We start from the raw sequence: 230686 nt of genomic DNA on the forward strand, positions 1-230686 counted from the left end.
CGTAAACCGAATTTTTTCATAATGTCGCCTTGATAAGGTTCCTCGCGAATGCTCGTCGTCGGCCCCGCTGCCTTCACATGCCAGCCCGCCTCGTCTTTCAGCATGACCGGTCCGCAGTGATAGATGACGCCGCCGTTCAGGTCGAGCGGCGCATCGTGATCCATCAAGTGCTTATGCAGCGCATCGCGTCCCGTATGCATTTCGCCGTTCAGAATAACGACGTCGCCGACTTTTAAGCTGCGTACGTCCTCTTCGGTCAACGGCATTTGCAACACGACTTCACGCGCTTTCTCCGTTGCTTCCCCGCCTTCGTTTGCACTTGGCGTCTCCGCTTCGTTCGTCATCGCGATACCAGTGCCGCTCTCGTAGATCCATTCCTTGATCTCGTGCGACGTGCCGTCGAGAAGCACACCCTGGCGGCGATAAGCCCAGCAATTATAGGCGACGGAGACGAAAAAGCTCGCCGGCAGCCGGTTCATAACCCCGACTTTGCAGCCTAGCAGAGTCACGTTGCCGCCGAAGCCCATTGTGCCGATGCCGAGTTGGTTCGCTTTATCGAGAATATAGTCTTCGAGTTGCGCAAGCTCGGCAATCGGATTAACGTCCTCGATGTGGCGGAACAATTGTTGCTTCGCCAGCTCGTACCCCGTTGTCCGATCTCCGCCGATGCCCACGCCAATGAACCCCGCGCTGCAGCCTTGACCTTGCGCTTGGTATACCGCGTGCAACACGCATTTACGAATGCCGTCCAGATCGCGTCCGGCTTTGCCAAGTCCTTCGATTTCCGTCGGCAAGCTATACTGAATGTTCTTATTCTCGCAACCGCCGCCCTTTAGTATGAGCCGAACGTCAATTTCGTCGCGTTCCCATTGTTCGAAATGGATAACCGGCGTCCCGGGACCGAGATTGTCGCCCGTGTTCGCCCCCGTCAGCGAGTCAACGGAGTTCGTGCGCAGTTTGCCGTCTTTCGTCGCCCGGGCAATGGCCTCGCGAATTTCTTTCTTCATGACGATCTGGTTCGCGCCTACCGGCGTATGGACGATAAATGTCGGCATGCCGGTGTCTTGGCAGATCGGAGATACGTTACATTCCGCCATCTCGATATTCTGCGCGATCGTGGACAACGACAAGCCCGCCCTCGTCGCGCGGTCCTCGGCCTCGCGGGCTTTCGTTATCGTACGGCGGACGTCCGCCGGAAGGTTAGTGGAAGTTTCCACGATCAGTTGATAGACGCTTTGTTCGAATACAGAAGCCATAATTGCTGTTTCCCCTCTCTGTTCGATGTACCTCATTCCATTATATAATACTATAATGACGAGCGGCGAGCGAAAAGGAGTCCGTATGATGGCAAATCATTTTTTGGCGTATTTGTATCGGCTGCAACATATCGAAAGATGGAGTTTGATGAGAAACACGAGTTCCGAGAACGTTGCCGAGCATTCGTACCATGTGGCCATTCTCGCGCATGCGCTTGGTAATATTGCACGGGAAATATTCCATAAGGACATCAATCCAGACGAAGCGGCAGCGTACGCCTTGTTTCACGATGCGACCGAAGTGTTCACCGGAGATATTCCGACACCTGTCAAGCATCATAATCCGCGCATTCTGGCGAATTTCCGCGAAATAGAGGAACTGGCTGCCGAGCGTTTGATCGCGACCGTTCCGCTCGAATTGAAGTCCAGGTACGAGCCTCTTTTCGGCCGAAAACCGGCAAACCCGGACTTGCAGCGCCTTCTGAAAGCTGCCGACCTGCTCGATGCCTACTTGAAATGTATCAGCGAACTATCCGCTGGCAATCATGAGTTCGAGACGGCGCGCAAACAGAGCGCGGAGAAACTTAACGCGCTCGGAATGCCCGAAGTCGAGTGGTTTCTTACGAATCTCGCACCCGCTTTCGAGAAGACGCTTGACGAACTGACCGAGATCGAAGCTAACGAAGATCAGGTTTAAATCCCTTATCCCGTTACCTCGATGGCAAACGCATAGCTCGAGGAATTCTCGGATATTCTCTTCTCAACATCTTTCATCCACCAGACGGACAAACCGAAGTAATAAATACCAGGTTCAGTCGGAGCGACAAAAGAATCGCCGTCCAGCTTCACGTCTACTACGGAACCATCCGTCTCGAACAACGAAACATGCGTCTCCGATGCTGTCGGCGGTTTCGTTGCGAACGCGAATTCGATTGTCGCACCTGGAGCGACTTTCGTTGTAGGTTTATCCTTCAACATACCCGCCGGCGAAGCATAATCCGCGCATTCCGATTTTACTTGACCGTTCACGGCTTGGCCGCTCCAACAATACGAGCTCTGCATGACGGTAATCGCTGTTTGCCCCGCGACGACCGACGGCAGCGGCGGTTTGTCTCCGAACGGCTCGTAGCCGTCCTCAGTTGCCGCAGTCCGATCCACACCCGAATCGGCCACAGCTACATTGATCGACTGCTCGTTTCCGCTTTGCGTCAACTCCACGATCCACTGTTTCTTCTCGCCGTCGTAACCGACTTGCTTTACGGCAGGCACTTCATACTTCTCCGCCCGCTCATCCACAAGCGCACGGTGAATCGCTTCTGCTTCCGTCAGCTTCGCTCCTTCCGGCGTTGTCGTTGCCTTGAGCACGCTGACGCTGGCTGCGACTCCTTGCGCTGGATAACTTTCAGCGATTGCGCCTGCGGGCATCACGTCGACCCGCTGTCCGATCTGTATGTCATCCGGCGCTTTCGCGAACCAGATCGCTTCGTGATAATGCTGAGCGCCGCCGGAGCCAAAATTGCGCTCCGCAGGGCTGACGACCAATATTCGTCCATCTTCCTTTTTCACGACATAGCCGGCAAAACTCACACCTGTTCCCGACGTCTTCGCAATTGGTTTATATGCCTTCTCCTGCTTGTTCCCACAGGCGGCTAGCGCAACGGCCACCGTCAAAGCAAGCAGCGCGACGAGCGTTAATTGGGTAAACTTCATCCGAACGCCTCCTTATCCTCTTGCCTTACTGACGAGGATAAGCGTCCGAATGTTTCGGCATTAACTCAGTCGGACATCGCCACGGCTACGCGCTTTAATACTTTGTATTGCCCGAAACCCGCCAACAGAAGCAGCACGGCGAGCATCGTAAATAGCGTTTCTCCGTTCGCCCATACCAGAATTGCGCCACCAGCGATCGGTCCTAAACCACGCGATAGCATTTGGCTAGAACCGTACACCGAGAAATAAAATCCTCTCTGCTCCTCCGGTGCCAATAGCGAAACCGCCTTCTGCATGTGAGGCCCATTAACCATTTCACCGATCGTGAAGGCAAACTCTACAAGGAATAGCAGCACGACGACATTGGTATATCCATATCCAATCGCGACAAGCGCAAACACCCCGTAAGAACAGCCGATCAGAACACTGGACGCCATTGCTTCCGTTTTTTTGGCAATCCAAATTTGCAGAGCGATAACCATCAGGCCGTTAAAAGCTAGAATAGCTGCAAGAACGGTTTTGAAATGCTCGAAATTCGTCTGCAAATGCAAAGGGAAAGTCGATTCCACCTGCGCGTACAACAGACCGACCGGCAAGCTAAATAACGTCAAAGTAACAAGCGTCCGGTGTTGCTTCCATGAAAACTTCGTTCTGCTTGAACTGAGTGCGGCATGACTAACCGCTTTCCCGCCGACTTTAAGCGGCGCCGTCTCCGGCAGCTTAAGCCACACGAGCAGCATATAAGCGACGTAGGACAGTGCCGACAACAAGAACACGGCCGATGGATTCCACGAAAACATAAGTAATCCGAGAACCGGCCCAACTGCCGCTCCGACATTAAATGCGGTATGAAGCAACGCGAATATTTCCGCCCTTTTATTCGCCGTTACCATATCGGTCATCTGAGCGTTTGCCGCCGGCATATACAACGCGAATCCGATGCCGTTCACAATCGAGATAAGCGCATAATGCCATGCTTCTTCTGCGAATACGTAACCGACCATACATAACATCTGCAGCGCCAGCGCGATCATCATGAGCGGTTTCCTGCCGAAGCGGTCGCTCCATCCGCCGCCGAACCAATTCACGAAAAGTCCGCACAGCGGTTGCAAGCCAACGATAAGCATCGGCAATATAACGGAGCTTGCCAACTTGTCGTACAAATAGAGAACGAGGAACGGACGTATCATGAAACCTGTAATTGTTGTAAGCGCCACGCCTAATACACGTATCCATATGCCGCTATCGTAACGACCGAACACACTTGTTAACCATCTTTTTTCCATTGAAGCATCGCCCATTCCCGAAAAGATTTCCCCATTATAACACAGCGGATTCGGGCGGAAATAAGCAAATAACCCCAATCACGTTATCGTGAGAGGGGCTTATCGCATTGTTGCCTGGATTAGACTTTGAAAGTCGGATTCGACATCAACCAAATGATGACGAGGAAAATCACGAAAATAAGTGCGCTGATCACCTGTACGCGAGAAATATCGGAGCTTGCGCTCTCGCCCTTCACAGAGGCAGCTGCGATACGCTTCAACGGTGCCTGCACGATACCGGACAAAGCGCCGACCGCAACAAACAGAACAATCACCGCGATCATCCAGCCTACCGCGTATTTCGCTCCGCCTTCTGCATTAGAGATGAGGTAACCGCCCGTAAGCAATTGGAGAACAAGCGCGTATTGCCCGATTCGGCCCCCGGAAATAAGACCGCTTGCGAGACCCTCTTGGGCCGCTCCCGAAAGTTGTTTGAATTTGCCGACGACGAACGGAAGAATCGCATAGATTCCCATCCCGACCGCGCCGATGATGTGCAAGAAAATCATAAACGTGTACATGTCATTCCCTCCAGTCGATTCGCTAGGACAACTTTAGTATACACAAATTATGCCACTGAGCAAATTCCGAATCTTGAAAAATCATGCAGGAGCAAAAGAGGGAGCCCGCTGGCTTCCCTCTGGCTCCCTTTCGACTGCACAGGCGCTCAGCGCTTATGCATTCTCCACGATTTTGATTACGCTTCGTACCGATTCGGCGGACTTATCAAGAGCCGCTTTCTCTTCGCCCGTCAATTCGATTTCGATTATTTTCTCGATACCATCGCCGCCAAGGACAGCCAGAACGCCCATGAACAGGTTATCGTAACCGTACTCTCCTTGCAGCAACGCGATAATCGGCAAAATGCGTTTCTTGTCTTTCAAAATCGCTTCCGTCATCTGCACGAGGGAAGCGGCCGGGGCATAATACGCGCTGCCATTCCCGAGCAGGTTGACGATTTCTCCGCCGCCTACGCGAGTACGCGCCACGATGGTGTCGATCTTCTCTTTAGGTAGCAGCTTCTCGACCGGAATGCCGCCGATTGTCGTGTAACGAACAAGTGGGACCATGTCGTCGCCATGGCCGCCCAGAACGACGCCTCGTACATCTTCAACGGACACGTTGAGCGCTTCTGCCAGGAACGTGTTATAACGTGCGGTATCGAGAACGCCGGACTGGCCGATCACACGATTTTTCGGAAAACCGAGCGCCTTGTTCGCCACGTAAGTCATCGCGTCGACAGGGTTGGAAAGAATAATAACGTAAGTGTTAGGGCTCGTTGCCTTGACATTCTCGCATACCGATCTCACGATTCCTGCATTCGTATTCACGAGATCGTCCCGGCTCATGCCCGGTTTACGAGCGATGCCGGCCGTTATGATGACGACGTCGGAATTGGCGGAGTCCTCGTAGTTGGCCGTGCCGACGATGCGGGAGTCGATACCTTGAACCGGCGTCGATTCCATCATATCGAGCGCTTTGCCTTTCGTCGGGTTCTCGAGCTGTGGAATGTCGAGCAGTACGACGTCTCCCAATTCCTTCTGAGCCAGCATAAGCGCGGTCGTCGCACCTGTGAAGCCGGCACCTACAACCGTAATTTTCGCGCGTTTGATTGCCATCGTTATGTCCTCCTTTAATCGTCCCCGATGGACTTTTGCAAGTCCCCCGTCTCATTGTTCACATGAAGGCGCAATCGCAAAACAAAATTGCAAAAATACAGCAAATACTTGTACATATGCGAACAGTCTCTTCAAAAGTACCGTTTTTGCTTAAAATAATTGATCCACTATGACGTCTTCGTTAGCGCCGCTCGTATCAGCTCTGCCGTATGGTTCGCATTGACGTTCTCGAACACGAACTCACACTTGCTTCTATAGGTAACCTCATCGGAATAGTGCTCCAGATAACGATCTATGACTTCGAATGACACGCCTTTGCTTTCCAAACGCTCGCGCATCGTTGTTTTGTCTACGTATATAAAAATTCTAACCGCAAGGCCGACGAATTGTTTGACGATGGCATCTGCACCGACGCGGTTTAGTACGAGATAGACGCTCTTGCCAGCCGCGTTGGCGGCTTCCAATTCGTGGTGCAGCACCCCGTAACGGTTGCCGTCGATGTCCGCAGTTTGCGCGAACTTCCCTTCCTTATCCCACGCATCGAATTGCTCGCGACTCACATAACGATAATCCTCATCCGGAAGAGAAGGATTTCTTGGCGCTCGGGTCGTGCAGGATCGAACAAAGGTCCATCCGAGCTCGCCTCCGACTTTGCGGGCAATCGTCTTGCGCCCCGCGCCGCTCGTTCCCGTGAAAATATAGATGGATGGCCTAGACATGCAAGCGCCTCCTCTCGTTATAACCTATATATCGGTAAAATTTTGCAGGTTTGAGATAGGAAACGGGCCTGATACGCACGAAACCGCCTCACTAGGATGGCGGTTTCGTCGAGTGCTCTTATTTGAATCTCCCGTGAAAGGAAACTTAGAAGTTCTTGATGATCTCGTCAGCGAATGCCGAGCATTTCACTTCTGTCGCGCCTTCCATCAGACGAGCGAAGTCATAAGTAACAACTTTGTTGTTGATCGATTTTTCGAGACCTTTATAGATCAGGTCAGCCGCTTCTTGCCAGCCGAGGTGCTCGAACATCATAACGCCGGACAAGATAACGGAGCCCGGGTTTACGACGTCTTTGTCCGCGTATTTCGGAGCAGTACCGTGAGTTGCTTCGAAGATCGCGTGACCGGTAGCATAGTTGATGTTGGCGCCTGGAGCGATGCCAATGCCGCCGACTTGAGCAGCCAAAGCGTCGGACAAGTAGTCGCCGTTCAAGTTCAACGTCGCAATAACATCAAAATCCGTAGGACGAGTTAATACTTGTTGCAGAGCGATGTCTGCGATCGCGTCCTTGATCAAGATGCGGCCAGCGTCAAGCGCAGCCTTCTGGGAAGCGTTAGCCGCTTCTTCGCCTTGCTCTGCTTTCACGCGGTCATACTCGGACCAAGTGTATACTTTGTCGCCGAACTCTTGCTCAGCCACTTCGTAACCCCAGTTTTTGAACGCGCCTTCCGTGAACTTCATGATGTTGCCTTTGTGCACGAGCGTAACGGACTTGCGGCCGTGTTTAATGGCATATTCGATCGCCGCGCGAACGAGGCGTTTCGAACCTTCTTCGGAAACAGGCTTAATACCGATACCGGAAGTTTCAGGGAAACGGATTTTGTTAACGCCCATTTCCTTTTGCAGGAACTCAAGCACTTTTTTCACTTGCTCGGTGCCGGATTGATACTCGATGCCTGCATAGATGTCTTCCGTATTTTCGCGGAAAATGACCATGTCTACAAGCTCAGGGCGTTTTACCGGGGAAGGTACGCCGTCGAAGTAACGAACCGGGCGCAAGCACACATACAGATCGAGCTCTTGACGAAGCGCTACGTTCAAAGAACGGATGCCGCCGCCGATTGGCGTCGTCAAAGGACCTTTGATCGCGATGATCATTTCGCGGATCGCAGTCAGCGTGTCGGCAGGAAGCCACTCGCCGTAAGAATTGAATGCTTTTTCGCCTGCGAACACTTCGTACCAAGCGATTTTTTTCTCGCCGTTGTAAGCTTTCTCTACCGCTGCGTCAAGCACGCGTTTGGAAGCTTTCCAGATGTCGCGGCCCGTGCCGTCGCCTTCGATAAATGGAATGATCGGATTGTTAGGAACGTTAAGAACGCCGTTTGTTACCGTAATTTTCTCACCGGAAGTCGGTGCTGCGAATTTTTCGAGTTGCATGCGTATTCTCCTCCAGATTTAGGTCGATTTGTTGTCGTAAGAAACCGGCGTCTTGACGCCTTCAAAGGCGAAGGGAACAAGCCGCCGGATAGCTTCGTGTCGAAGAGGTAGTTCAAAAAGTCCGATGTTGATCACGAAGTGAGTCAGGGAGCTAATTCGGCATCGAATCTTGAATGCTGCACGGAACTTCCGGTGCTCACGTAGGTTTGCCTACGCTCCGCTCCTCATTCCCGTGCTTCATCCAACCTTCTCGGTGCTGAACATCGAACTTTTTGAACACGACTTAACCGCGTTCCGAGATCGGAACGTAATGCTGGTCTACCGGCCCGACGTATTCGGCGCGCGGACGGATCAGACGATTGTCTACGTATTGCTCGAGAATGTGCGCGCTCCAGCCGGATACGCGGCTGATGGCGAAGATCGGCGTGAACAAGTCGCGCGGAATGCCGAGCATCGTATAGCAAGATGCGGAGTAGAAGTCGACGTTCGGCTTCAAACCTTTCTGGCCGGTTACGAGTTCTTCGATCTTGATCGACATTTCGTACAATTCCATGTTGCCTTTCAGCTCGCCGAGCTGGCGGGACATTTGCATCAAATGTTTGGCGCGCGGATCGCCGTTTTTGTAAACGCGGTGTCCGAAGCCCATAATTTTCTCTTTGTTGTCGAGCTTGCGCTGGATGTACGATTCTACGTTAGCCAACGAACCGATCTCGTCCAACATGACCATGACCGCTTCATTGGCACCGCCATGCAGCGGACCTTTGAGCGCGCCGATCGCCGACGTAACGCCGGAATAAATGTCGGACAACGTTGCCACGGTTACGCGAGCGGCGAACGTGGAAGCGTTCAGCTCGTGATCGGCGTGCAGCACGAGCGCTCTATCCATCGCTTGTATCGCAACGGCCGCAGGCTCTTCGCCTGTCAGCATGTAAAGGAAGTTGTGCGCGACGCCTACGCCTTTCTTCGGTGCGATCGGCTCTTTGCCTTCACGAATGCGAGCATATGCCGCAACGATCGTAGGCAATTGCGCTTGCAGCTTCACCGCTTTGCGGGCGTTCGCTTCCGGGCTCATATCGTTCGCTTCGCTGTCATAGAGCGCGAGGCTCGACACTGCCGTACGGAGCGCCGCCATGGAATTACTTCCCTTCGGATACAGGCGCAAACCGGCGATCACATCATCGGGAAGCGCTGCATACTCGCTTAATTCCGCGATCAGCCCGTCCAGTTCCGATTGCGTCGGAAGCTTGCCATGCCAAAGCAAATAAGCGACTTCTTCAAACGTAGCTTTCTCGGCCAGTTCGTCGATGTTGATCCCTTGGTAAGTGAGAACGCCATCGATGATGGAACTGATGGACGATTTCGCCGCTACGATTCCTTCAAGCCCTTTCGTTGCCGTCATATCTATCTCTCCTTTATCGTCGTAATTCGGTTCCGCCTGCTTGTCTCGAGTGGACGCATATGCGGCTCCGAAAACAGTCTGCGCGAGAGCAAGAAGCTACGATATCACAATAATGAACGTAAACCGCGATTTCTTTCGCTTTTTCTGACCTTTTTTAATGATAATCGATTTTTACAGGGAATGGAACCGACCGGGACATAAAAATGCTTTATCGGCATCATAACGAATCGTTCTTGATCGGACCTCTATAGATGATGCGCCGAAACCGTATATTTATTCCATTCTGCTGGATGTGATACAATGGAGCGAAGAAAAACCGGATTTCGCTCGGCTGGAGGTCGAACTCGTGCAACATCCCGTCAATCAAGTCACCGGCATTATCGACATCGGTTCGAATACCGTCCGGCTGTCCGTCTACCATATTAATGAGAACGGCGCATACCGCGTCGTTGATCAAGGACGTTGGCCCGCACGCCTGAGCGAGCGGATGAGTTCCGATGGCACCCTTCCGGATTCCGCCGTAGACGAACTTTGCGAAGTGATGCGCCATTTCAAACGCATCTGCCAGAAACACGGGGCTAGTCGGATACGCGCTGTCGCGACGGCGGCCATCCGCCAAGCCGGCAACCGGGATGCGGTCATCGAGAAACTTCGCAAAAACGCCGGACTTTCCATCGAAATTTTGTCCGGAGAAGACGAAGCGCGCATCGGAACCCAAGCGATGTTAAATAGCTTAAGCGTTCGCGATGCATTTGTCGTTGATATCGGCGGCGGCAGCACGGAAATTACCCTAGTGCGGGATCGGAAAGTCGTGTCCGCCGTATCGTTTCCTATCGGTTGCGTCAACGTAGCCGGTCGATTCGGTCTTGGTGCTTCCCCTGTCTCGCCGACCGTCCTGACGGAAATCCAAACGGAGGCACGGCGTCTTTTCTCCCGCGAGAAATGGATTTCCCAGCACCACGGTTTGCCGCTTATCGGTCTTGGCGGTACAGTTCGCGCACTGGCCAAACTTCATCAACGCCAGACGAATTACCCGTTCCCCTATTTGCACGGTTACGAGCTGGACAAGCCAGCACTCGCTTCGACGCTCGGCAAACTTGCCAACGTGTCCGTAAGCCAAAGGCGTAAAATGCCTGGCTTGTCTAAAGATCGAGGGGAAGTTATCGTTCCCGGCATGGCGATCTTGCTCGCCGTCGTCCAACAGACGCAAGCCGACAAAGTCGTCGCTTGCGGCGCCGGTCTCCGGGACGGTCTGTTCTTCGAGACGTGCCTTCCGCATAACGAGTCGCAAGCCGATAATTACGCGCTCGAAGAGAGCATTCGGAACTTGACCGCTTTGTACCCCGCCGCACCCGCAGGGCACTTGCAACAAGTTCGCAAGCTCGCGCTCGCCTTGTACGATCCGTTGTCCGCGAGAACTTCAATGCCCGAGTCGTCCCGTACGTTGCTTGATGCCGCTTCGAGACTATTTAAGATCGGTGCGGTAATCGACTTCAACGATTGCGCGAATCATACGTTCTACATGCTTCTTCACACGCACTGGAACGGCCTTTCCCACCGGGAAATGCTTATGACTGCCGCCATCGCGGCCTACCGCGGTGCGAACACGCTTCGGCGCAAGCTGGCACCTTACCGTTCCATCATCCGCAACGGAGATGTTCAGATCATTACCAAGCTTGGCTCCTTGCTGCAACTGGCAGCCGCGCTCGACCGCAGCGAATCGCAGGCGATCACCTCGCTTGACCTCGCGATCAAAGGCAACAAACTTCGGCTGCTCGCTACCGCGGCCCATTCGCTTCCCGTCGAGAAGACGGAAGTCGACGGCATGGCCAAAGAAATCAAAAAAAATTGGGGGATTACTCCCGAACTTCAAGTTCGAGTCAAATAATCCCCCGTTCGCCTTCTCCTCACTTATTTCCTCGATGCCAGCACTGCGCCTGCCGATTTCCAGAGAGGGATATCTCCCGCAAGGAATTGGCTGCGCAGCGGCTCTTCGGCGCTCGTTACCTTCGCATAAGATCCCGTGGAAGACAGTTCTCTCGCCTTCTGATTATCCCGCAAGTTCATTTGAAGCAAATTCATCAGCATAAGCCGAATTCCCGGATCGTATACAGGGCACATCAATTCAACCCGGCGGCTCAAATTCCTCGTCATCCAATCCGCACTGGATATGTACACCTGCTCGTCTCCGCCGCCGGCGACCGCGAGAATTCTCGCGTGCTCCAAGTACCGGTCCACTATGCTAATGACCCGAATGTTCTCGCTTAATCCCGGCACGCCTGGACGCAAGCAGCACACGCCGCGGACAATGAGTTCAATCTTGACCCCTGCCTGGGAAGCTTCATACAGCTTGTCGATCATCGACTGGTTCGACAATGAGTTCATCTTGGCGATGACACGCGCCGGACGCCCAGCTTTTGCATGTTCGATTTCCGCATCGATCAGTTCGAACAGCCGCGGCCTAAGGCTGACCGGAGCCACCGCAAAGGCGGACCATAACCGCGGCGCGGAATACCCGGTCATCTCGTTAAACAATGCAGTCGCATCCGCCCCGATGTCCGGATGGCTCGTGAACAAGCCTGCGTCCGTATACAGACGTGCCGTATTCTCGTTATAATTGCCTGTCCCGACGTGCACATATCTTCTTAGCGTGTCCGCTTCCCGGCGAACGACAAGCGTTATTTTCGCATGCGTCTTCAAGCCGACAAGGCCATACACGACGTGGCATCCCGCTTTCTCAAGCTGTCTGGCCCACGCGATATTGCGCGCTTCGTCGAACCTCGCCTTGATCTCGACGACAACGGTTACTTGTTTGCCCGATTCCGCAGCCCGTGCGAGCGCCTGAATGAGCACTGAGTTCACGCTGACTCTATACAGCGTCATCTTGATCGCGAGTACATTTGGATCGTCAGCGGCCTCTAAAATGAAATCGTTGACGACTTCAAACGATTCGTAAGGGTGATAGACAAACACATCTTTCTCCCGCAGAACCGGTAAAATGTCGTCGGTTTCCTCGAATTCGACCGGGTAGACGGGTTCCTGCTTCGGATATCGCAAATGTTCGTAGTTCGGCAAAGATCCGGCGAACTTGGACAAGAAGCCAAGGTCGAGCGGTCCATCAATCTCATCCGATGTATCGTATTCCAATTCAAGTTCATCGCGGAGCAATTCCAGCGCGTCCCCATGCATGCCTTTCTCGATTTCGAGTCGAACCGGCAACCCTCTTCTGCGCCGGCGAAGTTCCTTCTCGATTTCCTGCAGCAAATCCTCCGAGCCTTCTTCATTCGGCGTCAAATCCGAATTGCGCGTCACTCGAAAGGCGTGAACGGCCTCCGTGCGAAACCCACTGAACAACAAGCCGATATGCTCCTTGATCAGGTCCTCAAGCAACAAATAGCTAAGCTTGCGGCTGTTTCTGCGCCCGGGCACAGGAACGGCGCGAGACAGAATCGACGGCACCTGCACGATTGCGCATACCGACTCTTCATCTTCCTCAGATCCCCGCCGCTCCTCTTGCTTCAGGACAACGGCCAAGTACAGCTCTTTGCTGTGCAATAACGGAAAAGGCCGGCTCTGGTCGACAGCCATCGGCGTCAATACCGGATAAACGATTTCATTAAAATAAGCGGTCATTGCATCTTTCTGATCTCCGTGCAAATCCCGGAACGTCGTGAGCGAAACGCCTTCTTTGGCAAGAAGTTTGAGCAATTCCCGATAAGTGCGGTATTGCTCCTTCACCATCATTGCCGTTCGTTTCATGAGTCGCTTGATCAAGCCTTGCGGCGTGTAGCCCGTAAAATCCGTCTTCGTGTACCCTGCTTTGCTTTGCGCCTGCAGACCGGCAACGCGAACGCTCATGAACTCGTCCAGATTGCTCTGTACGATCGACAAAAACTGAAACCGTTCGAGCAAAGGAGTTCCTGGGTCGACAGCCTCTTCCAACACCCGACGGTTGAACTCCAACCAGCTTAAATCGCGATTGATGTACTTTTTGGCACTAGACACGTTCATTCCCTCCCATCTCTATCATTATGTCGGTCGATTGTAAACGAGACGTTAACGAGAATTTAACGGAAAGTTAAAACAAACAAGTTCTTCGTTATTTATCGCTCAAAATCGTCAAAAGCCGAAGGGCCCTCCACGAAAAGTTAATCTCCCGCTCCGGAATAGCCGTTCCAGCCAGCGGTAAAGAAACAGTCTATACAACGGCCGAGTCGCCGGTATGATCATCGTTAATCCGACGATATCCGACAAGAAGCCCGGAATAATCAGTAGAATGCCTCCGGCAAGCACGCACACCCCATCGAGAAGCGTATGGCCTGGCGGCTCTCCCGCTTGCATTTGCTGTTGTGCCTGCGCCAGTACGCGCTTGCCTTCCGTACGAATAAGGCGCGTCCCGAGAAAGGCAGACAGCAATACGATCGCAAAAGTCGCCCAGCCTCCGATCCAACGACCAACCATATACATTCCCCATAATTCAAGCACGATCGCGATTAAGATCGGCGCCATCCATTTTCTTCTGATCTGCATTCGACGATTCCCCCTTATACAAAGGTCTACGCGAAGCTGCCCTTTTTCGTTTCCGCATTCCGATCTATTCGGGCAACTCGGACGATTCAGCGGACTCCGACGTCAGACCGGCTAACCGAACAAGCTTATCATACCAATCCGGAGCTTCCCGAGACAGACGGACGGGCTTCCAGCTCCCGTTCACCCAGACATGGCGCGTCCCGCCTGTCACAAGCAAAGTACCGAGCGGCTCATCGCCTTCATAACATGGTCCATATGTCTCGGTCTGATCCCCTTCGACAATGCGGGACTCAAACCGGACTCGCGCTCCCTTCATCTCGGACACCCGTGTGAACACCGTAATCCAATCGTCGTAAGCGGCTGGTTGCTTAAAAGAAGCTTCCACGTCGGTCACAGGAAGCAGCAGCCCTCGCTCTTCCATCTCCCGATAACTGATGCCCGCATGTCTGACCCATTCCGTTCTGCCGATCTCGAACCATGTCAAATAATTGGCATGGTAGACGACGCCCATCCGATCCGTTTCTTCATATCGAACACGCAACGGATGCAGAAACCATTTCCCCATATTCTGATCCCTCCTTTGGCATTTCTTTACGGAAAAGGGGTTGATATAAAAATCCCCCGCAGCGAATGCTGCGGGGAATTCGATTGATGTTGTCCAAACCTTACATCACTTTCGCTTGGCCGGAATAGATGACACCGTGCTCTGCGTAAATCGTCACTTCCATGCCGTCCTCCATTAAGGAAACGGCTTTGTCGACACCTACGACGACCGGAATGCCCAGATTCAAGCCGACGACAGCCGCATGGCATGTAATTCCGCCGCACTCGGTAATAACAGCCGCTGCTTTCTCGAAAGCAGGCATGTATTCCTTGTCCGTGGAAGGAGCAACGAGGATGGCTCCCTGAACCATTTTACGGTTCGCTTCTTCCGGCGAGTTGGCAATGACAACTTTACCGGTCGCGCTTTGCGAGCCAATGCCTTGGCCTTTGGCGATCAATTCGCCGACGTTGTGGATCTTGATCAAGTTCGTCGTACCGGAACGGCCAACCGGAACGCCAGCCGTAATGACGATCGTGTCGCCAAGATGGACGAAACCGGACTCCAAAGCGCCCTTGACGGCGATCTCGAACATTTCGTCCGTCGTTGATGCAGACACGCCCTTCACCGGAATGACGCCCCATACGAGCTGCAGACGACGAAGCACTTGCTCTTCCGGGGTAACGGCGATAATCGGTGCTTTTGGCTTATACTTGGACACCATACGAGCCGTATATCCACTCTCCGTAGACGTTACGATCGCTTTCGCGTCGAGGTCCAGCGCAGAATTCGCAACCGCTTGGCTGATTGCTTCTGTAACGGACGTTTGCTGCGCATTCGCCTGCTTCGTGAAAATCTCGCGATAGTGCAGCGCGGATTCCGCTTGCACTGCGATACGAGCCATCGTCTCTACCGATTCAGTCGGATATTTGCCCGCAGCCGTCTCTCCGGACAACATAATGGCGTCGGTGCCGTCGAAAATCGCGTTAAAGACGTCGGATGCTTCCGCACGCGTCGGGCGAGGATTGCGCTGCATGGAGTCGAGCATTTGCGTCGCAGTTATGACCGGCTTACCGGCACGGTTACACTTCTCGATCATCAGCTTCTGAACGAACGGTACTTGCTCTGCCGGAATTTCAACGCCGAGGTCTCCGCGCGCAACCATCAATCCGTCGGAAACTTCGAGAATTTCGTCGAGGTTGTCTACGCCTTGTTGGTTTTCGATTTTCGAAATGATTTGGATATGGCGGGCATCATGACGTTCGAGCAGCTCGCGAATTTCGAGCACGTCGCTTGCGCGGCGAACGAATGAAGCAGCAATGAAGTCGACGCCGATCTCGATGCCGAATTTGATGTCGCCGATATCTTTTTCCGTCAAGCCCGGCATCGAGATCGCGACGCCCGGAACGTTAACGCCTTTTTTGCTTTTGATCTGGCCGCTGTTGACGATTTGGCATTTGATTTCCGTACCTTGAATGTCAACAACCGTAAGCCCGATCAAACCATCGTCAATAAGGATCGTCGAACCGACATGAATGTCGCTCGGCAATTCTTTGTAAGTAACCGGAACACGATTGATGTCGCCGAGAATTTCTTCCGTCGTCAGAGTAATGTACTCGCCCTGGACGAGCTCAAGCGGCTCTTCCTTCAGCTTGCCTAGACGAATTTCGGGACCTTTCGTGTCAAGCAGAATGGCCACCGTTTTGTTCAATTCTTGCGAAGCTTGGCGAATCGCTTTAATCCGATTGCCATGCTCCTCGAAATCTCCGTGAGAGAAGTTGAGACGGGCAACATTCATGCCTGCCGAGATCAGCTTTTTCGTGTTCTCGAGCGATTCGCTGGAAGGGCCGATCGTACAGACAATTTTTGTTTTACGCATAATTTCTTTTTCCTCCGTTTACCTATCCATGGTCGCGTTGTATATTGGGCTATTCTAGGCGTGTCTGAATACTCGCTCAGGGGCGTCTTTCACCGCCTTTTCGCCCCCTGCTTCGTCACTTTTGCTTAACGTACCTCCGGTACGCCTTCACAAAAGTTCCTTGCATGGAACGAAAATTCGGCGAAATCTGCTGCCCTCGGAGTATTCAGACACGCTCTGGCCCTGCGGTACCGAAACGTCCAACCTTGCGGAACTTTTCGTACCGGTCTTCCCTCAGTTGGTCTGGCGTCAGCTTCACTAATTCCTGCAAGTGGCGCCATAACGTTTCCTTGATCGCTTCCGCTTGCTTCGCCTTATCGCGATGGGCGCCGCCTTGCGGTTCGGGAACAATCTCTTCGATAACACCGAACTGCAGCAAATGTTTCGCCGTAATTTTCATCGCTTCTGCCGCCTGATCCGCCTTGGAAGCATCCTTCCACAAAATCGAAGCAGCGCCGTTCGGAGAAATAACGGAATAAATCGCATTTTCAAGCATCAGGACGCGGTTTCCGACACCCAGCGCAAGAGCGCCGCCACTGCCGCCTTCCCCAATTACAAGACAAATGATCGGCACGCCGAACTGCGCCATCTCGAGCAGATTGCGCGCGATCGCTTCCGATTGGTTGCGTTCTTCAGCCGTATCTCCGGGATACGCCCCCTTCGTGTCGATGAACGTAATAATCGGACGGCCGAACTTGTTCGCTTGCCTCATGAAACGCAGCGCTTTGCGGAAGCCTTCCGGGTGGGGGCTGCCGAAAAAACGCTGAATGTTGTCCTTCGTATCTTTGCCGCGCTGGTGGCCGACAACTGTAACCGGAACGCCGTTCAGCTTCGCCAATCCGCCGACGATCGCTAAATCGTCCGCGAAGACGCGATCCCCGTGCAATTCGATAAAATCCGAAAATACGAGATTTATATAGTCCAAAGTTGTCGGGCGTTGATGATGGCGGGCCATGTGCATAATCTGGGCCGCGTTCATGTTCCCGTACACTTCGGCTTCCAACTGCTTGTAGCGTTCCTCAAGACGACCGATTTCATCGGAAAAATCGATTTGCTTCTCGGTTCCAAAATGTTTCAGTTCGTCGATCTTCTTGCGGAGTTCGGCGAGCGGCTTCTCAAAGGGAAGTTCACTGGACATCTGCCGGCTCTCCTTTCCCTGCATGCATGTCGAGTAGCTTCGTCAGCATTGTTTTCATATCTTTGCGGTGAACGACTTTATCCAATTGGCCATGCTTTAAGTTAAATTCGGCCGTCTGGAAATTGTCGGGCAACTTCTGGCGAATCGTCTGTTCGATAACGATACGTCCGGCGAAGCCGACGATCGCGCCGGGCTCGGCCAAAATATAATCTCCAAGGCTTGCAAAGCTGGCGGATACGCCGCCAAGCGTCGGATCCGTGAACACTGAAATAAACAAGCCGCCCTCCTGGTCGAACTTCGCCAGCGCCGCGCTCGTCTTGGCCATCTGCATCAAACTAAGAATACTCTCCTGCATCCGGGCTCCGCCGGAAGTGGAGAAACAGACGAAGGGCACCTTCTTCTCGGTGGCCCGTTCGATTGCGCGCGCGACTTTCTCTCCGACTACGGACCCCATACTGCCGCTGAAAAAGTCGAAGCTCATAACGCCGATGACGACCGGAAACCCGCCGATCTCGCCTTCGCCGGTGACAATGGCGTCATTCAGACCGGAGTTGGCCTTCTGCTGTTCCAGCTTGGAAGCATAACCCGGAAATTCGAGCGGATCCTCGGAAATCAAGTTTTCATCGATCTCAAAAAGACGCCCATCGTCGAGCGTCATCGCAATGCGCTCCCAGGCGTTCAAGCGGAAATGATGTCCGCAGGAAGAACAAATTTTCAAATTCTTCTCCAGTTCCTTGCTGAACTGGATCGTACCGCATTTCGGGCAACGGTTCATGAGCCCTTCGGGGATATCCCTTTTCGTCCGTTCCGAAGGAACGACGGCGTACTTTTTCTTCTGGAATAAATCCTTAAACACAACGACACCTCTCACTAGCGTTAAATGGCGACCGTCAAGCTATAGGTATCGAACTGGATTACAGGTGCAGAACACTTCCTAATACCTCTTGCACTTCCCGCACTTCGCCAGATGGGACCAATATTTCGTACTGCGGTTTCGTTAAGTTGATGGGGCGAACTTGTACGAGAAAACCTTCGTCGGTAAGACGCTTTTGTATCCGTTCGGCGATCTTAGCGGTCGGCGCGATGTAGATGACCGTCCACATGATGCGGTACCCCCAATATCAAGATCGTTCATTCGTTGCGACGGTTTAATAGTAAAAATAATACCATGAAAAGAATAAAGAAATCATAGCACACATCGCGTGAGACTAGCAACCAAACAGCGATGCAAACAGGGACGAGCGGTTGCGAGGATGGCGGAAAACATGGTGATTGGCGCTAATGATTTCTACGTGTTGATGCACGTTTATTGATGGCCTGCAAGAGGCGCATACTGCAGTGTGCTGTAGTTCGGGTTAGTCAGACTGACTTCCCGCTCGGAGCAGCCCGCACGCCCCCCGTCCCTACTCCAACGGCAACCAATCAATTACTTCAGCGATACGGGCATCCCAATATGCCCAGTTATGGTCCCCGGGACCTTCCCCGTAATTCAGAGGCAGTCCAAGTTCCAGAGCATAATCACGGAAACGAACGTTGTCCTCGTACAAGAAATCTTCGGTGCCGCATCGCTGATAAAGCAGCGGAATCGGCTTCTTGGCGACGACCCGCTCGGCAAGCGCGAACAAGTCGTTGCCGGATCCCGCGACGTCATCCGGTTGTCCTAAAGCAAGACGGATATCTCCACCGAACTCCTCTACGACGAGACGATGGACATCCAGCGCACCCGACAAACTCGCAGCAGCTGCGTAACGTTCCGGATGAGAGAGACCCAGCTTAAACGCGCCGTACCCCCCCATCGACAACCCGGCAACGAAGTTATGTTTGCGCTCCACGGACAAAGGGAAATAGGATCGAACGATGCGCGGCAATTCTTCGCTCACATATGTCCAATAAGCGCTTCCCGCCTTCATATCGGCATAGAAGCTGCGATTGACCGCCGGCATGACGACGGCTAGGCCCCTATTGGCCGCATAACGCTCAATAGACGTATTCCGGCACCATGTTGTGTGGTCGTCCGACAAACCGTGAAGCAACGTCAGCGTCGGTACAGGTCCCTTGATCGGCTGTGGAAGAATGACGTTCACGCTTACCTGGACTTGCAGCGCATCGGAAAAAAATTGACATTGAAATAAAGCCATCATTGCACGCTCCGATCAATGAAAAAGTGGAGAAAAGACTTATTAAATGTAACAGATCGTCCGCCTCTTTCAAAGCTTGTTTCTCACGATCGAAGTGATGCTCGCCCGTGTATTATTGCGCTACGATGCTGCCAGGGCCGAGCAGCTTCTCCATCTCGGCGATCAACGCAGGCGTCGGATCGACTTTGAATTCATTGCTTAGCGCGACCGTGCGGCGTTCGCGTTCGTATCGCAGCACCGTCGGCAGCTCGCCCGGATGCGACTTAAGCAATAGCTTGAGTCGGATCAACGTCGAAGGTAGCTCGTGCGGCTCGTCGATGCGAATGTAGACGCGCTGAGGACGTGCAGATGCACTTGCCTGAGCCTGAGTCTCAGTCGGAGTCGAAGAATGCGCTGCTGCAGCCATGGGCGGGGTTGAACGCCCTTGGAACGACGGTGTAAAGGACGTCCCGCCGCGCACCTGCGGTTTCAGTTGCGGCGCGGAAACTCCGCTTTGACGATTAGAATAGCCGCCGTTTCCGCTTCCATACCTGGAGCCGCTTTGTCCGATTCTTCGCAATCGCTCTACCTGTTGGGCTAAATCCGGCGCCGACAGCATCATAATATCGTCCGCCAGCAGCTTGTAATCTTCGTCGCCTTGCTGGACTTTAGCTCTGATGCATACGAGTTCGCCCTTCTTGGCGATGCTCGATGCTTTCCCCCACGTTGTCGGGAAAGCGACCAGTTCAGCCGCCATAATCCGATCCTCGATCTCTAGAAACGCCATCGATTGGCCTTTCTTCGTGACAAATGGCTTAAGCGAGACGATCATCCCCGCCGTGAACACAGTCGCCCCGTCAGCCGCTTCCGCTATATCGACGAGCCGATCCAACCGGAGCTCTTCATACCGTTCGTCGTAAACGTCGAGCGGGTGGCCGGATAAGTACAAGCCGAGCAACTCCCGTTCAAGCTCCAGCATTCGCGTCTGATTGTACGGTGGAATGTTCGGAAGCTCGACATCCCAATTCGGTGCCTCTTCCAAACCAAACAGTTCAATCTGCAAATCTTCCCGTTCCTTACGCCATCCGGCAGCCGCGACAATGGTCGGCTCAAGCGCTGCAAGCTGCTGCGCACGGTGCCCTGGCAACGATTCGAGCGCTCCCGCCTGCACGAGCGATTCGATGACACGTTTGTTGCATGTTCGCGGATCGATCCGTCTGCAAAAATCGCTCAAGCTGACGAACGGCCCATCCTTACGTTCGCGCAAAATGCTTTCGATCGCTTGCGTACCAACGTTCTTCACCCCGGCCAATCCGAAACGGATCGCTCCTTTGATGCTATCACCATCGGCCGAACGCGCAACTGGCGTAAATAACACGCCGCTTTCGTTCACATCCGGCTTCAGCACCTCGATGCCGAGACGACGGCACTCGTCCACATATTCCGCCGTCTTGCGCTGATTGCCAACGACCGACGTCAGCATCGAAGCCATGAATGCGGTCGGATAATGCGCCTTCAAATACGCCGTCTGGAATGCAAGAACTGCATAAGCGGCGGCGTGCGCGCGCGGGAAGCCGTAATCCGCGAAGCGGACGATGAGGTCATACACGCTGTGAGCGACCGACTCATCGTAGCCGAGTTTCAGACTGCCCCGAACGAAGGCAGCTCGTTGCTCATCAAGTACTTCGCGCTTTTTTTTGCTGACCGCACGCCGCAGCAGATCGGCTTCGCCTAGAGAGAAACCCGCCATCGTCGAGGCAATTTGCATAATCTGCTCCTGGTAGACGATAATGCCGTATGTGTCTCCGAGAATCCGCTCCAAGTTGCGATGCGGATATTCGACAGCGACCTGTCCATGTTTCGCGCGAATGAATTGTGGAATAAATTCCATCGGTCCCGGACGGTAGAGGGCAAGAACCGATATGATGTCCTCGAACGAGCCAGGCTTCATCTCCTTAAGCACGCGGCGGACGCCCGTCGACTCTAGCTGGAAAATCCCCGTTGTATCGCCGCGGCCAAGTAGTTCGAATGTCGGGGCGTCTTCATAGCTGACGTCTTCCCAGTGGAAATCGCTCCCGGTTTGCTCTTTGATCGAAGCAAGCGTCCGCTCGATAATGGATAACGTGCGCAAACCGAGGAAATCCATCTTGAGCAAACCGACTGACTCAAGGTTTTCCATCGAATATTGCGTCAGCGGAATGCCGTCCGTGCCTTCCTGGAGCGGCACATAATCGGTCAGTGGGTCAGATGAAATGACAACGCCTGCCGCATGCGTGGACGCATGTCTTGGCATCCCCTCGACGCGACGAGCCATCGCGATCAACTCGGCGCTAGGCGAATTTCCGTCCGCGATCGCCTTGAACTCCGAGCTTTCCTTCATAGCACGTTCGATCGACATTCCCGGCATCGGTGGTATCAACTTGGCGACCTTATCGACGTCGCCGTATGGCAAGTTCAGCACACGCCCGACGTCCCGGACCGACGCTCGCGCAGCCAGCGTTCCGAACGTAATAATCTGCGCGACATGCTCTGCCCCGTATTTCGTAACAACGTAACGAATCACTTCCTCGCGTCTTTCGTCGCTGAAGTCGATGTCGATATCGGGCATTGTCACGCGCTCCGGATTCAAAAACCGTTCGAACAGCAGCTTATGCTTGATCGGATCGACGTCTGTAATACGCAATGTATACGCGACCAGGCTTCCCGCGGACGAGCCGCGACCCGGTCCGGTCATAATGCCGTTCTCGTGCGCGAACCGGATAAAATCCCAGACGATCAGGAAGTAGTCGTCGAAGCCCATCTCCCCGATGACGCGCAACTCGTAAGCGAGCCGCTCCTCCGCCTTCGCGCGATAATCGCCATCTCGCCATTCCGGCAGCGCCTCGTATCGAGACTGCAGCCCTAGGCTGCACAGTTCCCGCAAATACCGGCCGGCCGTTCGTCCTTCCGGAAGCGGAGAAAATTCGGGCAAAATATGCCGCCCGAACTCCAATTCGAGCTCGCAGCTATCGGCAATCTTCAGCGTATTGGCGATCGCGTCCGGCACATGGCGGAACAGGCCGGCCATCTCTTCGCCGCTTTTCAGGAACAGCGCGCTTGTCGTTATTTTGAACCGTTCCGGGTCGTCGACCGTTTTGCCCGTTCCGATGCACAGCAGGACGTCTTGTAACGATGCGTCCTCTTCGTTAATGTAATGAGAGTCGTTCGTAGCAACAAGCGGAATGCCTAGCTCCTCCGACAGCTTCATAACGCCTGCGGCTATTGCTTTCTGCTCGAGAATGCCATGATCTTGAATTTCAAGGTAATAGTGCTCGCCGAACAAATCGCGATAACGGACCGCCGTCGCTTTCGCCGCTTCATAATCGCCTTCTGCCAGCTTCCTGCTCAGTTCGCTGCTCATGCAGCCGCTTAAACAGACAAGTCCTTCCGCATGCTCCGCCAACGCCTCGAAGTCGATACGAGGACGATAATAGAAACCTTCCAGATGGCCGATCGAAGTCAGCTTCATCAAATTCCGATAACCAGTCGCATTGCGCGCCAGAAGCGTCAAATGATAGATCGGCTGCTCCTTGCGAGATTGCCTTTCATGCCTCGACCCGGCTGTCACGTACGCTTCCATGCCGATAATCGGCTTGATGCCGTGCTCGAGACACGCTTTATAGAACGGGATCGCCCCATACATCACGCCGTGATCGGTTAGGGCCAGCGATTTCATGCCGAGCTCCGCCGCCTTGGCCGCCATTTCCTTAATGCGTGCCGCACCGTCCAGCAAACTGTATTCGCTATGTACGTGCAAATGAACGAAATCGCACATCGTTATCCCTCCCCCTATCCCGAAGGCTTTTATGAAACATATGTTCCTCTTCTTGCAATTGTATCATAAGGAGGCGGGAGAGTCCCATACATATGATAGAGAGGACAACCTCGGAGGAGGATTCGCATGGACGGGTTCATGACGAAAGCGGCTTTCGGCTTCTTCATCGCGTTCGGCGTCGTCGTGGGAGCGGCATTGCTGGCGGGGCTAGGCTCGGTTTTCTTATTGACGCCGCCCAAGGACAAAATGATGCAAGTGGTAGAAAACTTGAAAATATGGGCAATTGTCGCCGCAGTAGGCGGTACGATCGACCCTATCCGCGTCATCGAGTCCAACGTGACCGAAGGATATTTGGCTCCCGCGATGCATCAAGTCGGCTATATTATGTTCGCCTTCCTTGGCGCGCACCTGGGGACGGAGCTTGTCCAGTGGATGTGCCGCAGCGGGGGGTGACGATTAGTGAGGGTGCCTTCTTTTGCGAAGTTCCGAAAATTCATGCAAGTGACCGCCTTCTTCATCTGCGGTGCGATCGTCGGGGCCGCCGTCTACAATGCGATGAAGCTGGATCTAATCGACCGCGTGTACAGAGACAATTACGAACTCCGCGATCAGCTCGAGACATTGAAGAACGATATGAAACTGGCTAAGGAAACGCGGAAAGAAAACGTCGTGAGGCAAATCGTGACGATTTTGGAGCAAAACGACCGCGTAGGGACGGACATCGACATTTTGACGCAGACGGAGCTGAAAAAGAAGCTGAAGCGCGATCTCGAAATTTTCGTCGGCCTCAGCATTTACAAAATCAACACTCACGCCGAATTCGCCCGCAAACTGCTCGGTAACAAAGTGTACGAAAGCGGGGACAGAAATTATAAAGTCGTCATCCGCACGATGCTGCTCGTCGACGGAGTACTGCAAGTATGGGCATCCGCCGAGGAAGTGCCGCCGACTTGATGGGCTTTCCCACAACCGCTCCCTGCGGGCGAACCACCTCGAATTGTGGTATAATGGTCGCGATTACGGACAATCCGTCCGTCCGAGAAGGAGTTGCTCGCTGCCATGACTGCCGTTTTGCAATGGGTTTTCGGCATTTTGATCGTCGCGACCTGCTGTTCGTCCGCCTATTTCAGCTTCCGTTCCCGCCGTTCCGGCAATCGCCGCGACAGCGGCTTGTACGCTTCGCGCATGAATATCAGCATGGGCCTCATGCTCATCTTCATTGCGTTGATTCAAATGTTTATTTTCACCGGCTCGTCGGTGCGAGTCGTCGTCGGCTCGGTGTTCATGCTGCTCGGTTTGTTTAACCTGTTCGCGGGCATGCGCAACCACGCACAGTTCTCCCGGCTACCCCAATAAGCAAACAATCGACCCGGCCTCAAGCCGGGTCGATCGTTTGTGCAGTCAGCATCGCTTTCGCGACCGCTTCCCCTTCGTGCAATACTTCCACTTCCACTTTCACGTATCTTCTGCTCGCTTCGATAATGTACGGTACGATCGTTAAACTTGCGTCCACCGGCACAGTGCGAAGGAAGTAAGTCGTCATATTGTCCAGTACATGCTCGCTCTTGCGCAAGTCTTCAACAGCTCTGCTGGCCGCTTGCTGCATTAGCGTCGTCAGCACGCCTTCCGAGATTGTGCCGAGTGGACCCGACATCTGCGGCGTTGCTAGCCCGGCATAGGACGGCCGATTGTCCGCATCCCTTTGCTCTTCGAATCCGCCCCACATAAGCGCGTCGAATGTCTCTCCCAGATGCGCCGGCCGGTTGGCATACTGCATGGCGCGCAGAACTTCTCCTCGGCTGATCGTGCCGACCAGCTTCCTTTGCCTATCGACGACGGGCAGCAGTTCAATGCCTTCCGACACCATCCGGTGGGCGGCGGAAGCGACCGGCGTGCTTAACGTAACGGTCATCGGCCTGCGTGTCATCAGCTTGTCCAGCGGCTGGCCTGGAGGCGAACCGACAACGTCTTTGGACGTAATCATGCCGACGACCCGATTCCATTCGTCCAGGACTGGAAAACGCCCGTTGCCCGTCTCTTTGCTCAGCCTCTGGAAATCCGCCACCTGAGCGGATTGTTTTAAGGCATGAGAACGCGCGCCGGAACTTGGGTCAAGCAAATCCGCGATCATCATAATTTTACGTTTGATCAACTGGTCGTACATCGCACGGTTGATCATCGAAGCGACAGTGAACGTGTCGTGCTTGCATGTCAGTATCGGCAGCTTGCGCTCGTTCGCCAATTCCCTGACCTCGTCGCTCGTGCCGAACCCGCCCGTGATGAGCACGCCTGCGCCTTGCTCCAGGGCAACCCGATGCGCGTTCTCCCGATTGCCCACGATTAAGAGGCTGCCAGCGTCGATGTAAGCCATCATCTCCCCAAGCTCCATCGCCCCGATGACAAACTTGTGAAGCGTCTTCTCGAGTCCCTCCTGCCCGCCGAGCAGCCGCCCCTGAACGATTTCCAACACTTCCGCGAACGTTAACTGCTCCGGATGGCTGCGGCGTTTCCGGTCGACCCGTACCGTTCCGATCCTTTCCTTCGTGCTGACGAGCCCGAGCTGTTCCGCTTCCTTAAGCGCCCTGTAAGCCGTTCCTTCGGACACGCCGCGTTCCTTCGCCATCTGGCGAACCGGCACTTTCGTGCCGATCGGAAGCTCCCGGATATACTGGAGCAGCAGCTCGTGTTTCGTCGGCTCGTTCGTCGGAATATCGTTGCCCGGCATGGTCGATCCTCCTCTAATTTTGCAGCATTTTTAACTGATAGAACTCGCCTTGACGAGCCATCAGCTCTTCGTAAGTGCCAATCTCGACGCAGCGCCCTTGCTTCATCACTACGATTCGGTCCGCGTCTCTAATCGTCGATAACCTGTGCGCTACAATGAAGGTTGTCCGTCCTTTGACGAGTTTCTGCATTGCTTGCTGCACGAAAAATTCGGACTCATTGTCGAGAGCGGAAGTCGCTTCGTCGAGCAGAATGATCCTCGGGTCGCGAATAAGTGCGCGTGCAATGGCGATACGTTGCCGCTGGCCTCCGGAAAGCTTGCCGCCATGCTCGCCGACTTGAGTATCGATCCCGTTCGGCAATTGCGCAATGACATCCTCCAGATGGGTCATCCGGATCACTTCCGCCAGCTTCTCGTCGCTTACCGAAGGTAGTCCATATGTTATATTTTCTCGGATCGAACCGGAGAACAGAACCGTACTTTGATGAACGACCGCCAGGTGCTTCCGGTAGGCTGTCATGTCCAACTCATCCATCGGCATGCCGTCGACAAGAACTCGGCCGGAGATCGGTCGGTTAAAGCCGATAACGAGGTTCAGCACCGTCGACTTGCCGGCTCCGGAGGCACCGACCAGGGCAATGCTCTCGCCTGCTTTGACTTCCAGGTTGAAGTTGGACAAGACGTGCCGTTCCGAGTTCGGATAGCCGAAATCGACGCCTTCGAACTTGAATTGACCGTCTGCCGCCTTCAACCGCCTTTTCCCCTGATAGGCTTCCAAATCTTTGGACAGCAAAATTTCCGTCACCGAGTAAATCGATTCGAACCCTTTAGCGATGTTAGGATACACGTTGATAAGCTGAGACACTGAGTTCAAAATCATGGAAAAGAACGATTGATATAGCACAACGTCGCCTACCGGAATCTTACCCTTGTAAGCAAGAACGATCGTAAATCCGAGGCACAGCACTTGAAACAGTTGGAACGTGACCCACGCAGCGGAGCCAAAATAAGCTTCCACGATGTCAAGCCGATATCCCTTTGCACTCAACTTCTTCAGCGTCCCATCGATCTTCTCGATCTCGGTCTGTTCGAGTCCGTGCGCTCTCGTAACCGGCATCATGCCGACCATCTCCGACACTTGACCGGACATCGTTTCGATCTGCTTGCGGAATTCGTTGTTCGTTCGATGGATTTTTTTGCGGAAAAACGAAACGAAAAACAGCGCGAGCGGAATCGTCAACGCGAAAAAGCCCATAACAAGCACGTTCCGGGACGACGTAATGCAGATAGCGACGATGACGCTAATAATCGCGGGAAGAACGGACAACATGATCTGTTTCGATAGAAATTCGATCGCTTCAACGTCCCGCAACACTTTCGTTTGCAGCTTGCCGGCGGCAAGCTCCCCGTGCGCGGACATGGACAGCCTTTGCAGCTTTCGTACGAGCGTGCTGCGTAGCCCTGCTTCGACATAACGAATCGCCTTGCTCATATAGCGGATGTGCAACACGTGCGTCGGTATATTTTGCGCGATAATGACGCCGAGGACGGCGACGTTCCACCAAATTTCCCTCATGCCGAGTTCGCCCGATTTCGTCACAATGTTGATCAGGTTCGCCGTCACGATCGGCAGCACGTATATCGGCGAATGTTTGATCAGGAAATACATCATGGATAACGCCAGTTTCGTCCAATTGTCGCGATACAACAAGAAAAGCAATCGGATCGGTTTGCGCTCGGTCAACGAATCGTCGTTCAACAGGTGCTCGAAGTTGTAGGGCGGGTCTAACCGGCTTTTGCCGTGATCCGGAGAAGCGGTTGTCGCCGTTTGCATAGTTTGTTCCTCCTGAACTTGCGAATATGTAAACCTCGTTCATTGTCGTACATATTCACCCGCATGTAAACAGTCGAAACTGTCGAATTCATTCCATTATTTACTTCATTCCAAAGTTGATTTAGTATCCGAGTAGACACTTGTCTGGGGCCGGGGAGTGAGTCGCATGGAAACTGAATTTCTGAATCGAAGTTTCATCAGCACGCGGGATTGCGATTGGCAGGACGTCGGTTTTCACAACCATATGACGCTGGAGATCAGTATTCTCCTTGAGGGGCGCGGATTGGTCGAATGGCCGGATGGCAAACAATATCTGGAAGCCGGCCAACTTGCCATCGTTCCCGAGTGGGTCGATCATCGTTATGAAGGCTTCGGCTACAATCGTTATGCGGTTATTCATCTGGCAAGCATCCCTTCCGACATGAAGAAACTACTGTCCCATTTTGCCTGCGACAATAAGCCCGCTATTTTTTTCTTATCCCGTCTTGATAAGGAACGATTCGAACGCCTTTACCGCGAGTGGCTGAGAATTCAGATTTCTCACGTGAAAGAACAACGTCTGACTTCTATCGCCTGGACGGAAGTCATTCTGTTGTTCTTGCTGGAGCATTCTCGGAAAAACCAGCAGACGCTAACGATTACGAGCGCCGCCGATTATATCCGCGAGAATTTGCAGCAGCGGGTACAAATATCGAGCATTGCCGCCCTCGCCGGTTTGTCCGAGGCGGGTTTTCGCCGATTATTCGAGCAAATCTACCATATGAGTCCGAAACATTATCAACAGCAATGCCGGATGACGGAAGCCAAATGGCTGCTGAGCTCTGCGGACAAAGACCTGAAGGACATCGCGGAACGGATCGGGTTTACTCGGCTGCACTCCTTCTCCCAATGGTTCAAACAGACGGAAGGCATATCTCCCTCCGAATGGCGCAAGCAGCAGCGGCTTGGATGGTTTCCCGCCGACACGGCGGATTCGTAGCGTTTTGCGTAAATAATGACCGGATTCCAATAACGACAGGCTCTCCCGAATATCCTATTCTTCTAGGTGTAACGAAGCGGATCATCGTCCGATTCGGAATTCGGAGAGGAGCATGGCAATGACGGTCAGATTTGGTTTTATCGGGGTTGGCGGCATGGCGGAGCATCATATTCAGACATTACGCAGAATTGAGCATGCCCAGGTCACGGCAGTGTACGATATCGATCAAATTCGGTCCCAAGAAGTGGCTGAAAAGTACGGCGCCCAATCTTTCGCGAGTTACGAGCAGTTGATTCATTCAGGCGAAATCGACGCTTTATTCGTATGTACTCCTCCTTTTGCACGGTCGGGCATCGAAGAAGCGGCGGCAAGTCAAGGCATTCACCTGCTGTCGGAGAAGCCGGTCGGTTTAAGCATGGACGAAGTCCGGCAGAAAGAACGTGTCATTCGCGAATCCGGTATTATTCACACTTCCGGCTACTGTTTGCGTTATTTGGATATTGTGGCAAAAGCGAAAGCCTATTTGGCCGATAAGCAGGTAGACTTGGTGCTTGCTTATCGTGTTGAAGGGATGCCGGGCGTGAGATGGTGGAGGATGCTGGAACAATCCGGCGGACAGCTCGTCGAACAGTCCACGCATCAGCTTGATTTGATCCGTTATTTGGCGGGAGATTTTGCAGAAGTGAACGCCATTCATGAGCAAAGATACATCCGTAACATCTATCCCGACGCTACGGCCTACGATGTCGGAACCGTCTCTTTCAGATTGGAGTCGGGAGCGATCGGCAATATTACGAGCAGTTCTCTCGGAAAATACGCCGGACGCAGCGGGGTCGAATTTTTCGGCCATGACTTTTACCTTGCGATCTCAGGTGCGACATTGCGCATTAAGGACGAGCATCAAGATTTGACCGAAACGTCGGAAGTCGATTTCTATTACGAGCAAAACAAAACATTCGTCGAAGCGATTCGCTTCAACAAGCCCGATCTGCTCTTGGGCGATTATTCCGATGCTGCCGACACTTTAGCCGTCACATTGGCCGCGAATGAATCAGCCGCCATCGGCAAACCGGTCGTTCCCGGAAGGAGAGAGCCTTTTGCTAAAATCAATTAATCAATGGTGCTTCAAGCCGGATACGTCGCTGGAAAAAATTTTCGCCATCAGCAGCGAAGCCGGATACGACGCGGTCGAACTCAACTTATACGAGCCCGGCGGTATCGGGTTCACGATGGATACAACCGCTGCAGAAGCGGAGAAAGTCGGACGGTTGGCGCGGGATTATGGCCTTCAATTGCGCAGCTTGTCGACGGGGCTGTTGTGGCAAAATCCTCTATCCTCGGCAGACGCGTCAGTTCGCGCACAAGGCCGCAAGGTTGTGATCAAACAGTTGGAGCTGGCCGAGCTTCTCGGCATCGATACCGTACTTGTCGTCCCGGGATCGGTCAACCCGGAAACTTCGTACGACCAATGTTATGAACGCAGCCAGCATGAGCTCCAACTGCTTGCGCCCGAAGCGGAAAAGCGTCATACGCGCATCGGTATCGAGAACGTATGGAACAAATTTTTGCTGTCTCCGCTCGAAATGGCCGCATACGTGGACAAAATCGGTTCCGCTCACGTTGGCGTCTATTTCGATGTCGGCAACGTGCTGCTTTACGGTTATCCCGAACAGTGGATTCGAATACTAGGTTCGCGCATATTCAAAATCCATGTCAAAGACTTCCTAACCTCAGTAGGCAACGGTCACGGCTTCGTCTCCCTGCTCGCCGGGGACGTCAATTGGCACGCCGTTCGACAGGCGCTGCAGGACATCGGTTACACGGACACGCTTACCGCCGAACTGGGCATCTATGCGACCGATCCGCTTCAACTCGTCTATGACACTTCCCGTCATCTTGATGTGATCATTGGCGGCGGGGCTCGGTAAGACTCATAATCTTCCTCCCATGTCATTTTCATATGCTATAATTTATTAAAATGGAATGACAGGCGAGGTGATGCCGATGAAATGGGTAGAAATTGCCGAATCCCATCCGAGTCGTTTTGTATTAGTTGAAGCGTTGAAAGCAAGCTCCAATGATCGTGTGCGTCTATTAGAGGAAATGGCGGTTATACAGGATTACGAAAACCCACAAGAAGCATGGAATGGGTACAAGCAATTTCACAAGCTGCATCCGTCACGTGAGCTTTATGTATTCCATACGAGCCGAAACGATGTAGAAGTGGTTGAAGAGTTCTTCTCAGGCGTGCGGCAACAGACATGAAGATCGTTCTTCAGCACGGCTTGCCGATTGTTACTTTGACCTTAACCCATAAGGGTCAATCCGTCCTGTTGTCCAACGTCCTGCTTGATACCGGATGTGCCGCAACGGTTTTTGACACCGATGTGTGAAATTTGCTACGAGCAATTGATCTCAGAACTTCATATTGAAAACATCGCATTAAATGATTTTCCTATTCAACTCGGATCGATTCAAGAATCCTACGGCTTTGACGGCATATTGGGCATTGATTTTATGTTAAAAGCCAAATGCAAAACTGATTTTGAAATCATGGAAATCTCATTTGCCCTTTAGAACCAGCGATGACTTAAATGCATCGCTGGTTTTTTAATTTCGCTGAACTTACACATCAAAAAGCCTTCTCTACGCCCATGGTCCGGCAGCGAAAAGATGGCTTAGTTTATTTCCTTTACGCTCGGATTCACCAGATGAGCCGGACGATGTCCAGACATTGCATCGATCAATTGATTAGCGGCCAAGCTCGCCATCTTGATACGCGTTGCAACACTGGCGCTGCCGATGTGTGGCAAACTGACCAAGTTTGGCAAAGTCAACAACGGATGGTCGGGGACAACCGGCTCACGCTCGAATACGTCCAGGCCGGCGGCCCAGATCGTGCCGTCTCGCAGCGCTTCGTACAAGGCATCCTCATTGACAATCCCGCCACGGGCGGTATTGATAAGCACAGCTGTCGGTTTCATCTGGCGCAACTCTGCCGCACCAATCAAATCATGTGTCTGCGGCGTATAAGGGGCCAGCACACAGACGAAGTCTGATTGACGAAGCAACTCGTTCATATCGGTGTATCGAATCCCGTAAGCTTCTTCCGCCACTGGCTTTCGTGTGCGGTTGCAATACAGCACATTCATGTTAAATCCCTTTGCACGCCTGACCACCGCTTCCCCGATTCGCCCCATCCCAATAATGCCGAGGGTGGAGCCAAATACATCTTGACCCGTCAGCAACATGGGAGACCAAGTCCGCCAAGCTCCTCTGCGCAAGTATTCCGAAGCCTCCAGCAGCCGCCGTGCTGTGGCCATCAACAGCGCGAAAGTAAGGTCTGCTGTTGTTTCCGTCAGTACATCAGGTGTATTGGTCACCATGATACCGCGTCGTGTCGCAGCCTCCACATCAATGTTGTTGTATCCGACTGCCATATTACTCACTACCTTTAATCGGGGAGCCCGCTCTAATAGAGCCTCGTCGACCTGATCAGTCAATAAACAATACAAACCTTCAACATCGGCAATCTCTCGTTCCAACACATCGCGCGGCACCGGCACATCGCTCTCTGACCATACGCGCACCTCGCAGGTCTGCCGAATCATGGCTAACACTTCATCCGGGATTTGTCTTGTAACGTACACTTTTGGTTTCATATCAACCATACCTTCCAAATGACTTTTGCCAGAGCAGAGGTTTTAGATAGTTTACTATATACTTATGCGAATATACAAAACACGAACGGGATCGTTCGAATAACTGATCTAGCCTTAAGCTACTCAATTCAACCTGAATTGGAATGTTCATCATTCGTTCTGAGGATTCACATTCCCTCATGTACATGATGATGCATGATGCATTTTGAATTCAAACCAAAGGCGATAAAGTGCATCAGCCCATTTTCTTGGACCTCCGCACCACCGGAAAACCCCTTTCATATGATAAAGTTGACTGTATCCCTATACCTTGTAATCACACATTCCCGGGCAAGGAGGGGTGACAAACGTTGAAAGGCAGCGACCACAAGAGCAAATTCCTACTCACCAATCGGGAACGCGAAGTCTTCGAACTGCTCGTGCAGGATAAGACGACCCGCGACATTGCGCAGCAGTTGTTTATCAGCGAGAAAACGGTCCGCAACCACATCTCGAATGTGATGCAAAAGCTGAATGTCAAAGGTCGTTCGCAAGCGGTTGTCGAGCTTATTAAGCTCGGGGAGCTAAAGATCTAAAGCAGTCGCACGCTCATTGCCGCTTCATCGTTGGCGCAAGCCTTCTTTTTCGCTGCCGGACCGGGGGCGGAGAGAAGGCTTTTTGAGTTGTGTGGAGCCACCCAGCACGCAAAAAAGCCGCAAGCAACGGGGCTACCCGTTGCTTGCGGCTTTTTTTGCGTGAGAGCGAATGCACGAGACTATTTGTTGCGGCTGCTGCCAGAAGGCCCCGGAAACACCCGCTCGACAAGCGCGTTGAACTCGCTTAGGAACCCCTGAAGCGGATGCCCCATGCGCACATCGGCTGCGTAACCTGCCATCCGGCTTTCGAATTCCGGATTCGCGGATACGAATACGTTCTCGGTGGACGGCGATGATGCCCTGACTAAATCCGCGATTTTGTCTTTCTTCGCTTGCATCGATTCAACGCGATGCGCTCTCGCTGCTCCCGGGGCTTTCTCCTTAACGGCTACGTATGCATTATGTTCCGTAATCATGACGTAAGCCTTGTCGATTCCGGGCATCTTCGCGATTTTCGCGGCGACTTGCTCTCCAAGCTGGAGATGCGAGTTGTCATGCATGCCGACAATGTTGTTGTTGACGCGCTGTTTCCCGTATATTCGGTTTCGCTCGTTGTCACTATCGTTCGCGAACTTCGACTGCATGCCGTTGCCGATTGCGTTCGGGCGAATATTTTTGTTGCCGAGATCTCCCGTCTTTCCCATGCATCCCGAAAGCGCGAAAGCCAATGCTATTAACATGCACGTGGTAAACGTTCCGGCGCGTTTGATCTTCATTTGTTGTATGCCCCCTTGTTCGTTGCCGTATGGAAATTGGCGAACGCTTCGCCAATGCATAGCTTGCGCTCCGACATTTCGGAATATGCACAACGAATCAAGTATCACCCGTAGCCACGCCGACGAGCATTGCCCGATCATTTCAAATCTAGACGTGATCAAGTGGCATTGGGGATTCGACGTTCCGGCCATGGCTACAGGGACCGAAGACGAAATCATGAATCATTTCCGACTCTTCCGGGATGCCATTAAAGCAAGAATCGAGCATTTTGTTCAGGAAGTTCAGTAATTGCAAAAAGCTGCAGACCAAATGGATCTGCAGCTTTTTGCGATAGCCCTGCTATACCTTTTCTGCTTCGGAAAGCCAAAACTCGCCTAATAACCGCTAGGAAGCGCGAATAGTTTGCCTTCGCCTGGAGTGAAGGAGGCCGACATTTGTCCGGTCGAGCTGTTGTAATTCGTTGCCGTCTCTGTGCTGTTGGACTTAGAAATCTCTTTAACTGTGGACGGTTTCGGCGAAAGCGTGAAAGAAACCGTTCGGGGATTAACTGTATCCCTGTTCACCACGAGGACAAATTTGCGATCGTTGGCATCCGTGAAATAGCCGATTAGGAGCGGATCTGCCGCATTATCGGGCTTCAGGAAAAAACTCGCAGGCAGCGCCGTCGTGTCCGCAGGCAACGTTCCCGTATGATATACTGCTTGGGAAGTCAGTGTTTTCAACGTCGGCCCGAGCTTCAATACCTCTTGGTTGATTTGTTTATCGTATTCGTACATCGTGTTCAAACCGTCCGGGGCCATAATTTTGTTCCCGTTGTGGTCCAGAATACCGCTCGTAAAGCTCGTCTCCGCCGGGTCCACGTTCCAATACATGAAATATTGCAGTCCTTTGGCTCCGTACGCCAGATTCGTATAAATCTGAAAACGCATTTCATGCTGGTTGGGCACTCTGAGATAGCCCGGTTCTCCTTGTGACTGCAGATACGCCCAGAATTCTACCTGTCCGAGGAGCGACTGCCTGCGAACAACTTCCAGATTCGTGAAATAATCCGTGGTTACGCCGCCCCCGACCCTGAACGGATAATGGTCGAAGCTGAGAACATCTGGCTCAGTCGCTACCCATTTGTATACATAATCCTCGTACAGGGTACTGATGTTCTGGTTAATCGTCATCCAGAAATCTGAATTGATGGGGTTCCCGTTCACATAGGCTTGTCCGTCTTTGTAATATTTCGTTCCGAGCACAGATCTCACTACCCATCCGACTATCCCATTGCCACCACCAGCATGAACAAGCTCGGCAAAGTACGACGTATTGGGACTGACCGTAGCGTTCAGGACAAACTGTGGTCGGTTGTTTGCTGGTTTCGCATAATTCGGGCTTTGAGCGATCAAAGTGTTCTTGGCTGGCGAATCCCATAGCTTGAGAGAAAGATATTCATTGGACTCCCACTGGCTGCTATCGATATTGAGTTGCATGGCAGAAATATAGGAGGTTTTTGAATTCGTCTTGAATTTTTGGCCCAGAGATTGGGTCGGCGTCACGTATTCCCCTTGTGCCTGATCCATTCCGATTTGGAAGTTCGAAGCGTATGTGGGAAAAAGATTGACATAGGTACCGTGACCCGGGTCCTTCAGTCTGAAGCGCTCGATCATCGCCTGCAGCCGCGCGAACTTCTGGCCGGAAGGTTCGTCATTGACGAAATGGGCGAACAGGCCGGGATGCGTCTTGAAATGATCCGCTATATTGTCGATAACGCTGTCAGAAGGTCTGCCGTTATCCTCGTATGCATATTGCGAGAAATTCATTTTGAAGTATAGGTCTCCGCCTCCGGCGACCCGATTCTCATAGGCCGTACCACCTCCGTAAGAAGCGGAATTTGCCGTATAGCTCACCCACCCGACGCCCCAAGAAGCCGTACTCGTTAGCTCCAAATAGTAGGAATGTCCAGATTGAAGGTATTTGTTGAGAATAAAAGCTGGCTGGGCGACAGCATGGGCGGCCGTAATCGTGTAACTGCCGAGCTGCAGGCCGCGGGGGCTGGATGGCGTGCCGAATTCATACAGCGTCATTGTCAGGTCGGCGCCCGTCACCCAATATCGCGGATCCAAGTTCAACGTCACCGTCGAAAGCAGCCAGTTGCTTCCAGAAGGCGACGTGAACGTCTGACCGATAGGATTTGTGCTCGATACATAAAGACCTGAGCCCCCGTTTAATTGATTGATATTCGCACGATTGAAGTCAAGGCTGTCGTCGTAACTGAATGCTTTTAATCCGTTCCTGTAAGTGGCGTCCATCAGATTCGATACTTTGTCCAAAGTATTCGCTCCGTTGCCTCCCATGACGAACGTCGCGCCGAAATCCTTCATCTCCGTATAAATAGCATCCTCTTGATAACGGTCCGGATACGGCGGAGCCCCTACTCCGATAGGGAACGGATCAGCCTGAAGGGCCACGGCTCCGGCGGCTTGCGGCATCACCATAACTGCTATAGCGATCATAGTTCCTATGATTCCAATGAATGGCTTTCTCATCCTTGCCTGACGCTTTGTCATTATTCTCATCCTCGTTTCCTCCGAAAATAATTGCCAGATGTCATTTCCATTGAATCTCTATCGCGAGCTTTGTATTGCCGATTTCCGCCGTTCCCGTCAGCACGATGTAATAGGTGCACCATTCTTTTCTCGTCGCATAGGCGTACCGCCGAACCTCCACCTCCTTCCCGTTCAGTGTGGCGGTAATTTGGCCGACCCTCTCCGGATCGGCAAACGCAAGCTCGATTAATGTATCGGCTCCATATCCGGGAGCGAAGGCGTCCCATTCGATGAACGGCAGATGAATATCCGTTTCCAGCTTCAGCGTTCCGCTGTCCCGGTTCCAATGTGCCGGAGCCTCCGTTTTCAGTTCATGCGGTTTCACCGCTACCGCCAAAGCCGGGATGGATGAACCCAGCTCGATATCGAGCCATACGTCCGACTCTTCCGAATAAGCCCCCGACACCAACCCGCCGAGAAAGGGGCAGCCCGGCTGTGGAAGAACAATCTCTACGCCTCCGGGCAAGACCTTCCAGTGTGTAAGTTCCCGTGAAGCCGTCGTTCTTGGAAACACGACTTCCACAGTAGCAACGTGCCCTTGCTGTCCCAGAAAATGCGCTTGGGTGGGAAACGTGAACATCGGTACCATTGGAATGGGACGCGCCGAAGCTTGAGCAACGTTCTCCCCCTCCGGAAGCAACAGCTTCAGAGGTACATGCTTTCCGATCGGAGCCGTCAGCTTCATCCGGTATCCTGACATCGTCCTCTCCGCATCTGCCGGGAGACCGAACACTTTCAATCCCAACGGTTTCACGTGAGGTTTGATCTCGATATAGCGGACGCTGTGCGGAGGCATCTGGCATTCGATCATCTCTCCGTATTCCGCAAAAGGAAGTGGATGTTCCGCAATCGGACATTCCTGCGGGTATATCTCGTATAGGTCGAAGCAAGCAGTCGCGTCCGCCTTTAATCCGATGGAGCCGTCCAAGCGAATGGTCAACATGCCGGGAAACGGATTAGCATTGATCAGACAGAGGAAGCCGCGATGACCGTCCGTATGCGCGTATGCCTCCATCGCTCCAATGCCAGGACTGTCTCCGATCTGCTTCGTATGCTTCCACAACTCGAAGTTCGTGCGAATGAAGAGCAGCCATTGCCGCAGGAAAGAGACACACGAATCCCGCATAGCATAAGGAACTCTATCGAGGAACGTCCTCCATTCCCCGAGATACAAATTTGGCGTTACTGCCAATCCCTGAAGCAGACTATATTCGAAATATTGGATGTCTTCAACTCTGCTGCTTCGGGTGTAATAGTACTCGCAATTCGAATAGAATCGGTAAGGCACCATATAGGAGTTGTGAAAGCTGACCATCTGTTCCCTTCTGGTGTCGCCCATGAACTTCAACATATTCAGGTTAGGCGTATATTCCCGAACGTGAGGATCAGTTAAATAAATATTCGGATTAAACCAGACAAGCTTCGGCATCAACTCCAGCCAGTTGCCACTATTCGTCCAGATCAAATACTCGGGATGCAAATCCGCCAGCGACGTCATCAGCTCAACAAGTCCGCGCACTTGATGATAGACGTCGCCGACGGGATGGCCATGGTCTGGATCATAACAAGGATACAGAAACAACATGTCCAAGCAAATCATTTGTTCTCCATATTTGCGGTTATGCTCGACCAGCCTGCTGCGGAGAAACTCAGCATAGGCTTTATTGCCGAGACACATCTGGCCTCTCTTGCCTTCGGCATCCAGTTGGCGCCATTCCGGTCGGTCCAGACAACGTTGCTCATAATTGTAGTGTGGGCAATAAAGTTCGCCAGGATGGACGTAATCGCCGATCCGAACTCCGCGTTCCGCACCATACGCAACCAGCCGTCGAAGAGTCTCACCGACGATGGAATCGTCTTCCGGCCAGTCGAACACCCCCTCGAATACTTGATAATACTCGATGCCTGCTTCCGCACATAGATCGATCTCTCGTTCCAGTATCTCCGGCGACAACGCTAGAGTTGGGTTGTCGAACATGGAGAAGAACACCCTTCCGTCCCTCACGTCCGTCATCCGATTCGTAATGCAGGTAGTGCCGAACACTGGTCTCTCGAACCGCAGCGGAAACCGCTGCTCAATGTAAGTACTGACAGCCTCAATCTCTGCACGATCGTAATCCCCGCTAACCTCGCCGGATAACGAGCAAGCCCCGATGCTTAACGTATGGCAGGCATAACTAACTCCGGACTTTAATTCATCCAAAGGTTCGTAATAAATGCCTTCCTCCGATATTCGGCTCCCAGGATAATCCAAGGAAAGGAAAAACGATATGTTTCCCTTCCGCAGGAACAGGAAGTTGTCCTGCAGCTCCGTTGAATGAACGAGTCGGACATCAACTTTCTCCCAAATGCCGGGCATCCAACAAACCCGATCCAATCTTACGTTTCGCCCGACTGTAAGCTCTAGGGATAATACTGTGAATCCGTCGCCGCATGTCTCCTGCTTCCAACTGGTGGTCAGTTCTCCACTGGCTTCAGCGCGGAACAATGAGCCGCTTAAGTGCACGGTTTCTCCCCCCGCGCTTAATGTCACACAACCTGAAAACGTTTCCATTTTCAAAGGAAGAAATCGGGGAAGGCTCCAATCGAATTCCCCCGTTACACGCATATCTTTCGTCAAGCTAGGCACCTCTTTCGTAATCACTTAAAGGAGTTTCTGCTCAGCGGAACAGCAGAAACTCCTTGCGCTCAGAAGCCGAATTATTCCAATGGTGGTACAGTGTTCAAGTTTTTCGTTCTCTCTTCAGAAATTTCCTCATAACCAAGCTTTCTTTCTGTTTCTTGCCACTTCGCGATAATTTGCTTGATTTCATCTTCAGATTTTGCCAGGACACCGGAAACGACCATATCCTTCCATCTGGTTGCGTAACCTGCTCCTTTCTTCGTTTCAATCGGTCCAGGCAATACATAAGCAGCTCGGTCTGTGATGTAAGAGTAATTCACGGCGTCCTCGAAACCTTTGTAGCCGATGTTTTTTAACGTCTCGACGACATCCGCCCTCTTGTCATACGCAGTCGGAGCATAATATTGAACCGTGAGATCGAAGTTCGGCGACGGACTGTAGTACCAGATTCCCTCAGGAATTTTCGCACCCAAATTACCTTTGAACTTGTCGATGCTTTCTTGCGTCTCTACGATCTTTTTATCAGCGTCGTACTCCCAATCCTTGCCTTCCAGCCCGTAGTTCGTAAGTTTCCAGCCCTCGTCGCCCATCGTATATTCGAAATATTTGATCAGTGCATTTAACTTCTCCTCGGAGATAGTCTTTTTCACGATCCAATAGGAACTGACGCCGAGCATCCCTTTGCGAATATAAGCGCTGTCTAACTGCGGATTCGTTTTTTGATCGAATACGTACGTGCCAACGAACAGCGCGTTCGGATCGCTGCTTGAGATCGCATCGTTCGCGGTCATCACGTGCGAACCCCAAGTACTGAATAGGCCGACTCGACCGCTCGCGACCTTTTCCTCGAACTGGCCGTACTTCATCGTTAAGCTTTCCTTGTCGATCAATCCTTCTTTATAAAGTCTGTTATAATAATTGACGAATTCAAACAGGTTATCGGTAAATTCCATATCATGACGTTTCGCTTTGCCATCCTTATCCGTGAACCAATCGTTCAAACCAAACGTAATATTTCCTGATGAGGCCAAGGAATAAGCCGGATTGTCGAACATATATTTGTTGGTCCAGAACATCTCGCCGAAGTCAACGGACGGGATGACCTTCTGACCATTCGGCAGCTTGATCTTGTCTTTGAAAGCGATCAGCGTATTGTACAGTTCTTCCGTTGTCTTCGGAATCGGCAGACCTAACTTATCCAACCAATCTTTTCTAATCAGTGGGCCGGCTCCCGGTTTTGATGCTTTGTTCGATCCGTAATTTTGCGGAACGCGGAACAGCTTGCCGGTTTCCACATCAGAACTGATCGGTAGAAACTGCGCGACTTGGCTTTTGTAAGTCGGCATTCTATCCAATATTTCATTCCAATCGAGCAAGATGCCGTTTCTGCCCAGCGAATCGATCGTTTGCGCTGCAAGTGTTGAACTAGTCGTCATGAGAATGTCCGGCATGTCGGCTGCTTTAGTCGCTGCCCAAAGCTGCAGCTTCTTGTCCGCTTCATCAGAGCTTCCGGCTTTGATCACATCTAACTTAACTTTGAAGCCTAGCGCCTTCTCAAGCTCTGGTCCAATTCTGTCCTGTGCTTCGTCGACTGTCGGCCATCCCCAGTTGAAGGAAGATACGACAAGCTCGGCCGGTAATTTTACTGCCTCCTCCGATGGCGAGTTGCTTGAAGACGGAGTGGAAGGCGATTGCGTCTGCGCTGACTTGGATTCGCCGGCGTTATTGCCGGACTTGGAGCAACCGGCCAACGCAGATGTAGCAAGCAGTGCTACAGCCAAAACCGGCAGCATGATCTTGTTTCGTTTTCTCATGTAAACCTCTCCCTTTTTCAATATTATATAAATACCAATGTGGTACTCATATCAGTCAGAAAGCCTACCCCTTCACCGAACCGAGCATCATGCCTTTGACGAAGTATTTCTGAAGGAACGGATAAGCGACGATGACCGGGAGTGTCGTAATGACAAGCATAGCCATTTTCACGGATTCCGCCGTTACTGTCACTCTGAGGCCCGAATTCATTTTGGAGATGTAAGCGATGTTGGACGCTTCGTTCGTCTGAATGATTTTTAACAGAACGTTTTGCGCGCTCCATAACTTCTCGCTCGTCATGTAAGTAAAACCGGTGAACCAATCGTTCCAATGGAATACTCCGATGAATAACGCGATCGTCGCCAATACCGGCGCGCTTAACGGAACGATGATTTTCCAGAATACCGCGAGATCGCCCGCACCGTCGATGACGGCCGACTCTTCTAGCGCCGGCGGCAATTCATTCAAATAGGTTCGCACAATTAAAATATGGAAGGTTGCCAGCAGATGGGGCAACACGTAAACCATAACGTTATTGACCAGGCCTAACATATCCATGATCACGTAAGTCGGAATGATTCCTCCGGAGAAATACATCGGGATCAAAATCCACCAATTCAGAAACTTTCGGAATACGAAATGTTTCTTCGTCATCGCAAAGGCAAACATCGCGGTAAGCAGCAAGTGAAGAATGGAACCGACGAACACCCTGAACAACGTAATCCGGTAAGCGTCAAGAAGCTCCGCCGTTTTAAAGATTGCTTTGTAGTTTTCAATAGAGAAGTCTCTTATCCACAAATAAATGCCGCCGCGCTGTGCGTCCAATGGATCATTGAGCGATACGATCATCACGTAATAAAACGGATACAAGCATAGGAAAGCGAAAGCCAGCATCAGAAAACCATTAAAGATAGGGAACGCTTCAAACTTGCGAACTTTCATGCACGGCACCTCCGAACTTAAATAATGGAATCGCTTTTCAGCGCTTTAGCCAGATAGTTACAGGACAAGAACAGTCCAAGGCCGATAAAGGCTTGAAAAATCCCCATCGCCGTACCAATCGAATATCCCATCATCCCCATATCTTTCAAATATCTTAGGACGAGCGTATCAAGAATTTCTGCCTGACTTTGGACGGTTACGTTGGACATCGTCCACATCTGATCTTGCCCGGCTCTCATCAGACCCGATACATTCAGAATGAACAGAAGCACAATCGTATTTTTAATACCTGGCAACGAAATATGCCAAATTTGCTTAAAGCGGTTCGCCCCGTCTACTTTCGCAGCCTCGTAAAGCTGAGGGTCGATTGCGGACAACGCTGCAATGAAAATGATGGCGCTAAATCCCATGTTTTTCCATGCCTCGGTAAAAATAATGAGCGGATAAAAAGCGTCCGGATCGGCGACGAAATAAAACGGTTCGTCGATAATGCCAAGCGCAATCAAGAAGTTGTTCACCACGCCGCCATCGATAGACAGCAGCTTGTACCAAATCCCGGCGGCGATTACCCAAGAGACGAAGTACGGCAAGTAGGACGTAGTCTGAATCAGCTTCTTGAACCACCCGGATCTAATCTCGTTAATGAGTAGCGCAAACAAAACAGTTGCCGGAAAAAGGATAACAAGTTTCAGCAAGCTGATGACGACCGTATTTTTCAGAGCATTCATAAAATCTGGCATATCGAACAACGTCCGATAATTTTCAAAGCCAACGAAACCGCTTCCCCATACCCCTTTGAAGACGTCGTAATCTTGGAACGAGATAATGACTCCGTACATCGGAAAATAGGAGAAGATCAGAAAGAAAATGAAACCCGGCAGCGTAAATGCGATCAGCCATCGCTGACGATAAAGCTTACTCAAACGAAATCACCTGCTTCTATGAATTAGTTCAAATACAACATAAAATGTAAGCGCTTTCTTTTAGGTGGGTGCAGAATGTATGCCGATCATCAATTAGATCGCCAATCGCACTCTCCCCTACCGTCTGCCTTGATTTCATCATTAATGCCGCCAAGTTCGTCTCTATCCTGCCTTATACTTCTACTTTACTGCAACTTCGGTAGCTGGTTCTTGTACAATTCTTACGTGTTTCTTGGACTTTTTTTACTCTTCGTTCGCGATTCATTTGGCGTCAAACCTGTCGTTTTCTTATAAACCCTGTTGAAATACTGCTGATCGGAAAACCCAAGTCCATGCGCGATATCCGCAATATCCATGACGCCGTCTTCCAGCAGCGCCTTAGCTTTGTCGATCTTCCTGCCAGTTACATATTTCACGAATCCTTGGCCGGTGGCCGCCTTGAATACTCTCGACAAATAAGAGGGGTTAACGGTGAACTTCGCTGCAACCATCTGCAGCGTAACCTCTTCATGAACGTTTCGATCGATATAACGAATAATGCTATCAATGACCGAAAGTTGAACGGACGCGTTTCGAACGTTTCCGGCTCCCCATTCGTCCAGTTCGTCAAAGATTCGATCAATCATAGCCGTGATTAACCTGAGGACGGCATGATTGTCATCCAGACCGTCCAACACCTTACCTGAATATACTTCCTGTTCGATTTTTTCCAGAAAATCGATGTTGTTTTTGAGACAATAACGAATGACCATATTAACGTATTCGTTAAAAAGATAATCAATGGATGTTTCTTCCAAATACGCAACAACATGCTCGACGAACGCCTCATTCGCGAATTCGAGTAAGAGCGCTTTCGCCTTGACTCCACTTCTGTTTTCCAGACGTTGCTCTACAAGCTTTACTTTGAATACGAAAGATTGCGAAGCCCCGCCATTGTTCGCATATGCCTTATCGCAGCTATAACTTCCGCCGATGCCAAATGCAAACCGCTTCTTCAATGCGGCGTTAGAGCTGCGGTAAGCTGCTCTCAAATCTCCTACATCGCCCATTCCGACTGTTGCGACCATTCCAAATGCATCTTGAAGACGTTTGTGAATTCTCTCTGTTTGCCATGTGGCTGTTTGCGCGAGTTCTCTTCCCGATCTTCCAGCGAAAATAAGATAAATAGTGGGGGTGCCGAACGGATGTTCCATGATCCACCATCCGTCCGTTGAACATGTCATACTCGCACGCATTTCATCAATGATTTCGTGTTTGGATACTTCCTGATTCGACTGCAGCATAATCGCCGACACGAAATAGACGTCATAGTTAAAAATGCCGCATACCCGCTCCAAGCTTGCTCTTAACTCTATGTCGCTTTGCCGATTGGTCAGCCAGTCGTATAGCATGTTCTCGAACACAATACGTTTGTTTTCTGTTATGGCCGCTTCCGAAAGCTTCATGGTTTCAAGCTCTTTCCTGGTCGCAACGATGTCGTTCTTCAACTGCTCGACGACTTTAATCAGTTCGTGCGCCTTGACAGGCTTCAATACATAACTGGTAACGCCAAACTGCATCGCCTTAACCGCATATTCGAACTCGGCATACCCGCTGATGACAACGAACCGGATGTTCGGATAGCCAGCTCTAACCTTCTCAATCAGTTCAAGCCCGTTGATGATCGGCATTCTGATATCCGTCAGAATGAGATCCGGAATGTTGCCGTCTGCGATTAATCGAAGCGCTTCTTGACCGTTCCCCGCTTCTATAATCGATTCGAATGTAACGGAGCTGTTTCTCAATAAATAGACGATCTTCTCCAGAATAAGCGCTTCATCGTCTACAACCATTGCCTTGATCATGGGAGCACCTCATAGGATTTTCGGACTGATGATAATGACTTTGGTGCCGCTGCCCTTTTCGCTTTCGATCGAAATGCCGTAATCGCTGCCGAACAACAGCTTAAAACGCTGATTCACATTATTCAGCCCGACACCGACGCGAACTTTTTGATAATGCGCCTGTTTTTCCCCATTCATGGCATTCGTTATCGCATACAACTGCGATGAATCGATGCCGACTCCGTTATCCGCCACTTCCAGATGAACATTTTTTTCCGTAGCGAACACTTTGATCTTGATAACGTAGTTATGAGACTTTTCATTGAACGCATGCTTGATTGAATTTTCGACAACAGGTTGCAGTGTGAATCTGATCGTTTTAAAGGCAAGAACAGCATCGTCTATTTCGTAGTCCACACACAGTCTGCTCCCATAACGAAGCATAATAATTTCAAGATAGTTTTGGACGTGTTGAATTTCCGTTCTGATTTCAACGAGGTCGTTGCTTTCAATCCGCATATTGTAGCGGTAGAAGTCTGCCAGCTTTTCTACTGTTTCATAGATTTGTGCGTGATCCCGTTTGAGAGCGAGCGAACTGATCGTATCGAGCGTGTTATACAAAAAGTGGGGATTGATTTGATCTTGCAAGCTCTTGATTTCCGCTTCCTTGCGTAACACCTGATTTTCCAGCACGCTTTTCACCATCGAATTAAAGCTGCGGCTCAGTTCGCCGATCTCGTCATTGCGATTGATTTCGCTCCGGATCTGATAATTGTCCTTCTCGATCGTCTTCATCATTTTGGAGAGGCGCTTCAAATCTCTTGTGCTTCTCGTCACGAACCAATTGACGGCTACGATCAGAATGATGATGACCACGATTCCGATCACGACAATCGTCATTTGTGATTTCAGGATCTGTTGGTCAATTTTGTTTTTACTAATCAAGGAGATGACGTACCAATCCGTCGTTGCAGAATGATTAATCGTGGCGTAGAAGCTTCCGCCGTTCAGATTAAGCGTGTCGAAGGAAGACAACCTTCCGATATCTTCATTGCGAATTTCAGCATAAGAAGAAATGTTCGAGTACAAGCTGAAAATGACTTGACCGTCCCCCGTCGTAATGAGAATATCATCGAACGCTTTATTGTTAACCCCGTTAAGGAAATTCGAAAATAGATTTTTATCAGCGCTGAGCATCATAAAGTCTTTTTCTCCGGGAAAATTGCCCCACAACTTGATCGCTTGCGAGAATAGCGTATTATGGTCTTTGTCTGGCAGCAGTGAGAACCCCGGGAGCAACATCATCGATTGCTCGAAGTTGGTAATTTTCTTGTAATCGTTACTATTCATCGCTTGACGAACATGTTTGAAATCCTGACCATCTGTCAGATCCGTCGTCAATATTTCCTGTTTGTCGAATAGTACCACGGACAACGATTTGTAGCCCTTGAAAAATATCAACGATCGAATATTGTCGTAAAATCGATTGTAAGCTTCATAACCCTCGTATGTGCCCACAAACTTAGGGTCCGCGATGACGGGAAGATTAACATCTTCCGAAAGAATCATGAGCACCTTCTGCATATCGTCAACGTACATATCGATGCTGTTGCTGATTTGCACATTAAGACTCATGACGTACTGGTTGATGTTTTCCATCGTATGTTTTTTCATAAACTGCGACAGCAGCGCGCTCAGCACCGCGATAAAAACAATGCCGACCGTAACGTTAAACAAAATGAACTTCTTTCTCAGTCCGAAGAACAAATTCCGCGTGCTCGTTCTGAAGTTTTGAACGCTTTTCATCCAGTCCGAAATCCTCCTGTCGAGAAAATGGCATTAAGCACACGGAATCTGTTACTCCCTGTCGTCTTGGAGGATTATATCATAACCATTCCAGCAATTGTCCTTCGCCCGGGCTGAGCGTTATGGAGATCCATGCTCCATCCTCTTTTAGAGGTAGCGGCTGCCTGATCCCTTGTCGCCAGATGAACAAATGAAATGGGCGGCGCTCATCCGCTTTTAGGCGTAATATCGTCTCGTCCCGGAAGCTTGCATTCACGATAAACCATTTCACATGGCCAGCAGGATCCTCCAAGCCGCCGATGACGACTGCACCGCCCTCCATTTCTTCGAATGGGCTTCGATCGTACCATGTGCCTGCAGGGGCCTCACCCTCAAAATGCAACACATCGATTGACTTGCATGCCATAAATACGTTGCCCAGCTCCTTCAACTGCAAGTTGATTTGTCTGACTTCCTCATATCGCCTGGTTCGTCGGCCTTCCCGATCGATCATAGCCTCCCCGAACGACTCGGAGTGCGCATCGGGCGGCGTCCAGTACGTAAAGTACTGCAGCCCTTTGGCCCCATAAGCCAAGCTCATGTTGACTTGCCAAAGCATCTCTTCGGCGTTTGGATCTCTTAAGCTGCTGGCGATCGCCAACGTTTGAATGAACACCCAGAACGGAAGCCCGATCTCCAGCGCTTTGCTTCGCACAAGACGCAAGTTGTTGAAATAATCCGCAGTAATGACAGCTTCGTCTGCTTGTGTTGAGATTTTCAACGGATAATGGTCATAAGAGAGAATGCTTTGCGGCACTTTGTCGCAAAACTGCTTCAAATACTCGGGATACGTAGCTCCCAATTGTTGAAATGATGCGTACGTTGGATACAGATTGATGTACGCCATGCCACCGGGAAGAAGCGCGTAATAAGCTGCCGCGATATGCCCCAAACGATCGAACTGGCTAACGCCGGGTTCGTCGCAAAGATAGTGACCCAAATAGGCCGGATGGTCGCTGAACTCGCGAATGTAGTCGGCAAGCAAGGAAAAGTCTTGCAGATTGGTAACGCGGGTATCGTTCACCATATATTTCAGTCCGCATTGAAAGGAGTAATCCATCGATAAGCGAACGCTTCCCACATCGCCTTGCCAGTCGTTGAAATCGTTAATATGTGTAAATCCAGCATTACGGATTTCCTCGAATCTGGCGATGGACACCTGATCCTTCGGCGGTGAAACCCAGAAACTGATCGGCAATGTCATTTGGTCATCTCCTCAAAACGTTAAAGTGATTTCTGCGCTGCCTTCAAAAGCATCGACTCGTACGCATTCATCCGTAGCCAAGTAACGACCGCCCGAAACGGCTACCGGTTGTATGCTGTTCGGGTGAGGAAGTCGGACAGAGAGCGATTCCGGTCTGCGTGCCGAATCGCAGACGACTTTGGCCACGATTACCCGCCCACCCGCTCTGGCTTCGACATGCAAGGTGAGAGGCCCGAAATAAGTCGCTGCCCCCTTGATCTCGATGACACCGCCGTCCTTCAGCCAATTGCGCGGAATGCCCGTCAGAAGCTTGAGCTCTCTGCCTTCCTCCATATACAGCATCCAGCGGGTTTGCATCAGAAACCAAGCCTCTTCGTGCGTCTTGTGCGAGCTCGCGTGCCAGAAATGTTCCCAGAACGTATACGTTTCCCGATCCGCTAATGCAGCAAAAGTATTGTAATACGCTTTCAGGAACGGCTTGACTTCGCCGCGTTTGAGATGAATCCATGGATGAATGCTGTAATAAGGCTGGCTTAGTGCGACATTGCGCGAACACATGAATTCATGGTGTACGTTCAACATGAATTCGGCGATCATTTCGTCCGGTTGCACAACCTCCTGCAGGACGAGATACAACGGGCCGAGCAGCGAATCACGCGCAACCACCGAACCGTGGGTCAGCCACTTACCGCCTTCTGCATATAGAGACAACGGACCTTTATGTTCGACCCATGGCGGAACGGTTGGCACCCAGCTTCCATCTGACAGCGGTACGACCGGCGAACGGGCCATCGTCGCGAACAATGCCTCGCGAATATCCGTCTTTAACGCCTCCGCCTCGGTACGTATTTCGTCAGAGATCGCCGGATCGATTGAAGTCATCATTTCCGCCAATCTGCTCATACCAAGATAAGCGTACCCGCTTAACATGAAAGAGTGGAATGGATCTTCAGGATCGGCCGTTTTGCCTTCAAGCATTCCGTAGCCTTTGCCTGCCAAATCATCTCTTTTATTACGGTTTCTCCATTCCACTAAATAGTGATACGCTTTCAACAATCCCGGTTTGACTCGAACAAGCCAATCTTCATCCCTCGTATAGCGGTAATGTTCGCCAAAGCTCCACAATGCGGCCCCCGTCTCCAGCATATATCCGCCAAAGTTTTGAATGAATCCGTTTTCATGCTGCTTTTCCAGAAAAAACTGCAAAGCTCTCTCCGCCGTTCTGCTCCACCCCATTGCGTCCATGAATTGCACAATTGGCGAACTCTCGGAACCGATGGCGGTGTACACTCCGATCGTAGGCACAATCGTACCTGCCGGCTCCGTCCCGTAAGCGACGAGATCCAAGTGAAGCAGTCCCGCATTCAGCATCTCTTCCAGCCGTTTCTCGGGAAGTTTGACCGACGCGGCTCCATTTAGCTTGTCGCGCCAGAAATCACGGCACTCTTCCAGTCTCGCTTCGAAACATTGCGCCATCAGCCCCTCGGCGCGCAATCTGGAAATCGGACGATGCGGCAAATAAAATTCGAATATTGCCGTTTGGCCAGGCATGAGCAGAATAGCCGTCTCCTCATTCGTGAGCGCGTTTCCGTTTAATTTGGATACGCAGCAAACGCGCTCCTCGGAATATTGCACGAACCCGGTTTGACCATCAAATGTATAGCTTTGATCATTATTGAGGACATAAGCGTTAGGAATAACATTTTTGAACCAGGCATACCGAGGAACTTTCGCTTTGTTAGCCGCGATCACTCGGGAATACAGTACCGTTTCCTCTTCATCGTCTCCCTCATCCGAGAGCAGAAGTTCTCTCTCTGCCGCTTGCCCTTCCGTAAACATATGTCCATGCCCGAACCCGTCGGCGATCAAGTAATGAGTCCCCTTAAGCGTTGTACGGTTTAACGGACTTTTCTCGTAAGAGACAAAGCTGGTCACATGGTAGCGAATATCGTTGTCCGCAATTTCTGTATAGAGAATCGGCAAACATCCGTCTTCAAGTCTGCGAGTCACCCCCGTTGTACAGCCAATCCCTCTACCGATCATGTAGCGGTAACTGACTGGCTTCCCTTCATTTTCAGGGAGTGTTGCCTCGTGGCCGTGAAATCTTGGCTGAATCCAATCCCATAACCTCTCTTCTACCGTCTCCGCGCCTATCCCTCGAAAACCAACTTCGAAAATGCGCATATCCCGTGACACCCCGAGCCACGTTTCGCTTTTCAACTCGCGCGTATGAATGGCAGCGTTCTCAAAACTTTCTTCAGGTTCGGACTCCATCATCCGATAATCGCTTACGAGCTTCCGCTCCGCGATGTCGGTCCCGATCTGTTCGTAGGATCGTTGGTCCTCCGGCACAAGCACCGCAACTTCATAGGCCGGAATAAATATCGGCTGTACATCGTTAACGTCACGCAGGAAAAAGCTAAAAGGCCGATCCGTGTCAACCGTCACGACAGGTACATCTTTCGCGTCGGATGGAATCAGCCTAACAGCAACTTCTAATCTGAATGCCTCTTCGGCGGCGAAGAAACGTTCTCCTTCGCAACTTCCTGAACCTTGTACAATCGCCAAATGGGCAATTTCGCCGTTTGTTACCGCTATATGCCCTTGCCCTGGCCCTATACGCCATGAAATATGAAACTGAACAATCATCCCTATTCGACCTCCGGCAGTTGATGATTCATAATTTACCGCAACTGCCCATTCGAATATAGAATAATTGTTACTCTCTTTTTTGGACTTTTTTTACTTCGGTCTCTCCACTACTGCTGAAATCTCATCTTGACAGATCCGTCGATCGGTACTAAATTATAAGTAACAGATACTAATACCAGGTGCTAAAAATAAACGCATCAAGGAGCGTGGTCCAGATGAGCACCACTACCGCCGTTAACGATCGCCTAAACCATTTCGTCTCGAACGCTCGCATTGCGGCTATTGGAAGTTATGTTCCCGAAGAGACGATTACGAATGCAGATTTGGAGCGATTGGTCGACACGAACGATGAGTGGATCGTTCGCCGAACCGGTATTGAAGTTCGCCATCGCGCGGCGGATAATGAAACGACGAGCGACTTGGCTATTGCCGCCGTACGCGATCTGCTCTCCCGGTTCCCGGACGTTGTAGCGGAAGAGATCGATGCGATTCTTGTCGCCACCACGACGCCCGAGCGTCCGTTTCCGTCCGTTGCTTCTCAAGTACAGTCTGCAATCGGCGCCCGCAGCGCATTCGCGATAGACGTCAGTGCGGCATGCGCGGGTTTCGTCTCCGCGCTGCAACTCGCGAACGGGCTGCTGCTGTCCGGCACTTACCGCAAAGTGCTCGTTCTCGGCGCAGAGTCGCTGACGAGAATTACCGATTATACCGACCGTTCGACTTGTATTCTGTTCGGCGACGGTGCGGGAGCCGTACTTCTGGAAACGGCGAACGAAGGCTCGTTTCTTGCCGCCAATGCCGATACCGACGGCTCTGGTGGTATGCATGTTTACTGCGATCCGGGCGCGAAAATCGTCCAGAATGGCCGCGAAGTATACAAATGGGCGCTGACCGTCGTACCTAGCGGTGTTCAAGATTTGCTGGACCGCGCCGGTATCCCGCTTGAGAAACTCGACTGGCTTGTGCCCCACAGTGCCAATTTGCGTATGATCGAAGCAATCTGTGAACGCCTCGACCTGCCGCTTGACAAAGCCTTGCAAAGCGTTGTCTTGAACGGCAACACGTCGGCGGCTTCGATCCCACTTGCCCTCGACGCGGCCTATCGCGAAGGAAAGCTGGCGACAGGGCAACTGATGGCGCTGTACGGATTCGGCTCCGGCCTGACGCGCTCCGGCTTGCTGCTTCGCTGGACGCTCTAGTACGGAGCTTTCTTTTTCAGCGACCGATTAATTCACTCAAGCCTTCCTTCAAATCGATCGTCGCCTTCCAACTTAGTTCCGTCCAAGCTCGCTTCGGGGACAGTCTGCTCATTCGGACGTCTCCGCTACGGGCTTCTTCGTACGTTCTTCCCGCGTTTCTGCCCGTCAGCTGCTCGATCAGACCGGCGAGCCGATTGACGGATGTCGCCTTTCCGGTCGATACGTTATACGTTCCGCCGTCTCCCGCTTCAAGCGCCGCCATGTTCGCCCGAACGATATCGTCGACGTGCACAAAATCTCTGCTCTGCTCGCCGTCCCCGTGGACGACAAGCGGCAGCCTTTCCGCCGAACGTTCGAGAAAACAAGCGACGACCCCTCCCTCTCCCCGAGCCGACTGGCCCGGACCATAGACGTTAGCGTATCGCAAAATCGTATAACGAACGCCTCTATGCTCGCCTGCCATACGAATATATTGTTCTGCCGTCCATTTCGACAATCCATACGGGACGATCGGTCGACAGGCTCGAGACTCCCGGATGGCTCGGGTCGCTCCGGACGTGTTGCCATATACGGCCGACGTCGAGGAGAATACGATTTTGCTGTTCGCTTGCCGGCAGCCGTCCAGCACCCGCAACGTTCCGAGCACGTTCGTCTCCCCGTCTTCCGAAGGAGCCTGCAGGGAACTGCCTACGCCGACTTGCGCAGCCAAATGATAGACGACATCCGGAGCGAGGCACGCGATACATGTCGTCGTCTCGCGGTCTTGCACAAGCAGCCGATACAGCCTGACTCCTGGCGGAATGCGCCCCGCGTCCCCCGCTTCCAGACTGTCGATGACGATCGTCTCATGACCCGCGTCGACCAATTTCCGAACGAGCCGGTTTCCGATAAATCCCGCTCCCCCCGTCACGACGATCCGCATCCGGCACCCGTCCTTTGCCTTTTTAACGCTATTCTATGAAAAAAATCGACAGACCGATTGGACATGAACGCGAAAATAGGCCGATTACAGCGGTTCAAGCGTCGTTGCGGCAACCGCCCTGTCCACATAAACTGGTACATTCCCATCTGTCCCACTACACCAGACTGGAGGTTCTCCCGCATGTCGAACGTTCAAGAGTTGCCGCTCGTCAGCGTCATTATTCCGTACTACAATTGCCCCTATATCGACCAGGCGATCGCCAGCGCGCTGAACCAGACTTATCCTCGCGTCGAAGTCATTGTCGTCGACGACGGCTCCACCAGCCACCAGGAGAAGCTGGCTCCCTACCGCTCCCGCATCCATTACTTCGGCAAGGCTAACGGAGGCACGGCCAGCGCGCTGAACTACGCCTTGCGGGCTGCGACCGGCAAATATTTCGCGTGGAACAGTTCCGACGATCTGATGCTGCCGAACAAAATCGAACGTCAAGTCGCCTTTATGGAACAACGGACAGCGCTGATCAGCTTCACCGATTTCCATCTGATCAACGAATTCGGCCAGGTAACGATGCAGGCGCTCACCGTCAAATTCCCCAGCCTCCGCAAATTCATCGAAGCTCTGCTCACGTTCTGCCCGATCAATGGCTCCACCATCATGATGCACCGTTCCCTAAAAGACGCAGTGGGCTATTTCAATGAGGCGCTCCTCTACACACAAGATTACGAATATTGGTTAAGGGTCCATCTGAAGCGGATCGATTTCTATTTCATCAACGAAGTGCTGACGCTGTACAGGTGGCATGAAGGTATGGGGTCCGTACAAAAAAAAGACAGCGCAGACTGGGAATTTAATCTCGTCCGCAATCAATACGCGCCGCAATTAAAAGCGTTGGCAAGTCTGCTGTAAGTGACTGTTACGAAATAACCGTTCGTCCGTCCCTTGTCTTTTGCCGGATTACTGCGTCAGCTTCAACCTTGCGTAGCTCCGCTACGCAAGGTTTCTCTTCCTTGTACTCCGACAAAATCCTACGGGATATCCTTCTCGTTATTTCGCAACAGTCCCTTAGCTTCCGCCCGCGAAACGGAGGTGCGCTTTCGTGAAAGTGTTGTTTGTGTTTATCGTACCGAGCGGGGGCGTCGACACGCTGAACCGATATCGGTATGTGGCGTTGCTGCCATCGGGCATCTATGCTCATTTTCTTTATTTCAACCGCGGCAGCGGCGCTTCCAACCATCCGCCGGACATGCCGGTATTCTTCGCGTCGGACCCGCCGACGATCGGCGTTATACTGGATTACTACCAATTCGATTGCATCGTCGTCACATCGTTTTACATCCAGCTTGCCTTGTTCCGCGAGCTCGGCTACTCGAAACCGATCGTGTTCGAGATTCAAGGGTTCGGCCCTCCCGAACAAGCGCGCGCAAGTCTGATCGACGCATTCCCATTCGTGGATAAATTCGCGAACGGCATCGTTTATCCGGAAACGCCTCTAATCGGAAAATTGCTAAGCGAGTTGTACCCTTCCAAACGCCGATTTTCTTTCCCGAATCCGTTCGACGCCGAGAAATTCGCGGCCATGGCCGGTTCGCCTCAGACGCCTTTGCCTTACATCCCTCTTCTATGGGTTGGGCGGCTGGAAGACAACAAAAACTGGCAGGACTTTCTGCTGATCGGCGCCGAGACAATCAAGCGAAAACCTGGAACGAGATTATGGATGTTCGGCGACCCCGCTCTTGCCGAGCCAGGGCAGTACGACCAGTTCAGATTATTAGCCAGCCTGCTTGGCGTCCTGCATGCCATCCATCACTTGCATGATATACCGAATGCTCACATGCCCGCCTATTATTCTCTTGCCGCGCAATCAGGCGGAGTGCTCTGCATGACTTCCAAATCCGAGGGCGCGCCTTATGCCGCACTGGAAGCGCTCAGTTGCGGCTGTCCGATCGTTACGACGGATTCCGGCGGTGTCCGCTCAACCGTCTTGGCGGGCAAAACCGGGTTGTATTACGAACACGGAAATATCGAAGAAGCGGCTGACCAAATTTGTCGTGTGCTCGGCGACACGCCTCTTAGAGCCCGGATCGCCAAAGCCGGGGCCGCCCATGTCAGAAAGGAGTTCGCGATGAACCGATACGCCGCCAATTTCGCCAATATGATGTTCCTCGTCGGAGTCCCGCCATGCTGACGAGTATTCTCGTGCTGACGTTAAACAATTTAGACCAGACGATGAGATGTTTGCATAGCATCCGCACGTTCACCGACAGTCCATACGAGCTGATTTTCGTCGACAACGGCTCGACGGACGGCACCGTCACCTGGCTAGCCCAGCAACCGGACGTAAAACTGGTTGCCAACGGCTCGAACCGGGGGTTCGCAGCAGCATGCAACCAAGCCGCCGCGATGGCGTCGGGTGATCACGTCTTGCTGCTGAACAACGACACGATCGTGTCTCACCGCTGGTTATCCGTCATGCTGCAATGTTTGCATGGAGACAACCGGGTCGGTATCGTTGGACCGAAATCCAACTTCGTTCTGCCCATGCAGAAGATCCCCGCTCCTGTCGGTTCCGAGGGAGAGTATCATCTGTTCGCCCAAGGTTTTAACCGCCACAATCCCGCCTTGTGGCAAGACATCGGCGCGCTAAGCGGCTTCTGCATGCTGCTCCGCCGAAGCACCTGGCTTGCGCTCGGAGGTTTCGACGAAGCGTTCGGCGTCGGCGGCTACGAAGATATCGACCTCGGCTATCGGGCGCTTAAAGCCGGACTATTCCTTCGTCTGGCCGGAGACGTTATCGTCTATCACGAAGGCAACCGCAGCTTTGACGTCAATGCGATCGATATATACGCCGTCGCCGCGGCCAACCGCCGTCTCTTCATTCGCAAGTGGCGATTTAATCCCGAACGGTTGATTTTGAACCACGATCCCGCGTTCTTGCCCGACCGTTATGCCAGCCCACACCCTCATCACGCTCCTCAAGCGCCTCAACTGCCGAGCGGCTGGTACGGGTTGGCTGACAACGGGTGCGTGTACCGGATCGAGCGAGGGCGCAAACGCCCGATCCACTCTTACGAGACGTTCCAACGATTTAGCTTAAGCCTTGAACGAGTCGGCCGATGCGGCAACGCGATCTTGGATGGTTTGCCGGACGGGGCGCCGATTGACGCCGCGAATTTCCCCGCCGGTTATCCCGACGTGTACATCGCCCGCGATCCAGGCGGCGGCTTGTACAGCGTAGGCTACGGCATTCGCAATCCATTTCGAGACGAGAATGCGTTCCGGACTCTAGGTCTGCGTTTTGAGGAGACGATACCGGTCGCCTACGAGCAAATCTGGAGTTTGGGGGAGGGCTGGCCGATCCAAGGGAATGTGTGGGAAGAGCACGAACTGTACGACTATTTATTGTACCGGGGACCAGATGGAGGGTTGTATTATTCCGAAGGCCAGCGGCTTCGGCCGATCGTGTGGGAAGCGACGCTTGCCCGCTTCGGGTGGAGCATGGACAGGGCAATCCATTTGCCGAAGCCGCTGTTTGACCGCACGCCGATTGGTTTTCCTATAGCGTAAACAAAATCAGCCCTTGCCGTATCGCCGGCAAGGGCTGATTTTGTTTTATTCATAGCGCTCGGCAGCGTTTGACGCAAAATGTTCCGCCAGTCCGACTCCCCCGTCGATTTGCTGAGTAAGCCATGCACGGCATCAGAACCGTTGTCAAATACACTTCGTGGCCCATCCTCGCCCTCAACGTCCCCATACAAATATCAAAATATGTTCCCAAATCACTTGTTTGACTCATAGGAAGCTCACAACCGCTAGGCTATAATGATCTCGGAAAGCGCTTCCCGGGAGCGCCTATCACTTTGATCATCTGGGGGATCGCCATGTCGAAGAAACAAAACGGGCTCAAGATGGCTACGGTCTTGTCGCTGGCACTGATGTTAACAGTATTATCTGGTTGCGGCGGCGCAAATAAAAACGCTGCACCCGATTCGAGCGCAAGCAATACGGATTCCGCTTCTCACGAATCCACGCAGCCGTCGCAGGAAAAAGAAGTTACGCTTCAATTAATGGGATGGCGCAACAGCGACGACCAAGGCTTGCAGGCTTTGTTAGAAGCATTCCAAGCGAAGCATCCGACAATCAAAATCCAGTACACCAATGCCAGCACGGATAATTACACGACCGCGTTAAAAACAAAATTGCTCACCAACGACGGACCCGACGTGTTCATGGTGCATCCGGGCGGTGCGGAGTTCGTGCCACTCGCGCAAAGCGGGTTCATGGAAGATTTGAGCGGGTCTGAATGGATCGGCAACATTCAGGAGGGCGCGATGAAAGCTGCGACCTTGGACAATAAAGTATACGGAATACCGGTAGATCAGAACTTGATCGGAATGTTTTATAACAAAAAGATTTTTAGCGATAACGGGCTGACAGTGCCGACAACCTGGTCTGATTTGATCGCCATTGCCGACAAGCTCAAAGCGAATGGCATCGCGCCGTTTTCCTTCGCGCTAGGCGATTGGCCTAAAGGTCTGCCTCCTTATTCACTGGTCGCTTCTACGGTTTTGGCCAATCATCCGAATTGGTACCAAGATCGCACCGCCGGCAAAACTTCTTTCATGGACTGGGCGCCTGCCTATGAGAAGTACCAGCAGTTGCTCGAAAACTACACTTTGGACGGCGTTAAGGGAGCAATGGGAGTCAAGTTCGACAGCAACTTGCAATTGATGATTGACGGCAAAGCCGCGATGCTGATTGAGGGAACATGGGCTTACGCGAACATTATGCAAATGGCTCCGAGCGCGGACGTTGGCCTGTTCGCCGTCAATGCGACAGACGAGCCGGCGGGTCTCGTTACGCCGCAAGGAGTAGGCACGGTCTATGCGGTCTACGCCAAGTCGGATAAGAAGGAAGCCGCCGAACAGTTCATCGCATTTCTCAGCACGCCGGAATCCTATGTGGATCCAACCGCGATTCCCGTCATCAAGGGCATAACGGATGCGCCGGCGTTCGTAAAGGAAAACATGCTGACGCTTGCCGATCAGGGCAAGTCAGCTCCATTCATTGACGTACCTTATCCTCCAGGATTTGCAGACAAAATTAACGACTCGCTTGAGCGGATTTTTGCATTAAATAAAAAACCGGAAGAAGTAATGAAGGATTGGGATAAATACTGGGACGATGCGATCCAAAAGCAGGCGAACAGCAAGTAATCCATTCCAGTCAGACTAGCAGGAGAGATTAGAGATGTCTCAAAGAAACTTCAAAGTTGCCGGCTACGTTCTCTTTCTGACGCCGGCACTTCTTTTCTTTACCGTATTGTACATGTATCCGGCGCTAAGCAGTTTTGTATATGCGTTCACGGATTGGAACGGATTTTCGCCGTCGTTTCATTTTATCGGGATAGAGAATTTCAAACAGCTGCTGGCCGATCGGCAATTCGTGAATGCGGTGCTGCATACGGTAGGCATGACAGTTGCCGGAGGCATAACCATCAACGTAGCGGGGCTTCTGATCGCCATCGTGCTCGACCGACCGGTCAGATCGATGAACCTCCTTCGAGCTCTGTACTTTGCCCCGGCGTTGTTCAGCGCGTTGGTCGTTTCTTATGTGTGGTCGTTTATTCTTGGACCGATCACAGGCCCGTTAAATCGATTGCTGCATGCCCTATTCGGATTTCCGCTCGATTTCCCTTGGCTGATGTCTCCCTCCTCCGCTTTCTGGTCAGTGGTCGGCGTTGCGAACTGGTTATCGCTCGGCACGACAATGGCCATCTATTTAGCGGGTTTGCAGAGCATTCCGCAGGAATTGCACGAAGCCGGAAAAGTGGACGGCGTCACGTTCCGCCAGCAACTGCGCTACATCACGATTCCGATGTTGGCCCCGGCTATGACAGTTACATTGATGCTGTCTCTAATCGGAGGATTACAGACGTTCGATATCGTTTTTGCGTTAACGAAAGGCGGCCCCTTCGGTTCCACCGAGACGATTATGACGCTGCTCATTCGTACGCTTACCAAAGGGCAAAGCGCGGCTTATGCAACAACGATGGGGCTTGTCCTGTTTGTACTCATTCTTGTCTTGTCGGCTATCCAATTGCGCCTGCTTCGCAGTCGGGAGGTGGAGATGTGATGGCTTGGCGTATTCGCCGGACGTGGCTTAGCCGCTTCGTTACCGTATTGTTCTGGCTGTTGGCTTTGCTTTATCTTTATCCGTTGCTGCTTATTGCCTTGTCGTCGGTCAAATCCTCTTACGAGTTGGCCTCCTCCCCTTCAGCCTGGCCCGTGAACTGGATATTCGACAATTATCGGGAAGCGATCATCAAGTCGCACTACATTCGCAGCTTGCGAAACAGCTTTCTGCTGACGGGGTTAAATCTTTTCTTTCTCGTCCTTATAGGCGTAATGGCTGCTTACGCTTTATCACGCTGGCAGTCCAAACTGGCGAATGGACTTTATTTCTACTTCGTATGCGGCATGGCAGCTCCGTTGCAGTTGGGAGTCGTGCCGCTGTACAAAATAATGCGTGACTTTCACTTGTTCGGCTCTATACCAGGTCTCGCGCTTATATACGCGGTAGCCGCATTGCCGTTCAGTATTTTTTTGTGGACCGGGTTCATCCGAGGGCTCCCGATCGAACTGGAAGAGTCCGCGCAAATAGACGGCTGTTCGATGTTGCGGCTGTTCTGGCAAATCGTATTCCCCTTGCTCAAACCGGTTACGGCAACGGTACTTATTCTGAATGCCATTGGCTCGTGGAATAATTTTCTGTATCCGCTACTGTTCCTGCCAAATCCGAATTTGTATCCGCTGCCGATGGCCATTTTCGAGTTTGTCGGACAGTATAGCAGCGATTGGCCGGGGATTTTTGCCGTCATCGCCATGATTGAAGCTCCGGTTCTGCTCTTTTATCTCATGGCTCAGAAACATATCATCAAGGGGATGACTGGCGGGGCAGTCAAAGGTTAAAATAATAGTTTATTCTACACAGGCGTTGGGCTAGGGGGAGACGGCATGTTCAGAAGATCACTGACAACCAAAATGATTGCAATCTATTTTCTGATCCTTCTCCTGCCAATCGTTCTCATATCGCTTGTGTCCTACTCGATCTATCGGAACGCCATGGAGAAGCAGTTGTTTTCATTGTCCAACCAAATTGTCGGACAGGCCAAGTCCAATCTTGATATTTATTTGCAGGAACTGACCCGTCTGACGATTACGCCATACTCCAGTCCGGAAATGATGAATTTCCTCGAAGGGCGCAGCGACGGTTCGACGGAGTGGGCGTTCAAGCAAAAAGATTTAATTCAAGGGATTTTGTTCTCGTATTTAAATGCCAACAAGGACATTGCCGGATTTTTCTTGTATGCCGATAATGGCAATCTGTTTCAGCAGAGCAATTCAACCGGATTGTTGAACCCGTATCCCCATTACTCGCAAGCGCCTTGGTACAAAGCTGCGGTTAAGGCGGACTATTCCAATATCATTCTAGGCACCCATCGTGAAGAGCAGTTGAAAACCCGACCGTATGTCTTGTCCGCAGTGCGGATTATTTACAGCATGACGACATTCAAGCCGACTGGGGCGATTGTCGTCGATATGGATGCGTCTGTTCTGAAGCGGATTACCGCGCCGCTAACATTCGGGAAACGAAGCCGCATTCTGATCGCGGACCAGAACGATCAAATCATTTACGATACCGGGAATGGGGATACGTTAGAGACGCGGCTGGATACGGATTCTTTGCATCGCGACGGTTGGTTGACTTTCCAAAGCAAACTGTCCGCCGCGCAGTGGACAATCGTAGGCGCCGTACCCGCTACGGAAATGTTGAAGCCTGTTCGAACGATCGGGCTGTGGATCGTGGTGCTGTTCGGCATCTGTTTGCTGTTCGGCGGCGTGATGGCGGCAGGGGCGACTTTTCGGGTAACGAAGCCGATCCGCACGTTGAGAGGGCTTATGCACGAAATGGAGAAGGAAAATTTTAACGCGAAGTACACGGGCCAGCAAATCGATGAGATCGGCGAGCTTGGCAGAGGCTTTAACCGCATGTCCAGTCGAATCCACGAGTTGATCCAAGATGTTTACAGGGCGGAAATTATGTCCAAGGAAGCTCAGATTGTCGCGCTCAAAACCGAGATCAATCCGCATTTTTTGTTTAATGTTCTGGAATCCGTTAGAATGCGGGCCGAATCCGGGGACAACCGATCCATATCCGTCATGATCCAATCGCTGGGCAAGCTTTTGCGCGCATCCCTTGGCGGCAGCCATGCAAAAGTATTGCTCAGTGAGGAGTTAGACAGACTGATGGACTATTACACGATCATTCGGTTGAACTATCGGGAGCGCATTCAACTCGTGAATGAAGTTCCGCCTGAGGACCTGAACTTAAAGGTGCCTTCGTTCATTTTGCAGCCCATCCTTGAGAATGCCGTCAAACACGGACTGGAGAAACAGGCGGGGACGGTCTCCGTCTGGCTCCGAACAAAGCGGGAAGAGCCGGATACGCTGGTGATCGAAATGATAAACGACGGTCCTTCCATCCCTTCCGACAAAAAGGCACGGCTGCAATTTTATTTGGAACGGACGGACGGATCTCCCGGAGACGGGATCGGCCTGTTGAATGTGCACCGCCGCATTCGGCTGTTGTACGGATCCGCGTATGGCATCGTATTGCCGGATGTGGATACAAGAGGCGTTCATATTCAAATTCGTCTTCCGGGGGGACAAGCATGATAAGGATTCTAATCGCGGATGACGATGCGTCGATACGTCGAGGCATGGAGCATCTCATCTCCCGTCTTGGGATCGAATGCGAGTGTCATGAAGCCGAAGATGGATTGCAAGCGCTGCATCGGCTGCATGAACGCTTGTTCGATCTCGCTCTCGTTGACGTTCGCATGCCCGTTATGGATGGTCTTCGGTTGCTTGAGGCGGTGAAACCCGCGTTTCCATTGACCACGTTCGTACTGATTAGCGCCTACGATGAATTTCAATATGTCCAAAAAGCTCTTCGAACGGGCGCAGCAGACTACTTGTTGAAGCCTGTCTCCGAAGAGGAACTGTCGGATGTTCTGCAGCGATTGACGCCGATCGGCGACGCCGGGCATAACAAGGAAACGAAATCCTCAGATAAAGCTTTCGATTTAAAGGGCATTCGGCCTGATATCAAGGAATCCCTAAGACTGCTTCTCACACAAGACATGGAAGACCCTTACTTGTCCGGCTGTCTTCCTGAGCACTGGCGGCGAATGGGATGGACTGTGATGGTGTATGACGCCCGCTGTGGTGGCGAATCATCGATGCTCGCATTGGAAGAAGCGAAAAGAGCGGCTAACAGTGCTGACGTCGGTCATAACGTTTGGTGGGGCGGGGCGACAGGTATGGCGTTAATGAGTGAAGCCGCTGCTACAGCCGCGGAGGGTGCGCTTCGGGCATGCATAGCGGACAAGGATCTGTCCTGGTCGGTCGGTTTTAGCTTCCTGTATTCAGGATTGACTGGCCTGCCCGCAGCGCATGATTCGGCCATCAGGGCGATGAGAAAGCGAATTTTGGATGGGCCGGGCATCTACAAAGCGGAGGCGCAAAGCCGGGCGCTGTCTTGCCTTGCTGAAGAAGGAGAAGAGTTGGCTAAGGTTTTGCTTGCCGTGCTAAAGCAAGGGAAAGCTCCGGAGGAACACGAACTGGGAACGGTGCTACACAAGCTCAAAGATTTTAGCAAAGGCGATTCGGAACGTTATCTTGCCCTCGTGGACAGAATGCTGCTGAGCGTTGCCGCGGAAATCGTACGCAACCAGGAGCGTCTGGAAGAGCTCTTCCTGGACCGTAGTTTGGAGCAACTACGGGAGTGCAGCTCCATGCGAGAAGTGATAACCCGAATCTGCCAGTTGCTGCATGAGATGGTGAAGTCCAATGACGCCAATGGGACGGACTATTACGATCGATTAGTCAAAAACGCCCAAACGTACATGATGCAACATTTGGCTGAAGATCTGTCCCTTGAAGAAATTGCGGGCGTCGTACATCTTAGCGCGGGCCATTTCAGTCGGCTGTTTCGCAAGCAGACAGGCGTCAACTTCGTTGCTTACCTGAACGATATCCGACTGAGCGAGGGCAGGCGGTTGCTCCTGACTGGCCATTACAAAGTATACGAAGCGGCAGAGCGGGTTGGATACGGCAACTGGAAGCACTTCAGCCGTTTGTTTCGGCAAAAATACGGGCAATCGCCAAATGAATTTCTAGGAAAAGGATGACGGACGACAGCAATCCGAACGGCTGCTGAAAGGCTCGATTTTAATTGAAAGCGTTCACCCACATTTAGAAGGAGAGGAATAAGCTTATGAAACAGATTTCAGGACTAAAAGTGGTTTTGACGTTGGCATTGATCGCAGTCGGGTTGTTTGGGATGGGGAGGCTGGATTCGACGGCTCATGCGGCTGGAATAACCTATTACATCAGCTCTTCCGTCGGCAACGACAGCAATTCGGGCACAAGCACCTCAGCGCCGTGGAAAACGATCTCGAAGTTGAATCAGACGACGTTTCAACCTGGCGATACGATTCTGTTCAAGAAAGGCGACGTCTGGACAGGAGAAACGCTATATCCGAAAGGCAACGGCAATTATGCGGCAGGCAACTGGATTACCGTCTCTACCTATAGCAGCGGCAATCGTCCTGTGATCAGTCCGGGTTCGAGTCAGCCTGCGGCCATTCGGTTTGACGACACTTCCTTTACGGGCGGGTGGAAAATAACCGGCCTGGACATCCAGAACGCCAAAATGGGCATATACGCTTACAAGAACCGCACGAGTTCCGCAAACGGGCTGTGGCTGGAAGATTTGAATTTTACCAATATTACCGGCAACAACATCGGCGCATCAACGAACCCTGGCTTCTACGATGCGGTCTTCTGCTCCCAGAGCATAACCGTTCATTCCGTCAACCATGTCACGATAAAAAATGTGACCTCTTCTTACTCGGATATGGGGATGCTGCTGGACTGGGGCGACGATATTACGGTGGACAACGTGCGTCTGGACCACCACTACCGGTACGGCGTATGGATGGCGAACTTGACCAATTCCGTCATGAAAAATTCGAAAGTATTGTACTCGGGTTTTCGAGACGGAATGACGTGGGGGACGGCGGGCATCCAATTCAACAACAACGCTAATACGAATATTGAAGATACGGAAGTTGCCTATACGCAAGCGCCCAACAAAAGTCCCGACGGGGTTGCGATCGACTTCGAATCCGACAATGTGAATTGTCAGGCGCTGCGCGTTAATGTGCACGACAATCAAGGGTCCGCCTTTCTGATTATGGAAAATCCGGACTGGGGGACTTTGGGGAAACAGACAGGGACGCATATTAAGGACGGCACCTTTGCCAACAACGGACTTCGAGGCGTAGCCGGGTTTATCCGTTATTATAACAACTCGGGCAATACGAGTACCGTCAGCGGCAACACCATTCTGAAAGCGTCGTCATCCCAGATGCTGAATGATATCGGAGGAGTCGACTCCTGGCCTTCTGGATGGACTGCGTCCAACAATACAATCGGGACAGTAATCCCGGCATCGGGATTTTCCAGCTTGATCGATGACAGTTCGGGCAGCATCACTTATTCTGGAAGCTGGTGGAGCGGAACTGTAGCCGGTTTTTTCAAAGATAGTGCACATTCGACCTCAACGCCCGGAAGTTATGCGGAGTATACGTTTAACGGCACCGGGATTTCCTGGGTGAGTTCGGTCAATAGCAATCTCGGTCGCGCGGACGTCACCATTGACGGCGTATTCGCCGGTAGTGTGGAACAATATTCCACTAGCGGACAGGCTATTGTGACACTGTTCCAGAAAACCGGCTTGGCCAACGGCACGCATACGATTCGCGTTACGCTGCGCGGAGACAAGTCGCCGCAGTCCGGCATGGCGTCCATGGACGTCGACGCATTTGTCGTCCTGCAACCCAACGTGACGGGGGCTATAGATGACAGCGCCTCCGGCATTACGTTTGCGGGCAGTTGGTGGGGGGGCAGCGCTTCAGGTTACTACAACCAAACCGCACATGCCAGCTCGACGGCCGGCAATTATGCTGAAGTTTCTTTTACGGGAACAGGAATTTCCTGGATCGGGGCTATGAACAGCGCTCATGGGCGAGCCGATGTTTACCTCGATGGAAATCTCGTCAACACCGTAGACACGTATGCCCGGGATGGCATTTTACAAGTTCGCCTGTATTCAGCAACAGGTCTCTCCTACGGGAGCCACACGTTAAAAATCGTCGTGCGAGGCGATAAGCTGCCCGCCTCTTCCAACGTTACGATTGATGTTGACGCATTTGTCGTCTCTTAAAAGGCAGCCCTCAAAGGAGCACGTCTCATGACTCAATACTCGCCTGATAATATTCCTTTTGGATTTCAATACTATCGATCGCCCACGCCAACGCGCGAACATTGGGAACAAGATTTGAAACGTTTGTCCGACCTCGGATTCAATACGGTCAAGTATTGGGTGCAATGGAGAGCAAGCCATCCGGCACCGGAAATGTACGAATTCGATGACATTCAGGAACTGATGGATCTTGCAGCAAAGTACAAACTCAAGGTCATCCTGAACGTCATTTTCGACACGGCGCCGGCATGGATCTACAAAAGATATCCTGAATCGAAGATGATTGCGGCGGACGGCTCGGTGCTTGAACCGACGGCCATCCCGTGCCGGCAAATCGGCGGAGCCCCGGGTCCCTGTTTTCACCATGATGAAGCGAATTTTTGGAAAGATGCGTTTCTTAGGGAAAGCGTTCTAAGATTCAAGGATCATCCGGCGTTATACTTGTGGGATTTATGGAACGAGCCGGAACTGACAACTTCGATCAAGAGAGAGTTGTCTTTCGAAAATCAAGTGTGTTATTGCGATCATTCCCTTAATCGATTTCAGTTATGGCTTAAAGCTAAGTATGGAAGGTTGGAAAACCTCAATAGGAAGTGGCAACGGAATTACAGACAATGGGATGAAGTCGAAGCGCCGAGAAGGCAGGCTGTTTTTAACGATATGGTAGATTGGCGGCTTTTCTTCGTGGATACCGTAACGAAGGAGTTAAAACGGCGGGTGGAAATCGTTAAAGATTACGATCAGGTTCATCCCGTCATGTGCCATACTGTCCCTGCCCCGATATTCAATTTGATTACTGCCGGCTCCGACGACTTCATGCTCGCCGAACCGTGCGATTTATTCGGCAACAGCCTCGGTTCGTCCGCTTGGGCTGCTGATCTACTTACGTCAGCAGCTAAAGGGAAGCGCCTGATTAATTCGGAAATCCACGCCATGCCTGGAATGACATCGCTAAAGCCGCAAAAGCTGGAATGGAAAAAACTGAAGGAGCATATTTTAATCCCCTTGGCCCGGGGAATCGGAGGTTTTGTGTTCTGGCAATATCGTCCGGAAGTGCTGGGACTGGAAGCGCCGGCATGGGGCCATTCCTATTTGGACGGAAGCCCCACTCCATGGCTGGAGGATACGGCAAAGCTGAATCGGATTATTCAAAATGATAAAGAAATCATCTTGAACGGCCGCCGTCCGTCGGATGGAATTGCCATCTTGTACAGCGCCGAAGGGCAAATCGCGAATTTTTCCGTATTCGGTCACTTAAAAACATACGAGGACACGATTCAAGGCGCACATCGCTTGCTGCACGATTTGAATTACAAGGTTGAATTTGTCCACGAGAAGGACTTGGCAACCGAACTCGACCGTTTCAAATGTTTGTGGATGCCTTTCCCCATCTATTTGAATCAGCAGGTTTGCGATATTTTACGCCAATGGACTTCCAACGGAGGTGTCCTGATTTCGGAATGCTCGTTCGGGATGCTTCAAGCGGTGAACGGATTCCATACTTATTCTGTGCCGGGGTATAACTTTGACGATGTGTTTGGTGTACGGGAAACCTGGATTCACTCTGAAGAGTATTTGGATCATAGCTATCATACTCGATCCATTACGGCGCAAGGTGACAGCATTAAGATGGTTTGGAGCGAGAACGAGCAATCCGGGCATGCCGGGAGAACCATTCAGGGCGCGTATTATCAGACGGAAATCGAAACGTACGCCGAAACTGAAGTGCTCGCCCGGTTCGAATCCGATCAAAGCCCAGCCGTAACATGCCATTCCTATGGCAAAGGTAAAGCCGTATGGATCGGAACGTTAGCGGGAGCATCTTATTTTCATAACCCGACACGCGATGCCCAAGTATGCTTTGCAGAATTGCTGCTCGACATAGGGATCATTCCATACGTTCGTGTCACCGGGGACGGGATTCGCGCGGATCTGTTAGAATGTCGGGGGGATCGGCGCGAGGCATTATTGTTTGTACAAAATCTGTATGAACTGGAGAACTCGGCAACGATAGCGTTAAACCAATATAAGCTGTCAAGCTGCGAAACGTGGTTTTCAGATGGAAATGGCTGGGTAGAACGTAATGGCATTCGCGTAAACCTCCAGAGTGGAGACTTCCAAGTATTCAGATGCATTGTTGAATAAAAGTAGAAACGGAAAACATACGACGGCGAATTGTGGATTTGACGTCGGTGCCGCAAAGAAGCCCTCCCCGGCACGGAAGGTATACCCTTCCATGGTTGCCGAGGCGGGCTTCTATTTTATTATAATTCGAGATTAGAACTTCTGGGGTCATATCAAGGGAAGAAAAGTTGCTGGAAAGCGGATGTTTGAGCGGACTCCTTGGCTTTCAGGCACATATAAGCGCTCAGCATGCCCGTTTCCAGCGTGCTCTCCGATGTCGCGCTTCCCTTCATGACCGAGACGAAATTGCGGGCCAACACGCGGTCCCCTCCGCCGTGCCCGTCGACACCCATACTAAGCTGGTAAGTCTCCACACGGTCCGTATGGTGCATGAACACTTTGGCTTGCGCGGTGTACCAGTCAAATTCCAGCGTACCTTTGTAGCCAAGCAAGCGGGCGCCGCGCTTCGCCGCGCCCCGGCGGGCGAAGAAATTGTGCGAATACGTCAGGTGCATGCCGGAAGCGTAACGAATCAAAGCGCTTCCGGCATCTTCGTTGCCCGTGTCTTCGGCGAAACAGCAATAATCTCCCAGCGGGCTTTCTCCGAATACGTCCGTGCGCACCGCGCTCTCGGCGCAAGTCTGGTTTTCCTCACAGTCCGCGCAGCGTAAGCCCGCCGGTTTATCGCCGCGGAACACCTGTTTCGAAGTCATGGCGGCTACCGACACCGGATTCTGTCCGATCAAGGCATTCAAATAATCAAAATCATGCGTCGCCTTCTGCAAAAACATGCCGCCGGTTTCGTTCTCATCCCGGTACCAGTCATGGAAGTACACCCCGCCATACGGCACGTTGTTAAACGCCTGAACATGTTCCACCGTTCCGAGCTTGCCGGAAGCGACGATCTCTTTCGCCAGTTGGAACAGCGGCGTGAATCGAAGCGGGAACGAGACGACGACGGGAGAAGTCGATTGGGCGTACCCTTTTTGCAGCCGCAGCAAATCCTCCATTGTTGTGGAGACAGGTTTCTCCAGAAATAGCGGCAATCCGGTCGCGAACACTTTCAGCGCCATTTCCGTATGCAGCGAGCATCTTGTGCCGATCGCAACGCCGTCGAGCTGTATCCCTGCAAGCATCTCATCCGCCGAACGGAAAAACCGAATGCCGTCCGCATCGGTTCCGATCTCCGCGCGAATCCGCTCCGCGTCGGGATCGGCAATCGCCGCCACCCGGCACTCCGGGTCCACGGCCTCCATCTGCGACAGCATCAATCGCACCCGCTTGCCGTAACCGATAACCCCTATTCTCATGCTATTGCTCCTCTCTGTCCGCATCTGCGAGGCATATGCTGTATCCTTGCCGTCTCCATCCTTTATGACGCCGACTCGGCAATGGCGATTTCGCGAAGCGTCAGTTTCAAAGAATCGCAGCCGTCCTGCAGCGTGGAATTTGCGATCGGTTCGTTATGGAGCAGCCGATCTACAAAATAACGCAATTCGCTGTAGTAACCGCCCAGGCTGGAAATGTTGCCGCCTCCGCCCGCTTTGCCGACATCCAGTTCCAGACTTTTCTCGATCACCGCGCCATTCTCTTCATAGATCGAGAAGGTCGGCTGCTTGGCGGAACTGAACACGACCGTAGCTCGCTCGAATTTGACGCGATAAGCCATCTCGAACGGAAACGATGCAGGATAGTCCCAACCACCTTCCAGCGACACGATAGCGTCCGGATATTCGTACAAGCTAAAAATATGATTTTTCGCTCCGCCTTCGCTGACAGCCATGCTGCGGATGTTCTGGGGATCACCCAGTAAATACCGAATGAAGTCAACGTCGTGAATGTGCAGATCGAGCGCCGCCGAGCCGCTTTTGGCGGGGTCATCCAACCATCCTTGCCACGCCCAATCCGGCTTCGGACTGACTCGGCTGAATACCGCGGAGACGATTTTGCCGTATGCCCCGCTGTCAGCCAGCGCTTTCAACTCCACGTATTCCGGCCAAAAACGGATGACTTGTCCAACCATCACCTTCACACCGGTCCGGTATTGCGTCTGCAGAAGGCGTTCCGCCTCTTCCTCGTTTAGGCATACCGGCTTCTCGATAAAGACGTCCAGCCCCCGATTCATCGCGGTGATCGCCGTCTCCGCATGCAGAAAGGTCGGTAAACAAATGTCCACAGCCGTGACGTCGCCGTTTTCAAGCAACTCCGCAGCCGAACCGAACGCCTGGGCGCCGAACTTGGCCGCGACCTCCTCTGCTTTACGCAGATTGTCGTCGGCTACCGCCGTTAATTTGAAGTCGTGCGACTGCAGCAAAGCCTCGTAACAAGCGGCGTGCATGCCGCCCATGAAACCCGCTCCGATAAGTCCGATTTTTACCAACATATTCGCCCCCTATTAGCGTCTTCCCAGAATGGCGTCCATGGACGCCGATGTGTTGTAAATGATCTGCTGTGAATGATGGCGGTAAGGCGGAATCATCTCAGCAATAGCGTAACCCTCGTATCCGATGTTTCTAAGCGCTTCCATGACTGCCGGATAATCGACATCTCCGGCAAGCAAGTCCACGAACCCCGACAACCCAGCGGCCTGCCGGCGGAAGTCCTTGAAGTGAACCTTCTTGATGCGTGATCCGAGCGTTCGAACCCAATGCTCCGGATAACCGTTCAGCACCGTATTGCCGACATCCAAATAGGCGCCCACATAAGTTGAACCAACTTCGTCTATAAATCTTTTCATTTCGAGCGGAGAAAGCAGAAACTTGTTCCATACGTTCTCGACGCCGATAGACACTTGGTGGGCTTCCGCCGATTTCGCCAGCTCGCGAAGCTCGTTAACCGCATTCTCATAGGCTTCCTCGTATTCCGTCACTTCGATGCCTTCCATAAAATCGACGCCCACGGCGCCCGGTACGACGAGTATCGTATCCGCACCCAATAGAGCAGCGGTTTCCAACTGGCGCTTCACGATATCCGACGCCTTCTCTCGAACGGTTCTGCTGCTGCTCGTCAGCCCGTTCGTCCAACCGAGGCCGGACGCCAGACTTGTTATTTCGAGCCCCAAGTCAGACGCCTCCTGGCGGATGGCAAGGATTTCTTCTTTCTTGCTCTCGAGACTGAGCGGACCGGATTCCGCCAACGCCGGCTCAATTCCGTCGAACCCTGCCGTCTTGGCCAATTGCATACAAGATGATAAATCCATATCGTTCGGGAACGACCATATGTTGATGCCTTTCTTCACTTCGATAACCTCGCCCTCTTCTTGTCGTTTGCTTGGCTTTGAGCCTATTCTAACGGTGCGGCGAGGAAAAAGATTTACCAAAGCTTTCGAAAAATTTATCACTTTCCGGGATCGACAACCCTATCAAAAAAAACCTTTCCGGGGGGCGAAAAGGTTTGGCGGACTTCAGTTATGGCGGACTTAATAGGAAGAACGAGCTTTAACAGACCGGGCGTATTCCGAAGGACTCATGTCGGTGACGTTCTTGAAATGCCGGGAAAAAGCGTGAATGCTGCTGTAACTGAGCAGGTCGGCAATCTCGGTAAAATTGCTCGTATGTTCGCGGATCATCAGCTTCGCCGTTTCGATTTTCATGTTCTTGAAACAGCGCATGACGCTCATGCCCAGCTTGTCCTTGAACAGCGCATGCAGATGGGTCTGGCTAATATTTAACGTATTCTCGATCTCCTCGAGCGACAAGTTGCCGTAGACGTTGTCCTCCATAAAGGAAACGGCCCGGCTCACGATTTCGTCCTCGCTCCGCTCCTTCGCCGTGAAGCTCAGCCGATGATTGCCTGGCATCGATTTGCCTCGTGACATGAGGGTGAGCAACAGCAGCTCCAGGTGGATTTTGATCAACTGCTCGACGCCCGGCGGCGCGTCTTGCTTCGGCACCAGATCGTGCATGGCGGGATCGTCGAACGGAGGTTCGAAAGCGGCGAAACCTTGTCTGATCAGTTCCGCGACGAGGTTACGCTCCTGATTGTCCAAACAGAAAAACTTTCCTTCGAAAAAAGACATGGCCGGAGAACTGCAGACGAAGGAAACGACAACCGCATTGGAGGCAATTTTTTGATTGGCCCATACGCTATGGAATTCGTTCGGTTTATGAAAGATCATATCGCCTTGCTTCAGGTTGTAGCCTGTCGAGTCGGCCATCACTTCGATCTCGCCTTTATCGATGTACAGAAACTCCCAGAAGTCGTGGCATTCTCCTCGGAATATGAAATCTTTGGCGAACTCGAAATAATGAAGGGAAATGAGCTGACTGACGTCAAACGTCACCTTCAGCGGCCTCGGATCAAATCGGATTAATGAATCGGCACCGGCAGCCTTCACGAATGTCGCCTCCTGTCTATCGATAAACATGGTGTATAAATTCTAGCATAGGTTTGGTGTTGTCACAAAAACGTCCCCTCCCTCGTCTTGTGTGCAAAACATCATTTAGGAGGACTTCAGATGAATGAGAAAGAGTTTGCTCTATCTTATGACGTTGCTGTTATCGGGGGAGGAGCGGCTGGACTGATTACGGCAATCGATTTGGCGAAGGCGGGCTGCTCCGTTGTTGTGCTGGAGAGATCGAAGCTTGTGGGGGGGCGGGCGATGACCGTGGACAAAAACGGCGCGCGATTTAACCTCGGGGCGCACGCGCTGTATACCGAAGGGGAAGCTTACCGGATTTTGCAGGAGTTCGGGTTGCAGCTTGAAGGTGGAACACCTCCGACAAGCGGAATCGGTATTTGGAACGACAAGCTTCCTGCCTTACCGGGCAATGCGGCATTGCTGCTCACATCCAGGCTGCTATCGTGGTCCGGCAAAATGGAAGTCGGCCGTTTTATGATGAAGCTGCCCAAGCTCGACGCGGACGCCGTGCCGGACATCAGTTGGAGGGAATGGGCGGAACTGGAGATTCGTGATCCGATGGCGCGCAACTTGCTATACGCGCTTAGTCGAACCGCGACCTACAACCGGGATATCGACCGCCAGTTGGCCGGCCCCGTGCTACGTCAAGTTGAACGTTCCCTGCGAAAAAACGGCGTTCGTTATTTACACGGCGGTTGGCAAACGATTGTTGAGCAACTGCGTGAACTCGCCACACGCTCGGGCGCGACGATCCTCACTGGAGGCGGCGTCGCAGAGGTTGAGCTTGACGAAGCTTCGGTTCGCGGAGTTACGTTAAACGACGGAACGTCTATCTCCGCGCGGCAAGTCGTCAGCACATTGCCCCCGAAAGAGACGTTTAGAATCGTTCCGGGAGCCGAGCAAACCGCCTTGAAGCGCTGGCAAGAAGACGCGAGGCCAGCGATGGCGGCGTGTCTCGATATCGCTCTACGCAAGCTGCCTGTCTCCGGCAGAAACTTCGCGATCGGACTCGACCGACCGGTATTTTTTACGAACAATTCCTATGCGGCGAAGCTAAGTACAAACGGGGATACGATCGTACACCTTGTGAAATACAATATCGCGGGGGATGGCAATCCTAAGGAAGATGAGCGCGAACTGGAGCGGACGATGACGCTGCTTCATCCGAATTGGCAGCAAGAAATCGTCGCCCGTCAGAGCCTTCCTGCGATGACCGTATGCTATGATTTTGCACATATCGAACGAAGAGACCGTAAGCCTGGACCGGCCGTACCGGAAATCCGCGGCCTATACGCGGCAGGAGATTGGGCGAGCCACGGCGAATGGCTCTTGGACGCTGCAGCGGCCAGTGCGAGAAGGGCCTCCACTCAACTGTTGAAAGATCGCGACCGAGACGTAACGTCCGAACGCGCGCTTGCGTCGTCCCGGCACTGAAATACGTGCAAGAAAGGTGATTCTCATGAACGAAGCATTGTTCTCCGAACAACTGTACAAATCCTATAAACGGTTGCTGTTCACGCTCGCCTATCGAATGCTTGGGAGCGTCGCGGATGCGGAAGACGTCGCCCATGAAGCATTCATCTCGCTAAACGCAGCATCGCCGGATGAAGTGCATAACGTAAAAGCTTACTTATGTAAAATCGCGACGAACCGCTGCCTCGACCGCCTGCGTTCGGCGCGTAGTCGCCGCGAGGCGTATGTCGGACCGTGGCTCCCCGAACCGATTGTCGAAGCCTCTTCCCAGGAGGGAGATCCATATCGCTCTTACGAGCAGACCGAATCTCTCTCTATTGCGTATCTTCTACTGCTGCAGCAGCTTTCCGCCACCGAGAGAATCGTTTTTCTCCTCCGGGAAGCACTGCAGTACGAATACGAGGAAATCGCAGACATTGTAAGCAAAAGCGCGACAAATTGCAGGCAAATTTTTTCCCGCGCCAAGCGCGCAATCGGGCATCACTCGCCTGCTGAAACCGCGAGTGTGCTAGATTTTCGTCCTAAGGAGGCCCGCACCGAGGGCCGTGAAGACCAACTTGCCGATCTTGTCGGCAAGTTCATCGGAGCGCTGTCGACAGGCAATCTCGGCCAACTGATGAATGTGCTGTCCACGGACGCGACGCTATTCTCCGACGGCGGCGGCAAAGTAAGCGCGGCGACCCGCCCGATCGCAGGCGCAGAACGGATCGCGAAATTCTTCGATGGCTTGATGAAGAAAACTTCGCCTGGCTTCTCTTTCCGGGTTGCGACAGTCAACGGCAGTACCGGTATCGTCACTTACGAAGACGGCCGCGCAAGCAGCGTCATCTCCTTTCACGCGAAAGACGGCGTGATCAGCGCGGTGTACATTGTCGTTAATCCGGATAAGTTATTGCTCGTGCAATAGTTGAACAACCCGTTTAACCGACTATCGTTCAAGCGCCTTGAGCAAGTTGCGAAGCCTCGATTCGTAGCTCGCCTGCACGCTATGAATTTCCTGAGCGATCGCTTCGCGATGTTTGACAGTGCCCATCGCAGGATGAATGCGGTAGTCGGTGAGCGGCTCCTTCAAATAACCGATCGGAAAACCGGCCAACACAATCCGAAGCCACATATCGTAATCATGCGTATACGGCAATAATTCGTTAAAACCGCCCATTCTCAAGTAAAACGCTTTTGTCATCATCACCGTACACCCGTTTACTGTGTTGCTGACAAGCAACGAACGGTAAAAATGCAGCATAGAAGCATTTTCGAGGATGATCGGGTGTTTGTCGACGACGCCTTTTTCGTCCATTCGCCAGAACGCCGTGTGGCTGATGGCATACCCGGCCTCTTGCATAAAACGAAGCTGATTGCGGATTTTGTCCGGATGGAAATAATCGTCCGAACTGAGCCAAGCGATGTAGGAACCTGAAGCCGCGCGGAAGCCGGCATTCAGAGCGCCAGCCGTTCCCTTGTTCGATTGACGCACGATCCGCACAAGCCCCTCATACGGAAAGAGCCGATCCGTCTCGCGCGTGGAGCCGTCGTCGACAACGATGATTTCGAGCGGCGAATAGGTTTGGGCCAATACGCTTTCGATCGCTTCGCCAACGTAAGGATCGTTGTAGAACGGAATGACGACCGACACGTATCCATCCATTCCGTTCATCCCCTCTCGCCGCTTCGTCTGTGGCGTTCGTCCGCCATCGCGTCCCGAATCGATTGCCGGAACGGGATACGCGGCCGCCAACCAAGCGCCCGAATCGGCGCCGTATCGCGTCTTTCGGGAGAAGCGTCCCGCGGAGCGTTCCCGATGTCCCAGAGCAATTGCACGACCGCTTCGGCATCAAACGCTTCTTTCACTTCTCCGAGCGATCGCATCTCGCCCGATTCGATCGAATAGGTCGCACCTGCTTCCCCGCCATCGATCAAGAGGGAATAGGCATCGACGGCATCTCTAACGTCCAGGAAATCCCTCGTCTCACCAAGAGACGATAGGCGGAACGGCGGATGCGATGCCGCGCCGATTTCTTCCGCAGCAACAGCCCATCGCGCCAGCTTCCCGCATAGACCCGCGCTAATGCCCGGGCCGATCAGGTTCGACGGCTCTGCGATCATAACCGGCAAGCCGTACCAGCGGTGCCAGGCATGCGCCGCGAGCGACTGCAACGCCTTGCTGAAGCCATAAGGATGCTGTGCTTCCGCCAGCCGCGCAGGGTCTGCCTTGATCATGGAGCCTGCAACAAGAATGCGGCAGTCCCCGCTTGATCGCGCTCCTTCGAGCACGTTTGCTGTCGCCTGCACGTTCGCTGCCAGTGCCGCCGCTGGCTCACGCCACGACTGCTCGACCGAATTGCGCCCGGCTAAATGGACGACCGCTTGCGGTTTGATCGCCTTCATCAGCCGTCCAACCGCTTCGCCGTCCGTCAACTCGCAAGCCTTGACGACAACTTGCCGCTCTTCCCCGTCGCTTCCGGAAGCGCTTCGCACCGCTTCTTCCGCCGCCCTAAGCCCACGCGGCGACACAAGCGCAACCACGTCCCAGCCTTTGGCCGCGAATACGCGGCATGCATGAGCGCCTGTGAATCCCCCGGCGCCGGTAACTACAACAACGCCCCTTGTCACGATTCCGTCATCCACTGCCGCAATTGCTGCAGCATTTCTCGGTACCCCGGCGCCTGGTATACGAAATCGGCACGCGTTGCGACAAGTGTCCGGTCGATGACGAAGTTGTCATTCGTCACGACGGTGACGTTCCCTTTGTCGAACTGCTCTTGCATAAGCAGCAGCAAATCATACTTCGACACTGTCTCCGCCGCCGTTAAGTGCAACAGCCCTCCCGTGCGCGGATGCTCGATCAGCCATGCGGTTGCTTTGGCCAACTCCAGCGTCGTGACGCCGTTCCAGAGCACGCGGGTGTAACCTCCGACTTCACCTTCCCTGGACAAAAACCACTGCATCAGTCCGATGCCGTCCGCCTTGCGGTCGGGGCCGATGATCGACGTTCGTATCGTCGCGTGACGGCGGTCTCTCACTTCGCCCAATGCCTTGCTTCTTGCGTACACGGACGTACCGTCCGGCGCATCGTCTTCCCGGTAATGGCCCCGATTGCCCGAAAATACGCAATCGGAGCTAATATGAATCAGCCTTGCGCCGATCCGGTCGGCGCGGTGTCTAAGCCAGTGCGGAAGAAGTCCGTTTACTTTGTATGCGTCAAGCGGTCGTTCCTCCGCGCGATGATTAAGTATTCCGACCGCATTTACGATAATGTCCGGGGCGAGGGCGTCCAAACATTCTCCCGTCTCCTCGAACGACAGCGCGTCCATCTCGACGACCCGCACGCCTTCCGCTTTCTCCGCGTTGGGCGAAGAACCTTGGCGCGGGCGAACCGTCGCGATCACTTCATGCCCCGCATAACGTTTCAAGTAATCCGCGATCATGTGGCCCGCCATTCCGTTGCCGCCTAGCACGACGATTTTCATGGAAGAAACCCTCCGCGTTCCAGCATCGCCCGAATCTCCTCTTTGCCCATGAGCGACTGACTGGAGGAGTAGCTTTCGAAGTCGACCGGCGGATACGCCGCATAATGCTCTTTCAAACCCGGAATGTCGATCGTCGGCAAAATGACCAAATACTGCTCGTCGTACACAATCGTGCTCGTACTTTCGTATTCCGTCAGCAAAATCTCGTGGATTTTCTCGCCCGGCCGAATACCCGTTTCGACCATTTCGACTTTCCTGCCCATGGCGTCCATCAGCACTTCGGCCAAATCCACGATTCGGCAAGTCGGCATCGTCATAACGAATATTTCTCCGCCAATGCTCTGGGCCGAAGCTTTGAACAATAGCCGGATCGCGTCCTCAAGCGTCATGAAAAACCGGGTCATATCGCGATTGGTCAAGCCGATCTGGCTTTTTTCGCGAATCTGGTTCATGAACAGGTGAACGACGCTGCCGTTCGTGCCGAGCACGTTGCCCCCGCGCACGCAGACGAACTTCGTGTCGCTCTGGAGCAAGTTCGCGTACACGATAAGTTTCTCGCCGATCGCCTTCGTCATGCCGTAGAAGTTGGACGGGTTCGCCGCCTTGTCCGTCGAAATATTAATCACGCGAGCCACCTTGTTCTCAATGGCCGCCTCGATCACGTTCTGCGTGCCGATAACGTTTGTTTTGAGCGCCTCGTACGGTTGATCCTCGCAGACAGGAACGTGTTTTAATGCCGCTAAGTGGAATATGATATCGACGCCTTTGCACGCTTTAGATAGCGCCTCCCGGTCGCGGACGTCGCCAATGCGGAAAGTAAGCCGCGGATTCTCGAATGCGCGGCTCATCGCCACCTGGCTCGATTCGTTCCGGGAGAACACAATCACCTCGGAAGGGCTCTCCGGCAGCAATTGCCTGACAAGCTCATACCCCCAGGAGCCGGTTCCTCCGGTAACCAGAATACGCCGGTCTTTAAACATCCTTTTTCCCTCCAAGTACGAATTTCGCTACTTTGTCGGATACGTTCGCATCCAAATATCCATCCGGACGTTCCCATGACGCGCCAAGCGACATCATCACTTTAGCCGCGTTCGCAATGCGGTCGGAATCGGTTCCGCATATAGCATTGCTGCCGCAATCGACCGTCTCCGGACGCTCTGTCGTCTGACGAACCGTCACGGTCGGCACACCGAAAATACAGCACTCCTCCTGTACCGTTCCGCTGTCCGTCAACGTCAGCTTCGCGTGTTTCTCCAGTCGTACGAATTCGAAAAATCCAAACGGTTCGTGCAGCGTCACAAGCGGATGCAAATCCGCCACGATATCGCCGGTCAATCGGGACTTCGTGCGCGGATGAACGCTGCAGACAAGCGGCAGACGATGCTCTTCCGCCGTCCTGCTCAAACCTTGCATAATGTCTGCCAGCGCCTCCGGATCGTCCACGTTCTCCGCGCGATGAATCGTCGCGAGCAAATATGCGCCTGATTCGAGGCCTAGACGCTCCAGCGCAGGGTTGCTCTCAATACGGTCTTCGTAATGGCAGAGCACTTCGAAGATCGGATTGCCCGAACGGAATATCCGCTGTACCGGGAACCCTTCCCGAAGCAAGTTCATCTTGCTGTTCTCCGTATAAGGCAAATTAAACGTCGACACGGCGTCGATCATCCGTCTGTTTTTCTCTTCCGGCACGCGAAGGTCGAAGCATCGATTGCCCGCTTCCATGTGCACGACCGGAATGCCCATCCGCTCCGCGACGATCGCGCAGAGCGCGCTGTTCGTATCTCCAAGCACGACGACACGATCGGGCTTCTCCCGTTCGAGCGTCTCTTCGACCGCGCCGAACATCGCGGACAGTTGCCCGCCGATCGTCATTCTGCGGTCATCCAGCGTGAGATCCGGCGCTCGTACGCCCAATTGCTCGAAAAACACGTTGCTGAGCGCCGGAGAGAAATTTTGTCCCGTATGCAACAGAAAATGGCGGTCCGCCAGCCGGTCCAGCTTGCTGATCAGTAGACTCAAGCGAATAATTTCCGGACGAGTTCCGAGTATCGTTACGACCCTCAAGCTGTCACCTCATCTCCAATGTTCGCCGAGCCGGCCTATCTCTGAGCTTTGCTCTTGCGACGCGAAGCCGCCTTTCCTTTGTGCTTTCCGCCACTGCGCTTCATGCGCTTCATGCCCCGTTGCCGTCTCTTGCCCCGTGCCGCCCTTCCCGATCGTTTAGAGATACGTCGGCGCCTACGTTTTCTCAGACCGGATTTCCCGGTCCCCGCGCCGAATTCGAGAATGTTCGGCCCGAGCGGTATCCCGGCAAGCTCTTCGTCCGGCACGACGCTTACTTGCTCGAACAGATAACCTCTTTGAAGGAATGAAAGCTCAGAGACGAACGGTCGCTTCACCCCGTTCTCGATCAAGAACACCGTCGGACCGCTGCCGCGCCAGACCGAGCTTCGAATGACGCCGCTGGCGACCGGCAGCTGTTCCATCAGTTCATTCAGCCTCGCCCGGAATGCGGCGACGCCGAATACATGCTGCGATGTCGCCGCGTTGCGCACGCTGACCGCCCGCAGCAGCCCATCGTTGCTGAGCAGTCGGTATACCCGTTCGGTCAGAACGTTGGTATCCCCGGTCGGAACGAGATATTCCTCGTTGCCGGTTGCTGCCAATATTTCTTTAAGCCCCCCGGAAGCGAACGCGACGACTCCTTTGCCGAACAGCATCCCTTCTAGTGCCGTCATGCCGAACCCCTCCGCCACGAGCGAAGGTACGACGACGACGTCCATGACGGGAAATGCGTGCTGGATCTGTTCCGCGAACGGCAGAAACAAGAAACGATCCCCGTACCCGGACTGCGCAACGAGCTTCTGGCAGCTACGGTAATACGCATCGTCCGCCGAGTTGCCGACAATCAGGAATCTGGCCTTCACATCCGTCTGCGCGATCGGCAGCATCGCCCGAATGAACTGTTCAAGCCCTTTGTTCGCATAGATCGTCGCCGCCATAAAACCAGTGACCCTGTTGTATTCGCCCCAGCCGTATTGCTTGCGCAGACGAAGCCGGTGGTATGCCCAGCTTCCGGGCAACAACTCTTCCCGGATCAGATAAGGAGGAAGCATAAACGTTGGGGCTTGCGGCACATGAGCGAGTATCGGTTCGAGCGTCGCGTGCGAAATACCGATGATTTTGTCGCTGCAGGAGGTAACCAAGTTCACTGCCTCGGCACGCCCCGGACGGTCCATAATTGTCTCCATGAGCGACCACATGACCGGAAAACCCATTGCTTTGGCGGCGATCGCGGGGAGCGGATGAACACTTGTATTAACGAGAACGCAATCGGGACGCTCCTCAGCCAGCAAGCCGTGTAATCTACCCCAGGAAGGATGATTCTTCATGGCTTCGATTTCTTCGGTTATCGTCGGGGATGCCGTATAGATGGAAATGCAAAGGGGAATGTCCAGCACGACAATTCTCGCGCCGGCCTCCTTCGCTTTCTCGGAGATCGCCCCCTCTTGCGGGACAACGAGCACGCAGTGGAACCGATGAACCATTTCACGCAGAAACAGGAGGAGCAGCTTTTCCGCGCCGGTCACGAATTCCGGGCTGCAGATGTGCGAGAACAACAGCAGCTTGGGCTTATTTCCGTCGTTCATGGCCTGGCATATCCGAATCCGGGCATCGGTATGTCCGTCACCTCCATTTGCCGAGTTGTACAATGTATGGAGCGAGCGCTCTTCATGGCGCGGCGATTAACCATTCATCGTCAAATCCATCAGTTGATTGAGCCGGGATACGTACGTGTGGTCTCTCATCGTCCGATATAAGCCGTTCAGAGCGATATGTTGCCGTTCTTCTTCGTGAGCCAAATAATATTCGGCTTTATGCGCAAGCTCCTCCGGAGATAGGTACGTTACGATTTCCCGATCCGGCACGTAAAACTGGACGATATCGTCACGCATATCCGTCAATTGTAGCGTCGCCGAAGCAGCAATCTCGAACGTTCGCGGGTTGGGCGATACAGCGGCGATCAATGCGCGGTTCTGGTTAAACGTCTCGTCGTCATGAGCGCGGTGTGCGTTAATAACGATGCGGTTAGCGTTGTATCTCTCGGAAGTCGCGTCGGGCTCCATCCACACGCCGAGGTCAATCAGGCTTCTCCACCGTTCGAACTCCGCCAACCGGTCCCACCACATGCCCGAAATATGCAAGTTGCGGTGCGCGATAAGCGGGATCGTCCGATTAAACAGGTCCACGCGATTCCAGTAGGCGGTGCCGATGAAACAAATTTCCCCCCTGGTCGAGATCGGCGTGTTCCTCGGCCTGAACGCGGCCGGATCGACGCCAAGCGGTAAATACGAGACACGCGTGCATCCTCTCTCCGTATAGAACGGGAGACAATTGCGCTCCAGCGTGAAAACATGAAAATAATTTTGCGCGATTCCCGCCGTAATGTCCGTGTAGTACGGGTCGTCCGTGAACCAGATCGCCGTTCGAACGCCGAGCCGGTTCACTTGCTGGACTTTGTCGACCGACAAGTGCATGCCGTCTAGCGCAATCATCATATCCGGGGACGACTTGGCGGCCGCACGGGCAATATCCGCATCCGGCGTGACGACCGTTACTCGACTAGCGGTCGCGTGAAGCGCGCTGACTATGCCGTGATCGATCGGGCTGTACGGGTAGCCCTTGCCTGAAGTGACATACAAGACGCCAATTTTCCGTTTCTCCGGAACGGGCAATGCACGGCGAATGACCGACTCGCAGCGTCCTTGCCAGTGACCGTCCTGCCAGCCGAGCGGATAACCCTCTTTCCTGCCTCTCGCGTAATTCGCATTTCTGCGCCTCCGGGAAGCTCGCCTTACCGCGTTGCGCATTGTCATCCCTCCCGCGCGCGATGCGTTTGTCATCCCGCCTACAATCCGACGGTCGCGAACAGCCGCCCTAACCTTTCTTCGAACGTATGGTCTTTCTTCGTGCGCTTGAAACCCCTCATCGCCATGCGTAGCCGTTCTTCTTCGTTCGTCAAATAATAGTCGAGCTGTTCGATGAGACTTTGGGCGTTATGAAAGACGGCAATCTCGGAGCCGACCTTGTAATACTCAGGCAATTCGTTTCTCATGTCGGTAAGCTGCAACGTCCCGCATGACGCCATCTCGAACGTTCGCGGGTTAATCGACTCCGCATGCCAGTTCATGCTATTTAAGTTGTCTTTGCCCGCCTCCGGCGTCCGGTGGATGTTGATGACGATTTTGGCGCCGTTGTAATACTTGACTGTTTCCGGCACCTCGATCCAGCCATCATGGACGAATCGTTTGATCGAAGCGTAATTGTCCATCCGCTCCCACAATTTGCCGCCGATCATTACTTTCTTGTCTTGCAAATAAGGCGCGATCTCGTCGAAAAGTGCCACCCTGTTCCAGAACGCCATACCGATAAAACAAATGTCGTTCCGATACTGCTGGGGCACATACATCGGCATAAATGTTTCGGTATGGGCCGCGAGCGGTAGATGGTGCACTTGCGAGCAGCCTGACGATCGGTATAGCTGGACACACGAACGTTCATGGGTGAACACGTAATCGTATCTCGGCGCGATACGCACCGTATGGTCCGTCACGTACGGATCGTCCACGAACCAGATCGCCGTTCGGATTGCAAGGCGTCGAATGCCGTCGATTTGCTCCAGATGATCCGCAGGAAAAACGTGCAAACCGTTCATGACGAGCACCAAGTCCGGACGAAGCCGTTCCGCCTGACTCACCATTTCTGCAGCGGGTGACACGTGCACTTCCGCAGCCACATTGCGGAGCGCCGCGATGACGCCTTGGTCGATCGCCTCAAACCCTTGCGGCACGTACAGAACACGCGCCGGCCGACGTGTCGGAGAGGGAGGCTGCAGTGCCGCCTCGATTCCCTTCGATGCCCCTACCCGCCACCCGTCCGACCAGCCGCTTCGGAAGCCGTCGTCACGTCCGCGCTCCATCGCATCGATGGCAGCTTGTTTCCGCATCCTCATCACCCGCAATCAATATATGCTTCCGGGCATAGTTGATCTTGGATGCTTACCCGTTCGGCAAGCGAATTTAGGCGGGCAAAAAGCGCCCGTTCTCTCGTCTAACGACGCAGAAAACGGGCGCTTCAAGTTTTTGTTGCCGGCAGGCTTGGTTATTGAACGCGATGAACGGAAGCATACTCGTCCACCGTGCCGCGAATTTCAATCGGAACGACAGACGTCTTCACGACGCCGTTGCTGTAGGTTGCCTGGAAAACAAACGAGTATGGGCCTCGCGGTAATTTCTTAAAGACTAGATTCGTATCCGCTTCTTTGAGCAATCCGCGCCAGAGCATACTAGTTTCACCGGTTATGCCGAGCGCCTTCCGAAGCTCCGGGGACGCCGCGGCGACAACCGACGTCGGCTTCGTGCCTGACGAGGCCGTATCGGTTACGGATGCCTCGAGCGCGAACGCTTCGCCCGCCCAGAACCAGTTAGGCGGACGTGTGGCGTCCGGATGATTGCGGTTGTAGCTTAGACGGTTACGTTCCCATGCTTCCGTATGGTTCACGTACCCTTGCACGCCGAGCGGACGAACGACAAACGTCTTCTCGCGAACAATCGGAGCAGCTTTGCCGTCGCTAATCGTCATTTTCACAGACCACGTGCCGTTCGCTCCCGCTCCGGTCGGCAAAGTGAAATCAGGCCCGACATTCAGCGGGTACGGATAAATTGAGAGGAATGAGCGGTCGTAGGCTATCGCTCCTCCCGGGGTGGTCAGTTCGTAACGGACGGTCAACGGGTCTCGCTCGTTATCGCCAAGTCCGACAGGCCTCACATGGAGAGTATCGCCTTCGAAAATCGGCATCATCGCATCGTTCTCGTCGTATGTGTAGAGCTTGAAGTTACCAAATGGCGGCGTATTATTTATCAGTTGGACTTGTAGCTGCTTCGTTTCCGTATTGCCATTCGGCGTTCGCGACGTCCATTCGAACGTGTATGTACCGTCTGGAATTGCACCCGTTGGCGTAAACGATGCGGTCCATGTTTTATTGCCTACACCGATGATGGATTTCGTCTGTCCGTTCAGCGCTATCGTACGCTGGAATGACTGGCCTTTGAAAGCGACGACAGTCGTCTGATTCGGATATTCCGTCGTACCTGCCGCCAGCGTCACCGGATAACCGAGCACGATCGTCTGGACCGCTTCATTTTCCGGAGAAACAATAGAAGGAACGAGCTGGATCGGTGTCAGCACTTTAACCGAGAAATCTTTGTAGGCGTTTGCGCCGTTCGATCCGTTGGCCTGTATACGGTACGTATAAGTACCATCTGGCGTCGTGGCTGGAATCACCGTGCTGTAGTCGTTCCAGGCAATGTCGCTCCCCGTCTTCTTGCCCGTGTAATAGGGAACGGTCTTGTTGACGTAAGACCCCATCGTGAATTGCAAGTCGAGCGATAAAGGGAATCGTGTCCACAGTTCGTAGCCGGTGACGCTTTCGCTGGCTGGCACGCCACTTACAAGTGTAAATGCCGTGTCCGTCGCTTTGAGTTTCGCCGCAAGCTGCGGTGGAGGTGTCGATGCTAACGTAAAATTGAGCATAAACGGATCGCTCCAAGCGCCTTCCACGTCCTTAACCGTATACTCCAGACGGTACGCTCCCGGGGCGAGTTCATCCGGAATTTTGTAATACCACTCTCCTTCGAAGCTGTAGCGAATCTTCCGATCGACAATGCCTTTTTTAACAGGATCGCTGACGTTGTGATCGAGGTCGTACGATTTGTCTACCCAGGTCGTCTGGTAGCAGCTGCAGCTCAAATCATAAGTCCAATCGAGAGTGGCCAAAGCAACCGGCTTGCGATGAACAAGAATCGTCGTTTTGGCTTCGTTCGAATAATAGTTGTACTTGGCGAATCTCGGATCGGCGGTCGGCTGATCTTTGACTCTACGGTAGACATCATATTTGCCTGTAAATGCGAGTTTGTTTTTGAGTGTTTCCGCCGTCCATTTGCTCGCATCGAATGCATTCAGCGCAAACGACGCATGGCCAATCGAATTGTCAAAGAAGTTCTCCTCATGGACGTACATCGTTTGCCGCTCAATAATCGGATCGGTTTCCGGATCGCTTTCCTCGGTGAGAAGATTAAAACTTTCATTGACTTGTACGATCTGGCTTGCTGAAGATGGATTCTTGGAAGCGATGAGTTCAATAACCCTTTGGACAAGCTCCTCTATTGGCTGCCCGTTGTTCTTGATGTGCTCGGCCGGGCTCGATTGGTTTTTCATTGCATCCGAACCGACTAAAATAATAGAAGCGTCAGATAAACCTTTCACTTTGCCAAAGTCGACTGGATCGTTGATGATACCATCCGATACGTAGATAACATACTTCGCAGATGTCGTCCGCGTGAAAGGATTGCCGAACGGTTGTCTCACATCTTTATAGATCGTGCCCGAGTAATAGCCGTAATAATTGCTCACCCATCGCCAATCGTAGACGTGGAACGTCTCCGTCCATGTTTTCGTCACTGTGCCGGAGTAAGAGCATGTCCTCGACCAGTTAAACCCCAAATATTTGCCCTTGGAATCGTAAACGGCGTTGCTCGAGTAGTTGTAAGAGCAAGTCAGCGTGCCCGAATACCCGGCGCTGTCGCTATACGATACTGTCCCAGGACATGTCGTTTCGTCATTTGGGTCGCCTGCTTTAACGAACCCGCCCTTTGAGCAAGAGTCGGAAGCCCCTTTGCTATCCGAATTGACTTTCGTCTCATCGTGGCCGAAATCGACATTTGAACCATTGTCCGTCACACTGTCCCGGTTCAGCGTTCCGCAATAACCCGCGCTGCAGAAAGGATAAGTTGCGGGAGGGTAACTCGTTCCGGTCGTATACACCGTGCTTGACGGTTGGCTATAAGTGTACGTATGCATGTCCCACAGATTCACTTGCGGATCGATGCCTGTTTGGCGAAGCCTATTGCTGATCGTGACCTCGTTGCTTTTCAGGTAGTCGATCTTCGACTGAGCCAGATTTTTGTCCGCAAGGAAATACGCATCGACTTGGGCCCGAACTGCCGGTACATCCGTATAAATGTCGTTGTACGGGATATAGTTATCGATCTCAATCTCAAATTGTTTCGTAGTCGATCGCTTGTCCGCTGAGGTGATGTATTCGGGAAAAGTTTCTTGGCCGAATTCTTCGGCGACAGTAACGACAATTCGGTATTTGCCGAGCTTTGACGAAGGCGGCTTGTACTGCGAGACAGCCGTCAGGCTATCGAACGAGTCGATGAGCTGCGAATACGTTTCGTCTCCATTGGCGTCGTAATAAACTTTGAAGCTCTGATTTGTAATGGTATCCCCGTCCGTACTGACCGGATCGTCGAACAACGTGAGCGCGTCTTCTCTGCTGATTTGGCTCGAATAAGGGTAGAAAATAACTGCCGGATCTTCATCGCGCAAGACACTAAATGGCAGTACGTAAGGTTCGGACGTTCGCCCGAGCGCATTTTTTACCTTTAGTGTGAGTTGATAACGCCCTGGCTTCTTGAATAAAAATTCTTTGTGCTGCATTCCATCGACTTTCAGACGCTGTGCCGCGAGATCGCTGTCTTCCAGCGCTTCCCAAGACCAAATCCACTCATTCAGCGGATATGTCGCCTGCACATACGGATCGATTGCAAGCGCCGAAGTGTCGTCAGCGGACATTTTGCGGTTTTCTTTGAACAGCCCGCCGTTAAGAAGGAACTGTGCCCGCGGAGTCGTGTCATGGACGTTTACCCATTGTATGCGTTGGCATCCCGGATCATAGTCGGCAGGAACCGACGAATCGGTCGGCGGAAAAGGCGTCCATTGCACAAGGACTTGATGTAAACCATCCGCATTATCCCCGAAAATAAAGTTGCCCGCGAAGAAATCCGTATCGCTCACAGGAATGCCGTCAATCCACACTTTGCGCGATTGTACTTTGCCAGCATCGGTGGAATCGGATGGATGATAGGGCACAATGTCAAAAGCATCTTTTGGGATATTCGCAGAGCAAGTGAGCATTTCCGGGTACTCGGGCAGCGGAACTTGTGGTGGTTTATTGGTTATGACCGGAAGCGCTGTTTCTCCAAAACGAACGGTATACGTGTAGTTTCCTGCATCAAACGTAGTAGAGGGGTTAGGCGATTCGTAGTGTGCCTCGGCGTGGAGTTGAATGACGACCTGATCGTTTTTCGTGAAGTCGCTCTTGTTGAACGTGATTGCATTATCGGTAAATCGCCCGATCTGACGTCCGTTATCGAAAATGACTTGTCCGTTAGAGTTCGTCTTTACCGTCTTCGTCGTTGGTGTTCCTGCAATATTGTACGTGATCGTAAAAAGCCAATAGGCGACGTCGTTTCGGGTGTAATATTCGACTTTACGGAAAGGGTCTTTATACATGACATCCTGGTCTGCGGGATCGACCTTCCGATCGTCGTGAATAATGGATTCGAAGTTGAACGTCCACTTCCATGAAGGCGGCGCTTTCGTAAGATCGACCTGTGTCTGCGATGCATCGCTGGATAGGATGTATTTTTCTATGAGCTTGTCTTTCGGCTTGATCGTTGTCGATTTTAGTCCGGGCTTCTTCTTACCTGTGAGCTTGTCCAACGCGAATGATTGATACCATATGCTGCCATCGCTGTTCTCGTGGAACATTCTTCCTTGCCCTCCCGCCCATACGGATGGCACTTGCTCGACGTACATGTAGTCGAATAGGTGTCTGGAGGTTTTTGAGGTGATGCTATCTTTTGGTGTTCGATTTTTATTCGTTGATTCGATTATGCCTCCATTGAAGTAATCGTTTTGGACGACTTTGTCGAATACGTCAATTACTTTTGTACCACCATCGTAGACATCCTGTGAACTATTGAAATTTCTGCCGAAAACAGGAGTGAATTGTCTTGCTGCTTGGCGATTGTCTTTTGTTAAGTTACTCTCCCATGGGCGATATACCCACTTCATTAAACTTGGACTTGTTCCGCTCTGAGCATCATCGAGAAAGTAGGGGTTCGTATATTTGCTTCCGTTTCGATCAAACCCATAGTAGCGGTACTCCCCTCGTTCGCCGCTCTTCGTAAAATACGGGTGCGGTAGCTCAACACTGGTATCCGTATTTTTATGCACATCTCCATCAAGTGTCTGCCATTCTTCCTTAAAATCATTGCTCCTCGTATTTAGTTCCGCAATCGTACCATAAGCCACGACTCGTAAATCGTCGAAAAGCTTTTGATTAAAAGCTTTGATTGAATTATCCGACGGCAACCGAATACAAATATCAAAGCCAGGCGGCGGCTTGAGGTTGACGTTTTTTTGTAAGCATTGCGTCATATCCATAGCCGCAGCTTCTATGAATTTAGGACTTAGCGGGAGAATCATTGTCGCAAGAAAGGATATCAGTAGGATGACGTGTAGCGACTTTTTCCTCTTTCTTCTTAGCCACTTCATTGATATCCCTCCTATTTATCTCCGTATGCTCCTATTGAGATTCCTATAAACTTTCGACCAGTCGAATATATAAGAATTTCCCGACTTTCAAACGTTTTCTTGATATTAACCTGGTACGAATCCCGACTAGAAGTAACCGCGGTATCAATAAGCTTCTTCACAGGAGCTGGATCTTTGAAGAGTATGTCAAGCATGTCATTCAGCGGTTTCGATGCTCTCTCAGAGAAACCAGGTTTAATCCCCAATGAAATTCCATAGTTGTTCCCCGTAAAGCCAATATTTAAATCGTCGTAAATATCTTGATCATTGAAGTCCAAATAAAAGTTTTGATTGAAAGCCTTCTTTTTCATTTCATCATTTTGATAATATCCTAAATGCGCATATGCATTATCTACAACTCCATCGTACGAAGATTGGGAAGAACGAAGCGTGTCATACACTTTTTTCATTTCAGCGTTTGCAAAAACAAAAATCCCTTCACCATATCCGGGTTGAGGAACCGTAGAATATGAAACTCCTGCCAAGTTCAATTTTGCTGGAGACCTCATGGAGGCGTTCGGAAGTAAACTAACAATTTTCACAGCTTCCGCTCGTGTGATCGAGGCTGTTGGATTAAAATAGCTATTATTCCCTGTCATGATGCCACGAATAGCAACTTTAGCAATTACATTGCGATAAGAATCATCTAGGGCTCTATTTAAATCCTTGAATAACTGAGCCGCGGCTACTTTGGCATACGAATCATTGACAGGGCCATGGAAATAATCATCTAACCCGTTGATTATCCACGCAGCACGTTCACGGGTCAGATACTCGTTGAATCTTCCATCGTACTCCCCATTACGGATAATCCCGAGAGCCTTCGCACTTTTCTCGTAATTGATATACCACGGCTTTCCTTGTGTAAAATTAATATCCGGGTCATAGAGTCTATCAATCACCCACTCCGGAACAAGAGCAAGTTGATCCTTCGCCCAATAAAGCTTACCGTTCTCATCCTTCTCAGACATCGATAGGAACATCATTTGCAAAAACTGGGCGACCGTTACCGGATCGTTCGGTTTAAACACGCCGTTCGGGAATCCTTTAACGATCCCTTTCTGGACGGCCTCCATCACGTAGGTATAAGCCCAATGCGTCGCAGGCACGTCTTTAAAAGCAATCGAGTTCGCCGCCTCATCATTCGCATAGGTCTTTTGAGGAATAATGGAAATGAACGCCACCGCCAACAAGATCAACAAACCCTTTTTCACTAAAAATCGCTCCTTTGCTTATTCAGATCATCATCTACCGGCCAAGTACGGCTACAAGTTACTTTCTTTCGCTAACTAACTCCCCTTCCATCAAGCCGCATCCTACCGAATTACTTACTTTCGCTTGTTAACTGCCCCTCCACAACGACGCATCCTACCGAATTACTTTCTTTCGCTTGCTAACTGCCCCTCCACAACGACGCATCCAACCGAATTACTTACTTTCGCTTGCTAACTGCCCCTCCACAACGACGTATCCTACCGAATTACTTACTTTCGCTTGCTAACTGCCCCTCTACAACGCCGCATCCCACCGAATTACTTTCTTTCGCTTGCTAACTGCCCCTCCACAACGACGCATCCTACCGATTTACATACTTTCGCTAGTTAACTCCCCCTCCACCACTCCGCATCCCACCGAATTACTTACTCCCCCTTACTACATCCCCCTCACCGCCTCAAAAGGCAATAAAAAAAGAAAGCAGTCCCTCGTCGTCACAACGTCAGCGGGTGCTTCCTCGCTTGAATCCCAATATTTAGATAATTTATTATATAAACAACATTAGCGACACGTCAACTAGAATTTGTCATAATCTATCATCATTCGTCAAATTAGTGTTCGGTCGCCATCCATGTCTAACTCCTAATACCGACGTGTTCGAGCATTCTCCTCAAACTTGCTGCTCGTACGCAAGCTGGTGGCCGTCTTCGAAGCCTTTGGCGAATCCGGAGTTGTACCCTTCGTTGTACGCCTGATTAAAGCCCGCGTTATAGGATGCGCTACCGCCTGTCGGCTGCTTGTTTGTTGCCGTTCTGCGCCGGGACACCTTCTTCCGCGAACGCAGCTTGCCTTTGCCTGACCGAGTTTTTCCCCGTCGCGACTTCGCCGTCCCTTTGAAGCTGCGGCCGGCGCCTTTTTTCCTTGTGCCTCCGCCCCGCTTGCCGCCTCTACTGCCCGCTCGTTTCGTACGCGCCGATCGCACTTTCCGCTTCAACTGCAACACCTCCTTACCTTTTCACCGTTACCTCTTTATCCTCGTTACTTCTCCGGAAAGCCAGGGAGCTCCCGGCTCTCCCTTGACCGGGGGGCGCCAGCTCTGACCGGATACGAGACGCAGCAACGCGCCCTGCATGCCGGTCAGCACCCTTACATGTTCATGCAATATCTCAGGGGGGACACCGGTCGCGCCGGAGACGTCCGCAGTACTCTCCAGCATTCTCGCGAGCGCTTCCTGGCTTCTCGTGATGGCGTTCATCAATTTCAGCTTAATTTCCCATTCGAGCTGCAACGGATTCATCTCATTCGCGCCCCGTCTTCCCCGCCCCCGCCGAACATCGAAGCCATTTCTTCACCATCGTCCGAGTCCGGGTTCAAGATCGCCTTCATATTGCGGCTAAGCCCGTTGCACAGCTTCGTCAAACCTTCGATCAGTTCCACGTTCTGTTCGTGAACATGCAAACACGTCGACAATTGGTCGCTATGAGCCTCGAAAGTGTCGTTTGTGACGTGAGTGCACAACCAGTTGCGAACTTTCTCGGCTTCCGTCGCTTTCGCTTCCAAAATCATCGCGACGTTCCACTGCAGCTTCGCGATAGCATCCAACGTCACGTGATAAGCTTCCTCGCGGCTGCTCATTTCTTCGGCCCCCTTCCCTGTCGGACGAGTTTAACTACTCCTCGTCTCCCGAATCTCCCATCGCCTTCAAGACACTCGTCATGCTCTCGGCAACAGCTTCTTGAAGATCCGCCAAGCTGTTCAAGTAAGAAATGACGCTTTTATTTACGTTCGCCGAGCTATCCAGCAATCCGTCCAATCCGTTTAATTGGGGATGTTCGTCCGGCAGCGCCTGAACGAGATGCGCCATACGTACCGCAACATGCCGTTTTGCGTCTAATATTCTGGCCATCTGCTGGTGGGATCTCGACAAATGGACGACGATCTCAGTCAACAATTCCTGCATCCGTTTTGTTTCCCCCATCCTTCGACATCTCGCTATTAATCCCGGGCCGGGGCCGAGATTTCGTCCAGTCAACTACAGCATATGCCGGGGGCCGGCGCTTGCAACACCGGCAAACACCCATTACCGGCGCCTTCCGAACAACGCCGACAACCCCACTCCCGGCCATCGTTTCCGATCAACCTGAAATAGGGTGCTCCGCTTCGCCAACTCATCTCCATCACAACAACTGTTTCAGAAGCGGTGGAGCGATAATCGGCAAACCTTGCTCCAGCCCGCCCAAATGCTCTTCCGTCATTTCCGTCTGCGGTTTCAAATGCAAGTTCCACATTCTCATAGCCGCCGCGCTCATCAGCTTTCTTGCCTTCGTTCCTTCGATATAATAAAAAGCCCCGTCAGGCAGCTTTGCAACCGTCGTACTATGCCACCGATGTTCCGCCTCGACAGCCCGAATCGGCTCCCCGACAGGCCATCTGCGCAAATCGACTTGCGACACGCGCACGGCGGGAAATGAAAATGTTCCTTCTACGCCCCTTCTGACGCCGCCTTCGATCCAATAATAGTTTGCTCCCGCGCCCTGCACGACGACATTTTCCGGGAAATAATCGCCCGTATGCGCTATTTTTTCTCCAGTTTGCGCTTCCCGTTCGTGGGCGAACGGAATCCACTCGTACGGATTGTTCCATTTGTCCATAAAATAAAACTCGTTTCGGTCGTTCACTTCCTGAAACCGATCGCCAAGCGCCTTCATGCTGACGCTGCCGAAATGATGAATGAAGCTGTCTTGCGCGATGACGAGACTTTTGCCAAGTAATCTGACCCGAATGTTGTAGTCATCATCTTCGAAGTTGCCGATTTCGTACCCTTCGTCAAAGTAGCCGACACTGTCGAAAAGTTCGCGCCTGAACAACAGGCAGAATCCGGCTAGCCGCTCGATTTTCCGCCACCGCGATGGATCTTGATGGTTGTTCAGACGGGCAAACGCCGGCATATCTTCAACTTTGCTATAGGGTACGTCCACCTTCTGCTCCCCGCTGATGTAATTCGTAATCGGCCCTACCATGCCAATCCTGTCGTCGCTATTTAGGCAGTCGATCATATTGTCCAACCAGTTCTCCGTCGCGATCGTATCGTTGTTCAGCAACATAATCGTACGGCCTTTGGCCATCATTAGCCCCGCGTTAATCGCTCCGGCGAATCCCCGGTTCGTCTCCAGCACGCGATATCGGACTTGACCGCCTAGCTTGCGTAAATAAACGTCCGTGCCGTCCTCAGAGGCGTTGTCGACGACGATGATCTCGTACGGCAGATCCGTGTTCTCGATGATGCTGTTCACGCAAGTTCTAAGCATCTCCAATTGGTTAAAAGTCGGAATGACGATGCTCGTGCCGTCGAACAGCGTAGGAAAACTTTGGATACCCGACTGAACGCCTTCACGGTAACCATCTCCGAACCCCAGTCGGTAACGCGCGCGTATACTTGCCGCAAGCTTGCCCGCACCGCGGATAACTCGCCGGTTTCGGCGGATGGATGACGGCGAACGAGCCCCCGAGCGATCCGATCGTTTGCTTGATCGATGGCTGTTCTGTACTCGCGAGTCCCCATGCACAGCCGCCGCTCTTGTCTCGGCCATATTAGATCACCTCATCAGGGTAAGAATCATTGCGGTCGGGAAACTCCAACCCGGCGATCCGGTTCGCTAGATGGCCGAAGTCGATGACGACTCTGCCTCCGATGCCCGCCAAATGCACGACGATCGGAATAGCCGGAACTCCCGCAGCTACGAGTGCGATATCGTAATCGTAAGCGGACGCTTCCGCCACAACACGATGTACGTCCGCATAACCGTTCACTGGGGTGACCATTCCAACGATGCTGAAGCCTTGACCGGCCAATACGTGCGCAAGCTTATCTGCGACGTTGCCGACGGTAATGATTCTCCGCCCGCTCATCAATTGTTGCAGCAACCCTTGTTCATGCAATAAATAATTCATCGTTGAAGATGTGTAACGCAGTTGTCGATAGTCGATTCCATGCGCTCTCAGCACTGCGAACAAAAGCGGTTGAAAGTGCGGATGCCGCGATAGCGGCACACCGACGAGCGAAGCGTGTTTCAGGCATTCGACGATTTCATCGCGCGCATGCAAATTCGGCACACGAATGCCAGCGTACGGCAGAAAAGGTCCCGCCTTTCGAACCTCTTCGACAGTTAGCACCTTGTCTTGAGCGAGCGTGAGCAGTTCGCCATCGCCGAGCCGGACGAAAGCATATGGTTTTTTCTCCTGCACAGCCTGTGCCATCTCTTGATAGACCGTGAGGCCGTCCAGCAGCGGAACGCCCCGATTCCTTAACTGCTGGACACCTGCGGCGATCGCTTCCTGTACTGTCACGTCCGGAATAATCGTGTCGGGCGGCAGGTGCATTTCCAACAGCTTCTCGCCTGCTGCGTTAGCCCCTTCCAAATAACCTTTGTCATAACTGCCCCGCGCTTCGGACAAATCCTCATCTTCGTCAATGAGCGGGTCCATAGCGACAGCTTGACGTCCTCGGTAAAATTTCCTTTTGCGTAAGCGAGGTTTACTTTTGCGTTTTGTGAGTTTGGCCTTTTTCCTTGGAGCCGTCTTCTCCGCCGTTTTACGCTTCTTCCCCGAGCTTTCGGAGATACGTCGTTTCGGAGAAGGTAAAACCTCGATCGTTTTCGATTTCGGCTTCGGCTTAGGATTCGGAATCGGATTAGACTTTGAGGATGATTTCGGGGTTGGCTTGACGACGTCAACGGGCACGCTCTCCGGCTTAGCTACAGCTGCAACTCCCCCTCCTGCCGGCCGCTGCACCGGATTGCGGAGGACGGAAGCGATGCTGGGGCGTCCGCGTATGCTTCGATTCGTCACGTAATCGCCCCCTTTAATCTTTTGCCGGCTTCCTCCAACGATTCGAACGTGCCTGCATCCGTCCACCAGCCTGTCAATTCCTTATAATGCAACTTCCCTTCCTTTGCAAACGCGTTGTTCACGTCCGTAATCTCCAACTCGCCCCTGCGAGAAGGTTTAATGCCGTTAATCCATGTAAACACTTCCGTATCGTAAAAATAAATGCCGGTCACGCAATATTCCGAAGGCGGATTTTCCGGCTTCTCTTCGATTGATTGAATCACTCCGCTATTCGGATCGATTTTCGGCACGCCGTAACGTCTTGGGTCCGCCACCTTTTTGAGCAGCACCATCGCCCCTTCGGGCTGCCGTTCAAAATGTTCGCGGTACGGTTGAAGGCTTTCCTCAAACAAGTTATCGCCTAGAAGAACAACAAATTTCTCTTTCGGGAGCAGCAAAGGCCGTGCCAAATCGAGCGCTTGCGCGATTCCACCGGCTTCTTCCTGTACTTTGTAAGCGATTGACACTCCCCAATCCCTGCCGCTTCCAAGAACGTCCGCGAAGCTGCCGAGAGCCGACCGGCCGGTGACGATCACAATGTCCCTGATGCCGGCGTCCCTAAGCTTCGTCACCCCGTAACAGATCATCGGATACGAGCCGACCGGCAGCAGATGCTTATTCGTCCAGTAAGTCAGCGGCTTCAGCCTCGTGCCCGTTCCGCCCGCCAGTATGACTGCCTTCAAAGGTATTCCTCCTCGTAGTTGGACGCGGGAAACCGTTCGTCATATGAACGCCCGCGGATCAAGGTGCCATTTGTCCATAAACATCCGATAATTCCGTTCGACGAGCAATTGCTGCTGTTCCTGCCCCTCCTGCTTAAAGCTTGCGCTGCCTTCATGGTAGATCAGGCAATCATGGCAGACGATTAGCGAGTAACCATGCAATCTGGCCCGCAAGCAATAGTCATCGTCCTCGTAATGACCCGGTGAGAACCTTTCGTCAAGCAGGCCGATTTGCTCCATCAGCTCCCTGCGGAAAACAAAACAGATCCCGACGATACGCTCTACTTTTTTCCACTTCCGAGGGTCTATCACGTTAACTTCCGCAGCTATTCTCTGAAATTCATCGAGATTCTCGAATGGGTAATTCACCTGTTGAGAGCCGCTCGCAAAGTTGGTGACGGGGCCGACGATACCGACTTCCGGGGAACTGCGCAACGCGGCCGCCATATTGTCGAGCCAGTTCGGCGTTGCGACTGTATCGTTATTAAGCAGCACAAGCGTATCCCCGGTTGCGACTCTCAGCCCTTTGTTGCAAGCGACCGGAAACCCTGCGTTGCGCGGAAGAGAGACGAGAGTGAGCCCCTCTCTTCTGCACCAATCCGGCGTTCCATCCGTCGACGCGTTGTCGACGACGACAATTTCGCAGGTGGCCGATGTATATCGCCGGATCGAAGCTACGCAGCGTTGCAGCAAGTCGAGCCGGTTGTACGTCGGAATGACAATCGATACTTTGCCGTCCGTCATCGTTCCCACTCTCCCAATGCGTTACGATTGCGAAGTCCGTCTGGAAAATGCAATCTTCTTCCACGAGCATCCATCACTTCTTTCCAAGCTTCCACGTGATCGCCTGCCGAGAGCGCCCAGTAAGCGGGATTCATCGATCGTCCGCCGCTTCCAGCGGAAGTCCCGATCGTAATCCGCAGTCCTTTCATGATCGCCATCGCATGGGCTTTGGCGGGAACGGACAGCGCAGAGGCGCCGAGCGCGTCGATCGCATTGCGTGACAATGCGTATGGAAGAGCGGACAACGTGTTCATCTTGAGATCGGTCCGATTCATCGTCGCGTTCATGAATTCATAATAACGGGCCGCCGCTTTCCGATTGCGGAACTTCCCTATGCCTGCCGACAGATCGTTAAGCGCCACGTCCGCTTTCCCGTCGCATTCCCACAAAAATTTGGCGAGTACCGGCGCGGCGACCGCTTCCTGTCCGTCCACGAACAGCACGATGTCGGCACCGGTTAGTTTAGCGCCCAGTGCCCGTCCGACGTCGGCGTCTATCTGTTGCGGCAAATTGACGATTACAGCGTTCGCACGGTTCCTCGCCAGCGTGAACATCCGGTCCGACGCTCCCCCTGCCACAATGACGATCTCCTGCAGCGGCAGCGTATCTAGCTGCGCTAGTACGCGTTCGAGCGCGGCTTCGTCCCCCTCCGCGCAGACGACGGCCGACGCTTTCTTGCGCAGAGGGACAAGACAAAAGCGAACTTTTAATCCCGCGCCCTGCGCGTAGCCGGCGGCATAACGTTCCGATCGGGCTCGGACGCGTGTCCAGACTGCTCCCGCTCCGCCGCGCGCATCGAAATACCGTTTGTTCCACTGTCCATTCGCATGCTCAGTCATTTCGCTGGAACTTTTCACGTCCTCATGGCTTCGAATCGTTGCACCGTCACTTACTCCCGCCGCGTAATCGGGAGCGTGCGCTGCAACACGCGTCTTCTCCCGGTTGCCCGCCATGCGTCGAGCCGCTGATCCCGTTTTGCGATTGCGAGGCGCGCCTCCGCCTCCGCGCATTGTCCGTTCCCGTCTTTTCGCGATGTAAGCGGCTTTGCGAGTCGGCTTTTTCATCTCCTTCATCTCACCATCCATCTTTGGCGGCCCCCGTCGTCATAACCGCCGCGGCTATCGGACGTTCTCAGCCACCATTGGATCGCTTCCAGGTGATCCCCTACGATTAAAGGTTCCAGAGAATGGGTCCGTTCCCGTTTCTTCCGCAGCGGATTTAACTTGCCGACGTTAACGACCGCCGATCGTTCGACCTTTAACCCTTCGCGAACCGCAATCGTATGCGCGAGCGGAGGTACGGCCAGCGCCGTCGTACCGATCACGGTCAGCGCCCGTCTGCTGATCGCATGAGGAATCGCCGTTAACGAAGCGCCTTGCAAATCCTCTCTGCCAAGCAACGCGTTCAGCGCGTGTTTGGCTAGCACGACGCCATGGACGGTTGCCTTGTCGACAGGGCCTGAATAATCGTTTAACGCGACGTCCGTCCCCGCCGCCACCGCGTCGACGAACGGGCGCAGCTTTGTTGCCGGAATGACCATATCCGCATCAATGAACAACAGAATGTCGCCCGACGCCTCCCTCGCCCCGATCGCCCTGCCGACGTCGTGCCCGAGCGGGCGATCGAACACGATCACTTTCGCTCCGCTTACCTGCGCAATCTCCAATGAACCGTCCGTCGATCCGTTCGCGACGACGATCACTTCCGTTTGCGGATGAACCCGCGCTGCTTCCCGAATGACTCGGCCAATCGTTCGGCGTTCGTTCATGACCGGGATGACGACGGAAACGCGGGGTGCAGTCCACGGACTGGCGAGAACGGGCTCCCCCGCAACGGTCCGCTCGTTTGCCGGCGTACGTGATCGTCTCCGGGCCGCCGGGGCTTTTCGCCTCGGGCCGGCGACAAAACGTTTTTTCGCCGTACCGGAGCTTTTCCTCCCGGTTTTTCGCGCCACAGCAATCAATCCCCCTCAAAGTCGGGCAACGGTATACATGACATTGTATGTGTGACAAGTTTGTGTGTGTAATCAAATGGCCTACTCGCGCATATTCATGTTATTTGCCCTGAATTTAATCCTTTCAATAGACAGGTGAACTATACGGGGTAACACACTGTAGAGATTTTTCTTTATCCAGTTCAACTTTGAAAAAACAAAAGATCTCTGGATTAAATTCCAGAGACCTACAACCGAAAAACTTTGATTAATCTCAGCTTTCTTAACAACTACTCAAATACACAACGAAGCTTTTAATGTGTTTTCAAGATCAAAACAAAGTTTTTTTATTTTGTTAATCTGGGTTTCGATACTCTCTTCTCTGTTAATAAATGCATACAATCGTTTACGTTGTATTTTCATATGATATTTATTTATTATTCTTAGTTCTGTAGATGTCCATTTTGTCTTTGATAAATTCATCTCCATGAAAGGTGGTTGAGCTGATTTATTACCATCCGTAATCATAAATCTCATCTTCATAGAGTCAAAAATTAACCATAATACTTCATCCCTTGTCACAAAAACCGGAATCATTTTGTCAGAAACAAATTTTTGGCTAACCAAAGTTGGAAATGTTAAATCGAGGGATGCATTCCAAATTGAATGAAAAATATGCTCTACTGTTTTTTTATCTGAATGTATAAGTTTTCTTGCTTTTGGATGACCACTTAACAATAAATGCCCATATATAATATGAGACATACTCATTAAATTCACTTCATTTGCTAAAAAATCTAAATAAAAAATCATCTTGTCTATATTCTTCATTTCCGAATTTAGATAGTATAATTGGTATAATTTCAGCAAACAAGCATAACTTACGTACATCAATCTCTGAAAGACACTTTGTTGTTCTAGGCTGTTTCCCTTTGATGTTTGGCGTTGTGTTTTATCTTTTACAGGGTCAGAGAATTGAATTAATTTACTATGATCCAGCATTTGTAAAAAATCCATTTTAAACAACTTATTTAATAATAATAGTGTTTCTGATAACTTCTCTTCGTTTACTGCAAAACTACCGAGATCTCTGCAAGACTCCTCAACACCTAAAGAATAATCAACTTCAAGATCGTATTGTTCGATTACCCTTAAAAGATTCCTAAGCTCCTCCCACAAAACAACATTAGAAACAGTTTTACTTGGTTCCCTTATAAATTCCCTTAAATAAATACATATATTCGTATCCAAATGCAACTGAATTGCATTTGGACTTATCTTTTCCAACAGATCATCTAAAGTATCAATTTGTTCCTTAATGTACATTGAACTGAAATAAAACTTCATTAATCATCCTCCAAACATTAATTCCCTTGATAATACTAATCTAAGTAAAGAAGTTTCAACAAATTATTAAGTTAACTGACCTACCACGAACAAAAAGATAACTTAATCTTATTGCCAATCTGTATACTTGATTATTCCATGAAAGCAAGCATCTAAATATAAAGCTTAACCTCTTCCTCATCTAAGTAAATATTGGAATTTCCCAATATCTCTTTTTGATTGTTTTCGATTATTGACAAAAACTTTCCTTTGAATGGAACTATAGGTTGATTGAATTTGGATACAAGTTCAAGAATAGGAAATCCCGCAAATTTCTTGGATTTGTGCTCATCGTTAAAAAAACCCAAAATTTCAATTTCCGTAAAAATGCGAGCTTCGTTTAAGTCATCGGTATAAGTTCTATTTCCGTTAGCCCACCATGTCATTACGTCACTTGTTATTGTCCTTGGCACATTTAATACATAATAGCCCATAGGAACATCTTGTTCTTTATTCTTAGAAGGACGTACAAGATTGAAGATCATGTAGAAATCTTTTCCCGTAATGTTTTCCTCAAAAGTAACCATGTTCATGTCAGCAATTATAGAAAGAAAGTCGGTTAATTGCCGTTGGATTGATTCTACCTTTTTTAATTCATTAACTATATCAGTTCTATTTAATTCGTCCAGGCCTTGCATCTCATGATGCAACCTTTCAAACTCATTTTGCCAATATTTAATGTATTTACTCCTTCCAATAGCATTAAAAATATCAGTCTCCTTTTGAACTAGCGGCAAAATCCGCTCCTTATAATCATCATCTTTAACAAATTCAAGGACTTCGTACATACAGTTAATCGACTTCAAGTAATGTTCGCTTATTATCATAAGAACGTAGTCAGATTTTCTTACATTCTTCATAAATTCCTTTAAACTTTGGCGATATTCCACGTCACGTAAATCACGAGTAAGATTAATTCCTTTTGTTCTAAACATAATCTCAAAAGAGTCCGCAACTTTGTTATCATTCCAAGAGTAAGACAAAAAAATCTTTTCGGTAGCGGCTTGTAGTTTCTTAGTTTTGGAAGGCATGGAAGGAACTTTTTTAACCTCACTTTGATAATGAGCTTTAATACCTCCAAATCCCTCATAGTATCCACGGTCTAAAACCAGATACACTTCCTGTAATCCATTGGCTAGTAAACGTATAAAGTGATCTCCTTCCTCAATAGGAAGGTTCGAATCATTAATGAATATTTTGTTTTTCTGAACTGATGATTTAATATTGGAATATTCTTGCCCGTCAGTTTTAATCAAACTCACAATGTCTGTCATAAAATTATTAAATCGCATAATAAACCCTCCAATTGTAATTTTAATCATTGATTCCATTAATCCATACTTAGTTAATTTCAACTTCAATAAGAAATAGAAGGATTTTTATCAAATTAGCAAAATAATTCATCCGCAATTGATTTTGGTAATTTTTTCATTATACAACAGTCGGCAATATATGAAAATGTGCCTATACAAAATAAGCCTGCCTCATGTGGCGGCTTACTCTGCTTCGATTTTATTATTTATAGCATACCGTCAGTTCAATTCGATCCTCATCACGATCATACACAATTCTCTCCACCAACTGCTTTAATGCCTTGTTCTTTTCTTCATTTGTAACTGCGCCATTCCATATCTCTTGAAATTTATCAATCCGTTTATACATGCTGGTTATCGTTGGAAAATTGTCTTTATTCTCGAGTGTTCTTCTCAATTCGTGAATCTCTTCCTCTAAACCATGAATCTGCCTAACTCTAAGCTCTTTACGTTCAACAAATTCTTGTTTTGTTATAACGCTCTCTTCATATGATTCATACAATTTTTCCAGTGCACGCTTCTGTTTATTCAAGTCTTGTTCCTTTACCTCGATAATGACTTTTGTATCGTTAAATCGAACACCATGAATTTCGATTTCTTTTAATATTTGTGGGTCGACGTGAATGATTCGTTCGAATAGCGCATTGTAAAAATCATCATTCAATTGTTTGCCTTTCTGTTCGCATTTGCTACCGTCCTTATAAACATAGTTACATAGTAAAGTCCAATATTTCCCTTTGCCCTTGCCGTAGCCGACTCTCAGCTGCATCCTATGTCCACATTTTTCACAAACGACCAATCCAGATAAAGGCAAGACATTCCTTCTTGCGTTTGGATTAATCAATTTGTTTTTAGTTAATCGCTCAATGATTTTTTCGTGTTCTTCTGGAGTTTTTAATTTTTCATGGTTACCCATCGCCCTAATTCGTTCTTCATCAGGAACAATTTCAACTTGTCCACGCTTCGTTCGTGTTTTTCCAAATGTGATGTATCCTAAATGAACATCGGATTTCAGCAAGCGTCTAACCGTGACATGCGACCAGCCTTTATCCTTGCCATTGGGTTTTATCTTGTAAGGTGTCGGAATCTTATTGTTCGTCAGCCAGATTGCAATATCGATAAGATTTTCATCGTTCAAATATTTTTCAATGATGGCTCTGTAAATGGGACGATTCGTTTCATCTACTGCGAGTGATCTTGTGTTTTTATCATAGTAATATGGAAATGGAGGCCTGCCGCTTGTCCACATGCCCTTCCGTGCCCCGGCTTCTTTTCCCTGTCTCATTCTTCGTTTAATCGTCTTGTACTCTAACCTAGCGAATATGGACATAAAATCGAACGATACATCGTCATTATCTTCTTCTAAATCGAAAATCTTATTTGGCGTGATGATTACCGTTTCAGAATACAGGAATGTATCCTTGATCAATGCCCAATCCTTATTTTCACCTCTCCCTAGACGGTCAATATCCATTACAACCACACCATCATACATCTTATCTTCAACATGGCGGAGTAACTTCTGCATTTCTTTTCTGGATTCGATCTTTTCACCAGAAGCCACTTCTTCATACAGCCTATAGGACCAATTTCGATTATTTACAAGGGCTAGAAGGGTATCCCTGTGCTTCGAGAGCACATCGTCGAACTCCCCTTCATCCCTGGATTTTCGTAAATATACGGCCACATGTTTAATCTGTTTACTTTCCATCTAACTTTTCTCCTGATTTTGTTAATATTTCGTGACCTACCATTTAGAATGCTGGGCTTTTCGATTTATTTCGAAAAACCAACTTTCACTATGGAGGCACAATTCATGCAAAATAAATTTCAATTTGTGGTTAAAGAACTTAATCAACCTTCAGACAAAGCTGTTCGGCAATTTCATCAGCATGTATTCGACTGGATTAGTCGAACGACCGAGTCGGGTCAACAATATGACAACTCTCCACAAGGAATAGAGCATTCTACCCAAACAACCGACGAATCTTAACAAAATAAAAACAAGCCGGAGCACATTAATGAATGTTCCGGCTTGTTCACCATTTATCTTAGTTTATGTCTTCAAATGTACGGCAATGTATTCTCGCTCAGTCTTCTTCAAATAACGTTGCGAGTTTGCAAAAATGTACAGGTAACGCTCCTTGAGCAGGGACAGACGTTCCACATCTCCGGCGGCAATCGCTCCTTTGATCGCCGGAATCAACTGCTTGTTCGTCACGCCAAAACGACCCGGCATTACCAGTTCCTCGTCTTGACGCACTTTCGGCTCTGCACGCTCTGCCGCCACTTGCAGTTGTTCTGCTTGCTCTTGCTTAACTGTTTTACCACTCATCGATACGGCCTCCATCGTGTTTGTTCTTTACGATCGCGATCGTATCAAGTCGTGATGCCCTTGTACACGGCGAAGCAAAAAAACTATGGCACGAGCCATAGCGGTTCTTAGAACCAATCTCTTGCGATTGTCCAATGTGCATTTGAACTGTCCCATGTTACGACTTGCTTCGGGTCGAAATGCTCTTGCATGATCTCCAATTCAATGATTTGTTCGGGGCTGATACTTAGAAGATGCGGTTTGGGTATGCTATCGAAATCCCAAAAGTGAAACTTATACTGCTTATTATTTGTTCTCCGACTGGGTGCTAAATCGAGGGGCGCACATTTTCTGATTAACGTCCGGTTATCTTTCGTCCTAAATGTCAATCGTATGATCTTCTTTCGCTGAATCGCATCTGCAAATAGTAGTAACACTTTTTTATCCATATTTACACTTCCTGTCCACTTGTTTTCACTTCAATAATTCATACAAGTCGTTGGACAGATAATTACTTTTGCTCTTTCAGGGACAAGAAGTGTAAATTTAAAGCTGGTACTAAAATGTACAGTTGTGACACTTCAATTCTATTTTGGACAAAAGAAAAGGGCCAGCACGATGCGCTAGCCCTAAACTCGATCATTCAAATTAGGAATAGATGTCTTCGTCGACAGTATCCGCGTTTGCGATAAATCTGTAAAGTTGGTTGTAGGCAGTTTTGAGCGTAAGGTTTTCTCGCTCGTACATCACAAGGTCGATTTCTTTTACTATTCGCGCTCTACGCGTTTCCAAATTGATGAACAAATCCAAAGTATCCAAAAAACTGTCTTCATACAATGGATCTATCCAATAGTGGATCTCTCTACCGCTGCGCTCGGAGCTAACCAAAAAGTTATTTCCTGCAGCCTCATTAAAACATTTTTCAATTTCGTTCAACCATTTCATTTGTTCATTTCTCCTTTAGCGTTTGTTTGGTTCGCTTTATGCGAGGATGGATAAGTATTTATTTTTCAAAGAGCGAGGTTCGCAAAATATTATTTTATTTTTTCTATATTCAACCCCCAACCTCATTTATATCCTCATTATGCGCTCAGAAAATATTTGCCGATAGTGTTTAAATTTCTGTTCGGATTACGTAGGTGAAGCGCTTACATTTTTGAATTCACAATCCTGTCACATTTCACCTAAAGATTCAGGCTGATATAGATTTCATCCAGCTCTGACTTGGTTATTCCGATGTATGCCAGTGTCACGCCCGGCGAAGAATGATTCAGCAGCTTTTGAATGCGCGTGATGTCGACGCCGCTTTGATAGGCATGGTACGCGAACGTTTTGCGGGTTGAGTGGACACCAATCGCTTCCTTTATTCTCACCTGTCGAGCCGCATCGTTCAAAATGCGATACGCTTGAATCCGCGAAATCGGCTTGTTACCTTTGCGACTCGCGAACAGCACGCCAGATTGTCGTCCCGTTTCCTTCACGTAATCTTGTATAGCTTTTTTGCAGGTATCGGACAATGGGAAGTCCTTGCGTTTACCGGTCTTTTGTTCCCGGATGCTGATCCGCTCCTGCCGATGCACATCCTCGATGTTCAGCTTTAGCAAGTCCGATATGCGAAGGCCGGAGTTGATACCTAACACCAACAAAAGGTAGTCACGGATATTCTGACCGCGTAAATATTTCTTCATCGCTTCGATTTGTTTTTTGTTTCGAATCGGTTCCACAAACTCCATGTTCATCACCACTAACTTAATGTAATTAACTATATAGTAATTATATAAAGTGTTACATTCGACGTACACGGCTATTTTAGCGAAAATATGGAAATACCCACGAAGGTAAGCCGGGTAAGGCCTCGTGGGTATTTCATGCAAGTAACACAATATAAATATGTTACATGCTTACCTCGCAGACTCAACTTGATTCTTGATCCAACGGCAACGGAACATAGTGTCCAGGTTCGCATAAAATATCAGCGGTCACGACCGAATTAAATACATCATCCGGCAAGGACAGAATTAACCTTCGTTGAATACCCAGTTCAATCGTCCGAAGTAGTTCATTCTGACTCCAGTCGCCAAACATGGTGAATCGCGTAAAGAATGCGTTTAAAGCTGAATACTCTGCATCGTCTTGATGCCATGGATTACCTGCTCCCTGATCGTAATCGCGAAAATGTAAAGTCCCTTCGACCATACATAACGTATCCAGCGAGGTTCTTTGCATGCGTTTCAACATCACGACCGCCTCTCGAACAATATACTTCTCTTCGCCCAGTTCCAGTCGAATCTGTCGAATTTCCTCTTCAGAAGTAGGATCATCAGCCCTAATAATCATTCGGTAATCAATTATATTGCGAAGTGTTTCAACTTCCATCGTTTAGCCGCCAGCCTTTTACTGTTATTAATTTTTGTTGTAGATTTGAGAATGAATTATTCTACTCAGAATCGCTTCGAACTTTAAACATGACTTTCATAAATGTTCGCGAAGTAAATTCGAAATTTTACTTCAGCGAAGTAACTATAATCCCAAAATGCACTTCGTTGAATCCGAGAGTGCCCACATTACTAAATATATTATCTAAATATAGTACTATTTCTCACCAAGGTTCGAAATAGTAGCAGCGAGGGTACCCTCGCTGCATCCTTCTCGCGTTATTTTCTTCTCTTCTGAGTAATCCTTTGTTTATGTTCAGCTTTTATTCAGTGGTTTTGGTTAAGACAGCCACGGGCTGTCTTAACCTTTAAGTTGTCGTTCATAAATGAGCGTTATTTGCGTTTGATTAGGATCATAGTCGATGTAACCCGCTTGTTTAAGCGCTCGTTTTACTTTATCGATGTGATTAGTTGAACAACCAACCTTCTTCGCCAGTTTTATTTTATCCATCCGGCAACTATATTCCTGTTTATTCAAGTCGGTATAGCGCTTCAACGTGCAGTACGTCATCAGTTCCAATGCGGATAGGCGTTCGTCATAGGCAATTTCATAAGGAATTGCGGCATAATAAGTCTCATCGCATTTGATCGTGTATTCGTTGCAGCCCCATGCTTCTTTCCCATGTATAATCTGTTTACGCGACAACATATTGGAATCGCATAAGGTTCGAATATGTTTTCTGACTTGTCTCTCTTTCAACCCTGATCGTACCGCAATCTTTTGGATTTTGACCTTGATCTGTTTTTTCGCGCCGTCTCGAAAATATAGCAGTGCAAAATAGACCTTTTTAGCTTCATGTGCAATCGATAAATCCAATAATTCATAGGGGACTCGAATATGTTGTTTTTTCATGACGTTTAGTCCCAAGCGTTCTTTTGCATCCTTTCATCCTGTTATTCTCCTCGGCATTCATTATATTTTCTGTTTTCAAAGAGCCATTTTTTAATGAGTTCTCCTTCCACAACCATATGGTATTGCATTCGTATGCAGATTTTAACAAAAGAAAAACCGCTCCTTCGAAAAGAAGAGGCGGTCCATTTATGGACTGTATGTTTGGAAAAACTCGTTACATTTTTAGCCGCGATTCGAGGGACATTTCACTCGTTTCTAGCGAAATTGACGATTCTTTTTATTCGCTTTTAGCCGTTATCTTGTACTTGATCTAAACTTCCTTGGGTTCGACTAACTTCTAAACTTCACAATCAAGAATAGAATCAGGATGAGTGCTCCCCATCCAATAACGTTCCACTTGAAGTCTCGTACTGCATTAGGTGAATTCGCCCCACAATGCGGACAGACTTTTGCATTATCCGAGATAGGTTGTTTACATTTTTCGCAAGGCACAAGATCATTCGACATGCCAAATTCCCCTTCCTTATTTTGTATACCCCACCATTCGATCATATCACAAAAAAATATCGAAATATATAATTTTGTAGAGTATACTACGTGGAATTATAACCAAGGAAATCGATAATGAGTTCAAAAAGAGGTAGTCGACTTGAACTCAGAATCCATATTCGGATATGTCTTAAAAACAATTCGAAAAAAACAAAAAGTCAGCCAAGAAGAACTCGCCTTTCGCAGTAACCTTGATCGAACATACATTTCCATGCTGGAACGCGGCATTCATCAGCCTACTTTGAATTCTTTACTTGCGATTGCTTCGGCTTTGGAAATGAAGGCATCCGAGTTAGTTGCACTGGTGGAAGCTGAAATGCGGAAATAAAATTGACGATCTACATCTTAACTGAAATGAGTAACAAAAAATGAACTCCTGCGACTATGTGTCGTAGGAGTTCATTTTTTAGGCTTCTATGATTCAATCTGGGACATCCAAATGGAATTCAATATGTGTCTTATATCTTTAATCTTGGAGATGAATCTGGGGCAATCTGGGGCCTCTTAGGCACTATTTATATATTCATGAGTCTTACACATTTTAAGTTTTACCAATTCTTATTACATTTTATTGATTCACGCGAACATCCCATGTGTGACGTGTCCATGCGCAACGGCATATGTACCTCTATTCCGTAGGCATCGGAAGACGCGACGAAGAACGACGCCGTGTCCGGCGCCGTTCATTCGTGTATCCGTCAAGCTTGCTTACCGATGGCCAACCACTGAATGAAACCTTTCGGTTCCGGCCCAAGCCTCGTGCGATAAACAACGAGTTCGCATTCCGTTTCTTTTTTGCCGCCAAGAACGCAGCTGCAGGAAGGATGGTCGGACATCGCGATAAACGTGTATTGATCGTCCGCAAACGGCGTTTCGAACGATACGGTAAGCGTGATCGATTCTGCCGCACCTTGGAACGCATAAGGCTGATTGCCGAACAGAATACCGATTCCGGGCATTTGTGCGATAAACGGAACGAAGCTAAGCTTGCTGACCGATACGCTGCCGTTCTCAAGAGCTTCCCCAGAGACGGTGCCCGGTGCCAATTTCTCTATTGTGACGCTGCCATCCGCCAGTTGCTCCGTGCCGACCGCGCCGATCGCCAGCTTCCCGCTGGTCACCGCCCCGTCATGCAGACGCTCTTCTCCGATGCTATCGCCTACGTATGACAAGTAATCGAATAAAGAAGTCGACAGGTGGTCAGCGCTGACTGAACCGACAGCCAATTTATCCGAAGTGACGGAAAGATCCGCAAGTTTTTCGGATGTCACGCTGCCCACGGCCAGTTTCGACTCTGTTACCGCGCCGTCCGCCAATTGTTCCTTGCCGATACTGCCGTCAGCCAGCTTCTCTGATGTGATTGCGCCGTTCTGCACTTTTGCAGCCGATACGCTGGCTTCCGCCAATATGTCTGCCGTCGCTGAACCGAAGGCGAGTTGACCCGTACCGACGCTGCCAGTTGCCAGAATGTCCGAGGTCACCGCTCCCGCTGCAAGTTGATCGGTGCCGACGCTGGTCGGTGCAAGTTTTTCGGACGTTATGCTCTGGTCGGCCAACTTGTCGGTCGTCACGGCTAGTTCTGAAAGTTTATCCGTAGAGACGCTCGCGTCTGCCAGCTTATCGGTCGTTACAGCCAATTGCGCCAGCTTATCAGATGTCACGTTCAGATCAGCCAACTTGTCGGTCGTTACTACGAGATCAGCCAGTTTATCGGACGTTACTACAAGATCAGCAAGTTTCCCGGTCGTCACGCCGCAATCTGCTAGTTTATCGGATGAGACGCTCGCGTCTGCCAGCTTATCAGTCGTTACAGCGAGTTGAGCCAGCTTATCAGCCGTCACGCTCAGTTCTGCCAGCTTGTCGGTCGTCACGGCTTCCGTTGCAAGTTGCTCCGTTCCGACGCTGCCGCTTGCAAGATGCGATTCCGTAATGGCCGATTTCTGCAAATGTTCCGCGCTTACGGATAGAGGCGCAAGCCGTTCGCCGCTGATCGTTTCTTCGCCCTTCTTCAGCAAATCGAGCAAATCGGACCCAAGATGTGTGAGGGATATTTGGCCGTTCGCGAGATGGGAACCCTTCACCGCTTCCGATTGCAAATGCGAGCTCGACACGCTGCCATCCTGCAAGTGGTCTGCGCTAACACTGTTCGCGGCCAACTTCGCAGACGAGACACTATTTTCTGCGAGTTTATCGCCCGTCACGCTGTCCGATGCGAGATGCTCTTCCTTCACCGAACCCGGGTTTAGATGCTCGGAATCAACTGTCAGTTCCCCAAGGTGGTAGCCCTGAATGGAGCCCGGGATGATATGCGACGAGCTGACGCTTCTCGTCGCGATCTTTTCCGTGCCGACCGCCCCTGCCGCCAGCTGGCTCGAACCGATGCTTCCTTCCGCAAGTTTATCGGCAGAGATGCAGCCGTCTTCGAGCTGCACGGCACCTACCGAGCCGGGGGCCAGTTTGTCGCCGGTTACCGAGCCCGTCACGAGCCGGTCCTCGCCGATTCTCTCCCCGATACGCGACAAATACTCGAACAGCGCAGGAGCCAAATGTTCGCCGGTCACAGCACCTTCCGACAACGCTTGCCCCGTGACCGACCCCGACGCCAGTTGCTCAGAGCCGATACTTCCATAAGCGAGCTTGTCGGACGTGATCGAGCGATCCGGCAGTTTGTCGGCCGTCACGGCTCCGTCTGCGAGCTTCTCGGTTGTCACCGCACCGTCGACAAGCTTATCTGTCGCGACCGATCCCGCAGCGAGCTTATTCTCCGAGACTGAACTGTCCGACAACTTGTCGTTGACGATAACGCCGTCCGCCAGCGCATATTCCGTTACGGCGCCAACCATAAAATGCTCAGGACCGACGATGCCGAACGCGAGTTTGAGGCCCGTAACCGCTCCGTCCTCGATTTTCTCCGTCGTCACGGAACCGGTCGTCAGCTTGCTTTCCGTAATGATGCCATCCGCCAGCGTACGTCCCGTAATCGCACCTTCCGCGATATGAGCATCCGATACACTTCCAGGGGCTAACCGGTCGCCGGATACCGTGCCGACGCTGAGCTTATCGCCGGTCACCGAACCATCCGCCAGTTTCGCACCGGACATTGCGCCTTCCGCCCACTTATCGGAGGTTATGGAACCGTTGGCGAGCTTCTCTCCGCCGATCGAACCGTCTTCCAATTTCGAACCGGACACGGCTCCGTCCGCAATTGCGCTTGCCGTCACCGAACCCGCAGCGATATGTTCCGGTCCTACGGCGCCTGGCGCAAGCTTCGCGGTCGTCACGCTGCCGTCCAGCAGGTTATCGGATGATACCGCGCCTTCGGCCAGTTTCTGCCCCGTAATGGACCCATCGACGATATGGCTAGTGCCGACGCTTTCCTCGGCCAGCTTGTGAGCCGTGACGACGCCGTCCGCGATTCGATCCGAAGTAACGACCCCGATTGCGAGTTGTGCCGTACCGACGCTTCCTACCGCAAGTTTCGCTTTCGTAATCGACCGATCTTTTAGATGTACGGCTTCAATCGAATGCTCTTCCAATGCCGGCTGCTCCGAACGTTGCTCCCCGTTTCTGACGAGCTCCTGCAGCTCTTGAGAGAGATGAGATATTTCGACTGAGCCGTGACCAAGATGATAGCCGAGCACCGATTCCGCCCGCAGCTGCCTGCCGCCGACGCTGTCGGCTTGCAGATGGCCGGGACCGATGCTGTCTGCAGCCAGTTTACGTGAAGTTACGCCTTCATCGGCAAGCTTCTCGCTTGTTACGCTGCTATCCGACAGATGCGTCGCCGTAACCGACTGCGGCTTCAGATGGCTGGAAGACACCGTCTGCTCCCCGAGATGGTAGCCGAGAATCGAACGCGGAATGATGTGGGTTGAGGCGATGCTACGCGATGCGATTTTCTCCGAAAGAACGGAGCCGGCCGCCAAATGCTCCGCTCCGACGATACCCGGCGCCAGCTTGTCGGAAGAGATGCTGCCATTCGCCAGTTGCTCTTCTCCGACCGCTCCTAACGCCAGCTTCTCGCGAGATACAGATCCGTCCGCCAACCGTTCCTCGACGATCGGTTCGCCGACATAAGTCAAGTAATTCATTAGAGGCGCAGCCAGATGATCTGCGATTAACGTTCCGGGTGCCAACTTGTCGGCTGTCACCGCGCCTTGCGCCAACTGATGTTCTCCGATCGCCCCTAACGCCAGCTTCTTGCGAGACACCGATCCGTCCGCCAGCTTCTCCTCTAGGATGGAACCGTTCGCCAGCGTCTCGGCAGTTACGCCCTCGCGAGCGAGCTGTTCAGTACCGACGCTGCCGAATGCCAGCTTCTCCGACGTTATCGCTCTATCTGGAATTTTCCCCGTCGTGACGCTGCCTTCGGCCAGCTTATACGCCGTAATGGCCTCGTCGGCAATCTGACTCGTGCCGACGCTGCTGCCCGACAGTTTGTCGGTCGTGACAACGCCATCCGCTAGCTTCCCGGTCGTCACGCTTTCGTCCGCCAGTATCGATTCGGTAACCGATCTTGCCGCAAGCGCATTTGTGCCGACAGCTCCTGCTGCCAACTTGTCGGCCGTTACAGCTTCGTTCGCAAGCTTCTCCTCCGTCACGCCGCCATCGACGATGATGTCCGACGTCACCGCACCGAAAACGAGCTGATTCGTACCGACACTCCCGTGCGCCAGCTTCTCCGACGTCACCGCCCGATCGTCCAGCTTCTCCTCCGTCACGCTGCCGTTAGCCAGCCGGTCCGTCGTGACACTGCCGATTACAAGTTGATAGGAACCAACGCTGCCGAACGCCATTTTGTCGGAAGTGATCTGTCCGTCCGCCAGCTTCGCCCCCGTAACGCTGCCCCGCGCGAGCTTCGCCGTCGTCACTGCGCCTTCCGCCAGTTGTTCGGTACCGACAACGGCTTCCGCCAGTTTCTCAGCCGTTACCGCGCCGTCCTGCAACTTCTCCGTCGACACGCTGGCTATCGCTAAAATATCAGCCGTCACCGCACTGAAAACGAGTTGGCTCGTTCCTACGCTGCCTCCTGCCAGCTTATCTACCGTCACTGCGCCATCTATCAGCTTCTCCGACGAGACGCTGCCGTCCGCCAAAATGTCCTGCGTCACTGCGCCATATGCCAACTGACTTGCGCCGATCGTATTACCTGCGAGCTTATCGACTGTAATCGAACCGTCCATCAGTTTTTCCGTCGTGATGCTGCCGTCGGCCAGCACGTCTGACGTGACTGCCCCGGTAGCCAACTGGCGGGTACCGACGCTTTCCGGCGCCAACTTGCCCGATGTCACGCTTCCTTCGGCCAACTGAAAGGAAGATATCGCTCCTTCGACAAGATGTGCAGATCCAATACTGCCCAATGCCAGTTTCTCGGCAGACACGCTGCCGTCGGCGAGCTTCTCTCCGGTGACGGCGCGAGGAGCGAGCGCATTCGTCCCGATGCTGCTGTCGGCGATTTTATCGGACGTGATCGTCCGATCTTTCAAATGGACCGAACTGACCGCGTTGGGCTCGATCCGTTCAGCGTCAATGCGACGTTCGCCGTTTTTGGCGAGCTCAAGCAAGTCGGGCGCCAAGTGGGATACGGATACCGTACCTTTACGCAGATGGTAGCCATGAACGGCCTCCGCCTGCAAATGTTTGCCGCTCACGCTGTCGGGATGCAGATGTCCGGCTTGCACGCTGTCCGCTGCCAGTTTCCGAGCAGTGACGCTGTCATCCGCGAGCTTGTCGGTTGTCACGGCATAATTCGCAATGGAAGCTTCTTTCACGCTTGCCGCTGAGAAGTGAACGCTACCGATGACCCCGGCGCGCAAATGCCCCGAATCGATCACGTCGGGCTGCAAATGCAATGCCGACACCGATTGCGCCATGAGGTGGGTTTCCGTTACTGAGCCGGCTTGCAGCTTTCCGCCGTCCACACTGCCCTGCGCCAGCTTCTCCACCGTAACGATGCCATCGTTCAAATGCTGCGACTTGATGCTTTTTTCCGCCAGATGGATATCCGTTAAAGATTGCTCCGAAATATGCCGTCCTTCCACCGCCCGGTTCGCGAGATGCTGGGATTTCACTGCGCCCCCAGCGAGTTTGCCCGAATGAACCGAGGCGTCGGCCAGCGCATCCGTCGTGACGGATTCGTCGCCCAGATGAGGGGCTTGCACCGCCCCCTTGCGCAAATGAACGGCACCGACCGCCCCTTCGGCAAGAGCTCTGCTGGATACGGCACCATCCTGCAGTGCTCTCTCATAGACAGCGGCGTCCGCCAGCTTAGCGGCGTTAATACTGTCGTCGGCCAGCTTCGCTGCTGTGACCGCGTTATCCGCAAGTTTATCCGTTGACACGCACTCCGGCGACAGCTTCAGCGATGTAATCAAGTGGTCCGTCAAATGATGGGAAAAAACCGAGCGAATACCGAGCTGACGTTCTCCCACCGCTCCGGGCGCGATGTTTTTCTCCGTCACCGATTCGATTTGCAGCGCGGACGTGCCTACCGATCCGGACGCCAGATGCGAAGGTTCAATCGCCCCGCTACGAATGTGACGACCTTCGATGGAAGCACTCGCCAGCGTTTCTCCGGATACGGATTCCGGTTCGAAGTGGCGAGACTGCAGAGCTCCGGAAGCGACTTGCTTAGACCCTACGCTCTCCGCAGCCAAATGAGCCGTCTGAACTGCTCCTTGCACCAGATGCCGGCTGTTAACCGATTGCTCGCCGAGTTTGTCGGAGATGACAGCGCCTTGTGCGAGCTGATTCGTGCCAACTGCTCCTTCAGCCAGATGGGCGGCAGCTACCGACTTGTTCCCGAGCTGGGCGGAGCCGATCGCACCGTCTTGCACGTTCTCCCTGCCAATCGTCCGTTCGGAAAGATGTCTGCCCTCCACGGATTTGTTGACGAGGTGTCGAGACTCTATGCTGCCGTCGGCCAGCTTGTCGGAGGCTATCGAACCTTTGGCGAGATGCCTGACTTGCACCGATTCGTCTGCCAACTTGCCGGACACGACGCTTTGATCCGCTATTTTGGTCGAGGTGACCGCATGATCGACGATTTTCATCGTCGTTACCGATTGCTCCGCCAGTTTCGTCGCCGTGATCGCTTCATCGGCTACATGTTTCGTCTCAACGACTTCTGCCCCGAGGTGCTCCGCTTCTACCGTTCCGACCCCGAGGTGCTCCGATAGAACGGAATTCGGTGCCAGCTTGCTTGCGGAAACCGACTGGTCGGACAGTTCCCGCGTTCCGACCGCTCCGTCCGCCAGATGTTCCGCGGCCACGGAGCGCGGAGCTAAATGCTTTCCCTGCAGCACCCCCGACGCAATATGATCGGCCAGCACGACGCCTTCCGTCAGGTGCCCCGACTGAATCGCGCCTTCCGCCAGTTTTTCTTTCGTAACGGATCCGTCCCGCAGCTTGGACGAGGTTACGGACGCTTCGCCCAGCTTTGAAGTATCGACGCTCTCATTAGCCAAGTTCTCGCTGCGGATGCCGCCGCTGCGAATTTTGTCCGATGAGATGCTGCCGTCGAGTAGCAGCTCCGCAGAAATGACAGACAAATCCAAATGCTTGGATTGGATCGAACGTTCCGCGATTTTATCCGAGCTGATCGTACGGTCTGCGAGCTTCTCGGAAGACACGCTGCCGTCCTTCAATTTCTCGCTGGTAATCGACCGATCCCGTATTTTCTGACCCGAGATCGAATTTTTCGTCAAATGGTCGCCGATAACCGATTCCGGCGCGAGTTTGGAAGATGTAATCGAACCGTCGGCCAGTTTGATCGCGGTCACCGCAAAATCCGCAAGGGACTCCGTGCGCACGGCATCGCTGGCCAAATGTTTCGCCAAAATCGAATAGGGTGCAAGCTTCTCGCCGGTCACCGATTCGTCCGCATAATCGTCCGTATACACAATTGGGGCAGGACGCACTGGGATTCTCTTCTCGTCCAGCCGGGATTGGCGAGTGTTCCTGTCAAGCGTCGACTCTGCGGCGATCGCTTCCGAAGGCGATTCGTCCTTCACTGACTCTTGAGAAAAAGGGGCATTCTGGAGTTCTGTCTGTTGATTGCCCGCAACAGATAGGTCCGAAGTCGCCACCGCATCAGGCCGAACGGCATCGGCGGCTTCGACTGCGGCGAATGCTCCTGTTCCGGCAGCTAGCGTAGTGGCGATCGCAACGAGTTCTTCCGCATTTCCGTTCGCAGTCGCAGCTTCCGGTTGTCGATCTCGTGACGATTTGGACGATTGGACGAATTTGGCGGTAGTGGCCGGTTTCGTGCGAATCGGTCCGAGCGCGGAGGGAGCCGCTCTCGATTTGGCTGCCGCTTGAGCGTTTGTCGGCTGTTCAACGTTCGCTTTTGCGTCCGACTGCAAAGAATGCGACTGTTCCCGAGCGATCGCTTTAGCGCGTTCCTCGCCTGCCGAAGCCGGGGCCGAGGCGGAAACCGGCGCTTGCTCCGTTCTAGTCGCGTGGTCTTCATTGTGCTGGGGCGGCACCGCCGTCGCCGACGAATGAAGCGATATCGGTTTGGCGCTCGGTTTTTTTATGTCATCCAGCCATTGCAGCTCGGATTTGTTCGGATTGTCTACGTAGTATAGCGGCCGGCGCGACTTCGACGTTTTGCTCGACTTGTTCTTTTTCATGTCCCTCTCCTTCCTCTTCCATAGAAATCTTCAGTATCATATGCATTCACCCATAGGCGCGTCACACAATCGGGGAACGGGCGCGGACGATATTGGGCGGAACGAAGCGGAGCAGCGCGAAACAACCCAGGTTTCAGAAGAAACCGGGTTGCGTTATAATGAAAGAAAGATCGTCGGCCAGAATCGGAGGACAACGGAATGGATGCTCACACGCTCGAACAAGGCGAAGAACAAGATTTGGAACTGGACGCTAGCCAGGAAGCAGATACCTGCGACCATTCATCGCTCCCCCTCGACCGGTTGCGGGAAGAGATGATCGGCGAAGCTTCGGCGGCGCGGCTGGCGGAGACGTTCAAAGCGATGGGCGATCCGACACGGGTCAAGCTGATCGGTGCGCTTCTGCATCAGGAACTTTGCGTTCACGATTTGTCCGTTCTTCTTGACATGAATCAGTCGGCCGTTTCCCATCAGCTTCGTTATTTACGCAATATGCGTATGGTCAAACGGAGAAAAAGCGGCAAATCCGTGTTTTACTCGCTTGACGATGACCATATCGAACAAATTTTTATTCAAACGCTCCAACATCTCGAACACCGGTAAAGGAAGCTTGACCGAATGACTGGTCGCTCAGCGGCACATCATACATTTTATCGCGACCTAGCCCGCCTTCGACCGTGAAGGCGGGCTTTTTCCAAACAAGCTCACCGAAATATTTCGGCATTACCGTTTACTTTTTCACGGATCGAGCGTATATTATAAGCATCTTCAGATTTTGCCTTAGGGAAAATTAATGTCGCGAGCGCTACAGTTGTTACCATGTACAACTAGAGGATTACCTGAGAAGAGGTGTTTTCATGAATGACGATATCGTACTATCCGCATCCCGCCATTCCACTGCGGCGGCGGCTCCAATGAAGGCCGACGATCAAGGAGGCTGGAGACGCGAAAGAGACACGCAATCGTTGCCGGAGTCTTACCGATCGGTACGAATTCCGAAGAAAGGTTCGACATTCCGTAAGTTTCTCGCTTTTGCCGGCCCTGGATATATGGTTGCAGTCGGTTATATGGACCCCGGCAATTGGGCGACAGACCTCGCTGGCGGTTCGCAGTTTGGATACACACTGCTGTCCGTCATTATGATTTCGAATTTGATGGCCATCGTTCTTCAAGCGTTGTCCGGCAAACTCGGCATCGCCACGGGACGCGACCTGGCTCAGGCGTGCCGTGACAGCTATGGCAAGCGCACCAATTACGTCTTATGGGTGCTATGCGAACTTGCAATCGCTGCTTGTGATCTGGCTGAAGTTATTGGCGCTGCGATCGCTCTCAATTTGCTTTTCGACATTCCGATTTTGTACGGCGTCATATTGACCGCGCTGGACATTCTAGTCATTTTATTTTTACAGCATAAGGGCTTCCGCTATTTGGAGGCGTTCGTCATCGCTCTCATCGCCATAATCGGACTTTGCTTCGCCATCGATCTCATATGGTCTCAGCCCGTTGTGCGCGATGTTCTGGGTGGTTTCGTTCCTTCTTCGCAAATCGTCACCAATCCGGAAATGCTGTACATCGCAATCGGCATTCTCGGCGCAACGGTCATGCCGCATAACCTGTATTTGCATTCCTCGATCGTGCAAACGCGCGAATTCGAACAAACCGATTCCGGCAAAAAACAAGCCATCCGCTTCGCTACGTGGGATTCGACTATCGCATTGTTTTTCGCTCTATTTATCAATGCCGCCATTTTGATTCTCGCCGCGTCTGTCTTCCATACCGCCGGCAAAACCGATGTCGCGGAAATCGATCAAGCGTATCATCTTCTCGCTCCGATGCTCGGCTCGTCGATCGCCGCGATCTTGTTCGGTGTCGCCCTGCTCGCTTCGGGACAGAACTCGACGCTCACCGGCACGCTCGCCGGACAGATTGTTATGGAAGGATTTCTGAACATTCGGATTGCTCCTTGGCTGCGCCGGCTGATTACGCGGATGATCGCCATCATTCCAGCCGTTATCGTAACCGCGCTGTACGGGGAGAAAGGCACAATGGACCTGCTTATACTGAGCCAGGTCATCCTTTCCTTGCAGCTCTCGTTCGCTGTTGTGCCGCTCGTCCAGTTCACGAGCAATAAGAAGAAGATGGGTGTCTTCGTTAACAAGCCATGGCTTATCATTCTTTCCTGGACGATTGCCGTTATCATTATGGGGCTTAACGCGTATTTGCTTTACCAAACGTTTTTCGGTTGATCGATTTACGCCCATTCGAAAAAAGCCCGCTCCTTGCCACCGAGGCATGGAGCGGGCTTTCTTTCATGCATATGGCGCTCGCGTGAGCGCGGTAACTCGGGGCATTCTAGTAAGGCGCGGTTATTTCCGCTCATTCTGAAACTTCAGCCATCTTTCCGCCGTATGTTTCCATTGGAACTCAGCCAATACCCTTTCCCTGCCGTTGCGTCCCATATCCTTGCGCAGTGCTTCGTTGCCCAGCAGGAAACCGACATGTGCCGCCAGTTCCGCCGCCAACTTCGTCTTCTCGTTCGCGACAAGATAACCCGTCATACGATCGACGACGATTTCCTTCATGCCTCCCGCTTTCGTAGCGACAACCGGCAATTCTGCCGCCATCGCTTCGAGATTAACGAGTCCGAAGGCCTCTTGCCCGACGGAAGGGACCACGGCGACGTCCGCCATGACGAACCAATGCGGAATTTGATCATGCGGCACGTAGGGTTGAAAATGAACATGTTTGCTCCAGCGAGCGGCTTGCCTACGAAGCCTTCGCGAGTAAGGCGTCGGGCGGTGAGAACCGTAACGCGCGCTGCCGACGATGACGACTAGCACGTCGGGCACCTGCGCGACAAGCGCGGGAACGGCATCTAGCAAATAATGAATGCCTTTCTGCGGCACGAGTCGCCCGACATAAAGAACGATCGGTCGACGACCCCACCCTTTCTTGCGGCGCCATTCCGCACTGATTCTCATGCCTTCAGGAGACGATTTGCCGGTGAACCGCGCGACGTCAACGCCCAATGGATTGACTTTGATTTTGCCGGCGGAACCAGGAACGATATTGCCGATATACGATTTCAGAAATTCGCTATTTACTTGAATCGTATCGGCTGCACCCAAATATCGTGCTCTAGACGACACGTTCATGTAAGGAGGATTAACGAAAGTCGTTGAGTGCAAATTCAACCAGACACGGGCGTTCGGAAACGTTTTTTTCAAGTAAGGAACCCATTGAGGCCTGTTCTCGATTTGAATGACGTCCGGGTTGAATTTCACCAGTCTGTCTCGCACGAGCCGAATGTAACGCCTCTTGTCCGCAGCTGGCAGCCGTTCGATCCGGACTACGCCGCTCAGCCTGTCGATCGCGGGCAATCGCTTGGCGACTCTACCGTATATTCTCGTATCGACGGCATGAGACAAGATCGGAACGACTTTCTCTACGACGCGTTCTACCGAACCGCCCATCGACGACGGGACCGGATATGCTCCAGGGGTTACGAATGCCGCTTTCAGCATTTTCGCATTCTCCTTGCAGACCTATTCTAGGCTTGACGAAACAGCATATACGAATGGCGGGGAATCAGTCACGGCGGCTACCCGCCCAATCGCGACTATTGCACTTTAGCGGGCAATGTGTCACAATTCTCGGGAACAAACAAAGCGATTTGATAACAAAGGAGTGCTCGGCCGCATGACCCGATGGCTGCTGCGTTTGATGACGGAACTGTCGTCGCGCAAATTCGTGTCCCGTATGACGGGACGATTCGCCAAATCTTCCATGAGCCGCCGATGGATTCCGCGCTTCGCGAAAATGTACGGCATTCCGGTCGAGGATGCCGAGAAGCGGCTTGACGAATATGTATCGTTGAACGATTTCTTTACCCGTAGACTGAAACCGGGCAAACGTCCGATCGATCGTTCCCCGGACGCGCTGGTAAGCCCTGTGGATGCCAAAATTACCGGCTGCGGCGTCATTCAAGACGGCTTGCTGCTTCAAGTTAAAGGACAGGACTATACTTTGGACGAGCTGCTTAATGGCTCGCCACGCATTTCCCAATACAAACAAGGCTACTATTGGGTGCTTTATTTGAGCCCGACGGACTACCATCGCATCCATTCGCCGTGCGAAGGTGAAATCGTCGAAACCGAGCACATTGTCGGCAAAGTATACCCGGTCAACGAGTTCGGTTTGACGTCGATGCGCCGCGTACTGTCCCGCAACGAACGTCTCGTAACCTACATACGCAGCGATGTTGGGGAGACTGCCGTCGTCAAAGTCGGTGCGCTGAATGTGGCAAGTATCAAATATGTCTCGTCGATGCCGAAATTACTCGGTCGCGGTGACGAACTCGCGTATTTTGAGTTCGGTTCGACGATTGTGCTGTTGACTGAAGACGGTACGCTGCAACCGCGTTCGGATCTCCTCGTCGGCGACAAAGTGCGCATGGGAGAGAAGCTTGGAACGTTGCTGCGGCGTTCTTGAGTCCATCCAATTAAAAACGGCTTCGGCGTCCACATACATTCGAAGTTCGAAAAAGCTCGCCCGCTAAGCCGAATGGCCGACGGACGAGCTTTTTTTGTGCATAGGACGCTATTTCACCGTATTTCCGACGGGCTTTTGCCGGTATATTGCTTGAATTGGCGGCTGAAGAAGAAAATGTCGCGATAACCGAGCGCGTCTGCCACTTCCGTCACGTTCATCCCCGCATGCATGAGCAGATGCTGCGCCCGCTCGATTCGCGTGCGGATCATGAACGTCTGCACCGACATGCCAATCAATTCCTTAAACTTGATCGAGAAATATCGCGGCGACAACCCCGCTCTTTTGCCCAAATCTTCTACCCGGTGCACGACGCCCGGATGCTGCTGAATATAGTTGGCCACTTCGCGAATGCTTTCGGTCAACTGATTGCTCGCCTTCCGCTCCACGGGTTCGTCGCGATCATGCCGAAGCAGGTGAATGAGCAACTGTTTCAATAGGAGCTGAGCTTCAATTTCCGCGGCGAACGTCCTTACGAGGAACAGACGGACGTATTTGGCCAGCATATGCTCAAAATCGAACGTATCTTTTAATTCCCTATAGGGCTCTGGAATTTCCGACACCGGCTCATCGACGTCAAAATGAATGTACGTAAGTACGAGCGGTTTCTGCGGATTATGAGTTGCGCTCGTATGATCGCCGGGACGGAAAAGAAAGCAGCTTCCCTTGCCAAGCGCGTAAGGCTTGCCGTTCAAGAATAGCTCGCCTTCGCCGCTCCAGACGTAGAACATGTCATAGTTCGCAAGCGGCTTTTCCCTCTTCTGCCATTTCCAGCCCGGCTCGCAAGAGATTTTGGCGAATGCCGGCAACAGCCGTAGCGACGACGGAGATATGTTAAGCATGGGCGGTTCCTCCTTGAGCATGATCGATGTTCAGCCATCCAAGCCGAGCGGCCGCGTCCCGAATGGTCAGTACGCCCTTGTCGATGCTCGTCTCGTTTAAATGCGCAAAGCCGAATATGGCGGACTTTCCGGGCGGCTGGACGTTCCCGGCCTCTTCTGCACAGCTATAAACCGCCCCGTCTTTCCACATCACGCCACGTGCAGCGCATTCCTTGACAAGCAGTTCGTAGCTGTTGTCGTCCAGTTTCCATTTCGCATATAGATGAAGTCCCGCATCCGACGGAACGACTTCGAACAGCTGGCCGATCATCTCCTCGATGCCTGATCTCAGCTTTCGCTCGAGTTTGCCGAATGTTCGTCGCATGCGTCTCATGTAGCGGTCGTACCCGCCGCCCGACATCCAACTCGCCAGCGCTTGCTGCTCCGCTATGCCCGTCGGGTGCGGATCGTACAGCCCTTTGGCTACAGAGAAAGGGACGATCAGTTCATCCGGCAGAACCGCATAGCCAATGCGAACTCCCGCCCCCATCGAACGCGAGAACGTGCCAACGTAGACGACCCTTCCTTCCTTATCGAGCGACTTGAGCGGTTCGATCGGCCGGCCGCCCCAACGGAAATCGCTGTCGTAATCGTCTTCGATGATCCATGCATTGTGTCTGGCTGCCCAGGTGAGCAACGCCCTTCGCCGTTCATAACTAAGCACAACTCCGGTCGGAAAATGTCTTGTCGGCGTCACGAACAGCAAGCCGGCATCCCAATCGTCGATCGTGATCCCGCTCGCATCCACAGGCTGCGCAACTGCTCTCGCTCCTGTTGCGCGAACAGCCAGTCGAATACCCGTGTAGCAGGGATTTTCTACAATCGCAGTCTTTCCTTCCTCAAGCAGCAATTGCGTCAACAATACGATCGCCTGCATCGAACCGCTCGTTATGACGACTTGCCTTGCTTCGCAAGCGATGCCTCTTTCTTTGCGCAAACGCTCCGCAATCGCTTGCCTCAGCTCGTGACACCCTTCCTTCTCCAGGCCGACTCTCCCCGTCTCTCCGAGCAATTTCCATTGGGAAGCGACTTCAGCCTTCCACTCCGACCAAGGAAACCATTCCGAGCCGACGCCTTCTGGCACGAAGGATACGGTTGCTTCCGACAGCTTCGCGACACGTTCAGGCAACATCGACTCCCGATCGGCTTCTGCGGCCAACAGTCTGTGCGCCCACTTCGTTAACGCTGGCGCAGCCTGCGGGACCGACTCCTTCTTCAGCGTGCCCGTTGAATCTGCCCAATCCGGTCGCCCTCCAATAACGTCATTTCCCGCGACGAAGGTGCCTTGGCCGATGCCGGCTTGCACGAACCCTTCCGCAGTCAGCATCTCGTAAGCAACGCTGGCGCTTCCTCGCGACAGGCCGTACAACGAGGCCAGTTTTCTCGTCGAAGGTAATCTTTCTCCTGGAGCGAGCCTGCCTTCCGTGATCGCTTCCCGGACGGCCAAGTAAAGCGCCAGATGTTTGCTGCCGCACTCGGCCAGCTTAACGGAATACGCAAACGGGGAACTCAGCGGACCCGCCTCCTGCCGTTCATAATGGACCAGTAATTTTAATGTAAATTGGATCTTTTCACTTGTCAATGCCAACGCTACACTAAGCCTCAATCTATTGTTTCAGGAGGCGTCTCAGATGAGAAGAAAAGAATTCGAAGTGCAGGAAGATGAGCTTTGCGCCAGCTTCCTGGAAGAGAAGTATGATGGCGTACTGACGTTCACGGGGAAGGACGGATGGCCAAAAGCAGTGCCGCTTAACTACGTCTTTCTAGCGGGCTCGATTTATTTTCACGGCAGCAAGCAAGGGGAGAAAATGGCCGGACTTGCCGCTGACCCTCGCGCCGAATTCGTTGTTTACCAGGCACATGCGTTTATTCCGTCATACTTTTCCGACCCGTATTTAGCTTGCCCAGCTACCGTCTTCTTTCGCTCTGTCCGCGCAAGGGGCAATGTTGAGCAAGTGACGGACGCCGCGGAGAAAGCGGCTGCGCTGCAAGCTCTGATGAATATCATGCAGCCTGAAGGCAGGCATGCGCCGATCGACGCCGCAGACCCGAAATATGCGGCGTCGCTGAAAGGCGTTTCCGTCATGCGGCTTGACCCGACTGAACTAACAGGCAAGTTCAAATTCGGACAAAACTTGTCCGACAAACGAAGGGATCAAGTCATCGCCAGACTTAACGAAAGAGGGTTGCCCGATGATCATGATGCGATAACGCGTATACGCGACAGCGCGTTAAAGTGTCCAATGCGTGACAACTAGACGGTCATCTCTGTTTTTTGTGAATATTCATGACGTTTGCAATGACGCTCCTCCTTCAATGGTGTATAATATCACCTAATGAATATGGGAAGGATGGAAGCTATGAACCCGCTTGCACAGCAATTAAACGAAACGCTTTCCCGGGATAATCCCCGCGTCGCAGAGATGTTATCCGGATTGGGCAAAGCCATCTACATGCCTAAGCTAGGCATTCTGAGCCAATCCGCAGAGGCCAAGCAGAAGGCGAAGCTCTATAATGCCACGATTGGCATCGCCACCGAGAATGGCAAGCCGATGCACCTGGACGTCATTCAAGAAACATTGTCCGCTTACGATCCGAAGGACATTTACGAATATGCTCCGCCAGGCGGCAAACCCGAACTGCGCAACATTTGGCGTGACAAAATGCTGGCGGAGAACCCTTCCATCGTCGGCAAAAACATTAGCAAGCCGGTTGTCACGAACGCGTTGACGCATGGTTTGAGCATCGTCGCCGACCTGTTCGCCGATGTTGGCGACGCCGTCGTCATACCGGATAAAAACTGGGAAAACTACGAGCTGACGTTTCATGTCCGCCGCGGTGCGGAAATGGTTACGTATCCGCTGTACGACGCCGACAACCGCTTTAACTCGGCCGGCCTGCGCGACGCCTTGCTCGCTCAGAAAGATCGAGGCAAAGCGATCGTATTGCTGAACTTCCCAATCAACCCGACCGGATACACGCCAGGCTTGCAGGAAGCGAACGACATCGTAGCCGCGATCCGTGACGCAGCCGAAGCAGGCATTAACGTCGTGGTCGTTACGGATGACGCGTACTTCGGCCTGTTCTTCGAAGATTCGCTGCAAGAGTCATTGTTCGGCCAGCTTTGCGGCCTTCACGACCGTGTACTCGCCATTAAAGTCGACGGCGCGACGAAAGAAGAATACGTGTGGGGTTTCCGCGTCGGTTTCATTACTTACGGCGGGCTGTCAGAAGCAAGCTTGTCCGCGCTTGAGCAAAAGACCGTCGGCAACATCCGCTCGACGATTTCAAGCGGTCCGCATCCGTCGCAGACTTTTATCCTCCGTGCGCTATCGTCCGATCAGTTCCAGGCGCAGAAGGAACAGAAGTTCCAGATCATGAAAGGCCGCGCGAATAAAGTGAAGCAACTGCTGGACAGCGGTAAGTACAGCTCGGAGGATTGGACGTACTACCCGTTCAACTCCGGTTACTTCATGTGCTTGAAGCTATTGACGGCAGACGCAGAAGCCGTTCGCCAGCGCCTGCTGAACGAGTATGCTGTAGGCACGATCGCCCTCGGCGAAACCGACCTTCGCGTCGCGTTCTCCTGCATCGAGGAAGAGAACCTCGAGGATTTGTTTGACCGGATTTACAAAGCGGTGCTGGACGTGAAGAACGGCCGCGCGTAAGCGAAGCATATAACGTTAAAAGGACAGTCCCGCGGGACTGTCCTTTCGCGTTAGGTCAGTTACTCCCCTCTGCCTTTCTCCTTATACACGACCGTTCATCTCTCCTCTTGCCTCACCCATTGCCTCTAAACTCCTGGGGCGTCGTCCCGAAATGGGCTTTAAACAGCTTAATGAAATATTGCGGCTTCTGATAGCCGATCTCTAGCGCGACCTGGTTCACCTTCAATTCCGTCTGGCGGAGCAGCAGCGCTGCTTTCTCCATGCGCAGCCGCAGCACGTATGCAGTAAAGTTCTCGCCCGACTCTTGCTTAAACAGGTTGGACACGTATACGGGGTGCAGATGGACATGATCGGCGACCGTTTGCAGCGTCGCTTCGTTCAACCGTTCCGCCACGTAACGATACACTCGGTCCATCAAGCTCGAACGAAGCTTGTCGGAACGATTATCGCTGATCGCCTTGAGCAGATTAAAACTGTCGAACGCCCACTCCCGCAGCGGCTCGGCGCTCCGGCTCGCTTCGGCTTTAAGCATCATTTCGACGTCCCTGCCGAACACTTCGAAAAAACGTTTCCCTTTTTTGTGCGCGTAATACGTAAATGCGTGAAGGAGGGCGGCATAAATCTCAAATCCGTATTCGTTCGCGTTGTTTTCCTGACGCTCCAATTCATGAAACGCCCGAGACAGCTTCTGCTCGAACGCCCCCCATTGTCCGCCGTCAATCAACTGCAAGAAAGTCGGTGCCGCACGAAGCTCGGACAACGGACGAATCGCCGCGTGCCTCTGATCCTGCACGGCGCTTAGAAAACTTTCCGTCTGGTAACCGATCAAATCCGAGTAAGCGGACAGCAGAGTTTGGTACATGACGCTTAGCTGCTCATGAATAAGCCCGGGCGGGCTCATGACGATAGATACTTTCGTTTTCAGGTATAGCTTGATTTGATGCTGCGCATGCCGCGCCAACTCTTCCGCAAGCACGTTGGCCCGCGGTCCTTCTTCGCCGTCCTTCGGCTGAACAAGGATAATCAGGTAATCATAAGGATCCTTGCAACGCCATACATGAAAGCTATCGGATAATATTTCGTCCGTAATGTTGAACAGGGCATATTCCATCAAGGACTCTTGTAACAGATCCGAGTCTGGATAGTCTTCCTCGATGCGCAGGCAAAGCAAAGTAACTGGCTTGGCGAGGTCATACGGCAGCTCGTACAGGCGGATTTTCTCGCGCAGCGCCGGAAAGGATACGTTTTTGCCCGCGATCAGGTCGAGCAGCAACGATTCCCGCACCTTCGGCAAGCTTTCGCGGAACAGATCGCCGATCTTCTGCTGGTTAATCAGCCGCTTTCCTTCCTCTTCGATCTCGGCAACGATTCGCCGGATCGTCGCCTTCAGCTCTTCGTTCGGAACAGGCTTCAGCAAGTAATCGGATACGCGTTGCTGAAGCGCCTCCTTCGCATATTGAAACTCGTCGTACCCGGTCAGAATGACCGTTTTCACGTTTCGCCTTTCGTGTACGGCGGCGATCAGTTCAAGTCCGTTCATGCCGTTCATCTGAATATCAGTGACGATAATATCAATCGAATGATACCCGAGAAGCTCCAGCGCTTCCTCGCCGGAATAAGCTTTATGCACTGCAGAGATTCCCAATTCGTCCCAAGGAAGCCCGATCGCCATGCTGTCGACCAAGTGCGTATGATCATCAACGAGCAGCACTTCGTACATTGCCGTCCCCTCCCTCCAGACTTGCCTTATCGGCCGTCTGCGCGCCGTCAATCCATGTAAGCTCCGCGCACACGCCTCCGAGCGAAGATTCCCGAAGCTGCAAGCCCGAGCCTTCTTCGAAGATCAGCCTCATTCTTTGGTGCACGTTTTGCAGGCCAGATTCGATCTCCTCTTCGTTGGAATACCGCATTCGCGCGTTTAGAGTCTCTATAGCGACGGAATCCACACCAAGGCCGCTGTCCTCCACCGACAATCTTGCCATCGCTCCGTCCATTCGGCCGCTTATACGGATCATGCCGTAACCCGATTGCTGCTTGAACCCGTGTAAAATCGCATTTTCAACAATTGGCTGCAAAATCAACCGCGGAACGCCCATTGCAAGCATCGCGGGGGCAACATCGATCTCAAATTCGAAGCCATCCATCAGCATTTCGTGAATTTGCAAGTAATGGACGACCATCTCCAGTTCCTCCGACAACAAAGCCATTTTTTTACCCGTTTTCGTCGTGTACCTGTAATATTTGCTCAAGTTAAGCGTCATCGATATCGCGGCTTCCTTCTCCTGCAGCTCGATCATGCTTTTGATGTAGGCGAGCGTATTGTACAGGAAGTGCGGGTTGATTTGCGATTGCAACTGCTTTAACGTCGCTTCCTTAGACCGCAGCTGTTCTTTGAATACATCCTCGATTAAAGCTTCGATTCTCGAAGCCATCGAGTTGAACCGGTCGTACAGGAAACGAAACTCCCCTTTCGGCTTATCTTTCATCCGGCTGGAATAAATCCCCTTCTCGATCAGGTTCATGCTTTGCATCAGCTTGCGGAACGGAATTTGTACGTTGCGGTACAGCACGATTGCGAGAAATGCACCCATAAACAACATCATGCCGCTGATGGCGTAGAACATCGTCCTGTTGCGCTGAATTGGCGCCATCACTTGCGTGATCGGCACGTAATCGACGAGATACCAGCCGAGCGAATTTACCTTTTGATAATGGACCTGATAGTTCATGTCCTCTGCCTTCAGCAGCATGTAGCCGCCTTCTGGCGAAAGCTTGTCCTTGAAGCCAACCAGCAGTTCGCCGATCAGTTCCCGGTTGGAGGAATTATTGTAGATCGGATGAAGGTTCGGCTGGTACAGAAACGGGTCGCCCGACCCGTTCGTCTTAAACGCGGACAACGCGCTTCTTACTTCCGCTTCATCCACCTTGAGCACGACTCGCATGTCGGCATCGTTCGATTCGGCAGAACCATCCGGATAGGACAGCACTTCGAGGAAGTATGAACCGCCGGGATCGGGATAATACTGCCAGAACGTATCTCTTTTCGGCAGAACGGCTGGAATCGCATTGACGTTGGAATTGCTTTTGATCACGTATCCCATGCGCGTGTAAACGACGGCGATAACGGCTTTCCAGCCTCCGTAACCGGCCAATCTGTTTATTTCCTCGGACACCGTCCCGGCAGTGCGGAACTGCTGAAGGTCGTCGTTCAACAGGTCGGGGTACGCCAGATTGCGAACGTCAGTACTCTCGTATAGCATCTTCTTGTACGTGTCCAATTGAAAAAACATTTGTTCGATTTGACTTGCGAACGTCTCGATTTGATATTTTTTCACTTTAATAATTTCGTCCGTCAGCACACGTGTGCTCGTACGGTTCGAATAGGCGTATATGCCCAGGATCGGGGCCAGCAGCAGCATTAGCGTAATCGCCAACTTGGCGAACGTTCCGATTCGGATCATTTGTCCTCCGCCGATGCTCTGAATTCTGCGTACTGTCTCTGAAGCTCTGCGAACACTTTATCGTAGCCCGCTTTCTTCAGCGCCGCGAGCGCATCCTGAAAGCTATCGTCATAACCGACCAACCCCGCATTAATCGGCTCGAACTTCATTTTGTAGACGGCCATTACCCTCGCCAGTTCGCTCTTGATCGGCTCCTCGTTGAAATGGAAGCCGAACAGCCGGGAAATGCGCGCGTTATCGTCGTTAGCGAGCATATCTTCGACCACTTTGTCGTCGACATTCGTTGGCGCGATAAAATAGTTTTTGTTCCGCCACATCCATTCGTACATGAGTTGATCGTTCGTCAGCAGCTTGATTTTTCCGTTCTCGAGCCGATAATCTTTTCCTTCCACGCCGTAAATAATGAACATGTAATTTTCTTTGCTCTCAAGCACCCAATTCATGAACATCATCGCACGTTCGGGATTTTGGGCTGCGGTCGGAATCATGTACGCCTCGTTGCTCGGTGCGAGAATATATTTCAGCTTACCCGGAGCGAGATAATATTCGCGAAGCTTCGCTCCAGGATCGGCTCTTTGGGCGGTTTGGAGGTTTTCCATTGCCCGCGACACGGCGCCGACCCTGAAAAGCAGCTTGCCTGCGTTCTCCTGGTCGATCTTCGACGCCGGGTTTCCGATCAGATTTTTGTCGATGATACCCTGCCGAACCCAAGATTCCCTGACGCGGGCGACTTTCCGGTACAAATCCGATTCCAGGTAACTGATCATTTTGCCGGTGCCTTCGTCTACCGCGAACAATTGACGCTCGTCCATGAAGGTATAGTTGTCGTCGGACAGCTCGCGCCACAGCACTTCTTGCCCCCGATCGGTTTCCAAATAGCCATAATAACTTGGGTCTCTCTCATGCATTCGGCGATAGAACTCTTCCAAATCCGCTATCGTTTTAATGTCGCTCATCCCGACCCGCTCCAGCAAATCCTGGCGCACCATGACGGAAGTGAATTTGCCCGCGGACGTGAACGCCTGGGACGGGATCGCCCACTGCCGCCCGTCGATTTGATCCAATTTGAAATTTTCGGCGGGAATGTTTTTCGTCAGATCGGCCCCGTATTTCGCGAGCAGCCCGTCAAGCGGCTGAATATAGCCTTTCGACTGGTAGCCCGACACGAACGGCGTGCCGTACCAGAACAAATCGTATTTCTCGCCGGTCGACAGCGCCAGCTCCAGCTTCTGCTGGTAGGTCGCCCAAGGGATATACGTGAAGTCGAGCTCTATGTTCAGATCATCCCTTAAACGGGCGTTCAATTCGTTCTCCACGAAATCCTTCATCCGGTCCGATTCGTCGCCGGGCATGATGACTTTAAGCTTCACGAATGGAAGCTTCGATTCGGGAACGTCCGGCGTCTCTTGCGCGCCGTCGCTGCATCCGCCGGCCGAAACGGCCGCAACGAAAAGCATGATTAACGCCAACCAACGAATCATCGATTTGTTCTCCTTGTCCGGTCGTTACGTCTATTATCCGCGCAGCATGGACTGCGATCAAGACAATTCAAACGAAGAACGACGCTACCCTAATGGAATAGCGTCTTCTTCGAAACCTATGAAGCTATCGTTCGGTCAGCCTTTATGAGCGCTGAACGCGACGCCTTCGATAAACCGTTTCTGGAAAAGAAAGAACAGCGCGATCATCGGAACGACGGCCATGAATGCCCCCGCCATCAGCACCGGGTAATTCGTCTGGAATTTGGACACGAGCGTGGCCAACCCCGCCGATAACGTCAGCTTCTCCGGAGAGCTGTTAATGATAAGCGGCCATTGCAGCTCGTTCCAGGACCAAAGAAGCTGGATGATGACGACGGCGACCAATGCCGATTTCACCAAAGGAAGCATGACATGCCAGAACGTCTGGAACGGATTGCAGCCGTCCAGGATCGAAGCCTCCTCCAGTTCTTTGGATATGCCGAGAAAAAACTGCCGGAGCAGGAAGGTGGCGAACGGACTGATAAGCGAGGCGATCCACAATGCCGTCACCGAATTGACCAAGCCGAGCTTGCTCATCATCAAATATTGCGGCGTGTAAAACACCGGATTCGGCACCATCATGACGGAAATGATCAGAAAAAAACAAAGCGTGCGCCCGGGAAACCGGATTCTCGCGAACGCGAACGCCGCCATCGAGCTGAAGATGATCGGAAACAAAGTCTTCATCAACGCGGAGAAAGCCGTATTGAAGTAGTAGTACTGGAACGCGGACTGCCTGAAAGCCTCCGGATAACTGCTCCATTTCAAGGCGGCCGGGAAAATCTTGACGGGAATTTGCGTCGCTTCCGTCGTTGTCTTCAAAGACGTCAGGACCATCCAGAGAAACGGAACGATCATGACGACGGAGATCGCGATCAGAATCGCGTGAACGGCCAGATTCGTCCGCTTGGAAGATAAGGATTGACTGCTCGCCATGTCATGCCCCCTCAGTCGTAAACGACCCATTTCTTCTGGAATAAAAATTGGAAGCCGGTCAGGATCAAGTTCAGTACGAGCAATATGTTAACGATGGCCGCACCATAGTTTTGATCGTAATAAACGAATGCGTTCTGATAATAGGCGTAAACGAGCGAACGGACCGAAGGGAGCGCCACGTTCGTTTTGCCGATCAGCATGTAGATGGAGTCGAACACTTGCGTTGCCCCTATGACCAGCACGATCGCCGTAAAAAACAATGTCGGCGTCAGCAGCGGAAGGGTAATGTAGCGAAACTTGCTGAACCGGACCGCACCGTCGATTTCGCCCGCTTCGTAAAGCGCCTTCGGAATGCCTTGCAAGCCGGCGAGAATAAGCAGCATATTAAAGCCGACCGCCGCCCATACGCCGACAATGACGAGCGAATACATAGCGAAGCGTGGATCGGACAGCCATGAGACGTGTGTGCCCAGTACGTAATTGACCAGACCGTAATCCTGGGCGAAAAGAACGACCCAAACCATCGCGGCCGCGGCCGGCATCGTAACCTGCGGCAAAAAATAAACGACCCGGTACGCGGATAACCCTTTGATTTTCGCGTTCAGCATGACGGCAAGAAAGGTCGAGCAGACGAGCGTCAACGGAACGAACAAAACGACGTAGGTGAGCGTATTCCGCAGGTTTCTCCAGAACTCGTCGTCCTTGAACAGCTTCTCGTAATTTTGCATGCCGACCCAATGGTTGACGAGGCCGAAATTCTCGGATTTCAGAAATCCCAAATAAATCGAATAGACCGCCGGCCAACTCCAGAACAAAAGCGTCCCGATCAATGTCGGAGCAATCATGGCATAAGCCCAGGCATACCTGCTTTTCGTATTCATGGCCGTCACCTCTTCGTTCATCGAAGGCATTCCGCTGCCGCTGAATGCCTTCGATGGACCGTTTATCGTTCGTTATTTCGCATCGGCGATCGCTTGATTCATCATCGCGGCGACTTTTTTGGCTCCGTCTTCGACGGAGATCGCTCCGCCCCATGCTTGGGACATGATTTCGGACTCTTTCGCGAACCACACCGGATAAGCTTTCGTCCCGCTTGGATAAGGAATCGCGTCGGCGACTTGATCGATGAACACCTTCAAGTTCAGTTCCGGCTTGGACTTCACCCATGCGTCCTGCGTGCCGTTGAACGCCGGGATTGCCGCACCCATCTCCGCCGTAATTTCCGCCGCGCGTTTGGAGCCAAGGAACTCCAGGAACAGGCTCGATTCCGTTTTGTTTTTGCCTTTGGCCGACATGACGTTGCCGAGACCGTTAATGATGTTGCCGCGTTTGGCTTTTCCTTTCGGCAGCGGAGCCCAGTTCCATTTGCCATGGATGATTTCGCTGCTGTCGATGTCTCCGTTGCGCCACGAGCCCTCGAAAATCATGGCGAGCTTGCCGGACTTGAACATCTCCGTCGAATCGGTATCCGTCATTTGCTGATGCGTCGGCGACGCTTTGTCGAGAATCATTTGGTAACGGAATTTCAGCGCTTCGATCGAAGCCGGCTCGTCGTAGCCGGATTTGGACAAATCGTCGGAGAGAATATGGCCGCCGTTCGCGAGCATATCGTTCCAATAGCCGGTTTGCGTATCCATCTTGGCGGCGAAGCCGTAGATGCCTTTGTCCGGCTGGGACAATTTCTTGGCGACTTCTGCCAACTTGTTATAATCCCATGTGTCGTCCGGATAAGGAATTTTCGCTTGATCGAACAGCTCTTTGTTGTAGGCGAGGCCGATCGTGTCGAAGTCTTTCGGCACGCCGTAGTTTTGACCGTCGAGCGTGTAGATGGAGCCGAGGTTGGCCGCGTAATTGTTCATATCGATGACGCCGGATTGCACTTTATCCGTAATCGGCTCGAGGAATCCGCCCGTCGCGTACTTGATGAATTGTCCTCCGTGCATCCAGAAGACGTCCGGCAGCGTACCGGCCGGCGCCGCGGCCGACATCTTGGTCCAATAGTCCCCCCACGGGATGACCTCGACTTTTACGCTGATGATCGGGTGCTGCGCCGTGAACTCCTTGGCAATCGCTTCCATGGCGGGCTGCTGGTTTTTATCCCAAATCGTATAGCTGATCGTAACGGCCTTAGCAGGCTCCTCGCTTGCTTTCTCGGACGCTTTCTCGCTGGCTTTCCCGGTTGCCGCCGGACTGCTCGCTTCGCTATTGTCGTTTTTGTTTCCGCCGCACCCGGCCAAAGCGAACGAAGCGACCAACATTACGCTCAATACCGTAGCTGCCGTTTTGTTACGGAGCAACATTTCATTTCCCCCTCAATGTGGTTTTCATGCCAACGACTTCATCCGAAAATTTTTGCGCATTTTTTTCGGAGCATTTAATCAAGAGCGCCTTTGACATTTTCATCATAATTCAAATGTTGCCGCCGTTTAAATGCCACGATTTAAAGATAGAAGCCCCATTTTTAAGATTCGGCTGATTGCACAATGCTTGATAACGGGGATTAAGTTTAGGATATCTTGAAAATAGTTGCGCAAATAATGTAACACACTACTCTCCGCCGTCCCTTTTGTAACGCACACCGTCTGACACTTGCTGTACTGAAAGACGCTATCGACGCTCGGACTAGCCGACTGCCTGCCGATAGCGTACTGAAAGACGCTATCGACGCTCGGAATAGCCGACTGCCTGCCGATAGCGTACTGAAAGACGCTATCAGCGCTCGGACTGGCCGCCTGCCTGCTGATAGCGCACTGAAAGACGCTATTCGTGTACTCTGCCGGCCATAAAAAGCGGCTGCCAGCGCCAATGGCACCGACAACCGCTTCCTTCTGACAATTATTTCGCGATTTTCACTTGCCCCAGCGAGAGCCAGCCGTTCGCGTTCTGGCTCGCATTGGCAAACATGAATTTGACCGCTTTCGCGTTCGATTTCTCCAGCGGATTCACGACTCGCATCGCAATCTCGTAAGAGCCTTTCGCAAGCTTTGGATTTTGCGCGGTCGACTGGAACAGCACGCTGTTGACCCCCGAAGAATCGTTAGGGAGGATGCCGCCGATTTTCCAATTCACGCTCCACTTTTTAACGATTTTGCCCCCGGATTTCGCTGCGAGCTCTACTTGCCAATCGTAGTAGAACGGCGCGACCCCGAGATTCTCGATTTCCGCACCGACTTTCAATTTCCCGGAAGCACCGTCCAAATAGGTTTTCGCGACGCGGTACTCGTACCCGAGGCTGCGCGAGCCCTCTTTTGCCCGCTTCAGCGGAACGCCCGACATCGGCACCTGGAACACGCCTTGGTTCATCATGAACGAAGCGTGCGTCAGGTTCACGGCCGTGTAGAAATCCTCCCCTTGCGCGCCGTCGATCGGTTTCGCGGGATCGTAATACTTGGGCGGATCGTTGTTCCACATCGGCACTTGAATTTCCGGACGCATCTCGCCGCCCATCGGGCGCGTTTTCCAGAATTCGGTGTCTCCGGCGGTAATCGTCCTGCCCCAGAAATGCCAATCCTGCCCTCCCATGCTGAGCGGCAAAGTCTGGAACGCAAAGGAATCGTCATGATAGCCGATATCGTAATTTTTCGTTTTGAACGTATCGTTGGCGATCGGATATCGCACGATGAGCCTTGTATGATTGAACGCTTTGTCCATGGCGTCGAGCACGCGCTTCTGGTTCGCTTCCGACGGCATCCAGTTGGCCAGGCGCACGGTTTCGCCCTTCTCGTCCTTCAGCTCGTTGCCTTTGTCGTCCGTCTTCGGCGTCCAGCCGTCGTACGGCCACGTATGCCACTCTCCCCAGAAGCCTATCAAGCCGATCATGATAAATCCGACCCGCGGGTCGCCGTCATAACGTTTGCCCAGAGCGGCGGAGAAGTTTTCGAACGCGGATATCAGGTTCGGATCGTCCCAATTCGGCGATACGCTCTTCGCTTCCTTGCCGTTATCGAAATCCGCGTATTCCCGGGTTTGAAGCCCGCCGTCCAGCAAATACTTCGGAATGCCCGACGGTTTGTTCGGATAATCCACGTAAAAGCGGAACACCGCTTGATGCCCTCGGGACGCGATTTCGTTCAGTTGCTTATCGAAATGCGACCAATCGAACTTGTTCGGTCCTTTCATCACTTCGCTCAGAGGCTCGTAGAAAAACTCCATGCTGTACGGCATTTGGCTCGGCCGGTCGCGCCAATCGTCGCCGATCTTGTAGAAGCCCTCCTTGCCCGCGTCGAGGAAGGGCATGAACCCTTTCAGCGGATTATCGATCGGCGCCTGTTTGTAAGCCAGCTTTCGCGTGCCGGCGGCCGTCGCCCAAGACGGCGCTTTCGGTCCCGCTTTCACGGGCTTCGGCTTGTCGGGGACGATGGCGCCTCCGCCCGAAGCGGTTCCGTAAAAGCCGATGTCGTCGATTTGGATGACGTTATTGGCGTGGGCGGACGGATTAAAGCCGAACTGATATCCGGTCAATTTGCCCGTATCCAATTTGGCCGAGCATTTCGTCTGGTCGCCGCCGCACTGCCATGACGCCTGGTTGAACTGATCCCAGCCGATGCGAACGAGGCCTTTGAATCCAGCTTCAACGTGCAGCGAGCCGCCGTTGAATTTGACCGTTTCCCAGTTGCCCGCCGTCCGGGATACTTGCGCGGTTCCGTCCGACTTCAGGTTAAACGCCCCGTTCGCGATTCCGGTTTTCGCTTCCATGCCGAGGTCCAAAGGCTTGCCGTCCGTTGCCTCGTTATTCAGCCAAAAAGCGATGCCTTCGTACCCGGAAGCGTTGCCGTTCGCCTCCGCGATCGGATGCAAAATGTTCGCCCAAGTCGCCGTCGCGTCTTTGACGGTCAGCTTCAGCGTATGGTTGCCGCTCGCCTGTCCGAGTCCGACGGCGACGGAGCCCGCCTTATCAGACCAATCGAGTTTCCACGAAGCCTGCATCGCAGCGTCGTCCGCATAGCTTTCGTAGTCGTCGATGACCGGCGGCGCGCCTCCTGCCGCCGCCGCGTCGGCAGCAAGTCGTCCCATGCCGGCGCCGCCGCCCAGCACGATCGCGAGCGCGAGCGCGACCGCTCCCGATTTCTTGAAAAACATGCCTTTCCCCGTTTTCCGCATTGCTTTGCATCCCTCCCGGTTTGGTCTTCTGCGCACTTCTTCGTCTCAGTCCTTAGGAAATTATTTGCGCAATAAGTTCAAAGCGGATTATAGCATGAAAGCGCTGTATTTGCCTAGGGAGAAGCGGATGACCGAAAAACAATGCTGAAAACCTTTAAAACACGTTGATTCTTTAAGCAATACCGTTATAATGTGAGTATAATTGCGCAAATATTTTCATAACAATTGCGCAATTAATGGGAGGTGATGACGAAATAAGTCGAATTGGATGACAATCTATTCCATAAGGAGGCGATCGCGTCTCGACATCATAAGATCCGATCTTCATGGAAGAACACTACAATCCTGGAGGTATGATGATGTTCAAGAAATGGATCTCAACCTCGATCGTCGCGCTTCTCTTGGCCGGCCTGCTGCCCGCCTATACGGCTAGCGCCGCGACAGTCGCTTACGGCGCCGATAACGCAACCGTCTTCCCGAACCCGGAACGCGGATACCATAACCGCTACGAAATTATCAACGACGTTTCCGTCAACGATTATGCCAGCGCCGCGACGAGCATCGCGGGCTTTAACCCCGACATGCTCGACCGAACGTTCGCTCGCGCCAAACAAGCGGGCAACACGCTCATCCACAGTTACATCCATCTGGACAAATACAAAAATACCGACCAACTCCCTCAAGCGCTCCTCGACAACCTGTCTTCCGGACTTGCGGCCATTCGGACCGCGGGCCTCAAAATCGTTTTGCGCCCGGCTTACGCCTGGTCCGAATCGCCCGCCGTGCCCGAAGCCCGCATGCTCGGCCACATTCAACAAATCAACGCGGTCATCTCGGCCAACGCGGACGTCGTGCTCCATCTGGAAGCCGGTTATCTCGGCCCGTGGGGCGAATGGCACACGAGCCAATTCACCGATCCGTTCAGCCGAACGGACGCCGATACCCGGTACCGCATCATCAAACAAATTTTGAACACGACGCCCTCTTCCATTCCCGTCGTCATCCGGTATCCTATTTTCATCAAAGAAGTGTTGGAACTGCCTACTCCATCCGGGTCGACCGCTCTGACGCAAACCGATAAAGACCGCATCGGCTTCCACAACGATTGCTTCTTGTCCGACAGCGCAGACATGGGCACTTACGACAACAATTCCTGGATGGGCTGGTATTATATCGAGCAGAAGAAGCAATGGATGTACGATATGGCCACCTCCACAGGCGGCAACAAAATGATGGGCGGGGAAACGTGCGACTCCGCCGGCAGCAACGACGCCGCGGGCGTGAACGTCCAATCGGAAATGAGCAAGCTGAACTTCACCGAGATTAACGAGGATTATGCCGCCGTCAACACCAACATTTGGAAAAACACCAATTTGACGGCGTCCGGCAGCGATCCTGCCGAAACCGCGTTCACTCGGATCAAGCGCAAGCTCGGCTATCGGCTGCGGCTCATCGACGCGACCTTCCCGACGAGCGGGAGCCCGGGAGGCAGCTTCTCTTTCTCCGCGAACATGAGCAACGACGGTTATTCCGGGATCATCAAGTCCAGGCCCGCGTTCCTTGTCTTCGACAACGGCTCGCAAAGGTACAATATCCAATTGACCGGCGTCGACGTCCGGCAATGGCTCAGCGGCCCGATCGCTTTGCCGGCGCAGACGGTTTCGTTGCCGGGCAACATGGCCGGCGGAACTTATAAGCTGGCGTTGTGGCTGCCGGATGCCGATACGAGCCTGCGCTCGCGACCGGAATATTCCGTCCGTTTCGCCAACACGGGAACGTGGGATGCAGCCAAAGGTTATAACGTGCTGTCCAATGCCGTCACCGTAAGCGGGACGCCCGTCGCTCCCGACGCACCGTCGAACCTGCAAGCGTCTCCGGGCAACGCCCAGATCAGCTTGACGTGGAACGATCCGGGCGGCGCAACAAGCTTTACGGTGCTTCGTTCCACGACCAGCGGGTCAGGCTACGCCCAGATCGCTTCCGGCTTGACTGCGACTTCCTATACCGAGACCGGGCTGACTAACGGAACGACTTATTATTACGTCGTCAGAGCCGTCAACTCCGCCGGAGCAAGCGGCAATTCGAATCAAGCGAGCGCGACGCCCGCCTCGATCCCGGTTCCTTCCGCACCGGCATCGCTTACGGCGACTGCGGGAAGCTCCCAAGTCAGCCTGTCTTGGCCGGCTTCCTCAGGCGCGACAAGCTACACGGTGCTTCGCTCCACGACCAGCGGCTCCGGCTACGCCCAGATCGCTTCCGGCGTGACGGGCACTTCCTATACCGATACCGGGCTGACGAACGGAACGACGTACTATTATGTCGTCCGCGCCGTTAACGGATCGGGCACGAGCGGCAATTCGCCGCAAGCTTCGGCGACGCCGGCCGCGCCGCAGCCGCTTACGATCGATTCCTACGCAAGCCAGACCGCGTTTTCGAATAAGAAAAACGATTTGAACCTCGACTTCAGCTGGACGATGGACAGCTTGTATTACGGCTCGGACAGCATCGGCAACATCGTCCTGAACTCCGGCGGCAGCGGCCAATACTTGCAGGAGAACATCAACCGCAGCCTGTCCGGCGCGACGAGCCTGACGATTCGCGCGCGCGACTGGAGCGATACCGACTCCGAAGCCCACTGGAACGTCATCCTGAATGACGGAACCGATCATACGGTCGGACCGATCAGCACGTACGGCAACGTGACCGGCAGCTATACGGATATTTCGATTCCGCTTTCTGCCTTTAACGCCAACTTGGCGAACGTGCAATACGTCCGTCTCGTTCACCGCGACGCGACCTACGCGGTGCTGCTGATCGACTCGATTTCGACCGACGGAGGCGGCGGAAGCAGCGGCGGCGATACGGTCGCGCCTTCCGTACCGGCGAATCTAGCCTCGACCGGAACGACGAGCAGCTCCGTCAGTCTTTCGTGGAGCGCCTCCACGGACAACGTCGGCGTGACGGGGTATATTATCTATCGCGGCGGCACGCAAGTCGGAACGCCGACCGGTACCAGCTTTACCGATACCGGGCTAAGTGCAAACACGACCTACAGCTATACCGTCAAAGCGCAAGACGCCGCCGGTAATTTGTCCGCGGCCAGCTCCGCCCTGTCGGTCACAACGGCGGCAAGCAGCGATACGACCCCTCCGTCCGTTCCGGCGAACCTCGCCTCCACGGGCACGACAAGCAATTCCGTCAGCCTGTCGTGGAGCGCCTCCACGGACAACGTCGGCGTGACGGGATATATCGTCTATCGCGACGGTGCTCAAGTCGGAACGCCGACCGGAACGACCTATACGGATACGGGTCTTGCCGCTAGCACCGCCTACAGCTATACCGTCAAAGCGAAAGACGCCGCAGGAAATTTATCCGCGGCCAGCTCCGCGTTGTCGGTCACGACATCCGCAGCCAGCGGCGGCAGCCAGACGACGTACGAAGCGGAAGCGTCCGGCAATACGCTGGCAGGCGGAGCGACGGTCAGCTCTTGCGGCACTTGCTCCGGCGGCTCAAAAGTCGGCTACGTCGGCAACGGAGGCACGCTGCAATGGAACGGCGTGACGCCGGCCAATGCCGGCAGCCAGCCGGTGAAGTTCTATTATTTGAACGGCGACTCCGGAGCCCGCTCCGCGCAAATCAGCGTGAACGGAGGCGCGGCGACGACAGTCAGCTTTCCGAGCAGCGGCGGATGGACGACCGTCGCCTCGCTCGACGTCACGCTTTCCTTGAACGCGGGAGCGAATACGATCAAAGTATCCAATCCGAGCGGCTGGGCACCCGACTTCGACAGCGTCGCCTTGCCGGCGCCTCCCGACACGGCCGCGCCTTCCGTCCCTTCCGGACTGGTTTCCACGGGCAAAACGGACACCTCCGTCAGCCTGTCCTGGAACGCCTCGACGGATAACGTCGGCGTGACGGGCTACATCGTGTACAGAGGGGGCACCCAGGTCGGCACGCCGTCCGGAACAAGCTTTACCGATACGGGGTTAACGGCCAATACGGCTTACTCGTACACGGTAAAAGCGAAGGACGCCGCAGGCAACCTTTCGGCCGCGAGCTCCGCGCTCTCGGTCACGACGAACGCGCCGGACACGCAGGCGCCTTCCGTCCCGGCCGGTCTTGCCGTATCCAGCAAAACGAGCAGCTCCGTCAGCCTTAGCTGGAGCGCTTCGACGGACAACGTCGGCGTGACGGGTTATCTCGTCTATAGGGGAGGCACGCAAGTCGGCACGCCTTCCGGAACGAGCTTCACCGATACGGGTCTTGCTCCCAGCACGACCTATAGCTACACGGTTAAGGCGAAAGACGCCGCGGGCAACGTCTCGGCCGCAAGCTCCCCGTTTTCCGTGACGACGAACGCGCCGCCTCCGGGCGGATCGGCTTCGACCGTTCCGGGCGGCGTTCCGGTCAATCCTTACGCCGTCAATACGCCCGACTCTTCCTTGACGGTCCATGCTCTCGCGAAAGGAACCGATCCGGTCACGAACCCGCTGAAAGGGTTCGCGATCTGGTTCTATCCCGGCGACCATGCCGACAAAACGGCGACGCAGCTTGGCGGCATCAACAACTCGATCGAGTGGAAATATTTCGGCCTCGGCGAATTGATGACCGGCATGAACTCGTACGATTGGGAGCCGATGGAGAAAGCGTTGGACGAAGTAGCCTCTCATGGCAAACAGTTGAGCTTGCGCGTCGCCTCTTGCGAATCGTTCTCTAGCAAAGACATTCCGGATTTCCTCATGCCTCAAGTGCGCAACGGATGCATTCTGAACTACGATTCCCCGACCGTCATGCAGGCGTTCCAGAACTTCATCGCCGCTTTCGGGGCGAAGTACGACGGAGACCCGCGCATCGCCTTTATTCATATGGGTCTCGTCGGCAGATGGGGCGAATGGCATACGTGGCCGAACGACGGCAGCAACGGCACGCAAAACTGGATGATGTCGGACGCGAACGCGAACATCATTCTCGACGCCTACAACGCGGCCTTCCAAAAAACGCGCGTGGAAAATCGCTACCCGCGTTCCGGCGGAGGAAACCATCTGACGACGCTCGCGCGCATCGGCTTCCATGACGATTCGTTCGCTTACCGCGAAATGGATCCCGCTTTAGGACGCGTTGGCAGCATGACGCTGCCGATGTCCATGGACGGCAAATCGGATTCGCAGCTGACCCAGGCGCTAATATACGGATCGGAGAACAAATGGGCGACGGCGAGCATTGGCGGCGAAGTGCGCCCGGAAGTCCAGGGCAACCTGTTCGATCCAGCTTCCGCCACCAAGGACGACGCGATGACGGACGTCGAAATGTCGCACGCGACATGGATGATCTGCCAGAACTGCAAATACAACAAAAACGATCCGAACGAAGTCGCCGTATGGCAGAAGATGGGCTATAATTTCTACACGAAAAATGCTTATTTCAACAACACCGTGTCCGGCAGCTTCAAAGTCGGCGTGCAGATCGAGAACACCGGCGCCTCTCCGTTCTACTACGGTCCGGATATGTACCCGGTCGAAATCGCTCTGAAGAACTCGTCCGGCGCAATCGTCAAAACGTGGACGACCGATTGGGATCTTCGGACGATCATGCCGAAGCAAGTGCGCGTTTTCCCGGAATGGAACGTTTCCGGCAGTCCGACCTACGTCAACTTCGGCCAGCCGCAGTATTTCGATGCGACGGTGAACGCCGCGGGCGTCTCGGCCGGATCCTACAAGCTCGTCATGCACGTCTATAACCCGCTCTGGAAAATCAATGAAGCGGACGTGCGCGCCAAAGGCCATATGCCGAGCTACTTGCCGTGGAACAATCCGCTGCCGATCCTGTTCGCGAACCAAAGCCAAGGCGCGGACGGCTGGCTGGATCTCGGTTCGATTACGCTTCAATAGCAATAAGCACATTTGAGAAAAAAGGCGACGCTAGGGAGATTGGATCCCTGCGTCGCTTTTTTGTACTTCATATTCATTGCCGTCCGCTTATTCGAAGCGGATTTCGTCGATCCAGATCGTTCCGCTGGCGCCGTACCAGAACGACATCGCAAGCTGCCCCGGCGAGCTTCGGTTCACGCCGTTCGCGACCAAATCGATCGCGATGTCTTTGTAAGCCGTCGTGACCGTATTGCCGCTGAAATCCCCGAACGTTTTGTCGACGCCGCCGAGCGAGACGTGGAAATGGCTTTGCTCTCCTCCCGCGCCCCCCTTGATACGGACGATCATTTTCGTATAGCTCGTCAGGCTCTGGTTCACGTCGCTGCCGAACCAGCCTCCGTTGTTGTACTGCAACTTCAGCGCGCTGCTTTCGATCACTCCGGCATTGTTAACGAAGCCGTTGGCTCCCGCCCACTTGCCTAGATCGTTCGTTCCCGGCCACGCGGGCGAATCGTCAAAGTTGTCGAGGAGCAGCGACGATCCTCCGCCGGACGCGCTTGTCGTATCCGTCACCGGGTTGCTAGCCCCGGAGATGTTGCCTGCCGCATCCTTCGCCTTCACGGTATAGGAATAGGACGTGCTCGCGGCTAGTCCCGTATCGGTATACGTTGTCGCCGTCGTTGTGCCGACATAGTTGCCGCCCCGGTATACGTCGTAACCGATCACGCCGACGTTATCCGTCGAAGCCGTCCACGACAGGCTCATGCTGGAAGACGTTTTGCCCGTGACCGCGAGGTTCGTCGGCGCGGTCGGCGCTTGCGTATCCCCGCTTCCGCCGCTTCCCGCGCTGACTTGGATCCGATCGAAGTCCGGCGCCCATCCCGACGAATTCGAAAATTTGATCGTGTTATTGCCGGCGTTCAATTGAACTTGCGTCATCACGGTACCAAGCGTCGTCCAGCTGCCCGTGCCGGGGAAAGTCAGCGTAACCGCCGTTCCGCCGTTTACGCTCATTTGCGCCGTGCGGCTTGCATCGCCGTTTAGGTAGGAAATCGTCACCGTCGCCGTACCCGCGGACGAGGCGTTCACGCCGTTGAATTGCAGCGTGCCGCTGTTGTTGCCGACATAGCCGACCTTGCCGCCGCCGGAACAGCCGGCGCACGAACTCGTCGCCGCCCCTCCCGCGAGCGTATTGCCGGAAGCTTCGGCTTCATAGGACGCCGTCGTTCCTCCGCCTCCGGAAGCCGAAGTCGTCGCGGTGAACGAATTGCTGGCGGCGGATACGTTGCCTGCAGCGTCTTTCGCCTTCACCGTGTACGTGTACGCAGAGCTTGCCGCAAGCCCGGTATCGGTATACGAAGTCGAAGAAGTCGATCCTGCGAGACTGCCGCCGCGGTAGACATCGTAGCCCGTCACCCCGACATTATCCGTCGATGCGCTCCAGGACAAACTGACGCTGTTCGAGGTAACGCCCGTGCTGCTTAAGTTCGTTGGAGCCGTCGGCGCTTGCGTGTCTCCGCTTCCGCCTCCGCCGCTCACGCCGCCGTCGTACGCGCCGCTCGTCAAGCTGTAAAATAACGTATTATCCGATTTCAAGCCGGCGAACGAGCCGAGATTCTGATCGGTCGGGTCGCCGCCGATACCGACTTTGCCGATCGGCGTCCGGCCTCCGGCATAATAGTTCGTATTCGCGAATCTGACGCTCGGTTTCCAACCGGATGGATCCAGAATCGACAGCGCCAGCGTGTAAGTACCGTTAACCAGCGAGGTCGGTATCGTAAACGAGCCGGTTACCGTATTCGTGGCGGGAGCATTATTGTACGCTCTCGATCCGGCGTTCCAATCGGTTCCCGGAAGCCATTGCCGGATATCCGCATTGAACAACCCTTTCCAGGCGACAGTTTTGTCCGCCCTCAGCAAGCTGGCCTCTACCGGCCAGTTGTAGTAAAACGGCGACGATCCTTTGTTCGTAACGTTAAACGATACGTTCATCGTTCCGCCCGACTGCACGTTACCCGTGAAGGAAGCTTGGCTGATGACATATCGATAGCCGAGCACCTTCTGCATCGCCGTCGCGCCGTTTTCGACCGCGGAGTTGCTTGCATTGTACTCCGCAATCCAGCCAAGGCTGGACGTATGTGTTTTCATAATCCAGTCGATGACGTAGTTCGTATTACTCGTACTGCCGAGCGTCCCGTCGGGGCTGCCCCCTAGATTCGACTGATCTCCCCAATCGTATGCCACTTCCCCGCTGTTGATCTGCGTCCGCCAAGTGTCGCGGGAAATTTCTCCGTTGCCGCCTGCGGCATCGTCAGGTAGCGCGAAGCTGTCCCACTGAATGCCGAACGGATAACCGACGAACGTCTCCGGATACCTGACCATGACCTTCTTGTTGTGGAACGCGTTGACATAGGCGTCGCCCAACGTTTGCTGGAAGCTGAGCGGGATGCGATCCGTCCCGTCTGCGAACTTGTTCGGATAAATGTGCTGCTCGCCCCAATTGCCGAACAATCCGAACTCTACGGCCGCGACACGAGGGTCGTTGTCCCACGCCTGTCCAAGCTTGTTGATGAACGCGACCATTCGAGACTTATACGTATCCGACAGCCATTGCTGAACAGGGTCGCCGTGCGGAATGCTGTCCGGCCAATATTCCCCGACATTCGGGTAAACGATGACGACGCGCGGAACGACTTTCAGATTCCGGCTCTCGAGCCCTGCCCAAGCCGAATTGCTCCAATCTTTTATTTTCTGAACGGAATCCGTAGCCAGGTTCTCAAGACTTGTGTAAGGGATATAGTGCTTGTAAATCGATGTGTACTCCTTGTCGGGAAAATTGCTGCTGCCGATGTAAACCGAAGGCCGGAAGCCCATATTCGGATTTTTGAACGCCTCTGTCGTTTCCGTCAAGTTCACAGTGATCGTCCCCACAGCGGCATGAGCCTCCTTGCTCGTCCAGCCCGAACCGAGGACGGCCGCGAAAGCTATCGCAATCGCCAGACCGGAAAAACCGATTTTCTTTTTCATCCTGAATTCCCTCCCGTAAAATGCAGCAATTTGTCAGCGCTTTCAACAGAAATCGCACATCACGCACAAACCGATTACAATGCCCCCTTCCGCTTTATTGCGCCTTACGCGTTGAAGGAAAATTTTGCGCAAATATTTTCCTAGACTTATACTAGTGAAAATTCACTATAGTGTCAATCCCCTGACTACAACCGCAACAAAAATAGAGTTCTATTAGCCGCAGCCGCAAGAACTCCATTTGCTAATTTTTATCTTGTACTCTCGCGCACGATTCCCGTTCAATCAACTCGGTCCTTAAGCCGATATTGACTTCAGAAATGTACTTGTTCGTAATGAGCTCAGCAATCATCTTAACGATTAGCGAGCTAATATCGTAGCGAAATCTCCGTACGGTCGTCAGCGGAGGCATCATAAATTCGGACAGCTTCAAATCGTCGAAGCCGACGATCGATACGTCTTTGGGCACTTTCAATTTCATTTCCGAAAGCCCCTTCATGGCCCCGAAAGCGATGATGTCGTTAAAAGCGAAAATCGCAGTCGTCTCCGGGCAAGCGGACAGCAGTTTCTTAACCGCCTGATGGCCGTGAGCCGGATCGAAAGCCCCCATGTGCACGTTCGACTCTTCCCAGGATAAGCCCAAATCCCGAAATGCCTCCCGGCAGCCCCGAAGCCGATTCTCGTTCACCAAGTGCTCTCCCGGGCCAGCAATCAAGCCAATCCGCCGGTGCCCGAGTCCGTGCAAATAACGAATGACTTCGTAGGCGCCTTTGCGATTATCGTAATCGATGTAGTTTTGCCCGCCGTCATATTGCCTTCCGTTCGTCACCAAATAAGGAATACCTCGGCTAGCCAACTCATCGATCATCTTGTCGTTAACAAAAGGATCGAACACGACGGCAGCATCGACCTTCTTTTCGTTCAGCAACCGATAAGCAGGCGAGGCAGAAGAAAATTCAGCCGTGCGGGTCACCATATGAAAGCGATGGCCGTAAGCTTCGAAATGCTCTTTCAAATCGTTCAGATCCGCCGAGGACGAAGGATCGTTCTCGTAAAAATCATTCGATTCGGGCACAAACACGGCAATGGAATATGCAATAGTCGAAAGCTTCGACGGAACGATGCCCGGCTTCAAATATTCGCTGGCGATATCCAGCACCTTGCGGCGCGTATCGTCGCTGAAATTCCCTTGGTTGTTAATAATCCGTGAAACCGTACTGACCGATACGTTGGCCTTCTCGGCGATTTCCTTGAGTTTAATGGCCGTTCCCTCCAGTTCCGTTCCAGCTTTCAATTTCATCTTACTGAGACGTTCTCGTGCCGTCAAACGGACTTTGTTGTTCTCAGATACCACGGAAGCCGTGATAGAGGCGCTTTTACGATACACTCGCATGGACCGACAATCATATCGCCGCTTTCCTCTTTCCATTCTCCTTCCGGAAAAACGACCATGCGCTCGATCGCCCCTTTTTCCAGAACAGGAGCTACCAAAATATCGTTCCCGAGCATGAATTGGTCTGTGACGCGCTCATACCCTTTGCCGGGGTAAACAAATTCCAGTGCGCGCAGCATCGGCGTCCCTCGTTCCGCCGCCTCGTTCGCCAGCGCGCGCAGCGTTGCCCCCATTCGCTCCCTTAGCCTAACTGCGGCGAGGCAATATGAGAGCTTTTCCTCGTCCAGCACCTTCCAAGGTGCCGTCGAAAATTGGATCATAGGGAACAATGCCGCACACTGAGCATAACGAACGAACAGTTCCGGATCGAATGAGGAACCGTTTAGATCGCCGTCCCAGCCTCCGCCGACCATGTCCGGGCAATTGAAAGCAAAACCGACAAGTCCCTGTGCGATCGAATTCGGAATCAACGCGCGAATCCCCTCGTCGCCCCAAGCATGGGGCTTGTCGCGCAGGCGCTGCATGAGCGGCGCTCCTCCCATTTTCCAACTGGCTCTATACTCGCTAAGAGAATAATGAAGACCTAACCGGCTATACGCTGCGCAATCTTCGTTCGGGATGTCCGTTCCGCGCCACCGGAAGCTTGTGACCCAATCGCTGGCCGCATCTTCCGACGGATCGCCCGCATCGAACTTGAAGCCGTCGACGCCGTATCGAACGACGAGCTCGTCAAGCGTTTCCTTAAACCAGGACCATGCCTCCGGGTGCGTGTAATCAAGTACGGCACTGCATCCGTTCCACCAGCGACGAAGCGCCATTTTGCCCAATTCGTCCTTCACCAAGTAACCGAGCTTGTCGAGTTTCCTTCCTGTCAGACTGTCCGGACTTACGTAAGGACACACCCAAAGCATGACTTTGAAACCCATCTCATGAAGTTCGTCCATCATCTTTTTCGGATCGGGAAACCGCCCCTGCTGGAAGCTCCACGTACCGTAATCCGTCATCCAGTTGTCGTCGATAATGAACACGCCGGGAGGAAAACCTCGGCTGACAATTTCCCGCGCGTATGCAACGGTCTTTTCTTGCGTCGGTTCGTAATGCATTTCCATCCAGGTGCAATATTGCGGCGCCGTAATGGCGAGCGGGTCCGGCGTCCGCCTCTGGGCGGGAAAGAAACGGGAAGCGGCTTGATGGAAGGCGTCGGGCAGACTGCCGAAATGGCCTTGGTGAAGTGCGATATCTTCCTCGCAGTCGATGCGAATTCGTCCCGATCGGAACTCGAATTCAAACGGTCGCTCGTGCCATATGTACCTTCCCCGGTTTGATATGAGGAACGGGGCGCCGGAGTTTTCGAGCAAATCTCGCAAATCGTGCAACACATCATTCGCTCCGTACGGCATACGGACGCCGTCGTGGATCGCACCTCCCCACCAATACTCCCCCTCCAGTCTTTGAATCTCCATCGTCCGGAGCGCCACATTTACCATCCCCTGTTAGGAAAATTTTTGCGCAATTTCTTTATATCTTATTCCCTACAGCCCTTTGAGTCAACTGGGAGGTCGCTAATAGCAGGGTAATCGCTTACGAAAATCTGGCATCGCTTGCTCGGGCGGTGTCGCATGCAAAGAGCCGTTTCCCAAGATCGCCGCGCGATCCTGTGAAACGGCCCTTCTTCTTCACTCTTTGACACGCAAGAACCAAGAGAAGAGGAATTCTACAAATCGTCGTCCTCGTCGTGAGTCGCGATCTTACTCGGCACGCGCCAGCCGAACCAGAGCAGCCCGAACGCTGCAAGCGGCAGCCACAAATCGAGGCGGAATGCGCCGCCCCAACCGGAAATGCCGTCACCAGCAACAAGACCGGAAGTTGCGATGCCGAACACCGCGAGCAGCAGCACGGCGAACGTGCCGGCGAACCGAGCGATTGAAGCGGCCGCAAGCAGTCGGCCTTCGGGCGGGAGCGGCAAAGTCGCCGCCGTCTCGACAAGTCTGACTCTCCGCAGCTCTCCCAATTGCAAGCCGCACAGGAAAACAGCCAAGACGTAAGCTATGCCGTCCGCCCAGGCGTTGTCGGATACGGCTAGCACGAAACCCGCCAAAACGATCAAACGCCATAATGCGCCGAACGTCTCGCCCCTTAGAAATACTTTCGCATACAAATAAGTCCATGCACTCGCATGCCGCCACGGCAATCGGTCAGCCATCCAGGCGATCCAGCGCCTGCGCGCTGGTTTGGACGTTTCCGTCGGCACGTCGACGAACCATCCGAGAAAAGCCATCCAACGGCGGCGAATTGCTGCTTCCTCGTCAATCAGCGTATCCCAGGGAAGCTTATGCCTCGCGGTCAGACGCCACAGCAACGCTATGATCGCCATGCAAACCGCCGTCAAAGGAATGGCAATTGCAAGCGGCTTAAGTAGCAGAAAAGCGTAGATCAGAGCTGTCAGCAGCCATCTCGCCAATCGCAGGCTATGCCGCCAGCGCTTCGCAGCTGCCTGGCGTTCCCGCCAGCCGGCGTACACGTTACCTCCAGATAACAGCGCGGCCAGCACAGCAAGTATCGCAGTCGGATGGCTGGCTGCGATCTCCGCGGTGCTTGGAGCGTTGACATAGATGGGGGCGAACAAGCAGAAGACAGCAGCCGCACGCAGTACCGCTGCGACAATCGCGCGGTTCAGACTCGGCTTTATGTAGGCGCGCAGCATGCTCATCTCCATCGGCAGCAAGAAAATCGTGTCCGCCGGGCGCAAGTAGACGCGAAGCGGCGCGCGAACGGATGCCACGGTCAGCGTTGCTATCCCGACAGCGCCTGCCGGCCAATCGGGTGGGATCGCCTTAATGAAGTCGACATACCAGACTAGCGCCGCGAAAAATAATGCCGACGCAAACAGGCCGAACCCGCTCTGGAACACGTAGCGGAAATGCGGCACGATCTCTCCGCGAAATGCCGCTGCCCGGCTGCCGCGAAGGCCGGAGAGAAATTGCTCCCGCCCTTCCGTCGTCCGGTCATCCACGCGGCACGCCTCCTTCCTCCGCCGCGACGAGCGCCTCGAATGCGTCGTCAAGCGTTTCGCCCGGACCACTGCAACCCGCTTTAGCTTTCACTTGAACGGGAGTTCCTTCTGCGATCAACCTACCCCTGTGCATAACGACGAGTCTGTCCGCCTTCCTCTCTAGCGCCGGAAGAATGTGAGAGCTGAGCAAGATGCCCGTCCCGCTCGCCCTCGCCTCGTCTAGCGCTTCCAGCAGTCCTCGGATGGCAAGCGGATCCAGACCTAGAAACGGTTCGTCGATAATGAGCAGGGGCGGGCTGACAAGCAGCGCATTCATCAGCATCACTTTTTGCTTCATCCCTTTGGACAACGTATCCGGCAGCGACCCTAACGCCTCCGTCATGCGAAAAGCTTGGGCAAGCGCGGCCACTCGTACACTCGCCTCTGCTTCTTCGATTCGGTACGCCATCGCCGTCCAGCGCAAATGCTCCTTTACCGTCAAACCGCTAATCAAGGACGGCTGCTCCGGCACGTAAGCCGCAGACGACCGATACCGTTCGGGGTTCTCTTCCAGCGTCGTTCCCGCTACTCTGACTTCCCCGCTGTGAGGAACCATAAGCCCTAATATATGTTTAATAGCCGTGCTTTTCCCCGCGCCGTTCAAGCCGATCAAGCCGACCATTTCGCCCGGCATTACCGTAATGGAGACGCCGTGCAACACCGGCCTGCGAGGGCTGTAGCCGCCGATCACGTCTTTCATGCCGAGCACCGGCGAATTCCCGTCCAGCCGATGTTCCGTTTGATTGTGCATTGCCGCCAAACCGTCTACCTCCCCAAATCGAAGCTTCAGCCATTTTCCTACTATTATACCGGGCTCGCCACCCGGACACAAAGAAAGAACCGCCCGGCGCTCAGCGCACCCTTGGCGGTTCTTTCCTCATCATCATATTCTGCTGGCCCTATCGCCAAAACAGCATCGGATAGGTTTAGGCCGTAACGACGATAATCTCTTGAATGACGCCGTTATTGCCTCTCACGACGACGTTCAAGTCCGTCGACAAAATGCCGTTGTTGCCGGTTACTTTCAAATTCACGGCATCTACGTTATATATCGTTGTTTGTTGCGTTCCGTTTACCATCTTCACGATCGTCAGCGTCGCGATTTTGCCTTGCGCGTTGAGCGTGATGTTGCTGATTTTACCAGCATCGTTCAGCGTGAAAACAGGCGTTTCTACTGTTTTCGTCACTTCGATGAATACGGCTTTTCCTTCGAACGTACGCACGAGCGCTTGATCTCCAACTTGCAGCGAAGACAGCGGCGACTTAACTTCCTTGCGGAAAATAAAGACGTTTGCGTCCGCGATAACGTTAACGGACGTATTGTCCGCTTTTTTCACCGTCAAAGTGTTGCCGTTAATCGCCGTAATCGTTCCGTTAATCGCCTGCGCATTGCCGTTTTCCGGCAATTGTTGATCGACGCGATCCAGGAGCGTAGCAAGCTCGGCGCGCGTAACTGGTTTGTTAGGCAGGAAAACTTTGCTATAGGCGCTGGAGTCGGAGTTACCTTTATGTTTGTGATCGCCGTCATGATCGTCATCGCGATCGTCGTCATCCCGATCTTTTTTGTTAACCGGCGCATCGATACCCGTGATCAGGTTTTTCTCGAGTGCAACAGCTACATAACCGACGGAACCGGCCGGAATGTCGCCAGCGTCTTTAAATGGAAGTACGGAATCCATTTTCTTCTTTGCTTCGCCTTCGAGCTTCATCGCCTTGACGAGCAACACAGATGCCCATAGTCGGGATGCTGCTTTTTCCGGTTGAATGGACGTATCGTTCTCCGAGAACAAATCGTTCTCAAGCGCGACGGTTACGTAACCGACGGCCCAACCGTATTTTTTCTTTAACTGATCGAAGTCTTTGAAGTTTAATTTCGCATTCATGTTTTCCGGTTTCTCGGCTTCATCCTTCAGGCCAAGCAAGCGGACGGCTGCGACAAGCGCTTCGATGCGGCTCACGCTGCTTTTCGGCTTAAAGCTTCCGTCTTCGTATCCGTTAAATACGCCTTGCGCAGCCAGACGGATAACATGATCGTACGCCCATTTCCATTCTTTCGTATTCAAATCGCCGAAATCGAGACGAATCGATTTTTTATTGCTTTTGTTTTTGTCGTCTTTATCGTGTGCCGAAGCCATTAATCCGGTCGTTCCGCCGACAAGCATCGTAAGGGCAAGCGTAGTCGCCGCCGTTTTCTTCAACATCGATTGTTTGTGAGCCATTCAAAATCTCTCCTTCGCATGTTCGCATATTGGGATAAGGACAATGGGAGGTTTTTCCCTACGCCTATACGTTTCGCTCGAGCTTGCGATTTTGAGAGGGTCCTATCGGTAAAATAAGTCTAAAGTATGAGAAAGGACCTTCTCCCGGGCAAAAAAGGGAGAAGGTCCTACATCGCGCCGGGGTCCTCCGTCACGATTTGTTATCGTTATCCTCTGGCTTCGCCGCTTCGCGTTTTTCTTTTAGCCATTTGGGCGCGCCTTTGTTTTTACGTTCGCGCTCCCGTTCGGATTTGGACTTGCCCGGCTTGGCAGCGGACGCTTTGACAACTGCTTTGGCCGATGGCTCCTGCTTCGTCGAAGCGTCATCTCGCTTGTTCGCAAGATCGGCTTGCGCAGGCTTACGGGCACTAGGCTTGCCTGAACGCTGGGCGGCCGATGTCTTGACGCCCGCTCCGCTCCGCAATTCTGCCGCCGCTCTGGCGGCATCCGGCTTGGAGTTCGGTTTGCTCGTACTTGCCGCATCCGACTTGGCGGGCTGCTTGCTTACGCGTGCAATGTCCGACGGCTTGGCGGCCGCCCGACTTCCCGCCGCTTCTGTATCCGGCTTACGCTGCGGCTGCGCTTCCTTCTGCTCCTGCGACTTCAAATACTCCGTTTTCGATTTCCATTCGAACTTCGGCTTCCCGGCCGCCGTCCGACTTCTTCTCGCATCGCTCTCCTCCAGCGTAACGACTTTGCCTTCGTACGTCGTGCGAGGCTCGATCGTGATGCCAAGCTGTTTCTCCAGCTTGTCGACGATAAAACGCTCCTCAGGCGCAATCAGCGTAATCGAAGTGCCTTCCCGTCCCATTCTCGCCGTACGTCCGGAACGATGCACATAATGGTCGGCGTCAAGCGCCGGTTCGTATTGTATGACGAGCGTTAACCCTGGCAAATCCAAACCACGTGCCGCAACGTCCGTCGCGATGAGCAGTTTCGTCCTGCCGCTGCGGAATCGCTGCATTGTCTCCCCGCGCTCTTGGCCTCTTGTATCGCCGTACAATGCGTCTACCGACAGGCCTTCGTAACGAAGCTTGGCAAGCAACTCTCCGATTTTTTCCGTGTCATTGACGAACAGCAACGCCGAAGACGGCTTCATATGCAGCACAAGCCTGCGGATCAAGTCGATCTTCTCCCTGCGGTCGGTCAAGAAGTACCAATGCTTTAATGTTTTGGACAATCCGTTGTCGTTCTCCGCTTCCGAAACATCGGATACCCACGGATCGTTCTGCCATTTGCGTTCGGCTTCTTTCATCGCCTGCGAACGCGTTGCGGAGACGAACACAGTCTGACGTTCGCGCGACGTTCTCGCCATCAGAAACTCGACGTCGGACTTGCCTCCCAGCGAGAATACGCGGTCCGTCTCGTCGATGACGACATACGTGACAGCATGCAGCGACAGCTTGCGCGTATTCGCAACTTCTCTTACCCGGCCAGGCGTGCCGACGATAAGCGCGGGTTTGCTTTTCATCCGCTCCAGTTGCCTCGCCAGCGAAGCGCCACCGATCAACGCAACGGCTTTCACGCCGAGCGGCTGACCGTACGTCTCCGCCTCGCGCATAATTTGCATCGCGAGCTCCTGTGTCGGCGCAAGAATAAGCGCCTGCGTCTCCTTGCGCGCGGCATCGATCCGCTGCAGCGCCGGCAGTAAATAAGCGAGCGTCTTGCCCGTCCCCGTCGGCGACACAATGACGCCGTCTTTGCCCGCCAGCAGCTCGGGCAATGCTTGCTTTTGCACTTCGGAAGGCTCGTTAATACCGGCTTTGGCGAGCTTCTCTGCTAGCAATTCATGTATTCCCAATGTTAGAAATTCCATATGTCCAGCCCCTTTATCGGTGTTGCCTATTTCTTGTCCATCATCCGACCGAACAGCGCATCCGTCACCCGCGGAAACAGTTGCATCAACTTCGCTCCGGCAGACGCCGCCCACGGCATATCGAGCTCGGGTTTGCGTCGCTCCATCACGCGAACGATTGCGCCGGCCACTTTGTCCGGAGAAAGGATGAATTTTTCGATGTTTTTCAAATACGTGCCTTCCGGATCGGCCCGATCGAAGAACGGTGTCGCAATCGGCCCCGGATTAACGGCGGTTACGTAGACGCCGCTTATCTTCAGCTCTCTGCGAAGCGCATTCGTAAATCCGAGGACGGCATGTTTCGTAGCGGCGTACGCTGTCGACTTGGCGGTCGCGACTTTGCCGGCCATCGAAGCGACGTTGATGATATGGCCCTGCCCCGCCTTCAACATATAGGGAAGAACCGCGTGCGTGACGCGTACTATGCCCAAATAATTGACATCCATCATCTGCTTGAAATGCTCGATCGTCGTATCCGCGAACGGAACAAATTCGCCGTACCCCGCATTGTTGAGCAGCACGTCGATGCGTCCGTATTTGCGTATGACTTCAGAAACAACTTCGCCGACTTGATCATCGGAAGAGACGTCCATCTCATATACGGCATGCTCGCTCGACATCGTATTCGCAAGCGCCGTTAGCTTGTCCAGAGAACGCGCCGTCAGCACCGGGATTGCTCCCTTCTCGGCGAGAAATTTCGCTGCCAACGCGCCGATTCCGCTCGACGCGCCGGTGATGAGCACCACTTTGCCTAGCAACGTCGCTTTCATCGCATCCTCCCATGAAAAAAGCCCCTGACGGGGCTGCTTTGATAGCTCGTATGACGCCGTATAAATACTAGCATAGGTTAATGCTACGCGATCAATACTTGAATTTCCATTTCGCCGATGCCATCCATAATAAGCGGAACAGCGAGTGCGCGGCTTGCCCCCGTCACCGAGGCGAAATGCGAGTTCATAATCTTCGGCGGCGTAATGTCCACGTGAACGCCTTGATTGTACAGCATCGTACTGGCGTTGCCGCTGATCATGTTGCCTAGTTCCGATATCGCGCTTTTGCCCATCTCGTCGATCTCGGTAATGGCGTAACCGCCCATCATCGCGGAGATGATTCTTAGCGCTACAGATTCGCTTAACCCGAACACGATATCCCCGGTCATATGCCCGGTTAACCCGATTTGGATCCATACATGGTTTTCAGCGAACTTGATGTCCCTGATCGCCAACTGCCCGGTGCTGGGACGAATTTGTACCATCTGTTCGATAACCATGCGTGCGGATTCCAAAAACGGGTTGATGTAATCAGCCTTCATGTCTGAACGCGCCCCTTTTCCAGCCTGGATTGTACCGCTAGCCGTAATCGCTTTCCCTCATTATACTGAAATCATAGGTACAAGTATACAGAATTTTGTCAAAGGACGATGAACGATGCCGAATATTTGGGCCCATATTCAGTTCGGGAGAGAGGTTCTTTCGTCCCTCGGACTGGCGCGAGAACTGAACGACCTGCAGTGGAAAAGCTCGTTCCAACTCGGGTGCCAGGGCCCGGATTTCCTGTTCTACGATCGGTTTCTGCCTTGGCAATCGTCATCCGCGCTGAACCGTCTCGGGAGCCTTATGCATGACGAGCGATGTGGGCCGTTCCTGCTTTCCTTGCTCGAACGATCGACTTCGGCTTACCGCCCGCTGTCCGACCCGGCGTCGGGTTATGCGGTCGGGTTTCTGCTGCACCATGTGCTTGATCGGCATTTGCACCCTTTCGTCTTCAGCCGCTCGGGCTTTAAGAAGTGGCATCATCAACGCTTCGAGACGGCGATGGATGCAGTCGTTATGTATCGTCGCGCCGGCATCCGCACCGGCTCGACGCCAGTCGCTCCCGAGATCGACACGGGAGATCGACTGCCTGGCGCCGCCGTCTCGCAAATGATTCGCGCACAGCGCCTGTTTTTCGACCCCTCCGGCTGGAAAAGATTTGCGTTATTCGGGCAGATCGCTCCGTTCTCCCCGCCGCGGCGTTTGCCAGAGTGGGACGTGATGAACGATGCCCGCCTCCCATGGATCGATCCGACAGATCGAACGATCGTCCTTGAGGAAAGCGCGGACGAATTATGGGATCGCGCACTTGCGGACGCCTTGGAGACGACTCGCGCGGCGCTAGACTGGCTCTCTTGCGGAAACGGCGAAGAAGCCGTCCGGCTGAAATCGAAGTTCGCCGAACGGCTTCGGAACGTTTCCTATGAAACCGGACTGCCTTGCGGCACGGCCATCATTACATTCGCCGAATCCGTTGTGCCTGCACGTTAAGCTTATCCGGCAGAATGGCGCTGTGCCTCTCTCTCACCTTTCGCCAGATCGACTATCGTCAGCAACACAAGCCCGGCGAGGAAAAAGAACGCGACCGCCAGCAGCGCCGAACGGCTCGAATCGCTAACGAGCTTGACGAGCCCGAACACGAGCGGCCCGCCAAAAGAGAAAAACCGGCTCGTAAAGCTGAGGAAGCCGTTAAATTCGGCCGTTCGCCCGGGAGGTATGATTTTGCTGAAGATTGCTCTGGAAGTCGCCTGAGAACCGCCCTGAACGAGACCGACCAGGAAGGCGAGCACGAAGAAATGCGTTGCGTTCGTCATGAAGTAACCGAGAACGACGATGAGCAAGTAAAGGACAAGCGATCCGAATAGCATTTGCTTGCTGCCGATCCGATCCGCGAGTTTGCCGAATACTAGCGTTGCCGGGAAGCCGATAAACTGGGTAATCAGCAAAGCGGCAATCAAATCTTCGCTTTTAATACCGATCGTCGTTCCGTAGCTCGCGGCCATAACGATGACTGTATTGATGCCGTCGAAGAAAAACCAGTACGCCAACATAAACTTGAGCAGTTCCGGGTAGTCCTTTAACCGAGAAAACGTCTCTCTGAGCCTCGCGCTCCCCATCCTTAATGTTGCGCCCAAACTTTCCATCCGCACGGTTGCTGCATCTTTAACGTTCCGAAACAACGGCCACGAGAATACGAGCCACCAGATACCTACGGAAACGAAAGAAATTTGCGACGCGAACGTTTGGCTCGGCAAGCCGATCGATTCCCAACCGAGAATAAGACCGAGGTTCATCGCCAGGAGCAGCCCCCCTCCGAGATATCCCATCGAATACCCGCGCGCGCTGACGCTTTCCCGTTGTTCCGGCGTCGTAATGTCGTTCAGAAGCGCGTCGTAGAACGTGTTCCCCGTACCGAAACCAACCATGCCGACAACGACAAGAATCGCGGCTAGCCACATATCTCCTGGTCCAACGAACGCCAGCCCCATGCTTCCGAATGCGCCGATCAGGCTGAATATCCGCAGAAAAGAGACCTTCTTGCCGCTATAATCGGCGATTGCCCCGAGCAGCGGAGACAACATCGCCACAACAATCGCAGCCGCAGTCTGCGTGAAGCTCCAACTGCCATCCGTACCACCCGCCACGTCGATAAAGTAAATCGGCATGACCGCCGCCATAATTGTCGTTGCGAAGGCAGAGTTCGCCCAATCGTACATCACCCAGGCGCGGATCTGTATTGGTGTGCTCATTTCGGATGTCGCCTCTCTCTGATCGTAGCCGTTTGCCGAAACCATTCGACGAGCCCTGTACCTTTTCCTTCGCGCAAATGCAATAAACGCGACCGTCCGCCGATATTTCGGCAAAACGGTCGCGCGAATGTGTTATGACTGTGATTCAGGCTTCATTCGAGGCATTTCCGCCAGTCTGGCGTTCCTCGCTTCCACCAGCATATCCTCTAGCCAATCTTTCTCCGTTTTGTTGAAACGCAGAATGCCCTCGATCATGAAGATTGAGCCACGAGGCAATCGTGTTTTTTTCTCGTCCAATACGCCTTCGATGCGATCGATCCGGTTCTGACAAGCTTCCAGCTGCTTGAGCACCAGATCTTCCACCCTTTCCAAGTCCAAGTGCCGGACGAAAGGAAGAGTCATGAACAGAGGGTGCTGCGGGTAAAAGCTTTGTCCCATCTGGGCATAAAGCATGTCGTGCAATTGCGCCTTCCCGCTCTCCGTAATGCGATAGACGGTTTTGTCGGGACGATTGTCGCCAGGGACGGGAATCGTCTCCGACACTTCGATGTAACCATCCTGCCGAAGCTGGTCGACCGCGTAGTAGAGCGAGCCATCCTTTACCCGGAACGTTTGGTCCCAATTTCTCCCCTTAATCGTCTGCCTGATTTCGTAGGGGTGCAGTTCCTTTTCCATAAGCAGGCCGAGAACTAGCAGTTTGATGGACATGTTCCGATCGCCTTAGTGGAACGACGGTTCCGGCTTGCCGGCACCGCCGCCCTGCGAATTGGCAGAGCCCGGAGCACCCTGTGCGCCCGGCTTCGGCGCCGTCGATCTCGCGTTCCCCATCAGGAAAATAAAGATGAGGGCGGCAATCGGCAGCAAAATCGACCATTGGAAAATAAACAAAATCGAATCGGACAGTTTGCCGAGAAGCGCGTTGACGATATCCGGCGACAAGTGCATTTGCGCCTGAACGTCCGGATCGAGTAATGCTTGACCGCCTTTGATCTTCTCCGCCATCTCTGCAGGAATGTTCGGCAATTGCTTGATGCCTTCCTGGAAGTTGTTTTTCTGCAACGTGCCGAAAACGGCGATGCCGAGCGCCGAACCGATCGTCCGGAAAAACGCGATCAGCGACGAAGCTGAGCCTTTGGATTGAGGCGGTACTGCTTCCAACGTCGAAATGTTAAGAAGCGAGAACGATACGCCGATACCAAGACCAAGAATCACCATAAACACGCCGATCAAAACTTGGCTCGTTGTCGGATCCATGACGTAGCCAAGCAGGAAAGAACCGACGATGAGCACGAGCGCGGAAACGAGCATGACGTCGCGATAACGGAACTTGACACCGACCCGTCCGCCGAACTGGGCGCTGACAACGACGCCAAGCATCATCGGTGTAAGCACCGTACTTGTTTCTGTCGCCGTCTTATGAAACACCCCTTGGATAAAGATCGGAATGTATGTCGCCGATGCCATCATCACGCCGCCGTACAGAACGCTGACGCCCATACCGCCCGTAAACAGCTTCGTTCGAAACAGACTGAGCTTGATAATCGGATCTTTGGCATACTTCTCGGCGATCAGGAACACTACGGTCAATACACCAGCCGCGACGAACAGGGAGATAGTCTTAGCCGAGCCCCATGCCCAGCCGTCCGTTCCGCCCAGTTCGAGACCGAACATTAAGCACAAAATCGCGGCCGTTAGCAAGATCGCGCCCAACCAGTCGATCGACTGCTTTCTCGATACTTTACTTTCGCTGTACCCTTTTGTCATAAAAATAATCGAAAGAATACCGATAGGTACGTTAATGTAGAAAATCCAATGCCACGACAGGTTGTCCGTAATCGCTCCGCCCAAAATCGGACCGAACACGCTCGACAAACCGAACACCGCGCCGAACAAGCCCATCATTTTACCGCGTTTCTCAGCCGGGAACAGATCGAAAATGATCGTGAACGCGATCGGCATCAATGCGCCGCCGCCAATCCCTTGAATGGCGCGATAGATAATCAACTGATCCATGTTCGTAGCCGTGCCGCACAAGATCGATCCTAACAGGAACAAGACTAAGCCGAGCAGGAAAAAACGTTTTCGACCGTACATATCGGATAGTTTGCCAAAGATCGGCGTCGATACGACCATCGCGATCATGTAGGCGGAATACACCCAAATAAAGCTTTCGAAACCGCCCAGTTTCTTAATAATGGTCGCCATCGCCGTCGAGACGATCGTCTGGTCGAGCGATGCCATAAATAAACCTAGCAGCAGCCCGGCAACGACGAGCTTAATGCTGCTGTTTTTCTTATCCATGCCGTAAATCCCTCCTGGACTTTCAAGTCAACATAATTACTCAAATTTGAGTACCCGCCCATTAGTATACTCAAATTTGAGTAACTTTCAACCCCCTTTGCGACGATTTCGATTATCCCCTATAATTAAATGGAAATGGTGACAAAACCTTTTTATAAATTCACTTCATGACGATAAATTTATTCGATGCAGCGGAGGAGAACGAATGAACATCAGCCAATTGGAAACGTTAGTAACTATTTCCAAGACGCTTAGTTTCCGCAAGGCGGGCGAAGTGCTCAACTTGACGCAGCCCGCCGTTTCCGCGCAAATTAAAAGCCTCGAGGAAGAATTCAAAGTGGTGCTCGTCGACCGGAACCACCCTGTTACGTTGACTGACAGAGGCCAAGTGTTCCTTGAGCACGCCGGTCAAATTCTGAACATCGTCGAACAGCTGAAGCAAAGGCTTTCCGATCTAAACGAAGTACCGCAAGGTCACATTACGCTTGGTACAACCGCCTCAATTGCGATTCAAATTTTGCCGCGCGTGTTATCCTACTTCCAGAATCAGTTCCCTCTTATCCGAACGAGTATCGTATCCATGTCTTCCGCGCAAGTGTTATCCAACGTCGAGAACGGTACCATCGATGTCGGTATCGGCTATTTGAGCGACCGGAGCGCGCAAGTGGAAACGTCCGTCCTTTACTACGACACCTTCGATTTTGTCGTAGCGCCGCAGCATCGACTCGCGAAAGAAAAGCGCATTACGATCAGCATGCTGAAAGACGTACCGCTCATTTTGCTTTCCCCGGATACGCTAGGGCGGCGGTTCGTCGACCGCATCTTCCGCGAACACGGGCTAGAGCCGAATTTAGTTATGGAACTTGGAAGCAGCGAAGAAGTCAAACGTATGGTCGAATTGAATATGGGTGCTGCCATCGTATCCAAGCTGTCAATCGCAGGAGAGCTCAAACGCGGCACTCTAAAAACGATTCCGGTGACGGAGTTCGAAGTCAGCCACCCTGTCGGCGTCATGACGAAGTCGGGAAGATACGTGAACAGCGCCATGCGGCAATTTTTGAACGATTTGAAAGGCATGCCCGAAGACCAGTTTATCGGCAGCGAATAAACGAATTACAGAGGAGTGAGACGACATATGAAGTTCGACCTTCACACGCATCACGAACGATGCGGACACGCGACCGGCACGATTGCCGAATACGTCGAAGAGGCGATCAACGTCGGCTTGTACGTCATCGGCATATCCGATCATTCGCCTTATTTTGCCCACAAAGACGACCAACCTTTCCCGCACATCGCGATGGCGCGGAGTGAATTCGGCCGTTACGTAGCGGAAGTTCTTCGGGTAAAGGAAATCTACAAAGACCATATCGAAGTGCTGCTTGGCGTCGAATCCGATTATTTTGCCGATAAAATTGACATTTATCGCGAAGTTTTCGCCGCTTATCCATTCGACTACATTATCGGTTCCGTCCACCAAACGCGCGGGGTAAGCATTTTTAACCGCAACAGATGGAAAGGCCTCGGACCGACTGAGCAGACGGCAGAAAAGAAAGTTTATTATGAACTCATTCGGCAGTCGGCAGAGTGCGGATTATTTCAGATCCTTGGCCATATCGACGCGATGAAAGGTTATTTTCCGGCCTTCTCGGACATTGCGGGAGCAGAAGCCGAGGTAGATGCCGCGTTGCAAGCCGTGGCGGCGAACGATCTGGCGATCGAGATCAATACGAGCGGCAAAACGAAAGACGTCGGCGGCTGGTATCCTTCCGATGCCATATTGGAACGCGCGCTGCATTTCGGCGTTGACGTCACGTTCGGATCGGACGCTCACGTAACGGAACGCATCGGAGACGATCTTGAGCTCGTGCGCCAGCGGTTAAAAGAGATCGGGTTCTCGCGCTGGGTGTTTTTTCGTAAAAAAGAAAAAATCGTCGTACCTATTTGATGCGAATAGGCCGTCTCCATCACGGGAGGCGGCCTTGTCATTTGTTAGGGCTCAAAAAAAAGGAAGCCCGCCAACGGTGGCAGGCTTCAAGCATATGAAAAAAGGGGGTCTTGGTTATTATAATAGCCCGCCACTGAGACAGACAGATCACAGAAATGTTTCATTTGTGTAACAAATGCCCAATTGAACTGGCACTTACTTTTCGGAAGTGAGTATGTTAGAATAGGAACAAAGGGGGAATCGGCATGGACTATTCCAAAATGTGCCCCAAATACGAGTCGGCAGCCGAGCTGCTCGGCAAAAAATGGACGGGACTGATCATCCGCGTACTTCTCGGAGGCCCGAAGCGGTTTAAGGACATTAAAGAGCAAATTCCGGAGATGAGCGATAAAATGCTGACCGATCGGATGAAGGAGCTTGAAGCGGCGGGCATTCTGACGCGCACCGTCTATCCGGAAATGCCGGTCCGCATCGAATACGAACTGACCGAGAAGGGCCGTAATTTGGAGGAAGTCATTCTTTCCATTCAAAATTGGGGCGAACATTGGATGTGAGTGATCATCCTTCATCGTAACGAAGAAACCCCCGCTGCAATCATCGCAAGATGACCACGCGGGGGTTTTGCCGTTCTATTTCACTTCATGCCTACAATTTAAACTTGTTAACCGCCTGTTCAAGTTCGCGGATGCGCCCGGATAAACGAACCATCGCGTCCGCCACCATTCTGACGGACCCCATCTGCGTATCCGATATGTCAGCGACTTCCTGCGATCTCTCCGCGCTTGATTCCGAGATCGCTTCCGTTTGCGCGACAAGCGCCGACAATTCTTCGACCTGGGCTTCGATCTCCTGCCCCGCAGCGGCGATTTCCCTCAGCTCCGCCTCCATATCCTTGATACCGTTCGAGATGTTCTCGAACACGCCTCCTGCTTCACGCACGATGGCTGCTCCGCCTTGCGTTTCCCGGTAGCCATTTTCGATTCTTGTCTTCACCTTCTCGATCAACGCCTGTATTTCCTCTACTTCATTACGGATATCTTGAGCCGTGACGTCCGATTGCAACGCCAGCTTCCTCACTTCCCCTGCCACGACAGCAAATCCTTTGCCATGTTCTCCAGCGCGGCTTGCCTCTATGTTGGCGTTAAGTGCAAGCAAGTTTGTCCGGTATGCGATACCAGAGATCGCCTCGACCATTCGGCCGATTTGCTCGGACTTCACATGAAGCGACAATGCGTCCTCTACCGACAACCCGGCCGCAGCAGCGATCGTCTCTATCTTGTCGACAGCTTGTTTCACCGTCTCGTTACCTTCAACTGCACGGATAGTCGCCTGTTCAGATACGGCAGCTACCGATGACGTGCGATCGGCGATCGTCGTCATGCCTTGCTGGATTTCGCGCGTAACTTCCGCTCCGCGCTTCATCCCTTGCGCCTGCGAATCGGCGCCTGCCGCCACTTCTCGCATCGATTCCGCAATGCGATTAGCTCCATCCGCCGCCGAATCGGCTTCTCCCGTCAGTTGTGCCGCTGCCGAAGACGTTGCGGCTGCAGTTTCGCGGATCCCAGAGACGAGCGTCTTTAACTGGTCAACCATCCCCGCTAGCGATTGCGCAATCGAGCCGATCTCATCGCCTCTACGCATAACTTTCTCGGGCAACTTGTCCGTCAGACGGCCGGATGCGACTTCTCTTAGGAAACGGTCGAATCCGACCAATGGCACGATGATTCTGATGCGAACGATGACCGCGATGAGTGCGATCAGAAGGATGGCGAGTGCTCCTGCGATCAGGCTGATGCGCACCATCTCCTCTTTCACCTTTCCGCTGGCTTCTGCCGGGACGGCAACGACGATATCGGCGATCCGATTGCCTGTCAGGCTTGGAAAGCCCGATTTGACGATGCCATAACTATTGTTGTCGATCTTCCCTTCCTCGAAGCTCTGCGACTCGGGAAAACCGGCCCCAGTTCCGAAAAGGCCGATTGCCTGCTGATCGCTGCCGAGCCGCTGATCGTTCGCGCCGCGAATGCCGATTTTGGCGTTCAGAATTACGCCTATTCCTTTCATCGCATCATCGTCAAGCAGTCTTCCGAATACGAGAAAATGATCCGATTTGTCCGTGCCTTCCTCGTTCATAATTTGCGATGCCGCTACAATAGCGAGTCCTTTGGACGTCTGCATCAAACCGTAAGTATCCGTCAACTTCTTCACTTTGTCCACGATGGATAACTCTTTCAGCTTGCCCGAAAACTCCGGCACGTCCCCAGACTGGGTAAGAACACTGCCGTCGAATCCAACCGTCGCCGTGAAGTTCACATGTGGAATAATGTCCACCGACGCGTTAACGTTTTCCTCGATCCAATCCATATCTCCGGATCGAATCGCCGTTACGTAATCCGCCCATTTGGCATTCGTAATCGCGGTGCCCGACAACTGCTCACCGAGTTGCTCAATTAAGCGAGAAGCAGAGTCGCCGACTTCAAGCGCGTGCGACTTTTCGATTTTCCCCAAATCGCCGCTTAAGGTCTGGTAATAAAACCATCCGACACAGCCAAGCGGAAGGATCAGAACAACTAGCAAAATGACAAGTACCTGTATTCTCAAATAACCCCAAAATCGTCTTCGAGAAACCATTCCTTTGTTCCCCATATTCATTCCATAGGCATTTCTAACCAATTTGACGCCAATCTCCCTTTTCCTCCCCAACACAATTGAAATTTAATGGAAAGTGTCGAAAACAAGCAACTTTTTTACAAGATACACAGTTTAGTAGAGTAGAAGACTTGTAGAATAATGTCGAACTTAGTCGAAAACCTCCTCATCATTGAGCAATCGCACCATGTTTATAAGGAGAGAGTCACTTGAAAAAAATAATTTATTTTATTATTGCCGCCACAATTGTCGGTGGCCTATGGTCCCAAGTACACGCGTTGAACGACAATGCGTCCGGCAAGCCCGATACCTCGGCTAGCGCTCCCGCTTCGCCGGAACTTTCGACGCCGTCTGCCTCTCCATCAGAGCCGATTGAAGTCGAAGAACCGGAAGCATCCGCACCCGAATCGACACCGACGCCGACTCCTGAGGAGAAACCTTCTGGTAAGCCATCCGAGCCATCCGAACCATCCGAACCATCCAAACCTCCCAAGCCGTCTAAGCCATCCAAGCCGTCTCCTAACGACGATTACGATTTCGGTCAGATTATTTCACCGGATGACCTGCCTGCGATGACGATTGAGCACAAGGGCGGTATCGATGTCATCACGAACCCAAAAAGCCTGTACGTGCTCGCCAACAAAAAGCGCAACTTGCCGTCCGACTATGTGCCGCCGGATTTGGTCGTTCCCGACGTGCCGTTCTCGTTCTCCGGGGATTCTCCGAAGAAAAAAATGCGCAAAGCTGCGGCCGATGCGCTCGAATCGCTGTTCCAAGCGGCGAAAGACGATGGCATCGAGTTGAAAGCCGTCTCCGGCTACCGATCCTATGCCACTCAGAAAGCAATATTCACCGCAAACGCGGAGAAAAAAGGCGAAGACGTCGCCAACAAGACAAGCGCGCGCCCCGGCCAAAGCGAGCATCAAACCGGACTCGCCATGGACATTTCGAGTGCCAGCGTTGGATACGCCCTCGAGGAAACTTTCGCGAAAACGAAAGAAGGCAAATGGCTCGCTGCGCACGCGGCAGATCACGGCTTCATCATTCGTTTCCTGAAAGGTAAAGAAAAAATAACCGGCTATTCTTACGAGCCGTGGCACGTTCGTTATGTCGGCCGCGATGTCGCCAAAGAAATCGCTCGGCAAAAAATTACGCTCGAAGAGTATATGGACGAAGCGGCTGAAGTGATTGCGCGGTAAGTGCGGTAGCGGTCTGGCGCGGTAGCGGTCTGGCGCCGTCACTTTATACGATTTTTCGTACAAACCAGCGCTTAGGACATGAAACGCCTCGCTTTTGTACGTTTTTTCGAACAATCAAGCGCCGTGAGGCACGGAACACCTCACTTGTGTATGATTTTTCGTACAAATCAGCGCGTGGGGGACATGGAACACCTCGCTTTTGTACGATTTTTCGTTACTACTTAGGCCGACCTGAATAGGTGTTGTCCGCGTAATGCGGAATGCACCCTGAAACTGATCACTTGGAATTCCGTGTTTCGCCTAAATATTGATGCCACGCGCGGCTAATCACTTGGAATTCCGTGTTTCGCCGAAATAACGGTGCTACGCGCGGTTACTCACTTGGAATTCCGTGTTTCGCCGAAATAACGGTACTACGCGCGGTTACTCACTTGGAATTCCATACTACTTAGGTCTCCGAAAAGTAGGAAAACCTAAGTAGTAACGATTTTTCGTACAAGTGGTCAGATCAGATTAACGTTTTGCTATGCGATCGTTCGAGTAAGCTGGGTGCAAAATGAAGAACGTCCTCAGGCCAACAACCGTTGGCGGAGGGCGTTTTATTTTCCATAGGTGGAATCGATAAGATAGTTAGTTTCAAAGTAGTCATTGTGAGTTAGCGATAGGCGCGTACTGCGGATGAGTGCGATGAGGTGATATTGGGTGACGCGGAGCGTGAGGCGGACGACTTGATCGGTTGGTTTTAACGGCTAGGTACCCAACACACAAAAAAACCGCCAAAGAGAGACCTTCCTCTTCGGCGGTTTAATCGTTCTAGAATGTTACATCCCAAGCCATTGCTTAAACAAATGCTTCGTCGTGTCGCGGTTCATGGCTGCGATGGACGTCGTCAGCGGAATACCTTTCGGGCAAGAGCGGACGCAGTTCTGCGAGTTACCGCAGCCTTCGATCCCGCCTTCTTCCATGAGCGCCTCAAGGCGCTCGTGCGCGTTCATCTCGCCCGTCGGGTGAGCATTGAACAAGCGAACTTGTGATATCGGCGCCGGGCCGATGAAGCTGTTGCGGTCGTTGACGTTCGGGCATGCTTCGAGGCATACGCCGCACGTCATGCACTTGGACAGTTCATACGCCCACTGGCGCTTCGACTCTGCCATGCGAGGACCCGGTCCGAGATCGTACGTGCCGTCGATCGGAATCCACGCTTTTACTTTCTTGAGCGCATTAAACATACGCTCGCGGTTGATGACAAGGTCGCGCACGACCGGGAACGTCGACATCGGCTCAAGCCGAATCGGTTGTTCCAGCTTGTCGATGAGAGCGGAGCAAGCCTGACGAGGCTTACCGTTAATGACCATCGAGCAAGCGCCGCACACTTCTTCAAGGCAGTTCGATTCCCAGCAGACGGGAGCCGTTTTCGCGCCATCGGCTTTAACCGGGTTGCGTTGAATTTCCATGAGCGCGCTGATAACGTTCATGTTCGGACGATACGGTACCTCGAACTCCTCGGTATAAGAAGCGGCTTCCGGACTGTCCTTGCGCGTAATAACAAACTTGACCGTGCGTTTCGCGGTTCCAGCCGCTGTTGTCGTTGTCGCCATGGCTTAGCCCTCCTTCTTCTTGTTGGTGGAGTAGTCGCGCTTACGCGGATGAATTAAGGATGTATCGACATCTTCGTACGAAATTTGTGGCCCTTCCGCTGTCCAGGTCGCCTTGGACGTCTTCAGGAATTTGTCATCGTCGCGATCCGGGAATTCCGGCTTGTAATGCGCACCGCGGCTTTCGTCGCGCAACAGTGCGCTGACGGTCATCGACTCGGCGAGCTCCAGCATGTTCCATAGTTGACGGGTATATGCAGCACCCGAGTTGTTCCAGTTCGCCACGTCGTTGATGTTGATCTTCTTGTAACGTTGTTTCAGTTCCTTGATTTTGCCGATCGTTTCTTCGAGCTTCTTGTTGTAACGAACGACGGTCATGTTGTTCGTCATCCATTCGCCGAGCTCTTTCGCGATGACATAAGCATTTTCCGTTCCGTCCATTTTCAGGATGGCGTCGAATTTGCTCTTCTGCTTGCTGCGTTCACGCTCGAACACACCTTCGGATACGTCTTCCGCAGACTTCTTCAAGCCTTTGATGTATTCGACCGCTTTCGGTCCCGTAACCATACCGCCGAAAATCGCCGACAAGAGCGAGTTCGCGCCGAGACGATTCGCGCCATGATATTGGTAATCGCATTCTCCGCAGGCAAAGAGCCCTGGGATGTTCGTCATTTGGTTGTAGTCGACCCACAAGCCGCCCATCGAATAGTGGACCGCAGGGAATATTTGCATCGGAATTTTACGCGGATCGTCGCCCGTGAATTTCTCGTAAATCTCGATGATGCCGCCGAGTTTGACGTCGAGTTCTTTCGGGTCTTTGTGAGAAAGATCCAAGTACACTTTGTTCTCGCCGTCGATGCCGAGCTTTTGGTTTACGCACACGTCAAAAATTTCCCGAGTCGCGATATCGCGCGGTACGAGATTGCCGTACGCCGGATATTTCTCCTCAAGGAAGTACCAAGGCTTGCCGTCTTTGTACGTCCAGATGCGTCCGCCTTCGCCGCGCGCCGATTCGCTCATGAGGCGGTTTTTGTCGTCGCCCGGAATAGCTGTCGGGTGAATTTGGATAAACTCGCCGTTCGCATAATGAACGCCTTGCTGGTACACTGCGCTCGCTGCGGTTCCCGTATTAATGACGGAGTTTGTTGTTTTTCCGAAGATGATGCCCGGTCCGCCGGTCGCGAGAATGACTGCGTCTCCGCGGAACGTGACACATTCCATCGTGCGCAAATCTTGCGCCGAGATGCCGCGGCATACGCCGTCGTCGTCAAGCACAGCGCCGGTAAATTCCCAGTGTTCGAACTTCTGAACGAGTCCGGCCACTTCCCAGCGGCGAACTTGCTCGTCCAATGCGTACAGCAGTTGTTGTCCGGTCGTCGCGCCGGCGAAAGCCGTGCGGTGGTATTGCGTACCGCCAAAACGACGGAAATCGAGCAATCCTTCCGGCGTACGGCTGAACATGACGCCCATCCGGTCCATCAAGTGAATGATGCCGGGCGCAGCTTCGCACATCGCCTTGACCGGCGGTTGGTTCGCGAGGAAGTCTCCTCCGTATACCGTGTCGTCGAAGTGCTCCCATGGGGAGTCGCCTTCGCCTTTCGTATTCACCGCTCCGTTAATGCCGCCTTGCGCGCATACGGAGTGGGAACGTTTAACCGGCACGAGCGAGAACAGGTCAACCCGCATGCCCGCTTCCGCCGCTTTGATCGTCGCCATCAAGCCGGCTAGTCCGCCGCCGACGACAATTACTTTTTGAGTAGCCATCTATGTTTCTCCTCCCGCTATCGATAGGGGTATGTTATCCTTGTGTCGCCGAACCGAGCAGCGCGGCAGCTTCGTTCGAGAATTCATCGCCGCTAAGCGCTACGATGGACAACAGGAACAACGCGGTCAAAATGACGAAAATGACCATGCAAATGTTGGAGGAAATTTTCTGCGCACGCGGTCCGACCGTAATGCCCCAGCTGACGAGGAATGCCCACAAGCCGTTGGCGAAGTGGAACATTGCGGCAACGACGCCGATGACGTAAGCTGTCAACGCGACCGGGTTTTGAAAAATTTCGTTCATGCGCGATCCGAGGTCCTCGTGCCGCACGTTGCCGAGTACAAGCTGGAAGCGCGTCTCGTAAAAGTGCCAGGCCACGAAAATAAACGTGATAACCCCGGTTATCCGTTGCGCCGCAAACGCCCAGTTGCGTCCATAGCTGAATCGTCCCGTGTTCAAGTTCGACTGGTAAGCGACATACAAGCCGTATACGCCATGGAACAAGATCGGCAGCCAAATGACGAACAGCTCAAGGAAAAAGAGCAAAGGCATCTCGTTCAAATTGTTGATGCTTTTGTCGAACCGCTCTTTCCCTCCTTCGAACGCGGAGTAGTTCGTTATCGCGTGCTCGACGATAAACAATCCGAGCGGGATAACGCCGAGCAATGAGTGAAGCTTTCTCGGTAAGTAAGAATTACTTGCCATGTGTGTGTTCGTTCTCCTTTCGCATCCGAGCTTCGACAACAATAGCGACGAATTGTCAGACGTCACCATTTTGTCACCGCTTTTAAGGTTACTCTATTTTCGCTTATAATGGAACTGCTTATTTAATATTAAAACTTATAACAATTACGCATAAGAGAGGCTGTTTATCCATGTTGGAAGATATGCGTTTGTTCGCCGCGATCGTGGAACAACGAAGCTTAAATAAAGCCGCTGAACGCTTGAACTTGTCTCAGCCCGCACTATCCCGCCGACTGTCCAGAATGGAAGCCGAACTTGAAGTCGATCTGTTCCGCCGTATCGGTAAAAGGCTCGAGCTAACGCCTGCAGGCAAACTCACGTATGATTTCGCCCTTGAGCTTCGGCGGTTCCATGGTGACTACTTGCAGAAGTTAAACGCATTCAAGTCTTCGGAAGCACCGGTGGCAACGATCGGAGCGAGCTTGACGACGCTGCAGACGACGCTCCCCGAGCTGATTACTACGATGACCGGCAAACATCCGAACTTGGAAATTAAAGCGGTCACCGGCAAGTCCCACGAAATCGCGACGTTAGTCAAAGAACGCAAAGTCGATTTCGGCATCGTCGCCTCATCGGTCGTAGACGACGCCATTACCAGTTTACCCTTGTTTGACGATCATCTTATCCTCGTCCTCCCGCGAAAACATCTTTTATTAGAAAGAACTCATTTGGAAATGAACGATCTGAACGGGCTGCCGATGATTTTGTTTGCTCCGGGGACTTGGTATCGCACGTTGACCGACGAGTTGTTTAAGACGTACAAACTAAAACCGGACGTTCGGATGGAAATCGATTCGTTCGAAGCGATTATCCGGCTTCTGTCCGCTTGCCGCGCGGGCACACTGCTGCCAAAATCGTATTTGCGCGAGCAAGTATTGGCAGATAACGACCTCGTCTTGGTCCGAATTCGGGAGCTCGAGGAAACGAAAAGGACAACGTCGCTTATTCACGGCGATCCCTTATGGCTTGCGCCTTCCACGCGGTATCTCATTGATGAGACAACCGCTTATTTCGCTCGCAGAGCGGTGCCTGGAATGGAGTAGCCCATCCTCCCCTGCTGCTGTGGGCGACCTATTTTCCTATAGTTTCCGGTTTTACAGGCCTATGCATTGTGTTAGCCTTTTACATATGCTTCTTGGCATCGTTTCCCGGTTGGCTGGGAATACCAAAGTCAAGGCACAAATGACGGCCTAAACCTTCGGGTGCGGGGGACAATATCGAAAGTATGCGCAGGATACATATCCGCCATGTACTTGGGGTGAATCGCGATTTCGCGAAGAGTCGATCTCCCGGCTCTAATCCGACAGCTAACCTCGCCGGCCGATTCTCAGGAGGATATCTCAGATGGTACACAGTTGGAAAAAGCTCGGAACGCGCGCCAGCGCGCTCGCACTCGGCGCCGCTTTGGCGATTCCGTCTCTGACGGCCTACGCAGCTACAGCTCCGTATACGGCCAAAGAAGGCGATACGTTCTGGAAATTGTCCAAGCAACTAAACGTTCCGCTGGAAGAACTGATGGATGCGAATCCGCGAATTGATCCGCTGAACATTTACGCCGGCTTAACGCTCGTCATTCCTGGCAACAGCATGCTCGCCGCGGCGGATACCAAAGAAAGCGCGGCCAAAGAAAACACGGTAACAGCACAATCCGTGACGACGACGTCCGGACAATCGCTCGGCTTCTCAAAAGTTCTCGATATTAAAGCAACCGCTTACTCCGCTTCGGCGGAAGAGAACGGCGAATGGGGCCCTGTCGATTACTTCGGGAACCCGTTAAAGCTGGGGACGATCGCCGTCGACCCTAGCGTCATTCCGTTCGGAACGCGCGTATACATTACCGGTTACGACTTCTCCGGCTTGCCGACAGGCGGGTTAATCGCAACGGCCACCGATAAAGGCGGCGCGATCAAAGGCAACCGAATCGATATCTTCGTACCGGGAAGCCGTCAATTCGTATCGGGCTTCGGTTACCAAAGCGTTAAAGTGTACGTATTGAAATAACAGAATAGCGGTTACTCCGCAAATGAGGAAAACCGTCAGGGGTTCACCCTGGCGGTTTTCAAGTTGCAAAATGATGAAATCGGATTCAGACATTCATTTTTCCTCCACGCTTGTTAAAAAACCACATTCAAGCCAAAGAAAGCTAGTCGATCGTAACGACATCAGGTAAACTACTTCTGTAATCCTTTCTTGCCATCTGATTTCCTTTCTGTTCAGAAAGCTTTAGGGATAATATCACAAGATTAGTACTCATCCTCAGGAGGTATTCTTATGTCTGAATGCAAACTGTTTGTCGATTATGAGCAACATGAAGCTGGGGTTCGAATGATCACATTAATAGAAGAGTTGGCAGCGAAAAAAGAGAGCGCACAATTGGAAAGTTTGATTATCGGGGACTGGGGCGGCGCTTATGAGACAGATTCCAGTGCTACTGTGGAAGCTCTTGTACGCTTGAAGGATCGTTTCCCAAAGCTACGTAGCCTATTTATAGGTGATATGAGCTATGAAGAGTGCGAGGTCTCCTGGATTAATCAATCCAATCTTGGACCGTTACTCGTTGCTTATCCCGAGTTAATAAGCTTTACTATTAAAGGCAGCACAGGTCTTAGTCTTGAACCGGCTCGGCATGACAAGTTGCAGCAGCTTACGATTATTTGCGGCGGGCTGGGTAAAGATGTAATTGCCAGCATTAGCAAGGGAAGCTTCAAAAGCTTACAGAAGTTGGAGTTGTACCTCGGAGTCGAAGAATATGGATTCGATGGCAGTCTTGAAGATGTACTTAAGCTAATCGAACCGGGGAAGTTCCCACAACTTACATATCTTGGACTTAAAGACAGCGAGATTCAAGATGAAATTGCGATTGCTATAGCGAATGCGCCAATTGTCGATCAGTTGCACACCTTGGATCTTTCTTTAGGAACGCTAACTGATAAAGGTGCGGAAGCACTGCTGCTAAGCGATAAAATTATGAAGCTACAGTTTCTTGACCTAAATTATCATTATATGTCCGATAACATGATGGACCGCTGGAATCAATCTGGTATTAACGTGGATATTAGCGATCAGCAGGATACTGATGAACATGAGGATTACCGCTATCCGTCATTGACGGAATAATGATGAGCACGATGATTCTCATTGGTAATCCCGATAATAAAAGAACAAACGGACTGCAAGCAGCAAGAGCAAGGCTGGGGTTATCCCCAGCCCTTGTTTTGAGTTATATTGATGTACTGCAAGGCAGAGCAGATTTGATTTCGCTTGCGGAAAGCTATGAGCAACTTGAAAAACCGCCCATTCTGCGGGTAGATGCGCCAGGAGAGCATTTTGAAGTAGAGCGTGAGCTTATTGCACTTGGCGCACCCAGTTCTACAGACTCGGCTATTGAAGAGGATGATAAGTTCTGGCTAAACTACAATGATACTTTCCATCCCCTGTCCGCCAAGAGTGCTCGCAGTATAAAGGAAGTGAAAGGCAGGCTCTATCATCCTTCTCAATGGTTTCGTGGATATTGCAGACTGCTAGCAAAGTTAGATGGACAAGCCAAGCAGCTATGGAATATGCCGCGCTGGATGAATACGCCTCAGGATATAGCTGCTATGTTCGATAAGCGGCATACGTATCAAATTTTATCAGCAGCAGGCTTGCCACTGCCCAGAAGATTAGTTGCACCGCAAGCCATCCAAACTTATGATGCACTGCGTGAAGCAATGGCAAGTGAGCGCTCCTATCGTTTGTTTATTAAGCTGGCTACTGGCTCTGGTGCATGTGGAGTAATCGCTTATCAGTTGAATCCCGTAACAGGGGCAGAATCTGCCGTAACTACGATGGGTGTAGAAAACTATTACACCCGACCTCCGTTATTTTACAATGTGAAAAAGCTGGTAACTTACAATGATCGCCATGCAATCCGGCAAATGATCAATTGGCTGTTAGGGCATGGCGCCCATATCGAACAATGGATTCCAAAAGCATCTTATCAGCAGCACAGCTTCGATATTCGTCAGCTTGTTGTCGCAGGCAAAGCCTGTCACAGCATTGCTAGAGCAAGCAAGACACCGATTACTAACTTGCATCTCGACAGCAAACGGATGAGTTTGAAGCAAATCGGTCTCTCTGATTTGCTTCAAGCTACTGTACATCAATGTGCGGAGAGAGCCTTATTAGCATTTTCACAATCGATGGTTGCAGGTATAGATGTGCTGCTCAGTAGCGGTTCTTACCAGCCTTACATACTGGACGTTAATCCATTTGGTGATTTGCTATATGATAGTCATTATCAAGGATACGATCCCTATGAATGGGAAATGAGGACGATCTCGATCTAGCTGGAAGAGGAGCAACAGAATGTTTAACATGAACGAAATTGTCGGAAGTCATGATATTCTCATGATAACACTAGATACACTGCGTTATGACGCTGCTGCGATGGAGGAAGAGCATTGCCCGAATTTATGTGATGATGGGCATTGGGAGCTGAGACATACACCAGGCAGCTTCACTTATGCCGCACATCATGCATTTTTCGGTGGCTTTCTTCCGACTCCGGCTACTACAAATAAATCAGAACATGTGCGTTTGTTCCACTCCAAAAATACAGGGCTGAAAACACATCCGTATACGTGGCAATTCGATACGACGGATATCGTATCGGGACTGCAAACGGAAGGTTATCGCACGATTTGTATTGGCGGAGTTATTTTTTTTACGAAAAAAGTTCCACTTGCGAAAGTGCTACCCAGTTATTTTCAGGAAAGCTATTGGCGGATGACCTTTGGCGTGACAAATCCGCGCTCGACCGAGCATCAAGTCAATCATGCGCTGAAGCTATTAGAGCGTTCAGATCAAGAAGCACGCTTGTTTATGTTTATTAATGTTTCAGCGATTCATGGACCGAATCATTATTTTGTTCAAGGAGCAAAGCAAGATTCAGTAGAGACACAACGTGCAGCTCTTCGTTATGTAGACGGCGAGCTAGGTCGCTTATTTCAAGCATTTAGAGAACGGAAGCGTCCTGTGTTCTGCATGGCGTTTTCTGATCATGGCACCGCTTATGGCGAAGATGGCTACAATGGTCACAGGCTGGCCCATGAAGTCGTGTGGAATGTGCCTTATCGCGAATTTATGTTGTAGGGAGCAATGATTATGAACAATAGTTGGAGGCATCATTTAACTTCAGAGCCCTATCGCTCTTATCTATACTCTTATCCGCATAAAACGTCCTATCGAACATTGGAGACGAAGCTGCCGTTATCTGAACTTTGGAGTCGGGAATTGGCAGATACGTTCTTTTTATATATGCATATTCCGTTTTGCGGTGCTCGCTGCGGCTTCTGTAATTTATTCACCTTACCTGATAAGCGTGCGAATGTGCATGCTGAATACGTCGATGCCTTGGAAAGACAAGCAGAACAGTGGGCACCCTTCATTCAACATAAGCCGATTGCCAGATTTGCGATTGGCGGGGGAACACCGACACTGCTAGCGCCTACTCAGCTTGAGCGCTTGTTTCATATCGCACAGCATGTAATTGGCATGAACCCAGAACGAGCTTCTATCTCGGTGGAAACTTCTCCAGAGACGGTAACTGCCGAGCGTTTGGACATTTTGAAACGTAGAAAAGTGGATAGGATCAGTATGGGGATTCAAAGCTTTATTGAAGCGGAAGCAGAAGCGATCTATCGTCCGCAAAAGCCACAGGAAGTGGAACGAGCGCTGAAACAACTCAAACTTTACTCGTTTCCCATTCTCAACTTGGATTTGATTTACGGGCTTCCCGGGCAAACACATGATTCATGGCTGTACTCGTTGGACAAAGCGCTATTTTATGAGCCGCAGGAAATTTTTATTTATCCGCTATATACGCGTGAGCATACGATCGTCAAGCCAGAGCAAATTAGACAGAGCGGAGAAGATCAGCGGCTACGTCTATATAGCATTGCACGAGAACGCTTGTTAGCGCACGGGTATACGCAGTATTCGATGCGTAGATTTGCTAAAGCAGAAGCAGATTCACCAAAGCGATTGCTTGATTACGGCTGTCATGATGAAGGCATGGTTGGGCTTGGCTGCGGTGCACGCTCATATACAAATGCTGTTCACTATTCCTCACGTTATAGCGTAGGACGTGCAGCTACAGCAAGTATTATTGCCGATTATGTGGCAGCAACTGATTTTACCTATGCGGATTATGGGATTGTACTTGGCAAAGATGAGCAGCAGCGGCGCTTTATTCTTAAATCCTTGCTACATACGGAAGGTTTGACGTTGGCTAGCTATACGGGGAGATTTAACAGTTCGGCGCTTAACGATTATCCTGAGCTAAATTTGCTGCTGGATGCAGAGCTTGCTGTTGTCCAGAAGGAAGTGTTGCGACTAACTGCAGAAGGGATGATGTACTCCGACGCGATAGGCGATTGGTTTATCTCCCCAGAAATACGGATGCGCATGGAAAGCTGTGTAATCACATGAAGACGACCATTTATTTTCGGGGTAGCTTGAGCTCTTGCAATTACGATTGCCCCTATTGTCCTTTCAGTAAAAATATAGATAGCCGAGAGACGCTGGCTAAAGATCACTTGCAGGTGCGAAAATTTGTGGATTGGGTTAAACAGCAAGACCGTCAGTTATCTCTATTTTTTAATCCTTATGGTGAAGGGCTGACGCATCTATGGTATAGAGATGCTCTGGTTGAGCTGTCCCATATGCCACATGTGAGCAAAGTGGCAATTCAAACGAATTTATCAGCCAATCTTGATTGGGTAGGTCAATTAAATCCGCTGACCGCAGCCTTTTGGGTAACTTATCATCCGGGACAGACGAAAGAGGAACGATTTTTACAGCAATGTCATAAGCTCTACACGCACAACGTTCCATTTAGTGTTGGTTCTGTTGGTGTTAAAAGCTCATTTGATTCGATCGCTTCATTAAGAAAAAACTTACCTTCAAATGTTTACTTGTGGATTAACGCATTTAAGGATAAAGCTGATTATTATTCGGATGAAGATATGGTCTGGTTGGCTCAGATCGATCCCTATTTTTCATTAAATGCCCAAGATTACAATAGCTTAGGTATGCCCTGTCGTGCCGGAGAGTCCGTATTCTATGTGCAGGGAGATGGACGGATCAAGCGCTGCTATAAAGATAGACAAGTCATTGGTAATTTGTATAGGGATGGTTTGGAGGCAATTGCCAAGCAACGACCATGTCGGATGAATCAATGCGATTGTTATATCGGTTACATCCATATGGAATCACAGAAGCTGGAACATATTTACGGTGAGCACATACTGGAGCGTATTGCGTTATGGGAGGGATCGTACATTGAGCGGAACAGCAATATGGCTAACCGGCCTCCCCAGTTCGGGGAAAACGACAACAGCCTTGGCGCTCGCTGCGACTTTACGGGAACGAGCGGTTAGAGTCGAATGCTTGGATGGCGATGAGCTAAGACACAAACTTGGCAAAGAGCTAGGGTTCAGCAGGCAAGATCGAATGGAGAATATACATCGTGCCGTCTATGTTAGCCAGTTGCTCAATCGCAACGGCATTACGACGATTATTTCGATGATTGCTCCTTATGCTGAAATGCGTGAGTATGCGCGAGCAGAGCTAGAGAACTATGTGGAAATCTATGTACATTGTCCGTTGGAGGAATGCATACGCCGAGATGTAAAAGGCTTATACGCTAAAGCAATTGAAGGTGAAATTGCAGAATTCACCGGAATTTCCGATGTTTACGATCCGCCAGTTACTCCAGACATTACAATACATACTGCAACTAGCAGCGTAGAAGCAAATGTACAGCAAATTTGGGCGTATGTGGCGGATCGTTCGAATCAGCGTTTGGACTCCTTCACTCCGAGCAATTCGGTCAAAGATACCGGCTCGTACCGGTGAAGCCTCAACCAATCGATTAATGCCGGCAGCGACTGCACCGTGCCTCTTAAGCTTTGCCCTTGCCCGCCGCCCGCGTGCATAAGCACGACGGCACCGGGACGGACGGAGCGCGTCACGTTGTTTAGCACCTGCTTCGCGCTGAGCTGACGCCAATCCGACGAATCGACGTTCCAGTTGACGACTGTATAACCTGCCTGCTTCGCCCATCGGAGCTGTGTCTCCGTAATTTCTCCGTACGGCGGCCGCACGAGCTTTGGCTTAAACCCGACGATACCGTCGATGATCGTTTCCGCACGTCCGATCTGCTGCTGCATTTTATTCAGCGACAGCTTGGAGAAATCCGGATGGCTAAACGAATGGTTGCCGATGTCGTGCCCTTCCTTCTGTATGCGCAATAAGAGGTCCGGATGTTTCTTCGCGCGCGTGCCGACGACAAAAAACGTTGCCGTCACTTTCTTTCGTTTAAGCACGTCCAGCACTTGAGACGTAAACCGCGGGTCCGGCACGTCATCGAACGTCAGGGCGACTTTGCGCGTGTCCCCGGACGCAGACAGAACAAATGCCCCTTTGTACTTCTTCTCCATATCCGACCATCTCATGCCGGAAGGTTTGGCAAGCACGGAGTCGTGGCCGTTTCCCGCCGCAATGAAAAAGGTGACGGAGCCGATCAGCGCCATCACCGCTTTGAATAGTCGCGCTAACGTCATCGACCGTTTCCTCCCCGGCATTTCACTTCCCTTATATCGTGAGCGAAATGCGGGGTTTTCATTCGTCGGAAGAAGAACGATTTTCCTCTAATCCCAGTATCCTCGCCAGCCAAGCTGTCGTGCTCGCTTGCACCAGTATGGTAAACACGACTGCCAGCAGTACGACTGCCGACACTTTGTCCGCATGAGCGACCCCGCTTGCGACGATCATACCGGACAAAGCTGCTGGAATGACGCCGGTTTCGCGAACCCAGCACATGAACAGCAGCTCCTTGCCCGTCCAACGGGTTCTTCTGTCAGGCCATGCCGACGACAAAACCGTAAGCGGTCTGGCAACAAACACAAGCGCGGCGACAACGGCCAGCGCTGGCCAGAAATAATTTCCGATCAAAGAGAAATTCACCTGACTGCCTAGCAAAATAAAAATAAACATCCGCATCATCACGGATGCATTGTCCGCCACATGGCCCATTTCGTCGTTTTTGTCGTCAATCGATACGCCGAGTAAGCGTGCATTGCCCCAGACTAACCCCGCTGTGAACGTCGCCATAAGCCCGCTGACATGCAGAAGCTCTCCCGCCAAATAAGCTGCAATGGCGGCGGAGAGCATCGAAAGCGCCGCATAGTCGCGAAACCATCCCCATTTGGCATGGCCGACGAGATACACGATTGCAGCAGACAAAACAAATCCGACCGCCAAGCCGCCGAGCGCTGTTTTAATGAAATCGAGCGATACGCTGCCCAAACTCGGCGAGTGCCCGGACAAAATCGCAGTGAGCAACGCAAACGTCAGAATGGATCCCGTGGCATCGTTAAACGCGGACTCGCTTTCGACCGTCTCTCTTAGCCGTGCCTTTACGGCAACTTGGCGGAACACGGGAATGATTGTTGCCGGGTCGGTCGAGGAAATGACTGCGCCGATCAGGAGCGCCGTCATCCAGTCCAACCCGAACGCCTCATGGGCGACAAAACCGACGATACCGGCCGTCACGACGACGCCGACCGTGCTTAGAAGCGTTACAGAGACGAGCACTTGCTTCAGCCCATGCCAGCGTATGTTTCTTCCGCCATCGAACAGAATCAGTGCGGAGCCCGCAGACAGGACAAGCTGGTTCGTCAGCGAAGTGCTCTCTTCGGTAATCCATTGCAAGCCTTGTCCCAGTAACATGCCTACACCGATAAAAAGCACGACGTCGGGCACTTTGATCCATGCGGCAAGTCTTCCCGTTATGATGCCTGCAGCAAAGACGATCAGAAACAGGATCAACAGATGGTGAACCGTTTGAACGACTTCGTTATCCATGCAGTTTTCTCCTATTGTCCGATTGATTGCTGGAACTGTTCGATCTGATCGTTCGTACCGATGACGACCATTACATCGTTCGTCGTCAACACGTCTTTGGCGACAGGGGCAATAATAATGCCTTTCGGCTTGTTGATTGCAACGATGCTGCAGCCGAATCGCCCTCTCGGGTTCACATCATCGAGCGACTTGCCCTCAAGACAGCTTGGCACTTGAAGTTCTGCGATCGTATATTGCTTGGACAACTCGATGTAATCGAGCAAGTTCGGCGACACGAGCTGATGCGCGAGACGGACACCCATATCCCGCTCGGGATAGATGATCCGGTCGACGCCGATTCGCTGCAGCACGCGCCCGTGCAAATCGGACACCGCCTTGGCGACCACTTTCTTGACGCCGAGTTCTTTTAACAATATCGTTGCCAGAATGCTCGCTTGAATGTCATCTCCGATCGCCACGACGCCGCAATCGAAGTTGCGCGCGCCGACCGATCTCAGCACCTCTTCTTCGGTTGCGTCCGCAATGATCGTATGTGTCAGCACGTGGGACATCTCATGCACTTTTTCCTCATCTCGGTCGACGCCGAGCACCTCGTAACCCAATTGAATAAGTTCGCGTCCGATGCTGGAGCCGAATCGGCCGAGACCGATAATAACGAACTGATTAAACTTCATGACGTCAACTTCCTTATCCGATTATAATTTTGCCTTCCGCGTGACGATATAACTGTCGCCCTTGTTTCGGTCCGAGCGCGTAGGTGAGCGTGAGCGGCCCGAGCCGACCGATAAACATCATAACAATAATGATGATTTTTCCCGCGAACGTCAGCTTTGCCGTTAATCCGAGCGTTAGTCCGACCGTACCGAACGCGGAAGTCACTTCGAACAAGAGTTGCAGAAACTGATGATCTTCCGTCGTCGATAAAATCATCGTCGCCAATATAACAAGTCCGAATGCGAATAATGTAACCGTCAGCGCTTTGTATACGCGTTCCTGGGCAAGCCGGTATTTGAAAAACACGACGTCTTCTTTGCCGCGAACCATCGCGATAACTGCGCCGAGCAAAGCGGTGAACGTTGTCGTCTTGATGCCGCCGCCAGTTGATCCGGGCGATGCGCCGATAAACATAAGGATGACCATCACGAACTGTGTTGCCTGCCTCATGGCTCCGAGATCAATTGTATTGACGCCTGCCGTTCTCGGAGATACCGACTGCGTGAATGCCGCCAGCACCTTTTCCCCGAAGGTTAAGGAAGCCATCGTCGAGTTCGTGTATTCGAATATGAAAATCAATATTGCGCCAATCAAAATCAATCCGCCGCTCATGCTCAATACGACTTTCGAATGCAGCGACAGCTTGCGCTTCGGATTGCGAATTTCGACGAGGTCGGCCAGTACGACAAAACCGAGGCCGCCGAGAATAATTAAGAGCATGGTCACAATATTAACGAGCGGATCGCCGACGTAATCGGTCAGGCTGCGGTAATCGCCCATAATATCGAAACCTGCGTTATTGAAAAACGATACCGCATGGAAAATGCCCCGGTATACGGCTGTCCCGAACGGCATGTCGAAAGCGAACCGAATCGTGAATAATACTGCACCCGCGAGCTCAATCGTCAGCGCATAGATAACGACTTTGCGTACGAGGCGTATGATGCCTTCAATGCTCGTCTGGTTAAACGCCTCTTGCAGAACAAGTTTTTCCTTCAGCGAGATCCGTCTTTTTAGCGCAATCGCGAACAACGTCGCCATCGTCATAAAACCAAGGCCGCCGATCTGGATCATCGTCAAAATAATCAGCTGTCCTGCCGTTGTCCAATACGTCCCTGTATCGACGACGACAAGACCGGTAACGCATGTCGCCGAAGTTGCCGTGAACAGCGTATCGATGAACCGCGGCTGCGCTGCTCCCGTATGGGCGAACGGCAGCATGAGCAGTCCCGCTCCGATGAGTACGATTGCAGCAAATCCAAGAACGAGAATACGAGGCGGGGAAGACAAAATTTTACCGAACAACTTGCGCATTTACGATCTCCCCTCCGTCAGCCGATTATGATTTTGCCTTCCGCATGCCGGAACAGTACTCTGCCCGGTTTCGGCCCAAGAGCATAAGTAAGCGTAAGCGGCCCCAACCGGCCAATAAACATTAGAAAAATAATCGTTAGTTTGCCCGGAATCGTTAATTCTCCCGTAAGCCCCATCGACAGCCCTACCGTGCCGAACGCCGAAGTCGCCTCGAACAAAATGCTTAGAAACGCGGCTTTTTCCGTTGTCGCCAGCGCCATCGTGCCTAGCGTCACGATGCCGATACAGAACAAGGTAACGGTAACGGCTTTGTACACTCGTTCTTTCGCCAGCCTGAGCTTAAATAACACAACATCCTCTTTGCCGCGCATCATCGCGAGAACCGCGCCGACGAGTACGGCGAATGTCGTCGTCTTGATGCCGCCTCCGGTCGATCCGGGAGAGGCGCCAATAAACATCAAAATAATGATGAAAAATTGCGTCGCTTGCCTGAATTCGGATATGTTGACCGTCGTAACCCCGCCGGATCGAGTCGTCACAGACTGAAACAGCGATGAAAGCAGTTTATGACCGAAGCCGTCGTCTCCGACCGAGCGACCGTTCGTAAACTCGAACACGAAAATGACGAATGTGCCGAGCACGATCAATCCCGCACTCACACTAAGAACAACTTTCGTGTGCAGCGAGAATTTGCGTGTTTTTCGGAACGGCACCTCAACCAGGTCGGCAAGCACGATAAAACCGAAACCGCCCAAAATAATGAGCCCCATCGAAACAATGTTCATATAAAGATCGGAAGAGTAAGCCGAGAAACTTCGGAAATCGCCCGACAAATCAAATCCGGCATTGTTGAAAATCGAGATGGAATGAAACACGCCATGATACAGCGCTTTGCCAACGGGCATATCGGAAGCGAAGCGAATCGTATATAGCAGCGCTCCGACCGTCTCCAACGCAAGCGCGTATAAGATGACTTTGCGTACGAGCCTAACCAAGCCTTCGATGCTGCCCTGGTTCAGCGACTCTTGCAAAATCAACCGTTCCTTCAGCGATATTTTCCGCCGGAGAATTAGCGCGAACAACGTCGCCATCGTCATAAAGCCGATTCCGCCAACCTGAATGAGAATCAGTATAACCCAGTGGCCGAACGCGGAAAAATATGTACCTGTATCAAAAAGAACCAAGCCGGTGACACAAGTGGCGGACGTCGCGGTGAAGAGCGCGTCGACAAAACCGATCTTATCGCCGTTCGCCGTCGCAATCGGCAACTGAAGCAGAAACGCCCCGATAACAATAATAATAGAGAATCCAAGCAACAACGTTCTGGGCGGAGACACGCTAAGCCACCGCACCGCTTTTCTAATCAATCCCGTCACCTCATTCTGCGCAACAAAAAAAGCACTGGAATCCCAGTGCTCGGACATACGCACATGATCCCTGTTCGCATACAGCCTACGAGGTTAGCTGTCGGGTTCGGGCACGAACAGATTGCCCTATCCGAGCGGAGGTTAGGCCGCTTGGAATTCACCCCGGTCTACGCGAATACAATAGAACTTGTACCGCGAGCGGTTGGTTCCCCCGTTTTCCATCGTTCGGAAATTCGGCTTTCCTTTCGTTTCATCGGCATCGACGAAACGTACCACCGAATTATATTCTTTCCACCGAAGGGGGACAACATCAATTTGAAGTCAAACCGACGCATTTGAACGATTATGACGAAGCTATTCGCACAATATAACGACCGGACAACGATTATCGGCGTCTTTGCTTTCATTTTCGCCAAAAATGCGAGATACTTGATGAAAATAGTGGAAAAAGTTCGCGCGGCCTTGCTGTATGCGTTTACTTCGGCTTTTATTGCGTAAGGAGAGATGTTAGTTGAACGAAATACAACTGTCGCGTCTGGATCGTCGCTGGGTATGGGCCGCCGCAGTCGGCCTCCTGCTTTTCTTGCTTATTCAGGTTTTCCCCTCTGCGGGCTCCTTGTTTTCCTCGGGCTCGTCAAACGTGCTCACGCGTTCGGAAGCCGAAGCGAAAGCGATCTTCTGGGCGGAAAATAAATTCGGGCTCTCTCCGAAAGAGACGTCGGATGCAGAAATCACACATCTGTCGGACAGCGACACGGTCGGTTACTTGTCGAAGTACCGCTTGCACGACACCTACGACAAAACATGGTCGAACAGCGCTCCAACCGATGTCTACGCCGTATCCTTGTCTTCCTCCGCATATCCCGGCAAGCTTAATCTTTATATAGACATGGTAAAAGGCCGACTCGTCGGATGGGACCATGTACCTACCAAAAAAAGAACCGGTCAGGCATCATCCGGAGAGGGAATAAATGAAAGCAAACAAAGTGCCGTCGCCAGGGCACTGCAATACGCGGAATATTGGGGCGCGAATCCCGCCGAATGGAACCCCGACGGTTATGTGCAGGATGACGGTTCTGTTCGTTTTACCGCCGCTTCGAGCAAAGCGGCTATCGGAAAAGCTGCCGTAAAGCTCGACGTTCGAGTTCCCGCTTCATACAACGCTTTGTCTTCCGCGTTCCCGCCTTGGCAGAGCGGATTCGTCCGTTACGGTGTCGATCTGCCCACCGATTTCCTTCACGACTTGAAGACGCAGCAAACATGGTCGTCCAAGCTTTCTGTGTTCGGATTCCTGCTGCCAAGCATTTTGTTTTTTATTTTGGCGATCATTTATGCGGGCACATACGGTGACCGCACATCGTTCGTCAGAGGTATTTTCTTAGCTTCGGTGTTCTTCGTTCTGTACGCAGGCATTACGTTTAACATGATTCCCGGGCTTCGGGCCGGCAATTGGGAAAACGGTTCGAGCACAGGCGAGCAGGCCACGATTATCGTCAGTCTGATTACTTACTTCGTGATGGCGGTTATGACTTATTTCTCCGCAGTCGGGGGAGACGGGCTGTGGAAGTCGATGGGGCTTGCGCTCTGGCCGCGCTGGCAAGAAGCGGGGTATGGAGACAGCGTACTGGCGAGCATGCGAACCGGCTACTTCCTAGCCTTTATTTTGCTCGGCATGCAATCCGTTATTTTGCTGGCGATGGAGAATATAGCAGGCTCGTTCTCTTCGTCCGATGCGACCCAGTCGATGTACAACATGAGCTTCCCGTGGCTGCTGCCGCTGCTCGCCTGGTGCGCTGGCATTTCGGAAGAGATGCAAAGCCGTTTCTTCGGTATCGCGCTGTTTCGCAAATGGTTCGTCGGCATCGCCCGCAAACTGATCGGTCGCGAGCCGTCGGGACGTACGGTATCGGCGCTCACGTTCGTCGCCATCGTGCCTCCCGGCTTGCTCTGGGCGCTCGGACACGTCGGTTATGCAATCTATCCGTTCTATACGCGCATTATCGAGCTTGTGCTGATGTCGCTTCTGTTCGGCTGGTTTATGCTTCGGTTCGGGATTATGGCGGTCATTTTCGCGCACGTCACGCTTGATGCGGTTTTGATGGGCGTGCAGATGATGTTCGACGGATTGCCGGGCGACTTCGCCGCAGGCATCTTCAGCCTCGCTATGCCGGGACTTGTCGGAATACTCATTTGGTGGTTGCACCGCCGATTAAGACGACCGGCATTCCGATCCGGAACGTGAAGCGGCCGTTATCGTGAACGAACGAAAGTTGTCCTCCGTGAAGTTCGACGATGCCGCGGGCGATCGACAAACCAAGCCCTGCCCCCGCCTCGAGCGAGTCTTGCGTCCTAGCGTCGTCTACCTTATAGAAACGTTCGAACAATCGTTCTTCCTGTTCCTTCGTAATGGCTTTGCCTTCGTTCTCTATCGCAATCGCCGCCCGGTTGCCGTCCGTTTCCAAAGCGATGCGGATCGTACCGGGCTTTATCGAAAATTTCAAAGCGTTCGCGATCAGATTGTCGATCGCCCGCCGAATGCGTTCGGGATCTACGGCGACCATGATGCGCCCGGGCGGCAATGAGGTTCGCATTTCGATTTGCAGCTCCGATGCCAGAGGCTCGATCTCGGCGAATAGCTGAACCAGCAGTTCCCGAAGATCAATCTCTTCAAGCTCCAGCCGCAATCCTCCTTGCGTAATCCTCGTGTATTCGAACAACTCGTCGATCAACGTTCGCAATTGCTGTGCTTTAACATAAGTGTTGCCGACGAAGCGGTCATATTCCGCTTCGTCCTGGTACGCTTTTCCCTTCAGCAGATCCAAGTAGCCGATAATACTCGTGAGAGGCGTTCTCAGGTCGTGAGACACCCCGGTAATGAGCTCCATCTTGGACTTCTCGACAGACCTCTCTCTTTCGATCAGATTTTCCAGTTTCTCCGCCATCGTATTGACATTAAAAGCCACTTGTCCGAGCTCGTCCTTCCGTGTCTCGGGAATTCGATAGCGAAGATTTCCTGCAGAAATAACGGACAATCCTTCCGACAGCTCACGCAAATATCTGATCGTGTTGCGGGTCAGCCATAGAAATGTGACCGTAAACGAACCGAAGAAGGCGATGACAGATATCGGCACGTCAAACAAAAGCCCCGTCGGGATGCTGGTCGATACGAGCATTCCGACAGCAAGGCTCGCGATGAAGGTCCAGATCATCTGCATGCGAATGCTTTTTCTGCCCGTAGCGATCTCCCATGGATTACTTTTCAATTTTGTATCCCACTCCCCACACGGTCTTGATATAGCGCGGCTCCCGCGGATTGTCCTCGAGTTTGTCGCGGATATTGCGAATATGCACCATGACCGTATTGTCCGAAAAGCCGCTTCGCTCCTTCCAGACGCACTCGTAAATTTTATCCGCATGAAACACTTGCCCTCTATGGGTTGCGAGCAATTCGAGAATGGCGAATTCGAGCGGCGTGAACGATATTGGCTTCCCTTTCAGTTTCACGAGATGCTGGGCGACGTCGATATGCAAGTCTCCGACGTCAATCGTTGACTCGTCCGGCTCGTTTCTTGCCGCCGAACGTTGCTGCCGGCGCAACTGCGCTTTTACCCGCGCCAACAGCTCAAGCGGACTGAACGGTTTGGCGACGTAGTCGTCGGCACCGGTGGACAAGCCTATGATCTTGTCGATCTCTTCCTGTTTGGCAGATAACATGATGATGGGAATGTCGGACGTTTCGCGTATTTTCAGGCAAGCGTTAATACCGTCCAAGTCAGGCATCATGACGTCCAGAATGATCAAGTCCACGACCTCTGCATTCACGATTTCTACCGCGCTCATCCCATTGTTCGCTTCCAATATGCGAAAGCCATCGTTGCGCAAATAGACATGTATGACATCGCGGATCGCCGCGTCGTCGTCGACGACAAGGACAGTCGTTTGTTGGCGCACCGTCAGCCCCTCCTATTGCATATCATTTTCCCTTTATTTTACTCCAACGCTCGTTCCGCTTTCCATAGAAGATTCGACCTTTTCGCGACGCTCACGATAGAGGAAACGGTTCAGCAGCAAGCCGGCGAATTCATAGGAAAACTTGGCGACAAGCACTCCAGCCAGAACGTCGGCGATAACGTGCTGCTTGATGAACAGCGTGGATGCGATGATCGTCAACGAGAACAAGAAAATCGCAATTCTCGTTTTCCTTCCCAAGACGACAGCTCCGTATATCATTAGCGTGCTCGACAACACGTGAGTGCTCGGAAAACAATTAAACGGTTCGTCGTGAGCATATACGAAGGAAACCAATCCGTTAAAAAAGCCTTCCGGTTCGACCGTCGGGCGCGGCACGGTCGTCTGGAACAAGAAATAAGTCAAACTTGCGACGAGAACCCCGATGCACAGAGCAAGTATTGTTCGATAATATTGCCTCACGCTCCGGCGCAGAACGAGAGTAAGGACGAGAAACAAAAACGGATACCAAAGCAAATAGGGAACAGCAAACGCCGGGACGAACGGAAAAGCGATATCCGGTTCGGTTACGAGCGACCACACGCGGCTCGAGGTATGATTTTGCGTCAGGTAAAGCAAGTTCAGTAGCGGAATAGCGAGCAACGCGAACAAATGACGGTACTTTTTTAACTTTTTCATCTTACTTTCACTCCTTCATATCATCCGTAAACCTAATGTATACGAAGAAAATAAGGAAACCCGGGGGGACTTTCTAAAGAAAAAATGAAGATTGCGTCGAAAAATAAAACCGTCGTGCACGGGGCACGACGGTTCATTGCATATTGCATATAGGAATAACTCATAATCATTCCGCGTTCAACGTCTCGAGAATGCGCTGGGCAAGCGCCTCGCCGATCGATATCGCCTTGAAATCATCGACTTTCGCTTCTTTGATCGCTTTCAGCGACCCGAAGTGGCTGAGCAGTTGCTTGCGGCGTTTTTCCCCAATGCCCGGCACGGCGTCAAGACGGGAAGCGACCATCGACTTAGCTCGTTTCTCCCGGTGGAACGTAATTGCGAACCGATGCACTTCGTCTTGAATGCGCTGCAGCAAGTAAAATTCCTGACTGTCTCTCGGCAGCGGTACTACCTCCGGCGGGTCGCCTACGAGCAGCTCAGCCGTTCTATGCTTTGCGTCTTTTGCCAAGCCGCACACCGGCACATCCAGACCAAGCTCATTGCGCAGCACGTCAAGTACGGAAGCGATATGCCCTTTGCCGCCATCGACTACGATCAGGTCCGGCAGCTCCAGCCCTTCTTTGAGCACCCGCTCGTAACGGCGTCGGACGACTTCCCTCATCGACTCGTAATCGTCCGGGCCTTGCACCGTTTTGACGTTGTATTTCCGGTATTCCTTCTTGTCCGGTTTTCCGTTCGTGAATACGACCATCGCCGACACGGGATTCGAGCCTTGAATGTTCGAGTTATCGAACGCTTCGATGCGGTTTGCGCTCGGAATGCCGACCCACTGCGCGAGTCCTTCGGTCGCCCCGACCGTTCTGGATTCGTCCCGTTCGATCAGGCGGAACTTCTCCGCCAAGGCGACACGCGAATTGTCGCACGCCATCGAGACGAGCTGTCGCTTCGTGCCTCGCTGCGGCACGGCTACTTTGATTTTCAGCCAGCGGCGCAGCGTCTCGCCGACTTCCGCCGCTTCGCCTACTTCCGCATGCGTTTCGAGCGTTTCGTCCGCTTCGCTGAGCGCGGCTGCGGCTGCGGACATGGCCGAATACGACGCCGGTTTCTCCGCCACTGCAAGCGGAGCAGTTTCTTCCGGCTGGTCTCCTTCCACTTCATCTGGGGGCGATGGCAGCAGTACTTCGCGAGGGAGCGCGGGATTGTCGCTATAATATTGCGTCACATAACTGATAAAATCATCGTACGCTTCGCCGTAGTACGGAAACATCGACATATGTCGCTGGTTCATTTTACCGTGCCGCATATACAATATTTGCACGCACATCCAGCCTTTATCGACGGAATAGCCGAACACGTCCCTGTCCATCGCATCGGACATATTGATCGTCTGCTTCTCCATGAGCGCTTCGATCGCTACGATTTGGTCCCGGTACTCCCGCGCTCGTTCGAACTCAAGCGACTCGGCCGCCACTTCCATTTTGCGCCGCAATTCTTTTTTGATTTCGGCGTGCCCCCCGTTCAGAAAGCGGGAAATTTCCCCGATCATCTCGTCGTAAGCGGACTGTTCGACCGGATATTCGCAAGGCGCGACGCATTGTCCGAGATGATAATACAAACAAACTTTGTCCGGCAACGTATTGCATTTCCTGAGCGGGTACAACCTATCGAGTAGCTTCTTCGTTTCTTGCGCGGCGAACGCATTCGGATAAGGACCGAAGTACTTTCCTTTATCCTTTACGACACGCCTCGTTACTTCAAGCTTCGGATGTTTCTCGCTCGTAATTTTTAAGTACGGAAACGACTTATCGTCCTTCAGCAACACGTTGTACCGGGGAAAATGTTCTTTGATCAAGTTGCATTCCAAAATGAGGCACTCGGTGTTGCTGGCTGTGACGATATATTCGAAGTCGCGGATTTCCGAGACCAGCTTTTGCGTTTTGCCGTCATGGCTTCCCGTGAAGTAGGAGCGCACGCGATTTTTGAGTACTTTCGCTTTGCCGACGTAAATGATTTTCCCTTCGTCGTTTTTCATTAAATAACAGCCCGGCTGATCCGGAAGCAATGCAAGCTTGTGGCGGATGTTTTCCATCGCCTGCTCCCGAGTCCGGGCAATTTGATGCCGTTCGTCCATTTCGGCTCCTCCTCCGACGCTTGCCGGGCAGAACACCCGTTCCTCCCATTGTAGCACAGCTTCGCGTTTGTCGCTTCCGCCCTGTGCGTCTTTGTCGCAAACTTGTCACTGTAACATGCCGGGAACTCTTTACAACAAAAAGAGATGTTGGGTATACTGTAGTTATCGAATGTGTCAGGAGGCTTCCCATGGAAAACGCAAGAGATCCCCGTCAGCACATCAATGAAGAACCGCGCGACGATTTCCAGGACGTTGCGGTAGGCTTCGGAGCGATGTTCGGCTTCATGTTCATCGTGTTCTTGGTCGCTGTCGTCGTTAAATTTAACATTTCCTAATTTCCGTCTAACGACGGAAATCAAGAAGACCGCCGGGAGCGATGCTCCCGGCGGTCTTTTTGCCTATCGTTGTTTTCATACCGATCCTGATCCTCGTCAATTCGCCTCTTGTTGCTTCGGCTTAACGGAACGTGCGACATCGTCGTAACGTTTCCGTTCTTTCCGTTCGATTTGTACGATTCTGCCGTCGTGCACGACAATGTTTACTTCTCCGTACTCCAAACCGTTAACTTGCTCGGCGATACGACTTAGCCAACGCTCATCCACTTCTACCGGTTTCGCCATCTCGATGTCCTCCCGAATTGTACGATTATGGATCGTTTGTTTTTTTCATCTGTTATGTCTTCTTATGTTCGCGGCTCATACGGCTTTCCAGCAGCGATTTCAGCACGAGAGTCACGACGGCTAGCAGCATAAGCAAGGAGGCGACCGCGAATGCCGCACTGAACTGGTACTCGTTGTACAATATTTCAATATGAAGCGGCAGCGTGTTCGTCTCTCCCCGGATATGCCCGGAGACGACCGATACGGCCCCGAACTCCCCCATTGCCCTCGCGTTGCACAAAATCATGCCGTAGAGCAATCCCCACTTGATGTTCGGCAACGTCACTTTGAAAAATACGCGCCATCCGCGAGCACCCAAGCTGACTGCCGCTTCTTCGTCTTGCACGCCCTGCGCTTCCATCAGTGGAATCAGTTCGCGGGCTACGAACGGAAAAGTGACGAACATCGTCGCGAGGACAATACCCGGCGTGGCGAAAATAATATCGATATTGTGATCGTCAAGCCAAGGACCAAGGAAACCTTGCGCGCCGAATAGAAGCACGTAGATCAAGCCGCTGACGACCGGGGAAACCGCGAACGGCAAGTCGATCAGCGTAATGAGCAAGTTTTTGCCGCGAAACTTGAATTTAGCGATCGCCCACGCAGCGCATACACCGAAAATCGTGTTCAGCGGCACGGCGATCGCCGCCGTTATCAGCGTCAGCCTCAACGCCGACATCGCTTCCGGATTGGACAACGCCGAAAGATAGGCGGACCAGCCTTTGCGAAGCGACTCGGCCATGACGGCAGCCATCGGAAGAAGAACGATCAGCGCCAGGAACAATAGGGCAATGCCGATCAGCGCGATCCGGACGCCACGCGATTCCGTCAGGTGCGGGCGTTCCGGCCCGCTTCTTTGCCCTGCGCGGGGATTCGTTACAATTCCGGCCATCGGCTCAGCCTCCCTTCACGCTGCGCAACCGACGGTTGCTCCAGCGTTGCAGCACGTTGATAAATAGGAGCAACACGAACGAAATCAGCAGGAGCACGACGGCAATGGCCGCCGCTTGACCGTATTGATACTGCTCCAGTTTTGTGATGATCAATAACGGCGCGATTTCGGTTTTCATCGGCATATTGCCCGAGATGAACACAACCGAGCCGTATTCCCCGATGCCGCGGGCAAACGCGAGCGCGAACCCCGTCAGCAGCGGCGGAATCAGTTCTGGCAAAATAACTTTGAAAAACGTTCTTCCCCGGTAAGAGCCGAGCAGTACAGCCGCTTCTTCCATATCGGATTCCATATCGTGCAAAATCGGCTGAACCGTCCGTACGACAAATGGAATGCCGATAAAGATAAGAGCAATCGTTATTCCGAGCGGAGTGTATGCGACTTTAATGCCAAGCGGCTCAAGCAACGAACCGACCCAGCCTTTCGGCGCGTAAATCGTCGTTAACGCTATGCCCGCTACCGCCGTTGGTAGGGCGAACGGCAAGTCGATCAAACCGTCAATGATTCTTTTGCCCGGAAAATCATAACGTACCAGCACCCAGGCGAGCAGCAAACCGAAGACCAGATTAACAAGCGCCGCGAAAAACGATGTGAGCAAACTGAGCCTGTAGGACGCTACGACCCGAGGGTCGGTAACCGTGTCCCACCATCCCCCAAGCGACAGGTCGGCGGATTTTAGCGCCAATGCCGCAAGCGGGATAAGAACGATCAAACTTAAATAAAGGACGGAAAACCCAAGCGTTATCGATAAGCCGGGCAATACCCGGTCTTGCTTGCGGAAAATGGTCATGTGTCCGTGTGAACTCCCCGGCCCGCGCCTTTAATCAGGAACCGGGCGTGTAGATTTGATCGAACGTTCCGCCGTCGGCGAAGTGTTTCTTTTGCGCCTCTTTCCAGCCTCCGAAGTCATTGTCGATCGTGAGCAAGTTCAAGTCCTTGAATTGGTCCTTGAATTTGTCGGCGACCGATTGGAGGCGCGGTCGGTAGAAGTTTTTCGCAGCGATCTCCTGGCCTTTCTCGGAATACAAGTATTTCAAGTAGGCTTCGGCTGCCTCGCGCGTTCCTCTCTTATCTACATTTTTGTCGACGACTGCGACTGGAGGTTCTGCCAGTACGCTGATCGACGGGGTGACAATTTCGAACTTATCTCCGAATTCCTTAAGCGCCAAGTACGCCTCGTTCTCCCACGCAAGCAGCACGTCCCCTATACCCTTCTCGACAAAGGTTGTCGTCGATCCGCGCGCTCCCGTGTCCAGTACAGGCACGTTTTTGAACAGTTTCTTCATAAAATCAAGTGTCTGCGGTTCGTCGTAACCGAGTGTTTTCGTCGCATATCCCCATGCGGCCAAGTAGTTCCAGCGCGCGCCACCGGACGTTTTCGGATTCGGCGTAATGACTTGAATGCCGTCCTTGATCAAATCGCCCCAGTCTTTAATGCCTTTCGGATTGCCTTTACGGACGAGAAACACGATTGTTGAAGTATATGGCGTGCTATTGTTCTCGAATGACTTCTGCCAGTCATTCTTGATTAGGCCCTTCTCTGCAATCGCATCGATGTCATATCCAAGCGCCAAAGTGACAACGTCAGCATCAAGGCCATCGATAACCGCACGCGCTTGTTTGCCGGAGCCGCCGTGGGATTGCTTGATGGTGACAGTGCCGCCCGTCGTTTCTTTCCAATATTCGGCGAAACTTTTGTTGTATTCCTCGTACAGTTCGCGAGTCGGGTCGTAGCTGACGTTCAGCAGCGTGATCGACTTGCCCGAATTCCCTGTCGATGGCGCGGACTCCGAAGCCGGTTTGTTGTCTTTCGCGCCGCAAGCGGCTAAGACGGATACGATAAGGGCTGTGATAAGCGTCAGGCGGAGGGTTTTAAATGTTTTCATTTTCATGCACCTCTAAATTCAATTTTTTATTGCTGTGCAATGCATGCATTGGTTTGTGGTGCACGACTCCGGTTGGCCCTTCCGGTCGCCGTTCACGCGAACCGATTAAGATCGGTTCGACGTGTGCTCGCATGATGAGGTGTTCGCCAATATTACACTAAAATCCCATTTGAATGATAATTCCTACCCGTTTAGTTGGTAATGGAGAAATATTAACAGTTGACCATGCTTGCTGTCAATAACTGACTATAAAAAAAAATTATAAATGTTTTAAGTTCAACAAAAAGAGGCTAAACGATTGCACATAAGCAATCGTCCAGCCCCTTTGTTGCCGTTAGTCTATGAATTTCCCCGATGATTCCGTCCGCGAACGTGAACCACGTCGACGAAGTGGCGAACGCGGTCCATGAGCCGCTGCCCTTTGTGCAGCTCTTCGCCTTCCTTATGCGTAAAGCTGAAATGTTTCTCCAAATCATCGAAATTATGATTAGATGTGTAAAAGGTCGGCTTGCGGTTCATCCGGTAGTTCAATATTGCGCCGAGCACGTGATCCCGCACCCACGGCGTTAAATTTTCCGCACCGATGTCATCGAAAACAAGCAAATCCGTTTCCTTCATGAGCGTCAGCGTTTCTTTCAGCTTCACGGCGTCGAACGCGAGAGCTTTCGCATCTTCAACGAACTCCGGCATGTAGACGATAACGCCTGAGAAACCTTCCTTCGCCAGCCGCTGCAGCAAATACCCCGCTAAATACGTCTTTCCCGTGCCGAAGTCGCCCTGCAAGTACAAACCTCGCTTCTGCAAACCTTCGCGGATCGTCGTATCGGCATATTCTTGCAAAAGATCGACCGCAATAGCCCGGTTCGAATCGAGGTGTATCATTTCTTCCTCGTCGTAATGCGCCCCAAGAACCGTCTCGTCTACGAAAAAACTCGTTATTCTGCGCCGAATTTGCTCCTGCTGCTCATAAGCTAGCCATTTTGAGCATGGCGTTTTGTAATCGTTGATCTGCCACTTGCCATTTAACTGCTCGCAACTGATCCCCGTCGAATGACCCTGCATATCGTTCGGACATTGAGCCAACCCTGGACATGCTTTGCAGTTTCGGTATTCTTTCGTCATCTGGTATAGCCTGTTCAAGTTCAGCTTCAGCACATGCTCGTCTAGTTCCGGATAACGATCACGCAGCTTCAACACGAGCGGATCGTTCAGCACCTGATTCGCAACATTTGCAGCATCGCCTGCTGCCGCGAACGGACTGCGGCGCATCGCCTCTCCCAATGATTCCAATTCGCGTTCCTCCTCCGGCCGAACGGCCGCATCACATTATCGATTCCCTTTACGCTCTCTAGCGCGGGCTAGCATTTGCTCCAACTGCTCTTGTGTAACTTGCGGCGCCGACTCGTCGTCCTTAACGACGCTCATAGCCGGTTTGCGCCGACCTTGACGATTCGATCCCGTACCCGATCCGCCCGTTCTCGCTGCCGGCTCTTCCCCGCGACGCTTGCGCTCAAGCGTCTCGTTTAACTTCTCTTGCTCTCTAACGTATCTCACAGCTTTATCGAACGTATCGATGCTTTTGGCCAACATGTTGGAGGCAATCGAATCGACTAGTGATTTACCAACTCTCTGAGTCTGCCGCAAAGAAAAAACATAATGGATAAGTACGTTAATCACGGGCTCCGGCAGCTTGTAATTCAAGTCAATTCGCTCAAATATCGATATGAACTGACTCGGGACCATTCCTGGAAAAAAACGCTCTAGCATGCGTGTATAAGGCTCACGGAGAAGCATTTCGTTATAACGCTCGACGCCCACCTTTTCCTGAAACGAATCCGGTATAGAGAAATATTCGGACGGAGAAACGCTGCTTACGTAGTCCGGAGAAGTCTTTTCCAAGCCGCGAGCGAGAAACCGTTCCCGCTCCTCGTCCCTTTTAAGATCCTGACGGTACATGGCGTTCGCCCGATGCTGAAGCTCGTCCCACGCAAGCGTGCCGTCGTGCTCAAACATGCCATCTTCATCCAACAGTCGGCAAATTTCCGGCACTTCGAGGTCGTATTTGTAGGCCAAGTAGTTTAATTGCTTTAACGATTCCGGCGCCCGATTCAGCCGTTCTACGTACACTCGGTTAGCCGCGCCGCGCGGAAAACGCAGCAGCATCTCGCTATGACGAATCCGGTCTTGCGCCGCTGGCTTCCGTTCTCTCGCCGACGCGCTCTCCGCCCAAGCCGGTTCCAGATCGGGATCGATCGATGCGCTTCCGAGCCGAAACAGCTCGTAAAACGGCACGGTCGCTTCTTCCTTCGTCACAAACCTTGCCAACTCTGGCGGCCGGGACGGCGCGAAGCCGTTTTGCAGCTCAAGCAATGCGGACTTGCCAATTTTGTCACGCAGCAGCAATGTCAGGTGGGTGTTCGTGAAAAACTCGGCCGCCCCTAACGGACGTTGAAGCACGTATTCGTACAACGATTCTTCCGATAACGGATTATGATTGCGGAACGTCTGCAGCAAGCCGACCGCTTCCAGCTTGGAAGACGCATCAAGCGCCGTCTGGCGCCCCCCGGCGTTCAACTCCAGCCCAAGCCCAAGAAGCAGCCCGCGCTGCGGTTCCGGCGATGTGCATCCGGCCGAATCTTCCGCGATCCGATGATAGAGAAAAAAGTAGAATGCCGCAGCGACCGCACCAATCATCGGCTGATAGAGCGAGAAGAACACTTTGCGATCCAGCCCGCTCAAGGCAAAATCCCGGCTCGTATAGTAACGATGCGTTTCCGTAAATTCCATCAAATTCGACACGCGCATAGCGGGATCGACAACTCTTTTCCGTAAATAATGATTGTTCTATTGTAGCATAAAACCCCCTTCCGAGCAGAGATGTAAAAAAAGACTTCGCCGCGCGCTCTCGGCATTACTGCCTAAAGATCGCCCATACGAAGCCCAGCAAATCCGACTCTAGTGTTAAATCACCTTTTTTTAGTGCTAGTGATACAAAGGCCCGTCCGCATCTTCTCCGTCCTGTTCGAAAGACCCGGCGAACGCAAAGCGATCCGCTGCGTCATCTTCCCGCCGCCGTCTCGCACGACGCTGCCTATCTTCCTGCTTGCTGACCCAAGAGCGTATATACGTACCGAGCGGACCGGCGGCATGGATCGGTAATGTCCGCTTCACGCCCGTCATATAGGCGGCGCTAAAGTTCGGTAGTTCGTGCTGCAACGTATGCATGTAAGCTTTGAATTCCGTATCCCTCTGCCCGCACACGAGCAGCATCGGTTGGAGAATTTCTTTCAAACGGCCTGTCGTAGAGAACGCCAAAGCGCTCTCCGTGTACTCGCGCCACTTCCGCATGTCGCCGGAACGGATTTCTCCGCGCAGCCGATAGAACGCCTCATGATTGTCCGCATGTGTCCAAGAAAGCGGCAGCGAAATCAAATCTCTCGCCCCGATTTTCTCCGCGGCCATGCCAAGCTTCAGCCTCATTCTTGTCTGCCAGCCAGTCGCTTCGGACAAACCGCCCAGCAGCACACCGCCGATAAAACGATCCGGATGGGTCAGAAGCGCCTGCAGCGCGACGAGCGAGCCGAGAGAATAAGCGCATAAGTAAGCCTGTCCGATATCAAGCGCATCTAGCAGCCTTCTCGTGTCTTCGGCCAGCAGCGCAATCGTGATACGCGCTTGCGATGTCCCGCTTCTGCCGTGCCCGCGATGGTCGAACAGCAGCGTCCGGTGATCGCGAGACAAGTCGTTTCGCAAATAGGTGAATACTCGGCTGCCTAAGCACGGCGGATGCAAGAAAACGATTGGCGCTCCCGTTCCTTGCAAATGATAATGCAGCTCAACACCGTTCACGTGAATGAGGGGCACGGTCAACACCTCGCGTTTTCGTCGTTGCCCGTTAGTGTGCCCTGCCGCCTTCCGTTTCCATCCCCCTGAACACCCATAACCGATACCCTGCATAATTGACGCCTAAAGAAATCCCGACGGACACCAGCTTTGCGACCGCGGACTCCGCGCCAAGCGACTCCAAACCGAGCAGTACAGCAGTCGCTGCGGCGAAAGATAGGATGTTAATAGCGACGAACCGCGCAATCTCCTTATACGAGCGCTTCGTCTTCACCTGGAAAGTCCAATACCGGTTCAATAAATAGCTGTTGACGACACCCGCAGCGTAAGATATCGTTTGCGCGAACGCAGAGCCAAAACCCGCCGCGTAGACGAGTGTAACAAAAACGGCGAAATCGACGCCCGTGTTTAAGCCGCCCACGAACGCGTATTTCGCCATTTTTTTGAATTCCGACAGGCGGAGCATGGAAGTCCTCCCACATTTCGTTCGGGCGGCTATACGCCGTCCTAGAACATTTTGTAGCCGCCGCGCCGCAGTGCGCGAATCGCCCAGCCGCTTAAGTAAGCGCCGGCCGCGCCGGCCGCAATCATCACGAGATCCGAGACAAGCATCGATCTGATGTTTTCTCCGACGGTCAAATCATTTTGCCACAAATACCAGATGCCGAGCGGAATCATAACAACGACGAACGCCCAGAACGGGAACCATGTCGTCTTGATCAGCATGTTCAATATAAAGCCGATGCCGAAAAAGAGCACCAGGCAAATGAGCGAGCCGAGGATCGCGAACATCACGCCTCCGAGAATGCCACCGATCATTCAATTTCCCTCCAAAATATACTTCCGCGCTGTCGCTTGAAGCCCGCGCCGAAGCCATATACATCTTCAGTTTACAAGTTGCGGCGATGGCAGTCAACGCACAGGCTGTGACCGGGTTGTGAACATTGGCGCCCGCAAGCGAAAAATGTGGTTTGACGTTACTCCCGCCGTTTGAACCTCCCATTCGCTTGGGCTACAATAAGAGAAGCATAATGGACAAGGGAGAGAGTGATACGATGAGCGAAGCAGCTCAAACGCTGGACGGCTGGTACGTCCTTCACGATTTGCGCACGATCGATTGGCAAGCATGGAATGCGGCATCGTCGGCGGAGCAGGACGGCGCGCTGAACGAATTGATGAATATGGCGGGCAACTGGCAAGAAGTCGAAACACGCAAAGAAGGCAGCTTCGGACTTTATTCGATCGTCGGTCAGAAAGCCGACTTGATCTTCGTCCACTTGCGCGAGACGCTGGAAGAACTAAACGCGATCGAAAACGCGTTTAACCGTTCCGGTTTCGCTAAATTTTTGCGCAAAGCGTATTCCTATGTCAGTATCGTCGAACTAAGCAACTACATGGCGGCGCCAGGCGTTGATCCGATGCAAGTTCCGGAAATCGTCGCGCGGTTGAAGCCGATTTTACCGAAGAGCAAACATATTTGCTTCTACCCGATGAACAAGAAACGCGATCTGCAAGATAACTGGTACATGCTGCCGATGGAAGAGCGCAAGTCGCTGATGCGAAGCCACGGCATGATCGGACGCGGCTATGCTGGCAAGGTCAAACAAATCATTTCCGGCTCGGTCGGCTTCGACGATTGGGAATGGAGCGTCACGCTGTTCTCGGACGACGCGTTGCAGTTTAAGAAACTCGTCTACGAAATGCGGTTCGATGAAGTGAGCGCGCGTTACGGCGAGTTCGGCTCGTTCTACGTCGGCAATCTGCTCAGCGGCGAGTCGCTTGTGCGGTTGATGCTGGAAGGTTGATTACAACATCAAAAAGGCAGTTTCCTCTCCAACTGGTGGGAAACTGCCTTTTTGTATGCCGTAATTTATGCTCAGCCTTGATCCCTTAACAACCGCTCTCCCGCGATTCCCGGCGTCGTCATTTGCACCGGATCGAGAATTTCATCCATCTCATCTTGCGTCAGCAGCCCGCGCTCTAGAATAATTTCTTTGATCGACAAGCCGGTCGCCATCGCTTCCTTCACAAGCTGCGCCGCCACGTCGTAGCCGAGGTGCGGGTTCAGCGCCGTGACGATGCCGAAGCTGCGGTCGACGTATTCGCGGTTACGCTCTCGGTTCGCTTCCAGCCCTTCAAGCAAATACTTCCGGAAAACATCGAACGAATTGCGCATGATCTTCAGCGATTGCAACAGGTTAAACGCGATGACCGGCCCCATAACGTTCAGTTCGAATTGCCCCGCTTCCGAAGCCATGCATATCGTATGGTCGTTGCCCATCACCTGGAAAGCGACCTGGTTCACCACTTCGGCCATTACCGGATTCACTTTGCCCGGCATAATCGACGACCCTGGCTGTCTGGCCGGAAGCGTAATTTCCGCCAGCCCGACTTTGGGACCGGACGCCATCATGCGGATATCGTTGCATATTTTACTCATATTCATCGCACACACTTTTAGCGAACCTGACAGTTCCGTATACGCGTCGGTGTTCTGCGTCGCATCGACCAGATCGTCCGCTGAACGAAGCGGAATCCCTAAATCTTCCGCCATGAACGACACGACTTTCTCGATGTACGACACCGAGGCGTTCAAACCGGTGCCGACGGCCGTTGCGCCCATGTTGACGGACAACAAATTTTGCGCCGCGCGCTCGACCCTTTCAATATCGCGTCCAAGCACTTTGGCGTATGCGCCGAACTCTTGGCCCATCCGAATCGGCACCGCATCCTGGAGATGGGTGCGGCCCATTTTAATAACATCATCCAACTGTGCGGCTTTATGGACGAACTCCGATTGCAGCTCGCGCATCGTATCGAGAAGTTTGATCGTCAGCAAATAAGCGGCAATCCGCAGTGCGGTCGGAACCGCGTCGTTCGTCGATTGCGACATGTTCACGTGATTGTTCGGATTGCAATGGAAGTAATCGCCCCGAGAATGCCCCATCAGTTCAAGCGCCCGGTTCGCAAGCACTTCGTTCATGTTCATATTGATGGACGTTCCCGCCCCGCCTTGAATAGCATCGACGACGAATTGCTCGGCAAGCTTGCCGTCGATAACCTCTTCGGAAGCTGCGACAATCGCTTGCGCAATCTGTTCCGGCATCCATCGCATCGCCAGGTTAGCGCGGGTCGCAGCTTTCTTCACGTGCGCCAATGCGATGAACAGCTCCGCGTGTACGGGTGTTCCCGTAATCGGAAAATTTTCAAGCGCCCGCAACGTCTGAATGCCGTAATACGCCGTCTCGGGAACCGTATGGCTGCCTATGGAATCTTTCTCGACACGATCGGACATCGTAACGTCCCCTCTCATTCAGCATTTGTGCCTGCAATCATGCCTTTATTGTACACCAAACAACAGACAGCAAACGCAAAAAAGCCGAATTCGCATCCCTGTCCGTCAGGGTACGAATTCGGCCATGGCTTAATCTTCTTCGTCTTCCAATGCGTTCATCTGGGCTTCCCATTCGGCCCGGCGCTTCTCTTCCAAATACGCTTCCGTCATCCGGTCCCGCGCGCGCCCTTTCTCCTTTAACCTTTCGATTCCCGGTTGAATGAGCAGGTCGACTTCTGCCTGAACCGTCGCCACAAGGTCGTACCGACTTTGCGATTCCAAATATGAGCCCACTTCCATCAGCGCGTTATAGCGGTCCAGTTCATCTCGCGTCAACAGTCCCCGCACTTGAACGCTGCAATGTCTCATTACAGGAATTTGCCTTTGCGAAGCACAAGCGGAATGCCGCCGATAATGAACAGGTAACGGATGTCGATCGCTTTTTTCAGCCATGCGGCTACGCGGCCTTTGTACTTCTTGCCGAACGCGATGCCGATCGCTTCGCCTTTACCCAGAGAAGCCACCGTGCCTTTGTTCGTGAATACGTACTTCTTAAGCGGCTGGTTGCGGATCGATGCGACCAAATTGTGCGCACAGTTGACGCCTTGCTGCATCGCCATTTGCGCCGTCGGCGGATATGGACGACCTTCCGGATTAAAGACAAGCGAGTTATCGCCAAGAACATAGACGTTCTCGTGACCGGGCGCTCTGAGGAATTCGTCGACTTTAACGCGTCCGCGCATCGTTTCGAAACCGGCTTCCTCAATTAGACGATTGCCGCGTACGCCACCGGTCCAGATGACCGTCTGAGACTTGATCTCTTCGCCCTCGCCGACGATAACGCCGTCCGGCGTGCATTCTTTAATCGCCGTTCCGATGCGGAACGTAACGCCTTTCTTCTGCAACACTTGCATGGCGTATTCGACGAGTTCCGGATCAAAGCCCGGGAGCGCCGTCGGAGCCGCCTCGATGTTAACGATTTTGACGATCGAAGGATCGACGTCGAATTGCTTGCACAGCTCAGGGATACGGTCGGCCAATTCGCCGATAAATTCGATACCCGTAAAACCGGCGCCGCCCACGACAAACGTCAAGTAGTCGGTGCGGTGAGGCTCGCGCTTGTAACGGGCGAATTGATATTCGATATGCTCGCGGATCAGGCGAACGGAGTTGATGCTGCGAATGTTCATCGCATGCTCGCCAAGCCCTGGAATGCCGAACGTTTCCGGCTCGCCGCCAAGACCGATGATCAAGTAGTCATACGAAAGCGTTCCGTCTTCCAGAATGACTTTGCGGTCTTGCGGGCGAATTTGAACGACGGTCGATTTCACGAAGTCGATCTTGAATTCGTCGATCAGCTTGGAGATGTTTACGCGCGCGTTCTCCGGATTGTCCGTCCCGGCCGCAGGCATGTGAAGGTGCGTCGTAATGTAGTGATAGTCGTGCTTGTTAACCAGCGTAACGTCTGCTTCGTTATAATTTAATTCTTTCTGCAAGCGTAAAGATGTCAGAACGCCTCCATAGCCCGCACCCAGAATAACGATTTTCGGTATGCTACTCATCGATGATCCCATCCAATCCTATATCTTTGTATTTGTTTGTGAAAATTCACACAATGTCCTTCATTAAGGTGCTTAATGAAGCTCTACAATTTCGATCATATCGGCTTTTCCAACAATTTTCAAGGTTCATTATCACGAATTAATTTGGACATCTTTACAAATTCCTTTCCATGTCATATGCACAAGTTTATAATGAAGACGTTTGGTTCCTACGACGATAGACGGAGGTGTCACAGCAGATGAACCCAATCACAGCCCCAATGACTACAGTAGATGTAGCGATTATCGGAGGAGGTCCGGCAGGCATGTTCGCCGCGTTCTACGGCGGCATGCGACAAATGTCCGTCACTCTGATCGAGAGCATGCCCCAACTGGGAGGACAGCTTGCTGCCCTATATCCGGAAAAATATATTTACGATGTTGCCGGATTCCCGAAAGTGACGGCACAACAGCTCGTCGATAATCTGAAGTCGCAAATGTCTTTATTTCAATCTAATGTTTATTTAGAAGAGAAAGTACTTCGGGTAACGAAACTCGAAGAACGCCTCTTTGAAATTGTTACCGATAAACGCTCTCACCATGCACGTGCCGTGATCATTACGGCGGGGGTCGGCGCTTTCGAACCGCGCAAGCTGGAATTGCCGGAAGCAGCCGCTTTCGAGAAAACGAATCTTCATTACTTCGTAAGCGATTTGGAGCGTTTCCGCGGGAAGAAGGTACTTCTGACGGGCGGCGGCGATTCTGCTCTTGACTGGGCGCTCATGCTGGAGCCGATTGCGGAGCAAGTCCTGCTTGTCCACCGCAGAGACAAATTCCGGGCACACGAGCATAGCGTTGAACTGTTGATGCAATCTACCGTCAAAGTAATTACTCCTGTCGAGATTACCTCCCTACACGGCGAAGATAGCATCTCCCGCGTGACGCTGACAGACGTCAAGTCGGGAGCGACAACGGAACACGAAGTCGACGCTGTTATCGTCAACTTCGGCTTCGTCAGCTCGCTCGGTCCGATCTCGGAATGGGGTCTGAACATCGAAGGAGGCTCGATCGTCGTCGACTCTCGAATGGAAAGCAGCGTTCCCGGCATTTTCGCCGCAGGCGACATTACGACTTACCCAGGCAAGTTAAAACTGATAGCTGTTGGATTCGGCGAAGCGCCAACCGCCATCAACAACGCTAAAGTGTATGTCGACCCCGAGGCGAAGCTGTCTCCCGGCCATAGCAGCAATATGAAAATATAACGAACAAAAGGGCATCCTACCTTAGATCGCCGGAAACCCCGGCCCCGAGGAGGATGCCCTTATGTTATGTCCTGTCTGCAACGCGTTAAGCCTCCTAGACGTCTTATGTCCGAAATGCGGTTCCTCCGCCGAAGACGAAGGTCGTTGGAGCGATTGGAGCGGCCCCTATTCTCCCTACGAAAGCGCAAGTTTCGACTCGTCGGATATCGCATCCGCAAGCGAAGAGTACTGCCTCCATGCCGTTCGCTGTATCCGCTGTCAGATCGCGTTCACTGCGGAAATCGCCGCTTGGCATTGTTAAATTGGCCTTTCTTCGGGTAACGAGAGCCGACGCCGTCTAATCTCGGATTTCAACAAACGGAGGAATTCCAGTTCGAGCCGCAGACGCACCGCGTTGTGATAAGCATCGAGCAACAGATCGTCGGACAATAAAGGCAACATCGCTTTCACCCTTTCCTCATCATAATAATAGGAAGTTCGTGAAGGCATCATAGCATGAGCCTGAAATAGTGGACAAGCTCCCCATTATCCACATCCCACTGTGCATATCCTGTTGGCAACATGTTGAAAAATGGCTGTAGACCGCTGTCAGCAATGTGCGAATTGTGGACGAAGTTATGCACAGGTGTCGACAATCATTTCATAATAAACAACTTTCATAGCCACGAAATATTCGATTAGTGGTTTTTATAGAAAATATTGTCGTTTCTTGACGTTTACTGTGGTCGCGTATTGACTTCCAATATCCAAATATGTCCGTTTCGGTCGATTCCATAATCGTACCCCAACTTGCCGATCCCCGGATAGCGGCTCTCCAGCAGCGTTGTCGATGCTCTCGTCAAATTTCGCATTTCCTTTTTTTTCACACCAACGAGCTTAGGCGACAACGATCTGCGGATTCCTTGCGCGGCTGGCATCTGCGTGCCTCCCCGGCACAAATTCGTCACAAACAGTCCCGGTCTTGCCAATCTTCCCAGCATGGATCTGTACGTCCACATCCCGTTTTCTTTTACATATTTGACACGATAATCGATCGGCCTGCCGCCGATCGTCGCCAACCGGATGCCACGCTGGATCAAATACGGTTTTTTTTTGCGGGTTGCGTTTAATCCTCTCATCAGGGCATCGAAGCCTGCGTACATACGCCTGCTCGATTTATGCGAGAGCCTGTAGGCAGACCCCGACTTCTCGATTTTGATAACGCCGATCCCGCCCCCGCCTCTAACCGGCTTCACGACGACCATGCCGTAGGCCGCCAACATGCTGCGCAAATTCGCTGCATTCAGCAGTCTTGATGCCGGAATATGACGCGCGATATAGGGATTGGACAGCAAAGCGTTCGTCTTCAACCACTTGCTCGCCAACTGACGGCTGATCGTAACTTCCATAAAGTCGGACTCCTTCCCTGAAGGTATATGTATACATACGTCTCCGGGAGGACAGGTTCTTGGATCAATGCCACATGCTTTTCGCCTTTTTCGGCTTGAGGCAGCCAGCCGTACAGCTTATTAATAATGTGTTAGCGCAGTTGTTATACGCACAACATTGAGGCTTGCCCTATCTTCGCTTCGGCGGGAGAGATCGAATGGGCATGAAATCGACTCACCCATATGGAAGCTCGTTCTTCCTTTAAACATTTCTCATAGTCGTTCAGCAATTCGTCCAGACGTTGCGACAGCACCAACACTTCTTCATCACAAAGGCCCTCACCATTCTGCATGTAAGCGAACATCATTTCCGCTCTCAGCCTCTCGATTTTGCGGCGTAGCGTTCTCGACTTTCCCGACATCGCCATCCCTCCTTCGTATACCCCCATCATAATTCGTAAATTTTTGGAAAGTTCACGAGAAAAAGTTAGCCATTTGTTAGCCGCATTGAAAATAGGTAGCGGATACGTAATTGGAGAGGTGGTTTCGGAGAAAAAAAAGAAACCGTTTCTCGGCAAAATGGCGGATCCGCCCACCTTTTGCGCCAAGACGGTTTCTTCGAACATTTATCTTATTTTTTAATGTTGTAAAATCCGAAACGATTGATCTCTTCAATCGCTTTAGGTCCGTACGCCTCGATAACAGCAGCCTCGCTTAAAACATTTTTCTCTTTCGTTTGACCGTTGAACTGGATAATCTTGCCGTCCTTCACCACATACAACGTTTCCATGTTATCGTGCCTCCCTGACTTCATATGAATAACAATTATTGCATTTTTACATATTCGATATCCTCTTGGTTCATTCCTGCCTTCCCGCATTCCGTTTCTTGCGTGGGCGCGGGTATTTTTATTTGACGGTTGGAAACGAATGTAATATTATTGAGTTAGCTAATTTAGCTAAAATGGATAACAGGCAGGTGTTTCTGCATGATCGTCAACTCCACAGAGCTTCAGAACAATTTCGGCAAATATCTGGTGCTTGCCAATCAAGAAGAGGTGATCGTTACACGCAACGGCAATCCGATTGCCAAGCTCGTTCCGGTTACCTATGGCAAGATGTTGTCCGAACGTTGGCCTTCTTCGGAAATCATCATGGAAAGCACCGCCAAGTATAACGATAGTCTGGGAAAGTCTACCTATGAAGAGTTTCTTGAGTTGACTAAAGATAACGAGCTGCGGTACGAGTATATCGACGGTCAAATCTACATGCTCGCATCGCCCAAGACGGAGCACCAGTCGGCGCTGACGGAGTTGTTCGGCAACTTTTATAACTTTTTCCAGGGCAAGCCGTGCCGACCGTTCGTCGCTCCTTACGACATTGTACTACGGACCTCATCCAACCAGATCAATAGTGTCCAGCCGGACTTGGCAGTCATTTGCGACCTCGAGCAGCATTTGGGCGAAGACGGCTTCTACAAAGGCGTGCCTGCGCTTGTTATCGAAATCTTATCCGAAAGCACGCGGCGCAAAGATCTGGTTTCCAAGCTGAATCTCTATATGGAGGCCGGTGTTAAGGAATATTGGATCGTGAACCCTCTGAACAAAGAAATCACCGTATATCTGTTTGAAGATTTGAACATTAAAGACAGCACGACCTACAAAAATGGCGAATCCGCCTTGTCTTTTTCTTTCCTCGGCTTGTCCGTTCCGTTAAATGTCGTTTTTGCCCGCCCCTATTAGATTATTGCCTTCCTTCAGGATCTCGTCCTGATCGATTCGCCTTTGGCCGTTATGACGTGGGTCGTGTCGCTTTTGCTCTCATGGAGTAGACGGCGGCTCCGGTTAAACAGGCAGCGCAAAATATGAATAGCAATTGCCGCGTTAAATATAAATAGCGCAAGCGTCAACAACATAAAAAACACCGGCGCAATGCTGTTCGCACCTATGCGAAGGAATGCGACATTTAAGCCGCCCGCGACCAAGTAAAGAAGGCCGTACCTGACCGCCAGCTCGCGCATAGTCACTCGCTCCCCCTTGCCTTTCACCCGAATCCGCACCAGCCATTTACCAGGCGTCAATCCGTTTGTAATAAAGGGAATCACGATGAAGTAACCAACGACGGCACATAAGTAAGTAAAGGGAACGTGCAGCACAGACAGGATGGCCATAAGCGGAACCATAATCATCCAATCTATTAAGAATGCGACAGCTCTTTGCGTATAGGAGACGCGTCGCACGGACAGATCGGTTCGCTCATCCAGCTTGTCCGTGCGCGGCAGCCATCTGCCGATCCAGTCGGCAAATACGAAACCGAACAGTCCTCCTGCCGTATTCATCATCAGATCATCTACGTCAAACAGCCTGTATGGATAGTCGTAAATGCCAAACACGGCCGTCACTTGCGTAATCTCGAAGAAAAGCGACAAGCCTAGCGTACACAACAAGCAGACCGCCCACCGAGTGCGGAAATAATGTCGCATGAACATTCCGAACGGAACCATCAGCAAAATATTAAATACGACCTGAAGGAACGCACGTTCCTTCAGCAGGTGAAGGTACGTCGCAGGGCTGTCCAGTCTCACTCCGGTTTCCTTGGCGATGTCGGAAACGAAATGGAACGGAATCCACTGAGCATATGACTTCGCTTTCGGCGGCGAATTATGGATAGAATCAGGCAGCGGCAGAAGGATCAAATAAAACGCGTTCATTAAGTACAGCAAGAAAAGATATAAAATGAGCGCTCTGTACTTGTGAATATAGCCGTAGCGGCGATATTGTACGATTAGGAAAGGCAGCGTAAATAGTGCCGCCGCAATCGGGAATGTAAAAAACGCGTAAGAAATCGGAAGCACATAAAAATCCAGCATATGAATTCCTCCCAGACGACATAAAAGCAGCCTCCATAACGTATTAGTCGCAGACTAATGATCGTCATAGAGGCCGCCTTCACAATAAAACAATTATTGGATTCGCAAACGGCTATCCCCTTGACTCAGCAAGGTTCGGCGGCAGGATTGCCTGCTTCCGTCGCCGTTCTGAAGCTTGAACCGCACCCGCATGTCGCAGTCGCGTTCGGATTCTGAATCGTGAACCCGCCGCCCATCGCCGATTCTTTCCAATCGATTTCGAGGCCGCGCAAGTATTTCATGCTGTTGCTGTCTACAACAACTTTTAACCCAGAGACGTTGAGCTCATTATCGCCTTCGTTTAACTCGTCGTCGAAGCCCATGCCGTAGGAAAAGCCGCTGCATCCGCCTTCCTGCACGCCGATTCGCAAAAACAAATTCGGCGCCTCTTCTGCGGCCAGCATTTCCAAAATTTTATCCGAAGCGGATTCGCTAATGTTGATCATGTCGGTTCCCTCCCCGTGCGTTTGTGCCTCTAGTATACTCCAGAGTGCTTCACGCCTCAAGGGAAGCTTCGCCTGTAAACGGTTGGGCGATCGCCTTTAATTCAATTTTGCAGCGAAATTGTCCGGGATCGTTCTGCAGAAAATCTGCCAATCTGCGGAATACGTGAGCTAGTTCAACGCCCGAGCTTTCGGTGTCGAGCTGATAACGGAACTGATCGGCTGACAAGCTCTTCATCCGCCCGCGTTCGTAGTCCCTCGTTTCCGTCTCCTGCAGCCTTCTCCATTCTTTCGCCGGCTCGAACTTGTCCGCTTTACGTACGATATGCTCGTATATCCGTTGTTTTTTCAGCCACATATAGTACTGAATCGGGTTGCTCAACTGCCAAGCCTGCGATAAGTCTTTAATGGTGTACGCCGCGCGATATTGCTGAAGCGTCTGGATTTTCTCCGCCTCTTCCAACTTCTCAAGCTCGCTGAGAGGCATGATATCCGGTTTCAATGCCATGCACCGCCTTATTTTGGACTTTATACTACTAACATAACCATAAAATGTTTATTATTCAAGTTCATTCCCGAAAATGGCATCCTTTATACCCTTCCTATTACTAGTTGCCCCGAAATGGGATGAGGTTTATAATAATGTTCAGTTGTTTATTGTTCGAACGCTTCTGCATGAGAGATAAAGTTATTTTTTTCACAAACGTTGCAGCAACCTCTTTTTACTTCCATTTTATCCATTATCGCATAACGGGAGGCGGCATTCATGACGCTCATTACGACACACTCCGATCGCCAAATGGCGGATATCGCCGATAAAGTCCGCAATGGCGAACGTCTGAGCCTGGAAGACGGCATTTTCTTGTACCGTTCGGACGATTTGCTGACAATCGGCCAGCTCGCCAACGAAGTAAACTTAAAGAAAAACGGGAAAAAGGTATATTTCATTGAGAATATGAGCCTTTATTTCACGAACGTATGCGAAGCGCATTGCGCTTTCTGCAATTTCCGCAAGGACGAAGGTCAGGAAGGCGCTTATACGCTATCTCCGCAAGAGATGATCGATTATGTCGAACAGCACATCCATCCGGGCGTGCGGGAATTCCATATCGTCGGCGGGCATAACCCGAACGTGCCGTTCGACTATTACGTCGAATCGATCCGGGCGCTGAAAGAAAAATACCCTCATGTGACGATGAAAGCCTACACAGCGGCGGAGATCGATTTCTTCTCCCGTATCTCGGGCCTTAGCTACAAGGAAGTGCTGGAGAAATTGATCCAAGCCGGGCTCGAGACATTGACGGGCGGTGGCGCGGAAATCTTATCTGATCAGTATCGTAAAAAAATGCGGGTGGACAAGGCGAACATCGCACAATATTTGGACGTGCACCGGACGGCTCACAATCTCGGCTTGCGCACCCACACGACGATGCTATACGGTTCGGTTGAATCGCTCGAGGAGCGCGTGCAGCATATGATTCACATCCGCGACTTGCAGGACGAGACGAACGGTTTCCAAGTATTCATTCCGCTATCCATGCAGCCGATTAGTCCGAAAGCCAGCATCCGGCGCCGCAACTCCGCATTCGACGACTTGAAGGCAATCGCAATCAGCCGACTGATGCTCGATAATATTCAACACATTAAGGCTTATTTCATCAACATCGGCACTCAGTTAACGCAAGTCGCTTTAACGATGGGCGCTTCCGACGCCCATGGTACAATCGTTCGCGAGAAAATCAGCCATGCCGCGGGCGCATTAACACCATCCGGAATAACCCGCGAGGACCTCGTCTGGTTGATCAAGGGAGCCGGACGCATTCCGGTCGAACGCGACACGTTCTATAACGAAGTCAAAGTATACGAGTAAATCGAGTTCCCGTCGGGAAGACGGGGACTCTTCTGTGTAATACTAAGCAGTGACTATGATCAGCTTTGCGATTAACGATATCATCGATGCCAACGTCAAAGGAGTTTACCACATGAGCAAAATCGTCGTACTGGGCGGCGGGTACGGAGGACTGATGGTCGTCCAGGAACTGATTGAACAGCTTCCGAGCGACGTCCAAATTTTTCTTGTCGATCGCATGCCTTTTCAAGGCCTAAAGACGGAATACTACGCGCTAGCGGCGGGGACGGTGTCCGATCTCCAAATCCGCGTCCAATTTCCAGCGCACCCGCAACTTCGATTGGTGTACGGCGATATAACCGATATCGATCTCGACAACAAAATCGTCCATATTACAGGAAACGACCCGCTTTCTTACGATTCGCTCGTCATCGCCCTTGGTTGCACGGACAATTACCACGGTATCGATGGCGCGGACCAATATACGTGCAGCATCCAGTCGTTGTCGGCAACCCGCAAGACGTTCCAGCAAATTAACGATATCCGTCCGTACGGTCAACTGACGATCATCGGAGGCGGCTTAAGCGGCGTCGAAGTCGCCGCCGAGCTGCGGGAAGCCCGTACAGATATTAACATTCGCATTCTCGACCGGGGCAGCAGCGTCATGTCCGCGTTCCCGGGCAAGCTTCAGCAGTATGTCGCCTCCTGGTTCCGTGAGCACGACGTCGAAATGAGATCCCATATCGGCATCACTTCCGTTGAGCAAGGCGTCATTCATAACGGAGATGAACCGATTGTAACCGATGTCGCATTGTGGACAGCGGGTATTCAGCCGGTCGAGCTCGTTCAGCGAATGAATATGCCGAAGGACCCGCAAGGCAGGTTGATCGTAAACGCTCATCTGGAATTGCCCGACGCCCCTGGCGTGTATGTCATCGGAGATTGCGCCAGTCAGCCGTTCTCCCCAAGCGCGCAATTGGCCGGCGTCATGGGCAAGCAGGTAGCCGAGATCATCCGCGCCCGACTGGACGGCAAAGAACCGAAAGTCGGCCACATTAAGCTGAAAGGAATGTTCGGTTCCTTAGGCAAAAAGGCCGGATTCGGTTTAATGGGATCTACGCCGCTTCTCGGCCGGATTCCTCGTATGATCAAAAGCGGCGTGCTCTGGAAGAGCAAACGTCACTTCGGTTAATCGGAACAACCGCTTAGAGATCGTCTAAAAGCTTGTCGAGCGCTTCGCGTTCGAGCTTTTGCCGATTAATTTCTTCTATTACGAGCTCGGCTAGTTGCTCGGCCGTCTCGGCGACGACGCTCTCACCGTTTACGAGTGCATAGGGCGACAAGAAACATTCGCCGCAGTTGCCGAGGCAGCCGTATTCGATGACTTCAATGTCGAAGTCCGGCAGCGATTCCAGCTTTTTCAGCGCGATATCGGTGCCGTGCTGCGAGTTACTGACGCAAAATTCCACGATGTCCACGAGTTGCACCGTTCCTTTCCGATCGTAATGAGCGATGACGAAGGCGATCTCACCGGTTTGAAAACTCGAAGTTTTGTACTATAATAGTAAGTGTTACAATCCACGCATTCCGCACGGGATGCGAAGATAAAGGAGTGGATGAGTATGAGTACGAATGCTCCAAGCACGCAATACGACGAAGTCATCGACGTTCTCGATAAATTGCGTCCGTTCTTGCAACGCGACGGCGGAGATGTCGAATTGGTCGATATCGAAGACGGCGTCGTTAAGCTTCGCCTGATGGGCGCATGCGGCAGCTGCCCAAGCTCCACGATCACGCTTAAAGCGGGTATCGAGCGCGCATTGCTGGAAGAAGTCGAAGGCATCCAAGAAGTCGTTCAGGTATTCTGATTCGGTTCTTTGCGGATTTCGATAAAGGTTCTGCCTTGCGGCAGAGCCTTTTGTCATTTTTTGAGATGCGTCCGGATCGGATCGAGCCCTCCGGATACGTCGATCGTATTGCCCGTAATGAAGTCGGATTCGGGCAAGCACAGAAACACGATCATCCGTGCCACGTCTTCGCCGGTACCCGGTCTTCCTCTCGGCGATTCGTCGTCGATTACCCCATCCACGTCCGCGATGCTCTTCTCCTTGTTCCCGCCGCGAATGTCGCCGGGGCAGATCATATTCACCGTAATGCCGCTCGCCGCCTCTTCTACGGCCAGCGTCTTCGTGAACGAGACGAGTCCGACTTTCGCGGCGGCATACACCGCGCGATGCGGCCAAGAGCGTGCTTCGGACGCATGGCCGAAGCCGAAATGAATAATTCTGCCCCATTGCCGTTCCCGCATGCCCGGCAACACGCGATGATCCATAAGCATCGTGCCGACAAGATTGCCATTCATGAGATAATGGATTTCCTCCGTGCGATAATCGGCAAACAAACGTCTTTCGCGAATGAACGGTCCCGCGTTGTTAACAAGAATATCGATGCCCCCGAGCGTTCGCTCTGTCTCGGCGACTAGTCGCTCAGCGTCTTCTTCCTTGGCGATATCCGCTTGAACGGCGCATGCACGACGGCCGAGCGCTTGAATATCGGCGACAAGCCGTTCCGCTTCCTCCCGGCTCGATACATAATTGATGGCGACATCGCAACCGGAGGCCGCAAGCTCAAGCGCAGTTCTTCTGCCTAACCCTTTAGCGCTTCCCGTAATGAGCGCCGTCTTGCCCAACAGCTTCATACGCGGCTCCCCCGTCTCATTCTATTTGATATGTCCCAACCACTTGCAGGCAAAACGAAAGGCGATATGAAGCGAACCTTGGGCAAAACTCCAGCTCCCATCCAGATCGGCGAGGTTGGCTTGCAAATTTTCCAAAGACCGCTTCGAATGAATACCTGCCGCTCGCTGGCTCAGGTCGTCCCGCAGCTCCGCGTTCATCTGGTGCACTTCGAGATTGCGCCTGTCGCGCAACCGTTTCATCTGATCCTGATGCTTCTCTTTTAGCACCGTTAGCGGGCGAGTCATCTCAAGATGCCATCCGTTCTCCCGCAAATTGCGCAGCACCGTATAATACGAGAAATGAGATTTGATTTTCTCCGTCTGCAAACCAAGAAGCCGGTTCAAGAGCGTCCCCAACTTGTCGAGCAAGGCGAATACCCGTATGTAAGCGTTCTTGTCATAGTAGACGTGGCGATAATATTGCAGCCTCTCCTCCGCGTCCAATTCGTCCACATGTTCCGTGCGAACTAGAGCTGCATATTTGCGGGCCGCGTAGATGCTCTGTTCCAGTTCGTCCATGGAGCGAAGCAAACCTTCCGCCCAGATGGCGAGCGTATGATAAGCTTTGGCCTGCTGAGGTTTCTCGCTTGCAATATTGTGTGCTAACAAAACGAATCGTTCCATCGCCTGGACGGTCTCCAGAGACTCCCCTGTCCATTGTCTCGGTGCTTCACCGAACAACTGCCTGAGCATGATCGGCCTCCCCTCATCTGCCAACGAAATACATATGCGGAAGCCAATCCGTCCCGCTAACAATCATGTCTTCATTGTAACGCAACGGAGACGGCTAGCTCAACCGATGTCATCGGGCAAACCGCCGTCTCCGTTATAATCGTTTTTTTGTACGCTCCGGACCAAGTGTTGCCGATCCGTTATCGGGTATAAGCTTTCGTCCGAATGGCCAGCAAGACGAGCATGCTGAACAGCGCCGATATGATAATCGTATGAATTAACCCTGTGAAAACGTAGACGTCCTCGTTACCGAGCGTCAGAGACAGAAGACCGCCGCTGAGCACTTGCAGGCAGACGAGCACAAGCGATTTGTTCGCGATAGAGACAAGTTCTGCCGACTGTCCTGCCGCGCGGCGCACGTAGAACACGAGCAATGCGACAAGCACCAGAAGCAGAAGCGCTGCGACACGGTGTGAGAACGCGATTGCCGTCGTTCCGGACAGCTCGGGAATAACGTCGCCATTGCACAGCGGCCAGCCTTCGCAAGCCCCCCCGGAACTCGTATGACGAATGTATGCACCGAGATAAACGACGCCGTAACAGTACACGATGACGGCGACTATACTGCGGTAGAGTGCAATCGGCACAGCGGCGATGGATGTCGATTTGCCGGATGCCGCTGACGACGCTTGCGCGTTGAATGATCCGTTCTCCAGCGTCTGACGTTTCGCCAGCTTGTACAGCAGCCAAGTACATGTAAAAGCAAACAAAGAAATGCCGAAGTGAAGCGCAAGCACGACGGAGGACTGTTCCCAGATAACAGCCATTGCGCCAAGCGCGGCCTGCATGACGGTGAACAGCAACGCCCCGCCGGCATAAAGCAAATTTTCTTTTTGTTTGGCCGGTTTCCAGAAATAAGTCGCGAGAAACGTCGCGCCGACAAGCAAGCCGACGAGACCGCTGATCATTCGGTGACTATACTCCACCATCGACTCTACGGTATATGCCGGGACAAACTTGCCGTTACACAGAGGCCAGTCCGTTCCGCAGCCTCGACCGGAATCCGTATTCGTAACGAGAACGCCGGCAATCAGAACGAGAAACATCCCGATGCACGTCAACAGCGCCAAAATTTGATATCTCCGTGAGGTCATGCCCATCCCCGATTTCTTGTGAAAGTAAGCGCAAACTGTCTTCACCCATTATACCGAACCCCAACAGTCAAAGCCATGTTCAAAATGTGACCGTTTCGTCGCAGTTCTGTGTGCGCGCGAACATGCAAAAACCGCAGCAACGACGCTGCGGTTCCTCTGTCCACCGATTTATTTCCCTGCCAACTCTCCCGATACCGCTACGGCGCGGTCGAGGAACTGTTCGATTTCCTCGCGGGTTTTGCGAAGCTTGCTTACGAAACGGATAACTTCCTTGCCTCCGAGGAAGGCGATAAAACTCGGAATGCCGAGAATGTTCAGCTCGCTGCACAGATCCGGCAAGTCGTCCCGGTCGATCTCGGCCATCGTCAGACGATCCGAGTAAGCCGCTTCTACGTCGCCGATGAACGGCTCCATGAAGTGGCAATCCGCGCACCAGGTCGTTTTGAAGACGGCGATGGTCAACTTGTCTTGGCCTACAAATTCGCGAAATGCGGTTTCGTCTTGAATACGTCTCATAGGTGCATTCCTCCAATTTATGTTTATCCTATCATGCAGACTGCCTTGATCCTTGCCTTAGCTTCATGAAAGGCGCAAGCAAACGGCGGACCGGGCGCGGATACGAAGCGATCTCTTCCGCGGTGACGACTCGAAGCAGGACAAGCAGCGCCGGATAGAGTACCACCAAAGCGCCTCCCATTACGCAGCAGGACAGGAAAAAAGCGACTTTAGCCGGCAAACCGGCGCATATCGCAAGTACCGCCCATTCGAGAAAGGCAAGCGCACCTGCCACAATACCGCTCGTGGCAAGAAATGGCACCCATCGATTGCCGAGCAACTTAAACTTCGAGCGTTTGCGCAGGCTCATGATATTAAACAGAAGCGCCCAGATGAAACAGACCGTCGTCGCGGCGATAATGCCGTACACACCGAACATCGGCGCAAGCGCAAAGCTCAGAACGACTTTCAACAAAACGCCTGTAATCGCGTGCATGGTCGCTTTTTTCGGTTCCCCGATGCCGAGCAGAATGGAGTTAGTTACCATCATCCCGATCTGGAACAGCGTACCGAGCGTTAGCATTGCGACGATTGTGCTTCCATTCGCTTTCTCGAACAGCAGGCCGTTCACGCTGTAAGCGCCGACCCCAAGCAGCAGAACGACCGGCATGCCGCTGTAAAGAGCGATCCGCACCGCAAGCGAGGCTTGACGGCCGACTTGTACGTCATCGCCAGTCGCGTGGGAGGAAGAGATTAGAGGGATAATCGATTGGCTGAGCGCGACCGCGAGAATAATCGGAATGCCGGCAATCGATTGCGCATTCATGCCGTATACTGCGGCCCAATGATTGATTTGTTCGATATTGAAGTGGCCGACGGTGAGCGACTTGATCATCATGTTGTCGAGCGTATATAGCAACTGTACCGTAATCGCCGTCATAACGATCGGAATCGACAGACCGAACAATTCCTTGTAAATCGACTTCAAACTTAACGGACGAGAGGAATCGCTTCTACTCTGAGGCTCGGCTCTGTCGCTCGCTTTCAGCTTGCGAGCGTAATAGAGCATGACAACGAACGCTCCGATGCTTCCGAACACGCTGCCGAACGCGGCGCCCGATGCGATGCCTTGCTCATTCGTTTTGTCCATCGAATAGATGATCGAAGCGATCAGGACAGCCGCCACTACCCGCAAAATTTGTTCCACGATTTGCGAGATTCCGCCCGCCGTCATAAATTGCCGCCCTTGGAAGTAACCTCTCATCATCGCGATCAAGGGGAACAGCAACAGCGAAGGCGCAATCGCCCGTATGGCGGACGCAGCGTCAGGTTCCTTCAATATTGAATCCGCGATAAACGGCGCTACGATCCACAGACCGATTGTAATGACGAAGCCAGCAACTAGTCCGAACAGCAAAGCCGCCCGATACACCTGCTGCGCTTCATCGACCTTTCCGACCGCATAACGGCCCGAAACCATTTTGCTGACGGCGCTTGGGATGCCGGCAGTCGCGACAACAAGCAAAAGCAAATAAATCGCGTTCGCATTGTTGTAATAAATAACACCGAGTTCGTCCATTAAATAATCGAGGGGTACCCTCTGGAAAATGCCGAGCGCCCGCGCGACAAGCGCTGCGGCCGCAAGTATGAGCGTGCTCTTGAGTAAGGTGTCCTTTTTCAACGTAACTCTTTGACCTCTTCCGCTTCACGAATGCAAGCAATTAATGGGACAGGCTCTTAAACGATCAGCCAGATGACGAACAGGACGATCATCGCCAATTGGGCAATAAATTTCACAACGGTGCTCGCTAGCAAACCGACCATCGATCCCCATCCAACAAGCAGCGATTTCTTCATGTCGGACCCGTGGATCAACTCACCGAGAATCGCGCCGGCGAGGGGGCCGATAATGAGTCCGAAAGCCGGAATGACGAAAGGTCCGATCAGAATGCCAACCAAGCTACCGATGACGGACGCTCGCGAACCTCCGTACTTCTTAACTCCCCAAGCGCTGACGACATAGTCCGCCACGAACAGCACGACGACGATCGCCGTTTGCAAAAACCAAAACCAAAAGCCAAACGGTTCGAACGAGAAAAACCACCCATAAACGAAAAACGCTGCGTAAATCGCCAGAGCGCCCGGCAACATCGGGTAAATCGCGCCGGCCATGCCGACGGCGAATAAAGCCGATATGATTGTCCAGCCTAACACATCCAACGCCAATCACGTCCTAAGCACATATTGTCGGATCGCTTCCGCGACACCGTCCTCCGTGTTGCTGGCCGTAACTACGTTCGCGGCAAACTTCACTTCCTCCTGCGCATTCCCCATCGCTATGCCAAGGCCCGAAGCACGAATGGCCGCGATGTCGTTCAAGCTGTCTCCGATCGACACGACCTCGCTCATCTCGCAGCCGAGCATTTTGCACAATTCCATCAGCGCAGTCGCTTTCGAGACCCCCATCGCATTGATCTCGATGTTATACGGCGACGAATTGCTGATCTCCAAACCTTCCCAATCGTTGATCTCGCGAAGAATGTCCTGGAGTACCGGAACGTCCTCGGAGTAAAAGCCGAATTTCAACCAGTCAAGAGTCGGCACGTCATCTACCCATTGTTCCTTATTGTGAATGCCTCCGGTCGAATAAGCCCAATACCAGACGTTGTAACGAAGCGCGATTTCGCGCAATCTGGCAATCTTCTCCCAATCCAGCAGCGTACGACGATGAATCTCATGCGGTTTCGTCCAGATCTCGCCGCCATTCACCGTAATCATCGGCGTATACAGACCAAGTTGCTCAGCGATCGGCAGCGCGCTCGGAAACCCCCGCCCGGTCGATACGCAGACGGTCACGCCCGCTTCGACCGCACGCCTTACCCATTCGATATTCGTCTCGCTGATTTCGCTGCGGTCGTTCAACAGCGTGCCGTCCAAGTCCAGCGCCAATAATTTGTATTTCCCTGTTGCGTCTGCCATCTATCCGTCCACTCCCCGCTGTCGCTTCAACACATCACCGTCAATTCTAACACATTTGGGTGATGGAATCGAAGCGAACTTGATGATTCGAACAGGGCAGTCGCTTACAAAGAACGCTCATACTCGAGGTAGCAAGGGAAACTTCGACGGAGGTTGCACATTTGACTTTGCAGCGATTTACTTCGCTGAAGCGACTTAATCGACAGTCTCCTGTACGCATTAACTCGCTGTTCGCAGCCCTGTTTCTCGGAGAATTACTTTGCCGGACGCATTAACTCGCTACGGGCAGCCCCGGTTCTCGGCGATTTACTTCGTTGGACGCATTAACTAGCTGTGCTCAGCCCCGGTTCTCAGCGATTTACTTCGTTGGACGCATTAACTTGCTGTGCTCAGCCCCGGTTCTCGACGATTTACTTCGCCGGACGCATTAACTCGCTGCGGGCAGCCCCGGTTCTCGGCGATTTACTTCGTTGGACGCATTAACTTGCTGTGCTCAGCCCCGGTTCTCGGCGATTTACTTCGTCGGACGCATTAACTCGCTACGGGCAGCCCCGGTTCTCGGCGATTTACTTCGTTGGACGCATTAACTTGCTGTGCTCTGCCCCGGTTCTCGGCGATTTACTTCGCCGGACGCATTAACTCGCTGTGCGCAGCTCCGGTTCTCGGCGATTTACTTCGCTGGACGCATTAACTCGCTGCTCTCAGCCCTGTTCTCGGATATGGCAAAGCCCGCCCACGGGATGCAAGTGCATCCTGATAGGCGGGCTTCCCTTCTCTTATCTTTGCGCTTGGTTGACGACGTTGCCGTCGTTCGCTACTTTTCATTGCGCCGGGGCATTCGCATTCCCCGTTCCCGCAGGAGGCGACGCCGGCTTGCGCGGCGTGCCATTCAAGCCAATCTCTGCATCGTACGCGTCGAAAATTTTCCTTGCAATCGGCGCCGCTCCCCAACCGCCGTATCCGCCGTCCGGCACAACGACTGCAACGGCCAGCTTCGGATGATCGGCAGGCGCGTATGCGATAAACACAGCGTTCTCGACACGCCGCCGTTTGCCTACGTCTTGCTGGGACGTTCCGGTCTTTCTCATGTAGGTGTAGTTCACACCTTCGAAGCCTGTCACTTTAACCTGCGCCATGCCCGCTTCAATCGCTTTCCAGTACGCTTCCGGGAAATCAACCGTGTTCAGCACTTCGGGTTGGAACGGCAGTGTCACATTCCCATCTACGTCGCGGATTTCGTTCACGAACTGCGGTTTCATCCGTTTGCCGTGACTGGCGAGCGTCGCCGCGTACTGTGCAAGCTGTAATGTCGTGTATTTCCCCTGTTGCCCCCACGCCGCCCTAACGAGTGCGGATTGGGAACTAGCTTTTTCGGCTTCGTGGAAATACTCGACAACGCCAGCCGATTCATTCGGCAAGCCGCTGCCCGTCTTCACGCCCAATCCGAACTGCTTCATGTATTCATCCCATACGTTAACGCCTTGGATACCTTTGTATTTCAAATACAAATTATTACCGACCATTGCCGACATAAACGCATTGGACGAATGGGCGATCGCTTCCGTCGCATTGATTTTTCCGTTGGCGGCGCCGCTGGCGTTAGAAATTTTAACTTTATGCCCTTCTTTACCGAATTCAAAATAACCGATGTCCGTATATTTCGTGCTCGTCGTGAACAATTTCTCGTTCAAACCGACGAGGACAGATAGAGGTTTCTGCGTCGACCCGAGATAAACAAGCGATGAAGGATGATTATTGCGCTCTACATCATTTTCGTATGGTGCTGGCGCATCTTTAATTGTACCGTTATATTGGTAAAATTGGATTGCATCCAAATCTTTTTTGCTGATTCCGCCTTGCCAGACGCTCGGATCGTAATCCGGCATGCTCGCCATCGCCACAACTTTGCCCGTCTCGACTTCCATCGCGACCGCGTATCCCGTCGTCGGCGACGTATTCTCATATTGCTTGCCCTTCGCGTGCCGGATGAAATCGATCTGATCCACAATCGCTTTCTGTGTGACAAGTTGTATATTTTTGTTGATCGTCAAGTATAGATTCTCGCCTTTAACCGGCTTCGTCAGTTTTGTCGGCCCGATGATTTCTCCCAGGCTGTTCACTGGGAACTCTTTGACACCATTGCGGCCCCGCAGTTCATCCTGATACATCAATTCGAGACCGTCTATGCCGACTTCCTCGGAATCCAAATACTTCAACGTGTCGTCCGTCAAATCTTTATTGATGTCTTTGTAACGTACCATCGACTCTCGTACGCCTTTGAGTGGCTTCATGTAGCCGATGAGTTGCACCGCTACCTTGTCTTTGCTGTATTGTCGAATGCTCTCCTCCACAACGTCGATGCCTTTGAATTCGTCTCGATGCTCGGAGAAGTATGCGATCTCTTTCTCGGTCAGTCCCGTCTTCAACCGACGCGGCTGGAACGAATAGTGGACGGTACCCTTCAAATCCATGTACTCGAACACTTTCTGCGCCGTCAGAGGCTTGTCGGAGTTCGTGCCGAGCTTGTTGAATACGCCCACAATTTTCTCCGCCAGCTCCATACCCAATTTGCCATCGTCTTTAGTCATTTTCATGTCGAGCGTGTAGTAGAGAGATTGCGTGGATACCGAATACGCGATCGCTTCCTGTCCGGTAGAATCGTAAATATTACCGCGGATCGGAGGCACCGGAACACTCTTGGAGCCGTTCTTGTGCTCTTGCGCGCGGAGGGACTCGCCTTCGACAAATTGCAAATAAGCGAGCCGGACAATCAAACAGGAGAAAATGAAAAACGTTAAAAAGAAAAAGACGTTTAACCGGAAACTGAAATGCCTTCTGTTCCGGATTTCCCGCTTCTGGGCTTCTTCCGTTAATTTATTGCTCATGCGGTCAATCCTCCTTGCTTAATATGCGTGTCGGCGAAACTTGGAGTATCGAACCAATTCCCCGTATTCGCCCATGTGCAATCGAGAGGCGCCCAGCGCTCTCCGATTCGAACTTCATTCCATGCGTGCGACCCGTAACCGCCGCGTCCATCGTAACCTAGTCCGGTTACGACGTGGACTTCCAGTCCCGCCGCACGGGCCATTGCTGCGTAAAGCCGAGCATAATCGATGCAGACGCCTTTGCGCGTTCGGAACGTCGCTTCCGGGTTCTGCTCGCGCCATACACCGTTTTCGACATAGAGGCTCGCTTTATCGTCGTCGTAGACGATTCGGCTGCCGACCCAGTCGTACAGCGCCTTCGCTTTTGCTTCTTCCCCGGCGGCGTCTTTCGTGACCTCGACCGCTGCCGCCGCAATGTCCTCCGGCAAGTTCGCGTCGATGACGTCGTACCGCTTCTGCCATAGCTCTCCGAGCTCGCCGGACACCGCCTTCGCAAACACGGGAAGCCGCTCATTCAGCAATCCGCCTGTCGCCGGGCGGATTACCTGGGCTGCGACTTCCCTGTACAAGCCCGATTGTTGAATGTAATCGGACATCGGCGCACTCGGGAAAATTGCGCAATACGCGAAAAGCACTGCTGTTAACAATAACGCGCGTCCGGCCCCCAAAGTCGCGCCGATCAGCCCGCCCGCCGATTTGCCGACGGCTCCGCCTGACGGAACGACGGCGAACGGCACCGAGACGACCGATGCGAACGCCTTCGTAACAATGCCAGTTAACGCCCTAACGATCGAATGAACGACAAGGAATAACGCCGCAAACCGCAGCAAAGGCAAGTCGCGCAAGCCCGCCAGCGCCGTATAGCCGAATTGCGACCACGCAGACGCTTCTGGCCCCGGATTGGACAAATTCCGATCAACGAGCCACATCTGCACATGCGGCGACGCTTTCGCGGCAAGGAGTGCCGCCAATGCGATAGCAGCGACCGAGATGACCGCAGAGATCAGAAAAAAGACGAGCTGCTTGACGGAGCCCGAAGCGCCGCACCTGAATCCTCTGTACATGGAAAAGGCCACCATGGCGAGCAGAAGCCAGGTGACGAGATTGCGATCGAACAGCTCTTCCATACCGTTCATCGCTTACTTCGCGCCATTCCGAGCCTGAACGACGAATTCGCGTACCGCGCCTTCCATTTTCCAAGTACCGAGAGATTGGCCGTGGAACTTCACCGATACTTCGCCGGAATTCGGAACACCAGACAGCTCTAAATTCGTCGACTTGATCGAATAGGAACCGTCCGCATTTTTGACGTAAGTCGCCTCAGAGGCTTCTCCCGCCATCGCTTTAATCGCTTGGTCTTTAATCTCGGATGTAACCTTGTCCCCGATTTTCGTTACTTCCTTCTGAATATCATCTATGGTGTATCCGCTATATACGCAGACTCCGACTATGATCGCTGCCACAAGCAACCACTTCACTACCGTCTTCACCAGCTTCACGATAATTAAGATCGCTACGATGGCGACGACGATAACGACCCAATGATCCTGTGCGAACTGCACCCATGTGTCCGTATCGTAATTCATACCGAACCTCCAATTCCCAATGCGCAAAATGACTCACAATATTTCTATTATAACGCATTGAGAGACGAAGCGTAAACGACCGTCATAACCTGGCCTTCGGACACGTACAAGTAGGATAGGCCGTCGTTCGGACGAGTGTCCCCGGCCTTGATGAGGAGGGTATAAACGATGAAAACCGCCATATGGCTCTATTTATTCCTGTTCGTCGCTTTCTTCGACCTGCACGCCCAATACCCGATGCTGACGCCGTTCGCCGTATCGCTGGGCGCGGCACCGTCATTCATCGGTCTCGTCATGGGCATTTATTCTCTTACGCATCTTCCGGGCAACCTGATTGCGGGAGTCGCCGTCGATCGCTTCGGAAGCCGGCTGTTCATCTCCGCCAGCCTCGTCGGTGCAGGCATCCTGCTTGTTCTTCAATCCCGTGTTACTGACCCTTGGCAGCTTCTATACGTCCGGTCGATCAGCGGCTTCGTGCTCGCATTCTTATCGCCGGCCTGTATGTCATTGTTAGCCAAGCTGGCTCGAGATCATATTCACCAAGGCAAACTGATGGCCGGCAATGGACTTGTCCATACGGTCGCTTCCGTTGTCTCCCCGGCTGCGGGCGCCTATCTCGCGGCAACGATCGGATTTAGCCGCTCGTTCGCGATACTTGGTTGGGCGCTGATGCTGACGGGCATTCTCGCACTTGGGTTTATTAAGGACATGCCTTCGACTGTCGCCACCGTACCATCTGATTCGAAACTTGCAAAAAACGGGTCTTTCCCGGCATCGCCTCCACCATCCCAAACCGAAGGCGCTCCTTCCGGCTTCCCTTGGACGGTGTTCTCGCTTCCGATCGGGCTTGCATGCGCGCAAGGTATACTCGCCTTCGAGTTGCCGCTTCGGGGCACCGATGCCGCGGCGATCATGAGCACTGGCATTCTGTTCTCGATCGTCAGTCTTGGCGCACTTGTCACGCTTGGCCTGCTATTTCTAAACCGGTACTTGCCCTACAAGCGCACGGTGTTCGGCGCCTTGATGCTTGCTGTATGTTACTACGGGCTCGCTTCCGGCTGGCCGTTGCCCTTGTCCGTGCTTTTGTTCGCATTAGGTATGGCTAAAGGAATTATTTTCCCGGCGATGACTTCATTCTTGTTGCAATTAAGCGGGCCGACGAGATACGGACGGACGTTCTCGCTGCTCTCGATCTCGCTTTCGATCGGCTCTTTCCTCGGGCCGATCACGGCCGGCGCGGTCAGGGATTATTTCTCGCCATACTTTCTTTCGTTCCTCGCGTTGATGATCGCGCTTGCTCTCTTGTTCCCACGCACGGCATATAAAGACAATTGGCATGCGAATACCCGTGCCGAGTTGCCTCCTGCCGCATGAACCGTTTCGGAACGTAATCCCGACCGAACTGGGTATTCGCACACGTCGAATGATCGCCGTTCGCATAACATGTGTTATCGCCCATGCCCGCCCCGTACAACGGAGGCGAGACAAATCGGGGCGATTAAGGGGTGACCGAGATGTCTACTTGCGCAGGAGGACATAGCGGAAATGGAAGCCATGGTATGGCCACTACAACAATCGTCCTCGTCTTGTTCATTCTGCTCGTCATCGTGTTGCGTGCAGGGTAAAACACACCGCATAATACAACGGAATCCTCGAAGGACCGCATCTGGCGCCAGCCGCCGGACATTCGGCCCTTCGCCATGTTTGTAACCCGTCTTGACGAACGTGTGCGCTGAGCGAGGAATAGTTATCTGCGAGAACATTATTTCGGCGGAATCCGAGCCGGCTGGCGGGATAGTGTTCTGCGAGAACATTACTTTGGCGAAATCCGAGCTGGCTGGCGGGATAGTGTTCTATGAGAACATTACTTCGGCGGAATCCGAGCTGGCGGGCGGGATAGTGTTTTGCGGGAACATTACTTCTGCGGAATCCGAGCTGCCGGGTGGGATAGTGTTCTGCGGGAACATTACTTCTGTGGAATCCGAGTTGCCGGGCGGGATAGTGTTCTGCGGGAACATTAATACGCCTGAATCCGAGCTGGCAAGCGGGATAGTGTTCTGCGGGAACATTACTTCGGCGGAATCCGAGCTGTGGCAGGTGGGATAGTGTTCTGCGGGAACGTTACTTCCTTCGGCGGAAACAAGGGTGACGGGTGAAATCGCGTTCCGTGGTACAATAGAACGACAACGTCCGCGCTAGCTCGTCCGCGCGCCAGAACGGGGAGGTATTCCAAAATGGCATCAGATGATATTGCCATTATCGTCGAAGGTAAAAACGACAAAAGCCGACTCGCCCGCGTCCTCTCTCCCGACGTTCCCGTCCATTGTACGTTCGGAACGCTTAATACGGATAAAATCGAGACATTACGCAAAGCGGTCGGCGACCGACAAGTGTATTTGTTCACAGACCCGGATGCGTCCGGCAAGCGCATCAGAGGCGTTCTGCGCGACGTTTTTCCCGACGCCGAAAATATTTATACACGCAGAGGCTACAGTGGAGTCGAAGGAACGCCCGAGGAATATTTGATTCAAATGCTGGAGAAAGCCGGGCTCGAGGAATATATTCTATACCCCGAGCCCGGATGATGAGGGCGTCTACGTTACAGTAAATTGATATAAAGCCCGCCGAGCACGGTCCGGTTCTGAAACCCGAAATAACGCGAATGTCTCACTTGATTAGGCGTGGAGCTGTAATACCAGTCGGTGATCGGCACCCGCTCGACCGTTTCGCTAATGAAATCCCAGATGGACTTGTACAGCTTTTCGCTGTATTCGCCGTTATCGGTAAAAACTGTCGTCCATGCCAACCAATCGAGCTTCGTGTAATCCGAGCGCGAATCCAGCGGTAGGCCGTAACGGTTCATTTTCAGATTGTACAATCTGACTTCGCTTTCATACACTTCCCGGTCAAACAAACCGACGCCGAGCAATTTGTCCCATACGATGTTGTATTTAATACTCCAGGAATCAGGCTGATCAAAGGCAAGCAGCGATCCTTCTTCCTTCCTCGCGTCCGCACACCATCTTTCCGCCATCGCCTTCGCAGCATAGATATACTTCTCTTCCTGCACCAGTTTGCCGTATGCTCCCAACGCCACAATAGCCTTCATGCTCAAGTTGCAGTTATGGGCCAGATGTCCGGCGAAATCGTCCGTGCAAAGCTGATTACCCGGGTCGTATCCGTACTCCATTAAGTAATTCGCCCATTTGTCCAATAAAGACTTCTCTTGCAAAACAAAATCCCTTGAGCCCTCATAATGGGACAATGCCGATACCGCCAACAGCATATTGCCGCATTCCTCTACAGGCATTTGATCTTCCAGCTTGTTTTCCCCGTAGACTTGACCGTTGCACAACGGATATTGCCCGCAATCGTGCGGAGCGAAATCGAACGTCCAGGCATCGGAGCGCGCATATTTCAAAATCGGGCGCAGCATCCCCTTGACCAGTTCCGGATTATATTTAAAGAACAAAGGGATCGACGGATAGGTAACGTCCAGCGTGGCGATGCAGCCGTTGCTGAAGCATTCCTTGGACAGGAACAGCGCCTCCCCCTCGTGCATCACAAGCTTATGAGCAGCGATCGTTTGCCGGTAGGCCAGAGCTGCGATGTCCGCATAATATCGATTTACTTTTCCGGTTTCACCGCTAAGTTTCTCCTCAAAATCCCACGATAGAGCACGAACCTGCTCGAAGTCGGCTACGGCTTGTTTCAGCATATTGTCAAACGTTCCGTATTCCTTTTTGTAATACGCGTCCACCTGCTCCCCGAAATATGCAATGGACTTGATATCGTCGTAGGCCAGGCAGATCGTATCGGAGAGCTTGTCGCTGATTAGCGCAATGCAGCGGTATTCGCTAGCGGGCAGTGCTGTTTCTCCGTCGGCGTCCACATGAGCAACATCTTGGTTGGTCAGAAAATGATAGCGTCCGTCGTAATCTGTTACGAATGCTCCGGGGTGTGCAACATGAAGATAACCCCAGTCGATGCGAATGTCGTCTCCGCTGGCGTTAAGGGGTTTTTGCTCTACATTGCCGCAGTAAACGGAATCGGCGCCGCGACAGAAGACGACCTGCTGATCAATCGTATTGACGCAGCATTCACCGGCAATGTCGAAATACACCTCGACTTTATGCTCTTGCCCATCCTTAAAGGCAATGTCATAAGTAATGTAAGAGGCGGGTCGAGACAAAATGTGCAGCCGATCCGGGAGCAAAGGCGTTAAAAACTTCAAGGTCAACTCAACCTGTTCGTTGGCAAAGGTGTAGACCGTGGTTAGCGGCTTTACCTCCACTTGGATCTGAGGGATGACCTGCGGTTCCGGGTAATAGCGTTCGCTGAAAACCTCCAGCTTTCCCATGAATCGATACGTTACGCCGTCGATTTTAAGCAGGCCGAGCATGCCGTTGCGCCGTCCTGTCCAATGGCGCGTATGGTCGTCGTACAAACGATCGGCGAACGACCAAATACTGAAATACGGATCGACGGTAATCAGAGGAACTGCCGACGGTCTGAAGCTCATTCGATCATCTCCTGTTCAGTTCTATTCTATTCGATTCACATATAGTATACTGACGTCAATGAAGGCAAAGGATAGATAAAACTGACGATCAAATGAGGAAAATGCGCATGAGGGAACTCATCTATCCGTTTCGGGAGGCAGCTTCCGGACCCTTCGGCTTACATTTCGAGATGGCCGGAAAATCCTTCTGCGACGGCACTTACCGGATCGTAAGGCCGCGCTCTGCCGTAAGCAGCATCGAATATATTATTAGAGGCAGCGGAACGATCATCATCGATTCTCAAACGTTTTATCCGAAAGCCGGGGATACGTATTTCTTGCATCAGGGTCAGGATCATTTGTACTTCTCGGACAAGGATGATCCGTGGATTAAAATATGGGTTAACGTCAGCGGAGATCTGTTGACGGATATGATTCGGAGATACGGACTGGAAGGTTGCTACCATATCCCGGATTTCTACTCGATGAACTATTTACATCAAATCGTTCATAACGCGCAAATAAACGACGATAATTCCGTTCTGAACTGCACGCTCGCCGTTCATGAACTGCTGTGCAAAATCAATGAGCATCTGTACGCGCCAGATGTGCAATCGGATGCGATGAAGCTTAAAGCTTACCTGGACCACCGCGTTGCAGAGAACGTTTCCTTGTCGGAGCTTGCCGCGATCATCGGCAAATCGGAATCGCAAACGATCCGCTTGTTCAAGCGGCATTATGCCGTTACTCCCTATCACTATCACCTTCAATTGAAGCTGGAATTTGCGCAGAAGCTGCTTAGAAGCACAGGGATGACTGTCCGTGAAGTCGCGTCCCATCTCTCCTTTGCGGACGAGTTCTACTTCTCTAATCTGTTCAAAAAGAAAGTGGGGGTATCGCCAAATCATTTTCGTAAGGCGAGACTCTAAATTGGGTTGGAAGGTAATGACGGACAATACGAAAAGCTGCACCCGCTTGGAAGAGCGGGCTGCAGCTTTAAGCTTTACATAAGGCTATCTAATCATTTTCTCGCTAATTCGGCATCATCCAAATAAATCGTCTCTCCGGCCGCGAAGTTTGATGCCTCGAATCCGACCATCGCTTTAACGACATGCACCCCGTTTACCTGTTCAGGGATATCCATCGTTAATTTCATCTGTTCCCAAGCACCATTGCTTATAGTCGCCAGCGTAAGCGTACCTAGATACTGCTTCAGTTGTGTGCCGTCCGCGGCCTGAAGATTGACGAACATTTGGACTGTACCGCTTGTCGTTGAGCCTTGAGGCTTATAAAGATAAGCGGTAAATTCATACTGCCCGTAATCCGTAAACGAGACGGTCTGGAGCGGCCATACTAAGCTCGTTCCGGATAGCTTCAAACTGTATTTTCCGGTCCTCGCTTGTTCATCGCTTCTCGCCACGAGGCAGGTTGCCGGATTGCCGCCGCACCCGTATTCCCAAGGCCGGGCAATGGCATACGGATATTCGATTTCGAAGGAAGCATTTCTTAATACGGAAGCTAGCGGAACAGCCGCAATTGCGATATCCGGGCTCACCAGCGCGTCCTCATCTTTATACGTTACGCGGTATTTCACCGATTGCGCGATATGGGCCGGCGTAACGCTCGGCACGGTTAACGTCGCCGTATGAGCAGCCGCATTCCAGCTCACAGCGACCGGCTGTTCCGCCACCGCCTCCTGCCCGTCAACGATCGCTTGTACGGTGAAGTCTGCCGCGACAGGCGTTGGTTCAGGGGATCTGTTGAAGACGGCTTGCACCGTTCCATTCGCTCCGGCAACTGATGTCAACGATAACTCCTCGGCCGTCCATTCCGTCAATGTAAAATCGTCCGCGTACACCCAGCCTGAGCCCGCCGCCTTGTAAATGACGATCGTGACGTGAGAAAACCCTTCCGGCGGCGTAAAGGTGATCGAATATGGTTTATACGTGTCAGAATCAACTGTCACGTGGGCTCCCGTCAGTCCGACACCTGGAACATCCCAGAAATTCATGCCGACCAGATTCAAGTCCCTCGCTCCTGATACTTTTGCGTTAAAAGTCAGCTTATACGTTTTGCCGCTTTCAACATACACATCTTGTTCAATACTGCTCGCATTCACTTTCACGGCCTGAGTGCCGGAGTGCGCCTCATTCGTCAGTTCGGCGACCGTGTCGGAGAAATTGAACCAATTTGTCAGTCCGTCTTCGAAGCCCGGATTTCTGACGGTTGTTCCTCCCACAGATAGCAAAATGAGCTTCATTGCATTCCGAACAGTTGCAGAGGCTGATTGCGTGGCTAGCTGATCAATGCGGCCTGCAATCGCGCTGTTCGGATGAGCCGCTATCCAAACCGATAACGCTTTGGTTTCTTTACCCGACACGACTCCCCAATTAAGCGCGCTTTTGTATTGGAAATACAGCTCATTCGTCGTGTAATTCGCAAATTCCCCAATAAGCGCTTTCCTTTGATCCGCCTTGGCAATCCTGTTTAATATCGTGTCCAGCAAATCCGCTGCTTCGCCTTCGCTTGCCGGGGCAGTAACCTCGGCGTTCATGTCCACGTAACTTTGCTTCGACAGCTCGTAATATTCAAACATGCGCAGCAGGTCTTGAGCCCGCTTCTTCTGTTGCTGCGTCTGCGCCTTGGCGACTACGGATTCAAGAAGCTGCCGGCTGGCGGCAATATCTCCCGGCGATACGTCTTTTAAGTAACCAGGGTCGTTCAACGGCATAAAATTGGTTCTGACAGGCGAGTTTTTCCACGACTCATACCATTGCGTATCGTAAATATCTTGCTCCCAGAATTGTTGCCATATTTGATAGTACGCCTTCAGATCCGCGGCTGCTTCAGGTCCGACTGCCCTCTCATACCAATCGTCAAGCAACGCGTCCGCATCTTGTTGCGGGTCCCATTGCAGCTTTGCGGACAAGTAGGGTTTCGGCCCTTCTCCGAAGTTGGCATATAGCTCGCTGTAGTATGCGCCTGTCCCGATGGAAGCCGCGTAACGGTATTCGTCCTCCATCAATTGAAATGCCGTTCTTGGCAGCACATAGGGCGAACCGAACAAGTAATCATAAAAAGCAACCGTTGCCCCTACTTGCTTCCACGCTTCCGACAGAGCGTGCGCCTGCGTCCGCATATCCGGGTCTCCCCACGACATCCGGTCGTCGGTAATGTAGACAACCACTCTCGGATCAAGCGTCACTTGTGTCGGCGGATCGTAAACATTGAAATAGGCATACACGCCGATATATTTGTCAGGATGCTCGGCGAAGACGCCTTGCGACACTTGATCGACCCAATCGAAATAAATGTCCGACATATCGATCATGCCGATCGAATTCCGTTTTCCAGCCGGATCCGCCCCGCAGAAATCGGTCGTATCGTTTATTCCAAGCGAGTAAGAAGTGGCCTCCGGATGCGCGTCGAAATAGGCATTAATAATATCGATCGAATCGGCAACGATCCCGTCCGCCTGAAAACAAGGCTGCGCAGTATCATATTGGCGATCCGGCGTCCCCGGCGGATAATATTGCGGGTATTGGGTCACCGGCAGCATTTTGTACAGGTTGTGCGTGAACTTGATTTTGTCGTGCATGCGCAGATTTTGCGCCCACTTGGCGCGAATAGGCAGTTCTCCAAGCTGCTCTTCGAACGCCCGCGAGAAAAATGCTGGCTCTTGCTTCACTTCATCGCCGATCGGAATGGCTAAATTGGCAGTCTGCGGGACGTCCTCCCAGTCTTCACCGGGCATTAGCCAACGCACGCCAACGTAACGCTCCAGAAATTCGTCGACGCCGAATTCCGTTCCCCATGCCGTCGGTCCGGCAATCGTTATCCGCTTGCCGTTCTGGTGGATGACAAATCCGTCTGCATCTGCTCCGCTCAACAAATCGACTTGCTCCTGCGCGGTCAATCCTTTCTTGCCGACATAAATCTGAGTGCCTGCGTACTGTTCCGGCAGCTCTTGCTCGGTCGTACTTTCGTTGCCTGTCACAGGAGCATCCGCATCGGTTGCATCCACATGAATTAAAGTAGCGTCGTCGATATAAACCGTTTCGCCCGCAGCAAAATTTGTACCCTCGAATCCGACCAATGCTGCAACGACTTGTTTTCCGCCTACTTGCTCCGGAATGTCAAAAACCATTTTCATCTGTTCCCAATTGCCGTTGCTCACAGATGTTGCCGTTACCGTTCCTAAGTACTGTTTCAGTTGCGCGCCGTTCCCGTCCTGAAGATTGACGAACATCTGAACCGTTCCGCTTGTCGACGAGTTTGGCTGCTTATAGAGGTACGCAGTGTATTCATACTGGCCGTAGCCTGTTATCGGCACTTTCTGGTTCGGCCATACCAAGCTCGTTCCGGACATTTTCAAGCTATATTTACCGGTTCTGGCTTGTTCGGCGCTTCTCGACACTATGCTGGTCGGGGCTTCCGAGCCACCATTCCAGTACTCCCACGGCTTGGCATTGTAATACACCGCATATCCCGCTTCGAAAGAAGAGTTTTTGAGCAATGAGCCGCGCGGATTGGCAGGGATGAAGATCGTCGGGCTGGAAAACGATTCGCCGTCTTTGTATCTGATCTGATATTTGACGGATTGCTGCACATTCGCCTTCTCGACGCGCGCAACGGTTAATGCGGCCGTCTTCGTTGCCCCGTTCCAGGTCACGTTAAACGGACTTTCATTTTCTGTCGCTGCGCCGTCCACAATCGCCTGCACTTTGAAATCCGCCGAAACAGGCGGAACGCTAGGCGAGTTCAGAAACTCGACATGAATGATCCCGTTCTCCGCCGTCACTTTGTCCAAACTCAGCTTGTCAACGAGCAGCGGCAATTCAACGCCCGTCGATTTCTTGACATACTTGATCAGCTTGCGGGCCGCATCTTGCGTCTGGCTATCAGCCGTTCCGCTAATGACAACCGCAGCCTCGGCGCTGCCCGCTTCGACAATTTTTAGTGCGGTGTCCGGTTCCGGACTCGGTTCCGGACTTGGGCTCGGCTCTGGACTTGGCGTCGTATTCGCCCCCGACCCGGAAGAACTGTCCGGCCGGTCCTTATCTACAAGCTTCGCTTCGATCGTAACCGAAATCTGAGTGCCGAGGTTCACTTTATCAGGCCATTTGCTCAGATTGGAGCCGCTGACTTGGATATTCGCAATGCGAATCGTTCCGTCGCCGGTAACGGTTGCGATCGCGTCGAAAATAAACGTCTCCACGACTGTGCCTGTTTTCAGCACCACCTGGATGCTGGCGCCTACCTGACGAACTTG

General features: G+C 52.4%; 189 protein-coding genes, 1 pseudogene and 2 riboswitches (2 of these 192 only partly in view). Of the genes and pseudogenes, 59 read left to right on the plus strand and 131 right to left on the minus strand.

Translation table 11 applies throughout. The annotated features are described in order from the left end of the window. Positions 1–1256, minus strand: the 5' portion of a protein-coding gene (locus tag ACFPOF_RS22075; protein ID WP_378136670.1) for a fumarate hydratase. It extends 295 nt beyond the left edge of the window; the window shows 1256 of its 1551 coding nt (coding positions 1–1256); it begins with the start codon at positions 1254–1256; its stop codon lies beyond the left edge, outside the window. 88 nt (positions 1257–1344) lie between these two features. Here ACFPOF_RS22075 and yfbR point away from each other — a divergent pair, with 88 nt between their 5' ends. Beyond that, the gene (gene yfbR / locus ACFPOF_RS22080; protein ID WP_378136672.1) at positions 1345–1953 is read left to right on the plus strand and encodes a 5'-deoxynucleotidase; all 609 of its coding nucleotides are present in this window, start codon (positions 1345–1347) and stop codon (positions 1951–1953) included. Positions 1954–1958: 5 nt separating this feature from the next. On the opposite strand, the gene ACFPOF_RS22085 is transcribed toward yfbR, so the two are convergent. The 7 genes from ACFPOF_RS22085 to citZ form a co-directional block, all read right to left on the minus strand. After that, the gene (locus ACFPOF_RS22085; protein WP_378136674.1) at positions 1959–2966 is read right to left on the minus strand and encodes a DUF3221 domain-containing protein; all 1008 of its coding nucleotides are present in this window, start codon (positions 2964–2966) and stop codon (positions 1959–1961) included. 65 nt (positions 2967–3031) lie between these two features. Next, positions 3032–4252, minus strand: coding sequence for an MDR family MFS transporter (locus ACFPOF_RS22090; RefSeq protein ID WP_378136676.1), 1221 nt, complete (start codon positions 4250–4252; stop codon positions 3032–3034). Between the two features lie 119 nt (positions 4253–4371). Beyond that, positions 4372–4812 (minus strand): DUF2269 family protein, encoded by a 441-nt coding sequence (locus tag ACFPOF_RS22095; protein ID WP_378136678.1) that lies wholly within the window; start codon positions 4810–4812, stop codon positions 4372–4374. A 153-nt stretch (positions 4813–4965) separates the two neighbouring features. Beyond that, the gene (gene mdh, locus ACFPOF_RS22100) at positions 4966–5910 is read right to left on the minus strand and encodes a malate dehydrogenase (protein ID WP_378136680.1); all 945 of its coding nucleotides are present in this window, start codon (positions 5908–5910) and stop codon (positions 4966–4968) included. Between the two features lie 167 nt (positions 5911–6077). Beyond that, positions 6078–6629 carry a guanylate kinase gene (locus ACFPOF_RS22105; RefSeq protein ID WP_378136682.1) on the minus strand — a complete coding sequence of 184 codons (552 nt, stop codon included), beginning with the start codon at positions 6627–6629 and terminating at the stop codon, positions 6078–6080. Between the two features lie 145 nt (positions 6630–6774). Continuing rightward, the gene (gene icd / locus ACFPOF_RS22110) at positions 6775–8067 is read right to left on the minus strand and encodes an NADP-dependent isocitrate dehydrogenase (RefSeq protein WP_378136684.1); all 1293 of its coding nucleotides are present in this window, start codon (positions 8065–8067) and stop codon (positions 6775–6777) included. Positions 8068–8350: 283 nt separating this feature from the next. After that, entirely contained in the window at positions 8351–9466 is a 1116-nt protein-coding gene (citZ, locus tag ACFPOF_RS22115; RefSeq protein WP_378136686.1) for a citrate synthase, read from the minus strand. Between the two features lie 346 nt (positions 9467–9812). Here citZ and ACFPOF_RS22120 point away from each other — a divergent pair, with 346 nt between their 5' ends. Beyond that, positions 9813–11354: a Ppx/GppA phosphatase family protein gene (locus tag ACFPOF_RS22120; protein ID WP_378136688.1), complete on the plus strand. Its 1542-nt coding sequence runs from the start codon at positions 9813–9815 to the stop codon at positions 11352–11354. Positions 11355–11377: 23 nt separating this feature from the next. On the opposite strand, the gene ppk1 is transcribed toward ACFPOF_RS22120, so the two are convergent. The 9 genes from ppk1 to ACFPOF_RS22165 all read right to left on the minus strand — a co-directional run bounded on the left by ppk1 (position 11378) and on the right by ACFPOF_RS22165 (position 23524). Then, positions 11378–13477: a polyphosphate kinase 1 gene (ppk1, locus tag ACFPOF_RS22125; RefSeq protein ID WP_378136690.1), complete on the minus strand. Its 2100-nt coding sequence runs from the start codon at positions 13475–13477 to the stop codon at positions 11378–11380. Between the two features lie 108 nt (positions 13478–13585). Beyond that, positions 13586–13996, minus strand: a complete 411-nt coding sequence (locus tag ACFPOF_RS22130; protein ID WP_378136692.1) for an FxsA family protein — start codon at positions 13994–13996, stop codon at positions 13586–13588. 64 nt (positions 13997–14060) lie between these two features. Continuing rightward, entirely contained in the window at positions 14061–14561 is a 501-nt protein-coding gene (locus ACFPOF_RS22135; RefSeq protein WP_378136694.1) for an acyl-CoA thioesterase, read from the minus strand. Between the two features lie 100 nt (positions 14562–14661). Continuing rightward, positions 14662–16416 (minus strand): pyruvate kinase, encoded by a 1755-nt coding sequence (gene pyk, locus ACFPOF_RS22140; RefSeq protein WP_378136696.1) that lies wholly within the window; start codon positions 16414–16416, stop codon positions 14662–14664. A gap of 205 nt (positions 16417–16621) precedes the next feature. Continuing rightward, on the minus strand, positions 16622–17593 hold the full coding sequence (locus tag ACFPOF_RS22145; protein ID WP_378136698.1) for an acetyl-CoA carboxylase carboxyltransferase subunit alpha: 972 nt from the start codon (positions 17591–17593) through the stop codon (positions 16622–16624). Next, the gene (accD, locus tag ACFPOF_RS22150) at positions 17583–18449 is read right to left on the minus strand and encodes an acetyl-CoA carboxylase, carboxyltransferase subunit beta (protein WP_378136700.1); all 867 of its coding nucleotides are present in this window, start codon (positions 18447–18449) and stop codon (positions 17583–17585) included. Before accD ends, ACFPOF_RS22145 begins: the two co-directional genes overlap by 11 nt. 58 nt (positions 18450–18507) lie before the next feature. Then, complete coding sequence (locus ACFPOF_RS22155) at positions 18508–18696, minus strand: glutamate decarboxylase (protein WP_378136702.1); 189 nt, start codon at positions 18694–18696, stop codon at positions 18508–18510. A gap of 300 nt (positions 18697–18996) precedes the next feature. Further along, the gene (locus tag ACFPOF_RS22160) at positions 18997–19731 is read right to left on the minus strand and encodes an alpha/beta hydrolase (RefSeq protein WP_378137119.1); all 735 of its coding nucleotides are present in this window, start codon (positions 19729–19731) and stop codon (positions 18997–18999) included. Positions 19732–19843: 112 nt separating this feature from the next. Continuing rightward, entirely contained in the window at positions 19844–23524 is a 3681-nt protein-coding gene (locus ACFPOF_RS22165; RefSeq protein WP_378136704.1) for a DNA polymerase III subunit alpha, read from the minus strand. Between the two features lie 126 nt (positions 23525–23650). On the opposite strand from ACFPOF_RS22165, the gene ACFPOF_RS22170 reads away from it, so the two are divergent. From ACFPOF_RS22170 to ACFPOF_RS22180, 3 genes are all read left to right on the plus strand, one after another. Continuing rightward, positions 23651–23977, plus strand: a complete 327-nt coding sequence (locus ACFPOF_RS22170; RefSeq protein WP_378136706.1) for a YtrH family sporulation protein — start codon at positions 23651–23653, stop codon at positions 23975–23977. Between the two features lie 6 nt (positions 23978–23983). Beyond that, a complete protein-coding gene (locus ACFPOF_RS22175) occupies positions 23984–24478 on the plus strand; it encodes a hypothetical protein (protein ID WP_378136708.1) in 495 nt (164 codons plus the stop codon). 105 nt (positions 24479–24583) lie between these two features. Next, positions 24584–24880, plus strand: coding sequence for a YtpI family protein (locus ACFPOF_RS22180; protein ID WP_378136710.1), 297 nt, complete (start codon positions 24584–24586; stop codon positions 24878–24880). A 19-nt stretch (positions 24881–24899) separates the two neighbouring features. On the opposite strand, the gene ACFPOF_RS22185 is transcribed toward ACFPOF_RS22180, so the two are convergent. Both ACFPOF_RS22185 and ACFPOF_RS22190 read right to left on the minus strand, forming a co-directional pair. Continuing rightward, entirely contained in the window at positions 24900–26249 is a 1350-nt protein-coding gene (locus tag ACFPOF_RS22185; RefSeq protein WP_378136712.1) for a DRTGG domain-containing protein, read from the minus strand. A 13-nt stretch (positions 26250–26262) separates the two neighbouring features. Then, the gene (locus tag ACFPOF_RS22190) at positions 26263–28083 is read right to left on the minus strand and encodes an ABC transporter ATP-binding protein (RefSeq protein WP_378136714.1); all 1821 of its coding nucleotides are present in this window, start codon (positions 28081–28083) and stop codon (positions 26263–26265) included. Between the two features lie 166 nt (positions 28084–28249). Between ACFPOF_RS22190 and ACFPOF_RS22195 the strand changes: the two genes are divergently transcribed. The 4 genes from ACFPOF_RS22195 to ACFPOF_RS22210 all read left to right on the plus strand — a co-directional run bounded on the left by ACFPOF_RS22195 (position 28250) and on the right by ACFPOF_RS22210 (position 31327). Beyond that, positions 28250–29062, plus strand: a complete 813-nt coding sequence (locus ACFPOF_RS22195) for a helix-turn-helix domain-containing protein (RefSeq protein ID WP_378136716.1) — start codon at positions 28250–28252, stop codon at positions 29060–29062. A 118-nt stretch (positions 29063–29180) separates the two neighbouring features. Further along, positions 29181–30176, plus strand: coding sequence for a Gfo/Idh/MocA family protein (locus ACFPOF_RS22200; protein ID WP_378136718.1), 996 nt, complete (start codon positions 29181–29183; stop codon positions 30174–30176). Continuing rightward, entirely contained in the window at positions 30160–30990 is an 831-nt protein-coding gene (locus ACFPOF_RS22205) for a sugar phosphate isomerase/epimerase family protein (protein WP_378136720.1), read from the plus strand. Before ACFPOF_RS22200 ends, ACFPOF_RS22205 begins: the two co-directional genes overlap by 17 nt. Positions 30991–31066: 76 nt before the next feature. Further along, positions 31067–31327 carry a hypothetical protein gene (locus ACFPOF_RS22210; protein WP_378136721.1) on the plus strand — a complete coding sequence of 87 codons (261 nt, stop codon included), beginning with the start codon at positions 31067–31069 and terminating at the stop codon, positions 31325–31327. A 413-nt stretch (positions 31328–31740) separates the two neighbouring features. Here ACFPOF_RS22210 and ACFPOF_RS22215 read toward each other — a convergent pair whose 3' ends face one another. After that, positions 31741–32724 (minus strand): 2-hydroxyacid dehydrogenase, encoded by a 984-nt coding sequence (locus ACFPOF_RS22215; protein WP_378136723.1) that lies wholly within the window; start codon positions 32722–32724, stop codon positions 31741–31743. A gap of 350 nt (positions 32725–33074) precedes the next feature. On the opposite strand from ACFPOF_RS22215, the gene ACFPOF_RS22220 reads away from it, so the two are divergent. Beyond that, positions 33075–33299, plus strand: coding sequence for a helix-turn-helix domain-containing protein (locus ACFPOF_RS22220; protein WP_019422432.1), 225 nt, complete (start codon positions 33075–33077; stop codon positions 33297–33299). Between the two features lie 179 nt (positions 33300–33478). On the opposite strand, the gene ACFPOF_RS22225 is transcribed toward ACFPOF_RS22220, so the two are convergent. Continuing rightward, positions 33479–34075 (minus strand): YhcN/YlaJ family sporulation lipoprotein, encoded by a 597-nt coding sequence (locus ACFPOF_RS22225; RefSeq protein WP_378136725.1) that lies wholly within the window; start codon positions 34073–34075, stop codon positions 33479–33481. A 115-nt stretch (positions 34076–34190) separates the two neighbouring features. Here ACFPOF_RS22225 and ACFPOF_RS22230 point away from each other — a divergent pair. After that, positions 34191–34364: pseudogene (locus ACFPOF_RS22230) on the plus strand (low molecular weight phosphatase family protein); the annotation flags it as partial. A gap of 86 nt (positions 34365–34450) precedes the next feature. On the opposite strand, the gene ACFPOF_RS22235 reads toward ACFPOF_RS22230, so the two are convergent. The 9 genes from ACFPOF_RS22235 to ACFPOF_RS22275 all read right to left on the minus strand — a co-directional run bounded on the left by ACFPOF_RS22235 (position 34451) and on the right by ACFPOF_RS22275 (position 50494). Next, positions 34451–36640: a beta-galactosidase gene (locus ACFPOF_RS22235; protein ID WP_378136727.1), complete on the minus strand. Its 2190-nt coding sequence runs from the start codon at positions 36638–36640 to the stop codon at positions 34451–34453. Between the two features lie 31 nt (positions 36641–36671). After that, a complete protein-coding gene (locus ACFPOF_RS22240) occupies positions 36672–39290 on the minus strand; it encodes an alpha-amylase family protein (RefSeq protein ID WP_378136729.1) in 2619 nt (872 codons plus the stop codon). 80 nt (positions 39291–39370) lie between these two features. Beyond that, a complete protein-coding gene (locus ACFPOF_RS22245; protein ID WP_378136731.1) occupies positions 39371–41107 on the minus strand; it encodes a type 2 periplasmic-binding domain-containing protein in 1737 nt (578 codons plus the stop codon). 64 nt (positions 41108–41171) lie between these two features. Beyond that, the gene (locus ACFPOF_RS22250) at positions 41172–42050 is read right to left on the minus strand and encodes a carbohydrate ABC transporter permease (RefSeq protein WP_378136733.1); all 879 of its coding nucleotides are present in this window, start codon (positions 42048–42050) and stop codon (positions 41172–41174) included. A 17-nt stretch (positions 42051–42067) separates the two neighbouring features. After that, positions 42068–42973, minus strand: a complete 906-nt coding sequence (locus ACFPOF_RS22255) for an ABC transporter permease (protein WP_378136735.1) — start codon at positions 42971–42973, stop codon at positions 42068–42070. Between the two features lie 221 nt (positions 42974–43194). Continuing rightward, on the minus strand, positions 43195–44817 hold the full coding sequence (locus tag ACFPOF_RS22260) for a response regulator transcription factor (RefSeq protein WP_378136737.1): 1623 nt from the start codon (positions 44815–44817) through the stop codon (positions 43195–43197). Between the two features lie 9 nt (positions 44818–44826). Next, positions 44827–46602 (minus strand): sensor histidine kinase, encoded by a 1776-nt coding sequence (locus ACFPOF_RS22265; protein WP_378136739.1) that lies wholly within the window; start codon positions 46600–46602, stop codon positions 44827–44829. Between the two features lie 79 nt (positions 46603–46681). After that, entirely contained in the window at positions 46682–47845 is a 1164-nt protein-coding gene (locus ACFPOF_RS22270; RefSeq protein WP_378136741.1) for a beta-galactosidase, read from the minus strand. A gap of 12 nt (positions 47846–47857) precedes the next feature. Beyond that, positions 47858–50494 (minus strand): glucosidase family protein, encoded by a 2637-nt coding sequence (locus tag ACFPOF_RS22275; RefSeq protein WP_378136743.1) that lies wholly within the window; start codon positions 50492–50494, stop codon positions 47858–47860. 218 nt (positions 50495–50712) lie between these two features. On the opposite strand from ACFPOF_RS22275, the gene ACFPOF_RS22280 reads away from it, so the two are divergent. Continuing rightward, entirely contained in the window at positions 50713–51696 is a 984-nt protein-coding gene (locus tag ACFPOF_RS22280) for a ketoacyl-ACP synthase III (protein ID WP_378136745.1), read from the plus strand. A gap of 16 nt (positions 51697–51712) precedes the next feature. Here ACFPOF_RS22280 and ACFPOF_RS22285 read toward each other — a convergent pair whose 3' ends face one another. Continuing rightward, on the minus strand, positions 51713–52618 hold the full coding sequence (locus ACFPOF_RS22285; protein ID WP_378136747.1) for an NAD-dependent epimerase/dehydratase family protein: 906 nt from the start codon (positions 52616–52618) through the stop codon (positions 51713–51715). A 180-nt stretch (positions 52619–52798) separates the two neighbouring features. Between ACFPOF_RS22285 and ACFPOF_RS22290 the strand changes: the two genes are divergently transcribed. The 10 genes from ACFPOF_RS22290 to ACFPOF_RS22335 all read left to right on the plus strand — a co-directional run bounded on the left by ACFPOF_RS22290 (position 52799) and on the right by ACFPOF_RS22335 (position 67153). Beyond that, complete coding sequence (locus ACFPOF_RS22290; RefSeq protein WP_378136748.1) at positions 52799–53524, plus strand: glycosyltransferase family 2 protein; 726 nt, start codon at positions 52799–52801, stop codon at positions 53522–53524. Between the two features lie 190 nt (positions 53525–53714). After that, positions 53715–54803: a glycosyltransferase family 4 protein gene (locus ACFPOF_RS22295; protein WP_378136750.1), complete on the plus strand. Its 1089-nt coding sequence runs from the start codon at positions 53715–53717 to the stop codon at positions 54801–54803. Then, complete coding sequence (locus tag ACFPOF_RS22300; RefSeq protein WP_378136752.1) at positions 54797–56182, plus strand: glycosyltransferase family 2 protein; 1386 nt, start codon at positions 54797–54799, stop codon at positions 56180–56182. Before ACFPOF_RS22295 ends, ACFPOF_RS22300 begins: the two co-directional genes overlap by 7 nt. Positions 56183–56496: 314 nt before the next feature. Beyond that, positions 56497–57831, plus strand: a complete 1335-nt coding sequence (locus tag ACFPOF_RS22305) for an ABC transporter substrate-binding protein (RefSeq protein ID WP_378136754.1) — start codon at positions 56497–56499, stop codon at positions 57829–57831. A 34-nt stretch (positions 57832–57865) separates the two neighbouring features. Next, positions 57866–58750, plus strand: a complete 885-nt coding sequence (locus ACFPOF_RS22310) for a carbohydrate ABC transporter permease (protein ID WP_378136756.1) — start codon at positions 57866–57868, stop codon at positions 58748–58750. Next, entirely contained in the window at positions 58750–59586 is an 837-nt protein-coding gene (locus ACFPOF_RS22315) for a carbohydrate ABC transporter permease (RefSeq protein WP_378137121.1), read from the plus strand. The genes ACFPOF_RS22310 and ACFPOF_RS22315 overlap by 1 nt, the downstream gene beginning before the upstream one ends. Before the next feature lie 45 nt (positions 59587–59631). Continuing rightward, a complete protein-coding gene (locus ACFPOF_RS22320; protein WP_378136758.1) occupies positions 59632–61353 on the plus strand; it encodes a cache domain-containing sensor histidine kinase in 1722 nt (573 codons plus the stop codon). Next, complete coding sequence (locus ACFPOF_RS22325; protein WP_378136760.1) at positions 61350–62870, plus strand: response regulator transcription factor; 1521 nt, start codon at positions 61350–61352, stop codon at positions 62868–62870. The genes ACFPOF_RS22320 and ACFPOF_RS22325 overlap by 4 nt, the downstream gene beginning before the upstream one ends. Positions 62871–62956: 86 nt before the next feature. After that, complete coding sequence (locus tag ACFPOF_RS22330; RefSeq protein WP_378136762.1) at positions 62957–64969, plus strand: right-handed parallel beta-helix repeat-containing protein; 2013 nt, start codon at positions 62957–62959, stop codon at positions 64967–64969. 27 nt (positions 64970–64996) lie between these two features. Next, positions 64997–67153 (plus strand): beta-galactosidase, encoded by a 2157-nt coding sequence (locus ACFPOF_RS22335; RefSeq protein WP_378136764.1) that lies wholly within the window; start codon positions 64997–64999, stop codon positions 67151–67153. 152 nt (positions 67154–67305) lie between these two features. Here the strand turns inward: ACFPOF_RS22335 and ACFPOF_RS22340 are convergent, their stop codons facing one another. The 4 genes from ACFPOF_RS22340 to ACFPOF_RS22355 all read right to left on the minus strand — a co-directional run bounded on the left by ACFPOF_RS22340 (position 67306) and on the right by ACFPOF_RS22355 (position 71468). After that, the gene (locus tag ACFPOF_RS22340) at positions 67306–68442 is read right to left on the minus strand and encodes a Gfo/Idh/MocA family protein (protein ID WP_378136766.1); all 1137 of its coding nucleotides are present in this window, start codon (positions 68440–68442) and stop codon (positions 67306–67308) included. Positions 68443–68504: 62 nt separating this feature from the next. Beyond that, a complete protein-coding gene (locus ACFPOF_RS22345; RefSeq protein ID WP_378136768.1) occupies positions 68505–69515 on the minus strand; it encodes a Gfo/Idh/MocA family protein in 1011 nt (336 codons plus the stop codon). A gap of 12 nt (positions 69516–69527) precedes the next feature. Further along, complete coding sequence (locus ACFPOF_RS22350; RefSeq protein WP_378136770.1) at positions 69528–70370, minus strand: sugar phosphate isomerase/epimerase family protein; 843 nt, start codon at positions 70368–70370, stop codon at positions 69528–69530. A gap of 180 nt (positions 70371–70550) precedes the next feature. Next, complete coding sequence (locus ACFPOF_RS22355; RefSeq protein WP_378136772.1) at positions 70551–71468, minus strand: AraC family transcriptional regulator; 918 nt, start codon at positions 71466–71468, stop codon at positions 70551–70553. A 120-nt stretch (positions 71469–71588) separates the two neighbouring features. On the opposite strand from ACFPOF_RS22355, the gene ACFPOF_RS22360 reads away from it, so the two are divergent. Continuing rightward, positions 71589–72926, plus strand: a complete 1338-nt coding sequence (locus tag ACFPOF_RS22360) for a phytoene desaturase family protein (protein WP_378136774.1) — start codon at positions 71589–71591, stop codon at positions 72924–72926. Positions 72927–72951: 25 nt separating this feature from the next. Beyond that, a complete protein-coding gene (locus ACFPOF_RS22365; RefSeq protein ID WP_378136776.1) occupies positions 72952–73872 on the plus strand; it encodes an RNA polymerase sigma-70 factor in 921 nt (306 codons plus the stop codon). Between the two features lie 21 nt (positions 73873–73893). On the opposite strand, the gene ACFPOF_RS22370 is transcribed toward ACFPOF_RS22365, so the two are convergent. From ACFPOF_RS22370 to ACFPOF_RS22480, 23 genes are all read right to left on the minus strand, one after another. Next, positions 73894–74610, minus strand: a complete 717-nt coding sequence (locus ACFPOF_RS22370) for a glycosyltransferase family 2 protein (RefSeq protein WP_378136778.1) — start codon at positions 74608–74610, stop codon at positions 73894–73896. 5 nt (positions 74611–74615) lie between these two features. Next, a complete protein-coding gene (locus tag ACFPOF_RS22375; protein WP_378136780.1) occupies positions 74616–75575 on the minus strand; it encodes an NAD-dependent epimerase/dehydratase family protein in 960 nt (319 codons plus the stop codon). Beyond that, on the minus strand, positions 75572–76432 hold the full coding sequence (locus ACFPOF_RS22380; RefSeq protein WP_378136782.1) for an SDR family oxidoreductase: 861 nt from the start codon (positions 76430–76432) through the stop codon (positions 75572–75574). The genes ACFPOF_RS22375 and ACFPOF_RS22380 overlap by 4 nt, the downstream gene beginning before the upstream one ends. Next, entirely contained in the window at positions 76429–77412 is a 984-nt protein-coding gene (locus tag ACFPOF_RS22385) for an SDR family NAD(P)-dependent oxidoreductase (protein ID WP_378136784.1), read from the minus strand. Before ACFPOF_RS22385 ends, ACFPOF_RS22380 begins: the two co-directional genes overlap by 4 nt. Further along, complete coding sequence (wecB, locus tag ACFPOF_RS22390) at positions 77405–78496, minus strand: non-hydrolyzing UDP-N-acetylglucosamine 2-epimerase (protein ID WP_378136786.1); 1092 nt, start codon at positions 78494–78496, stop codon at positions 77405–77407. Before wecB ends, ACFPOF_RS22385 begins: the two co-directional genes overlap by 8 nt. A gap of 35 nt (positions 78497–78531) precedes the next feature. Further along, positions 78532–80082 (minus strand): glycosyltransferase, encoded by a 1551-nt coding sequence (locus tag ACFPOF_RS22395; protein ID WP_378136788.1) that lies wholly within the window; start codon positions 80080–80082, stop codon positions 78532–78534. Between the two features lie 96 nt (positions 80083–80178). Further along, positions 80179–81303, minus strand: a complete 1125-nt coding sequence (locus ACFPOF_RS22400) for a CgeB family protein (RefSeq protein WP_378136790.1) — start codon at positions 81301–81303, stop codon at positions 80179–80181. A gap of 38 nt (positions 81304–81341) precedes the next feature. Continuing rightward, positions 81342–82439 (minus strand): CgeB family protein, encoded by a 1098-nt coding sequence (locus ACFPOF_RS22405; RefSeq protein ID WP_378136792.1) that lies wholly within the window; start codon positions 82437–82439, stop codon positions 81342–81344. A 155-nt stretch (positions 82440–82594) separates the two neighbouring features. Continuing rightward, positions 82595–87895: an Athe_2463 domain-containing protein gene (locus ACFPOF_RS22410; RefSeq protein WP_378136794.1), complete on the minus strand. Its 5301-nt coding sequence runs from the start codon at positions 87893–87895 to the stop codon at positions 82595–82597. An 11-nt stretch (positions 87896–87906) separates the two neighbouring features. Next, the gene (locus tag ACFPOF_RS22415) at positions 87907–89148 is read right to left on the minus strand and encodes an S-layer homology domain-containing protein (RefSeq protein WP_378136796.1); all 1242 of its coding nucleotides are present in this window, start codon (positions 89146–89148) and stop codon (positions 87907–87909) included. A 671-nt stretch (positions 89149–89819) separates the two neighbouring features. Further along, positions 89820–90143, minus strand: a complete 324-nt coding sequence (locus ACFPOF_RS22420; RefSeq protein ID WP_378136798.1) for a hypothetical protein — start codon at positions 90141–90143, stop codon at positions 89820–89822. Between the two features lie 27 nt (positions 90144–90170). Beyond that, on the minus strand, positions 90171–90446 hold the full coding sequence (locus ACFPOF_RS22425) for a hypothetical protein (protein WP_378136800.1): 276 nt from the start codon (positions 90444–90446) through the stop codon (positions 90171–90173). Continuing rightward, entirely contained in the window at positions 90443–90784 is a 342-nt protein-coding gene (locus ACFPOF_RS22430) for an alpha-helical endospore appendage domain-containing protein (RefSeq protein WP_378136802.1), read from the minus strand. The genes ACFPOF_RS22425 and ACFPOF_RS22430 overlap by 4 nt, the downstream gene beginning before the upstream one ends. A gap of 34 nt (positions 90785–90818) precedes the next feature. Beyond that, positions 90819–91127 carry a nucleoside-diphosphate sugar epimerase gene (locus ACFPOF_RS22435; RefSeq protein WP_378136804.1) on the minus strand — a complete coding sequence of 103 codons (309 nt, stop codon included), beginning with the start codon at positions 91125–91127 and terminating at the stop codon, positions 90819–90821. 199 nt (positions 91128–91326) lie between these two features. After that, positions 91327–92739 carry a glycosyltransferase family 2 protein gene (locus ACFPOF_RS22440; RefSeq protein ID WP_378136806.1) on the minus strand — a complete coding sequence of 471 codons (1413 nt, stop codon included), beginning with the start codon at positions 92737–92739 and terminating at the stop codon, positions 91327–91329. 1 nt (position 92740) lies between these two features. After that, positions 92741–93997, minus strand: coding sequence for a GT-D fold domain-containing protein (locus tag ACFPOF_RS22445; RefSeq protein ID WP_378136808.1), 1257 nt, complete (start codon positions 93995–93997; stop codon positions 92741–92743). After that, positions 93994–94719, minus strand: a complete 726-nt coding sequence (locus ACFPOF_RS22450) for a sugar phosphate nucleotidyltransferase (RefSeq protein ID WP_378136810.1) — start codon at positions 94717–94719, stop codon at positions 93994–93996. Before ACFPOF_RS22450 ends, ACFPOF_RS22445 begins: the two co-directional genes overlap by 4 nt. 39 nt (positions 94720–94758) lie before the next feature. After that, positions 94759–95502 (minus strand): glycosyltransferase family 2 protein, encoded by a 744-nt coding sequence (locus ACFPOF_RS22455; protein WP_378136812.1) that lies wholly within the window; start codon positions 95500–95502, stop codon positions 94759–94761. Continuing rightward, positions 95499–96626, minus strand: coding sequence for a hypothetical protein (locus ACFPOF_RS22460; protein ID WP_378136814.1), 1128 nt, complete (start codon positions 96624–96626; stop codon positions 95499–95501). Before ACFPOF_RS22460 ends, ACFPOF_RS22455 begins: the two co-directional genes overlap by 4 nt. Beyond that, positions 96611–97495: a glycosyltransferase family 2 protein gene (locus tag ACFPOF_RS22465; protein ID WP_378136816.1), complete on the minus strand. Its 885-nt coding sequence runs from the start codon at positions 97493–97495 to the stop codon at positions 96611–96613. Before ACFPOF_RS22465 ends, ACFPOF_RS22460 begins: the two co-directional genes overlap by 16 nt. Before the next feature lie 273 nt (positions 97496–97768). Continuing rightward, positions 97769–98821 (minus strand): beta/alpha barrel domain-containing protein, encoded by a 1053-nt coding sequence (locus ACFPOF_RS22470; RefSeq protein WP_378136818.1) that lies wholly within the window; start codon positions 98819–98821, stop codon positions 97769–97771. A 152-nt stretch (positions 98822–98973) separates the two neighbouring features. Next, entirely contained in the window at positions 98974–100152 is a 1179-nt protein-coding gene (locus tag ACFPOF_RS22475; RefSeq protein ID WP_378136820.1) for a toll/interleukin-1 receptor domain-containing protein, read from the minus strand. Between the two features lie 223 nt (positions 100153–100375). Continuing rightward, a complete protein-coding gene (locus ACFPOF_RS22480; protein ID WP_378136822.1) occupies positions 100376–101884 on the minus strand; it encodes a recombinase family protein in 1509 nt (502 codons plus the stop codon). Between the two features lie 105 nt (positions 101885–101989). On the opposite strand from ACFPOF_RS22480, the gene ACFPOF_RS22485 reads away from it, so the two are divergent. Further along, positions 101990–102166 carry a hypothetical protein gene (locus ACFPOF_RS22485; RefSeq protein WP_378136824.1) on the plus strand — a complete coding sequence of 59 codons (177 nt, stop codon included), beginning with the start codon at positions 101990–101992 and terminating at the stop codon, positions 102164–102166. Positions 102167–102229: 63 nt separating this feature from the next. Here ACFPOF_RS22485 and ACFPOF_RS22490 read toward each other — a convergent pair whose 3' ends face one another. From ACFPOF_RS22490 to ACFPOF_RS22510, 5 genes are all read right to left on the minus strand, one after another. Beyond that, positions 102230–102508 (minus strand): hypothetical protein, encoded by a 279-nt coding sequence (locus tag ACFPOF_RS22490; protein WP_378136826.1) that lies wholly within the window; start codon positions 102506–102508, stop codon positions 102230–102232. 627 nt (positions 102509–103135) lie between these two features. Then, positions 103136–103432, minus strand: coding sequence for a hypothetical protein (locus ACFPOF_RS22495; RefSeq protein ID WP_378136827.1), 297 nt, complete (start codon positions 103430–103432; stop codon positions 103136–103138). A gap of 239 nt (positions 103433–103671) precedes the next feature. Further along, the gene (locus ACFPOF_RS22500; protein ID WP_378136829.1) at positions 103672–104220 is read right to left on the minus strand and encodes a site-specific integrase; all 549 of its coding nucleotides are present in this window, start codon (positions 104218–104220) and stop codon (positions 103672–103674) included. A gap of 181 nt (positions 104221–104401) precedes the next feature. Continuing rightward, positions 104402–104863, minus strand: a complete 462-nt coding sequence (locus ACFPOF_RS22505) for a hypothetical protein (protein ID WP_378136831.1) — start codon at positions 104861–104863, stop codon at positions 104402–104404. 360 nt (positions 104864–105223) lie between these two features. Then, positions 105224–105775 carry a helix-turn-helix domain-containing protein gene (locus ACFPOF_RS22510; RefSeq protein WP_378136833.1) on the minus strand — a complete coding sequence of 184 codons (552 nt, stop codon included), beginning with the start codon at positions 105773–105775 and terminating at the stop codon, positions 105224–105226. A gap of 649 nt (positions 105776–106424) precedes the next feature. Between ACFPOF_RS22510 and ACFPOF_RS22515 the strand changes: the two genes are divergently transcribed. Beyond that, positions 106425–106652 (plus strand): helix-turn-helix domain-containing protein, encoded by a 228-nt coding sequence (locus ACFPOF_RS22515; protein ID WP_378136835.1) that lies wholly within the window; start codon positions 106425–106427, stop codon positions 106650–106652. Between the two features lie 370 nt (positions 106653–107022). Here the strand turns inward: ACFPOF_RS22515 and ACFPOF_RS22520 are convergent, their stop codons facing one another. Then, positions 107023–114957 (minus strand): WIAG-tail domain, encoded by a 7935-nt coding sequence (locus ACFPOF_RS22520; protein ID WP_378136837.1) that lies wholly within the window; start codon positions 114955–114957, stop codon positions 107023–107025. A 198-nt stretch (positions 114958–115155) separates the two neighbouring features. Here ACFPOF_RS22520 and ACFPOF_RS22525 point away from each other — a divergent pair, with 198 nt between their 5' ends. Together ACFPOF_RS22525 and ACFPOF_RS22530 are read left to right on the plus strand one after the other, a co-directional pair. Continuing rightward, on the plus strand, positions 115156–115557 hold the full coding sequence (locus ACFPOF_RS22525) for an ArsR/SmtB family transcription factor (RefSeq protein ID WP_378136839.1): 402 nt from the start codon (positions 115156–115158) through the stop codon (positions 115555–115557). Positions 115558–115868: 311 nt separating this feature from the next. Then, positions 115869–117200, plus strand: a complete 1332-nt coding sequence (locus ACFPOF_RS22530; protein WP_378137123.1) for an Nramp family divalent metal transporter — start codon at positions 115869–115871, stop codon at positions 117198–117200. 120 nt (positions 117201–117320) lie between these two features. Here ACFPOF_RS22530 and ACFPOF_RS22535 read toward each other — a convergent pair whose 3' ends face one another. Beyond that, positions 117321–118478 carry a glycosyltransferase family 4 protein gene (locus ACFPOF_RS22535; protein WP_378136841.1) on the minus strand — a complete coding sequence of 386 codons (1158 nt, stop codon included), beginning with the start codon at positions 118476–118478 and terminating at the stop codon, positions 117321–117323. A gap of 175 nt (positions 118479–118653) precedes the next feature. Between ACFPOF_RS22535 and asd the strand changes: the two genes are divergently transcribed. Next, entirely contained in the window at positions 118654–119445 is a 792-nt protein-coding gene (gene asd / locus ACFPOF_RS22540; protein WP_378136842.1) for an archaetidylserine decarboxylase, read from the plus strand. Positions 119446–119558: 113 nt separating this feature from the next. On the opposite strand, the gene ACFPOF_RS22545 is transcribed toward asd, so the two are convergent. Together ACFPOF_RS22545 and pdxR are read right to left on the minus strand one after the other, a co-directional pair. Continuing rightward, positions 119559–120344: a helix-turn-helix domain-containing protein gene (locus ACFPOF_RS22545; protein ID WP_378136843.1), complete on the minus strand. Its 786-nt coding sequence runs from the start codon at positions 120342–120344 to the stop codon at positions 119559–119561. Beyond that, positions 120337–121971 carry a MocR-like pyridoxine biosynthesis transcription factor PdxR gene (pdxR, locus tag ACFPOF_RS22550; protein ID WP_378136844.1) on the minus strand — a complete coding sequence of 545 codons (1635 nt, stop codon included), beginning with the start codon at positions 121969–121971 and terminating at the stop codon, positions 120337–120339. Before pdxR ends, ACFPOF_RS22545 begins: the two co-directional genes overlap by 8 nt. 43 nt (positions 121972–122014) lie before the next feature. Here pdxR and ACFPOF_RS22555 point away from each other — a divergent pair, with 43 nt between their 5' ends. After that, positions 122015–122641 carry a pyridoxamine 5'-phosphate oxidase family protein gene (locus ACFPOF_RS22555; RefSeq protein WP_378136845.1) on the plus strand — a complete coding sequence of 209 codons (627 nt, stop codon included), beginning with the start codon at positions 122015–122017 and terminating at the stop codon, positions 122639–122641. Positions 122642–122743: 102 nt separating this feature from the next. Beyond that, positions 122744–124051 (plus strand): aminotransferase class I/II-fold pyridoxal phosphate-dependent enzyme, encoded by a 1308-nt coding sequence (locus tag ACFPOF_RS22560; protein WP_378136846.1) that lies wholly within the window; start codon positions 122744–122746, stop codon positions 124049–124051. Between the two features lie 112 nt (positions 124052–124163). Here the strand turns inward: ACFPOF_RS22560 and ACFPOF_RS22565 are convergent, their stop codons facing one another. The 7 genes from ACFPOF_RS22565 to ACFPOF_RS22595 all read right to left on the minus strand — a co-directional run bounded on the left by ACFPOF_RS22565 (position 124164) and on the right by ACFPOF_RS22595 (position 135068). Further along, positions 124164–125771, minus strand: a complete 1608-nt coding sequence (locus tag ACFPOF_RS22565) for a response regulator (protein ID WP_378136847.1) — start codon at positions 125769–125771, stop codon at positions 124164–124166. Next, on the minus strand, positions 125749–127512 hold the full coding sequence (locus ACFPOF_RS22570; protein ID WP_378136849.1) for a sensor histidine kinase: 1764 nt from the start codon (positions 127510–127512) through the stop codon (positions 125749–125751). Before ACFPOF_RS22570 ends, ACFPOF_RS22565 begins: the two co-directional genes overlap by 23 nt. After that, on the minus strand, positions 127509–128993 hold the full coding sequence (locus ACFPOF_RS22575; protein ID WP_378136851.1) for an extracellular solute-binding protein: 1485 nt from the start codon (positions 128991–128993) through the stop codon (positions 127509–127511). Before ACFPOF_RS22575 ends, ACFPOF_RS22570 begins: the two co-directional genes overlap by 4 nt. Positions 128994–129128: 135 nt before the next feature. After that, entirely contained in the window at positions 129129–129968 is an 840-nt protein-coding gene (locus ACFPOF_RS22580) for a carbohydrate ABC transporter permease (RefSeq protein WP_378136853.1), read from the minus strand. Positions 129969–129979: 11 nt separating this feature from the next. Beyond that, positions 129980–130849 carry a carbohydrate ABC transporter permease gene (locus ACFPOF_RS22585; protein WP_378136855.1) on the minus strand — a complete coding sequence of 290 codons (870 nt, stop codon included), beginning with the start codon at positions 130847–130849 and terminating at the stop codon, positions 129980–129982. Positions 130850–130921: 72 nt separating this feature from the next. Beyond that, positions 130922–132268 (minus strand): ABC transporter substrate-binding protein, encoded by a 1347-nt coding sequence (locus ACFPOF_RS22590; RefSeq protein WP_378136857.1) that lies wholly within the window; start codon positions 132266–132268, stop codon positions 130922–130924. A 535-nt stretch (positions 132269–132803) separates the two neighbouring features. Next, the gene (locus ACFPOF_RS22595; protein WP_378136859.1) at positions 132804–135068 is read right to left on the minus strand and encodes a hypothetical protein; all 2265 of its coding nucleotides are present in this window, start codon (positions 135066–135068) and stop codon (positions 132804–132806) included. 359 nt (positions 135069–135427) lie between these two features. Between ACFPOF_RS22595 and ACFPOF_RS22600 the strand changes: the two genes are divergently transcribed. Beyond that, complete coding sequence (locus ACFPOF_RS22600; RefSeq protein WP_378136861.1) at positions 135428–140956, plus strand: DUF4832 domain-containing protein; 5529 nt, start codon at positions 135428–135430, stop codon at positions 140954–140956. 87 nt (positions 140957–141043) lie between these two features. On the opposite strand, the gene ACFPOF_RS22605 is transcribed toward ACFPOF_RS22600, so the two are convergent. The 9 genes from ACFPOF_RS22605 to ACFPOF_RS22645 all read right to left on the minus strand — a co-directional run bounded on the left by ACFPOF_RS22605 (position 141044) and on the right by ACFPOF_RS22645 (position 153829). Continuing rightward, the gene (locus ACFPOF_RS22605; protein ID WP_378136863.1) at positions 141044–143962 is read right to left on the minus strand and encodes a DUF4832 domain-containing protein; all 2919 of its coding nucleotides are present in this window, start codon (positions 143960–143962) and stop codon (positions 141044–141046) included. A gap of 241 nt (positions 143963–144203) precedes the next feature. Beyond that, complete coding sequence (locus ACFPOF_RS22610) at positions 144204–145259, minus strand: LacI family DNA-binding transcriptional regulator (protein WP_378136865.1); 1056 nt, start codon at positions 145257–145259, stop codon at positions 144204–144206. A 23-nt stretch (positions 145260–145282) separates the two neighbouring features. Next, on the minus strand, positions 145283–146815 hold the full coding sequence (locus tag ACFPOF_RS22615) for a glycoside hydrolase family 31 protein (protein ID WP_378136866.1): 1533 nt from the start codon (positions 146813–146815) through the stop codon (positions 145283–145285). Between the two features lie 251 nt (positions 146816–147066). Then, positions 147067–148365: an ABC transporter permease gene (locus ACFPOF_RS22620; RefSeq protein WP_378136868.1), complete on the minus strand. Its 1299-nt coding sequence runs from the start codon at positions 148363–148365 to the stop codon at positions 147067–147069. Then, positions 148358–149155: an ABC transporter ATP-binding protein gene (locus ACFPOF_RS22625; RefSeq protein ID WP_378137125.1), complete on the minus strand. Its 798-nt coding sequence runs from the start codon at positions 149153–149155 to the stop codon at positions 148358–148360. The genes ACFPOF_RS22620 and ACFPOF_RS22625 overlap by 8 nt, the downstream gene beginning before the upstream one ends. Positions 149156–149330: 175 nt before the next feature. Then, positions 149331–150623 (minus strand): S-layer homology domain-containing protein, encoded by a 1293-nt coding sequence (locus tag ACFPOF_RS22630; RefSeq protein WP_378136870.1) that lies wholly within the window; start codon positions 150621–150623, stop codon positions 149331–149333. 190 nt (positions 150624–150813) lie between these two features. Continuing rightward, positions 150814–152478 (minus strand): DEAD/DEAH box helicase, encoded by a 1665-nt coding sequence (locus ACFPOF_RS22635; RefSeq protein WP_378136872.1) that lies wholly within the window; start codon positions 152476–152478, stop codon positions 150814–150816. Between the two features lie 26 nt (positions 152479–152504). Beyond that, positions 152505–153287, minus strand: a complete 783-nt coding sequence (locus ACFPOF_RS22640; RefSeq protein ID WP_378136874.1) for an SDR family NAD(P)-dependent oxidoreductase — start codon at positions 153285–153287, stop codon at positions 152505–152507. Positions 153288–153370: 83 nt separating this feature from the next. Next, positions 153371–153829: a chemotaxis protein CheX gene (locus ACFPOF_RS22645; RefSeq protein WP_378136876.1), complete on the minus strand. Its 459-nt coding sequence runs from the start codon at positions 153827–153829 to the stop codon at positions 153371–153373. Positions 153830–153944: 115 nt separating this feature from the next. On the opposite strand from ACFPOF_RS22645, the gene ACFPOF_RS22650 reads away from it, so the two are divergent. Continuing rightward, complete coding sequence (locus tag ACFPOF_RS22650) at positions 153945–154820, plus strand: zinc dependent phospholipase C family protein (protein ID WP_378136878.1); 876 nt, start codon at positions 153945–153947, stop codon at positions 154818–154820. A gap of 2 nt (positions 154821–154822) precedes the next feature. Here ACFPOF_RS22650 and ACFPOF_RS22655 read toward each other — a convergent pair whose 3' ends face one another. The 3 genes from ACFPOF_RS22655 to ACFPOF_RS22665 all read right to left on the minus strand — a co-directional run bounded on the left by ACFPOF_RS22655 (position 154823) and on the right by ACFPOF_RS22665 (position 158380). Next, positions 154823–156079: an MFS transporter gene (locus ACFPOF_RS22655; protein ID WP_378136880.1), complete on the minus strand. Its 1257-nt coding sequence runs from the start codon at positions 156077–156079 to the stop codon at positions 154823–154825. Positions 156080–156211: 132 nt separating this feature from the next. Then, on the minus strand, positions 156212–156787 hold the full coding sequence (locus ACFPOF_RS22660; protein WP_378136882.1) for a PadR family transcriptional regulator: 576 nt from the start codon (positions 156785–156787) through the stop codon (positions 156212–156214). A gap of 12 nt (positions 156788–156799) precedes the next feature. Further along, complete coding sequence (locus ACFPOF_RS22665) at positions 156800–158380, minus strand: MDR family MFS transporter (protein ID WP_378136884.1); 1581 nt, start codon at positions 158378–158380, stop codon at positions 156800–156802. Positions 158381–158585: 205 nt separating this feature from the next. Here ACFPOF_RS22665 and ACFPOF_RS22670 point away from each other — a divergent pair, with 205 nt between their 5' ends. The 3 genes from ACFPOF_RS22670 to ACFPOF_RS22680 all read left to right on the plus strand — a co-directional run bounded on the left by ACFPOF_RS22670 (position 158586) and on the right by ACFPOF_RS22680 (position 160882). Beyond that, the gene (locus tag ACFPOF_RS22670; RefSeq protein WP_378136885.1) at positions 158586–159488 is read left to right on the plus strand and encodes a LysR family transcriptional regulator; all 903 of its coding nucleotides are present in this window, start codon (positions 158586–158588) and stop codon (positions 159486–159488) included. Between the two features lie 27 nt (positions 159489–159515). Further along, a complete protein-coding gene (locus ACFPOF_RS22675) occupies positions 159516–160328 on the plus strand; it encodes a histidinol-phosphatase (RefSeq protein ID WP_378136887.1) in 813 nt (270 codons plus the stop codon). A gap of 245 nt (positions 160329–160573) precedes the next feature. Next, entirely contained in the window at positions 160574–160882 is a 309-nt protein-coding gene (locus ACFPOF_RS22680) for a winged helix-turn-helix transcriptional regulator (protein ID WP_378136889.1), read from the plus strand. A 91-nt stretch (positions 160883–160973) separates the two neighbouring features. Here ACFPOF_RS22680 and ACFPOF_RS22685 read toward each other — a convergent pair whose 3' ends face one another. Continuing rightward, positions 160974–162959: a methyl-accepting chemotaxis protein gene (locus ACFPOF_RS22685; RefSeq protein ID WP_378136891.1), complete on the minus strand. Its 1986-nt coding sequence runs from the start codon at positions 162957–162959 to the stop codon at positions 160974–160976. A gap of 227 nt (positions 162960–163186) precedes the next feature. On the opposite strand from ACFPOF_RS22685, the gene ACFPOF_RS22690 reads away from it, so the two are divergent. Further along, positions 163187–164176 carry a M15 family metallopeptidase gene (locus ACFPOF_RS22690; protein ID WP_378136893.1) on the plus strand — a complete coding sequence of 330 codons (990 nt, stop codon included), beginning with the start codon at positions 163187–163189 and terminating at the stop codon, positions 164174–164176. 821 nt (positions 164177–164997) lie between these two features. Here the strand turns inward: ACFPOF_RS22690 and sdhB are convergent. Genes sdhB through ACFPOF_RS22705 form a run of 3 tightly spaced genes read right to left on the minus strand, consistent with a single transcriptional unit; the run spans position 164998 to position 168241 of the window. After that, on the minus strand, positions 164998–165774 hold the full coding sequence (gene sdhB / locus ACFPOF_RS22695; RefSeq protein ID WP_378136895.1) for a succinate dehydrogenase iron-sulfur subunit: 777 nt from the start codon (positions 165772–165774) through the stop codon (positions 164998–165000). 3 nt (positions 165775–165777) lie between these two features. Further along, positions 165778–167535, minus strand: coding sequence for a succinate dehydrogenase flavoprotein subunit (gene sdhA, locus ACFPOF_RS22700; RefSeq protein ID WP_378136897.1), 1758 nt, complete (start codon positions 167533–167535; stop codon positions 165778–165780). Between the two features lie 34 nt (positions 167536–167569). Then, the gene (locus tag ACFPOF_RS22705; RefSeq protein WP_378136899.1) at positions 167570–168241 is read right to left on the minus strand and encodes a succinate dehydrogenase cytochrome b558 subunit; all 672 of its coding nucleotides are present in this window, start codon (positions 168239–168241) and stop codon (positions 167570–167572) included. Between the two features lie 170 nt (positions 168242–168411). Here ACFPOF_RS22705 and ACFPOF_RS22710 point away from each other — a divergent pair, with 170 nt between their 5' ends. From ACFPOF_RS22710 to cysC, 8 genes are all read left to right on the plus strand, one after another. Continuing rightward, complete coding sequence (locus ACFPOF_RS22710) at positions 168412–169323, plus strand: LysR family transcriptional regulator (protein ID WP_378136901.1); 912 nt, start codon at positions 168412–168414, stop codon at positions 169321–169323. Positions 169324–169457: 134 nt separating this feature from the next. Continuing rightward, positions 169458–169619, plus strand: a riboswitch (cyclic di-AMP (ydaO/yuaA leader). 5 nt (positions 169620–169624) lie between these two features. Then, entirely contained in the window at positions 169625–170281 is a 657-nt protein-coding gene (locus ACFPOF_RS22715) for a 3D domain-containing protein (protein WP_378136903.1), read from the plus strand. A 270-nt stretch (positions 170282–170551) separates the two neighbouring features. Beyond that, a complete protein-coding gene (locus tag ACFPOF_RS22720) occupies positions 170552–171397 on the plus strand; it encodes an STM4015 family protein (RefSeq protein WP_378136905.1) in 846 nt (281 codons plus the stop codon). 11 nt (positions 171398–171408) lie between these two features. Further along, on the plus strand, positions 171409–172608 hold the full coding sequence (locus ACFPOF_RS22725; RefSeq protein ID WP_378136907.1) for an STM4014 family protein: 1200 nt from the start codon (positions 171409–171411) through the stop codon (positions 172606–172608). Positions 172609–172627: 19 nt separating this feature from the next. Continuing rightward, positions 172628–173413 (plus strand): STM4013/SEN3800 family hydrolase, encoded by a 786-nt coding sequence (locus ACFPOF_RS22730; protein ID WP_378136909.1) that lies wholly within the window; start codon positions 172628–172630, stop codon positions 173411–173413. Positions 173414–173425: 12 nt separating this feature from the next. After that, positions 173426–174751: an STM4012 family radical SAM protein gene (locus ACFPOF_RS22735; RefSeq protein ID WP_378136911.1), complete on the plus strand. Its 1326-nt coding sequence runs from the start codon at positions 173426–173428 to the stop codon at positions 174749–174751. Then, positions 174748–175701 (plus strand): STM4011 family radical SAM protein, encoded by a 954-nt coding sequence (locus tag ACFPOF_RS22740; protein WP_378136913.1) that lies wholly within the window; start codon positions 174748–174750, stop codon positions 175699–175701. Before ACFPOF_RS22735 ends, ACFPOF_RS22740 begins: the two co-directional genes overlap by 4 nt. Beyond that, positions 175664–176179, plus strand: a complete 516-nt coding sequence (gene cysC, locus ACFPOF_RS22745; protein WP_378136915.1) for an adenylyl-sulfate kinase — start codon at positions 175664–175666, stop codon at positions 176177–176179. The genes ACFPOF_RS22740 and cysC overlap by 38 nt, the downstream gene beginning before the upstream one ends. Here the strand turns inward: cysC and ACFPOF_RS22750 are convergent. From ACFPOF_RS22750 to ACFPOF_RS22770, 5 genes are read right to left on the minus strand one after another with little or no spacing between them, the layout of a single operon-like run. Further along, complete coding sequence (locus ACFPOF_RS22750) at positions 176119–176886, minus strand: polysaccharide deacetylase family protein (protein WP_378136917.1); 768 nt, start codon at positions 176884–176886, stop codon at positions 176119–176121. The genes cysC and ACFPOF_RS22750 overlap by 61 nt on opposite strands. A 58-nt stretch (positions 176887–176944) precedes the next feature. Further along, a complete protein-coding gene (locus ACFPOF_RS22755) occupies positions 176945–178189 on the minus strand; it encodes a cation:proton antiporter (RefSeq protein ID WP_378136918.1) in 1245 nt (414 codons plus the stop codon). Between the two features lie 11 nt (positions 178190–178200). After that, positions 178201–178863 (minus strand): potassium channel family protein, encoded by a 663-nt coding sequence (locus tag ACFPOF_RS22760; RefSeq protein ID WP_378136920.1) that lies wholly within the window; start codon positions 178861–178863, stop codon positions 178201–178203. A 13-nt stretch (positions 178864–178876) separates the two neighbouring features. After that, positions 178877–180217: a TrkH family potassium uptake protein gene (locus ACFPOF_RS22765; RefSeq protein WP_378136922.1), complete on the minus strand. Its 1341-nt coding sequence runs from the start codon at positions 180215–180217 to the stop codon at positions 178877–178879. Between the two features lie 17 nt (positions 180218–180234). Then, positions 180235–181581: a TrkH family potassium uptake protein gene (locus tag ACFPOF_RS22770; protein WP_378137127.1), complete on the minus strand. Its 1347-nt coding sequence runs from the start codon at positions 181579–181581 to the stop codon at positions 180235–180237. Positions 181582–181652: 71 nt separating this feature from the next. Next, positions 181653–181833: riboswitch (cyclic di-AMP (ydaO/yuaA leader) on the minus strand. Positions 181834–182095: 262 nt separating this feature from the next. Between ACFPOF_RS22770 and ACFPOF_RS22775 the strand changes: the two genes are divergently transcribed. Then, positions 182096–183826 carry a CPBP family intramembrane glutamic endopeptidase gene (locus ACFPOF_RS22775; RefSeq protein WP_378136924.1) on the plus strand — a complete coding sequence of 577 codons (1731 nt, stop codon included), beginning with the start codon at positions 182096–182098 and terminating at the stop codon, positions 183824–183826. Here the strand turns inward: ACFPOF_RS22775 and ACFPOF_RS22780 are convergent. The 4 genes from ACFPOF_RS22780 to uvrC form a co-directional block, all read right to left on the minus strand. Continuing rightward, complete coding sequence (locus tag ACFPOF_RS22780; RefSeq protein WP_378136926.1) at positions 183771–184847, minus strand: HAMP domain-containing sensor histidine kinase; 1077 nt, start codon at positions 184845–184847, stop codon at positions 183771–183773. The two genes, ACFPOF_RS22775 and ACFPOF_RS22780, sit on opposite strands and share 56 nt — an antisense overlap. Then, positions 184837–185535, minus strand: a complete 699-nt coding sequence (locus ACFPOF_RS22785; RefSeq protein ID WP_378136928.1) for a response regulator — start codon at positions 185533–185535, stop codon at positions 184837–184839. Before ACFPOF_RS22785 ends, ACFPOF_RS22780 begins: the two co-directional genes overlap by 11 nt. Positions 185536–185568: 33 nt before the next feature. After that, positions 185569–186231, minus strand: coding sequence for a phosphatase PAP2 family protein (locus ACFPOF_RS22790; RefSeq protein WP_378136930.1), 663 nt, complete (start codon positions 186229–186231; stop codon positions 185569–185571). A gap of 166 nt (positions 186232–186397) precedes the next feature. Continuing rightward, the gene (gene uvrC, locus ACFPOF_RS22795) at positions 186398–188362 is read right to left on the minus strand and encodes an excinuclease ABC subunit UvrC (RefSeq protein WP_378136932.1); all 1965 of its coding nucleotides are present in this window, start codon (positions 188360–188362) and stop codon (positions 186398–186400) included. Between the two features lie 188 nt (positions 188363–188550). Between uvrC and ACFPOF_RS22800 the strand changes: the two genes are divergently transcribed. Then, positions 188551–188697 (plus strand): YqzM family protein, encoded by a 147-nt coding sequence (locus ACFPOF_RS22800; protein WP_378136934.1) that lies wholly within the window; start codon positions 188551–188553, stop codon positions 188695–188697. A 96-nt stretch (positions 188698–188793) separates the two neighbouring features. Here the strand turns inward: ACFPOF_RS22800 and ACFPOF_RS22805 are convergent, their stop codons facing one another. The 9 genes from ACFPOF_RS22805 to ACFPOF_RS22845 form a co-directional block, all read right to left on the minus strand. Then, positions 188794–188982, minus strand: coding sequence for a YezD family protein (locus tag ACFPOF_RS22805; protein ID WP_378136936.1), 189 nt, complete (start codon positions 188980–188982; stop codon positions 188794–188796). A 52-nt stretch (positions 188983–189034) separates the two neighbouring features. Continuing rightward, a complete protein-coding gene (gene cysW / locus ACFPOF_RS22810; protein ID WP_378136938.1) occupies positions 189035–189913 on the minus strand; it encodes a sulfate ABC transporter permease subunit CysW in 879 nt (292 codons plus the stop codon). A 4-nt stretch (positions 189914–189917) separates the two neighbouring features. Next, positions 189918–190763 carry a sulfate ABC transporter permease subunit CysT gene (cysT, locus tag ACFPOF_RS22815; protein ID WP_378136940.1) on the minus strand — a complete coding sequence of 282 codons (846 nt, stop codon included), beginning with the start codon at positions 190761–190763 and terminating at the stop codon, positions 189918–189920. Between the two features lie 34 nt (positions 190764–190797). Next, positions 190798–191865, minus strand: coding sequence for a sulfate ABC transporter substrate-binding protein (locus ACFPOF_RS22820; protein WP_378136942.1), 1068 nt, complete (start codon positions 191863–191865; stop codon positions 190798–190800). Between the two features lie 333 nt (positions 191866–192198). Beyond that, positions 192199–193149, minus strand: coding sequence for an ATP-binding protein (locus ACFPOF_RS22825; protein ID WP_378136944.1), 951 nt, complete (start codon positions 193147–193149; stop codon positions 192199–192201). A gap of 36 nt (positions 193150–193185) precedes the next feature. Beyond that, a complete protein-coding gene (locus ACFPOF_RS22830) occupies positions 193186–194646 on the minus strand; it encodes a replication initiation and membrane attachment family protein (RefSeq protein ID WP_378136946.1) in 1461 nt (486 codons plus the stop codon). A gap of 195 nt (positions 194647–194841) precedes the next feature. After that, positions 194842–195723 carry an alpha/beta fold hydrolase gene (locus ACFPOF_RS22835; protein ID WP_378136948.1) on the minus strand — a complete coding sequence of 294 codons (882 nt, stop codon included), beginning with the start codon at positions 195721–195723 and terminating at the stop codon, positions 194842–194844. A gap of 31 nt (positions 195724–195754) precedes the next feature. Then, a complete protein-coding gene (locus ACFPOF_RS22840) occupies positions 195755–196168 on the minus strand; it encodes a GtrA family protein (RefSeq protein WP_378136950.1) in 414 nt (137 codons plus the stop codon). Between the two features lie 41 nt (positions 196169–196209). Next, complete coding sequence (locus tag ACFPOF_RS22845; RefSeq protein ID WP_378136952.1) at positions 196210–196521, minus strand: YuiB family protein; 312 nt, start codon at positions 196519–196521, stop codon at positions 196210–196212. Between the two features lie 236 nt (positions 196522–196757). On the opposite strand from ACFPOF_RS22845, the gene hemQ reads away from it, so the two are divergent. Further along, entirely contained in the window at positions 196758–197507 is a 750-nt protein-coding gene (gene hemQ / locus ACFPOF_RS22850; RefSeq protein ID WP_378136954.1) for a hydrogen peroxide-dependent heme synthase, read from the plus strand. A 71-nt stretch (positions 197508–197578) separates the two neighbouring features. Here the strand turns inward: hemQ and aspA are convergent, their stop codons facing one another. From aspA to ACFPOF_RS22865, 3 genes are all read right to left on the minus strand, one after another. After that, a complete protein-coding gene (gene aspA, locus ACFPOF_RS22855; protein WP_378136956.1) occupies positions 197579–198997 on the minus strand; it encodes an aspartate ammonia-lyase in 1419 nt (472 codons plus the stop codon). A gap of 129 nt (positions 198998–199126) precedes the next feature. Then, positions 199127–199405, minus strand: coding sequence for a hypothetical protein (locus ACFPOF_RS22860; protein WP_378136958.1), 279 nt, complete (start codon positions 199403–199405; stop codon positions 199127–199129). After that, entirely contained in the window at positions 199405–200598 is a 1194-nt protein-coding gene (locus tag ACFPOF_RS22865) for an NAD(P)/FAD-dependent oxidoreductase (protein ID WP_378136960.1), read from the minus strand. Before ACFPOF_RS22865 ends, ACFPOF_RS22860 begins: the two co-directional genes overlap by 1 nt. Before the next feature lie 239 nt (positions 200599–200837). On the opposite strand from ACFPOF_RS22865, the gene ACFPOF_RS22870 reads away from it, so the two are divergent. Beyond that, positions 200838–201839, plus strand: coding sequence for an NAD(P)/FAD-dependent oxidoreductase (locus tag ACFPOF_RS22870; protein WP_378136962.1), 1002 nt, complete (start codon positions 200838–200840; stop codon positions 201837–201839). A gap of 61 nt (positions 201840–201900) precedes the next feature. Then, positions 201901–202140: a hypothetical protein gene (locus tag ACFPOF_RS22875; RefSeq protein ID WP_378136963.1), complete on the plus strand. Its 240-nt coding sequence runs from the start codon at positions 201901–201903 to the stop codon at positions 202138–202140. Here the strand turns inward: ACFPOF_RS22875 and sda are convergent. The 4 genes from sda to ACFPOF_RS22895 all read right to left on the minus strand — a co-directional run bounded on the left by sda (position 202137) and on the right by ACFPOF_RS22895 (position 203996). Next, positions 202137–202331 (minus strand): sporulation histidine kinase inhibitor Sda, encoded by a 195-nt coding sequence (gene sda, locus ACFPOF_RS22880; protein ID WP_378136965.1) that lies wholly within the window; start codon positions 202329–202331, stop codon positions 202137–202139. The genes ACFPOF_RS22875 and sda overlap by 4 nt on opposite strands. 224 nt (positions 202332–202555) lie before the next feature. Beyond that, the gene (locus tag ACFPOF_RS22885) at positions 202556–203227 is read right to left on the minus strand and encodes a YheC/YheD family protein (protein ID WP_378136967.1); all 672 of its coding nucleotides are present in this window, start codon (positions 203225–203227) and stop codon (positions 202556–202558) included. A gap of 143 nt (positions 203228–203370) precedes the next feature. Then, positions 203371–203628 carry a Spo0E family sporulation regulatory protein-aspartic acid phosphatase gene (locus ACFPOF_RS22890; RefSeq protein WP_378136969.1) on the minus strand — a complete coding sequence of 86 codons (258 nt, stop codon included), beginning with the start codon at positions 203626–203628 and terminating at the stop codon, positions 203371–203373. Between the two features lie 209 nt (positions 203629–203837). Next, complete coding sequence (locus ACFPOF_RS22895) at positions 203838–203996, minus strand: hypothetical protein (RefSeq protein ID WP_378136971.1); 159 nt, start codon at positions 203994–203996, stop codon at positions 203838–203840. Between the two features lie 198 nt (positions 203997–204194). Between ACFPOF_RS22895 and ACFPOF_RS22900 the strand changes: the two genes are divergently transcribed. Further along, positions 204195–204947 (plus strand): type II toxin-antitoxin system prevent-host-death family antitoxin, encoded by a 753-nt coding sequence (locus tag ACFPOF_RS22900; RefSeq protein ID WP_378136973.1) that lies wholly within the window; start codon positions 204195–204197, stop codon positions 204945–204947. A gap of 14 nt (positions 204948–204961) precedes the next feature. Here the strand turns inward: ACFPOF_RS22900 and ACFPOF_RS22905 are convergent, their stop codons facing one another. The 3 genes from ACFPOF_RS22905 to ACFPOF_RS22915 all read right to left on the minus strand — a co-directional run bounded on the left by ACFPOF_RS22905 (position 204962) and on the right by ACFPOF_RS22915 (position 207058). Next, positions 204962–206074, minus strand: a complete 1113-nt coding sequence (locus ACFPOF_RS22905) for a VanZ family protein (protein ID WP_378136975.1) — start codon at positions 206072–206074, stop codon at positions 204962–204964. A gap of 125 nt (positions 206075–206199) precedes the next feature. Next, the gene (erpA, locus tag ACFPOF_RS22910) at positions 206200–206559 is read right to left on the minus strand and encodes an iron-sulfur cluster insertion protein ErpA (protein ID WP_378136977.1); all 360 of its coding nucleotides are present in this window, start codon (positions 206557–206559) and stop codon (positions 206200–206202) included. A gap of 49 nt (positions 206560–206608) precedes the next feature. Beyond that, complete coding sequence (locus tag ACFPOF_RS22915) at positions 206609–207058, minus strand: hypothetical protein (RefSeq protein WP_378136979.1); 450 nt, start codon at positions 207056–207058, stop codon at positions 206609–206611. A gap of 264 nt (positions 207059–207322) precedes the next feature. On the opposite strand from ACFPOF_RS22915, the gene mqnE reads away from it, so the two are divergent. Both mqnE and ACFPOF_RS22925 read left to right on the plus strand, forming a co-directional pair. Next, a complete protein-coding gene (gene mqnE, locus ACFPOF_RS22920; protein WP_378136981.1) occupies positions 207323–208426 on the plus strand; it encodes an aminofutalosine synthase MqnE in 1104 nt (367 codons plus the stop codon). Between the two features lie 112 nt (positions 208427–208538). Next, complete coding sequence (locus tag ACFPOF_RS22925) at positions 208539–209597, plus strand: NAD(P)/FAD-dependent oxidoreductase (protein WP_378136983.1); 1059 nt, start codon at positions 208539–208541, stop codon at positions 209595–209597. Positions 209598–209610: 13 nt separating this feature from the next. Here ACFPOF_RS22925 and ACFPOF_RS22930 read toward each other — a convergent pair whose 3' ends face one another. Beyond that, positions 209611–209883, minus strand: a complete 273-nt coding sequence (locus tag ACFPOF_RS22930) for a YuzB family protein (RefSeq protein WP_378136985.1) — start codon at positions 209881–209883, stop codon at positions 209611–209613. Between the two features lie 144 nt (positions 209884–210027). Here ACFPOF_RS22930 and ACFPOF_RS22935 point away from each other — a divergent pair, with 144 nt between their 5' ends. Then, positions 210028–210273, plus strand: coding sequence for a NifU family protein (locus ACFPOF_RS22935; RefSeq protein WP_182302252.1), 246 nt, complete (start codon positions 210028–210030; stop codon positions 210271–210273). Positions 210274–210326: 53 nt separating this feature from the next. Here ACFPOF_RS22935 and ACFPOF_RS22940 read toward each other — a convergent pair whose 3' ends face one another. From ACFPOF_RS22940 to ACFPOF_RS22985, 10 genes are all read right to left on the minus strand, one after another. Further along, positions 210327–211097, minus strand: a complete 771-nt coding sequence (locus ACFPOF_RS22940; protein ID WP_378137129.1) for an SDR family oxidoreductase — start codon at positions 211095–211097, stop codon at positions 210327–210329. Between the two features lie 27 nt (positions 211098–211124). Next, entirely contained in the window at positions 211125–211835 is a 711-nt protein-coding gene (locus tag ACFPOF_RS22945; RefSeq protein WP_378136987.1) for a Cthe_2314 family HEPN domain-containing protein, read from the minus strand. Positions 211836–212014: 179 nt separating this feature from the next. Next, positions 212015–212944: a COX15/CtaA family protein gene (locus ACFPOF_RS22950; RefSeq protein ID WP_378136989.1), complete on the minus strand. Its 930-nt coding sequence runs from the start codon at positions 212942–212944 to the stop codon at positions 212015–212017. A 192-nt stretch (positions 212945–213136) separates the two neighbouring features. Further along, positions 213137–213484, minus strand: coding sequence for a thioredoxin family protein (locus ACFPOF_RS22955; protein ID WP_378136991.1), 348 nt, complete (start codon positions 213482–213484; stop codon positions 213137–213139). Positions 213485–213515: 31 nt separating this feature from the next. Then, positions 213516–215144: a putative polysaccharide biosynthesis protein gene (locus tag ACFPOF_RS22960; protein WP_378136993.1), complete on the minus strand. Its 1629-nt coding sequence runs from the start codon at positions 215142–215144 to the stop codon at positions 213516–213518. Positions 215145–215200: 56 nt separating this feature from the next. After that, positions 215201–215683 (minus strand): DUF456 domain-containing protein, encoded by a 483-nt coding sequence (locus ACFPOF_RS22965; protein WP_378136995.1) that lies wholly within the window; start codon positions 215681–215683, stop codon positions 215201–215203. Positions 215684–215689: 6 nt separating this feature from the next. After that, complete coding sequence (locus ACFPOF_RS22970) at positions 215690–216442, minus strand: Cof-type HAD-IIB family hydrolase (protein WP_378136997.1); 753 nt, start codon at positions 216440–216442, stop codon at positions 215690–215692. Positions 216443–217263: 821 nt separating this feature from the next. Further along, on the minus strand, positions 217264–219327 hold the full coding sequence (locus tag ACFPOF_RS22975; RefSeq protein WP_378136999.1) for a peptidoglycan D,D-transpeptidase FtsI family protein: 2064 nt from the start codon (positions 219325–219327) through the stop codon (positions 217264–217266). Beyond that, positions 219324–220463 carry a transglutaminase domain-containing protein gene (locus ACFPOF_RS22980; protein ID WP_378137001.1) on the minus strand — a complete coding sequence of 380 codons (1140 nt, stop codon included), beginning with the start codon at positions 220461–220463 and terminating at the stop codon, positions 219324–219326. Before ACFPOF_RS22980 ends, ACFPOF_RS22975 begins: the two co-directional genes overlap by 4 nt. Before the next feature lie 3 nt (positions 220464–220466). Further along, a complete protein-coding gene (locus ACFPOF_RS22985; protein WP_378137003.1) occupies positions 220467–220913 on the minus strand; it encodes a hypothetical protein in 447 nt (148 codons plus the stop codon). A 168-nt stretch (positions 220914–221081) separates the two neighbouring features. On the opposite strand from ACFPOF_RS22985, the gene ACFPOF_RS22990 reads away from it, so the two are divergent. From ACFPOF_RS22990 to ACFPOF_RS23005, 4 genes are all read left to right on the plus strand, one after another. Beyond that, positions 221082–222287, plus strand: coding sequence for an MFS transporter (locus ACFPOF_RS22990; protein WP_378137005.1), 1206 nt, complete (start codon positions 221082–221084; stop codon positions 222285–222287). Between the two features lie 140 nt (positions 222288–222427). Next, positions 222428–222538 (plus strand): sporulation protein YjcZ, encoded by a 111-nt coding sequence (locus tag ACFPOF_RS22995; RefSeq protein WP_378137007.1) that lies wholly within the window; start codon positions 222428–222430, stop codon positions 222536–222538. A gap of 193 nt (positions 222539–222731) precedes the next feature. Next, on the plus strand, positions 222732–223019 hold the full coding sequence (locus ACFPOF_RS23000; protein ID WP_378137009.1) for a hypothetical protein: 288 nt from the start codon (positions 222732–222734) through the stop codon (positions 223017–223019). A gap of 128 nt (positions 223020–223147) precedes the next feature. Continuing rightward, positions 223148–223498 carry a toprim domain-containing protein gene (locus ACFPOF_RS23005; RefSeq protein WP_378137010.1) on the plus strand — a complete coding sequence of 117 codons (351 nt, stop codon included), beginning with the start codon at positions 223148–223150 and terminating at the stop codon, positions 223496–223498. Between the two features lie 14 nt (positions 223499–223512). Here the strand turns inward: ACFPOF_RS23005 and ACFPOF_RS23010 are convergent, their stop codons facing one another. Continuing rightward, positions 223513–225435 (minus strand): glutaminase domain-containing protein, encoded by a 1923-nt coding sequence (locus ACFPOF_RS23010; protein WP_378137012.1) that lies wholly within the window; start codon positions 225433–225435, stop codon positions 223513–223515. A gap of 107 nt (positions 225436–225542) precedes the next feature. On the opposite strand from ACFPOF_RS23010, the gene ACFPOF_RS23015 reads away from it, so the two are divergent. Next, positions 225543–226343 carry a helix-turn-helix domain-containing protein gene (locus ACFPOF_RS23015; protein WP_378137014.1) on the plus strand — a complete coding sequence of 267 codons (801 nt, stop codon included), beginning with the start codon at positions 225543–225545 and terminating at the stop codon, positions 226341–226343. Positions 226344–226435: 92 nt separating this feature from the next. Here ACFPOF_RS23015 and ACFPOF_RS23020 read toward each other — a convergent pair whose 3' ends face one another. Continuing rightward, positions 226436–230686, minus strand: the 3' portion of a protein-coding gene (locus tag ACFPOF_RS23020; protein WP_378137016.1) for a DUF4838 domain-containing protein. It continues 1068 nt past the right edge of the window; only the last 4251 of its 5319 coding nucleotides appear in the window; the start codon falls outside the window, past its right edge; the stop codon is at positions 226436–226438.

This window comes from Cohnella soli (assembly GCF_042655525.1).
Lineage (GTDB): Bacteria > Bacillota > Bacilli > Paenibacillales > Paenibacillaceae > Cohnella > Cohnella soli.

Coding starts and splice junctions, on each gene's coding strand:
- ACFPOF_RS22605 (WP_378136863.1), bottom strand. CDS start 143,962: ATGAAAAAGAAAATCGGTTTTTCCGGTCTGGCGATTGCGATAGCTTTC.
- ACFPOF_RS22485 (WP_378136824.1), top strand. CDS start 101,990: ATGCAAAATAAATTTCAATTTGTGGTTAAAGAACTTAATCAACCTTCA.
- ACFPOF_RS22565 (WP_378136847.1), bottom strand. CDS start 125,771: ATGTACGAAGTGCTGCTCGTTGATGATCATACGCACTTGGTCGACAGC.
- ppk1 (WP_378136690.1), bottom strand. CDS start 13,477: ATGAACGTGTCTAGTGCCAAAAAGTACATCAATCGCGATTTAAGCTGG.
- ACFPOF_RS22830 (WP_378136946.1), bottom strand. CDS start 194,646: ATGGAATTTACGGAAACGCATCGTTACTATACGAGCCGGGATTTTGCC.
- ACFPOF_RS22935 (WP_182302252.1), top strand. CDS start 210,028: ATGAGTACGAATGCTCCAAGCACGCAATACGACGAAGTCATCGACGTT.
- ACFPOF_RS22710 (WP_378136901.1), top strand. CDS start 168,412: ATGTTGGAAGATATGCGTTTGTTCGCCGCGATCGTGGAACAACGAAGC.
- ACFPOF_RS22630 (WP_378136870.1), bottom strand. CDS start 150,623: ATGGCTCACAAACAATCGATGTTGAAGAAAACGGCGGCGACTACGCTT.
- ACFPOF_RS22425 (WP_378136800.1), bottom strand. CDS start 90,446: ATGAATCCGTTGCAGCTCGAATGGGAAATTAAGCTGAAATTGATGAAC.
- ACFPOF_RS22155 (WP_378136702.1), bottom strand. CDS start 18,696: ATGTGGACGGTCATCTACATCGCGCCGACCGCTAAGATCGCCGAACGG.
- ACFPOF_RS22130 (WP_378136692.1), bottom strand. CDS start 13,996: ATGCAGATCAGAAGAAAATGGATGGCGCCGATCTTAATCGCGATCGTG.
- ACFPOF_RS22895 (WP_378136971.1), bottom strand. CDS start 203,996: ATGGAAACGTTGTATGTGGTGAAGGACGGCAAGATTATCCAGTTCAAC.
- ACFPOF_RS22310 (WP_378136756.1), top strand. CDS start 57,866: ATGTCTCAAAGAAACTTCAAAGTTGCCGGCTACGTTCTCTTTCTGACG.
- hemQ (WP_378136954.1), top strand. CDS start 196,758: ATGAGCGAAGCAGCTCAAACGCTGGACGGCTGGTACGTCCTTCACGAT.
- ACFPOF_RS22665 (WP_378136884.1), bottom strand. CDS start 158,380: ATGGATAAGAAAAACAGCAGCATTAAGCTCGTCGTTGCCGGGCTGCTG.
- ACFPOF_RS22625 (WP_378137125.1), bottom strand. CDS start 149,155: ATGCACAATCAAACGGAACATCGGCTGGACGGGAATTCGCCGGTGCTC.
- ACFPOF_RS22405 (WP_378136792.1), bottom strand. CDS start 82,439: ATGCGGAAACAAGCTGCCATCGATGCGATGGAGCGCGGACGTGACGAC.
- ACFPOF_RS22610 (WP_378136865.1), bottom strand. CDS start 145,259: ATGAAATTGAAAGCTGGAACGGAACTGGAGGGAACGGCCATTAAACTC.
- ACFPOF_RS22340 (WP_378136766.1), bottom strand. CDS start 68,442: ATGAGAATAGGGGTTATCGGTTACGGCAAGCGGGTGCGATTGATGCTG.
- ACFPOF_RS22805 (WP_378136936.1), bottom strand. CDS start 188,982: ATGGCGAAACCGGTAGAAGTGGATGAGCGTTGGCTAAGTCGTATCGCC.
- ACFPOF_RS22670 (WP_378136885.1), top strand. CDS start 158,586: ATGAACATCAGCCAATTGGAAACGTTAGTAACTATTTCCAAGACGCTT.
- ACFPOF_RS22685 (WP_378136891.1), bottom strand. CDS start 162,959: ATGGTTTCTCGAAGACGATTTTGGGGTTATTTGAGAATACAGGTACTT.
- ACFPOF_RS22905 (WP_378136975.1), bottom strand. CDS start 206,074: ATGCTGGATTTTTATGTGCTTCCGATTTCTTACGCGTTTTTTACATTC.
- ACFPOF_RS22165 (WP_378136704.1), bottom strand. CDS start 23,524: ATGTGCGATTTCGTTCATTTGCACGTACATAGCGAATACAGTTTGCTG.
- ACFPOF_RS22460 (WP_378136814.1), bottom strand. CDS start 96,626: ATGGATGGTGAGATGAAGGAGATGAAAAAGCCGACTCGCAAAGCCGCT.
- ACFPOF_RS22360 (WP_378136774.1), top strand. CDS start 71,589: ATGAATGAGAAAGAGTTTGCTCTATCTTATGACGTTGCTGTTATCGGG.
- ACFPOF_RS22735 (WP_378136911.1), top strand. CDS start 173,426: ATGAACAATAGTTGGAGGCATCATTTAACTTCAGAGCCCTATCGCTCT.
- ACFPOF_RS22600 (WP_378136861.1), top strand. CDS start 135,428: ATGTTCAAGAAATGGATCTCAACCTCGATCGTCGCGCTTCTCTTGGCC.
- mdh (WP_378136680.1), bottom strand. CDS start 5,910: ATGGCAATCAAACGCGCGAAAATTACGGTTGTAGGTGCCGGCTTCACA.
- ACFPOF_RS22725 (WP_378136907.1), top strand. CDS start 171,409: ATGATTCTCATTGGTAATCCCGATAATAAAAGAACAAACGGACTGCAA.
- ACFPOF_RS22720 (WP_378136905.1), top strand. CDS start 170,552: ATGTCTGAATGCAAACTGTTTGTCGATTATGAGCAACATGAAGCTGGG.
- ACFPOF_RS22985 (WP_378137003.1), bottom strand. CDS start 220,913: ATGAATTACGATACGGACACATGGGTGCAGTTCGCACAGGATCATTGG.
- ACFPOF_RS22860 (WP_378136958.1), bottom strand. CDS start 199,405: ATGAGACATTGCAGCGTTCAAGTGCGGGGACTGTTGACGCGAGATGAA.
- ACFPOF_RS22455 (WP_378136812.1), bottom strand. CDS start 95,502: ATGACGGACGGCAAAGTATCGATTGTCATTCCGACGTACAACCGGCTC.
- ACFPOF_RS22300 (WP_378136752.1), top strand. CDS start 54,797: ATGCTGACGAGTATTCTCGTGCTGACGTTAAACAATTTAGACCAGACG.
- ACFPOF_RS22820 (WP_378136942.1), bottom strand. CDS start 191,865: ATGAAAATGAAAACATTTAAAACCCTCCGCCTGACGCTTATCACAGCC.
- ACFPOF_RS22400 (WP_378136790.1), bottom strand. CDS start 81,303: ATGCGCAACGCGGTAAGGCGAGCTTCCCGGAGGCGCAGAAATGCGAAT.
- ACFPOF_RS22180 (WP_378136710.1), top strand. CDS start 24,584: ATGACTGCCGTTTTGCAATGGGTTTTCGGCATTTTGATCGTCGCGACC.
- ACFPOF_RS22410 (WP_378136794.1), bottom strand. CDS start 87,895: ATGAAGTGGCTAAGAAGAAAGAGGAAAAAGTCGCTACACGTCATCCTA.
- ACFPOF_RS22570 (WP_378136849.1), bottom strand. CDS start 127,512: ATGATCCGAATCGGAACGTTCGCCAAGTTGGCGATTACGCTAATGCTG.
- mqnE (WP_378136981.1), top strand. CDS start 207,323: ATGACGCTCATTACGACACACTCCGATCGCCAAATGGCGGATATCGCC.
- ACFPOF_RS23010 (WP_378137012.1), bottom strand. CDS start 225,435: ATGAGCTTCAGACCGTCGGCAGTTCCTCTGATTACCGTCGATCCGTAT.
- ACFPOF_RS22395 (WP_378136788.1), bottom strand. CDS start 80,082: ATGAACGACGGAAATAAGCCCAAGCTGCTGTTGTTCTCGCACATCTGC.
- sda (WP_378136965.1), bottom strand. CDS start 202,331: ATGATGCCTTCACGAACTTCCTATTATTATGATGAGGAAAGGGTGAAA.
- sdhB (WP_378136895.1), bottom strand. CDS start 165,774: ATGGCGACAACGACAACAGCGGCTGGAACCGCGAAACGCACGGTCAAG.
- ACFPOF_RS22495 (WP_378136827.1), bottom strand. CDS start 103,432: ATGAAATGGTTGAACGAAATTGAAAAATGTTTTAATGAGGCTGCAGGA.
- ACFPOF_RS22195 (WP_378136716.1), top strand. CDS start 28,250: ATGGAAACTGAATTTCTGAATCGAAGTTTCATCAGCACGCGGGATTGC.
- asd (WP_378136842.1), top strand. CDS start 118,654: ATGACCCGATGGCTGCTGCGTTTGATGACGGAACTGTCGTCGCGCAAA.
- ACFPOF_RS22315 (WP_378137121.1), top strand. CDS start 58,750: ATGGCTTGGCGTATTCGCCGGACGTGGCTTAGCCGCTTCGTTACCGTA.
- erpA (WP_378136977.1), bottom strand. CDS start 206,559: ATGATCAACATTAGCGAATCCGCTTCGGATAAAATTTTGGAAATGCTG.
- ACFPOF_RS22765 (WP_378136922.1), bottom strand. CDS start 180,217: ATGCGCAAGTTGTTCGGTAAAATTTTGTCTTCCCCGCCTCGTATTCTC.
- ACFPOF_RS22900 (WP_378136973.1), top strand. CDS start 204,195: ATGATCGTCAACTCCACAGAGCTTCAGAACAATTTCGGCAAATATCTG.
- ACFPOF_RS22660 (WP_378136882.1), bottom strand. CDS start 156,787: ATGTCCATCAAACTGCTAGTTCTCGGCCTGCTTATGGAAAAGGAACTG.
- ACFPOF_RS22975 (WP_378136999.1), bottom strand. CDS start 219,327: ATGAGCAATAAATTAACGGAAGAAGCCCAGAAGCGGGAAATCCGGAAC.
- ACFPOF_RS22645 (WP_378136876.1), bottom strand. CDS start 153,829: ATGAAGGCTGATTACATCAACCCGTTTTTGGAATCCGCACGCATGGTT.
- ACFPOF_RS22325 (WP_378136760.1), top strand. CDS start 61,350: ATGATAAGGATTCTAATCGCGGATGACGATGCGTCGATACGTCGAGGC.
- ACFPOF_RS22525 (WP_378136839.1), top strand. CDS start 115,156: ATGGATGCTCACACGCTCGAACAAGGCGAAGAACAAGATTTGGAACTG.
- ACFPOF_RS22365 (WP_378136776.1), top strand. CDS start 72,952: ATGAACGAAGCATTGTTCTCCGAACAACTGTACAAATCCTATAAACGG.
- ACFPOF_RS22650 (WP_378136878.1), top strand. CDS start 153,945: ATGCCGAATATTTGGGCCCATATTCAGTTCGGGAGAGAGGTTCTTTCG.
- ACFPOF_RS22840 (WP_378136950.1), bottom strand. CDS start 196,168: ATGCTCCGCCTGTCGGAATTCAAAAAAATGGCGAAATACGCGTTCGTG.
- ACFPOF_RS22190 (WP_378136714.1), bottom strand. CDS start 28,083: ATGCAAACGGCGACAACCGCTTCTCCGGATCACGGCAAAAGCCGGTTA.
- ACFPOF_RS23015 (WP_378137014.1), top strand. CDS start 225,543: ATGAGGGAACTCATCTATCCGTTTCGGGAGGCAGCTTCCGGACCCTTC.
- ACFPOF_RS23005 (WP_378137010.1), top strand. CDS start 223,148: ATGGCATCAGATGATATTGCCATTATCGTCGAAGGTAAAAACGACAAA.
- ACFPOF_RS22275 (WP_378136743.1), bottom strand. CDS start 50,494: ATGATTGTTCAGTTTCATATTTCATGGCGTATAGGGCCAGGGCAAGGG.
- ACFPOF_RS22170 (WP_378136706.1), top strand. CDS start 23,651: ATGGACGGGTTCATGACGAAAGCGGCTTTCGGCTTCTTCATCGCGTTC.
- ACFPOF_RS22955 (WP_378136991.1), bottom strand. CDS start 213,484: ATGAGACGTATTCAAGACGAAACCGCATTTCGCGAATTTGTAGGCCAA.
- ACFPOF_RS22510 (WP_378136833.1), bottom strand. CDS start 105,775: ATGAAAAAACAACATATTCGAGTCCCCTATGAATTATTGGATTTATCG.
- ACFPOF_RS22555 (WP_378136845.1), top strand. CDS start 122,015: ATGAGAAGAAAAGAATTCGAAGTGCAGGAAGATGAGCTTTGCGCCAGC.
- ACFPOF_RS22500 (WP_378136829.1), bottom strand. CDS start 104,220: ATGGAGTTTGTGGAACCGATTCGAAACAAAAAACAAATCGAAGCGATG.
- uvrC (WP_378136932.1), bottom strand. CDS start 188,362: ATGGACGAACGGCATCAAATTGCCCGGACTCGGGAGCAGGCGATGGAA.
- ACFPOF_RS22160 (WP_378137119.1), bottom strand. CDS start 19,731: ATGGCTTTATTTCAATGTCAATTTTTTTCCGATGCGCTGCAAGTCCAG.
- ACFPOF_RS22520 (WP_378136837.1), bottom strand. CDS start 114,957: ATGAAAAAGAACAAGTCGAGCAAAACGTCGAAGTCGCGCCGGCCGCTA.
- ACFPOF_RS22750 (WP_378136917.1), bottom strand. CDS start 176,886: ATGACGTTAGCGCGACTATTCAAAGCGGTGATGGCGCTGATCGGCTCC.
- ACFPOF_RS22135 (WP_378136694.1), bottom strand. CDS start 14,561: ATGGGGAAATGGTTTCTGCATCCGTTGCGTGTTCGATATGAAGAAACG.
- ACFPOF_RS22580 (WP_378136853.1), bottom strand. CDS start 129,968: ATGGCGAGCAGTCAATCCTTATCTTCCAAGCGGACGAATCTGGCCGTT.
- cysW (WP_378136938.1), bottom strand. CDS start 189,913: ATGGCCGGAATTGTAACGAATCCCCGCGCAGGGCAAAGAAGCGGGCCG.
- ACFPOF_RS22755 (WP_378136918.1), bottom strand. CDS start 178,189: ATGGATAACGAAGTCGTTCAAACGGTTCACCATCTGTTGATCCTGTTT.
- ACFPOF_RS22385 (WP_378136784.1), bottom strand. CDS start 77,412: ATGTTTAAAGACCGGCGTATTCTGGTTACCGGAGGAACCGGCTCCTGG.
- ACFPOF_RS22290 (WP_378136748.1), top strand. CDS start 52,799: ATGTCGAACGTTCAAGAGTTGCCGCTCGTCAGCGTCATTATTCCGTAC.
- ACFPOF_RS22225 (WP_378136725.1), bottom strand. CDS start 34,075: ATGAAGATCAAACGCGCCGGAACGTTTACCACGTGCATGTTAATAGCA.
- ACFPOF_RS22370 (WP_378136778.1), bottom strand. CDS start 74,610: ATGGATGGATACGTGTCGGTCGTCATTCCGTTCTACAACGATCCTTAC.
- ACFPOF_RS22885 (WP_378136967.1), bottom strand. CDS start 203,227: ATGGAAGTTACGATCAGCCGTCAGTTGGCGAGCAAGTGGTTGAAGACG.
- ACFPOF_RS22800 (WP_378136934.1), top strand. CDS start 188,551: ATGGAAAACGCAAGAGATCCCCGTCAGCACATCAATGAAGAACCGCGC.
- ACFPOF_RS22210 (WP_378136721.1), top strand. CDS start 31,067: ATGAAATGGGTAGAAATTGCCGAATCCCATCCGAGTCGTTTTGTATTA.
- ACFPOF_RS22615 (WP_378136866.1), bottom strand. CDS start 146,815: ATGGAGATTCAAAGACTGGAGGGGGAGTATTGGTGGGGAGGTGCGATC.
- ACFPOF_RS22475 (WP_378136820.1), bottom strand. CDS start 100,152: ATGCGATTTAATAATTTTATGACAGACATTGTGAGTTTGATTAAAACT.
- ACFPOF_RS22305 (WP_378136754.1), top strand. CDS start 56,497: ATGTCGAAGAAACAAAACGGGCTCAAGATGGCTACGGTCTTGTCGCTG.
- ACFPOF_RS22970 (WP_378136997.1), bottom strand. CDS start 216,442: ATGGCAGACGCAACAGGGAAATACAAATTATTGGCGCTGGACTTGGAC.
- pyk (WP_378136696.1), bottom strand. CDS start 16,416: ATGCGTAAAACAAAAATTGTCTGTACGATCGGCCCTTCCAGCGAATCG.
- ACFPOF_RS22635 (WP_378136872.1), bottom strand. CDS start 152,478: ATGGAATTTCTAACATTGGGAATACATGAATTGCTAGCAGAGAAGCTC.
- ACFPOF_RS22545 (WP_378136843.1), bottom strand. CDS start 120,344: ATGCTTAACATATCTCCGTCGTCGCTACGGCTGTTGCCGGCATTCGCC.
- ACFPOF_RS22535 (WP_378136841.1), bottom strand. CDS start 118,478: ATGCTGAAAGCGGCATTCGTAACCCCTGGAGCATATCCGGTCCCGTCG.
- ACFPOF_RS22265 (WP_378136739.1), bottom strand. CDS start 46,602: ATGAAAAGCGTTCAAAACTTCAGAACGAGCACGCGGAATTTGTTCTTC.
- ACFPOF_RS22875 (WP_378136963.1), top strand. CDS start 201,901: ATGTTATGTCCTGTCTGCAACGCGTTAAGCCTCCTAGACGTCTTATGT.
- ACFPOF_RS22865 (WP_378136960.1), bottom strand. CDS start 200,598: ATGAGTAGCATACCGAAAATCGTTATTCTGGGTGCGGGCTATGGAGGC.
- ACFPOF_RS22250 (WP_378136733.1), bottom strand. CDS start 42,050: ATGAAAGTTCGCAAGTTTGAAGCGTTCCCTATCTTTAATGGTTTTCTG.
- ACFPOF_RS22470 (WP_378136818.1), bottom strand. CDS start 98,821: ATGAAGTTTTATTTCAGTTCAATGTACATTAAGGAACAAATTGATACT.
- aspA (WP_378136956.1), bottom strand. CDS start 198,997: ATGTCCGATCGTGTCGAGAAAGATTCCATAGGCAGCCATACGGTTCCC.
- ACFPOF_RS22490 (WP_378136826.1), bottom strand. CDS start 102,508: ATGAGTGGTAAAACAGTTAAGCAAGAGCAAGCAGAACAACTGCAAGTG.
- ACFPOF_RS22185 (WP_378136712.1), bottom strand. CDS start 26,249: ATGCCGGGCAACGATATTCCGACGAACGAGCCGACGAAACACGAGCTG.
- ACFPOF_RS22435 (WP_378136804.1), bottom strand. CDS start 91,127: ATGGGGGAAACAAAACGGATGCAGGAATTGTTGACTGAGATCGTCGTC.
- icd (WP_378136684.1), bottom strand. CDS start 8,067: ATGCAACTCGAAAAATTCGCAGCACCGACTTCCGGTGAGAAAATTACG.
- ACFPOF_RS22505 (WP_378136831.1), bottom strand. CDS start 104,863: ATGGAAGTTGAAACACTTCGCAATATAATTGATTACCGAATGATTATT.
- ACFPOF_RS22680 (WP_378136889.1), top strand. CDS start 160,574: ATGGACTATTCCAAAATGTGCCCCAAATACGAGTCGGCAGCCGAGCTG.
- ACFPOF_RS22245 (WP_378136731.1), bottom strand. CDS start 41,107: ATGAGAAAACGAAACAAGATCATGCTGCCGGTTTTGGCTGTAGCACTG.
- ACFPOF_RS22595 (WP_378136859.1), bottom strand. CDS start 135,068: ATGCGGAAAACGGGGAAAGGCATGTTTTTCAAGAAATCGGGAGCGGTC.
- ACFPOF_RS22285 (WP_378136747.1), bottom strand. CDS start 52,618: ATGCGGATCGTCGTGACGGGGGGAGCGGGATTTATCGGAAACCGGCTC.
- ACFPOF_RS22790 (WP_378136930.1), bottom strand. CDS start 186,231: ATGAAAAAGTTAAAAAAGTACCGTCATTTGTTCGCGTTGCTCGCTATT.
- ACFPOF_RS22675 (WP_378136887.1), top strand. CDS start 159,516: ATGAAGTTCGACCTTCACACGCATCACGAACGATGCGGACACGCGACC.
- ACFPOF_RS22925 (WP_378136983.1), top strand. CDS start 208,539: ATGAGCAAAATCGTCGTACTGGGCGGCGGGTACGGAGGACTGATGGTC.
- ACFPOF_RS22380 (WP_378136782.1), bottom strand. CDS start 76,432: ATGAAAATCGTCGTGCTAGGCGGCAACGGAATGGCGGGCCACATGATC.
- ACFPOF_RS22890 (WP_378136969.1), bottom strand. CDS start 203,628: ATGTCGGGAAAGTCGAGAACGCTACGCCGCAAAATCGAGAGGCTGAGA.
- ACFPOF_RS22730 (WP_378136909.1), top strand. CDS start 172,628: ATGTTTAACATGAACGAAATTGTCGGAAGTCATGATATTCTCATGATA.
- ACFPOF_RS22215 (WP_378136723.1), bottom strand. CDS start 32,724: ATGAAACCAAAAGTGTACGTTACAAGACAAATCCCGGATGAAGTGTTA.
- ACFPOF_RS22740 (WP_378136913.1), top strand. CDS start 174,748: ATGAAGACGACCATTTATTTTCGGGGTAGCTTGAGCTCTTGCAATTAC.
- ACFPOF_RS22655 (WP_378136880.1), bottom strand. CDS start 156,079: ATGAGCACACCAATACAGATCCGCGCCTGGGTGATGTACGATTGGGCG.
- ACFPOF_RS22575 (WP_378136851.1), bottom strand. CDS start 128,993: ATGATTCGTTGGTTGGCGTTAATCATGCTTTTCGTTGCGGCCGTTTCG.
- ACFPOF_RS22990 (WP_378137005.1), top strand. CDS start 221,082: ATGAAAACCGCCATATGGCTCTATTTATTCCTGTTCGTCGCTTTCTTC.
- ACFPOF_RS22980 (WP_378137001.1), bottom strand. CDS start 220,463: ATGAACGGTATGGAAGAGCTGTTCGATCGCAATCTCGTCACCTGGCTT.
- ACFPOF_RS22870 (WP_378136962.1), top strand. CDS start 200,838: ATGAACCCAATCACAGCCCCAATGACTACAGTAGATGTAGCGATTATC.
- ACFPOF_RS22760 (WP_378136920.1), bottom strand. CDS start 178,863: ATGAAGTTTAATCAGTTCGTTATTATCGGTCTCGGCCGATTCGGCTCC.
- ACFPOF_RS22085 (WP_378136674.1), bottom strand. CDS start 2,966: ATGAAGTTTACCCAATTAACGCTCGTCGCGCTGCTTGCTTTGACGGTG.
- ACFPOF_RS22705 (WP_378136899.1), bottom strand. CDS start 168,241: ATGGCAAGTAATTCTTACTTACCGAGAAAGCTTCACTCATTGCTCGGC.
- ACFPOF_RS22560 (WP_378136846.1), top strand. CDS start 122,744: ATGAACCCGCTTGCACAGCAATTAAACGAAACGCTTTCCCGGGATAAT.
- ACFPOF_RS22105 (WP_378136682.1), bottom strand. CDS start 6,629: ATGTCTAGGCCATCCATCTATATTTTCACGGGAACGAGCGGCGCGGGG.
- yfbR (WP_378136672.1), top strand. CDS start 1,345: ATGGCAAATCATTTTTTGGCGTATTTGTATCGGCTGCAACATATCGAA.
- ACFPOF_RS22480 (WP_378136822.1), bottom strand. CDS start 101,884: ATGGAAAGTAAACAGATTAAACATGTGGCCGTATATTTACGAAAATCC.
- ACFPOF_RS22095 (WP_378136678.1), bottom strand. CDS start 4,812: ATGTACACGTTTATGATTTTCTTGCACATCATCGGCGCGGTCGGGATG.
- ACFPOF_RS22320 (WP_378136758.1), top strand. CDS start 59,632: ATGTTCAGAAGATCACTGACAACCAAAATGATTGCAATCTATTTTCTG.
- ACFPOF_RS22345 (WP_378136768.1), bottom strand. CDS start 69,515: ATGTTGGTAAAAATCGGACTTATCGGAGCGGGTTTCATGGGCGGCATG.
- ACFPOF_RS22845 (WP_378136952.1), bottom strand. CDS start 196,521: ATGATCGGTGGCATTCTCGGAGGCGTGATGTTCGCGATCCTCGGCTCG.
- ACFPOF_RS22530 (WP_378137123.1), top strand. CDS start 115,869: ATGAAGGCCGACGATCAAGGAGGCTGGAGACGCGAAAGAGACACGCAA.
- ACFPOF_RS22995 (WP_378137007.1), top strand. CDS start 222,428: ATGTCTACTTGCGCAGGAGGACATAGCGGAAATGGAAGCCATGGTATG.
- ACFPOF_RS22090 (WP_378136676.1), bottom strand. CDS start 4,252: ATGGAAAAAAGATGGTTAACAAGTGTGTTCGGTCGTTACGATAGCGGC.
- ACFPOF_RS22585 (WP_378136855.1), bottom strand. CDS start 130,849: ATGAATACGAAAAGCAGGTATGCCTGGGCTTATGCCATGATTGCTCCG.
- sdhA (WP_378136897.1), bottom strand. CDS start 167,535: ATGGCTACTCAAAAAGTAATTGTCGTCGGCGGCGGACTAGCCGGCTTG.
- ACFPOF_RS22430 (WP_378136802.1), bottom strand. CDS start 90,784: ATGAGCAGCCGCGAGGAAGCTTATCACGTGACGTTGGATGCTATCGCG.
- ACFPOF_RS22440 (WP_378136806.1), bottom strand. CDS start 92,739: ATGGCCGAGACAAGAGCGGCGGCTGTGCATGGGGACTCGCGAGTACAG.
- ACFPOF_RS22640 (WP_378136874.1), bottom strand. CDS start 153,287: ATGAAAGCGACGTTGCTAGGCAAAGTGGTGCTCATCACCGGCGCGTCG.
- ACFPOF_RS22335 (WP_378136764.1), top strand. CDS start 64,997: ATGACTCAATACTCGCCTGATAATATTCCTTTTGGATTTCAATACTAT.
- ACFPOF_RS22260 (WP_378136737.1), bottom strand. CDS start 44,817: ATGATCAAGGCAATGGTTGTAGACGATGAAGCGCTTATTCTGGAGAAG.
- ACFPOF_RS22200 (WP_378136718.1), top strand. CDS start 29,181: ATGACGGTCAGATTTGGTTTTATCGGGGTTGGCGGCATGGCGGAGCAT.
- ACFPOF_RS22270 (WP_378136741.1), bottom strand. CDS start 47,845: ATGACATTGCCGATCAGTTTCTGGGTTTCACCGCCGAAGGATCAGGTG.
- ACFPOF_RS22945 (WP_378136987.1), bottom strand. CDS start 211,835: ATGCTCAGGCAGTTGTTCGGTGAAGCACCGAGACAATGGACAGGGGAG.
- ACFPOF_RS22280 (WP_378136745.1), top strand. CDS start 50,713: ATGAGCACCACTACCGCCGTTAACGATCGCCTAAACCATTTCGTCTCG.
- ACFPOF_RS22715 (WP_378136903.1), top strand. CDS start 169,625: ATGGTACACAGTTGGAAAAAGCTCGGAACGCGCGCCAGCGCGCTCGCA.
- cysT (WP_378136940.1), bottom strand. CDS start 190,763: ATGACCATTTTCCGCAAGCAAGACCGGGTATTGCCCGGCTTATCGATA.
- ACFPOF_RS22330 (WP_378136762.1), top strand. CDS start 62,957: ATGAAACAGATTTCAGGACTAAAAGTGGTTTTGACGTTGGCATTGATC.
- ACFPOF_RS22235 (WP_378136727.1), bottom strand. CDS start 36,640: ATGAGAATAATGACAAAGCGTCAGGCAAGGATGAGAAAGCCATTCATT.
- ACFPOF_RS22145 (WP_378136698.1), bottom strand. CDS start 17,593: ATGTCCAGTGAACTTCCCTTTGAGAAGCCGCTCGCCGAACTCCGCAAG.
- ACFPOF_RS22590 (WP_378136857.1), bottom strand. CDS start 132,268: ATGTTGCTCCGTAACAAAACGGCAGCTACGGTATTGAGCGTAATGTTG.
- citZ (WP_378136686.1), bottom strand. CDS start 9,466: ATGACGGCAACGAAAGGGCTTGAAGGAATCGTAGCGGCGAAATCGTCC.